The sequence below is a fragment of the Paenibacillus sp. GYB004 genome, assembly GCF_036577605.1.
Taxonomy (GTDB): domain Bacteria; phylum Bacillota; class Bacilli; order Paenibacillales; family NBRC-103111; genus Paenibacillus_AB; species Paenibacillus_AB oceani.
This window is the reverse complement of sequence record NZ_JARBDB010000030.1, coordinates 115,343-324,225: the sequence shown is the minus strand read 5'-3', so window position 1 is coordinate 324,225 and position 208,883 is coordinate 115,343. Positions and strand designations below refer to the sequence as shown.

The window sequence follows — 208,883 nt, the reverse complement described above, 5'->3', positions numbered from 1 at the left end:
CGGAAGCCGGCGTCATCGGCAAGCCGGACCCGCTGCGCGGAGAGATCATCAAAGCGTTCATCTCGCTGCGCGCCGGATTCGAGCCGAGCGACGAGCTGAAGGCGGAGATTTCGCAGTTCGTCAAAGTCGGGCTGTCCGCCCACGCCGCGCCTCGCGAAATCGAGTTTAAGGATAAGCTGCCGAAGACGCGCAGCGGTAAGATCATGCGCCGCGTGCTTAAAGCGTGGGAGCTTGGCCTGCCGACCGGGGACTTGTCGACGATCGAAGATTAATTATCCGCTATTATGAATACGATCAGCCCCGCTAGGCCGTACATCAGGCCGGCGGGGTTTTCTATTGGAATAGACCGTTATAACCAAAAAGTAGCTGGAGGCGGCAAGCCGGTTCGCTTAGGATAGGAAGTCTGAGGTCTGTTCCATCAATACTATGAATCAGAGGAGACGTGTATGGAGCGAATTGCGGTAATATCCGATATTCACGCCAACCTGGCCGCGTTGAAAGCAGTCTGGGCGGATATCGAGCGGCGGGGGATCGGACGAATCTTTTGTCTGGGCGACCTGGTAGGCAAAGGCCCTTATCCGGCCGAAGCGGTCGATGAAATAAGCGAGCGTTGCGAAGTCGTGCTGCAGGGCAACTGGGATCATAAAATAACGTTAACTCCGGAAAACGAAGAATGGGTTTGGCAGCTGTGGACACAGCCTCTGCTCGGACAGGAGAGACTCGATTATTTGCGGAGTCTTCCGTTTTGCTACGATTTTTACTGGAGCGGGCGGAAGGTCCGGCTCTTGCATGCTTCCCCGACTAGCGTGTATGACCGGGTCCGGCTGAAGACGTCGATGACGGAGAAGTTAATGTTGTTTGAAAATACACCGCTGACGGGCGACTGGCTCGGAATAAGCGGTGAGCAGCCTGATTGCGTCGTTTACGGCGATATTCACCTGGCCTATGTGATGCCGCTGGAGGACCGGTTTGTTGTCAACGCGGGCAGCGTCGGTCTGCCGCTGGATGACATTCCGCTGGCCGGTTACGTCATCATGGAAGGTGCGCTGCATCAGCAATCTCCCGCGCCGTTTTCCGTGCAGATCGTTCGAGTGCCGTATGACCGAGAAGAGGTGCTGCTGGATGCAGCCGCTCGAGGAATGCCGAGGCTGGAGAAGTTTACGCGGGATATTACCCGGGCCAGGTAGCCGGAGTGCTGCCGGATAATCGCATAGATCGCATCAAAAACAGCCTTGACCGGTTGCAGGTCAAGGCTGTTGAAGTTTGGTTTTATGGCTTCTTGCTTTTGTAAGGCACGCTTGCCGAAGCTTTCGATTCGCCGTGCTCGTTAATGGCGACGACCCGATACCAGCCTTCATAGACAAGTGCGAAATAGTTCAGCTTCGGAGTTTCGGAAGACTGAATCTTTTTGAAGCTGCCGTTTTCTTTATCGCTGAAGTAGATATCGTACCGTTTGACTGCTTCCGTCTTCGGATTGGCTGACCATTCGATCTGAATCCCGGCTCCGGACTGCTGGACGGTTACGTTTTTCGGAGCTGACGGCGGCTCCTTTTTGGCCGGCTTGTCGTCCGGCTTGTTGCTTCCGTTGCTGCCTTTACCGTCCGAGCCGTTAATGTCGCCCGGCTGACCGTTCGGCACGCCGAACGGATCAAGCGGGGAGGAAATCTCTGTCGATCTTCCGTCGCTGAACACCACTTTGCTCGGCTTCGACTCTTTGCCGGCTACGTCCACGGCCGTTACGTAATAGCCTACGACTTGCTGGCCGGATACTGTGTCGGCAAATATCCGGTCTTGCCCGGAAAGGACCACTTTGCCGGCTGCGCGAGCGAATTTGCCGCCGAGGGCATCCGCTTTGTACAGCCGATAACCGACGATATCGGCGCTTCCGGCTTCCTGGAACGTAATCTCGTTTTTGTCGGCCGAATGCTTCAGGGTGACGCCTCCCGGCGCGTTCGGAATTTGTCCGTCGTCGGCTCTCGGGTCCACCTCGACGGCGGCGTCGTTATCGTAATCAAGCGGATAATAATGCGAGATGGCGGGACGGTTTTTGGCCGGCAATTGAGGCAAAATCGCCTGAATCTCCTTAATGATGTCGCCGATCGGCCGCTCCCGCTTGACGACAGTTTTCTCTTGCACCATATCGGCCGGCGTTCCCGGCTGCGGCAAGTAGACGTTGCCGTCGAACGTAACGTATTTCTGCTTGACCAACACCTGGTCTTCTTCTGTCGGAATAAACTTTTTGTTGAAAATATCCGTGATCAGCTTGCCGCTTTGCTTCGTTTGTTCGTTCGGCAGCTTGCCGGAATAACCGGATACGGTCCTTGAAACGATATTGTCCGGCTTGACGAACTGTTTGTTCGGCAGCAGTTCCGGACGGTTATCCGCAATCGAGTTCATGACTTTGGCCCATATTTTCATGGCCCGCTGCGTACCGCAGCCGAGCTCGCTGTTCAGATTGCAGCCGCTCTTCTTCAGGGAATACTTCTGCTGGTCGTAGCCGGCCCATACCCCGACGGTAATATCGGGAGAATACCCTATAAACCAGGCGTCGCCGTCATTTTGCGTCGAGCCGGTTTTGCCTGCGACCTGGATCTGGCTGTAATGTTTAAAGTCCTTTTTCAGCAAGGTAGCCGTACCCGAACTGATAACCGTCTTCATCATATCGGTGATGAGGTAGGCCGTCTCCTCGGAGAAAACCGTCGTCGGCTTCACCACATGCTCGTATATGATCTTGCCTTCCGAATCCGTAATTTTGCGGATCATATAGGCGTCCGTGAACTGGCCTTTATTCGGAATGGCGCTATAGGCGTTCGTCAATTCCTCGACCGAAACTCCGCGCGACAACCCTCCGATAACTCCGGTTTGTGCTCCGTAATCGCTTTTCTCGATCGTCGAGATTCCGAGCTTTTTGGCAAAATCCCAGGCGTCGTTAATGCCCACGACGTCGATAAACAGCTTGATCGCCGGAATGTTATACGATTGGTTCAAGGCTTGCCTTGCGGTCACCAGTCCATGAAATTTGTTGTCCCAGTTTTCCGGCAGATGGAACCCTTTGCTGCCGTCCTTCAGGATGACCGGCACGTCGTCGATGACGACGGCTGGGGCGATAGCTCCTTTGTCGATGGCCGGGATGTAAGCTGCGATCGGCTTCATCGTAGAGCCGGGCTGACGCGTCATCTGGGTGGCGAGGTTCATCTGCTCCTTGTGGAAATCGCGTCCCTCGATCATCCCGAGAATAGCGCCCGTGGCGTTGTCCAAGGTGATGGCGGCGATCTGCTCCATCCCTTTTTCGGGATCGTCGGGAGTGAAGTTGTCGCTATTGTCGGAGATGACGTGCATCTCGTCGTAAATCTGCTTGTCGATCGTCGTGTAGATCCGGTATCCTTTGCGCTGCAGATCCTCGCGCGCCTGCTTGACGGCTTCCGCGTATTCGGCCTGGCCTTGCTTCGTATCCTTCTTAAGGTCCGGGTTGCTCAGGTTGGCCAATATTTCGCTTGACTGGCGCTCCACTTCCAGCATCAGGTACGGGTATGTATTGTATGCTTTCGGCTGGGACGGCGAGAGCGAACCTTTGATGTCGAATGCCAGCGCTTCGTCGTATTGCGTTTGCGTCAGCTTGCCTTCATCGAGCATTCTCTTCAGAACCAGCTTCATCCGTTCGACCGCTCCGTTAAAAGCTTTCTCGTCCAGTTCGCCGCGGCTCGTGAATGCCGAATATTTGGACGGCAGCTGCGGCAAGCCGGCCAGATAAGCCGCTTGGGCGGTATGCAGATCGTGCAGGTTGTCGATATTGAAGATGCCTTTGGCCGCCGCCTTGATCCCGTACAGATTATAGCCGGAGGAGCCGTTGCCGTAAGGGATCTTGTTCAAATAGGCGAGTAAAATCTGCTCCTTGGACAACAGCCTCTCCAGGCGTAGCGCGAGCAAAATCTCCTTCGCCTTCCGGTTGTCGCTGCGGTCCAGCGTCAAGAAAACCCGCCTCGCCACTTGCTGGGTAATCGTGCTGCCGCCCGTCTGCACGTCGGCATTCGTCAGCTTCTGGGTAACGGCCCGGAAAAAAGCTTTGACGTCGACGCCGTGATGCGTGTAAAAATCGTGATCCTCAATCGCCAGTACGGCGTCTTCGACGAACTTGGGCAGATCTTCGCTGCCGATCGGCCGGCGGTCTTCCTCCGAACGGAGCTGACCGATCGGCGTGTCGTCGTTGAAATAGACGAAGCCGGTTATCGCATTTTCGTTAATCCTCTCCAGGATTTCTTCCTGGGGGCGAACGGGGTCGTCCTTTACAAGTGCGCTAACGTAACCGAATGCCGCTCCTGCTCCGACAAAACCGATTATTATGCCGGCGATAAACATCCATTTGAGAGTTATCAACGTTACGCGCAGCGCTTTTTTTGCTGTAGAAGATGATGATGATGGCTTGGTCATTCCGTTAATCCTCCTTCGGGCACACAGAGTTATTATAGCACATATCGTCATTTCATAATTTGGAATAACCGATAGAAGTTGCGAATTTTCGCCGTTTTTTTCAGTGAAATCCGAGAATTAATCGAAATTTGAAATGTTCTTGTCGTTGACTTTCACTTTGCGTTTATGATATAATTGGTGTTAAATCTTAAAACGACAAAGCGATTGAAGGGCTAGCGCGGCCCGGCGAATACCGGGAGCGCCAGTAGGCGGATGCCAGCGCATATCAGAGAACCGGCGGAAGGTGCGAGCCGGGATGCGTCATGTTGCCGAATTACGGTCCTGAGCAGCAAAAGGGGAAGCGCGTGAGGCGCCAAGCTTTTGCCGGGTGATCCCGTTATCGAAATGAAGTGAAAGCAGCGCCCGTCTCCTTTAGAGTTAACAACGGCTCTTATAAGGATTCGAAAGCAGCTGCTTTAATTAGGGTGGTACCGCGGGTCAAAGCCTTCCCGTCCCTTTTTGTGGACGAGAAGGCTTTTTTTGCGTTTATTTTGGAAAAAACAAGCAGAGAGGACGCGAACAGCGATGGAAGCATGGAAACAGTTGACAGAGCAGATGAGAAAGGAAGCGGAACGGCAGCTGGAAGTCGTCCGCCGGGGTGTTGTGGAGATCGTTCCCGAAGAGGAGCTGAAGGAAAAAATAGCGAATTCCCTGCTGACCGGGAAGCCGCTTAAGATCAAGCTCGGTCTCGACCCGTCCGCACCGGACATCCACGTCGGCCATACGGTCGTCCTTCATAAGCTGCGGCAGTTCCAGGAGCTCGGCCATGAAGTGCAACTGATCATCGGGGACTTTACCGGACGGATCGGCGACCCGACGGGCAAATCGGAGACGCGCAAGCAATTGTCCGAAGAGGACGTGAAGCGTAACGCGGAGACGTACCAGGCGCAAATCTTCAAAATTTTGAACCCGGCCCAGACGACCGTTCATTACAATTCGCAATGGCTGAACAAGCTGAACTTCACGGATGTCGTCCAGTTGGCGGCGAAGGTGACGGTAGCGCGTATTTTGGAGAGAGACGACTTCACGAAGCGTTATGCGAATGGTCAGCCGATCGGCGTGCACGAGTTTTTTTACCCGCTGATGCAAGGTTACGATTCGGTCGAGCTGGACAGCGATGTCGAGCTGGGAGGAACCGACCAGAAATTTAATCTGCTTATGGGCCGCACGTTGCAGAAAGAGTACGGCAAACAACAGCAGGCCGCCATTACGCTGCCGCTGATCGCAGGGCTCGACGGCGTGCAGAAGATGAGCAAAAGTCTCGGTAATTACATCGGTATCGACGAAGCTCCGAATGACATGTACGGTAAGGCGATGTCGGTGCCGGACGAATTGATGGTGAAATACTTCGAACTGGCGACCGACCTGCCCGACGAAGAGCTCGGCAGCTTAAAGGCCGGACTCGAGGAAGGAACCGTACACCCGCGCGACGCGAAGATGAAGCTTGCATACACGTTCGTCAGGATGTACCACGGGGAAACGCAAGCGGAAGAGGCGAAGCGGCATTTCGTGACGGTATTCCAGCAAAAGGCGCTGCCCGATGAGATCGAGGACGCGGAATTGCCGGTGTCGGAGCTGAACGGCGGGGAGATCCGGATCGTCCAGCTGCTGGTAACGACCGGATTGCAGGCTTCGAACGGGGAAGCGAAGCGCAGCGTATCGCAGGGTGCCGTGAAAATAAATGAAGAGAAAGTAACCGACCCGAATGCGGTTGTCCGGCTGGAAGGCGGAGAAGTGCTGCAGGTCGGGAAGCGGAAGTTCGTCAAAATCAAGCTCGTGTAACCAGCCGGCCGAAACCAAAACGGGCTGAAGCAAAAAACGGCTAAAACCAAAACGGTCGAAAGCAAAAACCCCCAAGCCAAAAGGCTCGGGGGTTGATTGTTGAAGTCCAGATTAACGGCTGTAAAACTCGACGATTTGCTTCTCGTCGATTTCTTGAGGAAGCTCCGAACGCTCAGGCAGGCGGATGAACTTGCCTTCCATTGCCGTGTCGTTGAACTCCAGGTAGTTCGGCAGGAAGTTGCGGTTTGCCAAAGCTTCCTTGATGGAAGACAAGCCGCGGCTTCTTTCGCGAAGGCCGATTACAGTGCCAGTGCTAACTGTGTAGGAAGGGATATCTACTTTGCTTCCGTTCACCGTTACGTGGCCGTGAGCGACGAGCTGACGGGCACCTGCACGGGAGTTGGCAAGGCCAAGACGGTACACGAGGTTGTCCAGACGGCTTTCGAGCAGAACCATGAAGTTCTCACCGGAAATACCTTGCATTTTGGATGCTTTGTCGAACAAGTTGCGGAATTGCTTCTCGCCCAAACCGTACATATGGCGAAGCTTTTGCTTTTCTTGGAGCTGAATGCCGTAGCCGCTCAGCTTCTTGCGTTGTCCCGGGCCGTGTTGTCCTGGAGGAAACGCGCGTTTCAATTCTTTGCCTGTCCCGCTAAGGGATACGCCGAGGCGGCGGCTCAATTTAAATTTAGGACCTGTATAGCGTGCCATTATGTTTTGCTCCTTTATACCGATAGTGTTTAATGGTTGAGTAGGCGTAGGGGAGACGTTCCGACGCGGTATACGTTGCGAAACGGAATTCGATCAGTCCCGTTTCCCGGCAGGCAGTTCAGCCGCTGGCCTGCTGGTAACGAACACCGTGAGGGTCGCATCGTGCGTCGCCAATCATAAAAAACACCTTTTTCCACTCGAATATTAATTCTATTAGAAACCTGGGGGTGATGTCAAGCGAAAACCGCATTGGGCGAAATCTGACGATGCAAGAATGAAGCGTATATATAATGAAAGTAAATGATCCGGTGCGCATCTTATCGAATATATACGGTTCGTGGCGGCAATGGCATTGGTAAGGCGCGGCAAGGTATTGTATGGTTCGGCATGGCATGGTAAGACGCAGCGATGACCGATTTTGGAGAATCCTTCCTTTAGCGAATTTTGAACGAAAATTTAGTGCAGCCCGTTTGCATTCATAGTATGATTGGAATATTGACGTTTCATAGAAGGGGTTCGCTATGAAAGAAATGCTACATCAGGACCGACTCGCTGTACTAATCGAGGATGGATTCGGCCCGTTCGTCACCGGCCTGGAGAGACATATGCCAGACCGGGCTGCGGTATACGCAGTGTGGGATGCCGACGGCCGCTGCATTGCTCATCATACGATCAACCCGTCCGGTTCCGGAATAAACGTTTCGTTTCCAGCGGATCCAGAAGCTTTTCTGCGCGAGATCCGGGCTGCACATGCTGTGAACGGTCACGACCGAACGTTTTCAAGAGCCGCATTTCTAGTCCATTCCGAACGCCGGGATGCTACATCGCCTGTCATCGCCTCATATCCCCTTTACGCCGACCGCACTGATCCGATCGCTTATTTGATTCGTATAACCGACGATTCGACTGCCGAGCCGGAGCTGCTGGAGTCCATGGAGCTGACCGGAACGGCATTCGCCGCCGCGATTCGCGCAAAGGAGGCGGAAGCCCGGCATGACGAGCTTGCCGGACAGATGAAGGAGCTGGAGCAGCAGCTGGTACGCAAAAAAGCGTTGTTCGACATGGCGATCCATATTCATTCCTGCAACGATCCGGACCAGGTGCTGGAGACGCTGATCCGCTTTCTGGACGAGCGGGACCCGGCCGTGGCTTACGAAATTTATTTGTCTCAGGATCAATACAGCTCGATCCCGTCTGTCAAGCCGCTCCGTTTTGACCAGTCCGAGGAAGATATCCGCTTCCGTTCGTTTACCGAGGGCCGGCCGATCGTCGGACAATGCGGGACCGATGCGGTTTTCCCGCTGCGCGGCAAGCAGGGGGTGTACGGAGTCATCCGGATTGCGATTCCGGACGGAAAGATGGAGTTCGAGACGCTTCAGGAGATTACGCTGCTGGCCGATACGACAGGCAGTGCCTTCGAGAATGCGCGCTTGTATGAACAATCGAACCGGCTTGTCGGGGAACTGCGCCTGATTAACGAGATTACGCAGCGTCTGAATCAAAGCCTGAAGCTGCAAGATATATATTCGTTTGTTTCCATGGAGCTGCGCACGATTTTTAATGCGGAGTTTTCGTGCATTTTAGAGCTGGACAAGCCGAGCGGCAAGCTGATCGTCCGGGCCGGGGAGCCGGCTTCTTTTTGCGGCGAAGTGCTGGCCTCCGATTACGGGTTTGCCGGGCGGGTCGTCGCTTCGAAAGAACCGCTGATCGTATCGGACTACAGGTTCAATCCGGCCGTCGAATCGGTCTGGATGAAGGCGACGAACGCCCGCTCGCTGCTGGCTTGCCCGATCGTGGTGGAAGGAACGGTGGTCGGCGTCATTCTGATGGCGCACCGGCGGGCCCATTACTTCTCCTACGACAACTACAAGCTGCTCAAGACGTTGTCCAGCCATATCGGACTGGCCGCCTCCAATGCGAACCTGCACGCGGAAGTGCGCCGGATGGTGCAGACAGACCGGCTGACCGGGCTGTTCGCCAGACATTATTTGGACGACCAGATCGGTCTGTTTCAGAAAAAAGATTACTGCGGCTCGCTTATTCTGGTCGATATCGATAACTTCAAAAAGGTTAACGATACTTACGGTCACCAGATCGGCGACCGCGTGTTGATTCAGGTAAGCGCGATAATCCGCACCTCGATCCGCGAAGGCGATATTGCTTCCCGCTGGGGAGGCGAGGAGCTGGCCATTTATTTGCCCCAGGTTTCGAAGGAGCAGGCGATCAAGGTGGCGGAGCGGATCCGGAAGCAAGTGAAAACGGAAACTTCCCCGATCGTCTCGGTATCGTGCGGAGTTTCGGACTGGAACTGGGAAGACGAGAGGATCAGCGTGGAATCGCTTTTTTACCGGGCGGATATGGCGTTGTACAAGGCGAAGCATTCCGGGAAAAACCGGATCTGCATCGATTGAGCCGAATGTCGCAGGAATAACTACACTCTCTTGGGAAACGATAAGGTGAAGTTGAATCGTTATGCCCAGGAGGGGATTTCATGCTAACGAAGCAGAGATATAGTCGGCTGAGGCGGCGTGCGCTCGCGCTTGCCGTTTTTGCGATTATCGCGATCCTGGCGGAGGCGTGCTCATTAACGGGAATGCCGTCCGATCCTGGCGAGCTGCTGAAGCAGACCGTCTCCGGCTTGTCCGGAACGGACGATTTCCGGTTTGAAGGGACGACGAGCGTATCGGTCGGGGGATTGCCGATGCAGGAAGGGGCCTCGTTCGAAGGCGTGGTCAACGGGCATAACCGGCTGTCGATGAGCTTTAACCGGGGCAGCCCGGGAGCAGGGACGATCGGTGCGGCCCAAGCGGGGGGAACGCCCCGTTCCGTCGTGTTCAGCAAATCCCAGAACGAATGGGTCGTCTCGGAGGCCAATTCGCAAAGCGATGCGATCGTGCTGCTGCCCTGGAGCCCGCTGTACAAGTTGGAGCAGTTGAACACGATGGCGAAAAAAACGGAAAGCGCCAGAGACGAACAGGATACTCGTCTGACGATTCTTACGGTAACGCCGGAGACGGCTGATGTAACGAAGGCGGTCCGAGATCAGTTGGCCCGTCAAGCCGATGTGCTCGATATCGACAAGCAGCTCGCCGGACTGCGGACGAGGCACGGGCTGTCCGAAGCGGAGGCGGCGCGTATGAGGGGCGAGCTGGAGCAGAGCGTCCTCCTGACGAAGCGGCAGCTGGACGAGGCGGAAGGATCGCTTGAGGCGGGCGCCGTATACCGGATCTGGGTGGACCGGGTAAGCCGCCTTCCCCGCAAGATGCAGATCGAGACGGAGATGAAGTATACTTCGGACGGTCAGCCGAAGACCGAGACGATTCGCGTCGACTACCTTTTCACGGATTATAATAACAAGAAAAGCACCTGAAGTCGCCGGCTTCGCACACCGAAGATCAGTGTCCGGGAGGGGCTTCTTTCCCGTTGCGCGCAGCTTCCCTGCGGCGGGGTCTGCCTTTTATCAATGTCCGAATCCGTGTTACAATATGGGAGGATGTACAGGGGAGGGCATACAGGTTGAGCACCATACGTAGTCGTTTGAAATACGGCATTCCTCTAGCCATGTTCGCAGCTGCAGCCTATTTCATCCTGTTTACGGAAACGGGAAGGGACCTTCGTCACGGCAACGTGGAGCAGCTTGCGGATATGCTGCATTCGTTCGGGATATACGCAGTAATCGCTGGGATGCTCGCTATTTTTTTTCAAACCTGGTTTCCGGTTGTTCCCTTCGTGCTGCTCGCTGGCGCCAATGCGTATGTGTTCGGCTTGACCGGAGGATTTGTGATGAATTACGGAATGACGTGTTTATCCGCGGTGTGCGCATTTCTGATCGCGAGATACATAGCCCGTGACGCGGTCGAAGCCAGACTGGCGAAGTTTCCGGGCGTACAGTCGTTCAACCGCAAGCTGGAGCAGCAAGGTTTCTTCTACACGCTGGTCGGCCGGCTGATCCCGGTCATTCCGTCCTCGCTGATCAACTTCGGCGCCGGCGTATCCAATATCCGGTTTCGTCCGTTCTTGCTGGCGACCGTGTTGGGCAAACTGCCGATCGTGTTGATGGAAACGTTCATCGGACACGATCTGATCCGGTTCAAGGAACATAAAATCCGGCTGCTGCTGGTGCTGGTTTTGTTCGTTCTGCTGATCTGCCTCGGCCAGTACATGAAGACGAGATGGACCGGCAAGCGGGACGAAGCGACCTAAACTTACATAAGGAGATGAGCGGACTTATGAGAGATCCACGATTGCAAACGTTAGCCGCCAACCTGGTCGGCTATTCGGTGAACGTCCAGCCCGGCGACAAGGTGCTGATTGAGATGATCGGCCCGGAGAGGGAGATCGTCCGCTGTCTCGTCGAGGAGGTTCATGCGAAAGGCGGCTTCCCATATGTGATCTACGAAGACAGGGCGGTGCTGAGCTCGGTGCTGCAGTCGATCACGAAGGAGCAGCTTGATCATTGGGCGGAGATGGACCTAAGGCGTATGGAGCAGATGGATGGTTACATCGCGGTCCGGTCCGGGGAGAACGTCAACGAATTGTCCGACGTCCCGAGCGACAAGAACGATATGTACAAACGGATCTACTACAAGCCGGTTCATCTGGAGCGCCGGGTCAAGAAGACGAGATGGGTCGTGCTGCGTTACCCGAACCCGTCTATGGCTCAGCTTGCCAGCATGAGCACCCGGGCTTTTGAAAATTTTTATTTCGACGTGTGCAACCTCGATTACCGCAAGATGGATATCGCCATGGACCCGCTGGCCGAGCTGATGGCTCGCACCGACCGGGTACGAATCACAGGGCCGGGCACCAACCTGTCGTTCTCGATCAAGGGGATCGGGTCCAAAAAATGTTCCGGACACCGCAACATTCCGGACGGAGAGGTGTTCACTTGCCCGGTCCGGGACTCCGTGAACGGTGTGCTGCAATACAATACGCCAAGCGTAAATTCCGGCATTACGTTCGAAAATATCCGGTTCCGCTTCGAGAACGGGAAAATCGTCGAGGCTACCTCCAACGATACGAAGCGGCTGAACGACATTTTGGATACGGACGAAGGAGCTCGCTATATCGGGGAGTTCAGTCTCGGATTTAATCCGTTTATCCTGCACCCGATGAAGGATACGCTGTTCGACGAGAAAATCGACGGCAGTCTGCACTTTACTCCGGGCCAGGCTTATGAAGAGTGCGACAACGGCAACCGTTCGTCGGTTCATTGGGACCTGGTGCTGATCCAGCGGCCGGAATACGGCGGCGGGGAAGTGTATTTCGACGATGTGCTGATCCGCAAGGATGGCCGCTTCGTCATTCCCGAGCTGCAGGGGCTCAATCCCGAAAACTTGAAATAGATTCCAGCCCGCAGCAAGTTCTGGCAAATTATCATTGCGCGAATAGATGTTCCACGCTAATATAGAAGTATCAAATACGGAAGCCGGATTACTCCGCTTCTACTTGGAGGGATTGTGCCATGTCAAGCGCCAGCAACGCCGCAATTGTTGAAGTATCGCAAACGGCTAACAAGTTCAGATCTTCTATCGTACTTCAATATGAAAATAAATTCATTGACGTCAAGAGCATTCTCGGCCTGTTCACGACACTGCTCGACTCGGGCGTTTACGATCTGCACGTTCACGGTCCCGACGCTGAAGAAGCAAAGGCTGCGATGGTCGAAGTATTTAAGAAGCATAACCTGCAAGTTAATGTCGTAAGCTGAGCGGACTTCCAGGTCCGTTCGATATACAGACGCAACCAAAAGGCTGCCTCGGGATAACCCGGGCAGCCTTTTCTGTGCACAACCGCCTAAACGGACGACGAACCTTATACGGCTTGTTCGACCGCAACGTACGTGTAGCCGAGGTCGCGTGCGACCGCCGGATGTGTGATTGCTCCCCGGAACGTATTAATGCCGCTTAGGAGCGTTTTGTCGGACAGGAGAGCCTCCAGGCCGGACCCGGCGATGCGAAGCGCATAAGGCAGCGTGGCGTTGGTCAGAGCCATGGTTGATGTGCGGGGCACGGCTCCGGGCATGTTGGCAACCGCATAGTGAACGACTCCGAACTTCTCGTATGTCGGGTTATCGTGCGTGGTCAGCCGGTCGACCGTCTCGAAGATGCCGCCTTGGTCGATCGCCACATCCAGGATGACGGAGCCGGGCGACATGGCGCGAACAGCGCCTTCCTTGACCAGCTTCGGCGCTTTCGCACCGGGAATCAGCACGGCGCCGATGACGAGATCGGATTCCGCCACCGATTCGGCGATATGCAGCGGATTGGACATAAGCGTCCGGATGCTCGTGCCGAATATGTCGTCCAACTGTCGCAGACGATCCGGGCTTACGTCGATAATCGTAACGTCGGCGCCGAGGCCGATCGCGATTTTGGCCGCATTCGTTCCGACGACGCCTCCGCCGATGATGGTCACCTTGCCGCGTTTGACGCCGGGCACGCCGCCGAGCAGGATGCCTTTGCCGCCGTGCGGGCGTTCCAGAAACTGCGCTCCGATCTGGGCGGCCATCCGGCCGGCCACTTCGCTCATCGGCGTCAGCAGCGGAAGCGAGCGGTTGACTTCAACGGTTTCGTAGGCGATCGCGGTTACGCCCTTGGTTGTGAGCGCCCGGGCCAGCTCGGGCTCAGCGGCCAGATGCAAGTAAGTGAACAAAATGAGACCGTCCCGAAAGTAACCGTATTCAGACGAAAGCGGTTCCTTTACTTTCATCACCAGATCGGAATTGTCCCATACCTCTGCGGCGCCGGTACAAATCAATGCCCCTGCCGACCGGTACAGCTCGTCCGGAAAGCCGCTTCCCGCTCCCGCGTTCGTCTCGATCCGCACCTCGTGTCCTGCGCCCGCGAGCGCCATGACTCCGGCCGGAGTGACGGCTACCCGGTTTTCATTGTTTTTGATTTCTTTCGGTACCCCGATTCTCATCATCCATCCAGCTCCCCCGATTTGGTTTTCGTTACCAAGTATACGTGTCGGCGAGCGGTCTAGCTTCGTGATGAAACGAGAAAAAAAGGGGACGCCCTTGTGAAAAGTCACAAACGATCCGGATTGCCGCTCCATTTGTCCGTCTTTAAATCCAGAAACAAAGTCGTTTTCTGATCGACATTGGCGAAGTTGATACCGCCGATCTCGGCAATCCGCTTCAGCCGGTAAGCAAGCGTATTCGTATGAACATGCAAGGCGTCGGCGGCGACCTTGACGTTGCTGTCGCAGGCCAGGAACGTTTCCAGCGTCTCGACCAGATTGGCATGATGTTCCCGGTCGTAGGTCCGGAGCTGTTTTAACGACGCGTTTTCGTACCGGTGCAGCCGTTTTTGTTCGAGGAAATAAGGAAGGTAGCGGTAATAGCCGAGCTCGTGGTAGTGGGTGACGGAACCGGTCTCGGCGGGAAACTGCGCTTTGATCTGCAGCACGGTGAGCGCTTCCCGGTAGCTTTGCTCGACTGCGGTCACCTCTTCGCACGAGGAGCCGATTCCCCAGTTGAGCGGTTCACTGCCGAATCGTTCCTTCATCTGGTGATAAAACGACAGGGAGAATTCCCCGGCTTCCGCTGCGAAGCGGGAGGCGTTCGTTCCCGGGACGAGGGCGATCAGCTGTTTATCCGACAGGACATGGAGCAGCGGACGGGTTTTCTGGATCGCCGTTACGGTATATTGGATCTGCTGATTTAGCTGCTCGGAGACATCGTGTCCGAACTGGAAGACGATCACGCCGAACAGGCCGGGCATAGTGACGCCGAGCGAGTCCGCCTTAAGCTTCGCCTGAAGCGCCGTCCGATGATGGCCGGTGAGCAGCTCCCAGAAAAAGTCGCAACGCTCCTCGTCTTCTTTCCTTCTTTGCGTCTGGAGACGCAAAAGCTTGATCTTCGCCGCCTGCGCGGCAAGCTTCAGATGGAGCAAACAAGCTTCGTCCAGCGGCCGTTCCACCTCGAGCGCCCAGATGTAGCCGAGCACCTGATTGTCTTTGCGGATCGAGATGGCGACCCGGTCGCCGAGTCCGACATCGCGAATCGACCGGATCCGGACAGGTTCGTCGCTTTGCATGAGCCGGGGGATCACGCCGTCTTTCCACAAGCTGGCGATCACGTTATCGGGTACGCGCCGGCCGATGATCGTGGCAATCCGCGCCGCGTCGGTCCCGGGGTCGTGCTTGCTGTAGGCGAGCAGCCGGTGGTTGGCGTCCTCGATCGTTACCGGCGCATGGAGCACTTCGCCTATTTTGTCGGCCAAAGCTTCCAGATGGTCAAAGCTTCGGTTGAAAGGATTTAGTTCCGCGTTCATCCGCGCGCTCCTTATTGTTCCGCCCAATTCGCATACAAACGTACCAGCATCCGAATGGTTGACTATTTAGTTGGTTTCCCTACTATTTTATAGATTGGCCCGCGCCGATTCAATGTGAAAAATAGACGCGGCTATAATTCTAATCTGTTGTGCGCTTGTGTAATCATCGGTTTTCGACTATCATAAGCATATAGAGATTGGATGAGCTTTGCGCAAAGGGGGAAAACGGATGTCTACATCGGACGTCATGGTCGGTTTGCATCAGAAAGCGCTGAACCTGCTTCAAGAAGATGCGGACAACATCGAAAAGCTGATTCAGATCCAAATGGAAACATTGACGAATCGCAGATGCCCTCTTTACGAAGAGGTATTGGATACACAAATGTACGGGCTGTCCCGGGAAATCGACTTCGCGATCCGGGCGGGGCTGATTGACGAAGCGTCGGGCAAGCTTATAATAAGCGATCTGGAGCGCAAGCTTGCGCAGCTGTACGAAGCGCTCGCCCTATCCAGAAAAGAGTAACTCCGCCTTGGAGCTACTCTTTTTTTTGTGCAATTTTGGAGTCCGGACGGTCAGACGAGGAAAAAGGCGATTCCCAAGATGACATATACGACCAGCAGCAAAAATCCTTCATACCAATTCGTCGCGCCGTCCTGGGAGATCGAACGGGCTAACACTGCGGCGATGGCGATGGCGGCGAGCTCGTATAACGTAAAGACGATATTCATCGGATCGCCCATAAAGTGGCTGACGATGACGAGTACGGGAGCGACGAATAGAGCGACCTGGAGGCTGCTTCCGATGGCGATTTCGACGGCGGCGCCGATTTTGTTTTTCATCGCGAGGAAAACGGCGGCGCTGTGCTCGGCGGCATTGCCGATGATCGCAATCAGAAACGCGCCTACGAACAGCTCGGACAAGCCGAACGTTTCCGTGAAATGTTCCAGGGTACCGACAAGCCATTCGCTTATGAAGGCAACCATCACGGTGGCGAGCACGAGATAAAAGATCGATTTGCCCTTGCTCCAATTGAGCGTATGCGCATGATCCTCAGGGTCGCGAGCGGAGACGTCGCTCAATTCTTTTTTGTGCGTGACCATAGAAAACAGCAGCCATAAGCCGTAAGCGATAATGAGGATGACGGCGACGATCGTGCTGAGCATATCCATTTCCTTGAACGTGAAGCTTTTGGCGAATATGGCCGGCACGATCAGGGCGACTACGGCGAGCAGCATGAGCGAGGCGTTATGGCTGGCCAGCATCACGTTGAAATTTTGCACCTTGTATTTGAGGCCGCCGAGAAACACGCTGAGTCCCAGCACGAGCAGCATATTGCCGATAATGGAGCCGGTGATGCTCGCCTTCACCATGTCGTGGAGCCCGTCGCGTACGAGGAAAATCGCGATGATCAGCTCCGCCGCATTGCCGAACGTGGCGTTCAGGAAACCGCCCATCCGCTCCCCGGCATAGTGAGCGACGCTCTCCGTCGCCTTGCCCATAAACCCGGCGGCAAAAATAACGGCTATGCAGCAGAAGACGAATTGCAAAGTCGTATTCAAACCGCTGTAGTGGGCGGTGCCGCTCAGCAGGAAACTGGCGATCAGAATGGTGTAAAACAGCTTTTGCTTCATGATGTGATCTCTGCTCCTTCCGTCAACTACCAGTGTTCCAGCATCAAGTGAATCCTATTCTACTATAATGGAAAAATTTCCAGTTGCAAAGAAAAACCGTTTCTGCTTATCCGGTTGCGAACCGCCCTTCCAAAAAGGTACAATGGAAATATCCGTATACGAGGAGTGAGAACAATGTCCGCTGAAAACCAACCGGGAATGATCCGCATTTCCGATGACGTCGTAGCCACTATCGCCGGATTGGCTGCTCTCGAGACGCAAGGCGTCGCTGCTATGTCGGGGGGCATTTCCGAAGGACTTGCCAAACGGCTTAGCGGAAAAAACGTACAAAAAGGCGTCTCCGTCGAAGTCGGACAGTTGGAGGCCGCGATCGATCTGCGAGTCATCGTTCATTATGGCTCGATTATACAGAGCGTCTGCCGCAGTCTGCAGGAAAACGTAAAAGAAGCGGTAGAGAACATGACGGGATTAAACGTGGTCGAAGTGAACGTCAAGGTAGAGGGAGTCGCTTTCAAAGAAGAGGAAGCGGAAGAAGTCCCGGCCCGGATCAAGTAAAGTGTGGAGCGGCGTTCGCGCCGCTTTTTTGTTTGTCTGCAAAGGCGACGCGACATCGTGACATAACCCGCACAAAGAAGGAAGGGACCGTATCGAGACGGTCCCTCCGGATATTCAACCTCTCACCAACTTGAGAAATTCGCGCATAAAGCCGGGAAGATCCGGCCAGGCATGTCCCGATACGATGTTGCCGTCGACGCACAGCGTCTCTTTGGCGTATTCGGCGCCGAGATTTTCGATATCCGGCTTGCAGGCGGTATAAGCGGTCATTTTGCGGCCTTGGAAATAGCTGCTGTTCTTTAATACGGAAAGGACGAGCGCGGCGTGACAGATGGCGCCGACCGGCTTGTCCGCCTCGAAGAAATGGCCGACGATGCGGGGAATATCCGGATCGAGACGGATATATTCCGGCGCTCGGCCGCCCGGAATGATCAGGCCGTCGAATTCCGCCGGATTCACGTCGGCGAACGAAGTATGCGACTCCAGCAAGTAGCCGGGCTTCTCCGTGTAAGTGTCCCAACCCTCGAAGTCGTGAACGACCGTTTTCAGCACTTTTTTGGTCGGAGAAGCGATAATCGCCTCGTACCCTTCCTCCAAAACCCGGTAAAACGGATAGTACACTTCTAATGCTTCCACAGCGTCTCCAGTCAAGATCAAGATCTTCTTGGACATCTTGGACTCACACTCCTCGTTATCGGATAGCCTACCATTCTATCTTGCAGCAACCCGCCCGATCTGTAAAGTAGAAGAATGAAGCGTCCGGCATGGCTGTCCGCTATACGTCCTGCTTCGCAGCCGCCCGGAGCGGTGCGGCCGCCAGCCTGGCCTGGGCGGCTTTTCGCAGCAGCAGCTCCAGCTTCCCGATGAGCCATAACGGCAGAAGCAGGCAGAGCAGCGAGGCGAGAACCGTAAGCGGCAGCACCCAGACGACTTCCGGACGGGCGAAATACGGAATCAAGGAAACGGCGAGAATCGGCGCCGCGTTCCACTTGCACCATTGAATCAATAAGACGGTCACGAGCGCGGTTGCGAGCAGCGAGAGGGCGCCGCTGCTGATCGTGTAGAAGAACGCTCCGATTCCGGTCGAGATACAAGCTCCGATGATGATCCTCCGGATATCCTTCATCTGGTCCATCCGCTGCATGAACAAGTAGCTGAACGCGCCGAGAGTCGGGTAAAACACCATTTTAAAAATGGGGTAGTGCGCGGAGATCCAGTAGGCGGCGGCAAGATATCCGCATATGACGAATGAACGCAGTAACATGGCTGTCGAACCTGTCCTTTTCTGATAAACTCAAATTCTGATTTGAATACTAGGCAATCCATATTGTACACGATGGTTTTGTTTAACAACAAATAAGAAATGCTTATGCAAATGTGTGAATCGCTTATAGATGGAAACGCGATGCCGGCCTGCATAACGAAGCGGCTGTGCGCTTTGTCACAGAACGTTGGTTATTGGAGTGATTGCAATCACACTTCGCGCATGCTCCGGCTCCTTATAATGGGCACATAAAGCACGATAAAGTCCAAAAAAAGTGAGGAGAATGAAATATGCTGAGCACCAATACGATCGATATCATCAAATCTACTGTCCCGATTCTTAAAGAACGCGGAACCGAGATTACCAAACGATTCTACGAGCTTTTGTTCTCAAGTCATCCCGAGCTGCTCCATATATTCAATCACGCCAATCAGAAGCAGGGCAAACAACAGGCCGCGCTGGCCAATGCGGTATACGCCGCCGCCGCTCACATCGACCAGCTGCCGGCGATCCTGCCGGTCGTCAAACAGATTGCCCACAAGCACCGGAGCCTGGGAGTGAAGGCGGAGCACTACCCGATCGTCGGCCAGAACTTGCTCGCCGCGATAAAGGATGTGTTGGGCGATGCGGCCACGGACGAGATTTTGCAGGCATGGGCGGATGCGTACGGCGTGATCGCCTCGGTATTCATAGAAGTCGAACAATCGATGTACGACCAGGCCGAAGGGCAGGACGGAGGCTGGGAAGGGTTCCGTGCATTCGTCATCCAGAAGAAAGTGAAGGAGAGCGACGTGATCACTTCGTTTTACCTCGTCCCGCAGGACGGCAAGCCGATCGCGGGTTTTGAGCCGGGACAATATGTGAGCGTCCAAACGAAGCTGCCGGACGACGGATACACGCACATTCGCCAATACAGCCTCTCCGACGCGCCGGGGAAACCGTACTACCGGATATCGGTGAAACGGGAAGACGCTATCGGCAGCCGCCCGGCCGGAAAAGTATCTACCGCTCTGCATGAAAAAACGAAAGAGGGCGATGTCCTGCTGCTGTCCGCTCCGGCAGGCGACTTCACCTTGAACCGCGACGATAAGAGACCGGTCGTGCTGATCAGCGGCGGGGTTGGCCTGACTCCGATGGTGAGCATGCTGAACACGCTGGTGGAAACACAGCCGCAGCGGCCTGTCACGTTCATCCATTCGGCTCAGAACGGAAGCGTCCATGCGATGAAGGATCATGTGAACCGGTTGGCGCAGGCTCATCCGCAGTTGTCCGTCCGGTATTGCTACGCCGAGCCTAATGAAGCGGACCAAGCCGCGGGATCGTATCACCGGGAAGGCTACGTCGATGCGGACTGGCTGAAATCCGTAATCCCGTCGATGAACTCCAGCGTTTACTTCTGCGGGCCTCAGCCGTTCATGGCGGTCGTCAACAGCGCGCTGAAGGCGTGCGGCGTCGCGGACTCCGATCTTCATTACGAGTTTTTCGGTCCGGCGGCCAGCCTGGAACAGCCGGCGCTTCAGACCCAGCCTTAACCTACCCGTCCGTCGGGGGAAGCTTCGCCGCTTGCGAACGGAGCAGCCGATTGACTGTCTCGCGGCGCATGCCGATTAATTGTCCGATTTCGTCCTGGGTCAGAACGTCGGTCAGCGTAGCCGGCGGGATATAAACCGCAAACCATTCCTGCAAACTTTTCAGCTTGGCCGCCGGAGTCGTCTGGGTGAGCTGGTCGATGCGCTGCTGCATCATTCTCAGCTTGCTTTGGAGCAGCAAAGCGACCTCCAGACATTTGTCCGGATTGCCCGCAAGCGAATCGTACCATTCCTTCGAGGGCAGTACTTCAACCTCGCTGGTTACGAGCGCGACCGCAGTCCCGTGATAAGGCTTCGGCGTAATTAAGGAGTGGTGGGGGATCATCTCGCCGGCGACGATAATATTCACCAGGACCGGATTGCCGTCCTCATGTACGCGAATAATTTTAAGCAGGCCGCTCTTCAGACGATACAGCGGCCCGCTTTCCCCTTGCCGGAATAACGTTTCCCCTTTGTGCAGAAGCATTTGCCGCCCTCCTTTTTTTCCTGTCTCCCGATGTCCGTCACTCGATTCAACCGATACGAACAGCTTCCAAACGACGCTTTTTCCGATGAATAACCCTGTTTACGAGAGGACCTTTTCGGGTTAAACCAGTCTTATTAGACTTGCGGCGATAAAAAAGAGCCCGTAAGGACTCTGGATGATTGCCGGATGCGTGATTGATTGTGTTCTCCCTGCAAGCGTCAGGCACGCTCGAGGATGAGCTGATACAAGTATACGTCCTGCCAGGCGTTAAATTTGCAGCCTACCTCGCGAAGCACGCCGGCCTCGGTAAAGCCGAATTTGCGGTGCAGGCGCACGCTTGCCTCATTGCCCCCGGTAATGCCGGATATGAGGACGTGAAAGCCGAGCTCCCGCGCCATATCGATCATGTGCTGCAGCAGTACGGAGCCGATTCCGCCGCCTCTGCAGTCTGTATCCAAGTAAATGGAAAGCTCTGCCGTTAACTGGTATGCCGGCTTTGGCCGGTACGGTGTCAGACAGCAATACCCGGCCACACCCGATTCGTTCTCCGCTACAATAATCGGAAACCGTTCGTTAAATTGCGCGAACCAGCGTTCCCGCTCCTGCAGCGTCTGGGGTGTCAGATCAAATGTGGCCGCAGAGTGAATGACAGCATCATTGTAGATGTCCAGCAGCTTCGGGAGATCTTCCCGTACCGCCGGGCGGATTCGAAGGGTCATGCGCGTTTGCTCCAATCGTTGCGATCTCTTGCGAAGCCGGTACGTTTCTCCGGTTTCTCGGCCCGGTCCGGCTTCGTGATGTCCCGGGATATGCTGAGCAGGATGCCGATACTGGCCATCGTAACCGAAAGGGAGGAGCCCCCGGCGCTTATAAACGGCAGCGTTACGCCGGTCATGGGAATCGTCCCCGTCACTCCGCCCATATTAACCAACGCCTGAATGGCGATCAGACCTACGATGCCTGTCCCTGCCAAACTGCCGAACAGATCGGTACAGCGCAGGGCAACGATAAATCCGCGCCATAGAAACGCCAAGTACAACAGCAGGAAAAGCACCGTACCGATAAACCCGAATTCTTCCCCGATAATTGCAAAAATAAAGTCGTTATGGGCTTCCGGCAAATAATGCATCTTTTGGATGCTTTGTCCGAACCCCGCTCCGGTCAGTTCGCCGTGGCCAAATGCATATAGAGACTGCACCAGCTGATAGCAGCTGCTCTGCTGATCGAACCACGGGTCCAGATAGCAGGCAATCCGGTCCATCCGGTAGCCGAGCGAGTCCGCGGAGATAAGGTAGCCCGCCAGAAAGATCGCTGCAATGACGGTGATTGACCCTACGGCCAGGAAAATATGTTTGAGATTGGCGCCTCCGACCACGATTACGAGCGAAGCGGCAAGAACAAGAATCATCGTGGAGCCGAAGTCCGGCTGCAGCATAATAAGTCCCGCCACAATCCCGACGATGATGACAGCGGGCAGCAGCCCGTTTTTCAGATCGCGAAACCGCTCGCCTTTTTTGGTGATCAAAAGCGACAAATATAAAATGACGCCGACTTTGGCGAACTCGGAAGGCTGCAAGCTTCCCATGCCGCCCGGAAGGTTAAACCAGCTTCTCGCCCCGTTGACCTCGAAGCCGATAAAAGGCACCAGCACGAGCATAACGAGTACGACCATAAATCCCGGGCGCAAGAGCGGCTTCAGCCGCCTGTAAGGAATGTTCATAAGAAAAAACATGCCAACCGTGCCGGCGACGGCAAAGATGGCTTGTTTTTTCACGAAGTATAACGGATCGTTGCCGAACTTCTCTTTGGCAAGTGCCGTAACGGAACTGGCGCTAAACACCATCACGAGCCCGAAGCCGACGAGCAGGAACGTAAGAAGCAGCAGCAGAAAATCAGGTGTGCCTCTGCGTTGTTCGGTCATATCGGTTCCGCCTTCACGTTTATTCGCTCAGCTGTTTTTTCAGTTCTGCCAGTTTTTGATTGGCTACTTTCACGATCTGATCCGGTACCGGCGAATCATAATCGAGTCCGTGCGGGAACGTGCCGCGTCCCAAGTATGTATCTTCGATGACAAGGATCGCATAAGGCGATTCCAGCCTGCCTTCGACCGCTCTTGTGTTGATGCGGAGGAAGTAATCCGCCTTATTCGCTTTATCTTCCAGCTTCAGGTCGTAGGTAGCTCGGTAATATTCCCACTGCCAGCGAACGAAGCCCAGCTTCTCCGAAGCGCCGTCCAGATGAGCCAAATCGCTTTTTAATCCTTTAATTCCCGCATTTTCAATAATCACGATAGGGAAACCTCCTGCGTATCATTTAAAATAGTTCCGATAGGGGCGCAATCCTCTATTCATGATAGTATGTTTCCCTTGCATGCGCAAGCCTATTAAGAACCGAGATATTAAAATTTGATGACGTCTCGGGGCGATGCGGATGAAAGGGCGGCTTCGTTCTGGTACAATGAAGGGATCAGAATCGCGAGCTTAAGCGGGGGTGCAGGAAAGTGAACAGCATTACGGAACGGCTGCAATCGTTATTTCCGGACATGGTCGAATGGCGGCGCCATTTGCACCGTCATCCCGAGCTTTCTTATGGAGAACAGATGACCTCAGCCTTTGTCGCGGGGAAGCTTGCCGAGTGGGGAATCGAGGTAAGAACCGGGGTCGGCGGATACGGGGTAACCGGCACGGTCCGGGGAGGCCGGAGTAGAGGCCAACGCCTGACTGCTGCGCTGAGAGCCGATATGGATGCGCTGCCGATTCAGGACGGCAAATCGTGCGACTACGCTTCCACCGTGCCGGGCGTGATGCACGCTTGCGGACACGATGCGCATACGGCCGCTTTGCTTGCGGTGGCGAAGATGTTCGCAGAGAACAAAGACGAATTGCCGGGGGATGTCCGGTTTTTGTTCCAGCCTGCGGAAGAAATCAGTCCCGGCGGCGCGGCGCCGATGATCGCAGACGGGGCGCTGGACGGCGTAGATCGTGTATACGGGGTCCATCTGTGGACGCCGTTTCCCGCAGGAACCGTTTATTCGGCCCCAGGACCGGTTATGGCCGCCGCCGACGAATTCATCATCCACATCCGGGGGAAGGGCGGCCACGGAGGCTTGCCTCATCAGACGGTCGACAGCATACTCGTAGGTTCGCATCTGGTCGTCAATTTGCAGACCATCGTCAGCCGCAGTGTCGATCCGACCGAGCCGGGCGTCGTCTCCATCGGCAAGTTTCAGGCCGGCAACGGCTTCAACGTGATCGCGGAAAAATGCAGCATTAACGGAACGGTGCGTTCCTTCGATGATAAGGTCAGGGAAACCATCGTCTCCCGGATGGAACGGATCTGCGCCCATACCGGAGAGATGTTCGGAGCGGACATCCAGCTGGACTACAAGCCCGGATACCCTCCGGTCGTGAACGACAAGGCCGAGACGGAACGGTTTTTCCGCGTTGCGGAAAGCTTGTTCGGTGCGGATCGCGTTCAGGCTTCTCCGCTGATAATGGCCGGGGAAGATTTTTCTTATTATTTGCAGCGTGTACCGGGCTGCTTCATGTTCGTCGGCGCCGGCAACCCGGCCGCCGGTATTAAGGCGCCTCACCATCATCCGATGTTCGATATCGACGAGTCGGCCATGCTGCAGTCGGCGCAGCTTCTGGCATCGATGGCCGTCAGCTATTTGAGCGGAAGCTCCCGCTGAGCATTTTCCGCAATGGTACAAACTCACATGCATTTCTCTTCAGCCGGGCGGAAAGCCTATAGAAGCAATCCGTCATCAACGACTGAAGAGGAGGATCTACGTGAGAACGATACAAGATATTATGAGCACCGACTGCGTTACCGTTTCGCCGCAGGATAACATTTACGAAATTGCTCTCAAGATGAAGCAAAACGATATCGGGTTTATTCCTGTGGTCGAGGGGCGGAAGCTGATCGGCGTCGTAACGGACCGGGACCTTGTCATCCGCGGTTATGCGGAGAAACATTCCGGCTCGACTGCGGTAGAAGAAGTGATCTCCAAGGACGTCACGACGGTCGGACCGGACACGTCGGTAGACGAAGCGGCCAAGCTGATGGCGCGCCAAAAAATCCGCAGGCTTCCTGTCGTGAGCGGCGGAGAGCTGATCGGAGTTGTCGCGATCGCCGACTTGGCCGTTCGGGAGATTTTCGTGAACGAAGCGGGAGAAGCGCTCAGCGAAATTTCCGAAAACGTGGACCATGCGGCAACGGTTCATTAATTACGCAAACCCGGGAGACGCCTAAGGCTCCCGGGTTTTGTACGTCTTGGCGCTATATAAGCCGACAGCTCGGCACTGCCGGGAATACGCGGATCGCTGTACAAGCGTTCAGCCTGCTCGGGTTACTGCTTTTCCAGTTAGCCAGCTTTACGAAATCCGGCTTCTTCCGCTTCCTCTTCCGTACAAAACAACATCTCTTCCTTCGTCTGATTGTACGACTTGCCGCCCGGTACATGATAAATCTTTTCGTTTTTGGAATTAATATTGCCTTTAATGTTCGGTTCTTTGCAGGATGCCGTTCGGTAAGGACTTTCGCCGTTGCCGCCTTTTTTGCCCCATAGCCCTTTGTTTGTATTGCGCGCCTCGCGTTCCGCTTCCACGAACGTTTTGGCGAACGTTACATTTGGCACAATCGTCATCGTGTTGGCGTACCCTTCCCGGAGCAGCGTCTCGTTGTACATGACGGATTCGCCTTGGATGAACAAGTAGCGGAGCTTCCTGCCGTATTTGTCCGTGTCGCCGGCGTCGGCGAACAGGTAGACGGTTTTACCGGTCAACTGCTTTTTGCTGAAGGCGCTTGCTTCTTTGCCGTACGCTTCGACCGGGCTGTTCGGTTTGACCGTCTCGGGCGTATTCATGCCGATCAGCCGCACCTTATCGCCTTCCTTCGTCTCCAGCGTATCCCCGTCTACTACGCGTTTTACTTCCGTCGTCTCGTACTTCTGGCCTTTCAATTCCGGATACCGGCTCCATATACCGCTCATATCGCTTGCCTCGCCGCTCCCGGAAGACGCCGCGCAGCCGGCAAGGATGAGGGTGAACCAGAGCCATACCACCATCGGTTTCATTACACTACGTTCCTCTCTCCATAAGATCAGATTCTATAGTACCTTTTCACAGGCTCCGGTTCAAATCGAGGAGCCGTCCGTTTATTTCCGCCGGTTTCATTTCATACTAATAGTGCGAGTTCAAAAGTCCGGTTTTCAGCACAGAGAAGATGGGATGAAGCTAGGAAATGAGGAGCGGAGCGTAGTGGGACCTACGTGAGCACCGGAAGTTCCGGCTGAATTCCATATTCGATGTCGATTAGGCTTCCTGATCGGCTTCGTGATCAAAAGCGAACTTTTTGAACAACCTCTAATAGAGAGTGCCATTTTCCGAAACGAATAGGAGGGAGAGCTATGCGTTACGATCCGCAGCGGCCGCTGGTCGTACAAAGCGATTCCACGATGCTATTGGAGGCAGACCATGCGTTAAGCGAAGAAACGGCCGCGTCAATAAGCCGCTTCGCCGAGCTGGTCAAAACGCCGGGGCATATCCATACGTACCGGATGACGCCTTTGTCGCTATGGAACGCAGCATCTTCAGGTATGGATGCAGAGCAAATACTCGATGTGCTGAACCAATACGGCAAGTTTGACGTTCCGTTGCAGGCGAGGCAAAACATCATTCATTTCGTATCGCGCTACGGGCTGGTCAAGCTGAGATTGGATGGTCAGAAGCTGCTGCTCGTCTCGGATGAGCCGGGTCTACTGGACAAGCTGGCTGGCTACAAATCGTTGCAGACGTACTTTATCGGCGGCGATGCGTCCGAAGGGCTGGAGGTTGCCGCCGCTTACCGCGGGATGATTAAGCAGGATCTCATCCGGCTCGGGTTTCCGGTACAGGACGTCGCCGGTTATCATCACGGGGAACGATTGCCGATTCGGCTGAAGGACGTATCCGCTTCGGGGGATTCTTTTATTTTGAGGGATTATCAGAAAGCGGCTGTGGACGCCTTCTACGACGGCATAGGGCAGCATGGGGGGAGCGGAGTCGTCGTGCTGCCCTGCGGGGCGGGCAAAACAGTGGTGGGCATCGCCGCTTTAGCCCGCTTGCAATGCGCCGCGCTGATCTTGACGACCAATGTCGCTTCCGTCCGGCAATGGAAACGGGAACTGCTGAGTAAAACCGACTTGGACGAAGAACTGGTCGGGGAATACGGCGGCAGCCGGAAGGAGGTTCGTCCGGTCACGATCGCGACGTATCAAATCTTGACGCACCGTCACAGGAAAGAGGACGGCTTCTCGCATATGTCGCTGTTCAGCGAGCGGGACTGGGGCTTGATTGTCTATGACGAGGTGCATTTGCTGCCGGCTCCGGTATTCCGGGCTACGGCCGACATCCAGGCTACGCGTCGGCTGGGGCTGACCGCCACGCTGGTCCGCGAGGACGGAAGAGAAGAGGACGTGTTTTCCCTCGTAGGCCCGAAGCTGTATGAGGCCGGGTGGAAAGATTTGGAGCATAAAGGCTGGGTATCCAAGGTGCAGTGCACCGAGCTGAGAGTGCCGATGCCGGAGAGAATCCGCGAATCGTACGTGCGGGCCGAGTCGCGCAGCAAGCACCGGATCGCCGGGGAGAATCCGCTCAAGCTGCAGGTGCTCCGCGACGTGCTCGAGCAGCACCGGGACGACCAGACGCTCGTAATCGGTCAATATTTAGACCAGTTGAAGCGGATTTCCGCCGATCTGAACGCGCCGATGATATCGGGCGAGATGCCGCACGAAGAGCGGGACGGGTTGTACGCCCGGTTTAACCGCGGGGAGATTCGGACGCTGGTCGTCTCGAAGGTGGCTAATTTTGCGATCGATCTTCCGGACGCGCGCGTCGCGATTCAGGTTTCCGGGAGCTTCGGATCGCGCCAGGAAGAGGCGCAGCGGCTCGGACGAATCCTGCGGCCGAAACTGGAGGACAACCGAGCATTCTTCTATTCGCTCGTCAGCGACGACACGAGAGAGCAGGAGTTTTCGGTGCACCGGCAGCTGTTTTTGCTGGAGCAGGGATACCGGTACGAGATCCGGAAAGCGGAAGCGCTGCAGGCAGCGGAGATGGAGGAGGGGGGAGCGACATGAAACTGGCCGCTTTGCTGGAGAGTTTGACCGGGCCGATGCGCGAGGAGATTCGCCGTCATAACGGCTGGGAGGAAGAAGCCGGGACGCTGGAGCAGTTGCTCGCCGACGAGCGTAAAATCAGCGAGCTGAACGGTTCGTTATACGATCTGGAAATCAAGACGCTCACCCTCGTGCTGCGTACGTTCGGTTACGAGCCGTTCGACTGGCCCAAGCTGGAGAAGGCGGGCAGAAAGGCGTTTCCGGGAGCGGCGCTTAAGGTCGGTTTGATCCGGCTAAGCCGGAGAGGAATCGTATTTGCGATACAGCGGAAATGGGGGGAAGCCGAACACCGGGTGGCGGAGGATACATTCCCGCTTTGGAGAAGGCAACTCCTCCCATTCGACGAGACTGCGGTGGTATATGCGGGCTCGGACGCAGCGCCGGACTCCGACTACCGTCCCGGCATTCCTTCGCAGCTGCTGTCGGTGCTGGCTTATACGGCCAAAGAAGAAGTGGCACTCACGCAGAAAGGAACGATGCATAAGCGTCATGCCGGCAAACTGTCGGCGCTTACTCCGGTCAAGGACGAGGAATTCCGCGATGCAGGAACGCTTCTCCGGCCCGACCCCGACTACGGTTCTGCGGCGGCCGCTTATTTATGCGCGATGGGGCAAAGTCTGGGTTTGCTGGAAAAGGCGGACGGACGGTTAGCCGTGAGGAACAGCCGGCTGCGCGGCTGGCTGCGCCAAACGGAAGCGGAGATGCATGCGGTCCTTTACGCGTTATGGAAGGAGATGAACGCTCCGCGCTGCTGCTGGCTGCAGCATGCGGTCAGCTGTATCGAGCAGATGCCCGAGTCGGTCTGGATCTCCGTATGCGCAGTGGCGGAGCAGATGCCGGGCGAATCCGAAGGATTGACTGCCAGGAGACTGAACGTCGATGGTTCGTCAAGGTCCGGGCTGCTTATGGACTGGCTGTCACCGCTTATAGCCTGGGGCTGGGCGGAAAGCGGATTGACACCGGACGGGAGAAAGCTGTTCCGCTGGCTGACCAACCCTGCCGGTTCCAAAACCGGGGGAGGGACAACCGCAGCAACCTCTTCCTCCCGTGACGAAGCCGCCGCGGCTCCCTGCCTGTTTATTCAGCCGGACTTCGAGCTTATCGTTCCGCCGGATTGTCCGTATGGCGTGCGCTGGGAGCTTGAACTTATCGCAGATCGGATCAGGCATGAACATATGGCCGTCTACAGGATGACCCGAGAGACGATCATGCGCGCCCTGGATCAAGGCAGAACGGCGGACGGAACGGTCGGGTTTCTGGAGCTGCATGCCAAGTACGGAGTGCCGGACAACGTGCGGGTCGCCATCCAGCAGTGGGGCGAACAGCAGTCGCTGCTCAGGCTTGCACCGTATGTCGTACTGAAGTGCCGGGATGAAGCGGCGGCCAGGATGATTGGAGGCGACGAACGGATCGTGCCCCTTCTGGGTGAAACGCTCGGGCCGGCGGCTTGGACTGTGCCTGCGGATAAAGAGGCGGAGCTGCGCGCCCTGCTGGAAAGAAGCGGATACAGCCCTGGCGGGAAAAAGGGAGCAGAGGGCGGTACAACCGTCTATTTGCAGCTACCCGCGGCGGATGACGGGGACTTGCCGGATAGCCGCAGCGGCGAGCCGGCCGACAACCCGGCTAAAGGGCATATTTACTCGAAGGCGACTGTACAGTATTATGGTAAGGAGGGCAAATTTCCGTTAGTCGAGGATGTGTATCCCGGTCTGCAGGAAGTGCCGTCTATGTGGCTCAAAGACTGCAGGGCGTATCACGCTTCGACCCGCAAGCAGATGATCCTGAAGGCGCTCGAATGGAAGGCGTGTCTCAAGCTGAGAAAATCAGGAGCGGACACGGTTTTCATCCCGATCCGGCTGGACGGCATCCGCGACGATTGGGCGGTAACCGGCTTCGAGCAGCAAAGCGAGGTGCGGATATCGCCGGATCAATGGGAGGAAATGCAGCTTATCCTGCCGGGAATTAACGATTAGTATCAGTTCAGGCCTTACATCTGCGCGAACGGACTCGGGTTTACGGCAACACCCAAGCCGATCCATCGCACACTGCCGGTTCTGACTGTATACCAGTGACCCGCGAGACGAAGGAGGCCCATGCCGGTGAACATGACCGAGACCCAATCGCTTGACATGGCCCAGGTGCTGCTTCAAGCGTATGAAGTCGGAGACATGATCAACAGCTCCGCGGAAGTTGCGGACTATTTATATTGGAAAAACGCGGTGGATGGCGATCCGGAGGTAAAGAGCGCGATGCAAGCTTTCGCCAAGGCGAAAGAGACGTTCGAGGATTGCCAGCGGTTCGGACATTACCATCCGGACTACCACGCCGCGCTTAACGCTGCCAATCTGGCTCAGGAGAGGCTGGACGCCATTGAATCCGTCCGGCATTTCAAAGAAGCGGAGGCGCGGCTGGACGAGCTGTTGCTTCACGTGTCGGAGACGATCGCTTATTCGGTATCCGATACGATCAAGGTTCCAAGTAACAACCCGCTTCCGTCCAAAGGCGGCTGCGGCGGCAATTGCAATGGCGGCTGCGGCTGATGCCGCAGCTTGGTTCTTAACGCAGCGCGAAGTCCGGGACCAGCTCGCCGACGATGGCTCCGCGGAAGTTGCGGACCGGCGGGCGATGGAACGTCCGGAGCGCCTCTGTCTCGTCAAGGGTGACCCATCTGAGCTGGACGAGCGCTTCCGTCACCGCCGGATAGAGGGCGCGCTGGGCTCCGTCTTCGATCTTGACGGCCAGCGCCGCCTTCCGCTCCGGATTGGCGACGGCAAAGACGCCCTCGGCGCCCATCTTGCCTACAAGCCGTCCGCCGGTCGCTTCAATCAGCCTGGTGTCGAACCGGTCCGTTCCGGCTATAAAGTGCGGGTGACTCCGGACGGCGCGAATGATCTTGAGGCATGCTTCGGCCGTCGGAGTCGATAAACGGTCCGGTGCGCCCCAAGAGGCGAACGCATATGCGAGGCGGTCCAGCGGCAGGCTCGTAATACGGATAGTGCGGTCCGCACTGCAGCGCCGCTTCCGTCAAGCCCAGCTTGGCGAGCAGCTCAAGGGCGGCTTGAAGGTGCTCCGGTTCTCCGTTGTGAGAGGCGCACATCAGCGCGATTTGCCCGTCGTCGAAACTGTACCGCTCGGCGGCGCCGGCTTCGATGACCGGGACGGCCTGCAAAGGTTTCGCAGCTGAACGGGCGAAGGTCCGGTATCCGGGATCGCCGGCGGTTGCCAGCAGCTTACCAGCCGTGTTCACGACCGCCATATGGCCCCGGTGAACCGATTCCGTAATCGGAGCACGTACGGAACGAACAAGCATCGCAGATTTCATTTGTTTCACTCTCGATTGAACCTTAATATAGAGATATGTTTTGTCGATCCGATAACGAAAGGACAAAAAACGATGTATCCACAACGCACCGGCCTTATTTTGTGGGTGTCCGATCTGAAACAGACGAAACATCTGGAGAAGTACGGCAGCATCCATTATATTTCCAAACGTATGCATTACGTCGTCCTCTACGTGAACGCCGATAAGGCGGAAGAAACGACGAAAGCGGTCCAGAAATTGTCGTTCGTAAAAAAAGTCGAACGGTCGTATCGAAATGAAATTCGTACTGAATATAATAGTAATGTGCCGGATAAAGCGAAACTTTACACATAACACTTCTTCCACATCATTCTAAAAAATAAGCTTGGATAAAAGGCAACTTGTGAGCACTCGAAAAAAACCGGATCTCTCTACTATATCACACCGGAATGCTTGCAACCTAGTAAGCTTCCGGTGTTTTTATATAGAATTGGCGTGCATGAATTTGGGTGCGTCCGGAATGCAAAATGGTGCATTTTCCATTTGGAAAATGTTTAAAGATCGAGTAAAATAAAGTTATCTCCCGTTGTACATAGGTAATAAGGCCTGATTTGGTTAGGAGAGGGGTTGGGATTATGAAGGATAAAATTATGGATCGCTGGAGCACCTATGAACCTTTTCATGTTGTTTTGGGCGATAAAAAAGTAGCAGACATCATTATCACGAATCATGCCCGATCCCGTTGGATCGATCGCGTAGAGAGTGAAAAAACAGGATTCGAGGACATTTGCGCTTTTCTATGGGATCGATTAAAAAAAGACCAAATCAAGCCTTATTACAAAAACGAAAAGGACGTTTATGTTGTCGAGGACGATCTGGTCATGGTAGCTGAGTTTGCGATTATGGAAAACGAATTCGACATTGCCGGCAATCCGCTGCATAAGATGATCATCGTGACGTTCCTCGGGCGTATGTCCGAAGTGATCGAGCTCCGGGACTTGAAATCGTATTACTCCTGGCTCCGGCATTCCCGGAGGATGACCTTGATCAAGAACAGCCGCAAGCGTAAATAACGAACCTTAATAGGGCATGCCGGCAATCGCCGCATGCCTTTTATCGTCATAAAAGAAGTTTAACTCTGCATATGCAGTAATGTGCTAATACTGAAGCGAAGTTATCTTTTTCTTGAGCAAAAACCGGCTATCGGTCAACCACGCACGAATGCCCTTCAACGAATTGCTTCGATCGGAAGCTGTTGTTACTTTACGAGTATGGGGGAGCGGCGTGACGCGAATTTCAGCACCATTTTTTTGTCAGGGCGGCATCTCAATTGGCGTTCTCTTCCATTTGTTGCAAAAGGAAGGCCGCATGCGATACAGTATCAAGTAGAGAGGGGGCGGGATCGGCTTGGCGTTAAACTTCCATCAGCTTCATATTTTTTATACCGTCGCCGATAAAGGCAGCTTCTCCATGGCCGCCCAGGCGCTTCATATGACACAGCCCGCCGTAACGATGCAGGTGCAGTCGCTCGAGGATTACTTCGGCACGAAGCTGTTTCACCGGTCTACCAAAAAGATCGAGCTGACGGAAGCGGGAAGGACGCTGCTGCCGTTCGCCAAGCGCAGCATCGACCTGATAAAGGATACGGATTCGGCGATGTCGAAGTTTACACAGCTGCTGGAAGGCCGTCTTCAGCTCGGAGCGAGCCTTACGATCGGGGAATATATTTTGCCCCGCCTGCTCGGTCCGTTCGGCAAAGAATATCCGAGCATATCCGTCAGTTTGAAAGTGATGAATACGACGCAAATTCTCGAAGAGATCTTTAATCACCAGTTGACCTTCGGTCTCGTGGAAGCACCGATCCAGCATCCCGACGTCCGGACGGAAATCGTGCTGAATGACGAGCTGAAGCTGATTGTCCCGTCGGATCATCCGCTGGCCGACAAAGACATCGTGACGATGGCCGACGTGCAGAAGTATCCGTTTATTTTGCGGGAACAGGGGTCCGGCACCCGCCAGGTGATGGAGCAGGAGCTGCATCGCGTCGGGGTCGGTTCGGAGCAACTGAAGATTGTTATGGAACTCGGCAGCACCGGAGCGATCAAATCCGCGGTCGAAGCGGGACTCGGGATTACGCTGTTGTCGCAGGCAGCCGTCCGGCACGAGATGGCGCTTGGCATTTTCAAGATGAAGACGATCGAGGGGCTTACGTTTACCCGGCATTTTTATTCGATTTATTTGCAGGCGGCTTTGCTTCCGATATCGGCGGTCACCTTTTTATCGTTTTTGCGCGAACGTGATCTGAATGTATGGCTGTAAAGAATTCAGACTATAAGTGCGAGTTCAAAAAGTCCGGTTATCAGCACCGAGAAGATGGGATGAAGCTAGGAAATGAGGAGCGGAGCGTAGTGAAGCTTTTGTGAACACCGCAAGTTCCGGCTGAATTCCATATTCGATGTCGAGCAGGCTTCCTGATCGGCTTCGTGATCAAAAGTGGACTTTTTGAACAACTTCTATAACGAGGAAAGCGAGGAGGGCGAATTGACGGATAAGTACGATCTGCATTCCCATACGACTGCGTCGGACGGCACGAACGCCCCGGCGGTTCAAGTCCGGCTGGCCCGGGAGGCCGGTCTGCGCGGAGTCGCGATCACCGACCACGATACGGTAGCCGGCGTTGCAGAGGCGCAGGCGGAAGGCGGCGCTATCGGCATCGAAGTAATACCGGGCGTAGAGATAAGCACCGTTGCCGACGGAAGGGATATTCATGTGCTCGGTTATTTTATCGATACCGGGGACACCGCATTTTTGGAACGATTGAAGCAGTTGAGGGAGACGCGCAACACCCGGAATGAAATGATACTCCGCAAGCTTGCATCACTCGGCATCGAGGTGTCGATGGAGGAAGTGATTCAACAGGCCCGCAAAACTCCCGGCAAAGACGAGACGATCGGCAGGCCGCATATTGCCGAGGTGCTTGTTCGAAAAGGGCATGCTTCTGACATGGCCGATGCGTTCAACCGTTACTTGGCTACAGGCGCCGCAGCCTACGTCAATCCGCCGAGAATCCGCCCGGAGGACGCGGTCGACTGGATTCGCGAGGCGGGGGGCGTACCGGTGCTGGCTCACCCGGGATTGTACGGCAATGACGAACTGGTCATACGGCTCATCGAGTACGGGATTGCCGGAATCGAAGCGTACCACTCCGATCATGGACCGGAGGAGGAGGCCAAGTATGCGGAGCTGGCCGAACAACATGGCTTGATCGCGACCGCCGGTTCGGATTTTCACGGTTCCCGGGGCGGTGTTGTGTTCCATGCTCCGCTTGGCTCCTGTACCGCCGACGCTTCGGTGGTTGAACGTCTCAGAGCAGCAAGCGCCACTAATCGACGATAGGAGACGTGACCGTATATATGAAAATACGTAAAGCCATTATACCGGCGGCAGGTCTCGGAACCCGGTTCCTGCCCGCGACGAAGGCGCAGCCGAAAGAAATGCTGCCGATCGTGGATAAGCCGGCGATTCAATATATTGTGGAAGAAGCGATCGCTTCGGGTATTGAAGACATTATCATCGTAACGGGACGCAATAAACGGGCGATCGAGGATCATTTCGACAAATCGGTGGAGCTGGAAGCGACGCTGGAGGAAAAGGGGAATTCCGATCTGCTCCGGATCGTCCAGGACATATCGAATATGGCGGACATTCATTATATCCGTCAGAAGCAGCCGCTCGGATTGGGGCATGCGGTATACTGCGCGAGAAAATTTATCGGCGACGAGCCGTTCGCCGTCCTGCTCGGCGACGATATTATCGATTCGGAGCCGCCTTGCCTGAAACGGATGATCGATCTGTACGAACGTCATCACACGTCGGTCATCGCCGTGCAGCAGGTGCCTTGGGAAGACGTTCACAAGTACGGAATCGTGTCGCCGGCAGGCGGCTGGGAAGGGCCGATCGCCCATACCCGGATCGAGGATCTGGTCGAGAAGCCGGACCGCGAAACGGCGCCTTCCAATATGGCGGTTATCGGCCGCTACATTATCGAGCCGGATATTTTCCGGCTGCTGGAGGAAGGCAAGCCCGGGCGGGGCGGGGAGATTCAACTGACGGATGCGCTCCGTCTGCTGAATACGGACAAGCCTATGCTCGCTTACCCGATCGAAGGAAAACGGTACGATGTCGGGGATAAACTGGGCTATATCGAGGCGACGATTGAATTTGCCCTGGGCCGTGACGATTTGCGGGATGATGTCCGGCAATATTTGTCGGCGCTTGTAAGCAAGTGGGACCTGGAAATGATGCGGACCCGGGGATAGCGGATACAGCGGGAACGAGCCTGTGTAGGCTCGTTCCTTTTTTTAGATCAGAATGTTTAAGTGCTTTACGGTGATAAAGCGAAGTTAAACCACACTCTAACGGACATGGTGGAGGCTATTTCGCTAAAAAACAGTTTTTTAAAATGTAACGGTCACCACAGCGCTTATTTACTCCGAACCACCTCTAAAAGTAACATTTCCCACCAAATAGTTGCATCCATGTCCGTTAGAAAACAAATGGATCGATATTCACCATAATAACGACCGCTGTGTCCGTTAGAGTTTTGTTCTCTGCCAGAAAGTTTAAGTTCTTTACCGCACTGAAGGGGAGGGGTTTCCTTCCTTGGCGTTAGCGAACGTATACCCAGTTCGATGATTAACGAATCGGATCGTGCTTATGGCTGAAAAAACGACGTTATTCCAGAGGTAACGAATCCGGGGATCGTTATCGAACCGAGAGTGAAAAAAACGATCCGTTTTGCGGGAATAACCATACAAGAGTTCGTTACAAATTCAAACGTCCGCATTTTGTTCTGATAACGAATGCGGGTTCGTTAGCGATACCACCTCATGAAGACAACACTATCTGAGGGCGAGCGGCTGGAGCGAAGGTACCCATTCCCTTCCAACGTACAAATGCATGGGTTTGCACGTCAAAGGACCATCCGAACGGTTTTTCTTAAAGTCATAATTTTCAGCAAGCCATTTCTTACGGTTAAAACGGCTTGAAGGAGCGGAGTAGATTGAGGGGTTGGGCTTTGCCTTTTAGGAATTGTTAGTCATGTCGTAATAATATAGCTCGATGTCACAATAAAGTAGTAACAAATTAGGCCGTGTGTGTGGTATTTTGTAATTGATGTCGTATATTAATAGTCCTTGCGAGGAGTGGATCTGTTGTGATACGAGTGGCCATGCTGAGCTTTTGGCACGTACATGCGAAAGATTATGCCAAACAAATCAACGAGCATCCGGATACGGAAATTGTAGCAATCTGGGACGAAATCGCCGAGCGCGGCCGCGGAGAGGCGGAAGCGAGGGGCGTGCGGTTTTACGATTCGCTTGATGAGCTGCTGGCTCAGCCGGATATCGATGCCGTTGTCGTAGATACGCCGTCCAGCATGCATCGGGACGTCATGGTGAAGGCGGCGAATGCCGGCAAACACATTTTTACAGAGAAAGTATTGGCGCTGACGCTGCGCGAAGCGAACGAAATCGTGGAGGCAGTCAACCGCTCCGGCGTGAAGCTGACGGTATCGCTTCCGCGGCTGAACGACGGATATACGCTGGCGATTCAGGAAGTGCTGCGCGAAGGGCTACTCGGCGAGCTGACGCTCGTACGCGCCCGCTTGTCCCATGGCGGTGCTATAGCGAACTGGCTGCCCGCCCACTTTTACAACCCGGAGCAAACCGGAGGCGGCGCATTGGTCGATCTCGGCTGCCACCCGATGTACTTGACCCGGCTGTTCCTCGGTTTGCCGGAAAGCGTCACAGCCAATTACGGCTACGTGACGGGCAAGGAAGTGGACGATAATGCAGTAGCCGTGCTCCGGTATCCGGGTGGCGCGATCGGGATCGTGGAAGCCGGATTCGTCAACAAGTTTTCGCCGTTCTCGCTCGAGCTGCACGGTACCGAAGGGTCCCTTCTGTACAGCACGCACGATAATCAGATTGTGCTGCGGACGTCCAAGCTCGGCGAGGAAGCGGCGAAGTCCTGGAGCGTCAAGCAGCAGCCTTCGAATCGCGCTTCGGCGATTCAGCAATGGGTCGGTCATATTCAGAACGGCACGACCGCGGAGGAGAATATCGGCCTCGCTCTCGACTTGACGAAGCTGATGGAAGCGTCCAACCTGTCCGTCCAGCGCAATCAGCCGGTGCTTCTAAGCGAGCTGGCTCGATAACCGGCCGGGCGGGGGAAAGCTGATGGCTATCCATAAAGCACGGCGCCGGGAAGAGACGGTTGCGTCCTCTGCGAGAAGAAGCGAGAAGCCAAGCCCTTACGCTTTTATGAACGGGCGGCATAACGAGTTGGAGCGGCGGGATATCCGGTTTCGCTGGGGCGATTACGGATTCCGGGTTCTCCGCTTTCACTGGACGACTTTTGCGCCTTCCAAAACGGTCCCTTTTCATAAGCATGCGGAATTCGAATTCCATTTCATTCCCCGGGGTAAAGGGCTCGTCATTATGGACGATATCCGGCATCCGTTTCATGAAGGGATGTTTTACTTGACCGGTCCGGAGGTCGAGCATTACCAGGAAGCCGACGCGGTCGAAGGGATGGATGAGCTGTGTCTCCACTTGGATTTCGTCAAGCTGAACGAGCATCCTCCCCATGAAGCGGGAGCGCAGTATTCCGCCGTCTCGGGGGAATGGGGAATGGAGTCCGAAGTCGAGGAAGCGGAAGAGTGCGTCCGTCTTCTCCGCAGTTTGCCGCGCAAGCCGGCGGTGGACCAGTTCGGGGCGATGGACTGCTTTATGACCGCTTTCCGCGCTTGGTCGGGCAACGAGACCGGCATGTACACGACGATTAAACAAGCCGTGATCCAAATCCTGCTCCGGTCGGTTCGCGCTTACGGGGGCGGGCAGGCAGAGCCGAATTTGCCGACAAGGGATATGAACGCTTACCGGGTTCAGCTGGCCTGCCAATTTATTCAGGCGAATTACAAGCGGCCGATTACGCTGGAGGAAGTGGCGGAGAAAATCCGGATCAGCGGCAGGCAGCTGCAGCGCATCTTCCGCGAGCAAGGGATGGGTTCGTTCAGCGAGTATATCGAGGCGGTCAGGCTGGAGCGCGTATGCGGGCAACTGCTCGAATCCGACGAGCCGATCGAGCGAATCGCTCTGGAGCAAGGATTTGCAAGCGGCAATTATTTGTACTACGTATTCCGCAAACGTTTCGGCACGACGCCGGGGGCTTATCGGGATAAAGCCCGAAGCGGCGCGCTGAAGCCATGAATAAAGCGGGCGTGCGCAGCGGAGGCGGCGGGTTCCTCCTGCTCCCTTACGTATAAGTTTGCGCATCCAAAAGGGGCGTTCCCAAAAGCGTTCGCAGAACACGGAAACGTCCCCATAGCCAAACGAAAGGACCTCAACTTCCACGGTAAGGTGGAGCTTGAGGTCCTTTTTCTTCAGGAAATTCGAGCGGCGCTCGAAAAAGCGCAAAATGACTTTCGGGACAGTCTTTCTTTCGTACTCCGCCAAATGGCCGGCATCGGTCCACAAGGCCTACTTTACGGTAACGGGCATGGACTTGACCGCTTCATCATCCGGCGTTACGAATAACGTCTTCTGCCGTTCATAGATGACGTAGCCGGGCTTGGAGCCGTTCGGCTTGCGTACATGCCGGATCAGCGTGAAGTCGACCGGCACTTGGCTCGAAGATTTGGCTTGACTGTAGTAAGCGGCCAGCATCGCCGCCTCGTGCAGCGTCGTCTCCCCGAAAGTATCGGCCCGGATGACGACGTGAGAGCCGGGAATATCTTTCGTATGCAGCCAGGTGTCGTTCGGCTGGGCAAGCCGGTTGGTCAAATATTCGTTCTGGATGTTGTTTTTGCCGACATAGATCGGTATGCCTTCTCCGGACGTGTAGCAGGTGAGCAGCGGTTTGTCCGTTTTTTTCTTTTTGGCTTTCCCTTTCTTGCCTCCCCGGTCGCGGAGATACCCTTGCTCCACCAATTCGTCCCGGATGCCCTCGATGTCGCCGAGCGTCGCCCGGTCGAGCTGAGCGAGCAGCGTGTCCAGATAGGTGATCTCGATGTCGGCCGCTTCGATTTGCTCCTGCACGGCGCTGACGCTGTTGCGAAGCTTCGTATATTTTTTGAAGTACCGCTGCGCGTTTTCCGACGGTGTCAGCTGGGGGTCCAGCTCGATTTGGAGCGGCTTTTGGTCCTCGTCGTAATAATTGATCACTTCGATCGATTTGTCGCCCTTTTGCGCCAGATGAAGAGAGGCGGTGAGCAGCTCGCCGAGGATGCGGAAGCTGTCCGCTTCTTTGGCGTCCTCGATCGTATCGCGCAGCTTTTCCAGCTTTTTCGCATTTTTGGTGCGCTCGTTTTGCAAGAAACGAAGCAGATCGGCCGCCCGCTGCTTCACCGCATCGCGGTCCGCCTTATCCCCGTAATAGGCTTCCAGACAAGCGCTGACCGTATCGAACCGGACGGATTCTCCATGAATATGCGTCAGCTCGATAACCGAAAAGTAAGCTTTCCCGCCCGTTTCTTCTACGATTACCGGGACGTAGCGGTTCGCTTCGATCGCTCCCATCACATCGCGGAACGCCTTCCAGACGGCGCCCATATCCGTCTCGCCCGCAGCAGCTCCAAGGGCTGCGCCGCTGCGCCCTACAATTTCTTTGGCGGCCAGCGGGCTGATTCCGCTGTAACGGTTTACGAGCCGCTGCCGGACAGGCGCAGCGCCGGTTTCCTCATCGCCGCCGCTTTCCTGCATCAATTGCCTGAATGAAGCCTCGGTGGCCTCGAGCGGGTTCGCTTTGCCCTGCTCCGGGGGAGCGGCGTACTGGCTTCCGGGCATGACGATCCGATGCGAGCTGATCGCCGGCGTAACGTGGTGGATGCCGTCAAGCACCGTATTCGTCTTCGGGTCGACTAAAATAATGTTGCTGTGCCGGCCCATAATCTCGATCACGATCCGCTTGACGCTAATATCGCCGATTTCGTCACGCTGCCGGACGTCGATGTGGAGAATCCGCTCGAGACCGACCTGTGACACCTTCTCGATGACTGCTCCTTCGCAATGTTTGCGCATCAGCATGCAGAACATCGGAGCTTCGGTCGGATTCGTGTACGACGACTCTGTAAAATGAACGCGCGGGTAAGTCGGGTTGGCCGACAGCAGCAGCTTGCGGTTCTGGCCCTGCGCCCGCAGCTGGAGCACGATATCGTGGCCGGCGGGCTGATAAATTTTATTGATTCTGCCTCCTACGCACACCGCGAGTTCGCTGGCGATGGCGCGGGTGACGAGTCCGTCCAAAGACATGAGGCTTTCTCTCCTTTGTATGAAAAACCGGCACGGCACGGATATTCGGCCGCCGGTAACACGTAAGCTTCCCCTATCATGCCATAAACAGGGCCGGCGGAACAAATGTTTTAATCATTTTGTGCGAACGGCTCCGGCAAAAAAACGGATTCGGACGGGCGGTGGGATATTTTCCGGCTTGTCTGAATACATTTACCATGAGTGAGCGTGTACCATTCAACGCTTCGGGAGGGGAAGGGACGTGGATCAGAAGAACTGGTATCACATGGCGGCAGCGGAGTCGGCCAAGACGCAGGGCGTCGTTCCGGCGCAAGGGCTGACGTGGGAAGAAGTCGGGGCGCGCCGCGAGAAGTACGGCCCCAATGAACTGACGGAGAAGCGCAGTGTATCGCTGATCGCGCTTTTTTTCAACCAGTTCAAAGATTTTATGGTGCTTGTGCTTATGGCGGCGACGCTCATCTCCGGGCTGCTTGGCGAGTATTTGGACGCCATTACGATCATAGCGATTATTGTCATGAACGGCGTGCTCGGATTTATTCAGGAGTTCCGTGCCGAGAGGTCGCTCCGCGCACTTAAGGAGCTGTCCGCTCCTACAGCGAAAGTAATCCGGGAAGGCGAGCTCGTTTTGCTGGCGGCGAGGGAGCTGGTGCCGGGGGATATCGTGCTGATCGAAAGCGGCGACCGGATTCCGGCCGATATCCGGTGGATCGAGGCGAACAGCCTGTACGTGGAGGAGTCGGCGCTTACCGGCGAATCAGTACCGGTCGGCAAACATACGGACGCTTTGCAGGAGGGCGAAGTACCGCTCGGGGATCAGAAAAATATCGGATTTATGGGGACGATGGTGACGCGGGGAACGGCCAAAGGCATCGTCATCCGGACCGGTATGGAGACGGAGATGGGGAAAATCGCCGATCTGATCCAAAATACGGATACAATGGAAACGCCGCTGCAGCATCGGCTCGAACAGCTGGGCAAAATATTGATCGCCGTCGCCATCGGTCTTACGATTATGGTCGTCGTCGCGGGCATTATGCACGGACAGCCGCCATACGCCATGTTCCTGGCCGGCGTGAGCCTGGCGGTCGCGGCGATTCCAGAAGGATTGCCGGCGATCGTTACGATCGCCCTGGCACTTGGGGTACAGCGGATGATCAAGCGCAAAGCGATCGTCCGCAAGCTGCCCTCCGTCGAGACGCTAGGGTGCGCTTCGGTTATCTGCTCGGACAAGACGGGAACGCTGACGCAAAATAAGATGACGGTCACACACGTCTGGCTTGGCGGGGACGTGCTCGAAGTAACGGGCGACGGGTACGAGCCTTCGGGGCAAATTTTAAGCAACGGCGCGCTGGTCGACTTGCGGCAAAATCAGTCGCTGAGACGGCTGCTGCAAATCGCCGTCCTGTGCAATAATGCCCACCTGCATGAGGAAATTCCGGAACAGAAGCGGAAAGCGGGCAAAGGGCCGGTGAAGCCGGTGTACTCGATTAAGGGGGACCCTACGGAAGGCGCGCTCGTCGTGCTGGGGGCGAAGGCGGGCATTACCCGGCATTCGCTCGACGGGCTGTATGAGAGGAAGGGCGAGCTACCGTTCGATTCCGACCGGAAGCGGATGTCGGTGCTGCTTCAGCATCAGGGCGGCCGGCTGCTGTTCACGAAGGGCGCGCCGGACGTCGTGCTGGAGAAATGCAGCTACGTGTTGTGGGACGGCAAAGTCATCCCGTTCACCCCGACGCTGAAACAAAAGGTGATCGCCGCCAATGAGGGAATGGCCCGCTCCGCGCTGCGCGTCCTCGGTCTTGCTTACAAGGAGCTCAAGCCGTCGGACCGCGAAGATACAACGCATATTCTCGAAAATCAGCTGGTGTTCGTCGGACTGACCGGCATGATCGATCCGCCCCGCAAGGAGGTTCGCGACGCGATCCAAACGTGCAAACGGGCCGGAATCAAAACCGTCATGATTACCGGCGACCATCAATCGACGGCGGAGGCGATTGCCCGCCAGCTCGGGATGGTTCCGCAAAACGGCATGTCGATGAACGGCCAGCAGCTGAATGCGTTATCGGACGATGAGCTGGACGAGAAGTCGGATCACGTCTACGTTTATGCGCGCGTATCGCCCGAGCACAAGCTGCGGATCGTCAAATCGCTGCAGCGCAAAGGCCATGTCGTGGCGATGACCGGCGACGGGGTCAATGACGCGCCGGCCATTAAGGCGGCCGATATCGGCATCTCGATGGGAATAACCGGTACGGACGTGACGAAGGAAGCGTCCGCGCTCGTATTGAGCGACGATAACTTCGCCACGATCGTCTCGGCGATCGAAGAAGGACGCGGCATCTATGAGAATATCCGCAAATTTATCCGGTATTTGCTCGCTTCCAACGTAGGGGAAATCATGACGATGTTCCTGGCGATGATGATGGGCATGCCGCTTCCCCTCGTACCGATCCAGATTCTCTGGGTCAATCTGGTGACGGACGGCTTGCCGGCCATGGCGCTCGGCGTCGACCAGGCGGAAAAAGATTTGATGCAGCAAAAGCCGCGTGGAGCCAAAGAAAACATTTTCGCCCGCAGGCTGGGATGGAAGGTCGTCAGTCGCGGCATACTGATCGGGGTATGTACGCTGGCAGCTTTCTGGATTACGCTGCAGCAAAATCCGGACAGCGCGGAAGGATTGGTCCGGGCGCAGACAGTAGCGTTCGCTACGTTGGTCATGGCCCAACTGATCCATGTGTTCGATTGCCGCAGCTCGCGCTCGATTTTTCACCGCAATCCGCTGCAAAATAAATATTTGGTGCTCGCCGTTATTTCGTCGGTCGTCCTTCTGCTGGGCGTTCTGTACATCGAAGCGCTGCAGCCGGTCTTCAAAACGATGGCGCTCGGGTTTGACGAATGGCTCATTACGCTTGTATTCGCCGCAATTCCGACGTTCCTGTTCGGGCTTGGCAGCATTTTGACGACACAGCGCCGCAAACGCCGCAAGCTCGTATCCGGCTACCGCTCCAATACGGCGGCCAGATAACAGCGGTGCCGCACGCAAGCAAGAGGAAATTCCGCAGAACTTCCCGAACGAACCGCCGGGGCTGCAAAGGACCCGTTTCAGAGACCGGTTCGCAGTGGCAACTGCTTCCTAGCGCTAGGATAGCAGAGGTTGAGTATACGTGTTAGAAAGCCGGGCTGTGCGCTCCGGCTTTTTTTGTTAATTTGCGCCGCGAATTGAAGGACTTTTCTTTCTATTCTTAGAAGAGTAGTAAGGATTACACGGGAAGGGAGCGGGGGCTGCCACACCTGAATCACTCTGAACCAGGCAGCATGCCGAATTTTGATGTCGCCAAGGAAAATCCGGAGCTGCCCGGCTCTGCGCTTAACGGGGGCCGGACACGTTTGGCAAATCGGTTGCAGACAGAGGCAACGATTGCTTCTTTCCTGAAGAATACGAGGCAGGGCTCTCTGAGCCCGGCAGCGTTTGGACAACCAACACGGACAGAGGGGAAGGGATGGACGGATGGTTAAAATATTGGCGGTTGATGACCGTGAGGCGAATTTAGTGGCACTGAGGGGCGTATTATCCTCCACACGGTATGAAGTGATCACGCTCGGCTCCGGCCAGGAGGCGCTTCGTTACTTGCTGCAGGAGGAGATCGACGACCTGGCTGTCATCCTGATGGATGTACAGATGCCGGGCTTGAACGGCTTCGAGACGGTTAAACTGATCAAGCAGCGTGACAGGTGCAAAGACATACCTGTTATCTTCCTGACTGCCATTAGTTTTTCCCACGAGCATGTCAGACGGGGCTACGACGTCGGGTCGATCGATTATTTGTTCAAGCCGGTTGATCCGGAGCTGCTTAAAATGAAAGTGGAAGCGTTCGTCAAGCTGCACCGTTATCACCGGAAAATTGCCGAACAAGGCGAAATGCTCCGCAAGCGGGCGCTCGAGCTGGAATGGTCCAACCGGAAAATCGTCGAGGCGGATGCGCGGCTGAAACATCAGAACGAGCGGCTTGAGATGATGGTAAAGGAAAGAACGCTGGAGCTGATGGAAGCGAACGAAAAATTACAGAAATCGCAGGAGAGGTTCCGCACGATGTTTATGTCCAGTCCGTGCCTGATGTCGATCCGGCGTATCTCGGACCTGAAATATATCGATGTCAACGAAAGCTGGATGCAGTGGACGGGATACGGCCCGGAGGTCGTCGGCGAAGCTTCCGACCTGCTGCAGATGAAGCTGGAGTCCGAAGAGCGGAATGCGGGGCTGCAGAGCTTGCGCAACGTGAAGATCAAATATACGACGAAGGCGGGGGAAGTGCGGGACGGGATGATCTCGACGGAAATGATCGAGATCGATCACGATAAATGTTTGCTGGAAGTCATCATCGACATCACCGAGCAGCTCCTGTTCGAGAAAGAAATGACCCGTCTGTCCGAACTGAACCTGATCGGCGAGATGGCCGCCGGCATCGCGCACGAAATCCGCAATCCGATGACGACGATTCGGGGATTTCTCCAGTTGTCCAAAGGCGTGGGAGGCCGGATGGGAAGCGAGCATATCGACATTATGCTGGATGAGCTTGACCGGGCCAACAGCATCATTACGGAATATTTGTCGCTGGCGAAAAACAAACAGACCGATATCCGGCCAGCTTCGCTCAACCGTCTGCTCGAGTCGCTATATCCGCTGCTTCATGCAGAAGCGATGATGTCAGGCAAACACATTCATATCGAATACGGGGAATTGGCGGATCTGGAGCTGGATGAAAAAGAAATCCGGCAGCTCGTCCTGAACATCTCGCTGAACGGTTTGGAAGCGATGGAGCCGGGGGGAACATTAACGATTGCGACATATACGGAAAAAGGCTGCGGCGTGCTGCGGATCGCCGACCAGGGGCACGGGATCGGCAAGGAGAATATGGAGAAGCTCGGGCGGCCGTTTTTTACGACGAAGGAGCACGGCACGGGGCTGGGGCTGGCGGTCTGCTACAGCATTGCGGCCCGGCACGGGGCGGTCATCGAAGTGGATAGCAGCCCAGGCGGCACGAAGTTCACAGTCCGGTTTCCCTCTATTACAATTAATGGATGTGTTATCAAAAAAACTGAAGCGATATTATCCGGCGACGGCAGCCTCTAAACAACGTGCGGTCCGGGAGGGGGGCCGGATCGGTCTTCCTCCCGGGCTTGCCCGCCATTCGATTACATCTGTGCTTTCATCGTCTTCAAATATTCCGAAGGGGCCATGCCGGTCGCTTTTTTGAACTGGCGGGAAAAATAATGGATGCTCGTATAACCGAGCCGCTCGGCGATTTCCGTGATGTTGCACGTATCCTCACGAATATGCTGCTTAGCTCGCTCAATCCGCAGCTTGCTCATATATTCGGTAATCCCGCTGCCGGTATGCTGCCGGAAAACGGTGCGCAGATGCGTCTTGCTCAGCGCGAATTCGGCGCACAGCCGGTCGATCGACGGGTGCTCGTGCAGATGCTCTTCCAAATAGCGGACAATGCGCCCGACCAGCTCCCGCTGCCCTTTTTCCTTCGTAATCGACGACAGTTTCGGCTTCTGCGCCTGTACCTGATTGTTGCGGATGAGTCGGATGAACAGCGCTTCCAAATAAATTTTAATTAGCTGCTCGGTACCGAAATCGAACTTTTCCTTGCGTGTGAGCGGGTGAGCCGACTTGCGCTTCACCGTTACGGAATAAGGGCGCGCTACAGGCAGAACGAACAGCTTGTTGCCTTCCTCGATAATTTGCGATAGCAGTTGACGCTCTTCGTTGCCGAGATGAAGCGCTTTATGGGAGAAAAAGCTCATCGCCTCGGACTTGCATTCGAACGAGATGATAAAAATGTTCGGCGGCGTCTTCCGGTTGCAGCGCAAGCTGTGAAATTCGTTCGGCGTATAAAATACGATATCCCCCTGTTTGACATGAAAGGTCGAAAAATCGGTCGTAATCTCAACTTCCCCTTTGTCCACGTACAGAAACTCCCAGAAATCGTGCTTTTCGCCGCTGTATACGTAGCCCTGACGCAGTTCGTTATAATGGAACGAGTATATTTTATCGACCGATATTTGTTCTCTCAGTTTAATGTGCCGGTGTCGTTTCCTCATGGCTCCCACCTTTTAGACGCGTTTCGTATAAAGAAGCTTTTCCAGCAAACGGTTCCTGAGTTAATCGTATGCGGCCGACCTCCCCTTGTCAATTGCCAGCGAGTGTTTTCGGGGGGGCGAACATCCCCTGGCACCGCTGCTCCTAAAGTGCAAAGATTCCGATTTCAAAAGTGCAAATTTTGCGTCGTTTTAGATAAAGCTTTTCTTTCCGATCGCCGTTATGATAACGGTGAGAAAACGGTTTCCAGCCGAATGGAGGAAAAACAGATGAGTAAAATCCGCACAGCTGTAGTTGGTCTTAACATGGGGCTCGATCACGCTTACGCTTACAAGCTTGCTGAACGATCCGAACTACGGTGGGTCGTCGATCTCGACGAAGAGAAAGCAAAGAAAGTAGCCGCGGATCTGGGCTGCAATTACACGACGGACTGGACGACGATTCTGGACGATATCGATGCCGTCAGCCTTTGTACGCCGCATCATCTGCATGCTCCTCAGTCGCTTACGGCGATCGCCGCCGGCAAGCACGTCCTTCTGGAGAAGCCGCTGGCGAATTCGGAGGAAGATTGCTTAAACGTCATTCAGGCTGCTGAGCAAAACAACGTCACCTTGATGCTCGCCTTCGTCGTACGGTTCCTGCCGGCGATCCGCAAGCTGAAGGAAGCGGTGGACAGCGGCAAGTACGGCAAGCCGATCAGCGCGCAAGGGTGGGTCGAGGCCTTTTTGCAACCGGCACCGGGCACCTGGTTTGCCAGCAAAGAAAAACTCGGCGGAGGCGCTTTGTTCAGCCACGGCTGCCATTACATCGATATATTGCTCTACTTGCTTGGCGAACCGGCCCGGGTTTCCCATTTCGGCACGCGCGTTGGCACGGACTGGATGGAAGGGGAAGGGACTTCGCACGGCATCATCGAATTCAAAAGCGGAGCGCTCGCTCATCTGGTGACCAGTTGGGGGATGCGATACAAGAAAACGCCGGCAAGGTTCCAAATCCATATGACCGAAGGCATGCTGGAGCTGGACAACGGCATGTGGAAGGTCGAAGCGATCTCGAAGGACGGCACGGAAACGCTGTACGAGCGTCCTGCTGAATATCCGGCACGCCGCGGACAGAACGTTTTGTTCGAAATCGAGCATTTCCTCGAAAGCATCGCAACCGGACAGCGGCCGGAGACGGACGGTCACGAAATTTTGAAATCTCACCGGACGATCTGGGCGATGTACAACAGCCAGGGTACCCCGGTGAACCTGTAACGGCAGCGATAAAGAAGGAGGCTGGATAACGATGACGATCAAAGTTGGCTTAATCGGTTGCGGTCTGATGGGATCGCTGCATGCCCGCACGCTGCACAAGCTGCCGGGCGTGAAGGTGGCGGCCGTTCACAACCGGACGCGCGAAAAAGCGGAGTCGCTCGCCGCTGAAGTGGGCGCTACCGTGTATGATTCTTATGAGGCGCTGCTGGAGCAGGATTTGGATGCGGTGTGGGTCGCTACGCCGGATCATCTGCATGTCGATGCTTCCAAGGCTGTTCTGGAATCGGGCAAGCACCTGTTTCTGGAGAAAGCGCTTGCCACCTCGGTGGAAGACGGGGCCGAGATCGTGGCGGCCGGAGCGAAACATCCGGAATTGAAGTCGATGGTTGCTTACCCGCTCCGCTTTGCTCCGGCTTACCGGACGATGAAGGAGACGGTTTCCCGGGCGGGCGCGGGCAAGACGATTCAGGCCTGGTCGATGCGGACGCATTTCCTCGATCCGAATCAGCGGGTGTACGACAAGTACCGCGATCATTACTACGATACGCCGAGCTGGTATTTTGACGATGTAACGGCCAAAGGCCCGATTTTCTCCCACGGCTCTCACGATTACGACCTGCTCACCTGGATGTGCGGCGAGGTGGAATCGGTGTTCGCTTACGGCGGGACGTATCTGCTTCCTCCGGGCAGCGTAGCCGATGCCTTTACGGTATCGCTGCGGTTTGCGAACGGCGGGATCGGCCAAGTCAGCACCCCGTGGGTGACACGGGTGGAATACGACATCACCGGAGTCGCTACGGAGAATTTGACCGTCGTGAACAACAACGGCCAGGTACTGGTGAAGGACGACGGCGGACCCGAGCAGAAAATATCGTTTGCGGACAACGATATGTGGGTCCAGCTGAACGGGCATTTCATCGACTGTATCCGTGAGAACAAGCAGCCGCTTATCTCGCTTGAGGACGGACTGCGCGTCATAGCGGTATCGGAAGCCGCGTATCGTTCGCTTAAGGAACGCCGCGAGGTGGCGGTCGATTATTCGGCGCTGCGCAGCGTTTCGCGGACCGGGGTGTAACAATGAAGCCAACCGTCAAGCTTGCATGCATGAGCTGGATCTATAACAAGCATTCGTTCGAACGCGCCCTGGAGAGCATATCCCGAGCCGGTTACCGTTACGTTTCGTTCGGCCTGCCGCACGAAGGAAAGCCTGCATTCGACGACGGGCTCGAAGGGGAAGCGGAGCGTATTACGGCCTTGCTGAACAAGTACGGGCTCGAGCCTGTCTCGCTGGTCAGCACCGATGTCCTGCATCCGAATCAGCCGATCGAGCGGGCCATCCAACGACTCGAGTTTGCCCGCGCCCTAGGCGTGGAGGAGCTGTTATCGCTCGGTACGACGAGTTACAAGCGATTTCCGGATGAGCCGCGTTCCGACGAAGAGATGGCGCCGATCAACGAGGCGTTCGCGGACAAATACCGGCGGGTCGGAGAGGAAGCGGGGAAGCGCGGGCTGGTCGTCACGATCAAGCCGCACACCGGCAATACGGCTACGGCGGAAGTGATTGCAGACACGCTGCGTACGATTGGTTCACCGCACGTGAAAGCGTCTTATGATCCGGGCAACGTGCGGTTTTATGAAGGGATCGAGCCGGCGGACGATTTTCCCGCCATTGCGGCCCAGACGATCTCCGTTGTCGCCAAAGACCACCGAGGAGCACGCGCGGCGCTCGACTTCCCGATTCCGGGCGAGGGAGAAGCCAACTTCCCCGCGATATTCGCCACGATGCGCGAGACCGGCTTTACGGGTCCTGTAATCGTGGAACGTCTGGACGGGTTGAACGGCGAGTTCGGTGCGGACATTCCGGTGGAGCAGTTAGACCGGCGGATTACCGAAGCACGCGTCAACCTGGAGCGGATGCTGCGGGAAGCGGGCTATGTATGTAGTGTAGTATAACTAAATGATCCGGGTGGACGGAAGAGTGCCTGCTATTCAGCGGGTCTTCTTCCGTTCCCGGCTTATTTTTTGCGGGGGGAGAGTGCTCTATGGACAACCGTCTTACGGAGCGGGATTCGATTGAAATCCGGCGTTTGGCAGACTGTACGTTCCGCCAGGCGGTGGAGCTGTGGAATCAAGGATTTTCCGGCTACTATTCGGATATGTCGACGACGCTTGAGAAGTTTACGGCAAGGCTCGGACGGGAGTCGATCCGCACGGACCTTTCGGTCGCGGCCTTTGTGAACGGAGAACCGGCCGGATTCGTCCTGATCGCGCTGAAGGAAGCGGGCGGTGTCAAAATCGCCTGGAACGGCGGAACCGGAGTCAGCCCAAACCAGAGGGGCAAGGGGCTGGCCAAACTTCTGATGCGGGAAGCGGCGGAGGCGATCAAGGAGAGCGGTGCGTCCATCGCTTATTTGGAGGTCGTTCAGAAAAATGCGGGAGCGATTGCGGCATATGAAAGCGCAGGGTTCCGCAAGTGCGACGGCCTGATCGGAGCGAAGCTGGAAGGCCCGCTGCCGGCTTCCGCCGTGCAAGCGGACGAAGCGTACCGGGTCCGGCCCGCCAAGCTTCGCGAGCTGACGGCGCTTCCGTTCTTCCGTCATGATTCGGCGTGGAACTGTCAGTGGTTCAACCGGAGCGACAGCGAAGGGATTGCGGTTATCGACGAGCAGGGTGCAATCGGCTCTTATGCGATTGTCCGGCGTTCCTATGGAGAGAACGGGGAGCTGGCAGGAGCGGTGTTATTCCATTGTGCCGCCGACCCGGAACGCCCGGACCGGAACCGGCTCGCAAGGGCCGCTGTTGCCGGTGCGTTCGGACCGGCGGACGCTGCTTGCACGAGAACGACGGACAATTTGTCCATGTCCGACCCCGCGGTCACCGAATGGCTGGAGGAAGCAGGCTTCAAGACGATATACACCCAGTATTTGATGGTCGCGGACTTTTCGGCTTAACGTTTATAGAGGCGGTTAAGCCGCCCGAACAGCCCCTGGGCTGACAATCCCGCGTCCCTTATTGGAGTTGCGCCAGGGCTTCCACGATATCATAAGATTAGCTCCGGCCCTTGACTTTGGCGGTCCGGGGCTTTTTTTCTTACCGGATGAATGTCCCCGCCTGATGAATGCCTATCGCAGCCGCGCCCCCGCCAGCCGCTCGATCGTGCCGGCATCCGCTTCGTCCCTCCGTTCGCTTCACCGCTTCCGACCGCCGAATTGTTAACGATTTCCGCATTATCCCGGATAACGGCGGGAAAAATGGCGGTTTCCTCCGCCAGATTCGATATTGCTTACAAAATCACTAGGCATACTGTCCGTTATGCACTATAATAAGGTCTAATCCAAACGATTCAGAAACAGAGGAACCGCCATGAATTTTACTAAAATGCACGGCCTGGGCAACGATTTTATCGTGATCGCGGGCGAGTCCCGCCTGCCCGACAACGCGGCTTCGCTAGCCGTATCATGCTGCAACCGGTTTTTCGGAATCGGGGCCGACGGCCTGGTGTTCGTGCTGCCTTCCGACCGTGCCGATTTTATGATGCGGATTATGAATTCCGACGGTTCGGAGGCGGAGCAGTGCGGCAACGCCATCCGCTGTGTAGCCAAATACGTATACGATAATGGTTTAACCGATAAAACGGAGCTGGCGATCGAAACGATCGGCGCAGGCGTTCAGCCCGTGCGGCTTCAAGTGCAGGACGGCAAGGCGTTTTCCGTTACGGTAGATATGGGGATTCCGGTGCTGAACGGGCTGTCCGTCCCAACGACGGTGGACAGAAATCCGGTAGTCGATTATCCGGTGGAAATTGACGGGGTTACTTTCCGGTTTACCGCCGTGTCGATGGGGAATCCGCATTGCGTCGTGTACGTGGACGATGCCGCCGGGTTCGATCTGTACCGCTGGGGGCCGAAGCTGGAGCAGCATCCGCTGTTTCCGAAGCGGGTTAACGTCGAATTTGCCACGGTCCGCTCCCGCGAACATATCGACATGCGCGTCTGGGAGCGCGGGGCCGGGCCTACGCTGGCGTGCGGCACGGGAGCGTGCGCCACGCTGGTCGCTTCGGTGCTCAAGGGCGTATCCGGCCGCCGCGCCGTCGTCTCGCTGAAGGGCGGAGATCTGGAGATCGAGTGGGCGGAGGAGGATGGCCGGGTGTATATGACCGGCCCTGCCGTAACCGTATACCGGGGTACGCTGGTTGAATAGATCCTAGCAGCAGGCAGGTTTCGGATGGGATGCAGTTTTCAATAGAGAGATTTATATAGAAAGCTTGGGTGAGGAACCGGATGAAAGAAGATTTGCGTAAAGCGCTCGGACAGCGGGTGTTGATCGGCGACGGAGCGATGGGGACGTTTTTGTATCAGCAGGGGTTCCCGGTAGGCGTCTCTTATGAAGAATACAACCTGCTGAAGCCCGAAGTCATTGCTGACGTTCACCGTCAATATTATGAAGCCGGAGCGAGACTGATCGAAACGAATACGTTCTCGGCGAACAGGGAGAAGCTGTCCAAATTCGGACTCGAACAGGACGTGCGGGCGATCAACCAGTCCGGCGTCGCGCTCGCCCGGCAGGCGGTCGGCGAAGACGCCTACGTCGTCGGCGCGGTAGGCTCGATCCGGGCGGCCCGCCGCCGCAACGTCACTCCGGAGCAACTGGAGCGCGATTACCGGGAACAGATGGAGGCGCTGCTGGAGGCGGGAGTTGACGGCCTGCTGCTGGAAACCTTTTACGATATGGAAGAGATTGTGCTTGCGCTTCGTGTGGCGCGGCAGTTAACCGGGTTGCCGGTCATTGGCCAGTTTGCGACCGACGGCGGAGCGATGACGAACGACGGCGTCGATTATCAGACCGCTTTCGAACAGCTTCATGCCGAAGGGGCGGACGTGCTCGGCTTTAATTGCCACAGCGGTCCGAACGGAATCATCCGCACGCTGGAGAAGCTTCGCCCGGTTCCCGGAGTTCCGTTCTCGATTTTTCCGAATGCGGGATTGCCGAGTTATGTGGACGGGAAGTACACGTTCGGCTCCAAGCCGGATTATTTTGCGGAGAACGCGCTGAAGTTCGCCGATCTCGGAGCGCGTCTCATCGGCGGCTGCTGCGGAACGACGCCTGAGCATATCGCCGCAATGGCGAAAGCCTTGGAGCATTACGTGCCGAGCTCGGCAGGGCGTGCCGCCGGCAGCGCCGGTCCGGTTAAGCCGGCCTCGCCAGACGCCGGAACGGTTGCGGTTTCGCGGCCGGCAGGCGCGGCGCCGGGCGGTGCGGAGCCTTCGCTGCTCGAGCTCGTTCAAGAGCGGCATACAGTTATCGTCGAATGGGATACGCCGAAAGATCTGGACATCAGCAAGTTTATGGAAGGGGCGAAGGCGCTCAAGGAAGCGGGCGCAGATTCGATCACGATGGCCGATAATGCGCTGGCCGTCACCCGGATGAGCAACCTTCCGCTCGGCATACTCGTCAAGGAGAAGCTGGGCGTTCGCCCGCTGCTGCACATCGCTTGCCGCGACCGCAACCTGATCGGTACGCAATCCCATCTGATGGGCATGCATGCGCTCGGACTTGATCATACGCTCGTCATTACCGGCGATCCGTCGAGATTCGGCGATTTGCCGGGCTCCAGCTCGGTTTATGACATGACTTCGTTCGAGATGATCCGCTTGATCAAGCAGTTGAACGAGGGCGTCGCTTTCTCCGGTAAGCCGCTGAAGCATAAGTCGAAGTTTATCGTTGCCGCGGCGTTTGATCCCAACGTCAAGTACTTGGAGAAAGCGGTGCAGCGGCTGGAGAAAAAAATCGCGGCAGGCGCCGATTTTATTATGACGCAGCCCGTGTATGACGCGAAGCTGATCGAGAACGTGTACGAGTCGACGAAGCACCTGAACGTGCCGATCTTTATCGGATTTATGCCGATCGTCAGCGAGGGCAACGCGACGTTTCTGCATAACGAAGTTCCGGGCATTAAGCTGTCGGAGGAAGTGCGCGGACGAATGGGGGGTCTCAGCGGCGAGTCCGGCCGTGCGATGGGCGTGCAGATTACGAAGGAGCTGCTGGACGTGGCGATGCCGAGGTTCAAAGGCATCTACATCATGACGCCGATGCACTTTTACGGCATGAGCGCTCAGTTGACCCAGTACGTGTGGGAGAAGTCGGGGCGCTGAGAACGCCCGGAGCCCCTGGGACAGCTCTCTTTTCCACTTGTCCCCTCTTGCAAAATGAATTAGAATAGGGTATGGATGTGATACCCATGGTTCAAAGCATGACCGGATTCGGTCAATCTGGCCGTTCCGTCTGCGGCTGCCGGCTGCAGGTCGAGATGAGATCGGTCAACCACCGGTACTCGGAAATCTCCGTCCGTATTCCCCGCGAATGGATGCGGTTGGAAGACAAGGTGAAACGGATCGTTCAGCACTCCATCAAGCGCGGGAAAGTGGACGTGTCCGTCACCGTCGAGAAGGAACTGGGGACGGCAGCCCTTGCGGAGATCGACTGGTCGCTTGCCGAATCTTACCGCCTGGCGGCGGAACAGCTAAAGGAACGGTTCGCTCTCAGCGACTCTCTCTCGCTGAGGGATATCCTCGCTTTGCCCGGGATCGTATCGTTTCGAGATTCGGGGATGGAGTCGGATCATTTCACGGAACCGCTTCTGGAATGCGTGCGGGAAGCGGCAGCCGGCATGCTGGAGATGCGGCGCGCGGAAGGCGGCCATCTGGCCGTCGAAGTTGCCGGACGGCTCGACCGGTTGGAACGTTTGAGACGGGAAACGGCCGAGTGGGCTCCGAAAGCGGTGGAAGAGTACAAATTGAAGCTTCATCAGCGTCTGACCGGGCTGCTGGGCGAATCCGCCGGTTTGCTGCCGGACGACCCCAGGCTGCTTACCGAAGCAGCCGTTATGGCGGACCGTTCGGATATCCGGGAGGAGCTCGTCCGGCTCGAGAGCCACATCGGTCAATGCCGCAAGCTGCTAGCAACAGACGAGCCTGCCGGACGCAAGCTGGACTTTCTGAATCAGGAGATGAATCGGGAAGTCAATACGATCGGTTCCAAATCAGGGCATCTCGAGATCGTCGGCAGGGTCGTCGAGATGAAGGCGGAACTTGAGAAAATACGCGAACAAGCGCAAAATATCGAGTAACCGGCCGCATTTTAAAGTATGAGCGCACATCGATAAGGCAAGAATAGTGCAAGGCTGCTAAGGCTGCGAGACAACGGGCCAACGGTCTTGAATTCGTAGGAGGGCAATGATGGCCATTAAATTGATCAATATCGGCTTCGGAAATATCGTATCCGCAAACCGGATCATCTCGATCGTCAGTCCGGAATCCGCACCAATCAAGCGGATCATTCAGGAGGCGCGCGACCGGCATATGCTGATCGACGCCACGTACGGCAGACGTACCCGCGCGGTGATTATCACCGACAGCGACCATGTCATTTTATCCGCCGTACAACCGGAAACGGTGGCGCATCGACTTACTAACAATAAGGACGATGATCATGACGAGTAATGCGGGCGACAAAGGCCTTTTGATCGTGCTGTCCGGCCCGTCCGGCGTAGGCAAAGGAACCGTATGCTCCATGCTTCGCAAGCTGGCACCGGAACTGGTATATTCCGTTTCCGCTACGACCCGCCCGCCGCGCGCAGGAGAAACGGAAGGCGTTAATTATTTTTTTACATCCAAAGATAAATTCCGTTCGATGATCGAAAAAGACGAGCTGCTGGAGTGGGCCGAATACGTAGGCAACTACTACGGAACTCCCCGGAGCTTCGTCAGAGACACGATCAACGCAGGTAAAGATATTATTTTGGAGATCGAAGTGCAAGGCGCGATGAAAGTAAAGCAGAAGTTTCCGGAAGGCGTCTTTATTTTCCTGATGCCTCCGTCGCTTGATGAACTGAAAAACCGGATCGAAACGCGAGGGACCGAAACCGACGAATCGATCCGCAACCGGTTGTCCGTAGCGGTTGACGAAATCAGGCTGCTCGAGCATTACGATTACGCGGTCGTCAACGATCAGGTGGAAACAGCCTGCTCCCGCATCCGCTCGATCATTACGGCCGAACATTGCAAGCGCGAACGGATTATGCCTTATGTGAATTCTTGGATGGAAGAGGTGCGTTAAAAGATGTTATACCCATCGATCGACCTGCTTATCAACAAAGTGGACAGCAAATATTCGCTCGTCGTAGCGGCATCCAAGCGGGCCCGCATGCTGCGGGACGGATCCAAGACCGATCTGAAAGACCAGCATGCCAGCAAGCATGTCGGAGTTGCGCTCGAAGAAATCTATGGCGATTATATTCACGTGGAGTCAAATAGAGAAAACAAACAGTAAGAGAACATGTACGTTTCGTATGACGACAACCTGTCACAGGTTGTTATTTTTTTCTCTTCCCAGGTTGAAGGACGCAGCTGGATGGATCTCATTGATCAGATGGAGAGGTGCGCAGATGCAAGGAAAAACGATCGTGCTCGGAGTTACCGGAGGAATAGCTTGTTTCAAGGCGGCTGCGCTGTGCAGCAAACTCGTGCAGGCGGGGGCGGACGTACGGGTGATTATGACGGAGTCTGCGACCAAGTTTGTCGCCCCGCTGACGTTCCAGACGCTGTCGAGACATGATGTTGCGGTGGATACGTTCGACGAGAAGGATGCTTCCGTCGTGTCGCATATTCATTTGGCGGACAGCGCCGATCTGATTGTTGTTGCACCGGCTACTGCGAACATAATCGCCAAAATGGCGCATGGCCTGGCCGACGATATGCTCAGCACGACGCTGCTCGCGACGGAGGCGCCGGTGCTGGTTGCGCCTGCCATGAACGTGCATATGTACGCGCATCCGGCTGTAACGGCGAATATGCAAACGTTGCGGGACCGCGGCGTTTCTTTCGTCGAGCCGGGCGAAGGGCAGCTGGCCTGCGGTTACGTCGGCAAAGGAAGGCTGGCGGAACCGGAAGAAATGATGACGGCCATCGAACGGATGCTGAATCCGGCAAAACCGCTCTCCGGGCTGAAGGTGATCGTAACGGCAGGGGGAACGTTGGAGCGAATCGATCCGGTCCGCTACATCACGAATGATTCGTCGGGCAAAATGGGGTTTGCGATCGCGGAAACCGCGAAGCGGATGGGAGCGGACGTCACGGTTGTTACGGGTAAAGCGACGGCGGCTTTGCCGGCTGGAGTTAAGGTCGTCCATGTCGAGTCGACGGCCGATATGATGAACGCGGTATTGTCACGCTTCGAGGACGCGGATATCGTCATTAAAGCGGCTGCCCCGTCCGATTATCGTCCGGCCCTTCGGTTCGACAAAAAAATGAAGAAGAAAGACGAGACGATGACGCTGGAGCTCGTCAAAAATCCGGATATTTTGCAAACGCTTGGCCAGCGAAAGGCGAAGCAGTTCCTCGTTGGCTTCGCCGCGGAAACGGATAACGGGGAACAGTATGCGATGGACAAGCTGGTTCGTAAAAATTGCGATCTGCTTGTGCTTAATGATGTGACGGTGCCGGGTGCGGGGTTCGGAACGGATACGAACATCGTGAGCGTGTACGACAAAGACGGTCTGGTGGAATCGCTGCCGCAAATGAGCAAGCTGGACGTCGCGCAGAAACTGCTGAGCCTTGTAGCGTTACGGTTGAATACACGCGGCGGGAGTGATCGCCATGACTAAGGAAGGCGCGACGGCGCCTTCCGCGTTGTATGACGGGGCGCTGCTGCAAGGCGATCTGTTCGGGGAGCGCCGTCTCTATGCACAGGTGATCGTAGATGTGCCCGCCAAACAGACGAACCGTCCGTTCGACTACATCGTGCCTCCCCAGCTTCAGTCTTGGGTTGCAGTCGGCAGCCGTGTCGGAGTTCCGTTCGGCCCCCGGACGCTGCAAGGCTTCGTCGTCGGCTTGTCGGACCGGACTAGTATGGATGCCGGCAAACTGAAGCCGGTAGAGCAAGTGCTCGATTTGGTTCCTCCGCTGAACCCGGAGCTAGTCGACCTGGCCCGGTGGATGAGCCGGACGTATATATGCCACGAGATTACGGCACTCCAAGCGATGATTCCGGGAGCGTTAAAGGCGAAATACGAGAAAATGATCGCTTTTGCCGGAGAAGAGACCCGCACGGCTGCCGGGGAGACCGGAAGGCAAGCGTATATGTTTGCTCGCAGTCCGGAGGAAGAGAATATCGTCGCCTTTGTGAAGCAGAAAGGCACGGTACCGGCGGAAGCGCTGCTTCGCCGTTTTCCCGATGCCAGCCTGATGCTGAGAAATTTGCTGGAGCAAGGAATACTGGCCGAGATCAACTCGGTGAAGGACCGGATGAACGCCAAGAAGGTGCTTTATGTCGAGGCGGCTGCGGACCGGGCGACGATGCTGGAGCAAGCGGAGAAGCTGGGAGCCGGAGCGAAGCGGCAAAAAGAGCTGATGGTTTTTTTCGCCGGGCAGCCGGAGCCGCTGCCGCTTGCAGAGCTGACCGAGAAATTGAACATAAGCGCAGGCTCGGTCAAGGCGCTTGCCGAGAAAGGCTGGCTGTCGGTTCAGGAGCGGGAGGTATACCGGGACCCGTATGCAGGCAGGCAGTTTGCCAAAACGGAGCCGCTGCCGCTCACCGATCAGCAGCGCGGGGCGTTCGTTCCGATATCGGCTGCGCTCGAAGAGAGAGAGCACCGCGTCTTCCTGCTTCACGGCGTAACCGGCAGCGGAAAGACTGAAGTGTACCTGCAATCGATCCAGCAGTGTCTCGACCAAGGCCGGGAAGCGATCGTGCTCGTCCCGGAAATATCGCTCACTCCGCAAATGGTCGAACGGTTCAAGAGCCGGTTCGGCGATGCGGTCGCGGTCATGCACAGCCGCTTGTCCCAAGGCGAACGGTACGACGAGTGGCGTAAAATCGGCACGAAGCAGGTAAGCGTCGTGATCGGCGCACGCTCGGCTGTGTTCGCTCCGTTTACGAAGCTCGGCCTGATCATTATCGATGAGGAGCACGAAGCTTCCTATAAACAGGAGGAGAGCCCGAAGTATCATGCCCGCGACGTGGCGGTTCAGCGCGCTTCGCATCAGGGGGCGGTCGTCGTGCTCGGCTCGGCGACGCCATCGCTGGAAAGTTATGCCCGGACAAACGAACGTTCGGCAGTCCGCTCCCCGTTCCAACTGCTGACGATGGAGGACCGTGTCGAAGGCCGCCCTTTGCCCGCCGTTCATATTGTCGATTTGCGGGAGGAGCTGAAGGAAGGCAACCGCTCCATGTTCAGCCGCGGCTTGTATAAAGCGATTGAAGAACGGTTACACAAGAAAGAACAGACCGTATTGCTGTTAAACCGGCGCGGCTACTCGACTTTCGTCATGTGCCGGTCGTGCGGCTACGTCGTCCAATGTCCGCACTGCGACATCTCGCTAACCTATCACCAGGTATCCCGGACGATGCGCTGTCATTATTGCGGCTTATCCGAGCCGGAACCGAAAAAATGCCCCAGCTGCGAAAGCGAGCATATCCGTTATTTCGGAACGGGGACCCAGCGGGTCGAAGAGGAGCTGGGCAAGCTGTTTCCCGGTATTCGCGTCATCCGGATGGATGTGGACACGACTTCCGAGAAGGGCGCCCACGAACGGCTGCTGACCCGGTTCCGCAACAAGCAGGCGGATGTGCTGCTTGGCACCCAAATGGTGGCCAAAGGTCTTGATTTCCCGGACGTCACGCTTGTCGGCGTCATCGCGGCCGATACGGTGCTGCATCTGCCCGATTTCCGCGCGGCGGAGAAGACGTTTCAACTGCTCACCCAGGTAGCGGGACGGGCGGGAAGGCACAAGCTTCCCGGCGAAGTGTTTATCCAGACGTATACTCCCGATCATTACAGCATCGTAACCGCCAGCCATCATGATTATGCCTCATTCCTGGAGACGGAGCTGGAAATGCGGAGAGAACGCGGATACCCGCCATACTGCGATTTGGTGCTGATCACCTTCTCCCACGAACAGGTGCCGATGCTTGTCCGGGCGGGAGAATCGTTTGCCGCGAGACTGAAGGACAAGTGGAAGCGTTCAGAAGCCGGATCGGCATCAGAACGTGGAGGGTTGTATGGCCGGGGGGTGGACGCGCCTTACTTCGAGGTGTACGGGCCTGTCGCGTCGCCGATCCCGCGAATCAAAGATAGATATCGGTTTCAATGCATGGTAAAATATCGGGGGGATATCGACGTTTCCGGGATGATCGCCGAAGTGGCGGCCGCGTTTGACGATACGGTGCGCCAGGAGAAGCTGCAGATCGGGATCGACGTTAATCCGCAAGTGCTGATGTAGCGAGCGCCTTGGCGCTTCCGGACCGATTATGGAATGGATGACTTATGTTTTTGAAAGGAAGTGCTGATCCGTGGCCATTCGAATTATAGTAAAAGAACCGGACCCGGTGCTTCGCGAGAAAGCGAAACCGGTTCCGAAAATTACACCGAACATTCACAAGCTGCTGGACGATATGGCGGATACGATGTACGATGCGGAGGGCGTCGGCCTGGCCGCGCCGCAGATCGGTATTTTGAAGCGGGTGATCGTAGTCGACGTAGGAGACGACAACGGGCTGATCGAGATGATCAATCCGGAGATCGTAAACGCGGAGGGCGAGCAGCTCGGGCCGGAAGGATGTCTTAGCATTCCGGGGCTCAGGGGCGACGTTAACCGTTCGCTGACAATTACGATTAAAGGTCTGGACCGCAACGGCGACGAGCTCGTCATTACCGCTTCGGAGTTTCTGGCCCGCGCATTCCAGCACGAGGTCGATCATTTGAACGGAGTACTGTTTACCGATCTGGCCAAAAGCGTATACCGCGAAGAGGAACGGCAAAAAAAGGGCGAGGAGTGAAGACATGAACGTCGTTTTCATGGGAACGCCTGATTTTGCCGTTCCTTCCCTTCAAGCGCTGCTGGAGCAGGGCTACAACGTTGTGGCTGTCGTCACTCAGCCGGATCGGCCGAAAGGGCGCAAACGCGAGCTTGCGCCCACCCCGGTCAAAGCCGAAGCGATGAAGCACGGCATTCCGGTCCTCCAACCGGTCAAGCTCCGCGATCCCGCTGCCGTTGATGAGGTTAGCAGCTTCAAGCCGGACTTGATCGTAACGGCGGCTTACGGGCAAATTTTGCCCAAATCGCTGCTGGCCGTGCCGCAGCATGGCTGCATAAACGTACACGGCTCGCTTCTCCCGAAATACCGGGGCGGGGCGCCGATTCAGCATGCGGTTATGAACGGCGAGCCGGTAACCGGCGTCACGATTATGTATATGGCGGCGGGTCTCGATACCGGGGATATGATCTCGAACGTGGAAGTTCCGATTACCGACGAAGATACGGCGGGCACGCTGTTCGACAAGCTGAGCGTGGCGGGAGCCGAGCTGCTTCGCACGACTTTGCCCGAGCTGCTGGCCGGGCGTATCCAAGCCGTACCGCAAAACGAAGCCGATGCGACCTACTCCCCCAATATCTCCCGCGAGGACGAACGGATCGACTGGACGAAATCTTCGCTTCAGCTGTTCAATCAGATCCGCGGACTGAATCCGATGCCCGGTGCTTTTACGCTGCTTCACGGCGAAGTGTTTAAAGTTTGGGCGAGCCGCAAACCCGCCGATGACGAGAGAACGAACGGTTCCGCAGGGAAAGTGAGGCCGGGGACTGTGCTGCAAATGACGGACGACGGACTGGAAGTCGCTACCGGAAGCGGTTCGATCTGGCTCACTCACGTTCAGCCCGCCGGCAAGAAGGCGATGAGCGTGTCCGACCTGAAGCGCGGCACACCGATTGCCAAAGGAACGGTATTGGGGGAAACGAATTGAATCCGAAGCAGCCACAAACGCAAACGTCCGCCAAGACGAAAACGGATGCGCAGCGGCAACCAAACGGTAACAAACGATCCCCCGGAGCGGGCAAGCCCGGACTGGTCGGCGGACGACCCAAGACGGGCGGCGGCTCCGGCAAAAAGCCGGGACCGGCGGCTCCACCGAGACAGCCTTGGTCCGCGCGGGAAATCGCTCTGGACGTGCTTACGCGCGTCGAGACAGAGCAGGCGTACAGCAATCTGCTGCTGAACCAGGCGCTGCTGAAGCATAAACCGGACAAGGCCGATGCCGGACTTGCGACAGAGCTCGTGTATGGGACGATTCAGCGCCGAAATACGATCGATTATTTTTTGGACCGTTTCGTCGCCAAAGGAGTGAAAAAGCTGGAGCCGTGGGTACGTAATTTGCTGCGGCTCAGCTTGTATCAGCTGCATTACCTGGACCGCGTGCCGGAGCATGCGGCGGTTCATGAAGCGGTAAATATCGCCAAGCGGAGAGGGCATGCCGGCATATCGGGCATGGTGAACGGCGTGCTGCGCAATGTCATTCGCCGCAAGGAGGAGCTAATCGTTCCCGTCTCGCTGGAGCCGGTCGCCCGGATCGCGCTCGAGCACTCCCATCCGGAATGGCTCGTCGCCGACTGGGTGAGACGTTTCGGAGCGGAGACGGCGGAGAAGATATGCCGGGCCAACAACGAGCCGCCAAGCGCCAGCGTACGGGTCAATACGCTAAAGCTGACGCGGGAAGAGCTGCTCGGCCGGTTGAAGGAAGCCGGCTGCGAGGCGCGTCCGTCCGACGTGTCGCCCGCCGGCATAGTGGTCGAGAGCGGCGGCAATATGGCGCTGACCCCCTGGTACGTGAACGGCGAGCTGTCCGTGCAGGACGAGAGCTCGATGCTCGTCGCCGAAGCGGCCCATCCGGAACCGGGCATGCAGGTGCTCGATTGCTGCGCCGCTCCGGGCGGCAAAACGTCGCATATGGCCGAGCTGATGAACGATCGCGGCCGCATACTGGCCTGCGACATTCACGAGCATAAGCGGGAGCTGATTGCGGCCCAGGCCGAGCGTCTCTCGCTCCGCTGCGTCGAGACGAAAACGATCGACGCCCGCAATCTTCCCGAGGCGTTGGCGGGGACGGCGTTCGACCGGATTTTGCTTGACGCGCCCTGCTCGGGACTGGGCGTGATCCGGCGGAAACCGGACATCAAGTGGGCGAAAAGCCCCGGGGATGTGGCCGGGATCGCCGAGCTGCAGTACGAGCTGCTAAGCGGCGTCTCTTCCCTTCTGGCGCCGGGAGGCGTGCTGGTGTACAGCACCTGTACCGTGGCCGAAGAGGAAAACGAGCAGGTCGTGATGCGGTTTTTGCAGGAGCATCCGGAGTTCGCGCTGAGCCGGCCGCCGCAGTCTCTGCAGGATCGTCTGCCGGCGGATTCCGTAGCTCCCGGCGGGACGATCACGGTGTTGCCGCACCAATTCGGCTCGGACGGTTTTTTTATCGCCGTGTTGCGCAAACGTTCGTGAAGCTGCTAAGGAGCTTTGGAAGAGTATCGGTGAAGAAGCTTAGGAGAGTCTTAGAGCTCTGACAGACTTGCGCGGGGACTTGGAAGAAGCTCTGTAAGAGCTTTAAAAAGGCTCTGAAAAGGTTCAGAAGAAGCTCTGAAGAAGCTTAGAAAAGCGCAAAAGGCCCTGCAACTTTAGCTGGGCGCTCTGTTATGCTAGAATAAGATCAGCTTCCGGTTGAAGCTTGTACGCTCTAAAAGCCGATCTTCAGCCAAAATGTTTAAATAAGAGCTGCAAACGACCTTTGTTGAAGCACCAAATGTGGATCGATAGCTGAATAGGAGCGGTTTGCAGCTCTTATTCAGCTCCAAAAACCGATTTTAGCCAAAAAACGTCGATTTAAGAGCCGCAAACCGCCCTTATTTGACTACATGTACGGATAACGAGCGAAATAAGAGCGGTTTGCAGCTCTTAACAACCGCCTATCCAAGAGAGACAGCGGGTTTATCCGCCACGAACGATCTCCAGCCAGCGATTTTTGATTCTAGAGAGAAATTGTTGCGGGCGATCGCGTTTTACCGACAATCTTTATTATTGATACCGGTTGTCGCCACCATCAGATGTGTCATGCATACATGTGAAATCCAAACAACGGGCAGGGATGCTTGTGTCTACACCTATACAACCTTTAAAACCATTAAAACCGCTGCAGCCCCATATTCCGGAAAAGCTGTCGGCCTACGATCTGACTCTCGAAGAGTGGCAGTCCTGGCTCAAAGAAAACGGCCAGCCGTCTTTCCGGGCGGGGCAAATCTTCGATTGGCTGTACGTGAAGCGCGTCGGGTCGTTCGAAGAGATGTCCAATCTGTCGAAGGAGCTGCGCCGGAAGCTGGACGAGTCGTTTATATTCGTATCGCTGACGGAAATTGCAAGCCAGCAGTCGAAAGACGGCACGGTGAAATTTTTGTTCGAGCTGGCCGACAAAAACGCGATCGAAACCGTAGTGATGAAGCATAGCTACGGCAACAGCGTTTGCGTAACGACGCAGGTGGGCTGCCGGATCGGCTGTACGTTTTGCGCCTCTACGCTGGGCGGACTCAAGCGCAATCTGTCTGCGGGCGAGATTGTAGCGCAGATCGTTAAAGCCCAGCAATTGCTCGATGCGACCGGAGAGCGGGTAAGCAGCATCGTTATTATGGGAATCGGCGAACCGTTCGAGAATTACGATGCGATGCTTAAGTTTCTGAAGCTGATGATTCACGAGAAAGGGCTCAACATCGGCGCGCGCCACATTACGGTTTCGACGAGCGGCATCGTTCCGAATATTCACCGGTTTGCGGACGAGAATATGCAGATCAATCTGGCGATATCGATTCACGCTCCGAACGACGAGTTGCGTTCCAAGCTGATGCCGGTTAACCGCCGCTATCCGTTTGCCGAACTGATTGAAGCGTGCAAATACTACCTTCATACGACCGGCCGGCGTATAACGTTCGAATACGCTCTTATGGGGGGAGTGAACGATAAGGCGGAGCATGCTCAGGAGCTGGCGGTCGTGCTGAAGGAGATGCTGCCTTTGGTCCATGTCAACCTGATTCCGGTTAATTTTGTAATGGAACGGGATTTCAAACGTACGGAGCGGGACGATATATTTGCCTTCCAGCGGATTCTAGAGAAACACAACATTCCCGCGACGATTCGCAGGGAGCAAGGCAGCGACATCGCCGCGGCATGCGGCCAGCTGCGGGCGAAGCATATGGAATCACAGGTGAGGTGAGGGAAAGTATGCAAACCGCGCATCGTACGGATGCCGGGCTCATCCGGTTGATTAATGAAGACCGGGCTGCGGTGAGAGACGAATTTAACGGCTTTACCCTCGCCATCGTTGCAGACGGCATGGGCGGACATCAAGCGGGAGAAATCGCCAGCCAGATGGCGATCGAGCTCGTAGAAACGGAAATGCGCAGCGTGCTTACGGCGGATATGAACGTGGAGCAGCGCAAAGACACGGTGCGCGGAGCCATCTCGGTAGCCAACGACCGGGTGTTTGAGATTGCCTCGAAGCAAGCCCGCTACCAAGGGATGGGCACGACCGTCGTCGCTGCGCTTGCGACCTCTACCGATCTCGTCATCGGCCATATCGGGGACAGCCGCGCCTACCTCGTATCGGACGGCTCGATCCGCCAACTGACGGAGGACCATTCTCTCGTCAACGAACTGATCAAATCCGGCCAGATCACCCAGGAGGAAGCCAGCTTCCATCCGCTCCGCAATGTAGTGACACGGGCACTCGGCACGGATAAGCAGGTCGATGTCGACGTCGTTCATACGGAATGGCGGACCGGCGACGTCCTGCTCCTGTGCAGCGACGGATTAAGCGGCCTGGTCGGAGAGGCGGAGCTATACTCGGTTATTACGGACAGCCGAGATCTGCACGGCAAAGTCGACCGACTCGTGGAACGGGCGCTTGAGGAAGGCGGAGGCGACAACATTACGGTTGTTCTGCTGGCCAACGACAAGTTGGGCGGGGCGGACGTTACGACCGATCCGGGAAGGAGGGATGATGCATGATCGGCCACGTGTTGGGAGGGCGTTACGAGATACTCGACCGGATCGGCGGCGGCGGAATGGCGCTGGTGTACAAAGGGCATGATATTTTGCTCAATCGGAAAGTTGCGGTAAAAGTGCTGCGGCAGCAATACGTACACGATGAGGAGTTCATCCGCCGGTTTCGCAGAGAAGCCCAGGCCGCAGCGTCGCTATCACATCCGAATGTTGTAAGCATCTATGATGTCGGTCAGGAGGACGAGACGCATTATATCGTCATGGAATGCATCGATGGGAAGGCGCTTAACGAGACGATTAAGGAAAAAGCGCCTTTGCCCGTCGAAGAAGCCGTCCGGATCGCCAGTCAAATATGCGACGCGCTCGATCATGCCCACTATAACCAGATCATCCATCGCGATATTAAGCCCCATAATATCCTGATCGGCAAAAACGGCCGCGTAAAAGTTACCGATTTCGGAATCGCGCGGGCCGCGGATTCTTCGCAGATTACCCAAACCGGCTCGGTCGTCGGTTCGGTTCATTATTTTTCCCCGGAGCATGCCAAAGGGACGCTGACCGGCGCCCAGTCCGACCTGTATTCACTGGGCATCGTGCTGTACCAGATGTTGACGAACCGGCTTCCTTTTCTTGGAGAAAGTCCGATCAGCGTCGCGCTGAAACATTTGCAGGAAGACGTGGAGGAACCGCGTAAAGTCAACCCGCTCATTCCTCAAAGCGTCGAGAATATTATCCTGAAGTCGATGCGCAAAAATCCCGACGAACGTTACCGCTCCGCCAAAGAAATGCTGCAGGATCTCGATACTTGTCTGGAGCCGGGCCGCCGGAACGAACCGAAAATTACGTTCGTCTCTGACGATTACGACGATGACGAGAGAACCCGCGTAGTGCCGGCTATACGCAGCGACCAATTCGTCCACGATGTGGAGGATGAACCGGACGAGGAGCCGAGGCGGAAGAAGAGAGGCTGGGTGAAGCCTGTCGTCTGGACCGTCGTCATCCTGCTGCTGCTCGCCCTGATGTACATGGGAGTCCGGTATGTGAAGGAGATGCTTTATGTGCCGGACGTGGACGTGCCGAGTCTGGTCGGCATGACCCGGGAAAATGCCGAAGCTTTGCTTGTGCAAAAGCAGCTTCACAGCAGGGTGATCGAAGAGCATCATCCCGATGTGGAGAAAGATATCGTCACGAAGCAAGACCCGAACCCGTCTACCGTAAAAATAAACAATACCGTGACGCTGTACGTCAGTCTCGGGCCGGAGAAGCAGAAGATGCCGGACTGGACCGGCAAAAAAGCAACCGACGTGAAAACGGAGCTGGCGGGGCTTAACATTACGAAGGTTACGCAAGAGGATATAAACAGCGATCAGGAGATCGGGACCGTTATCTCCCAAGAGCCTGCTCCGAACGCGGAGTATGATCTGAAAACGGTCACCGTCAAGCTGAGGGTCAGCAAAGGTCCGAAAGATTTTCCGATGCCGAAGCTGATCGGCGAATCGGAGGATACCGCCAAATCAATCGCTACGAAGCTGGATTTGAAGCTGAAGGTCGAGCATAAGCCGTCGTATTCGCAGCCAAAGGATCGGGTGTTTTTCCAAGCGCCGTACAAGGAAGGGGAGTCCGTCTTGCCTGGAGCCGAAGTTACGGTCAGCGTAAGCACCGGATACCCTGATGAAGCCAAGGAAGTTACGGTCGAAAAGCTCATGGAGCCTGCCAAAAAGGGAGAGAACAGCACGATCGAGATCAAGTACACCGACGCCCGCGGCGAAAATCTGGTATGGGGCTCGGGACCTGTAACGATTAAAGCACCCCAGCAGTTTAATGTGACGGTGGTGTTATCTCCGGGGATGGTCGGCACTGTGGAATTTTACAGGGACAAGGAACGGATCGATTATCGGTCGGTCACCTATCCGGGCGAAGGTATTCCCGGCAATCCGGGCAACACTACCCAGCAGCAGGGAACGTCAGCTACAGGCGGCGCCGGAGGAGCAGGCAACGGAAACGCCGCGAACAAACCGGCGTCGACATCGCCTTCCGGAGGAAACGGCTCTGGCGGCAACGCCCAAACGCCGGCCGGCACGACTACGACTACGAACTCGAGTACAGGAGGACAAAATTAATGCCTGAAGGTATTATTGTGAAGGCATTGAGTGGTTACTATTATGTGAAGTCCGCCGGTTCCGCAGAGGAGCCGGTACAATGCCGGGCGCGGGGGATCTTTAAGAAAAGAGGCGTCTCCCCGCTGGTTGGAGACCGCGTTATCTACGAAGTTACGGAAAACGGGGAAGGCACGGTGGATGAAGTGCTGCCGCGCTCCACCGAGCTGATCCGGCCGCCGGTCGCCAACGTGGAGCAGGCGGTGCTTGCTTTCTCCGTGGCGGAACCGGCGCTGAATTTGCAACTGCTGGATAAATTTCTGGTTCACACGGAAAACGCCGGCCTCGATACGATCATCTGTCTCACCAAGTCGGATCTTCTGGACTCCGAGGACGAATCTGCGGAGGCCGCTTCGCAGGAAACGATAACGATGCAGGACGCCAAGCAGCTCTACGAGCAGATCGGGTATACCGTCATCATCACGAGCACGAAGACGGAGGACGGGATATCCGAGGTGCGCTCCCGGCTGGCGGGCCGGATCAGCGTCTTCTCCGGCCAATCCGGCGTCGGCAAATCTTCGCTTCTGAACGCATTGGTGCCCGGCCTGATGCTGGAGACGAATCAAATTTCGTCCAAGCTCGGTCGGGGCAAGCATACGACCCGGCATGTCGAGCTGATCGAGCTGGAAGGCGAAGGAGGCGGTCTCGTGGCGGACACGCCCGGCTTCAGCCAGCTTGATTTCGTACAGCTGGAGCCGGAGGAGCTGTCCAGTTGCTTCGCCGAGATGAAGCGTATTGCTTCGGGCTGCAAGTTTCGCGGCTGTCTGCACCAGCACGAGCCCGGCTGTCAGGTGATAGCGGCGGTGGAGAGCGGGACGGTCGCTGCGAGCCGGTACAAGCACTACCTTGTCTTTTTGCAGGAGATGAAAGAACGGAAACGGAGGTACTGACATATGCGGGAATTGTTAATTGCCCCTTCGATTCTGTCCGCGGACTTTGCCCGTCTGGGCGAAGAAATCCGCGACGTCGAACGCGGGGGAGCCGACTGGATTCATGTGGACGTGATGGACGGCCACTTCGTACCTAATATTACGCTTGGGCCTCCTATCGTGCAGGCGGTTCGTCCGCACACGAAGCTGACGCTGGACGTTCATCTGATGATATCGAAGCCGGACGATTATATACGCGCTTTTGCTCAGGCCGGTGCGGATTACATATCGGTGCACGTCGAAGCCTGCACGCATCTTCACCGGACGGTGCAGCTCATCAAGGATCAAGGCGTTAAGGCCGGTGTGGTATTAAATCCGGCTACTTCGCTTTCAACTTTGGAGCATATCGCCGAAGATGTGGATCTGGTGCTGCTGATGACGGTTAATCCCGGGTTCGGCGGACAGCGGTTTATTGCCTCCAGCCTTCCGAAAATTACGGCGCTTCGTCACATGCTGGACGAGCGCGGGCTTGGACACGTCCACATTGAGGTGGACGGGGGAGTGAACGAGGAGACGGCGGAGCTGGTCAAAAAGGCCGGGGCGAACGTGCTCGTGGCCGGCAATGCGGTGTTTGCCCAGGCGGACCGCAAGGAAGCGATCTCGCGCATTCGCGGCGGTTCCGACAAAGGAGGCAGCTCTCTTTGAAAAAAACGCTGATGCTGCTATTGTGCAGCTTTTTGGCGGGACATCTGCTGCTTATCTTCTCCTGGCACGAATTCTCGATCTTCCGGTACATTTATTCGCTTGGGGCGCTGTTCATAGGCATTTATTATTTTAAAACCTATGAGAGCAAAGGGCTGCGGATCAGCTTCATCCTCGTATCGCTCGTGTTCTGGGTGCTGCTGACCATAGTATACGTGATGATCGGCAAAATTCCGATTCTTAATCTGGAACCGCCGGGCTTGAAGCTGGAGTAGTAAGAACGCGCAGGCGAATGCATTTTTTTCCCTTTATCCGCATAAGATGACTACAAGAGTTGCCGCTCTTGTAGTTTTTTTGTTTCGGGTCATCACCTTTTCCGCAGGCGGCGAATACAATGGAGACATAAGGTGAATTCGTACGGCGGCGCCATTTTCGGTCAAGCGGCGGGCGGACGTTCGCGGCCGTGCGGAACATGCGAGGGAGGGGTAGAAATGAAATTTTATACGATCAAGCTACCGAAGTTTCTGGGCGGTGTCGTGAAAGCGATTTTGAACTCGTTCAGCAAAAGCTGAGCTTGTACAAAGGACATAGGCTCGCCGCCGGGCGTTCATTACGATGCCTGTGACCTAAGACGGATACATTCATACTTAGGGCGCCGTTACGTCTTTCGGCTGCCCATCTGAAACGTACCGACGAATTCGTGGAGCGGATGCATGCGGCCGGATTCTGATAACGGCCGGTCCTGGGGCGCGAAGGACCGGGCCGTCTGTCTTGGTTAAGCGAAAAAAGCACCTGAACGGGTGCTTTTTGTCATCAATCGCCATGTTGGCGACCCATTGGCTCGGCTTGGGGGTTTGACATAAAAGAAAAACAACCGCCGGGTGGCGGTCGCTTGTCTTGGGAAACCATAAGTTTCATTCACAGTTGGCTTGATGCAATATGGCATCTTGCAAGCGTTGGAATTACACGCGCTCAACAAGGCCGGATTTCAAAGCACGGGCGCTTACATAAACGCGCTTCGGCTTGCCGTTTACCATGATGCGGACTTTTTGCACGTTAACGCCCCAGGTGCGTTTGTTTTTGTTGTTGGCGTGGGACACGTGGTTGCCTTGGCGTGGGCTTTTACCAGTAATCGTACATTTGCGGGACATGAGTTACACCTCCTGACACTTTCATACCGAACACATACCCCAATATATTATCATATGGATAACTGCGGCGTCAATCTACGCGAGTGGCGGTTTTGCATTTCTTTCTGATGTCGATTATAGTAAAATGGAAGGTAGTCGTAAGGTAGGACGGTTGCGAAATCATGCACCTGCTTTTTTGGCGGCGTAAGCTAATGCTTAACGGCTCTGACAAGCTATTCGCCAAGCAGGGCGGTAATTTCGGAACAGTCAGCAAGTAACCCGGAGGAGGAACATGCCATGCCTATGCAAATCGACAGCGAACTCGGCAAAGTATTCGTATCGAACGAAGTGGTGGCGGTATTGGCAGGATCGGCCGCTCTCGATTGTTACGGACTGGTCGGCATGGCTTCGCGCAAACAGCTTAAAGACGGGATAGCGGAACTGCTCGGCCGCGAAAATCTGGGCCGGGGCATCGAAGTCCGGAGCGAACCGGACGGGGTGCATATCGAACTGCATATCATCGTCAGCTACGGAACCAAAATATCCGAAGTTGCGCACAACGTGCAGTCCAAAGTGAAATACGTATTGAACGAGGTCGTCGGATTAAAGATCGATTTCGTACATATAGTCGTCCAAGGCGTGCGAATCGCACGCTGAGACGGCGTTCGAATCGGCAGAATATCCGAGAGGAAGGGGTTTTTTTTTGAGTAAGCGCTTTAATTCACTGGATGGTTCCACTTTTACTAGCATGATTTATAAGGGCGCGGAAGCATTACACGCGAACGTTGCGAATGTGAATGCTCTGAACGTATTTCCCGTGCCGGACGGAGACACGGGAACAAACATGAATATGACTTTGACCTCCGGTGTCGAAGAGCTCAAGAAAAAAACGTCTCCGCATATCGGCAAATCGGCCGAAGCGCTGTCTAAAGGGCTGCTTATGGGCGCCCGGGGCAATTCAGGAGTAATTTTGTCACAATTGTTCCGCGGATTCGCGAAAGCGGTACAGGACGCGGAAGACATTGATGTCCATAAATTTGCGGCTGCGCTCCAACAAGGCGTAGATACGGCTTACAAAGCGGTAGTGAAGCCGGTAGAGGGAACGATTCTGACCGTTGCGCGCGAAGCGGCCAAACATGCCGTCGCCTCGGTTCGGCGCAGCTCCGATATCGGCGAGCTGATGAAGGAGGTTCTGGCCAAAGCGAAGGAAGCGCTGGCCCGGACGCCGGAGCAGCTTCCAGTATTGAAGCAGGTTGGCGTCGTCGATGCCGGCGGCCAAGGGCTGGTTCTTATCTATGAAGGTTTTGCAGCGGCGTTAAGCGGCGATATGCCGGTTACGTCTCTTATGGCGGAACCCGGTGCGGCTGCTGCCTTGCCTGGACATGGAACGGCCGAGCCGAGATCGGCCCAGGCCCATCTGGCGACGGAGGACATCGAGTTCGGATATTGCACCGAATTTATGATCCGTCTGGAGCCGGGCAAGACGCCCGGACTTGCGTTTGACGAGTTGTCGTTCCGCGGCGAGATGGAGAAGTTCGGGGATTCCGTTCTGGTCGTCTCCGACGACGATCTGGTCAAAGTGCACCTGCATGCCGAGCATCCCGGCGAAGTATTGACGCTTGCCCAGCGGTTCGGCGAGCTGGTCAAAATTAAAATTGACAATATGCGCGAGCAGCATACGCATATATTGGAAGAAGGCGCTGCTCCGGCCACATCCCATCATGCGGCACCGGCGGCGCAGCCGGCCCGCGAAGAAGCTCCGGCGGCGAAGCCGGAGGCGTCCGGAAAACCGGCGAAGCCGTACGGCTTCGTAGCGGTGGCGGCCGGAGACGGCGTGGCCGCCATCCTGTCGAGTCTGGGAGCCGATGTCGTATTGTCCGGCGGACAAACGATGAATCCGAGCACCGAGGATATCGTCAGCGCGATCAAGCGTGTTCATGCCGAGACGGTGTTCGTGCTGCCGAACAATTCGAACATCGTGCTGGCCGCTCAGCAAGCCCGCGATTTGCTGGACCGGAACGTGATCGTCATTCCGACGAAGACGATTCCGCAGGGAATGGCGGCGCTGTTTGCCTTCCAGGCGGGGGCGACTGCGGAGCGCAACACCTCCATGATGGAGGTGGCGATCGCACGCGTTCATTCGGGACAAGTTACGTACGCCGTCCGTGATTCGCAAATCGACGGAATGGACATTCGGGCGGGAGATTATCTCGGCATTCATAACAGCAAGATTGTCGCCTCGACGCCGGAGCTTCTCGCAACGTGCCGTCAGCTGCTGGACAGCATGATGGCGGACGGCGGAGAAGTGGTTACGGTGTTGACAGGGGCGGATGCGGCGGAGCCGGTCACGAGCCAGCTTGCGGCACTCATCGAAGAGACGTATCCCGACGCGGAGCTCGAAGTGCATGCCGGCGGCCAGCCGCTGTATTATTATTTATTTTCGGTAGAATGATAATTATTCACTTATGAAGGGGTGCGCCGATGGGGAAAGTCCGAATAGTGACGGACAGTACGTCCGACATTCCGGAGTCGGTCCGGAAAGAATACGGCATTGAGATGGTGCCTCTAAAAGTACATTTCGGTACGGAAACGTATTACGATTCGATTACGATTCAATCGGACGAATTTTATAACAAGCTGACGTCCTCGCCTGCGCTGCCGACGACGTCCCAGCCGTCGCCGGTTGATTTTCTCGAAATCTACAAAACGTTGACGGAAGATCCCGAGACGGAAGTGATCTCGATTCATCTGTCCTCGGCGATGAGCGGCACGTATCAGTCGGCCGTACTGGCCAAGTCGCTGCTGGAGGATAAGCCGAATCTGACGATCGTCGATTCGAAGTCGGCCTCGTACGGAATCGGCCTTCTCGTAGTCGCAGCGGCCCAAGCGGCTCAGGAAGGCAAAAGCAAGGAAGACATTCTGGCGCTGATCGAGAAGATTCGCCGGGAACTGCGCATTTATTTTCTGGTCGGTACGCTCGATTATTTGCAAAAAGGCGGCCGGATCGGCAAAGCGGCGGCCATGTTCGGCTCGCTGTTGAATATTAAGCCGATATTAACGATCGACGACGACGGGGAAGTGAACTCGATCGATAAAGCCCGCGGGCACAAAAAAGCGATGGCGCGCATCGTCGAGCTGATGAAGACGGACTTCGGCGGCAAGGAGTTGCACTTGACCGTGGCCCATTCGCAATGCCGGGAGGCGGCCGAGGAGTTCAGCACGCTGCTGCAGGAGCATTTCCATATTTCCAAACTGACGTATACGGACATCGGTCCGGTCATCGGTACGTACACCGGTCCGGGTACGGTGGCTGCATTCGCCATCCCGGCGTCATGAGCACGGATCTTCATACGCTTCCCGTCCGCAGCGTGAAAGGCGTCTCTTTGGCCAAAGCCAAAGAGCTGGAAGAGCTCGGAATCGACTCGGTCGCCCGCCTGCTGGAATATTTCCCGTTCCGGTACGAGGATTACCGGATTCGGGATCTCGCGGACGTCAAGGACGGGGAGAAAGTAACGATCGAGGGCAAGCTGTACAGCGAGCCAAGCGTGCAAATATACGGGCGCAGCAAATCCCGCATGACCTGCAAGGTGTTCGTCGATCCGCTAATGGTCCAAACCGTCTGGTTCAACCGGCATTTTCTAAAAGACAGGCTGCGGCCGGGTGCCCAGCTCCTGCTGACGGGGAAATGGGACAGCCGCAGGCTGCAGCTTACCGTCGCCGAGTGTGAGTTTCCGGGAGGAAGCTCGTCCCGGTCGGGGACGCTGCAGCCTGTTTATTCGATTACGGGGGCGCTTGCCCAAAGATGGATGCGCAAGACGATCCAGCAGGCGCTCGTCCAGTTCGGGGCTCTCGTCGCCGAGGCGCTGCCGAAGCAGTTGGTCGACAAATACGGCTTCATGCCGCGAAAGCAGGCGGTGTACCGGATTCACCATCCGGACGATGTGGAGGAAGGCAAGCAGGCCCGCAAACGGCTTGTGTACGAGGAACTGTTTTATTTCCAATTAAAGCTCCATGCGTTCCGTGCCATCCAGCGCCAAAAAGAAGACGGCGTCGCTCACGAATTCGACAACGAGGACGTGCGGCAATTCGTCCGTGCGCTGCCGTTTAAGCTGACCGATTCGCAGAAAAAGGTGATCGCGGAAATTTTGCACGACTTGAAGGAGCCGTATTGTATGAACCGGCTGCTGCAGGGCGACGTCGGTGCAGGCAAAACCGTGGTGGCGGCGGCCGCCTTGTTTGCGACCGTAAAAGCCGGTTGCCAGGGGGCGCTTATGGTGCCGACGGAAATATTGGCCGAGCAGCACAAGCGGTCGCTGGAAAAGCTGTTCGAGCCTTACGGAATGACGATAGGGCTGCTTACGGGCAGCCTGACCGACCGGCAGCGCCGGGACGTGATCGCTTCGCTTCATATGGGACTGATCGATGTGGTCGTCGGGACCCATGCGCTCATCCAGGACGATGTGCTGTTCCGGAAGCTCGGGCTTGTCGTAACGGACGAGCAGCACCGATTCGGCGTCAATCAGCGGAGCATCCTGCGCCGTAAAGGAATGAACCCGGACGTGCTCACGATGACGGCTACGCCGATTCCGCGTACGCTCGCGATTACGGCGTTCGGCGATCTGGACGTATCCACGCTGCGCGAGCTTCCGAAAGGGCGCAAGCCGATCAAAACGTATGCGGTCGGACACGACAAGCTGGAGCGGGTCATCGGTTTTATCCGTAACGAAGTGAGCACGGGCCGTCAGGCGTACGTGATATGTCCGCTGATCGAGGAATCGGAGAAACTGGACGTGCAAAATGCGATCGACGTGCACGCCCAGATGTCGCACGCATTTCCGGAGTTCCGGGTAGGGCTGCTGCACGGGCGGATGACGACCCAGGAAAAAGACGAGGTTATGCGCCAGTTCAAGGAGAATCAGGTGCAGGTGCTCGTCTCGACGACTGTCATCGAGGTCGGCGTCGACGTGCCGAATGCGACGGTGATGGTCATTTACGATGCGGTCCGGTTCGGCTTGTCCCAGCTTCACCAGCTGCGCGGCCGTGTCGGCCGGGGGGAGCATCAGTCGCACTGCATTCTGATCGCCGACCCGAAAAACGAAACGGCGAAGGAGCGCATGCGCGTCATGACCGAGACGAACGACGGCTTCGAGATCGCCCGCCGCGATTTGGAGCTGCGCGGTCCCGGCGACTTTTTCGGCACGAAGCAGAGCGGCCTGCCCGAGTTCAAGCTTGCGGATATGATGAGCGATTTTGAAATTATGGAGATGGCCCGCGACGACGCGGCCGAGCTGGTCGCCCAGCCGGATTTCTGGACGTCGGCAGAGATGCTGCCGCTGCGCGAATTTTTGCAGAGAGAGCATATTCTGGACGGAGAGCGGCTGGACTGAGTTGGTTAGTTGGTTGGTTGGGCGAAGATTGTGGTTATCGTTTGGGTTGGAAGCGCCGGCTTGCCGGCTGCCGCGTTAGGAAAGCGAACCTCCATCCGCTGTCGGCTGGAGTGCGCTGCTTGGTATGGACATGGGACAAACGATGAGTTTAGTCCGATGGATCTGCCAAGCCGGTGCGCTCGGCAAGCGGATTGGAGGTTCTTTTCGAGAGAGCTGGAATGTATAAGTTCTTCACCGTGCTTAAGCGGGTAAAGGGCCCCTTGCTTGTCGAGTCAGCGACTGTCGCAAGTTGCTGCAGTTACAATGAAACTCGTAAGCGAATAGGAGAAGAAAGAGGCTGGCCGGATATGAATCGGTGTGGAGAACAACCACGATGACCGTTCGACTTTCTGTCCTGCTGCTAGCTGGGGGAGGGGGAACCGAATAGGAGCGGTTTGCAGCTGCGAAAGAGATGTGCGGCCTCATCTAAGTCGAAGGAGTCCCCCAAAACCTCATCAACACCGGCTGGAGCGAAGGTGCTCATTCCCTCCCGCCCATCCACGTATGGGTTTGCACGTCAAAGAGCCGTCCGGGCGTAGTGTCGATTTTTAACACTGTCTGCTTAAAGGGGATACGATCATCTTGACCGGACGGTTTTTCTTACGTTCGCTGTCCTGTACGGAATGGGCGGAGACGCCCGAACGCGTGAAGGAGGCGTGCTGACGGGACTGCTGGAACTGCAGGAACTGCAAAATTGCGGTTCCCGGTCCGGAATGGAAGGTGAAAGCCGATAGTTGTTCCTCGGGCAGGCAAAACGACGGCCTATCCGGCATACAATTAGAGACGACCACTTCGGGAGGTGTCCGGCGTTGAGCTATCAAAAGTATGGAATTCCGCGCGAGCTGGTGGAGAGGGTCCGGAAAAAGCTGAAGCATCCGGAGACGAAGGACCGGGTCCGGGCGATTATGGACGGGGTGACGAAGGGGGACTTGCAGGACCGCTCCAAAGTTAAGACGCTGCTTAGCAAGACGGCCAAGGCGCTGGGCGAGCCGATCTCGGACGGATTGGCCAAACAGATCGTACAGATGGTTCTGGATCTGAAAATCGATCCGAACAATACGTTTCATTTGATTAAGTTGTGGGGGATGTTCCGGTAGGCCGCCATCCCCTTCGCTTCCCTTGTCGGGCGAACCGTTGCCGCTGTCGCCTCTTAATAATCCAGAAGACGTCCATGATCATGCCATTGACCGTACATTTTATTTGCTTTTGTGTAAGTAATGAATTTGTCTAACCGACTCCTAAATAATTCCGGCTGATTTTTATAGCTTTGGATCGTGTCGATCCGAATTCGTTTATAAAGAGCTGGAAATGCCAAAAAATTCTCGTATACTTGCCTTTCCTCTTGCAGTCTTTGCTCGATAACCGTATCTATTTTAAAAGAATCGGGGTCCATATCAGGAAGCACCTTTCTTCCTTCGTCTCTCATGAACCCCAACTTTTCGAGGCGGCGGACACGTTCTTTATTCAATTCCGTCCATGAGCTTTTTTTGCTTCTGGGAGATAATCTTTGCGCCAGCTCCGTCTCGGATATTTTCTTTTTGACCCCATCGATCCAGCCAAAGCATAAAGCTTCCTCGACCGCGTCCAAATATAGCAGCGCATCCGGGTTTGGCGTCATGCTCACGATTACCCAGCAAAATGTTTCCGTTTTACCATTTTCCTGTAGCCAACTCCTCAAGCCTTCTCTTGATGTTACTTTAATCAGATGTTCAATATCCATAAATAAATACGTTCTCCTTCCCGGGTATGGAGAGTCATTTCAGTTGGTTACGGTGTATATGCCCAAGTCGATGTCGTAACTGGGAGCTAGAGAATGTAGAGGCACCTATCTTCATAATAGCAAGGATGACTGATCAAAGTCACGTTAGCAGCCATCGCCCGTTATCGTTAGAAGACCTCCGGCGCGTGTTAAGATCCGACAGGATGGACATTCCCTCGGAGCCGATCGCTGACGTAATGGCACCGATGTCCTATAGGTTCATCAGCCTGGCGAACGCCATTCCTGCAACGGAACGGCGTTTTTTGTTTTGCAAACCCCGCCTGCGCGGCATGCCTCCCACCTAAAAAAAACACAAGTTCAATCAAAGGGACTCCATTGTTGGCGAACCGCTCCCGCCTTATGATTAAAAAGAACAAGCGCTTACAAATCTAGGCTTGCACTACGACAACAGACGGTTGGGGGGAGCGGAATGGCGGCTGCAATACAACCCGAGGCCAAGAAGGCGATCAAGTCTTCGCCCCGCGGAAGATGGCTGGATTACATGTGGAAATACCGGGCGCTGTACTTCATCTCGATACCGGGGATCGTTTACTTTTTCATATTCAAATACGTTCCTTTGTTCGGCTCGGTGATCGCGTTTCAGGATTACAACATTTTCAAAGGGTTTACGGGCAGCGAGTGGGTCGGGCTGAAACATTTTAAAACGATGTTCGAGCATTACGATTTCCTCCGCATCTTGAACAATACGATTTTGCTGGGGCTGTACGATCTGTTCATCGCATTTCCGGCCCCGATCGTCCTGGCGCTGCTGCTTAACGAGCTGAGACTCGTGTTGTACAAGCGGGTGCTGCAAACGGTCGTATATATGCCGCACTTTTTGTCCTGGGTCATTATAAGCGGGATTGCGATCGGCATCTTGTCTCCGTCGACCGGCATTTTGAACAAAGCGCTGTCGCTGTTCGGCATCGATCCGATTTACTTCCTGGGCGAAAATTCGTATATCCGCACGATCTTGATCGGCTCGGGCATATGGCGCGATACCGGCTACGGTACGATCATTTATTTGGCCGCTCTGGCGGGCATCAATCCCGACCTGTACGAAGCGGCTGAAGTGGACGGCGCGAGCCGGTGGAGGCAGACGCTGTCGATTACGCTGCCGTCGCTGCTGCCGACGATTATGATTTTGTTTTTGCTTCACATCGGCAAGTTTCTCGATCTGGGCTTCGAGCGCGTGTACGTGTTCCTCAATCCGCTTAATACGGAGAACGGCGAAATACTTGATACGTACATTTACAAGGTCGGTCTGCTGTCCCAGCAATACAGCTACACGACGGCGGTCGGTTTGTTCAAATCGCTGGTCGGGCTGATGCTGATCGTCATTGGCAATGTGTTCAGCAAAAAAACGACGGGTGAAAGTCTTTACTAAGGGGTGAGAAACTTGAGAAAATATAGCCGAGGACAAAATATGTTCAACGCGTTCAACGTCGTGCTTCTCACCGTCATCGCCCTGACGATGCTGCTGCCGTTTCTGAACGTGATCGCGCAATCGTTCAGCAGCTCGGAAGCTATTATTAACAACCAGGTCGGCTTGTGGCCGGTGGACTTTACCTGGATCAACTACCAGTACGTGTTCAGCGACGCCTCGATCTGGCGCTCGTTCGGAGTTACTGTATACATTACTGTGTTCGGCACGCTGATCAATCTGATCGCAACCGCGTCGCTCGCTTATCCGGTTTCCCGTCAGGAATACGTCGGACGCCAAGCCGTCGTCATGTTTGTCCTCATTACGATGGTATTTACGGCCCCGCTTATTCCGAACTTTATATTGATGAAAAATTTGCATCTGGTCAATTCGCTATGGGTGCTCCTGATTCCCGGGGCGATCAGCGCGTTTAACTTTTTCGTCATGCGGTCGTTTTTCATGCAAATTCCGGCGGAGCTGATCGATTCGTCCCGAATCGACGGATGCGGCGAGCTGCGGATTATTTCCAGTATCGTGCTGCCGCTGTCCAAGCCGGTAATGGCCTCGCTGGGTATCTTTTATGCGGTCAACCATTGGAATACGTATATGAGCGCGCTGTATTACATCAACAAGCCGGCGCTGTGGCCGCTGCAGGTGAAGCTGAAGAAGCTGTTCGAGACGGACGATATCAGCATCGACCCGTCGTCCCAGGTGTTCAGCTCGCTCGCGCACACTTCGCCGGAAGGCATCAAAATGGCTGTCATTATGATCGCCACGGTTCCGATTATTCTCATCTATCCGTTTCTGCAGCGACATTTCGTCAAAGGCATGATGGTCGGTTCGGTCAAATCGTAGGGCGCATGCGTCTTCGTCCCGGCCGATCTGCGGTGAACGGAACATGTCGCGGTTCAGACGGCGGGTGGGGCTTCGGACCGGAAGCAACGTCAATCCAATCGAAGCGAAGCAAACGAAACGGGCCGGCCCTTCACCTCCGTCCTCTGTTACAGACGGGAGAACAGTGTTGGAGCGCTAGCTGTTGGTTTGTCCGCAAAAGGGGCGCTCACCATGTACAGCATTCTGATCGTCGACGACGAGCCGATGATTCGCAAAGGGCTCGAGAAAATGATCCGGCAGACGGAGTCGCTGGACTGTTCCATCCGCATGGCCGAAAACGGGGAGGAAGCGCTTGCCCGAATCCGCGAGGAACGACCGGATTTTGTATTCACGGACATTCGCATGCCGCGTATGGACGGGCTGGAGCTGTGCCGGAGGCTGGCCGAGGAGGAGCCGGACGTTCAGGTCGTCGTCATATCCGGCTACGGCGACTTCGAATACGCGCAGAAGTGTGTCTCGTACGGAGTCAAGCAATATTTGCTGAAGCCGGTCGGCGTCCAGGATATGCGGGATACGCTGGCTAAGCTGACGAACGCGCTGGGCCGGAAGCAGTCGCCGTATTATTTGTCGGTAGCCCGGCTGGACGAATGGGTGGAGCAGATGGAGGTCGCGGTCTGGAGCCTCCACAGCGAAGAGCTGGAGCGGCTGCTGGAACGGCTGGAGTGCGATTACGATTTTGCCCAGCTGACGGTAAGCCGGCAAAACGAGGCGCTGCAGGAGCTGTACGCGCTGCTTGTGAAGAAGCTGGCACACCGCGATGTCGTGCCGCACGACAAAGAGCTGCGGCTGGAGGGCATCGCCACGAGCGCCGAGTCGTTCGGACGGCTGGCCGAGGCGGTTCGCAAAATCGCCGCCGATTTGAAGGCGAAGCGCAAAGGCAAGGCGAAAAATCCGGTGGAGGCGGCGAAGGCGTTTATCGACGAGCATTTGTCCAAGGAGGTGTCGCTGGAGGAAGTGGCGGACGTGCTGGGGCTGAATCCATCATATTTCAGCCAGCTGTTTAAGCAGACGACGGACGAAACGTTCGTCCAGTACCGGACCCGCCGGAGGATGGACAAAGCCAAGAAGCTGCTGGAGCAGCCGCACTACCGGATTACGGATATTTCCTACGAGGTCGGTTACGCCGATCATCCGCATTTTACGAAAATGTTCAAGAAGCATACCGGTTATTCGCCGTCTGAATACCGCAGCAGACTCGGGATCGAATGATGAAGAAACGTCTGTCGAGACAGCTTTTCGTCTATTTTCTAGTCGTCATCGTCATGTCGCTTACTACGGTCGGAATTTTCTCGTACACGCAGTCGTCGCGGGCGCTCGACCGCCAGTCGGAGCGGTACATCTCCCAGATCATTACAAGCGCCGCTTATCAGACGGATATTTACTTGAGAACGTATGAGCGGGCGAGCCAGTCGCTGCTTACCAGCATGGATTTGAAGCGCTTTCTCGATATCAATCCGAACGACAGCTACGAGTACTACCAATACTACAATGCGCTGCAAAAGGAACTGTTTCCGACGGTGTTCATTCTCCATCCACAAACGCATCTGATTTATTTGATCGGAGAGCATGGACGCGCCGTCGCGGACGACAATTCGACCCAGCTGTATACGCCGAACTTCCGGCCTGCGGAGCAGTACGCGATGCTGCTCGAGCGGACGCCGGAGAACGGGGCGATTGCGATGTTCAAGTCGAGCATCAAGCCGGACCAGGCGGACCGGATCATTACGATGGCCCGGAGGGTGCGGGGAGTCTCGTCGTATACGCCGAACGGCGTGCTGGCGATTGAGTTCAGGGAGCAGGATCTCGCGCAAATGTGGAAGCCTCTCGATATCGGGGAGCGCGGCTTTTTCTTCATCGTCGACGAACAGGGCGGTTTGATCTACCGGCCGGCGGATTCCGAATATGCGGGCATTTCGAGCGGAGGTTTGCTTCACAAAGTGACGGAGACCGGCAACGGCAGCTTTCTGGAGAAGCTGAACGGGGAAAACCGGCTGTTCGTCACCCGCAAATCGGACTATTCCAACTGGACGATCGCGATATCCGTGCCCGTGCAGGAGCTGCGCGGCCCGGTATCCGCCATCCGCTCGACAACGCTTGTCGTCGGGCTGCTGACGCTGGTGGCGGCGATCTTCGCCGCGCTCCGGTTCGGCCGCTCGATCGTGAAGCCGATTCAGGTGCTCAAGAACGGCATGCGCCAGACGGAGAAGGGCAATTGGGCCCATATTCACGTTCCCGAGCGGCAGGACGAGATCGGCAGTCTGATTGTGACGTACAACCGGATGGTGACCCGTCTGTCGGAGCTCGTCGAGGAAGTGTACGCAGCCGAGCTGAAGCAGCAGGGGACGCTGCTGGATTTGCAGGAAACCCGGCTGGAGCGGCACAGGGCGGAGTTTCAGGCGCTGCAGATGCAGATTAACCCGCATTTTTTGTACAACACGCTGGAGACGATCAAATGTTACGCCGTCGTCCAGGATTCCGCGGAAATTACCGAAATGGTGGAGGCGATGGCCTTCATGCTGCGGTATTCGATCCAGACGAATCTGGAGGAAATTACGATGGCCAACGAGCTGAAGCATGTGCTCAGCTATATGACGGTACTGCGGCACCGGCACGGGCGCGACTTCGACATCGACGTCGCGGTTCCTCCCGAGCTGCTGCTGGAGAAGATGGTACGGCTGACGCTGCAGCCGATCGTGGAAAATATTTTTCAGCATGCGTTCCCGGACGGGATCGAGGACCGGCACTACATCCGGATCGACGCGCGGCGCGAGGACGACCGGTTTCTCGTGATCGTCGAAGATAACGGGGCCGGCATGAGCCCGGAGAAGCTGGAGGCGCTGCGGGAGAAGCTGAAGCAAAACCGGCTGGCCGAACCGGACACCGGCTCGATCTATCATCGCGGAGGCATCGGTCTGATGAACGTGCACCGGCGCATCCAGCTCGTATTCGGCGAACAGTACGGCATGTCGGTCGACAGCGAGCGCGGCAAGGGAACGCGCATTACGCTGACGATGGCGGGCATACGCAACAAGCTCAGCATAGCGGCGGACTGAACGGACAGAGGCTGACATTTAAAGCTGACGTTCAGAGTTGACGTTCAGAGCAAAACACTCCGCTCCCAAAAAACAAAAATCATGAGGAGGACGAAACAATGAATACGATCGATCTGACGGGGAAAGTCGCTTTAGTAACGGGTTCCAGCTCGGGTATCGGACGCGCGGTTGCGATCCGGCTCGCGGCCAGCGGAGCGAAGGTGGCGGTTAATTATTTGAAAAATGCCGGCGACGGCGAGGAGACGGTCCGGACGATCCGTGCGGCTGGAGGGACGGCGGAGCTGTTCCAGGCCGACGTCTCGAAGCTGGATCAGATCGATGCGCTCGTGCGCGCCGTCGAGGCCGCCTTCGGCACCGGAATCGATATCCTTGTGAACAATGCCGGTCATCTGGTGCAGCGTTGCTCCAACGCGGATATGACGGAGGAGTTGTACGATACGATCATGGATGTAAACCTGAAAAGCACCGTGTTCGTGACGAAAGCGGCGCTGCCGGGCATGAAGGCCAAGGGCGGGGGGGTTATCGTCAACCTGTCCTCGCTGGCGGGGCATGACGGGGGCGGGCCGGGCGCGAGCGTGTATGCGGCGAGCAAAGGCGCGATCGTCTCTTATTCCAAAGGGCTTGCCAAAGAGCTGGCAGCCAGCGGCATCCGGGTTAATGCCGTTTCCCCGGGTTTTATCGGCCAGACGGCGTTCCATGCGACGTTCACCTCCGAGGAAGGGCGCAAAGCGACGGTCGGGCGCGTTCCGCTTGGACGGGAAGGCACTCCGGACGACGTGGCCGGGGCGGTTCTGTTCCTCGTCTCCGATCTGGCTTCCTACCTGACCGGGGAAACCGTCGAAGTAAACGGAGGCATGTTCATGCGATGAAGACGACACGAATCCGGGAAAAGGTGCGAAGGAGCATATGGGGTCAGCCGGCCTGCGAACTGCTGCGCTGCGAGCTGGATTCGCTGCCGGAGCAGGCGCTGGCGATCCCTCATGAGCCGGGCGGGTGGTGGCACCAATACGTATGCCCGGACCATCATACCGAGCTGCTGTTCGATCCGGCCGAAGCCGATGCGTTGTCGTTCGCTTGTCCTTACGGCTGCCGCCTGTCCGGCGAGCCTTACCGCGGCGCTTGGCTCGTATTCAAGCACCAGGCGCTGGCGCGTTATGCGCTTCAGGCTGCGGCCGTTTATGCGGCAACCGGCGAGGAGTCGTATGCCGCGCTGAGCAGTAATTTGATTGCCGGTTATGCCGCGCAGTTTCCGCATTATCCGGTCCATCCGGACGCTCAGCCCTGGATGCTGAAAGGGCGAGCCTTTCATCAGGCGCTGACGGAGGCGATCTGGGCGACGACGCTGATCCGGGGTTATTTGCTGCTGCGCGACGAAGGTGCTGCCGTCTGGGAAGAAGCGGACGCTGCGGCGATGGAGACGTTTCTCGGCTTGCTGGAAAGCAGTATGGAGCAGTACCGGCACGTCTTGATTCATGAAAAGCGCAATCCGGAAAATAACTACACGGCTTGGCTGAACGCGGCGCTAGCCTGCGTATATGCCGCCCGCGGCGAGAAGGAAAAGCTGCTGGCGCTCGTTGACGGCGAAGGCGGACTGCTCCATCATCTGACGATCGGCGTAAAGCCGGATCAGTTCGAATTCGAGGGCAGCACGTATTACCACATTTTTGTACTGCGGGCGTATTTCATTACAGCGGAGATGGCGGAACGGCTTGGCGTCGATTTGTACGCGGTCCGGGGAGCGGACGGTCAGTGCTTCGAAGGGATGCTGGACGTGTTAGCCGGGCTGGCGAACGATCTCGGCGAGCTGCCTGCGCTGCACGACGGCCCTTACGCGCGGGTGCCCTACGCCCGGGAGATCGCCGAAGTATTCGAGACCGGGCTGACCCGGTACGGGCATGCCCGGTATACGCCGATTCTTGCCGAAGTTTACAGACAGCTGTACGGCGGGCCGGTGCGGACCGGACTGGAGGCTATGGTGTACGGAACGGGCGATTGGACGCCGACGCCTTATCGTATGGATCAGGGAGCGGTGGATGGCTTGGAAGGAGGAGCCCGCGCCCGCTCCGGGATTCCGCCGGCTGACGACTATAATCAGCGCCGTTCGCTGCTGCTTGCCGACTCGGGTTTCGTCGTGCTGCGCCGCCCGGGAAGCAAGCTGTCCCTCCTGGCCGATTTCGGTCCGCATGGCGGCTCGCACGGCCATTACGACAAGCTGCACGTATCGCTTATGCACAAGAGCGGCGCTGTCGCCCCGGACATGGGAGTGGTGCCGTACGGCTCGCCATTGCGGAAAGGCTGGTATGCGGGAACGGCGAGCCATAACACGGTGTCGATCGGCGGACAGTCGCAAGCGCCGCATGAAGGCGAATGCGTCCGATTTGAAGAGGGGGCGGACAGGGCTTACGTCTGGCTCCGCTCGGATCAGGCTTACGTGGGTACGGTGTTCGACCGTCATCTGCTGCTGACTGGGGAATGGCTGCTCGACTGGTTCGAGGTACAGACCGGGGAAGAGGCGGAGATCGACTGGTGGATGCACGGAATCGGAGTTATGGCGCCCGCCGGTTCTCCGGAAGCGTGGGCGGACGGCATCGATACAGGCGCTGAGGGTGTGGTATTGGGCGCCGGCGGCGGTTACTCTTACATTCGGGAGGTACGCAGCCATAAGCCGGTCCTGCCCGGACTAGATACCTGCTTATGGCGGATGACGGTGGAAGGAACGGAGGAGCAGGTGACGGCGGCGATGGTGCTGTTTCCCGTCTCCGAGGCCAAGTTGATTCGCACGCCGGGCGTATCCGTCGATCCGAGCAGGCCGGGGGCAGGTCTGCTTCATCGGCAGCGCGGGCGCTCGGCCAGGTTCATCGCGGTGTACCGGGACGGTGCAGAGCCGTTGTCGCTTCATTTCCGCGAAGGAACGGCTGGAGGTGCCGCGCTGGATATCGCCGACGGGAATGATGTGCGGCGGACCGTTCATTTTACGAAGCAGGCAGGTTTACGTTTGGCAGAGCCAACCCGAGGAGCGTGATCCGGAAATGACGAAGCTGTACGAGCCGAACAGCGGCATATTAACCGTCCCGTATGAACCGAACGAGCGGACGATACTGCTGGAAAATCCGCCGCGCTTCACCTGGATGCCGGCGGCGGAGTCCGACGACCGGTACGTGCTGCAGCTGTCGTCTTCGCCGGGCTTCGAGGCGGAGCGAACGGACGTATACGAGCCTGTTCCATATAACTACTTCACCCCGGATCGGCCGCTTGCCCCGGGTACCTACTACTGGCGTTACGCCCTGCTGATCGGGGAGGAGACGGCGGACGGCTGTGCCGCCGGGATCGGCGCTGAGCCGAATGCGGGTGCCGGGCGGCGGACGGAATGGAGCCGGATCCGTTCGTTTGAAGTGCCAGCAGGACTGCCGGAGACGCCGCCGCCGGGACGCGGCACCCGTTACCCTGCGGCGGGCGGGGGGCACCCCCGCTTGTGGCTGCAGGCCGGTTCGCTTCCGCCGTTCCGCGATGCGGTGCGAAAAGATGCGTCCGCGTACGGCTGGGGCGAGTTTATGGAGAAATCGGTGCTCCCTTGGACGAAGCGGCCGCTCATCCCGGAGCCTGCGCCGTATCCGGACAACAAGCGGGTGGCCCATCTATGGCGCCGCATGTACATCGATTGCCAGGAATGTTTGTATGCGGTCCGCCATTTAAGTGTCGCCGGCATTGTGCTCGAAGACCGCGAACGGATCGGACAGGCGAAGCGGTGGCTGCTGCATGTGGCGTCCTGGAATACGGAGGGAGCGACGAGCCGGGACTATAACGACGAAGCGGCTTTCCGCACCGCCGGCGCGCTTGCCTGGGGTTACGACTGGCTGTACGGGGAGCTGGACGAGGAGGAGCGGGCGGCGGTGCGCCGCAGCTTGTTCCGCCGTACCGAGCAGGTCGCCTATCACGTGATCGAGCGGTCGAAAATCCATCAGGTGCCGTACGACAGCCATGCCGTCCGCTCGCTGTCGTCGGTGCTGGTCCCTTGCTGCATGGCGCTGCTTGGGGAGGAGCCGAAGGCCGAGGAATGGCTCGATTACGCGATCGAATATTTTGCCTGCCTGTATTCGCCTTGGGGCGGCGCGGACGGAGGCTGGGCCGAGGGACCGATGTACTGGACGACCGGCATGGCGTTCGTCACCGAAGCGATGAATCTGCTGCGGTCTTACACCGGAATCGATTTGTACCGCCGGCCCTTTTTCCGGCGAACCGGAGATTTTCCGCTATATGTGTTCCCGCCGGACGTGAGGCGCGCCAGCTTCGCGGATCAGTCTACGCTCGGCGACCCGCCCAGCCTGAAGACGGGGTTTAATGTCCGCCAGTTTGCCGGGGTCACGGGGGACGGACGCTACCAATGGTATTATGAGCAAGTGAAGCGTCTAAACCTTGATGCGGACAGTAAATTTTACAATTACGGTTGGTGGGATTTCCGTTTCGACGAGATGACGTATCTTCACGATTATCCGCCTGTCGAGCCTGTGGCGCCTGCCGGCATTGAAGCGGTCAAATGGTTCAAGGACGTCGGCTGGGTAGCGATGCACCGCGGCATGGACGATCCGCAGGAGCATATCATGCTGCTGACGAAAAGCAGCCGTTACGGCTCGATCAGCCACAGCCACGGCGATCAGAACGCTTTTCTGCTGCATGCGTTCGGCGAACCGCTGGCGATCGAGAGCGGGTATTACGTCGCCTTCGGCAGCACGATGCACCTTCAATGGCGCAGACAGACCCGCTCCAAAAACGTCATCCTGATCGACGGGCAAGGCCAATATGCGGGACTCGATAAGGTGCTGAACATGGCGGCCTCCGGAACGGTGCTCGAAGTGCGCGATACCGGGGACTGCAGCTTCGTCCGATCCGATGCGACCGCCGCTTACAAGCAGCTGGTGCCGGATTTGAAATCGTATGTCCGCGAAATTTATTTCGTAGGACAGTCGTATTTTGTGATTGTCGATCACGTCGATCTGGAGCAGCCGGCTTCCATCGATTGGCTGTTCCACACGCTGCATCCGATGACGATCAAAGGCCAGTCGTTCCGGGTTAACGGGGAAAAGGCCGAGCTTGCCGGCCGATTCGTCTACTGCTCGTCGGGAGAGCTGGAGCTGTCGCAGCATAACGCGTTCACGGACGTTGACCCGGCGGAGATCGAAGGGCTGCCGCTTCACTGGCATTTGACGGCCTCGACCCGGAAGGCGTCCAGCCACCGCATTGCCGCGCTGCTCGTCCCGATGAAGAAGGGGGACGCCAAATACGTCTCGTTTTTTATGGACGATCAGGATCACGGGGTCCACTTGTATTTTACGGAGGACGGCAGAACGCAGCGTATTGAAATCGCCAAATCGTATTAAGGCGCGTCGGGGAAGGCGAGTCGCCATCGTCATGCGCCTCCGGGCCCCGGGCCCCTGGAGCTTCAAAGGGTGCGGAAATCTGAAAAAATGACAAACCGACATAAAGCCACTCCATTGTTGAAATCCGCATCCGGCGATAAGATAGGGCTAGAACTACGATAAAGCGTTTTCAATATAGCGAAAGGGAAGAGGGGTATCATGAACAAATGGTTTAAAGTGAGCTTGGTGAGCACGCTTGCCCTTGGCACCTTAGTCGGCTGCGGTACGAAAGAGGACGGGAATTCCGGCAAAGACGGCCAGGCAGCCGGCCCGGGAGAAAAGACGAAGTTTTCGATCGCGCTGCGGACGCTGGCTTTTAACTATGTGGAGAAGTCCCCGAATCTGAACGAAGACAAGTGGGTCAAGCGGCTGGAAGAAAAAACGAATACCGATCTGAACATCGTGCTCGTGCCGCATAAGGAATATGAGCAGAAGATGGTGCAAATGTTCGCCACCGGCGACGTTGCGGACGTGATGCAGGGCAGCGGAGGCGTCAACGGCAAAGAAATGGCCGGCTCGGTGCAGGCGGGTGTCTTTATGCCGCTGGACGATCTGCTGAAGAAGCACGGGCAAAATCTGCTGAAGAAAATTCCGAAGGACGCCTGGGATCAAGTATCGTATCAGGGCAAAATTTACGCGATTCCGGAATATTTGTCCAATCCTTCGCGGAGAGCGACCTGGGTTCGCCAAGATTTGCTCGATAAAGCCGGGCTGAAGGCGCCGAAGACGGTGGAGGAAACGCTCGACATGCTGCGCGCGTTCAAGAAGCTGGGCGTGGAAAATCCGTATATGGGCCGGCAAGATTTCAAATACGCCGATACGTTTTTTGGAGCGTATGATGTGTACCCGTATTTGTCGATGTTCGAGAAGCAGGGCGACCAGGTCGTTCCGAAGTTTTTCGACTCGGACAATATGCAGAAGGCGCTCGGCGTGTACAAGACGATGTACGATGAGGGCTTGATTAACAAGGAGTTCGCGACGATCAACCCGACGACGTTCAAAAACACGATCCTGGCCGGCAAAGCGGGCATGTGGACGATGAATGCCAACGAGCTGCTGCAATGGGAAGCCCAGCTGAAAGCGAGCGTTCCCGAGGCGAAGCTGGAAATTATTCCTTCCCCGACCGGAACTGACGGCAAGGGCGGCCATTATTTGTACGGATCGGTCACCCGCTCGTATTTTATCAAAAAAGATGTGAAAAACGCCGAAGGCATCGTGAAGTTTTTCGACTGGATGATCTCGGACGAGGCGGAGAAGTTTTTCACGTTTGGCGTTGAAGGCGAAACGTACAAGACGGAGAACGGCAAAATCGTTTATACGTCGCCGACCGATCCGACGGCTGTCGACGAAGAGCGGTACAGACAGGCGTTCCTGTGGATGGTTCAGGATACGACCTACAACAAAGGCTCGCTCGAGCTGACGCCTGAAGGCAAAAAGCTGATTCAGATTTACGATACTGTTCTCGCCAAGGAAGGGCGCGACGGCATCACGTTCGAACCGCGTCTGGAGTCGCTTACGAAAAATCCGGACGTTTCGCCGAACTCCGACACCGCGCCGCCGCTTCTGCTGACCCACATGGTCAAGATGGTGTACGGTAAGGAGCCGATCTCCGACTGGCCGAAAGTGATCGAGGAGTGGAAATCGAAGGGCGGCAACGAGGTCATCAAGGAAGCGACCGACAAGTTCAACAAAAACGAAGGAATCACGATGCCGCGGCGGTAAGGCCGGACGCGGGCCCGGCTTCTTCAGAGGGGATGTCCCCAAAGTCATTAATCTTTTTTCTGAGCCTCATCCAGAACCGATTCCCTCAAGAAAAGGACCTCAGTCTCCACTTTACGTGGAATTTGGGGTCCTTTTGCTCGGATATTGGGACGCCTCTGTCACGCGGACACTTTTGGCCCCCCGATTCAAGTGGGGAGGAAACGCGAATAAGAGCGGTTTGTACGTGCAAACCGCTTCTATTCGTTTCCGTTTGTCGAAAAGGACGAAAATAGAAGGGGCCAAAGACTCCTATTTTGTTCCGGGCTCACACGCGTAGACGGTTTTTCCTGCCGCTATTTTTAGGAAGATCCTGTTTCCGGGGTTACTACGCAGGGTCCTGAGTAGCAGCCTTCTGGGCAGGAACGGGTTTTTGCTGCCGGCTACGGGAGGCGATTCGCTCCACCCGGGGCCTCGGCCTGGGCCGGCCCTAATCGTCGATGGTGAGCCTGCGTATACATTCGGGACTGTCGTTTCTGACATTGCCGACGCCGGCGGCGACCGGGTAGGCCGTCATCTGCTCGGCCGGATAAGGCTGCAGCAGACCGAGCAGCAGGGACGTTTGGCGCATGCTGCGATCCAGCCAGATCGCCTCCTGCTCCGGCGGGACGATGACCGGCATCCGGTCGTGAATGTCCGCCATCAGCCGGTTGGGGGTCGTCGTAATGACCGTGCATGTGCTGACTTTGCGTCCGTCCGGGGTTGTCCACGATTCGTACAGGCCGGCCATCGAGAAGAGCGATTCGTCCTTCATCGTAATACGCATCGGCTGTTTGCCGCCGTCCTGCTTTTTTTTCCACTCGTAAAAGCCGTCCGCCGGGATAAGGCACCGTCTGCGCTCGAAGGCGGTCCGGTAAGCCGGCTTCTCCGCTACGGTTTCGGCGCGGGCGTTGATCATTTTGAACCCTGCCGCTTCGTCCTTCGACCATTCCGGCACGAGCCCCCATTTCAATTCCCCGATCCGGTTGCTCGCCCCGTCGTTAATAACGGCAACCACCATTTGGCCCGGGGCTACGTTATATTTCGGACGGTGGTACAGCGGGAAAAACGGATCGATCTGATACCGTATCAGCAGTTCCTCAAGCGTGACCGTAATTGTGTATCTGCCGCACATGGATAGTCCTCCTTACGGAAAGTTTGTTCGCATCTATACCGAATCCGGGAAAGTTAACTTGGGAGACCATTAACGAACGAGTGGAACAAGTGAACCGATGGGCGTTCGGATTTTTAGTGAAATGGCTTACTGGATCTAGCTTAACGAATGAAAACGGCATGAAAGCGCGAATTTCGGTATATAAAGCTTCCCTGTACGTAGGCCTTTATCGTAGAAAAGGCTTGTGGAGCTGCTGCTCTTACCTCCATTGTACGCTTTTCAAACCGCATCTTCCAGTTCGCTTCCCGTATGCCGTGATCGGCCGGAGCCGGACAAAGTTGGCGCGCATCAATATTTTCCCTCTTGAAACAGGAATATATGTTCGCTTATTGTATATACTAGTAAGGGAACGTTTGTTCTTATTTGTGAGGCTGGAAGTATACGATTTTAGCCGAGTTGAACAGTTACCGCTTGCAAGAAAGCTCCCGCTTGCGCAGAGTTCGTCGTAGAGAAGGCTTCGCTTAGTCACATAGTCGCTTAGTCGGCTTAGAAGCTTTTCTAAAAAAAGGGGATGTTCGAATGGGTGAAGGTGGGACGATGCACATGCCGGACGGAATCAAGCGGACCCCGCTGGAGACGCAGGAAGAGCTGCAATGGGTGCTCGATTACATGCTGCTGCCGGTCGTGCTCGATGTGCTGGAGCGCGATATCCGGACGCTCGATACGCTCGAGCTGAAGATGCCGTTGCTGTATATCAAAAGCTTAAGAAAAGTGCAGGATCGGGTAAGCGGCGAAATGGCCGCCCTTCGCGGCAAGCTGAAAAGCCGGGGAATCCGGATTTACGATCAGCGGCGGGCGAAGGAGCAGCTCGAGGCTGATTTTATGTGCAGGGGCTACCACCGCAAATGCTCGATGCTGTGGGGGCTCGTCAAATCGGAGGTAGAGCGCAAGCTAAGCGTTTATTTGGAGCTCGATCTGGCTCAGTGATGATGGCGGGAAGTTGGCTCCTTGTAACGGTGCGCCGGCGTCCCAGGTACGAACGACCCTCCCGCGGCTGCGGAGGAATAGGCGAATGGCTGGCAGGACAAGATCGGGGGAATAACAACATGGGGAAGAAATTGGAAGGTAATGGTCTGTTCGAATCATCGCGTATGATGCTGCCGGAACATAAGGCGCAGTTTGCGGTCCAGCAGAAGGAGACCCGGCATCGGCAACGCCCTCTGCTGGACGATCAGGCGCTGGAACAATACGCGCTGCTGCTGCTGGAGTCGACGGAACGGCAGACGGATGTCGTCATCTGCGTCTTCGATCCCGTCCGGGACGAAACCGTCCGAGGGAGAGTGGTCAAAATCGACTTTACGCTGCGTCGGGTGAAAGTAGCCTGCGCTGGAGAGACTGTCTCGATCCGGTTTGCGGATATCGTCAACGTTACACGGGGGTAAGAGGACTGGGCGGGTTCAGGCCGCAGACTTAGGAATCGAGGCTTTGCAAGTCCGCTCGGGGCAGCTTGCAGCTCGGCAGGGCTGGGCGGAACAGCGGCCCGCCCGAGTCTGTCGAACAGCAGCGCCGCTGGCTGGCTGAAGCGCGGGCGCATTGTCCCGGCAAGGGCCGGTTGGGTGGGCAGGTGGCTGCTGGATGCTAGAAAAAGCCGCTCCCGCTCTGTCGGTGTGCCGAAGTTCAGGTGCATGGTATCCGGAACAGGGAGCGGCCGGGTGTTGGTAAGAATGACGCTATCGGCTGTTCCGTAAGGGCAGCGTCACCTCTTGCCGGTTGATGACGGCCGGCAAATCCCGGTAAGCGTCCGCCAGCCAAGGGTGGACGACTTTAAGCTTATCCTTTTGCGACCACAGGTAGCCGATATATGCCATTGCTCCATGCTCCAGCGACTTTTCGAGCTGGGCTTTCAGCTCGGCCAGATACGGCGGAGTTCCCGCCTGATCCCACGAGATTTTGTCGGCGACGAAGACGATCCGGTCCAGCAGCGTGGAAGGGGCTCGCAAGGTCGTATGGCAGCCGATCGCATCGAGCACGTCCTGCCGGTTTATCCCGAACAGATCCCGGGCTACGGCAACGGACAGCTTCTGGTGGATGATCATCGGGAACGCCTCTTCTTCCGGGAGCACTTCGATGCCGAGCTTGCGGGCCACGACGGCCCGTTCGGCGCTCGGATAGATGGCGCTAATATCGTGCAGCCAGCCGGCGGTTTCCGCTGCGTCCGGGTCCGCGCCGAACCGTACTGCGAGGGAGCGGGCTTGTGCGCCAACCGCGATGCTGTGCTCCGCCGTCTTGGGGCAGCCGTGCGATTCGAGAAACCGGCGTACGTCCGCTGCCGTATCGCCGCTGTGCTGAAAGGTACGGGCTTCCGTTTCAAAAAAAGGATGCAAGGTCGTTCAAACTCCTTTCAGGAATATCATTTTCTCCCAGTTTACCATAGAACCGCTCTGCCGCTCCGGCCGCCGTTAAAAACCTTTTGCTCCCGTTACCCTTTCGGCCTTATAGTAGAGAAAGTGGAAACATGGCGTTCGGGCAAGAAAGCGGCGTTATGCGGGGCGAAAGTGGCGGACCTGGACCTTGGAAGCGGGCTGTTATTGGCGGCAACACATGATGAGTGCTTTGGCTGTACGGGGAGAAAGGACAATGCGAGGGAAAGGGCGGACGCTATGAACGGTTCGCCATGCAGCGATTGCAACGCGCGGTCTGAGACGTATGGCGCCGGATGCCGTTAATCGGCTTCGGGGGGAATCGGCACAAGTGGCAACAACGGTAATGGCTATCCTTATTTTTATTCTGACGATGACTTTCGTCATCTGGCAGCCGCGGAATCTCGGTATCGGCTGGTCCGCCTCGGGCGGGGCGCTGCTGGCGCTGCTCGCCGGAGTGGTCGGCTGGCACGACGTGGCGACCGTGGCCGGCATCGTTTGGAACGCGACGCTGACGTTCATCGCGCTGATCGTGATCTCGGTCATTCTGGACGAGATCGGATTTTTCGAATGGGCGGCGCTTCATATGGCCCGGCTTGCCGGAGGGAACGGCAGACGCATGTTCGTGTACATCATTTTACTGGGGGCGGGGGTATCGGCGTTTTTCGCCAACGATGGAGCGGCGCTTATCTTAACGCCGATCGTGCTTGCCCAAGTTCGGGCGCTGCGGCTGGAGGAAGCGCGTATTTTGCCTTTTGTCATGGCCAGCGGTTTTATCGCCGACACGACGTCGCTGCCGTTTATTATCAGCAACTTGACGAATATCGTGTCCGCCGATTATTTCGGGATCGGTTTCGTCGAATACGCGTCGCGGATGGTGGTTCCGAACTTCTTTTCTTTGGCGGCCAGCGTAGCGGTGCTGTATATCGTGTTTCGCAGAAACGTCCCCGCGCATTACGACACCGCAGACTTAAAGCAGCCGGCAGCGGCCATTAAGGATAAGCGGTTATTCCGCATTTCCTGGGTTATTCTCGGTGTACTGCTCGTTGCTTATTTGCTCAGCGAGTGGGTCGTTGTGCCGGTATCGTTTATCGCGGGGGCGGTCGCTTTGCTGTTTTTGCTTGCTTCCCGGGGCAGTTCGGCCGTTCAGTCCAAAAAAGTGCTGCTGGAAGCGCCATGGTCAATCGTTATATTTTCCATCGGGATGTACGTCGTCGTCTATGGCTTGCGCAACGCGGGACTTACCGATCTGCTGGCCGGCGTGCTGGAGCAGCTCGCCGCATCTGGCTTGCTGGCGGCTACCGTGGGCATGGGAATGATTGCGGCGGTGTTATCGTCCATCATGAACAATTTGCCGACCGTTATGATCGGTGCTTTGGCGATTGATGGCACGTCCACCGAAGGTATCCTTCGCGAAGCGCTCATCTACGCCAACGTCATCGGCACCGACCTTGGTCCGAAAATGACCCCGATCGGCTCCCTTGCGACCTTGCTGTGGCTGCACATTTTGGCTCGGAAAGGCGTTCGCATCACGTGGGGGTACTATTTTAAAATCGGCGTCGTGCTGACACTGCCTACTCTGCTTATTACTCTCGGGGGATTGTATGTTTGGCTTCGGGTGTTGGGTGGGGGGTGAGGAACGGGCCGGATCAAGCTAACGTCATATGAATAAATACAAAACGCGGCGTCGCCCCTTTCCATTAGAAAGTAAGGCGGCGCTTTTTTAATGGGAAGGAAAGCGCTGAAGTCGCGTGTTGAAGCTATGTCCCAATTTTGGCATGAGCTAGAACTTTTGCTCGTACTAATGTCTTGCAGCAAACCTGCCTTTGGGTTAAAGTGGATGAAAACGCTGGATTATGCAGGGAATGAAGCGGTGATCCAAAGCTTACTCCAGTACTCGTTTGCAGGGTAAAACAGATCGCATGGCCAGAGAAGAGCAAGCCAAACGATTCGCAAGGAGAGTCGTTATGAATCTCATCAACACCGCAAGACTGCGGATCAGACCGTACGAGAAAGAGGAGTTTGTCTCCATTCACCGCATACTCAGCGATCCGGTTACGATGCATTTTTGGCCCTTGCCGTTTACGGAGGAGCAGACTTCGGGCTGGATTCGCAGAAGCTTGGACAGCTATGCGGCCTGGGGATTTGGAAGGGCGGTCATCGAGCTGAAGGAAACGGGCGAAGTGATCGGCGATGGGGGGCTCATGAAGGCTGAGCTGGACGGTACGACCGAGAACGATCTAGGATACATCATTTACTCCCCGTATTGGCATCAAGGGTACGGCTACGAAGCGGCACAGGCGATATTGGACTACGGTTTCGTCCATCTCGGACTGCACAGAATTTGCGCCAATATGCCAATCGATCACCACGCCTCGCGGAGAGTGGCCGAGAAGCTAGGGATGACTTTGGAAAAAGAATATATCAACCGCCGAAACCGGAACCTCCGGACTTATTTGTTCGCGAAAGAGACGGCGGCAAGAGCTTAACACCAAACACTTCACCATCGTTTTTTCATACATATGATCTGCTACAGTTTCGTGTATTCTTTACTATTCGCAGGCAGCAGTAGAAAGGCTTAGTATCGGACTTCTCTCCCCGTATCTCTAGAATTACTATGGAAAGGTAAAGGTGAACCCGAATGATGGACGCGTTTACTAAAAAAAGAATTGAGAACATTTTGGACAGTTACATGGAACAAAAAGTGCCCGAACATGCCAGGGACCAAGTGAAACTCAACTACAAGATCCGCGGTGATTCTGTAACGTTGTTCGAGGAAAGAGTCGGGTTTCGCAGCGATCAATGGATTCAACTGCCCATCGCCCAGTTTCGTAGAAATGAAAACAACAAGTGGACCGTTTACTGGCAGGATAGTAAAGATCGGTGGCATCCTGTCGATGAGATCACTCCAGAAGACGACTTCGAACTCCAATTGCAGGCTGTGGACCGAAATAATCAAGGGATATTTTGGAAATAGGGGCGCGCTTTATGGAGAGCGCTAGAATAGAGCGGATTCGCCGGGAAGAACGCAACTACCACAAGCCTGCTACGAGGAGTACAAGTTGTTCAAACCGGGCTCTTGGTTGCATAAGCCGGTTAGAGCGGTCATGGAAACGATGGCTTTGGTGACTTCGTCCGACGGCCCCAAAACCGTTCTCAATCTCGGCTGCGGAGTCGGCCGTAACAGCATCCCGATCGCAAGCAGGCTGCAAGGCCGGGGCGGAAAAGTGGTGTGCGTCGATATTTTGCAATCCGCGTTGGACAAGCTGCACGAATACGGCGAACAGTACGGCGTTCGGTCGAGCCTGGACACCCGCTTGTTGGATATCGGGGATTTGGCGCAAAAACGAGCTCCGTAAACGAAAAGCGAAAGCATGGATCGCCGAAATCGGGCATACAAATCAGGCTAAGGGGGATTCCACTTGGGAGAAGCCAGATTTTATTATCGAAACGAACACGCTCCGCGGCCCAATAAGCCGACCGGTATCGGAGTAGTCGCGATTATCAGACGTGATGACGGCATTTTGCTGGAAAAACGGTCGGACAGCGACTGCTGGGCGATCATTGGCGGGGGCGTGCAGGAGCACGAGTCGCTAACGGATGCGCTACGCCGGGAAGTTAGGGAAGAAACGGGCTTAACCGTGCACGATGTAAAGCTGTTCGGGACGTTTTCGGACCCTTCCAGAATCGCCGCTTTTCCGGACGGCAATGTGAAACGGATCATAACGATTGCATATGAGGTAGAAGTCGAGCCTTTCTCGGAAATCGGGTGCAGCGAAGAGTCGAAAGAGGTACGATTTATACCGGCCGGTCAACTGCATCAACTCTACATAGCCGAAACACATCTGCCGATCATTCAGTCGATTGTAACGGGTCAAAGCGTTATATTGGAATAAAGGATCACGAGGGAGGGGCGTCCTATGAACGGCATCGACCCGGTCCGGATCGTCAGGCTGGCGGCATGGCTCCAAGTTATCATTTGTTTGTGGATCCTCATTCTGTTTGGGTTTAACGGGGTTTTGCACCATTTCATAACCTGGGATTTGTCTGCCGGCCAGCGGCTCCTTTTGCTCAGCTTCGTGTCGGGCGTCGTGCTGGCTGCCGGTTCGGTTGGCGTGTTAAGGGGGAAAAGGTGGGGCTGGTGGATTACGGTTACGATGTGCATCTATCTTTCCTTCGTCTCGGTTCAAAACCTGTTCCTGCCTGGTCCAGCTATCCGGCCGGGAGTTTCCCTTCTCGTCAGTTTCAGCTTGCTTATCCTTTTTTTTACTGCAGCGGTTCGAAAAACGTATCGGGTGCACCGGCAGAAGCCCGGTGTTTTGTTGATCGTTTCCATAGGTATTGGCGGGATGTACAGGATCGCTATGTGGGTCATTTCGAATAGTATGGTTTCATCCTAATCAAGGCCGGCAGGGAACTTCTCTGACGGCCGGGCGGGAGGACAAGCCTTATGAGACGGTTCCGGCCGCGGCCGAACAAGATCATGCACTATTTTAAAATAATAACGAAGATGTAAGGGGCGCAGCGCACAAGATGGACATCCGGGAAATGAAGCACCGCTACTGGTCCGGAACCGGCTGGCGGCGGCGAGACGGGATTTTGCTGTATTCGAGGGATTTACTATGAACGAATTTATCCGGTATACGATTTTATTTATAAGACAAGGCAGCCGGATTTTACTGCTGAACCGCAATTCGGCACCGGCTAAAGGGCTGTGGAACGGAGTAGGCGGCAAGCTCGAAGCCGGAGAAGCCCCAATGGCCGGAGTTTTGCGCGAGGCATGGGAGGAAACGGGAATTCGTTTGACCGAGGTGGCGTACAAAGGAATTGTCAGTTGGGAGTCGGACGCTTCACCGCGCGGAGGAATGCATGTATTTACGGCGGAACTGCCGTCGTCGTTCGATTACCTGACCCCTGTCCGGATGGAAGAAGGGCTGCTGGACTGGAAGGAGATCGAGTGGGTGCTGTCGGATCACAACTTCGGTATGGGGGAGATTATTCCGCGTTATTTAAGGACCGTACTCGAAGATGATTCTTGTTATGTTCACCATTGTGTCTTTCAACAGCACAAAGTCATTGTTTACGAGCGCAGACAAATGGAGCCGGTGTTAGCCGGTACGGTTATTAGGAAAGGCTGCTAAGATGAAGCAAAAGGTAATCCGAGAGGAGGCTTAACCCCCAACGGGATGGAAGACTGGACAACTATAACACACATGAGCCGAGGCACCGCGGTCCAGCGGAACGCTTACCGGATTATCGGATCGTACGGTTTGCTTGAGAAGCTGAAGCCTTTCCGGCCTGTCGTGGTCGGCACGATCCCTATCGCAATCGATATCCCGGGCAGCGATCTGGACATAGCGTGCGAAGTGGAAGATTTTTTATATTTTGAGCAAACGGTTAGAGAGGCGTTCGGTCATCACGAGTTGTTCGGCTACTCCTACAGAGGTGCGAGGCCTCCACGCGCCGAGCGAGCGGTGGTACGTTTTTGCTGCGATGGTCTTCCGATTGAGATTTATGGAGAGCAGGCTCCGGTGGAGCGACAGAACGGATATATCCATATGGTTGTGGAAGCGCGTCTGTTACAATTGTTCGGAGACCATGCCAGAAACGCAGTTATGGCTAAAAAACGGGCTGGGCTCAAGACAGAGCCGGCTTTTGCCGACTATTTCGGGCTCGAGGGTGACCCCTATCAGGCGCTGCTGGAGCTTGCGAAGGAGCCGGATGAACGTTTGCTTCAAATGCTTGCAGTTAAATAAGGCGGGGTGCGTATCTATAGAAGCTGAAGCTGAACGGAATCCATGCTTAGGCATTCATTTTGTAATGAGGAAAAGATGTCAGCGTAAAACGAACGGAATGGACGTCTATTCATGAATTCAACGTAAATTTTTGACGGGAGCGAGCATGCAGATGAACTATAAAACGATTCTTTTTGACTTTGACGGAACGTTGGCGGATACGCTGCCGGTGTGTATTTATTCGATCGGGGAGGCGTTCTCGAAGTATGACGGGAAATCGCTGAGCGCCTCTGAGGTAGTGGCGATGTTTGGTCCTACGGAGGCTGATATTATCCGGCTTAATCTGGGAAACCGCGACTCCGCAGAAGACGCTGTCCGCTTGTTCTACGATTGCTACGTCCGGGAGCACGACCGGATGGTGAAGCCCAATGCCGAAATCAACAGCCTTCTCGAGCGTTTGAAAGCACGCGGACACCGGATGGGCATCGTTACGGGGAAAGGAAGGGCGGCGCTGGATATCTCTTTGGAAAAGCTGGGGATGAGCGGGTATTTTGACGTAACCGTATCCGGCGACGAGATGACGCGCCCCAAACCGGACCCCGAAGGGGTGCTGACGGCGATGAACGCGCTTGGCGGCATCAAGGAGGAGACGGTGTTTATCGGCGACAGCGAGGCGGATATGCGGGCAGGCCAAGGGGCGGGCGTGTTCACGATCGGAGCTCACTGGCTGGAGCATGTGCAGACACACCGTTTTGATACGACGCCCGATATGTACATTACCCGGGTCGCGGAACTGATTGACTTTCTGGAAGGCTAGCGAAGCCGACATATCAAGGAAGGGGCGCGGTGAGAAGTGAACCCGGGTTTGCCTTATGAAGCTATTATTTTCGATATGGATAATACGTTGCTGAAATCGTCTATAAACTTCCCGCAAATTAAAAGTGAAGTGTTCGCTCTGCTGTGTAAGGAACAACTGCTTCCTCCCGGTTTCCCGGTCGGCGACCATACGATCGCTACCTTAATTGAGACGGCTCGCAATACGCCTGGGATGACACCGGCGCTCGATCAAACGGTATGGGAAATCGTCGTAGAAGGGGAACGGGCGGGCATGGCGGGAGCGGGACTGGAGCCGAATGTAACCGAGGTGCTCGAGCGGCTTCATGGCCGGTATCCGTTGACCGTCCTCACGAACAACGCGTATCAAGCGGCTCTAGAGGCATTGGAACGAACGGGAATTATTCGTTTTTTTGATCATATCGCGGGACGGGAGCAGATGGATGCGTTGAAGCCCTCCTCTTCCGGAGTGGCCGCGCTGCTTGCGCATTACCCGCATATTCGCCCCGAAAAGTGGCTGTCTGTCGGCGATTCCTGGATCGATGGGAAAGCGGCGCAGGGAGGCGGAGTCGCTTTTCTGGCGTATAACGCAAAAGTGGCGGAGCTTGCACGAAGAGAAGTTCCGTCCATCGGACATATTCAATCGATGCGGGAGCTGCTTGGTTATTTGGAGTAGTACAGGCATCGCTGTGTAAAAGGAGAACGTACAGCCTACATCGAGGGCTGCCTCAAAAGTCATTTTGCATTTTTTTGTGCCTCGCTTTAAACCGGTTCCTTGAGAAAAAGGATCTCGATCTCCACCTTACCGTGGAATTGGAGGTCCTTTCGTTTCGAAATGGGGGCGTTCCCGTGGGGCTGACACTGTATTATCTGGGGAAATGTGGACTATACAAGGTCGATGCATGTCAAGGCACCAGCTTGTCATGCCCTTTCGGGTCGAGCATACCGGGATTCAGGCCGGTGGAGCTGATCGCTTCTTCTTTCATAGCGGTGCTGCAGGACTTACATATGTAGAGCTTGGTCAAGTTCATTTTCAGTTTCGGGTAATACGGATCGTTTGCTTCCAGGCGGTACGTTTTGCGGCAGGTCATACACTTCGCTTCGAGTGACAATAGGAATTCCTCCCCATAATCGGATGACTGCATCACCATTATATCCCATTCGGGAGCAGGCGATTGCGGCCAATTGTGAACGGGAGCGTACATTCATGCGCCAGGCGGAAGCGGAATCTGTACGTTTTGACGACCGTTAGGAAAGCTGGCATCGAAACAGACGAAGCCTCCGCCGAAGCTCATCGCTCCGACGAAGGCGCTCCCCTTTATCTTCTTCCCCCGTAACGCGTATGGCGCGCCATGTTTACATTCGCCATTTCACCGCAAAATTCATCCCGCTCACTGCAAGTATAGACATGTTGATACACCGGCACACAATGATGGCGATTCACCACCTCGACTGCATGAACGACCTGGACGATTTGTGGATGATAGTGATTGCGGTACACGACTCTGGGCGGATCGTATATCGCTTTGGTCGGACAATGGAAACCTTGAGAAGACATATCATGTTCCTCCTTCCAGTGTGGAGATTCACGATAGTATACGAAGCGGTGAGGCGCTTCGACTGTACCTTCGCCCGGTTTTCGGGACGAGAGAACATTTTTTTATTCGTTTCGGCCCGGCATCCGCCTTTTTGTAGCGATGAATCGTGTCACTTGCCAAGTGCGGGCGTACCGCTTGCTGCATATGTTACAGAAAAGGACAAGGCAGGTGAACCGAGATGGCACAAGGATTCGATTGTGCAACACCGTTAACCGCAGCGACGGCTGCAGCCTTTAAGCGGGATGGCTACGCCTTCGTTTGCCGGTACCTCGTTCCTTCAACAAGCTGGAAAGCGTTAAATAAATCGGAGACGGACCTGATCAGCGCCGCCGGCTTGCAAATCGTGTCCGTATTCGAAACGACCGCAAACCGGGCGCTCGGCGGACGGAACGCCGGACGGGCAGACGGGCAGACGGCCGTCCAGATTGCGAAGCAGGTAGGCCAGCCTGAGGGAAGCACGATTTATTTTGCCGTCGATTTCGACGCTTTGCCTTCACAGATGACTACGATTATTGACTATATTCGCGGTGCAAATGAAGCGACCCCCGCCTATGATACAGGCGTGTATGGATCGTATGCGGTCGTTCAGGCCGTTCGATCCGCAGGAGCGTGCCCGAAGTTTTGGCAGACGTATGCCTGGAGCAGGGGGCAGGTGGCAAGCGGAATCCATCTCTATCAATACGATAACGGTCCAAGCGGACAGGGGATGCTAATCAACGGGATCATGGTCGATCTGGACGAATCGTATGGGGAAGAAGGGTGGTGGAATACTTTGGCGTACATGATCAAACCGGAGGATGCCAACGAGATCATCGAGCGTTTTTTGGCCCATGAATTCGATAAAGCGTCGGATGCCGACAAAATCCGCCGCAACCAGCTCGCCAACGAGCTTCGTAAAGCTTCGGGACAGCCGGAGCAGATTTATAATGGGTGAGGGTGTGGTCTCCGTCGGTCTGGGCTGGCGGGGACATTTGTTACTACCAAAGGTAAGGAAGGGTGGGTGCCGTGATGACAGATAAGATTGATCAAGCAAAAGCCTCTTCGGTTAAAGAGGGCCGTGTCAATGTGATGGATTTTGGGGCAGTTGGGAATGGAAAAACTGATGATACAAGTAGTATCAAAAATGCGGTTCAGTACGCTTTGTCAAGCAGGCTGCCGTTATATTTTCCGCCCGGAGAATACTACGTTACCGATACAATTATAGATATTGATGGTGCGGGAACAAATATATACGCCATAAAAATATACGGTGCAGGCATCTCGCTATCTACTATTAAATTGGCCAGTACAACGGCAACTATGCCTATCATTAGCGCTAAAGACTGCAGAAACTTATATATTGAAGATATCGGTTTTTTGGGTACAAATAAAACGGGTGTAGGTGTCGCTCTCGGGGATGCGGTCAGAAAAGCTCCTTGTACCCATTCTGCGTTTAAAAATGTGTATTTCAGTTCATTTAATATCGGATTGGATTATAAGTATGGCTGGATCCTGGATGTTTACTCCATAAAGGCTTACTTTAATAACACTGGTGTCAGAGTATCTGCAAACGCTGTTAATTTTTATGGGGGTGCTATTGCGAATTGTGTTCAAATTGGAGTTGATATAACCGGTATTAGTGATGATGTTAGTGATGGAGTTGCATTTCACGGAGGGACTGTTGAAGCTAACGGTATCGGTTTCAAAATTAGATTAGCGGGCGATGTTTTATTAACGGGAGTTTATATGGAGGGGAATCCGAACGGACACATCTTAGCAGGTACTGATCATGGAGATGTAGTTCAGTCGGTTACCGTTATCAATGGCAACATGGCATATCCAAATCCGGCAGTGTTTGACAGAGTCAAATATGTAAAAATAGAAGGTATAAATAAGTACCCTAGCAACAGACTAATGATTACTGAAAATGTAGAGTATCTGAGCTTACCGCCGACAAAGTATAACTACAACGAACACTTGTATGCGAGTGCTGAATTTACGGAAGTAAGAGGCCAAAATCGTCAAACCATGTTTCCATGGTATTCAACAGACTTTTCTTCCATAATGATAGCAACTCCATCTAATTCCGCATATTATTTGGACGCTGGAAAGTCTATTCGAATAAAACCTGAAAAAAATGGCCTGCTCTCAGAGCACAGTTCAAATCTAACAGGAAATAAGGCTATCAAGCATCAATCTACTTATGGAGATACTTTTAATGGTTTGCAAATTCAAATTGACTATGCTCAATTACCAAAAGAAATAAATCAATGGAGTGCAGTGGCCAATTTTTTTGTAGAGCCGAATACAACCTATTTCCGGAGATTTGTAACGGTTAATTATACGGATAAGGCAAATGTTCGGAAACAGTATAACATCTACAACAGTGAACCTACCCAGGCTTCGATCGATGAATTCAAAGGCAGGTGGGTGACCAGTACAATTCCGATAAATATGCATGTGTTTTATGAACAGGTATCAGACTACGCTTCGATTCAATCTATAAGTATAACAGTTGCAAATAACGCCAGAACAGGCGCTACCGGTAACGAATGGTTCGTGATTGATAAACTTGCAATATATCCTTCGAGGTACACACAGCAAATGTTTACAGAAAATCATTTTTCTACATTTAAACCACTTGAAATCCAACCGCAAAGCATCGTTACCGGAGGCTTGTATTTAAAAAGCACTCCAGTTCTCCCAATGGCCGACGAGACGCAACGCGGGAGGGTGTTACTGGTTGAGGGCAAAGACGGCAGTGCTGAAAAAGCTAATTTGAATCTGACATCTGGCTGTAAGGTGAATGGCAGTGTAATTATTACACTTGATGGAACACCTACAATGATTTCACTAACAACTGCGGATAACACTCCCATTGCTGTAGCATCCAAAATAAGAAATGCATCATACAGCGGTTGGACAGTTGGTGGTACTGGTACCATAGTAACATTTGCTTGTAACACTCTCGGACCGAAGATTGATCCGATGTATTCACCCGTTAGTACAGGGGCATCCGGTGTCATGACGGTAGTAACTCAAGGTGCCACAGGTACTGCAGATATTCTCTACACTTGTATGAGACTAGCTAATGGGACTTATGCGTGGAGATCCTTGGAAAATTAAGAGATCATAATGGATAGCCCCGGCGATGTTCGGGGTTATTTTTTATTTGGCTTGCCTTGAAGCACGCATCATCTAGCACAGTTCAGCTGAAGTTGAGCTCGAAACTTTTTTTGTTTGGGCGGAAAGGTTTTCGCTTTTATCTAAGACAACAAAAAACCGCCCCACACAAGGCCGGGCGGATCATAGTCTTTGGGGGCCGCTTGCGCGAACCCCCTCATGGGAGAGGAGAAACCGGACGAAGAGCTTATGGGGAAACGTAAGTCTTCTCCGCGGTTGTCTACGACATCTTGTGAATGTCGATAGCTTCAATATGGCCCGCGGAACCCAAAGATATACATGGCGGGCTCAAAATTTTTGTGGTTTTTTTGCAGAATATGATACGATAGCTACAGCAAAACCGCCATGGAGGCCGGAATCCAACGACGGGCCGGCCGGCCATTTACATAAAGGTGCCCGCAAGCGGGAGAAACGAGGGAACGAATCGTGAGAGTCATTTCGGGATCGGCGAAGGGCAGACCGCTTAAAGCGGTTCCCGGCATGGGAACGCGGCCGACGACGGATAAAGTGAAGGAAGCCATTTTCAGTATGATTGGGCCGTATTTTACGGGAGGAAATGTGCTCGACTTGTTTGCGGGCACCGGAGGTCTGGGCATCGAGGCGCTCAGCAGGGGGATGGAACGGGCGGTTTTTGTGGACGCCGACAAAAAAAGCGTGGAAGTTGTCGCGGCGAACTTGCAGGCGGCCCGGCTATCGGAACAGGCGGAAGTATACCGGAACGACGCATCCCGGGCGATCAAAGCGCTGAGCAAGCGGGATTTGCAGTTTGAGCTCGTGTTCCTCGATCCTCCGTACAAAATGACGGCGATCGAAGAACTGCTCCATTCCATGCAGGAGCTTGGTCTTTTGGCGGACAAGGCAATCGCAGTCGTGGAGCACGATGCAGCCAACCGTTATGCCGATGAGATTGGGGGGCTGGCGCTCCGGAAACGAGTGGAGTACGGTGAAATAGCCGTATCCGTATACGACAAGGTCGCCCCTGCGACCTAGTATAAGGCGAGTGTTCGCCTGCCGAAAAGCAGTCTAATTTCAGCGCCATCAGGAGATGAGGATATGACTACAATTAAACACGATTATACGGTAGCCGTATATCCGGGCAGCTTCGATCCGGTTACCTTCGGACATCTGGACATCATTCACCGGGCCGCCAACGTGTTTGACAAAGTAATCGTGGCCGTTCTGAATAACAGCAAGAAGAGTCCGTTATTCACTGTGGAGGAGCGCAAGCAGCTGCTTGAGGAAGCTACCCGAGGATTGACTAACGTTGAAGTGGACAGTTTCGGCGAACTGCTGATTACGTATATGGCGGCCAAGCAGGCAAATGTAATCGTTAAGGGGCTGCGAGCCGTGTCCGATTTCGAATCGGAAATGCAGATGGCCTCACTTAATCACAAGCTGAACGACAAAGTCGAGACGTTTTTTATGATGACAAGCCCGCAATATTCGTATCTCAGCTCCAGTATCGTGAAAGAGATCGCCCGTTTTCACGGTCCGGTTTCCGATCTGGTCCCGGCCGAGGTGGAAGCGGCGTTGAGGGTGAAGTTTACATAAGCTGAACTTGTCGATTGTTTAGAAGAAAGTTTCTCAACGAACTCTTTCCCACGTCGCCTTTCCAGGTGGAATGACCCTGCCTGTATAAGCGGCAGCTTTTCTACATTCAGGATGTCCTAGATCGCTATGAATATGTTGAAAATGGCGGCCGTCCAGAGCCAAACTACGACGGCTTGCGGAAACGAAGCAGCACCGAGAGCGCGATGGACATGGCGGCGAGTCCGGCAAGGACAAGCGCCAGGTCGAGCATCCGGTAGGGGGCAGCCGCCCACAGGCTCCAGGCGTCCAGTGTTACGGGCTGAACCGGATCGGCTCCGCTTTCCGGCAAAAAGCTGGGCTGTATCCGGGACAACCAGCCCGTTAACGGCCGCCATAATACGAAGGTCAGAACAACGGCCAAGCCAGCGTGGAGGAGACGGGACAGCAGAAACGATATGTACCGGAAGTCGGTATGACGAACGGCGGTTTGTACCTGCAAATGAACCGCGGCTCCGCTCCAGGCGAGCGCGGCGCCGATCAGTGCGGCTGTAGTGGCATCCGGCATACCTTGGGAAGCGCTCAGCCGGTTCGTTCCGATATGAAGCTCGAGCAGCCCGGACAACATGCTTCGGACGGGATCCGCCGGGGACGACAGCCCAGGGACCGCCACAGAGACGACGTCCGCCAGCAGACCGACAATGCCGGCCGTGTCCAGCACGCCGAGCAGCACGGAGAACACGATCATCGTACCGCCGATCATCATGAGCGTTTGGATCGCGTTGGAGACTGAATCGCCGAGCAGCTTGCCGAGAGAGCGGCCATCCTCGAGACGGGCGGTATGCATGTCCGACATGGCGCGAATGAGAAGGGAATTTCCGGTGCGAACCGGTTTCCGTTTGGTTTGTAAAACAGCAGTTGTACCGGGCAGCGGGGCATCCGCGAGGCTGCCGGGCGGTGTCCGCCACAGGAAGCGCATCAGCACGCCCATACCGATCGCGGCGGCATAATGAATGATCGCGATTGCGGCTCCCGCCTCGGGACTATGAAGAAATCCCGCTCCGAGAACGGTCAGTATAAAAAAAGGGCTCGCCACGTGCGAGAGCGCGAGTAAGCGTTCGCCGTCTTCACGGCTGACCCGCTTTTCCAGCCGCAGCTTACTGGCCGCGTCCGCTCCAAGCGGAAGACCACCGACAGTCCCGACGGAGAGAACCCAGCCGCCGATGCCGGGAAGTCGGAACAGAAGCCGGGTGGCGGGCTCCAGCAGCGTACCGAGGCCGCGAATCGCGCCGAAGCCGGACAGCAGCTCGCTTAGCATCAGAAACGGAAGCAGCGAAGGGAATACGATCGTCCACCAGATCGTTAATCCTCCAAGCGAGGACTGAAAAGCCCGTTCGGGAAATAATAGTATGGAAAGCACGAGCACGGCCGTCAGCACGGCGAGCACGACGGTGAATTCGCGGCTTCTCGCGTGAAACGTCCCGAGTTGCATGTGAATCGCCTCCAAACGATGGTGCTACCATGTTTACGCGAAGCGGCGGCGCTTTAGACCAAGCCCCTTCCGAGAACGGCGGGGAGATTGACCGGAGGGAGCACACGGATGATGTACGATCACCACAGAGAACGAGCCAAGCTGAGATGGACGCGCAGCTTTCTGTCCACGTTTCTTATTACGCTGGCGGTTATCTATGCGTTTTATTTCATTCCGGTTCCGTATTACATCTACAAGCCGGGAACGGCGGAAGAACTGAAGCCGATGGTTAGCGTGACGAACGGCGACCCTGAGGAAAAAGGGACGTTTATGCTGACTACCGTGACGATGGGACGGTCCAGCATCTTAAGTTTACTCACCGCCAGACTGAATCCGAATGTGGAAATCCGCAAAAAGCAGGAAGTGCTGCGAGGCAGCTCGGAGCAGGAATATTCGACCCGTCAGGAATATGTCATGCTGGATTCCCAAGGAAACGCCATTCAGGCGGCGTATAAAAAGGCCAATATCCCGTACCAAATCGAATCCCAAGGCGTGCTCGTCATGCAGGCGGTGGAAGGATATCCGGCGCATGGCATCTTGCAGCCGGGGGACCGGATCGTCCAGGTCGGAACGAAACCGGTCATCAAGCATGAAGATATCGTCAACGAAATCAAGCGGCATCAAGCGGACGAGTCGGTCGAGGTCACGATTAAACGGGGGAAGACGGAAAAGAAAGTAGCGATAACGCTGAAGGATTTGAACGCGATCGACGCGGCGAACGGCAAACCCGGAGCGGCGGGCGGAGAAAGCCGGGTCGGTCTGGGCATCTCTACGGCCGAGCTGCTTGAGATTGTACCAGCGCAAGGGGATAAGAAGGTTACGATCAATGCCGGAGAAATCGGGGGGCCATCGGCCGGATTGCTGTTTTCACTGGAAATCCTCAACCAGCTGACTCCCGGGGATTTGACGAAAGGTTACCGGATCGCGGGGACCGGAACGCTGGACACGTCGGGCAATGTGTGCTCGATCGGCGGCATCCGGCAAAAAATCGTGGCGGCCGATCGGGAGAAAGCGGATATCTTCTTCGCCCCGGCCGACCGGAAAAAGGGCGAATGCAATCTGAGCGCCGACGTACCGAATGCATCCGATGCGGCGGATCAGGCGCAAAAAATCGGGACGAAGATGAAGGTCGTCCCTGTCGCCACGATGGAGGAAGCTGTGCATTATCTCGAAACGCTGAATCCGAAATCGTAAACCGTTCCTGCGAAGGCGCACCTGCCGGGATGCAAGTCCTGCCAGGTGCGCCGCGTTATTTAAGGAAGACGAAGGGGCGGCTCGTAGTAATCGCGCCATAACTCCGCTTTCGCCGGAGAACGGAAGGCCGAAGCGTGAACAGTCGCGGACCGGATGTCGAGCTCCAGAAACGGATGCCGGAACGCGGCCGCCTTCGTCACTACCGGGACCGCGGAGCGGGTCCGCATTTGCTTTAACAGCTCTTGCCCTTGCGCGGAAAAGCCGAGCACGCGCAAGTAAGGAACGCCTTGGCCGAGCAGCTCGGGGGACAGTTCTTCCTTGCGGTGATGGAGCAAAATGCGGGTCATCGTCCGCTGCAGCTTGGTACGGGTATACCGTTTCGTCTTGAGGTTGTTCATTAACTGCCCGAACGGGTCTCCCAGGTCGGGCTGCACGTCTGCTACAGCACGCCCGATCCGGTGCTCGAGCCCTTCCGTCACTTCCCCGATGCCGGTCAGCTCCGCGGGAGCGGTTACGGCAAGCCTGGCGAACAAGACGCGGTAAAAGCAATCCCAGCTTACCGGAGCGCGTCCCGCCTCCAGCTCGCGCTTCAGGATCGTCCACGTGTAATCCGGCACAAACGGGCGAAGCGCTTCGGCGCGGCCTTCATCCGCGAGCAACTTGCGGAGAGCCGTGGCGCTGGCGATCTGCTCGTCCGTAATGTCCGTCTGATGATAGTCGGCTTTTTGTCTGCTGATCGTATACGGCGTCATCGTTCCTCCGAGCCGCTCGAGCGCGAGCAAATAATGCAGTCCGAGCGTATTGTTCGGCTGGGCGAGCCAGTCGGCCCCGGATTGATCGCCCAAGCAGCCGGCCGCTGCGGCCGCATAAGCGTGAGGGTAGCTGATCCCGTTTTTCAAATGAGACCTCAGCGCTTCCTGGAAGCGTCCTTCCCCGCCATCCGGCGCATGCCGGTCGGCGCTGTGCAGCCGTTTGGCGGCTGTACGCAGCAAGCCGATGTCCCCGCTTTCGCTGCCAAAGCAGAAGGAATCGACCACTCCCGCAGCTTCGAGAGCCGAGACGGCGCCGAATGCGAACCATTCGGCAGGCTGCGTAGAATAGGCAACGGGCAGTTCGATGACGACGTCCGCTCCCATCCGGAGCGCCATTTCCGTACGCGCCCATTTGCTGACGAGCGCCGGTTCGCCTCTTTGCAGGAAGCTGCCGCTCATCACGGCAACGACGGCGTCCGCGCCTGATACGATTTTGCTTTGTTGGAAATGATAAACGTGACCGTTATGCAGCGGGTTGTATTCGACGATAATACCGACCGTTTTCAAAGGAATGCTCCTTTTCCGTTCTACGGATGCGTTCTTGGATATTTCTACTATAGCACGGCCGCAAAACGTTGACAAAATAGGAATGGAATCGATATAATAGTCTATGTTTGTTTGGAGTGATTAACATGAAAATGAACATCCGGGATCTGGTTTCCAAATCGGGACAGGTCCGGTTCACCGAAGACTTGGACATCGGTGGTCTGTTTCAAGGTCAAGGCGATGTGCTTCGGGTCGACCCGCTTCACGTAGACGTGGTAGCGAAGGCCGATTCCGGCATCGTGGATGTGAGCGGGACGTTGACGCTTCCAGTCGAATTCGCTTGCTCGCGCTGCTTGAGCCATTACGGCCAGCGGCTGACGATCCCGTTCCGGGAACGATTTACGCGCGACAAGGAACATCTGGAAGAGGGGGATGACGAGGAAAACGAACTGTTCGTGATGGAGGAAGACGTCGTTGATCTGACTCCGTTCGTCGAAGAGGGCGTTCATCTCGGATTGCCTTACATTCCGCTGTGCATGCCCGAGTGCAAAGGCTTGAATCCGGAAACAGGGGCAAATCTGAATATCGATCCCGCGGCCGTACCGGAACCGCGCATCGATCCGCGGTTGGCCGTGTTACAGCAATTGTTCGACAATGGGAACGAGAAATAAGACTCTGAGAAGGAGGTGGGAATATGGCAGTTCCATTTCGTAAAACATCGAAAAGCACCCGTGACAAGCGCCGTACTCACTTTAAATTGTCCGTACCAGGTATGGTAAAATGCGACAATTGCGGCGAACTTAAGCTCGCTCACCGCGTATGCAAAGTTTGCGGTACTTACAAAGGCAGAGAGATCGTCAAGCAATAACAATTACAGGCAGGACGCAAAAGGTACTTCATTTCGATGAGGTGCTTTTTTCTTTTCCGAGGGAGAAGCAAGGGGAGCCGGCCGACCCGGATGACGTTCGCGGGGCCCGCTTTGCAGGATTGGGCCTTTCTTTTTGGACGGGAATTTTATATACTAACGTTTAGTACCTGGTAACAATCGATTCGTCGATTCATATAATGAACTGCAAGTGTACGAAGAATTGAAAGTAGGTGCGCGATATCGAACGAATGCCGAAGCGCCAAAGACAGCAGCTGCTGGCAAAAGAACTCGAGCAAAACCCGTTCGTCACCGACGAGGAGCTGACGCGGACGTTTAAGGTCAGCATTCAGACGATCCGTCTGGACAGGCTGGAGCTCGGCATTCCGGAGCTTCGGGAACGTCTGAAGCTGATGGCCGAGAGAACGTACGATCAGGTGCGGTCGCTTCCTCTGCATGAGGTAATCGGGGACGTAATCGATCTGCAGCTCGACAAAAGCGGGATCTCGATGTTCGAGATCCGGGAGGAGCACGTATTTTCCCGGACGAAAATCGCCAGAGGCCATCATATTTTCGCTCAGGCCAACTCGCTTGCGATCGCGGTCATTAATAACGAGATGGCGCTGACCGCTGCAGCAGACATCCGGTTTATCCGGTCCGTTAAGCTGGGGGAGAAATGCATAGCGAAGGCGTATGTGAAGTCGATCTCCGGCCAGAAGGGGAAGGCCAAGGTCGAAGTTTTTACATACGTCGGTGAGGAAACGGTATTCCAGGGCAATTTTTTAATCTATCGATTCGCTAATGAAATGAGCGAAAGAGAGGAACAGCTGCATGCGAATCGCGATTGATGCCATGGGCGGCGACAATGCGCCGCGAACGACGGTGGAAGGAGCGCTGCTTGCGGCGCGGGAGTGGAGCGACGTTCAAATCATTCTCGTCGGGGACGAAGCGCAGATCGCCGCTTTTATGCCGACAGGTTCCGTGCCGACCAACGTGACCGTGCACCACGCCTCCGATGTCATTGCGGCCGATGACGAGCCGGTGCGTGCCGTCAGGCGCAAAAAAGACGCCTCGATGGTCGTAGCCGGGCGATTGATCCGCGAAGGCGCTGCCGACGCCATGATTTCGGCGGGCAATACGGGAGCGCTGATGACGACGGGGCTGCTGATCGTCGGCCGCATTGACGGCATCGAACGGCCGGCGCTTGCGCCCATGCTGCCGACGATGGACGATTCCGGCGTCCTGGCACTGGATCTCGGTGCCTATATGGACGCATCTCCGCATAATTTGCTGCAATACGCCGTAATGGGCAGCATATACAGAAACAAGGTGCACGGCCTTCAGAAGCCGCGCGTCGGTCTGTTGAACGTTGGAACGGAAGCGATGAAAGGCAATGAGCTGACCAAGCAGGCCTATCCGTTACTCGAACAGGCTCCGATTCATTTTATCGGCAACGTGGAAGCGCGCGACGTGCTGCAGGGCGCCTGCGACGTGCTCGTTTGCGACGGGTTTGTCGGCAATATTTTGCTGAAATCGATGGAAGGCACCGCAGGGACGATTTTCTCCGTACTGAAAACGGAGTTTACCCGTTCGTTTTTCAGCAAACTGGCGGCGGCGGTTCTGAAGCCCGGCCTGGTCGCATTTAAGAAAAAAATGGATTACAACGAGCATGGAGCGGCTCCGCTCCTCGGAATTGAAGGGCTCGTGCTGAAAAGTCACGGCTCCTCGGATGCAAATGCGATAAAAAATGCGGTTCGGCAAGCGCGTATCGCCCTTGCGAGTCGCCTGGTTGAGGCGATTTCAACGGAAACCGGCAGGAAGCGAGATGGAAAAGAATGAATGGGATACCGGTAGGCATTTTGGGGACGGGCATGTACGTGCCGGAGCGTGTGCTTACGAACAAAGAATTAGAACAAATGGTGGAGACGAACGACGAATGGATCGTCAGCCGTACCGGCATCAGCGAGCGGCGGATCGCGGCGAAGGAGCAGGCTTCCTCCGATTTGGCATATGAAGCGGCTCTCGAGGCGCTCGGCAATGCAGGCTTGTCCGCTGAAGAGCTCGACCTGATCATCGTCGCTACGGTAACGCCGGATATGTCGTTTCCTTCGACGGCGTGCGTGCTGCAAAGCCGGCTGGGCGCGAAAAACGCGGCGGCGTTCGATTTGTCCGCAGCTTGCTCCGGGTTTATTTACGGATTGGCCAACGCTTCCGGACTGATCTCCAGCGGCATGTACAAAAACGCGCTGGTGATCGGAGCCGAATGTTTGTCGCGGATTACCGACTATACGGACCGCAACACCTGCATTTTGTTCGGAGACGGCGCCGGAGCGGTCGTGATCGGCCAAGTTCCGGAAGGGCGCGGTTTCCAATCGTTCGTCCTCGGGGCGGACGGCTCGGGCGGCGAGCTGCTGAAGGCGCGCGCGGGGGGCTCCCGGGACCCGATCACTCGGGAAGTGCTGGATGAGAAACGCCAGTTTATCTATATGGCCGGCAAGGAAGTTTTCAAATTTGCGGTAAAAATTATGGGAAGTGCGGCCGAGGAGGCGCTGGTCAAGGCGGGAATCGACAAATCCGAGATCGATCTGCTGATCCCGCACCAGGCCAACATCCGGATCATCCAGTCGGCTCTGGAAAGACTCGAGCTGCCGGAAGAGAAGTGTGTCGTTAATATTAACCGGTACGGCAACGTGTCCGCGGCATCGATCCCGATCGCACTCGCGGAGGCGGCCCGGGAAAACCGGATTAACCCGGGCGACAAGCTGCTGTTTGTCGGCTTCGGAGGCGGCTTGACCTGGGGCGCTTCCGTGCTGGTCTGGTAAGAGGAAGAACTTAAGAGCGTCGAAAGGAACGGATACGGCCCATGAAACGAATCGCATTCGTATTTCCCGGCCAGGGGGCGCAAGCCGTCGGTATGGGAAAAGATTTTTACGACAGCCACGAAGGCGCAAAGCGCGTCTTTGACCAGGCGGATGAGTCGCTTGGCTTTAAGCTGTCCGAACTTATTTTTAACGGTCCGGAAGACGAACTGAAAAAGACGTACAACACGCAGCCGGCGCTGCTTACGACCAGCATCGCGATTCTGGAGGCGGTGCGCGAACTCGGCGTGGAGCCTGATTTCGTAGCCGGCCACAGCTTGGGCGAATACAGCGCGCTGGTCGCCGCCGGAGTGATGAGTTTCGAGGATGCGGTACGGACCGTGCGCGCTCGGGGACAATATATGGAGCGGGCGGTTCCGAGCGGCCAAGGCGGTATGGCGGCGGTGCTCGGAGCGGAGCGGGAGAAGCTTGCGGAATTGTGCCGCGCGGTGAGCGGCGAGACCGGAGTGGTCGAGATGGCGAACGTCAACTGCCCGGGGCAGATCGTCGTATCCGGCAGCGCCGAAGGCGTCGCAGCCGTCGTAGAGCGAGGCAAAGAGGCCGGAGCGAAACGGGTTATCCCGCTTGAAGTCAGCGGTCCGTTCCATTCTTCGCTGATGCAGCCTGCAGCCGACGAGTTGGCGAAAACGCTGGAAGCCGTGCCGATGCAGGATGCGCGCATCCCGGTTGTCGCCAACGTGACGGCAGACTCGGTGCTTCAAGCCGGCGATATCCGCCGGCTGCTTGTCGATCAGGTCGTCTCCCCCGTTCTGTGGGAAGACAGCATAACGTGGATGATCGCGCAAGGCGTCGATACGTTCGTCGAGATCGGTTCCGGTACTGTACTGGCCGGTCTGATTAAAAAGGTGGATAAGCAAGTCCGGGTCGTCTCCGTAGGCAGCCGGGAAGGGCTGGAGAAGCTCGCCGCCGAACTGCAGGCGGCACGTTCTTCGTCTTGAAAGGAGGAATCGCGATGTTGGAAGGAAAAGCGGCGCTTGTAACGGGAGCTTCCCGCGGCATTGGCCGGGCGATCGCCATCAGTCTTGCGGAAGCGGGGGCCGACGTAGCAGTAAACTACTCGGGGAGCGAACAAGCCGCCGAAGAAGTGGTGCGCCATATCGAAAGCTTGGGACGCCGCGCGTTCAAAGTGAAGGCGGACGTTGCGTCCTCGGCTCAAGTCGAAGAGATGGTCAAGCAGGTGCTCGATCAATTCGGCAAGCTGGATATTTTGGTCAACAATGCGGGAATTACGCGTGACAATCTGATCATGCGAATGAAAGAGGAAGAGTTTGACCAAGTTATGAATACGAATTTGAAAGGCGTTTTCAACTGCATCAAAGCGGTAACGCGTCCGATGATGAAGCAGCGTTCGGGTAAAATCATCAATATTTCCTCCGTCGTAGGCGTGCTCGGCAACGCGGGACAGGCGAATTACGTTGCGGCGAAAGCCGGCGTAATCGGACTCACCAAGTCGGCCGCCCGGGAGCTGGCTTCCCGGAACATCGCCGTGAATGCGGTCGCTCCCGGATTTATCGAGACGGATATGACCGACAAGCTGACGACGGAGCAGCGGGAGCAGATGCTGCAGCAGATTCCGGCCGCAAGGCTCGGAAAGCCAGAGGATATCGCCCGTGTCGTTCGTTTCCTCGCTTCGGACGATGCCGCATACATGACCGGTCAGACGATTCATGTCGACGGCGGCATGTATATGTAAGGAGCGGCGTCGAAAACGCCCGTTCCGTGTCCGAAGCTGCAAGGTTATCGGACAGGTATGGCATTTTGTTTTCTTTTCTCGTATAATACCATGGAGGAGGTGAACCGGATGTCCGACATTTTTGACCGCGTGAAGCGCATAGTGGTCGATCGCCTAGGGGTTGAAGAATCTGAAGTCACCCTCGAAGCATCTTTCAAAGACGATTTAGGTGCAGATTCCCTCGACGTAGTCGAATTGGTTATGGAGTTGGAAGACGAGTTCGATTTGGAAATTTCCGACGAAGATGCCGAGAAGATTACAAGCGTAGGAGAAGTAGTAGAATACATAAAGTCTCATACCTAAACAAGCGTTGTAAGTCCCGTTTTCGTCTGAGGAACGGGACTTACTCGTCATTACAGCGCCAACAATTTCTCCGGCGGCGCCGGAGACTCCGAATACAGCAGCAACCCTATTAACCGTCCATTTGTCGAAGAGGTGAGAACTCATGAAACGGAGAGTCGTCATTACCGGGATGGGCGTCATGTCATCACTGGGACACGATCTGGATACATTTTGGAATAACCTGATGGCCGGCAAGTCCGGTGTTTCGGTAATTCAAGCGTTTGATACGAGTGAATATACGACTCACATCGCTGCGGAAATCGCTGATTTTAATCCGGAAGAGTATATGGATAAAAAAGAAGCCCGCCGCATGGACCGGTTCGTGCAATTTGCCGTAGCCGCCAGTCAGTTTGCTATGAAAGATGCGAATTTGGATATTCAGAAGGACACCGATCCGGAACGCTGCGGCGTATACGTAGGGTCCGGCATAGGCGGTCTCGGAACTTGGGAAGAACAGCATAAAATATTGCTGGACAAAGGCCCGAAGCGGGTAAGCCCGTTTTTCATCCCTATGATGATCGCCAATATGGCTTCCGGACAAATTTCGATGCTGTTCGGTGCCAAGGGGCCTAACAGTACGGCGGTAACGGCTTGCGCAACCGGGACGCATTCGATCGGCGATTCGTACAAGCTGATTCAGCGCGACGAAGCGGACGTCATGATATGCGGCGGAGCCGAAGCGACGATCCGTCCTACCGGCATGGCCGGATTTTGCGCGCTGCGCGCCATGTCGACCCGCAACGACGAGCCGGAGAAGGCGAGTCGTCCGTTCGATACCGACCGCGACGGTTTCGTTATGGGCGAGGGCGCCGGCATCCTCATTCTGGAGGAGCTGGAGCATGCGCAGAAACGCGGGGCCCGCATCTACGCCGAAGTGATCGGCTACGGGATGAGCGGAGACGCTCACCATATGACCGATCCGGACCCGGAAGGCGCCGCAAGATGCATGTCGCGCGCGATTCGCGACGCGGGACTGGAGCCTAGCGCGATCGACTACATTAACGCGCACGGTACTTCAACGCCGGTCGGAGACAAGTCGGAGACGACTGCAATCAAGAAAGCGCTCGGCGACCATGCTTATCAGGTAGCCGTCAGCTCGACCAAGTCGATGACCGGACACCTGCTCGGCGCAGCCGGGGGCGTAGAAGCGGTTATCACCGGCCTTACGCTGCATAACGGCAAAATCGCCCCAACCATCAATTTGGACAACCAGGACCCTGAGTGTGATCTCGACTACGTCCCGAACGTTGCGAGAGAAGCGGACGTCCGCATCGCGATGTCCAACTCGTTCGGTTTCGGAGGACATAACGCGACGATTATTTTGAAGAAGTTCGAGGAGTAACATCTCCAAGTGACGACACTCACTCCCGGATAACGGCGCCTGACGGACGCAACATTCTAATTACCGGTTCCGGACACGAGGGGCGGTGAATTCCGTTGAGATCATTAAAAAGGCTGCAAGCCGATTTAGGAATCGAATTTCGCGAACCGAAGCTGTTGAAACAGGCGTTTACCCATTCGTCTTATGTAAACGAGCAGCGTTCGGCCGATATACGGGATAACGAACGTCTGGAGTTTTTGGGGGACGCCGTGCTGCAGTTGACGGTATCCGAATATTTGTACAACACCTATCCGGACCGGCCTGAGGGCGAACTGACCCGGCACCGCGCGGCGATCGTATGCGAACCGTCGCTGGTCCAGTTTGCCGAAAGGCTCGATTTCGGCTCCTGCGTCTTCCTTGGCAAAGGGGAAGAGCTGACCGGCGGAAGGTCGCGTCCGGCGCTGCTTGCGGACGTGTTCGAGTCTTTCGTCGGAGCGTTGTACCTGGATCAGGGACTCGGCGCGGTGCGTGCATTTTTGCAAACGCATCTGTTCCCGTACTTGTCCCAGGATACGATGGTGCTGTCGGGAGACTACAAGACGAAGCTGCAGGAATATACGCAGCAGCGCGGAATGGGGACGGTGGAATACCGGATCGTGGAAGAGCGGGGTCCCGCTCACGACCGGGAATTCGTCTCCGAGGTGTGGATGGACGATCAGAAGCTGGGCTCCGGCCTTGGGCGTTCCAAGAAGGATGCCGAGCAGCGGGCCGCCTCTCAGGCGCTCGCCAAACTTACCTCCTCGCCCAAAGCGTAGCCCGCAACGGATGCGGCGGCACTATGCGGGAACAAGCGGCGAAAGCCGCTTTTTTTCACGAATGGAACTTATACATTGACGGGCTCTCCGCCAAGTATCCGATAAACGCAACGAAGCTAAAGCCCCACGTTGTGGGGTTGTTTTTCTTCGGTACGGCAGGATTCCGCTTCGAAAGAAGCAAAGTGGTTGTGCTTATTCAGCATTAGGAGCGATAAGAGTTGTTCGAAACCGCTATTCGGGAAGCCGATATAGGCCGGAGCCGGAGTAAGCTTGCCTTGTGCGGCTGCCGGAACGCCGCCGCTCGGCTGGAAATACGAAAGCGTCGTCGAAATAACGGTACCGAATGACCCTTATCCGGATCGCAAGGGGGAGAGGTGTCCTCAGCGGGACAGTCCGCTCGAACCGCCGCGCCCTGACCAACCTTGACAGAGCCGAAAGCGGGCGATTTTCGCGTTAAGGCATATATGCTACAATGAAAGGCAGGCTGCAGGTCCGCAGCGGCGTTAAAGTCCGTTGAAGCGGCTGAAAGGCAAGGAAGAGATCGGGTTTGATGAATGGAATAGGCTTTAGCTCGCGGTTTCGTTGAATACACCGTGTCGACCTCATCAGATTTAAGGCATAAACCGTACATAAGAGCCGTGACCATTTTTTTTAATAGTTTGAGGTGAAGCTATGTTTTTGAAACGTTTGGAACTGGCCGGGTTCAAGTCGTTCGCCGACAAGACGGAGCTGGAGTTCGTCCAGGGCATTACTGCCGTAGTAGGGCCAAACGGCAGCGGCAAGAGCAATATATCCGACTCGATTCGCTGGGTGCTCGGGGAACAAAGCGCGCGCTCGCTTCGGGGCGGCAAGATGGAAGATATCATTTTCGCCGGAAGCGACGCCCGCAAGGCGGTAAACTACGGCGAAGTTTCGCTGACGCTCGATAACTCCGACGAATCGCTTTCGCTCGGATTTAACGAAGTTACCGTGACGCGGCGCATCCACCGCAGCGGGGACAGCGAATATTTTATCAACAAGCAGGCGTGCCGGCTGAAAGATATAACTGAGCTGTTCATGGATACGGGGATCGGCAAGGAAGCGTATTCGATTATCGGACAAGGGCGGATTGAAGAAATTTTAAGCACGAAGTCGGAAGACCGGCGGGGGATTTTCGAGGAAGCTTCCGGCATCGTCAAATACAAATCCCGTAAAAAGGAAGCGGAGAAAAAACTGGCCGACACGGAGCAAAATTTGCTGCGCATCCACGATCTTGTATCCGAGCTGGAAGATCAGATCGAGCCTCTGCGCGATCAGTCGGAGAAGGCGATCCGCTATAAGCAGTTGAAAGAGCGGCTGAAAACGAGCGAAATCTCGATGTATGTCCATCAGATCGAACAGATTCACCAGTTCTGGTCGGAAGCCAGCGAGAAGCAAAATGTGCTGCGCAAAGAAGAACTGGAGCTGTCCACGATCGTCAGCAAGCATGACGCGCTGCTGGAGAAGGAACGGATGGAAGCGCGACGGCTGGAGGAGGAGATCGACCGGCTGCACGAGACGGTGCTGCGCCTGAGCGAGGAATTCGAGAAATGCGAAGGACAGGGGGAAGTATATAAGGAACGCGACAAAAACTTGCGCAGCAACCGCAGTCAGCTGGAGCAGACGATCGAGGCGCAGGAGAAGCGGATCGGCGACAAGAGGACGGAGGCTGCCGCGTACCGGGACAAATATACGGCGCTTCAACTGGAAGTAGACGAGCTGAGATCCAAGCTGACGGAGGAAGAAGAGCGGTTGCTTGGCGTCGCCGGCGGGGTTAGCAGCGCTGAGGAAGAAGACCTCAAGGCGGAGCTGCTGGAGGCGCTCGGACGGACTGCCCAAGCGCGTAACGAAATCCGCTATGCGGAGCAAAATCTGGAATCGCTCGCTCGGCGGATCGACCGGCTGGAGGAGGAACATGCCAAATGGTCCGGTCAGCATGAGCAGATCGTCCGCAAGCGCGTGGAACTGCAGGAGGCGGCCGGGAAGCTGGCCCGGGAGCTGCAGGCGGGCCGCGACCGGTTCGTCGAGCTCGGGCAGGAGCTCAAGGCGAAGCAGGAACTGCTCGGCGAGGCGCAAGAGACGGTCCGCAGATGGGAGCAGAAGCTGGAGGCGCAAGTTTCCCGGCGGGACACGATGCGCGAGATGCAGAACGATTACGACGGCTTCGCCCATGGGGTCAAAGAGGTGCTCAAGGCGAAAAGCCGCTCGGACGGGCTCAGAGGGATACATGGCGCGGTAGCGGAGCTCGTGCACGTGCCGGCCGAAGTGGAGACCGCAATCGAGACAGCGCTGGGCGGCGCCCTGCAAAATATCGTCGTCGAAAACGAGGCGTCCGGACGGGAAGCGATCGCCTTTCTAAAGCGCAGACAGTCGGGCCGGGCTACGTTTCTGCCGCTGGACGTCATACGCGGAAGATCGATTCCGGAGCATGAGAAGTCGAATGTGACCGGGATGGACGGTTTTGTCGGGATTGCCGTGCAATTGGTGCGTTTTGACGCCAAATACGACAATATTATGTCCAGCCTGCTCGGCAACGTTATCGTGGCAGAGAAGCTGGAGGAAGCGAACCGGATTGCAGCCCGCTGCCAATATCGGTACAGGGTCGTCACGCTGGAAGGCGACGTCGTTAATCCGGGCGGCTCAATGACGGGCGGAAGCCTGCAGAAGAAGTCGTCCAGCCTGCTTGGTCGTCAGCGCCAGATCGAGGAGATGGACAAAGAAATCCGCACCGCCGAAGGGCAGCTGGCTGAGCTTCGCAAAAAGCTCGAGCAACTGCGGCGCGAGCTGTCGGAAGGAAACCGGACGCTGGACGAGCTTCGCCAGCTCGGGGAACGGCAGCGGCTCGAGGAGCAGCAGCTTCGCGCTCAGCTGAGCCAGTTGGACAGCGAAGGGAAAAATGCGGCCGAGCATACGGTGCTGTATTCGCAAGACCATGCGGCGCTAACGGCTGAGCGCAGTGAGTACGAGCAGAAGAAGCAGGCGGCGGCGCTGTCGCTGGAGACGCTGCGTCAGGAAGAGGCGGATTTGCAGCAGGCGATTCGCGATGCCGAGCTGAAGCGGAAGGCGAAGGAGTCGGCGAAGGAAGAGCTGCAGGTGCAGTTGACCTCGCTGAAGGTGAAAACCGCTTCCGTCAGCCAGGAGAAGCAGTCGCTCGAAGATCAGCTGCGCCGGTTCGAGGACGACTTGACGGCGACGCAGCGTGAATGGAGCGGGAGCAAAAAGCTGCTGCAGCAAATCATTCAGGATTTGGACGCCAACGATGCCGAGACGGTCAAGCAGATCGAGCAGCTCAATCATTTGCGGCTTAAAAAGCAGGAAGCGGCCGAGCAGATGGATTACAAGCGGGCGGAGCGGGCGAAATGGGTGCAAAAGCTGGAGGAAGGCGAAAGCTTGACGAAGGAGCAGCGTACCCAGCTGAAGCAGGTGGAGGAACAGCTTCGCCAGACGGAAGTGCGTGTGGCCCGCCTCGACGTCGAGCTTGATAACCTGCTCAAAAAACTGGCCGAAGAATACGAGCTGAGCTATGAGCTGGCCAAGGAACGGTATCCGGTACCGGAAGACGTCGCTGCGGCACAAAGCGAAGTGAAGGATCTGAAACGGCAAATTTCCGCGCTGGGCGACGTCAATTTAGGCGCAATCGACGAGTACCAGCGGGTCAATGAGCGGTTTCAGTTTCTCTCCGCCCAGAAAGACGATCTGGTGGAAGCGAAAACGGCGCTGTATCTTGTCATTCGCGAGATGGACGAAGAGATGTCCAAACGGTTTAAGACGACGTTCGACGCGATCCGCTCGCAGTTCGTCGGCGTATTCGTCAAGCTGTTCGGCGGCGGCCGCGCCGATCTGATCTTGTCCGAGCCGGAGCGGATGCTCGACACCGGCATTGAGATCGTCGCCCAGCCGCCCGGGAAAAAGCTGCAAAACTTGCAACTGCTGAGCGGCGGAGAGCGCGCTTTGACAGCGATGGCGCTGCTGTTTGCGATCCTGCACGTGAAGCCGGTGCCGTTTTGCGTGCTGGACGAGGTGGAGGCGGCGCTCGACGAAGCGAATGTCAGCCGGTTCGCCGAATATTTGCGTGAATTTGCCGGACAAACCCAATTCATCGTCGTTACTCACCGCAAAGGAACAATGGAGACGGCGGACGTGCTGTACGGCGTTACGATGGAAGAGGGGGGCGTATCGAAGCTCGTCTCGGTGCGGCTTGACGACGAAGACGTAATGACCGCCTAGGGCGGGAGCAGTTGGACGATATTGATAAGGGACGGTTGGGAAACGATGAGTTTTTTTAAGAAGCTGCGCGACAGCATCGCCTCGAAGGCGGAGACGGTTACGAACAAGTTCAAGGAAGGGCTGAGCAAAACCCGCTCCGCTTTCGTCGAAAAGGTGGAGGAGCTCGTTCTCCGGCGGAAAAAAATCGACGAGGAATTTTACGAGGAGCTTGAGGAAATCCTGATCTCGGCCGACGTCGGCGTCAACACGGTAATGGAGCTGATCGAGGAGCTTCGTGGCGAAGTGCGCAAGCGTAAGCTGGAAAATCCGGCGGATTTGCAGCCGGTATTGTCGGAGAAGCTCGTCGGCATGATGCAGGGGGCCGAAGACAGCAGCTTGAACATGGCGGCAAGGGGAATGACCGTTATCTTGTTCGTAGGCGTCAATGGCGTCGGCAAAACGACGACGATCGGCAAGCTGGCCCACCGCTTCAAGTCGGAAGGGAAAAAAGTGCTGCTTGCGGCAGGAGACACGTTCCGGGCGGCGGCGATCGACCAGCTGGAAGTATGGGGCCAGCGTGCCGGCGTCGATGTCATCAAGCATTCCGAAGGCTCCGATCCGGCAGCGGTGATGTTCGATGCGATCCAGGCGGCGAAAACGCGGGGCGTCGACGTCTTGCTGTGCGATACGGCGGGCCGTCTGCAGAACAAGTCGAACCTGATGGATGAGCTGAACAAAATATACCGGGTGATCCGCCGGGAAATCCCGGACGCGCCGCACGAGACTTTACTCGTCATCGACGCGACGACAGGACAAAATGCGTTGTCGCAAGCGAAAATGTTCGGCGAGAAAACGGGCGTCACCGGTCTCGTGCTCTCCAAGCTGGACGGCACGGCCAAGGGCGGGATCGTCATCGCGATCCGTCACGAGCTGAACATTCCGGTCAAGCTGGTCGGACTCGGCGAGAAGATCGATGATCTGGAGCAATTCGATTCCGAGCAGTTCGTTCATGCGTTATTTGCCGGTTTAATCCAGAAAGAAACGGCTAACGAGGCGTAGTCGATTTAACAACGAAACAGGTATTGCTCCTTAAGGTCCCTTGCCTGGACGGGAAAAGACGGTCGTCTTATCCTTCCGGCAGGGCCTTTTTGTCGTTTTCGGCAGAACCTCGGCGGATAGTCACGACAAAGGACAAAACCGTTGTAACGGATCTATCCATTGACTGCAGCGGCAGTTAAGGGGAAGATAAACGGTATACGCACACTTTTCACAGCTAAGGGGATGTAAGCATGGAAACGAAATCAACAACGTCTGCAAACTACGAACAATTTGCGCAGCTCGACATCCGGGTCGGGACGGTCGTTTCGGCCGAGCCTTTTCCCGAAGCCCGCAAGCCGGCGATCAAGCTGACGATTGACTTCGGACCGCTCGGCATAAAGCGGACTAGCGCGCAAATTACTACCAGATACGAGCCGCAAACGCTTGTAGGAAGGCAAGTGACGGCAATTGTGAACTTCCCGCCCAAGCGGATCGCCGGCTTCATATCGGAAGTGCTTGTTCTTGGCGGCGTACCCGGCGAGGGGGATGTTGTCCTGCTCCGTCCGGACGAGCCCATTGCTAACGGGACTCCAGTCGCTTAAGCAGCGCCAGCGGGAAACGCCGGTATGTGACGTTCAGACACGAATTCGGAAAAGACGTCTGACCGGCGTATTGTCGCGCCGCAAACTCGTTTTTATAATGAAACCCAAAGGAGCCTAATCCTTTGGGTTTTGTTGGTTGCGGTAAGCGGTTGGAGTAAGGCCGACATATTGTCTAAACGCGGCATGGAAGTTTCCCGGCGACTGATAGCCGACCGCAGCCGCGATATCATGGACAGGCCGGTCCGTGTTTGTGAGCAGCTCCATGGCAATTTTCATCCGGGTCTCCAGCAGCTTTCGGCGAAAGGACGTGCGGTACAGCTCATTTAAGATGCGGTGCAACTGACGGGTGCTCACATTCAGCCGGCGCGCTAGCTCTTCCTCCTTGACCGCCTCGTTATAGTGCGTGGCGAAGTAAGCATCGATCAGCCCGGTCCGGTTATCATCCGGGTTCAAAGGTACAGCCTGTCTGTACTCCTCGGCAGGAGCATGCGGAGCGGTGCGGATCAGATCGATCAGCAGCTGGGCGAGCAAACTTATCGTTTTCGCTCTGTAGCCGACCGGCTTCTCCAGCAGCTCCCGTTTTATAGCGGTCATAAGCGATTGCAGGGTTCCGGACGAATCCGTCTGTTTGTAGAAGGTCATCCCGTCCAGCACCTGCAGGAACGTTTCCGTTTCCGGATTGCGGGCTTGGCTATTGCGATCAGCAGCTGCTCTATAGTGGAAGCGCAAACATATTTTGCGCACCTGATCGTGCTTGTTGGACAACTGGGAGTGATACGTTCCGGGCGGAATGACGCAGTACGTACCTTCCGGCAGCTCGTGCTGCTGGTCTTCGATGAGCATGACGCACCTGCCCAACTGGACGAGATGGATCTCGAAGTCGGCATGATTATGGCTTAACTGCTGGTCCCAGTCGTAGTCGTCCGGGCGAAAAAAGCCGATGTCCAGACCGACCTCGAAGAGCACGGTTCCGGCTTCCACAGTAATTTTGACGGGCTCGCACGGCTCATGACGGCTTGGCTCCTGCACCTGATTCAACTCCAGCTCGGTTTATGGGGGGGGGGCTTGAAGTTCGTTGACTTTATCATAACGGACGGAGCATGGGGCGTAAATATCCGTTTTCCGCGGCAACAGCCTTATGAAATGATCAGAAGGGGAGAGGTATACATGATTCGTTCGATCGTGCAACGAAACGATAACTTGGTGGAACTTAAGCTGGGCGGCGTAGAAGGACTGATCTCGTGCGAGATGCGGATCAGTGTGGACGGTTTAAACTGGAAAGCGGCCAGCCTATACCCCGGCTTGGATACGGAAACGGTACTGAACGGAAACGGGTACTTATGGAGCCAGGCTGTATCCAAGGGGATCGTCCGGTTAAGCGGCCAAGCCGAGCCGAGGTTTTACTGGAACAGTTATTTGAACCTGGGCACATACTGCGGCGCGGTGTCCGTCCGACTGATCGTCGTCGCGATAGACGGTATTCACGAATATTCCGAATCCGTCGAATTGTCGGACCGGGGAGTCGTATACTGCAGAGATTGGGTGTATCCGGCTGAAGGAACGGACGTTTCGGCTGCAGACGGGGGCGAGGGGCGGTCGTTCGGCGTGCTGCGCAACGAGTTTTCACCGTATGCGACGATGACTTTACCCGCTTCCGGAGAGTACGATATTTATTTCGGCCTGCCGGCAGGAGGCTTGAGACAGCTGGTACGGGTTGATGCCGAGCCGTTTTCCCGAATCGTCACCTCGGGCAACAGTATGGACTTATTGGAAAGCAGCTTTAACGGCAAAGCGAATAAAGAATTATACTGGAAGCGGCATAAGCTGGACGGAAGTGTTCTCGAATTAGCCAAACTGAAAGAGACGCTCGTGGAGCATCACCAGGCGGGGAAGATCGGGTATGTGAAGCTTGTCCCCGTAACCGAATCGCTGAGAACGGACGTTATTTCAGACAGGAGAGCTGTTCCGGAGCTTGTTCTGTATTATGAACCGTACAGCTATTCTCTCCATGGGTTCCATGACGGCGCGACGATGAACGGAGTGATGCTGGAGGAGTTTCTGCGGTTACAGCCGCGGGAAATCACCTGCCAAACCGTCCGGATCGGGATGAAGTCGCTGCACCACAGCCGCTTTTTGCAAAGGCTGGACACTCCCGCCCGAACGGATGAAAATACGATTATCGACGACCCGGTCAAGCTGGCGAACAACTGCGATATTTTGTCGGAAACCGTTGTTTATGCAAAGGGCAGAGGAGTACGGCTGACCGCCAATGTCGGAATGAACCGGCCTTACCTGTGGCTTCCCGCCGTATCGGAACGATTTTCCCAAAGCAATCCGGGACTGCTGTCCGGCGGGGAGTTCGATTACGGCAAAGAAGAAGTGCGCGAGTACGCGCTGCGCATCCTGTTCGAGCTGGTCGACAATTACGATATAGACGGTTTATTCCTGGACTATATGAGGAGCTTCGGCAATCAGACCGCGGAATCGATCGTGTACATATTGCGGCAAACGAAAGAGCGATTGAACCGCAAGTCGGCGGATACGGGCCGGCCGCTTGAGCTGAAGGTACGGATTCCGGCCGATCAGGCTCATTATTTCAGAGCGATGCAAATCAGCGTGGAACACGGATACGTAGACGGGATCGTACCTTCCAATTCGGCAACCAGCGAGCCGTTCCCGCCGGTGGAGCATTTCGTAGCGATGTGCAAAGGGACGGCCGCCAAGGTGTACGGCTGCATCGACGGGTGGAAACGATCCGTAGCTTCCGACCCGAGGGCGGGCAGTTTGTGTATGGCTCACTCCCCTCAAGATCTATTGCGGTATATCGATCATTACACGAATCTTGGCGTGGACGGCATCTTCATTTACCAAGCCGATCAATTTACGGCGAATCCGTTTCTGAATAAAGTGTTTGCCCCGGTCGAATGACCGGGTTGTTTTTTTTCTGACAAGGTAAAATGCTTGACAACGCATCGCCTACCCGCTATGATTAGTTTTGTCGCTGTAAAGGTGTTTTCCTTAACAGAGGGAGTGACGCAGGTGACAAGCGAAGAGGCGCTCAGCAAGACGAACCGGATCAACATGCTGTTTGACATATACGGCCCTTTGTTGACGGGCAAGCAGAGCACGTTTCTCGGTCTGTACTTTCACGACGATTATTCGCTCGGCGAAATAGCCGAGGAATATGAGATAAGCCGCCAAGCGGTATACGAACATATCAAGCGCGCAGAACAGGCGCTGGAGGATTACGAGGCGAAGCTGGGCCTGCTCCGCAAGCACGAGGAGCGCCGCCAGGTCGCAGAGCGGATCGAAACGCTGTTCGCCGGCGAAACGTCCGCCCTTCCGGGCGAATTGAAAGAGCTGGTGCGAAAGCTGTACAATATAGATTGAACGATGCAACACTGATTTTACAACTCCACGGATGAAGCGGGGGGATGACCATGGCATTCGAAGGATTGACCGGCCGTTTGCAAAACGTGCTGACCAAGCTGCGGGGCAAAGGAAAACTGACCGAAGATGACGTGAACGAAGCGCTGCGCGAGGTGCGGCTTGCTCTGCTTGAGGCCGACGTCAACTTCAAAGTCGTCAAAGAGTTTATCGCCAAAGTGAAGGAGAAGGCGATCGGCCAGGAAGTGCTGAAGAGCTTTACTCCGGGCATGGTCGTCATCGATATCGTAAACAAAGAGCTGACCGAGCTTATGGGGGGCACCCAAAGCAAGCTGGCGAAGGCGAACAAGCCGCCGACGGTCATCTTGATGGTAGGCTTGCAGGGCGCGGGTAAGACGACGGCTTCAAGTAAGCTGGCCAAGCTGCTGCAGAAGCAGAACCATCGCCCGCTGCTTGCCGCTGCCGATATTTATCGTCCTGCGGCGATCAAGCAGCTTCAGGTGCTCGGCGAGCAGATCAAAGTGCCGGTGTTTACGCTCGGGGATCAGACAAGCCCGGTCGACATCGCCAAGGGCGCTTTGCAGCACGCGAAGGATAACGGAAACGACTACCTGATCATCGATACGGCCGGACGGCTGCATATCGACGACCAACTGATGAACGAGCTGAAGATGATCGTCGAGTCGGTGCAGCCGGACGAGACGCTGCTGGTCGTCGACGCGATGACAGGTCAAGAAGCGGTTAATGTCGCCGAGAGCTTCCATGCCCAGCTGGAGCTGACCGGCGTCGTTCTGTCGAAGCTGGACGGGGATACGAGAGGCGGAGCCGCCTTGTCGGTCAAGGCCGTTACCGGACGGCCGATCAAGTTCGCTTCGCTCGGGGAGAAGTTGGATTCGCTTGAGCCGTTCCATCCGGAGCGGATGGCGTCGCGGATTCTCGGCATGGGCGACATGCTGTCGCTGATCGAGAAGGCGCAGGCCAACATCGACGCGGACAAAGCGGCCGAGATGGAACGCAAGATGCGCAATGCCGAGTTCACGTTCGAAGATTTTCTGGAACAGATGGAGCAGGTGAAGAAGCTCGGACCGCTTGACCAACTGCTCGATATGCTGCCCGGAGCGAACAAGATGAAGGGCATGAAAGATATGAAGGTCGACGACAAGCAGATGGGGCGCGTCGTCGCCATCGTCAAGTCGATGACTACCGAAGAGAAACGCAAGCCGGAGCTGCTGAACGCGAGCCGACGCAAGCGGATTGCGGCAGGCAGCGGCACCTCGATTCAGGACGTCAACCGTCTCATCAAGCAGTTCGACGATATGCGCAAAATGATGAAGCAGTTCTCGTCGATGATGGGACCCGGCGGTCCGAAAGGCATGAAAAACTTAAAAAACAAACTCGGCAAGGGCGGCGGAGGCTTCAAGTTTCCGTTCGGCTAACCGGAGTCTATTCTGCAAGGGAGGTGAAATCAAATGGCAGTTCGCATTCGTTTGAAACGTATGGGCGCTCATAAAGCTCCTTTTTACCGCGTGGTTGTATCGGATTCCCGTTCCCCGCGTGACGGCCGATTCATCGAAGAAATCGGTACGTACAATCCGTTGACGAAACCGGCTGCAGTTACTATCGACGAGGAAAAAGCGTTGAAATGGCTGCAAGACGGCGCGCAAGCGTCCGACACGGTTCGCAACTTGTTCAGCAAAGCCGGAATCATGACGAAGTTTCACCAAATCAGACAACAGAAGTAATCTGTTGATTTGGAGGTTGCTATGAGAGATTTGATCACCGTTATCGCCAAGGCGTTGGTTGATCATCCGGAAGATGTCGTCGTGAACGAAGCCGAGGAGAAAGACGAGATCGTGTACCGGCTGTCCGTTCATCCGTCCGATATGGGCAAGGTGATCGGCAAGCAGGGGCGTATCGCCAAAGCTTTGCACACTGTCGTCACATCGGCGGCCGTGAAACAAAACAAACGCGTGTCCGTGGAAATCGTCTCCTGACGTTTGAAGCGGACTCGCTTCCGTTTGCCTTCCGTTCCAGCCGCTATGCGGCAAGTATAACGGTTGGAACGGGAGCGCAAGCTGCAGGCAGGAAGGGTTAGGCCGCTCGCGCCTAGCCCTTTTTCCAAATCCGGAGGGCGGCAGTCCGCTGTCCTGCCCTGCTTCGAAAGCTCGGAATATACAAATGAATACCGGTTACATGGAGGGACATGCATGAGCGGAAAACTGTACAGTGTCGGTAAAGTGGTCAATACGCACGGCGTTCGCGGAGAGCTTAAAGTTGTGCCGCAAACGGACTTTCCCGAAGAACGGTTTGCCAAGGGCAGCCGGCTGATCGTGGTAAACCCGCAGAACGAAGCGGATCGTATGGCCGTTCAGGTGGAGTCGGCCCGTCTCAACAAAAACGTGTATATCGTCAAGCTGAAAGGGCACGTTAACATTAACGAAGTGCTGCCTTACAAAGGCTGGGAGCTGAAAGTGGCCGAGGAAGAGCGGAAGCCCTTGGACGAAGGCGAATATTATTATCATGAGATTATCGGCTGCACTGTCATTACGGATGACGGGGAAGAGCTTGGAACGGTAAGCGAAATACTGGCGCCCGGAGCGAACCACGTGTGGGTCGTAGAACGTCCCAAAGGCAAGCAGGTATTGCTGCCGGTCATTGACGACGTCATTCTCGACGTGGATGTGGAAGCGAAGCGGATTCGGGTTCATCTGATGGAAGGTTTGATCGACTGATGCGGATTGAGGTGCTGACTCTTTTTCCGAGTATGTTTGAAGGCGTCTTCGGTTCGAGTATATTGGGCAAAGCGCGGGATAAAGGGATCGTTTCGCTGCAAACGGTTAATTTTCGCGATTATGCGAACAACAAGCACAATACGGTGGACGACTACCCGTTCGGCGGCGGGGGCGGCATGGTGCTGAAGCCGGAACCGATCTTCAGCGCCGTTGAAGAGCTGGCGCCGCCCGGAGGCGAGCGTCCGCGGGTTATTCTCATGTGCCCGCAGGGCGAAACGTTTACACAGCGCAAAGCGGAGGAATTGTCGCGGGAAAGCCATCTCGTGTTCGTTTGCGGACACTACGAGGGGTACGACGAGCGGATTCGCGAGCACTTGATCACAGACGAACTCTCGATCGGCGACTACGTGCTGACCGGCGGCGAGCTGCCGGCGATGGTTGTGATCGACAGCGTCGTCAGACTGCTTCCCGGCGTGCTCGGCAACGAGCTGTCCGCTGTCACTGATTCGTTCAGTACGGGGCTGCTGGAGTATCCGCATTATACGCGGCCTGCTCAGTTTCGGGAGTGGCCGGTGCCGGACGTGCTGTTATCCGGTCATCACGACAATATAGCCCGCTGGAGACGCGAGCAGTCGCTGCTCCGGACGCTGAGGAGACGGCCGGATTTGCTGGAGAATGCCGACTTGACGCCGAAGGAACGGGCGTGGCTGGAGAAGCAGCGGAGCGAGCCGGAGTCGTAGCGGGGGAAAGCTAGAGCTTTCAATTGATATTTTAGAAGAGTTGCTTGCATTCATTAGGGCGGGTATGGTAAAATATCACCTGTTGTAGTTTTTAGTTCGGTGGTCCTCTGCGCGCCATGATGTCAGCCATATAGGGCTTTCGGAGCGAGTACGAACATCTGAGTGGAAGGAGGAAGTCAACCTATGAATCTTTTACGTGAAATTACGCAAGAACAGCTTCGTCAAGTACCAAGCTTTCGTCCAGGCGACACGTTGAAAGTGCATGTTAAGGTTATCGAGGGCTCGCGCGAACGGATCCAGCTGTTTGAAGGTGTTGTGATCAAGCGTCGTGGCGGCGGAATCAGCGAAACGTTTACCGTTCGCAAAGTTTCGTATGGCGTAGGCGTGGAAAGAACATTCCCGCTGCATTCGCCTAAGCTCGAGAAAATCGAGGTGGCTCGCCGGGGTAAAGTTCGCCGCGCGAAGCTCTACTACTTGCGCGGACTGCGCGGTAAAGCAGCTAGAATTCAAGAAATTCGTTAATCGGAATGGGGGCTTGTCGCAAACAAGTCCCTTTTCGTTTACCCGGATAGAGATAGGACGACTTCAGTAACATGCGGAAGGAAGCGTAATTCCGGAGCAGAAGGGGGAGGCTATGAGCGATAACGATCAAGCGAAACGTCCGGTTCCAGCGAATGCAAACGATATGCCGGATGAGAGCAAGCAGTCGGATTCAGACATGGAGCGCTCCACAGCTCCGGAAGCGGCAAGCGCGGAAGATGGCCTGAACGGGAGCGATGCGCCGCCGGCGAATGGACAAGCTGAGCCGGCACGTGAAACGGATGGGAATGGCTTCCAAGCAGCGGCGCAGACCGGCGGCACCGCCGCCGCGAAAGCGAAAAACGAAGTGTGGGAATGGACCAAGGCGCTGCTGATTGCGTTCGCGCTCGCCTTTTTGATCCGCTACTTTCTGTTCGGCTCTTACATCGTGGACGGTCCGTCGATGAAACCGAATTTTCATACCGGCGAGCGAATTATCGTTAACAAGCTGCTGTACAAGTTCCGTGAGCCGAAACGCGGCGAAGTGATCGTGTTCCATGCTCCGGGCAATAAAGATTTCATCAAACGTGTCGTGGCGCTCCCGGGCGAAACCGTTAAAGTGCAGGGCGATACCGTTTTTGTTAACGGACAAGCGGTGGACGAGCCGTTTTTGCGGGATGTTATAGAGAAAGCGAAGCAATCGGGCAGAACGTATAACGATCTGAACTGGCCGGAATCCAAAGTTCCGGAAGGGACCGTTTTCGTCATGGGCGACAACCGCTCGGACAGCACGGATAGCCGGATGATCGGGCCTGTGCCGTTTGACAATATCGTCGGGCGGGCAGATATCGTTTTTTGGCCGGTGAAAGATTGGCAATGGATTCATTAGAGAAATGAAACGGACAGTCGGGAGGTGACGGCATGGCGACGATCCAATGGTTTCCCGGTCATATGACGCGGGCGAAGCGGCAAATCCAGGAGAAGCTGAAGTTGATTGATCTTGCGATCGAACTGCTGGACGCCCGGGTTCCGCTCTCCAGCCGCAATCCGATGATCGATGAAATATTGATGAACAAGCCTCGGCTCGTTTTGTTGAACAAAGCGGATTTGGCTGATCCGAGCGTTACCCGGGAATGGGTTCAATATTTTGCCGGCATCGGCATCGAGGCGCTGCCGATAGACTGTGTATCGGGCGAGGGCGTACGGGCTATCCCGGAGCGGGCGAAGCATGCGTTGAAGGATAAGATCGAAAAGCAGCTCAGCAAGGGAATGAACCCGCGTGCGGTACGGGCGCTGATCGTCGGTATCCCGAACGTAGGGAAGTCGACCTTGATCAACCGTCTGGCAGGTAAGCATATTGCGGCGACCGGAGACAAGCCGGGAGTGACGAAGGGGCAGCAGTGGATCAAGGCCGGCGGGGAACTGGAACTGCTCGATACGCCGGGTATCTTATGGCCGAAGTTCGAGGATCAGCAGGTCGGCTACAAGCTGGCGGCGATCGGGTCGATCAGCGATCAGATTTTGCAGGTGGAAGATGTGGCGTATCATGCGATCCGGTTTCTGATTGCCAGGTATCCAGGCGAGTTGCAGCAGCGGTACGAGCTGGACGAGCTTCCGTCCGGACAGTCGGAGCCGAATGCGTTCGTCGACGTGATGGAACGGATCGGCCGCAAGCGGGGCTGCCTGCAAAGCGGGGGTACGATCAACCTGGAGAAGGCGTCGATGGTCATCCTGCGGGATCTGCGAGGCGGTAAGCTGGGCCGGATCAGTCTGGAAAGCCCGAATCAGATGCAGTATATGACAAGCACTCTTGACGGCTGAACGTTACGCCGCCCGAGGGTGCTTTTTTGTCGTTACCGGGGGATTTAGGCTGAGCGATTTCCAGCGAATGTTTAGGGGAATTTTTGCGGGAGGGATCAGATGCGGTCTTCCCACTTGTCCGTATTCCCGGTACAATGGAACATACAAACGACCGATCATGGGGGAACGCAAGGTGCTGGAATATGAACGCGATTTATGGCAAAGCGGCATCCGGTTCGTCGCGGGGATCGACGAGGTCGGACGCGGCTGTCTGTTCGGCGACGTAGTTGCCGCAGCGGTGATTTTGCCGGAGGGCTGCGAAATTGAAGGAATTAACGATTCGAAAAAGTTAAGCGAGAAAAAACGCGAGGAGCTGTACCCGATCATTACGGAGCGGGCGCTCGGGATCGGAATCGGCTGCGTGAGCGCTTCGGTAGTCGATTCGATCAACATTAAGCAGGCGGCAAGGCTGGCTATGAAAAAGGCGCTGGAGCAGCTAAGCCAATCGGTCGTGCCGGACTACCTGCTGGTCGATGCGGAGAAGGTGGACAGTCCGATCCGACAGCTCGCGGTTATACACGGGGATGCGCTCAGCCAGTCGATTGCGGCGGCTTCGATCATCGCCAAAGTAACCCGGGACCGTCTCTGTCTTCAGTGGGATATGGAATACCCCGAATACGGAATCGCGGCGCATAAAGGATACGCTACGAAAGCGCACAGGGAAGCGATACTCGAATACGGGGCTTGCCCGCTGCACCGAAAAACGTTTTTGAAAGGTTTGTTAAACGAGCAACTGGAGCTGTTCTGACTCATAAGGCCTATTAACAATAAATCCGTATCAAGCCGATATACATAACAAACAGATATGACGGTAAAGGAGTCGGCGATATGAGCATGCAAATCGGTCAAATGATGCGGAATTTGCTCGGCGAGATGCAGCCGACGGCGGATGCCAAATCGGTGGAGCTGAAAGTCGGCCAAATCGTCAAAGGAATGGTGCTGCAGCTGCTCGGCGAGCAGGATGCGATTGTTAATATAGGCGGGGTCCATATGAGGGCCAAGCTGGAAATTCCGCTGCGCCAGGGATTGGTGACGTTCTTGCAGGTGATGTCCGATTCGAACGGCAGCCAATTGGTGCTGAAGCCGGTAAACGGGTCGGCGCTGCCGCTTGATGAAGGAGCGTTGTCCGAGCTTGTCAAAGGATTTCCTTCCAAAGACCAGCCTGCGCTGAAAGAATTGGCGAAGCAGCTGCAGCAGGCGGATGTGCCTCCCACGAAAGCGAATCTGCAATCGTTTCATAAAATCATGACTCAGGCGCCTGCCCAGGTCCCGGCCAATCAATGGCTGGAAGCGGCTGTCGTGGCAAACGACCGGAATTTGCCCCTAACCCGGGAAACGGTAGCCGGCCTTCGGGAGGCGATGTTCGGTCCGGCGCTGCAGGAGAGGCTGGACGGACTCGAGGAGAGAGCTTCGGAAGCGTCTCGCACGCTCGCCGCAAGTGGTCCGGCCGCAGAGCTGAAGCCGCTTCTGGACAAGCTGCAGCAGGCGATCGGCCAAGTCCGCGAGGCGGCAGGACGTATGCCGGCAGCTGCGTCGGCTATGCCGGCGGCGCTTCCGGCGGAACAAGCCGCGCCGGACGTGCCGGCAAGACCTCAGACATCTGCGGCGAATCCGGCGCCGGGAATGGCAAATGCTCCCGCACGCGAGCCGATTCCAGGGTCGCAAAGTGCGGGCGCTGTCCATACGGCGGTGCCGGCTTCGAGTCCGGGAAGCGGGGGTGCTGCACTTGGGGCAAATGGTGCAGGACAAGCCGGGGAAGGTAGGACGCCGGGGACGGCAGCAGGGACGGAAGCCGCTGTAAGCCGGGATTCGGCTATCCCCAAAGCGGCGAATCCGGCCGCGTCCGCTATTCCCGCTGCGCCCCAACCATCCGTAGAGCACGATCCGTCCTCCTCCGGCCGGCCGACAGTTAGAGCGGACGACAATTGGATCTCACGCGTTCTGAAGGCGGTAGGCATGGATCACGAGCAGCAGCTCGCCAAAGCGATCGAGAAGTCGGAGCCGAAGCCGGGAGGAACACCTATGACGCACGAACCGGCCTCTGTGCGGCTTGCAGCGCAGGAACCGGAGGCCAGAGCCGTTCCATCCGATCCGGGCCGTCACACGGCGGCTGACAGCCTCAAAAGCGTTCTGCTGCAGGTGATCAGTTCGAGCTCCGCTCCGGAGCCTCTGCGCGAGCAAGCGCAGCAGACTTTGCAGCAAATTACCGGGCAGCAGCTTCTGCTTTCGCCGGACCGGGGGTCGGTATTCAGCCATGTCACTTTATTGCTGCCGGTGCGTCATGAAGGGAGCGAGCAGACGGCTGCGATTCACGTCCAATCGAGAAAAGGAAAACGGGGGGAAATCGACGCGCAAAATTGCCGGCTGCTGTTCGACTTGAACATGCAGACGCTTGGTTTGACTCTTGTCGACGTTCAGGTGTTCGATAAAAAAGTGCATCTGCAGGTGCATAACGATATGCCGTTTCTCGGACCGCTGCTCCAGCAGTACCGCGATGAGATTGAAGATGGGCTAAGACAGAACGGATACCAGTTCATGGCGCTTAAGTGCAGCCCTTTTCCACAGCCCGCACAGGCGGATTCCGGCTCCTCCGGTATGGCCGTCCTGAATCCCGACAGAGCTGCGGCAGCATCCGGATTCCGCGTAAAGCCGTATAAAGGTGTGGACGTGAAAGTATGAACGGAAACAATAAGAAGGATAGAAACAGCAGCATCAAAAAAGCGGTAGCACTCCGCTACATGCCCGGCGAGAACACCTCCCCGGTCGTCGTAGCCAAAGGGAAGGGCCACATCGCCGAGACGATAATGGAGAAGGCGAAGGAGCACGGCGTCCCGCTGCAGGAAGATCCGTCGCTCGTCGAAGTGTTGTCCAAGCTGGATCTGAAGCAGGAAATCCCTCCCGAGCTGTACCAGCTGGTCGCCGAAATATTAAGCTTCGTGTACCGGACCGATTCGCGCGCCAAGGCGGGAAGGGAAGAAGCGAAATGACCGGCGGAAGAACGGCAGACAGCAGACGTGCGCTGGGGCGCAAAGGGGAAGACGCCGCAGCCGCTTACCTGGAAGCGGGAGGGTACCGGATACTGGAACGGAATTGGCGTTGTCCGAGCGGGGAGCTTGACCTGATCGCGGAGACGGATGGAGTTATCGTATTCGTTGAGGTGCGTTCTCGAAGAGATACCGGCACGTTCGGAACGGCGGAGGAGTCAGTCGACGCCCGCAAACGGAACAAGGTACGGGAGACGGCGAATTTTTACTTGTACCGCAATCGGGCTTTTGATAGAAAGACGCGGTTTGACGTCATTGCGGTCGTTTTTACGACCGGCGGTGACCTGCTCCGAATCAATCACATTCCGTACGCTTTTTAATGGAATAGGTAAGGGGAAAGCCGTCAAGACCGGTTCCGGTCTACGACGGCTTTTTCGTGATGATGAGGGCGCGATCCGGTCAGCTTTCGCCGGGAATGGAGCATTTGTTGCGGATAAACCGGATCTGATTTTCGATTCGGTTCAGTTGCTCCCGATCTTCCTGAGACGCTCCGCTGCGGCTGCGCAATTGCTCCGCTTCCTGCAGCAGGTTGTGCAAATCTTCGCCGGCGTTCGAGCAGTTATAGTCGCTTTCCAATTGATCCAGCATAGTAGCCTCCCTAGTGTCGTATTGCCCGTGGACCGACACGTTTGCAGAAAAATGCCGGCCCACACGGTAATGGGCGGTGCAACACTATTATGCATTGATGTCGGCCCGGATAATCGTAAAAGCGCGACGAACGGAAATCACGTTACACCCGAATCATCCGAATTTGTCCTCCATACTTCGGTCGAGACAGCGGTATTGAAGCGCCTCGGCGAGGTGCGCCGTCCGGATCGCTCCGCTGCCGTCCAGATCGGCGATCGTTCTGGCTATTTTGAGAATACGGTCGTGAGCCCGTACGCTTAAGCTTAAAGCTTCGAACGACTCGGCCAGCAGCTTGTCTCCATCCGGGGGGAGCCGGCAGTATTCGCGCAGTAAGCGGCCGGACAACTCGCCGTTAAACCGGATACCCTTGCCCGCATAACGCTCCGCCTGGAGCAGCATCGCACCTTCCACCGACTGGCGGATCTGTTCCGAGGAGACGTTGCCCTCCGTCCGCTTCATCGAATCGAAATCGATGCGCGGGACCTCCACATGAATATCGATCCGGTCAAGCAGAGGGCCGGATATTCGGGAACGGTAACGCTGAACTTGAGGCAGACTGCACGAACAGGCCGCGGCCGGTCCGGAGAAGCCATAAAATCCGCAAGGGCATGGATTCATCGAACCCGCCAGCATAAAATGGGTTGGGAACGTAAATACCGCTTTCGCCCGGCTGATCGTCACGCGCCGGTCTTCGATCGGCTGGCGAAGCACCTCCAGCACATTCCGCGGAAATTCAGGCAGCTCGTCCAGAAACAGGACGCCGCGATGGGCCAAGCTGACTTCGCCCGGCTTCGGAACGCTGCCTGCGCCGACAAGTCCGCCCATCGACACGGTGTGATGCGGATTGCGAAAAGGTCTTGCCCGAATAAGCGTCGTACGGTCCTTTAACTGGCCGGCAGCACTATATATTTTCGTAACTTCAAGCGATTCCTCGTCCGACAAGACGGGGAGGATGGAGGGCAGTCTGCGGATCAGCATAGTTTTTCCGGAGCCTGGCGGTCCGACGAAAATCAGATTATGCATCCCGGCCGCAGCGATCGTCAGAGCGCGTTTCGCCTGATGTTGACCGCACACGTCGACAAAATCTTCGGCCCATGTTTCAGAAAACTGCGGCTGCAATCGATCTTTTGGCGGGTGCTGTGAATCGGGTAGGCTCTTAAATAGGTCGTTTCCACTATATTGAAGCAGTTCCTTCAAATTGTGAATGCCGGCGATCCGCATGCCTTCGATCAGGGCGGCTTCCTCCGCATTCTCCGCCGGAAGCAGCACGTTCGTGAGTCCCCGGCGTCTGGCTGCATCGACCATCGGCAGCACGCCGTGCACAGGCCGCAGCCGGCCGTCGAGCGACAGCTCGCCGATCGTCAGGCAGCGCTCCAGTCCCGGCAGCGACAGCTGGCCGCTTGCCGCAAGTATGCCTGTGGCAATGGCCAAATCGAACGAGGCTCCTTCCTTGCGGACGTCGGCCGGAGCCAGATTGACCGTAATCCGTTCCATCGGAAAGGCGGCTCCCGTGTTTTTGATCGCCGATCGCACTCTTTCCGCAGACTCCCTCACAGAACTGTCCGGAAGTCCGACGATTTGAAAAAACGGCAAGCCGTTGCTAATATCAATCTCCACATCCACGATCGTACCGTCTATCCCTTGCAGGCAAGCGCCATATCGGTTGTCGTACATAACAAAAAACACCTCTTCTCGGAATGAAAACCCGCACCGGGCATAATAGGCCAAGCGGGTCGGTTGCCGGAAAAGGTGCTTCCTTATCGTCCGTATTACCGAAATGTAATCAGATTGTTCATAATTAGTTATTCGCCGCTGCGTTGCCGTTTTCCTTCCAGGCCCAACATTTTTATTAAAATCCGATCCGTTGGAGATACTGGAATGTAACGGAAATGAGGTGAGACTACATGGAAGAAAAAGCGTACTTTTGTCCCAATTGCCGTTCAAACCGGACGAAGTTCCGGGTTTATGCGACAACGTCCCAATCGTTTATGAAAGAGCCGGTGACCGGGGAAATCTACAGCATGGCCGATCCCGTTCCGGTTGAGGATGCCGAGCCGACAATCGGTTGTCTCGTGTGCGGCTTTGCCGGCAATGAGATGCGATTCGTCAAGCAGGCGGAGCGCGAGCCCCGAATGGCTTCGAATCCGGCGTATTGAAGGACGGGTCCGCGTACAGACCGGCCCCTTAGCGATAGCGCGAGCTTTCCGAGTTCGGGAGCTGCGCTATTTGCATGTCTAAGCGTATGGAACGCCTCCTAACGTTCCGGCTGTCTTTTTGTCGTCTTAATCAAAAAAAAATACATTGTTCACAAAAAATTCAGGAAAGTGTCGATGAAACGTGATACAATGAGTAGGGCATTTTTTGGGGTACACCGAATCGACGGAGTTGCTTTACGTTCGGTCGGGAGAGGGCAATTTGCCTTTTTTTGCATACAAACTCACCCAAGACAGTTGATAGGAGGATTCGAGAATGAATATCCATGAGTATCAAGGCAAAGAAGTCCTGAGACAATATGGCGTTGCGGTTCCTCAGGGCAAAGTGGCGTTTACCGTCGACGAAGCCGTCGAAGCGGCAAAGGCTCTCGGCACCCAGGTGGTCGTCGTCAAAGCTCAAATCCATGCAGGCGGCCGCGGTAAAGCGGGCGGCGTCAAAGTGGCTAAAAACCTCGACGAAGTGCGTACATATGCCGAGCAAATTCTCGGAAAAGTACTGGTAACGCACCAAACCGGGCCGGAAGGCAAAGAAGTGAAGCGTTTACTCATCGAAGAGGGCTGCGACATCAAGAAAGAGTACTATGTGGGCGTGGTCGTAGACCGCGCTACCGGCCGTGTCGTCATGATGGCTTCCGAAGAAGGCGGTACCGAGATTGAGGAAGTCGCCGCACATACTCCGGAGAAAATTTTCAAAGAAGTGATCGATCCTGCCATCGGCTTGATGCCGTTCCAAGCCCGCAAGCTGGCTTATGCGATCAACATCCCGGCTCCGCTCGTCAATAAAGCGGTTCAGTTCATGACAGCTTTGTATACCGCATTTGTGGACAAGGACTGCTCGATCGCGGAGATTAACCCGCTCGTCGTAACCGGCGACGGCAACGTGATGGCGCTTGACGCCAAGCTGAATTTCGACTCCAACGCTTTGTTCCGTCATAAAGACATTTTGGAGCTTCGCGACCTGGACGAAGAAGACGAGAAAGAAATCCAAGCATCCAAATTCGACCTGAGCTACATTGCGCTTGACGGCAACATCGGTTGCATGGTTAACGGCGCGGGTCTTGCCATGTCGACGATGGATATTATCAAATATTACGGCGGCGAGCCGGCGAACTTCCTCGACGTAGGCGGCGGCGCAACGACAGAGAAAGTTACCGAAGCGTTCAAAATCATTTTGTCCGACCCGAAAGTAAAAGGCATATTCGTCAATATTTTCGGCGGCATCATGAAATGCGACGTGATCGCAGACGGCGTAATTGAGGCAGCTAAGCAAATCGGCTTGGATCGTCCTCTTGTCGTGCGTCTGGAAGGCACGAACGTCGAGCTTGGCAAGAAGAAGCTGAATGAATCCGGTCTGAACATTGTAGCGGCCGACTCGATGGCGGACGGCGCGCAAAAAATCGTTTCGCTGGTGAAGTAATTCGAGAGGAGATGGACAACGATGAGCATTTTGATCGATAAAAATACGAAAATCATTACGCATGGCATCACCGGTTCGCAAGGGAAGTTCCACACTCAAGGCGGACTCGAGTACGGCTCGCAATTCGTCGGCGGAGTAACGCCGGGCAAAGGCGGTACGGAAGTCGAGTTCTCGCTGGAGAACGGCACGACCGTCAAATTGCCTGTATTCAACACGGCTATCGAAGCCAAAAAAGCGACGGGTGCAACTGTATCGCTCATTTTCGTTCCTCCGGCTTTCGCTGCGGATTCGATTATGGAAGCGGTCGACGCGGAGATGGATTTGGCCATCTGTATTACCGAAGGTATTCCTGTACTCGACATGGTTCGCGTCAGCCGTTATATGGAAGGCAAGAAAACCCGTCTGATCGGCCCAAACTGCCCGGGTGTCATCACTCCGGATGAGTGCAAAATCGGCATCATGCCGGGTTACATCCATTTGAAAGGTCATGTGGGCGTCGTATCCCGCAGCGGTACGCTTACATACGAAGCGGTTCATCAGCTGACGACCCGCGGCATCGGCCAATCGACGGCTGTAGGGATCGGCGGAGACCCGGTTAAAGGCTCCGAGTTTATCGACATCCTCAAACTGTTCAACGAAGATCCGAATACGTATGCGGTTATTATGATCGGCGAGATCGGCGGTACGGCGGAAGAAGAAGCGGCCGAATGGATTAAAGCGAACATGACGAAACCTGTCGTTGGCTTTATCGGCGGCCAAACGGCGCCTCCGGGAAAACGGATGGGACATGCCGGCGCGATCATCTCCGGCGGCAAAGGAACAGCTGCAGAGAAAGTATCGACGCTTGAGGCTTGCGGCATCAAGGTTGCTCCTACGCCTTCCGAGATGGGCTCCACGCTCGTCAGCGTTCTGGAGGAAAAAGGACTGCTCGAGAAATGCACCGTTAAAAAATAAATATATACAATAATATGTATTTAATGAAGGTAAGCAACCTTCCGCATCCCGGTTCCGGGTACGGAAGGTTTTTTTGTTTTTTCGACAAAAATCCGCAAAGGATGCCCGGTTCCCATCGGGTCTACAAAATAGGAGGTGCTTTACTTCATGAACGATCGTAAGGTATTATTTGGATTGCACGAGTTAGAGGGAATTGGCTGGAAATCGATAAAGCTTCTGGAATCGGCCGTATCCGGAGCCTGGTCGGAATTGCGCCACATGAACCCGGAAGAGTTGAAGGCGGCCGGGCTCAGGGCAACTGCAGCCGAGAACGTTTATGCGCGCCTTCGCGACGAAGCTTCGATCGACAAAAGAGCCGGGGAATACGCGAGCCGCCGCATTTCGATCGTCACGGTCCTTGATCCGCATTATCCCGCACTGCTGAGAGAAATCGCCCAGCCTCCGTGGGTGCTTTATTGCAAGGGAGAACTGAGCGTGCTCGAGCGGGCGGCGATTGCTATTGTCGGTACACGTTCTCCTACCGCGTATGGGAGAAAGGCCGCCTTTGATCTGGCCCGAGATTTGTCCGCCGCAGGCGTATGTGTAGTGAGCGGACTGGCGCGCGGGATAGACAGCTGTGCACATCGCGGAGCTTTGACGGGAGAAGGAGGGACGGCCGCTGTGCTCGGGTGCGGCCTGGATACGGTGTATCCCCCTGAAAACGCTTCCCTGTATGACGATGTAACGAAGAAAGGGGTTTTGTTGACGGAATATCCGCTGGGCACCCAGCTGCGTCCGGGTCTGTTTCCGCAGCGAAACCGGATCATCTCCGGATTAAGCCTCGGGACGATCGTGGTGGAGGCGGCGTCGCGAAGCGGATCTTTGATTACGGCAGATATGGCGCTGGAGCAGTCGAGAGACGTATTTGCGGTTCCGGGACCGATCTCGTCGCCTAAAAGCGAGGGAGCTTTGGAGCTCATCCGCCAGGGGGCGAAGATGATCGCAAGCGCGGACCATGTTCTGGAGGAGTACCGGCACCTGATGAGGCGGGTGACCGAAGGCAGCAAAGAGGCTCCCGAGCCCGGTCCGTCCTTAAGCGAAGACGAGCGAAAACTGCTCGGCTGGATGACCGCCGTTCCTGTAACGTTCGACGAATTGTTGGAGCTTTCCGGATTCGAATTTGGACATTTGCATTCAGTTCTGTTAAATTTAATTTTGATAAAAAGGATTACGCCCTTACCCGGCTCGTCTTACATCGCTTTATAGTGCGAGTTCAAAAAGTCCGGTTTTCAGCACCGAGAAGATGGGATGAAGCAAGGAAATGAGGAGCGGAGCGTAGTGGAAACTACGTGAGCACCGGAAGTTCCGGCTGAATTCCATATTCGATGACGAGTAGGCTTCCTGATCGGCCTCGTGATCAAAAGTGGACTTTTTGAACAACCTCTTATAGCGGCGGTGACGAACGGTCCGGGCATACGCATACAATGGAACAGCCACTTACGAGGGGAGGACGGCGAGCCTATGGCGGATTCGTTAGTCATTGTGGAGTCACCCGCAAAAGCAAAAACGATCGGCAAATATTTGGGAAGCAAGTTTATCGTGAAAGCGTCCATGGGCCATATCCGGGACCTTCCAAAAAGTCAGATCGGCGTCGAAGTTGAAAACAAGTTCGAACCGAAATATATAACGATCCGGGGCAAAGGCTCCGTTCTGAAAGAATTGAAAGATGCAAGCCGCAAAGTGAAAAACATCTATCTAGCGGCTGACCCCGATCGCGAAGGGGAGGCGATCGCCTGGCACTTGGCGCATTACCTCGAACTGAGCGAGAAGGAGCCTTGTCGTGTTGTTTTTAATGAGATAACGAAACAAGCAGTGAAGGATGCATTCAAGCAGCCGCGGCCTATCGATATGGATTTGGTGAACGCTCAACAGGCGCGCCGCATCTTAGACCGCCTTGTGGGCTACAAAATCAGCCCTCTGCTGTGGAAAAAGGTAAAGAAGGGACTTTCGGCCGGCCGCGTGCAGTCCGTCGCCGTAAAGCTTATTATCGACCGCGAGAACGAGATCAAGCTTTTCGTTCCGGAAGAGTATTGGTCGATCACGGCGATGCTGGATGTGAACGGTTCGGCGTTCGAGGCGAAATTTTACGGAATCGGCGGAGAGAAGAAAGAGCTGAACCGCGAAGCCGAAGTTCAGGACATCCTGAAACGGATCGAACAGGAGACGTTCACGGTCAGCGAAGTGAAGGAGAAGGAACGTCAGCGCAATCCCGCGCCGCCGTTCATTACGAGCTCCTTGCAGCAGGAGGCGGCCCGCAAGCTGAATTTCCGGGCGGCCAAAACGATGCAGGTGGCGCAGCAGTTGTACGAGGGCGTCGATATCGGCAAAGAGGGCACGGTCGGTTTGATCACGTACATGCGTACCGACTCGACCCGGATTTCGCCAGTTGCGCAGGAAGAAGCCAAAGAATATATACAGCAAGCCTACGGAGCGGATTATTACCCGGAAACGCCGCGTGTTTATTTAAAAAAGGGAGCCAACGCCCAAGACGCTCACGAAGCGATTCGGCCTACGTCCGTAGCCAAAACGCCAGAGGAAATGAAAGGGTATTTGAGCCGGGATCAGTTTCGTCTTTACAAGCTGGTATGGGAACGCTTCGTCGCCAGCCAGATGGCTTCGGCCGTGTTGGATACGATGACGGTCGACATAAAGGCAGGCGATGTGACGTTCCGCGCCGCCGGCTCCAAAGTGAAGTTTCCCGGCTTCATGAAAGTGTACGTGGAGGGCAACGACGACGGCAGTACGAACGAGGACGACAAGTTTTTGCCGCCGCTTCAACCGGACGATAAGCTGGGCAACCAAGGAATCGAGCCGAAGCAGCATTTTACGCAGCCGCCTCCGCGTTACTCGGAAGCACGACTGGTCCGGGCGCTGGAGGAAATGGGAATCGGAAGACCGAGCACGTATGCGCCGACGCTGGAGACGATTCAGAAGCGCGGTTACGTCGCGATGGAGGAGAAACGGTTCGTCCCGACGGAGCTCGGCGACCTGGTCATCCAGTTGATGGCGGAATTTTTCCCGGAAATTTTAAACGTCGAATTCACCGCCCATATGGAGGAAGAACTCGATTTTGTCGAAGAAGGCAAGGTCGACTGGGTCAAGGTGCTGGACGAATTTTACGTTACGTTCGAGAAGCGGCTTGAAGTAGCCGAGGAAGAAATGAAGGAAGTCGAGATCCAGGACGAAGTAACCGACATCTTGTGCGAGAAGTGCGGTCGCAACATGGTCATCAAGATGGGCAGATTCGGCAAGTTTCTGGCTTGTTCCGGGTTTCCGGACTGCCGGAACGCGAAGCCGATCGTCAAAGAGGTTGGCGTTACTTGCCCGAAATGCAAAGAAGGCAATGTCGTCGAACGGCGAAGCAAAAAAGGGCGCATCTTCTACGGGTGCGACCAGTATCCGGGCTGCGATTACGTCTCCTGGGATAAACCGTCCGGCAAGCCGTGCCCGAACTGCAGCACCATGCTGGTGGAGAAGTACGCCAAATCCGGCTCCCACCTTCAATGTCCGGATTGCGGATACAAGGAAGAGATGCAGCAAACGGACGGCGACGGCGATACCGACGCGGATTGATGGAATCCCCGAGCTCTGCTGCCATGATGCGGCAGAGCTTGGACAGGTAAAGCGCGGATCGTGATAACAGGAGGAGCTACCATTGACTAACGCTAGCAAAGTAACGGTGATCGGCGCCGGCCTGGCCGGCAGCGAGGCAGCCTGGCAGATTGCCAGCCAGGGCGTTCCGGTCGTGTTGTACGAGATGCGGCCGGTCCGCAAAACGCCAGCCCACATCACCGATCAATTCGCCGAACTGGTATGCAGCAATTCGTTGCGGGCCAACGGACTGACGAATGCGGTAGGGGTATTAAAAGAAGAAATGCGCCGGATGAACTCCCTCATCATGAGCTGCGCCGACAAACATGCGGTTCCGGCCGGAGGCGCGCTTGCGGTTGACCGTGACGGCTTCTCCGGTGAGGTGACGTCGACGCTGCGGAATCATCCGCTGATCGAAGTCCGCAATGAAGAGCTGCCGGCGCTGCCGGAAGGGATTACGGTGGTGGCGACCGGTCCGCTGACGTCCCCGTCCTTGTCAGACGAGCTGAAGCGGCTCACGGGTGAAGAATATTTGTATTTCTATGATGCGGCCGCCCCGATTGTGGACAAAGATTCGATCGATATGAGCAAAGTGTATTTGGCTTCCCGTTACGACAAAGGGGAGGCCGCTTATTTGAATTGCCCGATGACGGAGGAGCAGTTCGACGCTTTTCATGATGCTCTGATCAGTGCCGAGACGGCGCCTATGAAAGAGTTCGAGAAAGAGATTTATTTCGAAGGCTGCATGCCGATCGAGGTGATGGCCAGACGTGGCAAGCAAACGGCGCTGTTCGGCCCGATGAAGCCCGTCGGACTGGTTAATCCGCATACCGGCAAGCTGCCGTATGCCGTCGTTCAGTTGCGCCAGGACAATGCGGCGGGAACGTTATACAATCTCGTCGGCTTCCAGACCCATCTGAAGTGGGGGGAGCAGAAGCGGGTGTTCTCGCTGATCCCCGGTCTGGAGAACGCGGAATTCGTCCGCTACGGCGTCATGCATCGCAATACGTTTATCAGCTCGCCCAAGCTGCTTCATCCGACGTACCAGTTTAAAGGCCGTCACGATCTGTTCTTCGCCGGACAGATGACCGGGGTCGAAGGATACGTGGAGTCTGCGGCTTCGGGGATGATTGCCGGGATCAATGCAGGGAGGATGGCGCTCGGACAAGAATGCGTCGTAGTGCCGCCGGAAACGACCCTTGGCAGTATGGCGCATTACATTACGACTACCGACCCGAAACATTTCCAGCCGATGAACGCCAATTTTGGTCTGCTTCCTCCGCTTGGAGAGAAAATTCGCGACAAAAAACGTAAAAACGAGCTGCTTGCCGAACGCGCGCTGCAAACAATTCAGAATTTTTCATATAATGTACACAATTTGACTTGTATGTAAAAGCTCCGCTATGGTACGATGAACATGTTTTCATAAGTGAAACCCATTTTCGGAGCTGCAAGCTCGTTTCAATTCAGACGACAACCTTTAGCAAAATACGGGAAACAGCAGCAGATCGAACATTTGGTGCTGTTTCCTGCCGTTTATACGGGTTCCGACGTTTCCGGCAAATGGAAATACCGGCCGAAGCCGTTATGGACCTGAACGTACATAGCAGCGGTATACAGGTTAGCACAGATAAGGGGGGATCACGGTGGGTGACTTTCACGCGACTACGATATTTGCCATCAGGCATGAAGGTAAAGGCGCCATAGCGGGAGACGGACAAGTGACGTTCGGGAACAGCATGGTGATGAAGTCGAAAGCCAAAAAAGTAAGGCGCTTGTACCGGGGCAAAGTAATAGCCGGATTCGCAGGCTCCGTGGCGGACGCGGTGACGTTGTTCGAGAAATTCGAGGCGAAGCTTGAGGAACACCAGGGCAATTTGCTTCGCGCGGCCGTAGAGCTGGCCAAAGACTGGCGCTCCGACCGGGTGCTTCGCAGGCTGGAGGCGATGATGATCGTCATGGATTCGCAAAGCCTGCTGCTTATTTCCGGGAATGGCGAGATTATCGAGCCGGACGACGGTATTCTTGCGATCGGTTCCGGGGGGAGCTTCGCGCTGGCCGCCGGACGCGCCTTGAAACAGTACGCCCCGCATCTGGCCGCCAACGAGATCGCCAAGGCATCGCTGGAAACGGCTGCCGACATCTGCGTATTTACAAACCGGAACATTATTGTGGAAGAAATATAATCGCGCCATAACCGGGAGGGACTTCCATGAACAATCGCGCTCTGACGCCCAGACAAATCGTATCGGAGCTTGATAAGTATATCGTCGGACAAAAGCAAGCCAAAAAATCGGTGGCGATCGCACTGCGTAACCGGTACCGCCGAAGTCTGCTCAGCGAATCGATGCGGGACGAGATCGTCCCGAAAAATATTTTGATGATCGGTCCGACCGGTGTCGGCAAAACGGAAATCGCCAGACGTCTGGCCAAGCTGGTCGGCGCGCCGTTCGTCAAAGTAGAGGCGACCAAGTTCACCGAAGTCGGATACGTCGGCCGCGACGTGGAATCGATGGTCCGCGATCTCGTGGAAACGTCGATCCGCATGGTCAAGGCAGAGAGAACGGAAACCGTGAAAGATAAAGCGGAACAGCTTGCTAACGAACGAATCGTGGCGATTCTCGTACCGTCCTCAACTCCTCCGAAGTCGCAGCGCAATCCGCTGGAGATGCTGTTCGGCGGTTCCCAGCAGCAGCCGGCTGCCGAGAAGGAAGAGACCGATCACAATATCATCCAGCGCCGTCAGGAAGCGAAGGAGAAGCTGCGCCGCGGAGAGCTGGAGGAGCAGATGATCGAGATCGAGGTGGAGGATGCCGCGCCGTCGATGCTGGATATGTTCGCGGGGCAAGGCAACGAGCAGATGGGGATGAACATGCAGGAAATGTTCGGAAACCTGATGCCGAAACGGACGAAAAAGCGCAAGCTGCCGATCAAGGAAGCCCGTCAGGCGCTGATTCAGGAAGAAGCGCAAAAGTTGATCGACATGGACGAAGTGGTGCAGGAGTCGGTCAAGCGGGCGGAACAGACCGGCATTATTTTTATCGACGAGATCGATAAAATCGCCAGCTCCGGCCGGGGGGGCGGCCCCGACGTTTCCCGCGAGGGCGTGCAGCGCGATATTTTACCTATCGTAGAAGGTTCGACGATCATGACCAAGTACGGTCCTGTGAAAACCGATTACGTGCTGTTTATCGCCGCAGGCGCGTTCCATATCGCCAAGCCGTCCGATCTGATCCCCGAGCTTCAGGGACGGTTCCCGATCCGCGTCGAGCTGACGAATTTGACCCAGGACGATTTCGTTCTAATCTTGAAAGAACCGCAAAATGCGCTGACCAAACAATATACGGCGCTGCTTGAAACCGAAGGCATTCGTGTCGAATTTTCGGACGAAGCGATCGCGGAGCTTGCCAAAATCGCGGCGGAGGTCAACCAGAATACGGACAACATCGGAGCGCGAAGACTTCATACGATTTTGGAGAAGCTGCTTGAGGATCTGTCGTTCGAAGCGCCGGACATCACGCTTGACCATATCGAAATTACGCCCGAGTACGTGCGAGAGAAAGTGGCTGGAATCGCGCAGAACCGCGACCTGAGCCAATACATTTTGTAGGGCGCATGTTCTGCAATACACCGGGAGGCTTACGCTATGAGTTTACTGAGCAAGACAAGAAGTTTGAACCGATTGCTGCAGAAGGCTGCCGGCAATGCCGTCAGCTTTATGGAGATGTCGGAAGTGCTGCGGGATCTGATTGCGGCGAGCGTGTTCGTCATCAGCCGAAAAGGCAAAATACTCGGATACGCGACGACCGGCGAGCCGTTGTCGGAGCCGATGCACGAGATGATCGTACTGAACCGCAGGCTGCCCGAAGAATATAACAATGTGTTGAAACGAATCGAGGAGACATCTTCGAACGGGGAGACCGACAGTCCTTATCAGATGTTTACCGAAAAAATAAATGCATTTTTCGACAATTCTCACGTAACGATCATCCCGATCATCGGAGGGGGAGACCGGCTCGGTACGGTTGTGCTGACGCGCAGCGGCAATTCCTTTATCGACGACGATTTGATTATGGCCGAATACGGCTCGACCATTGTAGGCATGGAGATATTGCGCGAGCACGCCGAAGAAATCGAGCAGGACGCGCGTACGAAGGCGGCTGTGCAAGTGGCGGTCAACTCTTTATCGTACAGCGAGATGGAGGCCGTCGATCATATTATTGAAGAGCTGAAGGAAAAAGAGGGACTGCTCGTCGCAAGCAAAATCGCCGACAGAGTCGGAATTACCCGTTCGGTGATCGTGAACGCGCTGCGCAAGCTGGAAAGCGCGGGAGTGATCGAGACGCGTTCGCTTGGGATGAAGGGGACCTATATCAAAATATTAAATGAACAGCTCGTCCAAAGCGTAGCCAACGCCAGAGCGTAAAGCGGCCGGCAGACGCCATAAAAACAGCCCTGTCTTCCTAAAGATAGGGCTTTTTGCTTATTGTAAACTTTTCGGTATAGATAGAATATATATATGGTTCGTATGCAACAAATTTAGACAAATTCTTTATTTTTTTTAGTAAAGAAGTCGAATAAAGAAGGAATCGACAAAGGCGTGAAGAATAACATTACATAAAACTTTTCACGGGAAAGTGGGTAAAATGGAATGGCTTTTTGGGACACTCCGAGCCTAGGGCTAATGGAACGTACGTTGGACGCCGCCTCCTTTCGACAAAAAGTGATGTCCAACAATGTGGCAAATGTCGACACGCCTTATTTTAAAAGGTCCGATGTGCAGTTCGAGGAGCTTCTGGAGAAGGAATTGATAAAAAACAGTCTCCAGGGCCGAAGGACCGATCCGCGGCACATTCCGATCGGGGTTCCGGCGGCGCCGGTCGCTCCGAAAGTAGTCACAGACGAAACAACATTGATGAACAACAACCTTAACAACGTCGATATCGACTACGAGATGGCGCTGCTCGCCAAAAACCAGCTTCGTTACAACGTTATCGTAGGCCAGGTCAATTCCGATCTGAAGCATTACAGAACCGCATTGAATGGAGGAAGATGATAAGTGAAATTGACTAACGGCTTCGACATTAGCGCTTCCGCTCTAACCGCCCAGCGGTTTCGGATGGACGTCATCTCTTCGAATATGGCGAACGCGGATACGACCCGCGGCAAGCTGGTGGACGGCCGATGGGTGCCTTATCAACGCAAAATGGTAACGATGGAAGCGAAGGAGCAGGCACCCTTTTCGCAATACTTGAATCAGTCGATGCGGGATTTGACGGGCGAAGGGGTGAGAGTATCCCGGGTGTTCGATGATGAGGCCCCGTTCAAGCAGGTATATAATCCTACTCATCCGGATGCCGACGAGCGCGGTTATGTGCAGATGCCGAATGTCGATATTTTAAAAGAGATGGTCGATCTGATGTCGGCGACCCGTTCGTATGAGGCGAACGTCACGGCTCTAAATGCTACGAAAGCAATGGTCTCCAAAGCGCTGGAGATCGGGAAATAGATGATTTCATTAATCGGGGGGACGCTGCATGATCGAACAAATTGGCTTTTTACCCAAAAAACCGCTCGTTTCCTTAAGCGACAAAACAAACGGCGAAGCTGGAGCGGCTCAAATCGGCAAACAGTTTGGCTCTTTTCTGAACGATGCTATGAATAACCTGAACAAGCAGCAGACAACTGTGGAGACGCTCAACGATAAATTTATCGTCGGAGAGATCGCCGATGCGCACCAACTGACGATTGCGGCCGAGAAGTTAGCCCTTAGTCTGGAAATGACGGTCGTAATGCGCAACAAAGTTATTGAAGCTTACCAGGAGATTATGAGAACACAGATCTGATCGTACATAGATTTATGAAAGATTGCCAACTTCATAGAAGCATTCAGAAACACACCAGCAATCGCAGCAGATTCCCGGACGGGGTGACATAGTGAACGAAACACTTGTCCAATATCGAGACAAAACGACTCAGTATTGGAAGCAGCTGAGCAAAAATCAAAAGTTTATGGTGCTGGGTACCGTCGTGATTCTGATCGCGGTAATTATATTGACCTCCGTCAATTTATCAAAAACCGAATATGTCACGGCGTTCTCCAACCTGCAGCCGAACGATGCGGCGAGCATTAAAAAATATTTGGATGATTCGAAAGTACCCTATCAATTAGGCGCCGACGGTAAAACGATCGCGGTTCCGGCCAGCCAAGCGGCATCGATCAAGCTGGAGGTAGAATCGCAAGGGCTGAATAACAGCGGATCGCTCGGTTATGCGGCATTTGCCGGAAGCAATACGTTCGGGATGTCGGATAACGAATTTAACGTCAAACTGATCAATGCCGTACAAGGCGAAATTCAGCAAATGTTTAACCAGATCAACGGGGTAGCCAGTTCCAAGGTGTTGATCACGGTACCAAAGGAAACGGCGTTTATTACGACGGACCCTCAGGAATCGACCGCATCGGTCGTACTGAACATCCAGAACGGGTACCGGTTCGATCAAACCCAGATCGATACGATGTATAATCTGGTCGCCAAGACGATTCCGAAACTGAAATATGAGAATATTACTATCTCGAACCAGAACGGGGAACCGCTGCCTTATTCCAAGACGAACGGGGCGGTTGCGGGAGCGGCCGGACAAATTCAACAGCAGTTCCAGGTGAAAAATCAGTTCCAGAACGAGCTGCAAAAAAACATAATGAGTCTTCTGGGCAAAATCTACGCTCCGAATAAAGTCGTTGTCAGCGTAATCTCCACTCTTAACTTCGATCAAAAAACAAGCAAGCAAAATCTGGTTTCGCCGGTCAATACGGTAGACAACCGGGGAATCGAAATCAGCCTGCAAGAGAACAACAAGTCGGCCACCAATTCCGGAGCGGCCAACGGCGGAGTGCCGGGGACAGGTACGACGGATGTTCCGACCTATCAAGGCGGGCAAAATGCGGCCGGACAATCGCAGTCGGAAGAAACGAACCGAATCGTCAATTTCGAAGTGAACCGGATTACGAACGATATCGTATCCAGTCCGTTTGTCGTTAAAGATTTGTCGATTAGTGTCGGCATCGAACCGCCGATCAAAGATGATCCGAACTCCTTGACACAGGAAATGAGAGACAACATCCAACGGACGCTGGCAAGCATCGTATCGGCATCGCTTGCTGATAGCGGTCAGACGTATACGGCCGAGGAGATTGCCAGAAAAGTAACGCTGTTCGCCCAGCCGTTCGCAGCGACGGCAGCGACCGAGCAAGCCGGTATTAATTATTGGATGTGGGGCGGAATCGGGTTGGCCGCGATGGCGCTTGCCGGAGCCGCCGGGTATATGCTCCGCCGCAGAAAGCAAAAAGAGCTGGATTATGTCGAGGAAGAATTGCCGGCACCGACGAAGGTCGAGATGCCGACGATCGATATCGAAACGGTCGGCAACGAGAACCAGGTTCGCAAGCAGCTTGAAGGTCTGGCGAAGAAAAAGCCGGAAGAGTTCGTAAATTTGCTGCGCACTTGGCTAGTAGATGATTAAGGGGGGACTTCCGTGGCGAAAGCGGTCCAGCAAGGCTTAACAGGACGACAAAAGGCTGCCATTTTATTGATTAGCCTCGGGCCGGAAGTATCCGCCCAAATCTTTAAACATTTGCGCGAAGAAGAAATTGAGCAGCTGACGCTTGAAATCGCCAATGTAAGAAAGGTGGATAGTGCGGAAAAGGAAGCGATCCTAGCCGAATTTCATCAAATCTGTCTTGTCCAGGAATACATCTCGCAGGGCGGCATTCAATATGCCAAGGAAATTCTGGAGAAAGCACTCGGCAGCTCGAAGGCGATGGACATTATTAACCGGCTGACGGCGACGCTTCAAGTACGTCCTTTCGACTTCGCCCGCAAAGCGGACCCGGCTCAAATATTGAATTTCATTCAAAACGAAAATTCGCAGACGATTGCACTTATATTATCTTATCTTCAATCGGACCAGGCGGCCATTATTCTATCTTCCCTGCCGCAGGACAAACAGGCCGACGTCGCCAAACGGATCGCCCAGATGGACAGCACGTCGCCCGAAGTTATTAATCAGGTCGAGCGTGTGCTGGAGCAGAAGCTGTCTTCTACTGTAACTCAGGACTATACGACGGCCGGCGGCATCGAGGCGATCGTTCAGATATTAAACGGTGTAGACCGCGGTACCGAACGGACGATTCTCGATTCGCTCGAAATTCAGGACCCGGAACTTGCCGAAGAAATCAAAAAGCGGATGTTCGTATTCGAAGATATCGTCAATATCGACAACCGTTCGATCCAGCGGATCATTCGGGATATCGAGAATGCCGACCTGCAGCTTGCGCTTAAAGTCGCCAGCGAAGAAGTTCGCGAAGTCATTTTCCGGAATATGTCCAAACGAATGGCGGAAACGTTCCGCGAAGAGATGGAATATATGGGTCCTGTCCGGCTTCGCGACGTCGAAGAGGCGCAAACCCGCATCGTAGCTACGATCCGACGCCTGGAAGAAGCGGGAGAAATCATTATCGCTCGCGGCGGAGGAGACGATATCATTGTCTAACGTCATTAAGGCGACCCAGTATATCCCTATAGACGATAAAAAGTTGATACAGGTTTCACTTTCCGCGCCAATTTCCGAACCGGATCCAAGTTTAGATGCGGAATCCGCAGATGAGGGGCGCATATCGGCTGAAGAAGCGGCCGCACTCGAAGCGAAAGAGCGGATCATCCGCGATGCCGAAGCGTATGCCGACTCCGTCGTAACTGCAGCATCGGAAGAAGCGCAAAAGCTCCGCAGCGAAGCGACAGCCGAGATCGAAAGCTGGTGGCAGCAGCGGCGTTCCGAAGATGAGCGGCTGATCGCCGAGTGCTGCGAGTCGGGCCGGGACGAAGGGTACCGGGAAGGCATGGAAACGGCCGAAGCGGCGATGCGCCAGCAATACGAATTGATGCTAAGTGAAGCTCAGTCGATTATTGAGAGCGCCGTTCGGATGAAGCACCAGCTGATCCAGGAATCCGAACCTTTTCTGATTGAGCTAAGCTGCTCGATCGCCGAGAAGATTATCGGAAGGCAGTTATCGCTCGAGTCGCAATGGTCGATTGAACTGATCCGAAAAGTTCTGATGCGCCGCAGGGAGCAAGGAATCATTACGCTTTGCGTCTCGCCGGACCATTTCCAGTTCGTCCTGGATGCCAGAGAAGAACTTATGCTGGCCATCGATTCACAGGCGGAGCTGCAAATTATTCCGGACCCGACCGTACGGGATCATGGTTGCGTCGTCCGTTCTTCGTTCGGCAGCATCGACGCCCGGATCGATACCCAACTGGACGAGATCAAAAAAGGATTACAGCATGTGGCTCACGTTGCTCTTAGTAGCGAAGGAGCTGATAAATATGAATAGCGTTCCAGATGTTGCCAAATATGTAGAGCAGCTTCGTCATATCGATCCGGTTCGCGTGAACGGGAAAGTAACCCAAGTCATCGGACTGACGGTGGAATCCGAGGGACCGGATGCCAGTGTCGGCGATGTGTGCTACATTTACCCGTACAAGTCGGCCAAGCCCCTTAAAGCCGAAGTCGTCGGCTTCCGCGACAACAAGGTGCTTCTTATGCCGCTCGGGGAATTAACTTCGATCGGTCCCGGCTGCGATGTCGTCAGCACGGGCAAACCGCTTACCGTTCAAGCGGGTCACGAGCTGCTGGGAAAAGTACTAGACGGGTTGGGCCAGCCGCTGGACGGATCTTTTTTACCGACCCGTATGGCGCATTATTCGACCAACAGCTCGGTGAACAATCCGCTTAAGCGGCCGCGGGTCCAGGAGCCGATCAGTGTCGGCGTCCGTTGTATCGACGGGCTGCTTACTCTCGGAAAAGGCCAGCGTGTCGGCATCTTCGCAGGTTCGGGCGTCGGCAAAAGCACCTTGATGGGGATGATTGCCCGCAATACGTCCGCCGATGTAAACGTCATCGGTCTGATCGGAGAGCGCGGCCGCGAAGTTCTCGATTTTATCGAACGCGACCTCGGTCCGGAAGGGTTAGCCCGCTCGGTCGTGGTGGTGGCTACTTCCGACCAGCCGGCCCTGATCCGGATGAAAGGCGCGTTGATCGCGACCAGCATCGCCGAATACTTCAGGGACCGTGGTCTGAACGTCATGCTGATGATGGACTCCGTCACCCGTTACGCGATGGCGCTGCGCGAAGTCGGACTGGCGATCGGCGAACCGCCTGCGACCCGCGGCTATACGCCGTCGGTATTTGCCAACTTGCCCAAGCTGTTGGAGAGAGCAGGCACAGGGCCAAAAGGCTCCATCACCGCTTTCTACACCGTGCTCGTTGACGGCGACGATATGAACGAACCGATCGCGGATACGGTCCGGGGAATATTGGACGGTCATATCGTGCTGGACCGCAGTCTTGCCCATAAAGGTCATTATCCGGCGATTAACGTACTGGCCAGCGTCAGCCGCTGTATGAAGGAGATCGTGCCGGAAGAGCAGACGAATGCGGCCGACCGGTTGAAACGCTTGCTTTCCATTTACAAAGATTCGGAAGACTTAATCAATATCGGGGCGTACCAGAGAGGGTCAAATCCGGAAATTGATTTATCCTTAGACAACATCCAGTCGATATGGGATTTTCTTCAGCAAAAAACAAGTGAAAAAGTTGGATACAAAGACGCATTAAACCAATTAATCGAACATTTCGGAGGTTGAGGTCATGCGATTCCGGTATCCTTTGCAAAAGCTGGTCGATTTAAAAACGAACCAAAAAGAACAGGCCGAATGGATGCTGTCCGAAGCGATCGCCGATTTGCAGCGGGAGGAGCTTGCGCTGTCGGAGCTGAGAGCGGAGCAAGGACGGCTTGCCGCCGAATTGGAGCAGGCCTCCATTCGCAAGACGACGATCTCGCAAATGCAAATGCTGCAGTTGTACTTGCAGCACCTGGATCGGCAAATCCATTCCAAATGCGAGGACGTCGGCCGTGCGCAAGCCAACGTGTCGGAGAAACAGCAATATTTAACGGAGAAGCTAAAAGAAGAAAAAGTATGGACGAAAGCGAAAGAAAAAGCGCAATCCCAATTCACCGCCTTCGTTCTGAAAAAAGAACAGGATGAATTGGACGAGCTTGCGCTGAACCGCCGATTCCAGACGATTTGAACGTGTTACCCGATAAGCGGAAAGGAGGCTCCTCTACATGGCGAATACGGACACGGAAAAATCTTCGTACGGAGCTTTCGAACGGTTTTTGTTTTTCGCTACGCCGATTATTTTTACGATCGTCCTGCTTCTGGTTTTGTTCGCGATGTTCGATTCCAGCTTTATGAACGGCATTCTGAAGGCGGCGAACAAAGTGCCCGTTCTGGAGACGTTCATTCCGGACCCGAAAACGAAAGAGCGGATCACGCTTCCTTCGGATGCGACGGCGGGCGGATCGGCAGGGACGGCTAATGCCGCCGGAGAAGCAGCCTCGATCGAACAGCTGAAATCCCAGCTCGCGCAGATGCAGGCCGATCTTCAGGCAGCTAACAGCCAGTCGCAGCAAAAAGACCAGACGATCCAGGATTTAAAGGCGCAGCTTGAAGCGGCGGAGGAGAGGACAAAGTCGAAAACGCAGACGGACGAGGAATACCGGGCGCAGATTCAACAGCTCGCCTCCATCTATGCCGGTATGATGCCCAGCAAATCGGCTCCGATTCTCGAAGCGATGACCTTGAAGGAGCGGGCGCTCGTATTAGGCGAGATGAGGACGGCGGACCGCGGTAAAGTGCTGGAGAGGATGAATCCGGCCGTAGCCGCCGAAACGTCGATCCAGATGAAGGATGTTATTCCGGCCAAAGACGTGCAGATTGCAGCCCTTCAAGAACGGCTCGACATCAATAAGCAGGAACAGCAAAAAGCTTTGCCTTCGATTACGAAGGAGGATATCGGCCAAACCTTCTCGCAAATGGTTCCCAAAAGCGCGGCTGCGATTCTGATCGAGATGAACACAGCGAACCCGGCCAGGGTTGTCGATATATTGAAATCGATGGACAGCGTCGGAAGAGCCAAGGTGCTGGCGGCCATATCCGATTCGTCGAAGCCGACGGCGGCCGCGTTAAGCGCGAAGCTTAGCGAATAGCCGAGCGACGCGGTAGGAGCCGATGACCTTCTAAGGAAAGGAGGTGAAACTTATATGAGCATTCCTTTTAATTTGGTCACCTCAATGCCGTCAGGCGGAGCGGCCCAGAATGGCGCAATAGCCGCCAAAGCTGCAGCGGGAGCCGGTACGGGCGACGCGGGAGGCAGTACACCATTTGCAGGTACGCTCGTACAAGCTCTGCTTGGCCAGAACGGTACAGGAGCTCCGGTGCAGTCCAACATGATGGCCAGCGATCTGCTTGCAGGTTTGGCAGCTTCGCAAGCCGCCGAAGGCGAGGCGAGTCTTCCCGGCGACCTGTTGCTCCAATGGCTTGGAACGATGGACATGGATACCGCTTTGGAAGGACAGGAGGAACTGTTGGCCGGATTGTTGGCGCTTATGGAACTGGCGCAAGCGGTCATTCAACAGTGGAAGCCTAGCGAGGACGTACAGCAAACAAATGTGTTGCCGGACGATTTGGTGCAACCAGGTGACTCCTTAACTGGACAGAACGGCAAAGCGAAATCATGGATACATACTTTCGAGACACTCGTAGAACTGATGAAGCAAAATCCGGATCAGCCGGAAATCGCGCATGTCGTGCAAGCGTTCGAGCGGCTGCTCGCCCCTGTCGTCCAAGCTGCTAATGGTCAGGACCCGATGAAGGCCGGGGACATGCCGAGTTCAGCCCAGCAGTCAACCGTCGGAGCATCTTCCGCTGGTACCGTTCAGACCGTCGTACAACCTTCAATCGCGCAGCATAGCCGCTCCAGACAGACGGAAACGGCAAATGACGGCGCTGGCGTAAAATTGGCGGCTGCGGCAAACCTTCTGGTGCGCGGCGCGGAAGTAAGAAGCCGTCTGGAGGAAATCGCTGCGCGAGCAGGCGTTCAGAACCAGCTTAGCGCTATCGTATCCGGAAAAGAATCTGCTTCTGATCCGATGACGGCAGAGACGAGAATACCGGAGGAAGGCATCGACAACGGTTCGCCTGTGCAGCAGATGAATCATCTGGTGCGTCAGCCGGCCGGACACCAGCAGCCTGCCCAGCAATCGCAACCTGTAGTGCATGCGGATCGGTTTGCGGATGAGATGGCGCAAGTACTTCGAAGCATGAAAGTGTCCGGTGCCAACGGATTGTCGGAAGTTCGTCTTACGCTGATGCCGGAACACCTTGGACAAGTCGATGTTAAAGTTACGATGCAAAACGGTCATATCGTCGCCCAGTTTATGGCAGATACCGCGCACGGCAAAGAAATGCTGGAAAGCCAGCTGTCGCAGCTAAGAACATTGCTGATTACGCAGGGGCTGCAGGTTGAGAGACTGGAAGTGGCGCAAACGAACCCGCAATATCCGGGCTTGTTCCAGGATTCGCGCGGACAGCAGCAGTCCCAGCAATCCGATCGCCGGGGCAAAGGAAAACCGGATGACTTCGAACAGGAGCCGGTCGATTTCTTGACTGAGCTGGAAGGCGTAACGGAACGCAAATCGCAGTCTGCAGACGGATCGTTCGACGTCACAGCATAAAAGCAGCACCAAAATGGAGGAAATCCGGGTGGCCAACGTTGGCGTATCGATGGGAACCTATTATTACAAAAATGCGGTTGAGAAACAAAAAACGGGAAGCAGCAATTTAGGACGAGACGATTTTCTTAAAATATTGGTCGCCCAAATGTCCAATCAGGACCCAACCCAGCCGCTGCAGGATAAAGAGTTTATCGCTCAGATGGCGCAATTCACTTCGGTGGAGCAGCTCACCAATATGGCCGGCGAGATGAAACTGCTGCGCCAGTCGATCGGGTTCAGCTCTTCGCTGATCGGAAAGTCGATCAGTTGGACGCACACGAATGCAAGTAAAGAGCAGGAAATGAAATCCGGTACGGTGGAGTCGATCAAGATCAAGGACGGCAAACAGTTTGCCGTAGTCGACAATATGGATGTCCAGCTTGAGAACATTGTCGAGATTAAAAATTAGAAGGGATTTGCCATGGCAGATCGAATAACGGTCGGACATTTATATCCGAATGCGATTCCGCCGGCAGCACCCGCTAAACGCGTTGAACCGAATACCGGACAGCTCCCAGCTGGAACGAAATCGTTTCAGGACGTGTTCCGGGACAGCCTTGTCCGCATCAGCCACCATGCCGGTCTGCGCATGCAGCAGCGGGGGATTGAGCTGAAGCCGGAGCAGTTGGCTAAACTATCGTCGGCTATCGACAAGGCCGCTGCCAAAGGCGCCAAAGAATCGCTAGTGTTGATGGACAGTATGGCGATGATCGTGAACGTCAAAAGCAAAACGATCGTGACCGCCATCGATGGCGATGCGATGAGAGATAACTTGTTTACTCAGATCGATAGTGCCGTCATTTTATAATCGTATTCCGGGCTGGCCCTATCCGGAAGCCCGCGGGCCGCGGACCGCTTGAAGCGGCTCGGACAAACAACGCAATACCCACTATGGCTCTTACAGTTCTCAAGGAGGAACGAGCATGTTAAGATCCCTGTACTCTGGCGTTTCCGGGATGAGAGGCTTCCAAACGAAGCTGGACGTCATCGGAAATAACATCGCCAACGTAAACACGATCGGTTTTAAAGGCAGCCGCGCGATGTTCAAAGATATTTTAAGTCAGACGGTCGCCGGCGTTACGGCTCCGCTTGACGGCAACGGCGGAATCAACGCCAAGCAAATCGGACTCGGAGTAACGCTGGCCGCGATCGACACGCTGCATACTCCAGGTAGTGCAATGACAACGAACGTCGTAACCGACGTACGGATCGACGGAGACGGATTTTTTGCGGTACAGGCAGGCGAAGACGGCGGAATATTCCTGACGCGTGACGGTAACTTCAAGGTGGATGCCGCAGGACAAGTAGTGACGGCGGACGGGTACCGGGTTGTAGGGGCTGACGGAGCGCCGCTGGCTGCAATCGATCCGGCTGAAACTACAGCTTTCTCTATCGATCAAAACGGCCAATTTGTCGGTGTAAACGTAGACGGTACTTCGGCGCCGATCGACGGCATGCAGCTCGCCGTTGTGAAGGTGCTTAACCCGGCGGGACTTGAGAAAATGGGCGGAAACCTGTATCGTATGACGCCAAACGCTTCGCTTGAAGATATGGTATTCTCCATTCCTAACGATCCGGAGACGGGCACCGGCGCCATCATCTCCGGCCAGCTGGAGATGTCGAACGTCGACCTGACCGGCGAGTTTACGGAAATGATCGTAGCGCAGCGCGGTTTCCAGGCCAACTCCAAGATCATAACCACGTCGGATGAAGTGCTTCAAGAAATATTAAGCCTAAAACGTTAATTTGAAACACGGAAGAGCGTCGAAGGGGATTTTTTCTTCCCCTTTGCGCTTGACCGTGGATGAAGCAAGCAATATCTCGGGAGGGAACCTTGTGATACCTGTTACGCGGTTGAACGGCAGTAAGCTGACGATCAACGCTTTGTTGATCGAAACGATTGAAGAAACCCCGGATACGCTCATTACGCTGACTACGGGCAAAAAATTCATCGTAACCGAAACGGTATCGGACGTGGTGAGCATGGTGAAAGCCTACATGCAACAGGCCGGATCGATCAGGGTAGCTACTAAGAATATTGTCCCGGAGGGCTCGTAGTCATGTTCAAGAACAAAATGGTGCAATGGTTAATCATGATCCTCATCGCGATCACGCTGATCGCACTCGCAAGTTTTATTTTGTGGGAATATTTGGACAAAAAGTCTCAATCCGGCGACCCGACCCAGCAAGCGGCTAACTCCGTCGAGAACGTGAAACCGAGAAAAATGTCGGCGAAGGAAGAAAAAGCGAATACGGTTGAATTCAAAGACATTACGACCAATTTGGTTGGCAAAAATTACGTGAAGATCAATTTTGCTTTTTTGCTGGAAGATTCCAAGGCGAAAGAAGAGTTCGAACTGTTGTCGACCCGGGTGAGATCGATCATCCTGCAAACGCTCGCCGATATGACGCCCGAGCAAGCCGGGGGCTCCAAAGGACAAGATCTGATCAGCACGACGCTAATCAATAAAATCAATCCCATTTTATCTAAAGGTAAACTGGTGCGTGTCGATATTACAGACATTAACATCATGATGAACAATTAATCGAATGCCGCGGATAAGGGGGTGATGGAATTGGTAGACGTGCTCTCGCAGAATGAGATTGACGCCCTGCTCGCCGCGCTGTCATCAGGCGAAATGGACGCCGAGGAGCTAAAAAAAGAAGAAACCCAAAAACGGGTAAAGGCATACGACTTTAAACGTGCCGTCCGTTTTTCCAAAGATCATATTCGCAGCTTGACTCGGATACACGAAAATTTCGCGCGATATTTGACTACGTATTTCTCGGCTCAACTTCGCACTTTCGTGCAAATTAACGTCGTCCAAGTAGAGCAGCTGCCTTACGACGAGTTTATCCGTTCAATTCCGAAAATGACGATTTTAAATATATTCGAGGCCGAACCTCTGGAAGGCCGGATGGTGCTGGAGGTGCATCCGAACGTCGCGTTTGCGATGCTGGACCGTCTGCTCGGAGGTCCTGGAAGCTCTCCTCCTAAAGTCAATGCGCTCACCGAAATCGAGACGATTATTATCGAACGGATATTCAGCAGGGCGTTCGAGAGCTTGCAGGAAGCCTGGAAAACGGTTATCGATCTGGCGCCCAGACTCGAAGCGCTCGAAACGAATCCGCAATTTATGCAAATCGTTTCGCCTAACGAAACGATCGCACTTATTTCGCTTACGACCAAAATCGGCGATACGACGGGGATGATCAATTTATGTATCCCTCATGTAGTCCTGGAACCGATCATGCCGCGATTATCCGTGCATCACCAATTTTTGGCTCAGCGCAAGAGCAGGGCTCCGGAAGAAGTGGAAGCACTTCAGGAGCGCGTGCACAAGGCGAAGCTTCCGGTTATCGCGGAGCTCGGGGAATCGGTTATTACCGTCAAAGAATTTCTGAACCTGGCTGTGGGCGACGTCATTACGCTCAACAAGCCGGTTGACGATGGACTGCACATCAAAGTAGGGGAAAAGTTAAAATTTATAGCAAGTCCTGGAACCGTGAAAGACAAACTTGCCGTTCAAGTGACGGAGATTGTCAGCGAAGGGGAAGAAGAACATGACGAGTAAAGATTATTTATCGCAGGAAGAGATCGACGCGCTGCTTCGGCAAACGAGCGAAGATTTCAGCGGCGCTTCGTCGTCAGACGGCCCACCTTCCGTTGACGATTACTTAAGCCCGATCGAGCAGGACGCTCTTGGGGAGATCGGCAACATCACGTTCGGCAGCGCGGCAACTGCACTTTCCACCCTGCTGGGGAAAAAGGTGGATATCACGACGCCGAAAGTATCGATCATCGCCCGGGAGGAATTGGAGCGGGAATTCCCGAGACCGCATGTGGCGATTCACGTTAATTACGTGGACGGTTTCGACGGGATCAACTTGCTGGTCATTAAGACGAAAGACGCGCAAGTGATCGCCGATCTGATGATGGGGGGCACCGGCAACGTTGCGGACGACTCGGAACTGTCGGATATTCATATCAGCGCCGTTCAGGAAGCGATGAACCAAATGATGGGCTCATCCGCCACCTCGATGTCGACGATCTTCAACCGGTTTGTCAATATATCTCCGCCGGGCATCAACATTTTGGATTTGCCGAACGGGGAAGGAAAAGACCAGCTCCCCCGTGAGGAAGTGTTCGTCAAAATCTCGTTCCGCCTGATTATCGGGGACTTGATCGACTCTACCTTGATGCAGCTGCTCGCCGTTTCCTTTTCCAAAGAAATGGTCAACATTCTGCTCGGCGGAACTGATGTTCAGCCTGAGCCGGCACCGGTCTCGCCGCCAGCCCCGGCCCAGGAGCCGCAGCAGCATTATGAACAGCCGCCGATGAGGCAGGAGCCGGACCCGATGGCAGGGTACAATCACGCGCCGATGGCTCCGCAGATGCCGATGCCGCAGTACGATCCTTACGGTCAGCCTCCGATGATGCATCAGCAGCCGCCGATGGGCCAGCCTTATCAACAGCCTTACCAGCAGCCGATGTATCAGCAGCCGATGTACCCGCCGCAGCAACCGCCGATACCGCAAAACTATGGCGGAATTCCGGGACGCAGCGTTAACGTGGCACCGGCGCAGTTCGGCAATTTGACGGGCGCCTCGATGCAGCCGGACGAATCGAATTTAAACTTGCTGCTCGATATTCCGCTAAAGGTTACAGTCGAGCTCGGCCGGACCAAGAAACTGATCAAAGATATTTTGGAATTTTCTCAAGGTTCGATTATCGAGTTGGATAAACTGGCCGGCGAACCGGTTGATATTTTGGTTAACAACAAGCTGATCGCCAAAGGCGAGGTCGTGGTTATCGATGAGAATTTCGGTGTGCGGGTGACCGACATCATAAGCCAGATGGACCGCATTCAAAAATTACAATAATCCCGGGAGGATTGACTACTCAATGGCTAACAAAATTTTGATCGTAGACGATGCAGCATTCATGCGGATGATGATAAAGGATATTCTCAGCAAGAACGGATATGAGGTGGTCGGGGAAGCGCAAGACGGCTCCGTCGCAGTTGAGAAATACAAGGAACTGAAGCCGGATCTCGTCACGATGGATATTACGATGCCGGAGATGGACGGAATCGCCGCACTGAAAGAAATCAAAAAGTTCGACGCCAACGCCAAAGTGATTATGTGCTCGGCTATGGGCCAACAGGCGATGGTTATCGACGCGATTCAAGCGGGCGCCAAAGATTTTATCGTGAAGCCGTTCCAGGCTGACCGTGTTATTGAAGCGATCAAGAAAACGTTAGGATAATGGCTGGGGCAGCGGGGGGACGATTGAAGTTGCAAAGCATTTATAGGCATCTTGCCGCTTTGGCCGTCCTGACCATTCCGGTAATGGGGTACGCCGTGCCGTCTGCAAACGCGGAAGAGCGATCGGGCCCGGACAGTTTTCCGAGCGTGACGAACGCCGGCGGAGTTCAGGCGGATTCGGGTGCGGTTTTTCTAATGATGGTGAAAGTGCTGTTTTTCCTTATTCTTATTATCGGATTTTTCTTGCTGATTATTAAGTTTTTATCCAAAAAAAAATTAAGCTGGATGCAGGGACGGGCGGTGAAGTCGCTCGGCGGAGTTCCTTTGGGACCGAACAAGTCAGTGCAGATTGTTGAAATCGGCAGGTCCATTTATGTTGTCGGGGTAGGGGACGACGTCAATCTGATTCACAGAATTGACGACCCGGAGGAAGTCGCAATCATTACGGCTTCCCTCACTTCCGATTCGACAGGAAGCGGGCAAGGCATGCAAAAGCTGGGCGAGCTGATTGGCCGATGGACCAAGCGGAAGAAGGAACCTGCCCAGGAAGACGAAATGACCGCTTCGTTCCAGGATGTGTTCCAGTCGAAAATGAAAAATATGTCGGGGCGGAAAAAGATGATTGAAGATTTGCTTAGCCAAAACGACAAGCCGGACGGGAAGGCGGACTCATGAAACGATCCTTCGTTCTTCTGGGGGCAATGATCGTCCTGCTGCTGGTCTGGTCGCCCGCTCCAGCCTACGCCGCCCTCCCGATTCCAGGCATCAACCTGGAGATTGGCAACGGGGAAGGCCCGGCGGGCACGGCTAATACGGTAACACTCATTTTGCTCGTCACGATATTGAGCCTAGCTCCTTCGATTCTAGTGCTCATGACAAGCTTCACCCGTATCATCATCGTTCTTAGCTTCGTCAGGACGGCGCTAGGCACGCAGCAGATGCCTCCGAACCAGGTGCTGATCGGCATCGCCTTGTTTCTCACCTTGTTCGTCATGTCGCCTACGATCGGCACGATGAACGAGACGGCGATCCAGCCGTTCCTGAGGGGAGAGATTCAGCAGGCCGAAGCGCTGGAGAAAGCGGTGCTGCCGCTCAAAAAGTTCATGATGGCGCAGACGCGTGAAAAAGATTTAATGCTGTTTCTGAACTACTCGAAGGCGGAAAAGCCTACAGGGGTGGAGGATACTCCGCTGACTGCGCTATTGCCGGCTTTCGCCATCAGTGAGCTGAAAACGGCTTTTCAGATGGGTTTTATGATCTTTATTCCGTTTCTCGTCATCGATATGATCGTGGCCAGTACTCTCATGTCGATGGGGATGATGATGCTTCCCCCGATTATGATATCGCTGCCGTTCAAAATTTTGTTGTTCGTTCTTGTGGACGGCTGGTATTTGGTCGTCAAGTCGCTGCTGCTTAGTTTTCATCCGCCTGTCTGAAACGGCTAAGCGAACATGGCGGCGACACCAATCGGATAGGAAAGGAAGCGAAGTACGGTGAGTTCCGAGTTCGTCATACGTTTAGCCGGAGAAGCCGTGTACACCGTGCTGAAGGCCAGTGCTCCGATGTTGGTTTTGGCGCTGGTCGTCGGTCTCATCGTCAGTGTCTTCCAGGCGGCAACTCAAATTCAGGAACAGACCCTTGCATTCGTTCCGAAAATTGTGATCGTCCTGCTGTCCGTTCTCGTGTTCGGACCGTGGATTTTACAAACACTGATCGACTACACGTACAATTTGCTGGACAACTTGTACAAGTTTATAGGGTAAGGCGATTTTATGGAAGCATGGATTCCGTTTCTGCCCAACTGGCTGCTTATTTTTTGCAGGATTACCGCTTTTCTGCTCGCATCGCCCGTATTCTCCACCCGCGGCGTTCCCGCCCAGTGGAAGATCGGCTTGGCGGCGCTAATCGCATTTCTGACGTTTGCCTCTGTCGGACTGAAGGAACCGGCAGACATTGACGGATTGTTCGTCGTATCGATCATTCGGGAAGTGCTGGTCGGACTGCTTCTCGGTTTCACCGCTTATTTGTTTTTTACGGTCGTGCAGATCGCCGGAGCGTTCATCGATATTCAGATGGGGCTTGGCATCGCCAACGTAATCGATCCCATGACCGGCGCGCAAAGCCCGATCATCGGCAATTTTAAGTTTATTATCTCGATCCTTCTCTTTTTGTCTTTTAATGGTCATCATTACTTGTTCGACGGCATTATCAAAAGCTATCAATGGATTCCGCTTACGAACGAACTGTTCGCCCGCATTCAGCAGGGAGCGGTTCACGAATTTCTGCTTCGCTCGTTCTCCGACGTTTTCGGACTTGCTTTGCAAATGTCAGCGCCGCTCGTAGTCGCATTGTTTCTGACGGACGTGGGACTCGGGATTTTGTCCAAGACGGCGCCGCAGTTCAACATCTTCGTCGTAGGCGTGCCGATCAAAATCATTGCCGGTTTTTTGCTGCTGATTCTTGTATTGCCCGGATTTATATTTTTGTTTCAGGATTTATTCGGCATGCTGTTCCGGGCGCTCGACCAGCTCGTGAACGTAATCGGCACTGCGCCGGAACCATCTTAGCTTAGCACTGGGGGAAAATGACGACCGTGCCGCGATTTGCGTTACCTCTCGACTTGCAGCTGTTCGCCGGTGAAAAAACGGAAAAAGCAACCCCGAAAAAGCGGCAGGATGCCCGAAAAAAAGGGCAGGTCGCCAAAAGCATGGAGCTTCCTTCCGCGATGATCCTGTTTTCGGTCATGCTGCTCTTGTTCGGATATGGCACGATTATGAGGGACAAAATCGAAAATATGTTCGTTGTCTCGTTTTACGACTATATCAACATGGAGATGACGACGGACAATATTTCGATTATATTCGGCCGGCTTATATTCGAGGGACTGCTGCTGCTCGCACCGATATTCGGAATAGCCGTCGTAATGGCAGTCGTGGCGACCTTCTCGCAAATTGGCTTTTTAGTAACGACAGAAACGCTTAAAATGCAGTTCAACAAGCTCGATCCGATTAAAGGGCTCGCCAACATGTTCAAGATTCGCGCTTTGGTGGAGCTGCTGAAATCGATTTTGAAGCTCACCGTCATCGGGCTTGTCGTCTTTTTTACGATATGGAACGAAAAAGATCAGTTTATTCAGATGGCGTCTTGGCCGGTCATCCATACGTTTTCTTATACGGCCAGGCTTATTCTGATGCTAGGCGTCCAAATCGCCGTACTTCTGCTCATTCTCGCGCTGTTTGACTTCATCTACCAGCGTTATGAAATGGAAAAAAATTTGAAGATGTCCAAGGACGAAGTGAAGCAGGAATACAAAAATACCGAGGGAGATCCTCTGATCAAAGGGAAAATCCGCGAGAAGCAGAGGCGTATGGCGCTACAGCGGATGATGCAGGACGTTCCCAAGGCCGACGTAGTCATCACGAACCCGACGCACTTTGCGGTTGCGATCCGGTATGATCCGAAAAAAGCGGAAGCTCCCGTAGTGATTGCCAAGGGGATGGATTATATCGCACTCAAAATCAGGGAGGTTGCCGAAGAACACGGCATTGTCCGGATGGAGAACAAACCTCTCGCGCGCGCTTTGTACAATCAGGTGGAGATCGGACAATCGATACCGGCGGAGCTGTTTCAAGCGGTCGCGGAAGTGCTGGCATACGTGTATAAGCTGAAAGGCAAAGATCAACCGGGGAGGAGGACCAAGCCATGAAGACGAGAGATCTAATCATCCTGACAGGCATCATCGGGATCATCCTCATGATGGTTGTCCCGATCCCGATCATGCTGCTAGACTTTTTGCTCATCATTAATATCTCGATTGCTCTCATTATTATATTGATTGCGATGAATACGCAGGATGCTCTCGACTTCTCGATCTTTCCGACCTTGCTGCTGATTACGACCTTGTTCCGGCTGGCGCTTAACGTATCGACGACCCGTATTATTTTAAGTGAAGCGGAAGCGGGAAGCGTAGTCGGCACATTCGGTTCGTTTGTGGCCGGAGGCAATCTGGTCATCGGGTTCGTCGTCTTCCTTATTCTCGTTGTCGTTCAGTTCATCGTTATTACGAAAGGTTCCGAGCGGGTTGCGGAAGTCGGAGCGAGATTTACGCTCGATGCCATGCCCGGTAAACAGATGGCGATTGATGCAGACCTCAACTCCGGTCTGATTAACGAACAGGAAGCGAAGGACCGTCGTAAAAAAATCGAACGGGAAGCGGATTTTTACGGAGCGATGGACGGAGCAAGCAAGTTCGTTAAAGGGGACGCCATCGCGGGAATTATTATTTTGCTCATCAACCTGATCGGCGGTTTCATTATCGGAGCTACGTATCACGACATGAGCATGATGGAATCGCTGCAGACGTTCTCCGTACTTACGATCGGGGACGGTCTCGTCAGCCAGATTCCGGCGCTGCTGATCTCGTCCGCGGCAGGCATTATCGTCACTCGCGCCGCTTCGGAAGGCAACCTGGCGACAGACTTGACGGCTCAGTTGTTCAGTTATCCGAAGCTGTTGTACATTGTGGCGGGCACTGTGCTTTTTCTCGGCCTGTTCACCCCGATCCATCTGATCACTACAGCTCCGATCGCCGGACTGCTAGCTTTAGCGGCTTACCGGATGCAGCGGAATTTGTCGCAAAAGGCTGCGGAGACGGAGCAGCTCGTAGAAGAGCAGCAGATCGAGGAAGTGCGGAGTCCGGAAAGCGTCGTGACGCTGCTGCAGGTCGATCCGATCGAGTTCGAATTCGGTTATGGACTGATCCCGCTGGCCGATACGAACCAGGGAGGCGATTTGCTCGACCGGATCATTATGATCCGCAGGCAGTGCGCGCTCGAGCTCGGACTGGTCGTGCCGGTCATCCGGATTCGCGACAACATCCAGCTTAGACCGAACGAATACGTCATTAAGATTAAAGGGAATACGGTAGCTCGCGGCGAGCTGCTGCTGAATCATTATTTGGCTATGAGCCCGGGCATCGACGACGATTCGATTATGGGAATCGATACGACGGAGCCGGCATTCGGCCTCCCGGCATTGTGGATTGATGAGAATATGAAGGAGCGGGCGGAACTGTCCGGTTATACGGTCGTTGATCCTCCTTCGGTAGTCGCCACCCATTTAACCGAAATTGTGAAACGCCACGCCCATGAGCTGCTGGGCCGCCAGGAGACGAAGCTGCTGATCGAAAACGTCAAGGAAACGTACCCGGCGCTGGTGGACGATCTCGTGCCGAACGTGCTGAACGTGGGCGACATTCAAAAAGTGCTCGCCAAGCTGCTCAAGGAAAAAATATCGATCCGCGATCTCGTCACCATTTTCGAAACATTGGCCGATTACGGAACGTATACCAAGGACCCCGATATTTTGACCGAATATGTCCGTCAGGCGTTGTCGAGACAAATTACGAACCAATACGCGAACGGTCTGGATTCTCTCAAAGTAGTCACGATCGGACCATCGCTGGAGAAGAAAATTGCCGACAGCGTTCAGCAGACGGAGCACGGTTCTTATTTGGCGCTCGACCCGGTCGCTTCCCAGACGATTCATCAGAAAGTAACGGAGCAGCTGACGAAACTCGTTCAGCAAGGACAGCAGCCGGTCATTCTGGCCTCGCCTACGATCCGGATGTACTTGCGGCAGCTGCTGGAGCGCACGATGCAGGATATTACGGTGTTGTCTTATAGCGAGCTGGAGCCGCAAGCTGAAATTCAGAGCGTAGGGGTGGTGAATTTATGAGGGTGAAACGATATGTGGTCGACTCGATGCCGGATGCCCTGCAAAAAATTCGCACAGACCTCGGCAAGGACGCCGTCATTCTGAATACGAAAGAAATTCGTTCCGGTGGGTTTCTCGGTCTGTTCGGTAAAAAGAAGATCGAGGTCATCGCCGCTACCGATGCGGGTCAAGCTCAGCCGGCACCGCCTGCGATGTCCCCGGCCGCCATCAAGACGCCTCCTGCAGCGGAAGCTCAGCTTGCTAAGCTGATTGAGGAAGCTAGCGCGGCGGCCGCTAAAAAGTCGGCAGCCGTTCCTTCCGCCCCAACAGCGTTGATGGAAGAGCCGGTGATTCCCCCCATAGCGAGGCCTTCTCCGGTCCGTGAGGTTCGAGAAGGTCGAGAGGTCCGCGAAGTCCGGGAGCGCGGCAAAGAGGATCTGCTGCTCGACGAGATCAAATCGATGAAAGAGATGATGAGCAGGCTGACGGCTTCAGCCGTAGAAAGACCTCGATATCCGGAACCGCTTCTCAAGTTCGAGCGGCTGCTGCTTGAGCACGAGGTATCGCCCGATCTGGTTGAGAAGCTGCTCGGCAAAGCGGCAGAGGAGTTTGAAGGCGAATTTTCTCCGAAAACCGACGAGTACGCCTACGAGCTGATCAAGCAGCAACTGAAACAGATTTTATACTCGCCTTATAACAAAGGGATTGCAAGTGATACGCGGATCGCTCATTTCGTCGGCCCGACCGGCGTCGGCAAGACGACTACGATTGCCAAGCTGGCCGCGGAGCAAGTGCTGAAGGAAAAACGCAAAGTAGGCTTTATTACGTCCGATACGTACCGGATTGCGGCGGTCGAGCAGCTCAAAACGTACGCCAACATCTTGAATGTGCCGCTGGAAGTCGTGTTTTCGCCTCAGGAGCTGGCAAGAGCGTTTCAGTCGCTGCAAGATTGCGACATCATCTTTATGGATACAGCCGGACGCAATTTCCGCAACCAGATGTACGTATCGGAGTTGAACGCGCTGCTCCAGTCCAAGGGCAAAGGCGAGACGTTTCTTGTACTGAGCTTATCTTCGAAGTATAAGGACATGAAGGCGATCACGGACAATTTCGCCAAGTTCCGGCTGGACAAAGTATTGTTTACCAAGATGGACGAGACGAACTCTTACGGTTCGATCGTCAACCTGCTTTACGATTTCCCGCTGCAGCTGTCTTACATCACAAACGGCCAAAATGTGCCGGACGACATCGTAGAGACGAACGAAGACCGGTTGATTGATCTGCTGCTGGAGGACCGCGAGTGATGAGCGATCAGGCGCAAAGACTGCGCAATCTGATTCGTTCCCAGACGGAGCCACAGTCGTCATCAACCCGGATTCTTACCGTCACGAGCGGCAAAGGCGGAGTCGGCAAATCGAACTTCACCCTGAACTTCGCGCTTACCTTGCAAAAAAGCGGGTACCGGGTATTGGTGTTCGATGCCGATATCGGCCTGGCCAATATCGATGTATTGATGGGGATCAACTCCACTTACAGCTTGTACCACCTGCTCAAACGCGAGAAAACGATATGGGAAATTATTAATAAAGGCAGCAACGGCTTGGAATATATTGCGGGAGGCTCCGGCTTCAACGATTTGATGCGGCTCACGGAGGCGGAAATCGATTATTTTGCCGAGCAGGTCAATCTGTTGAACGGTTATGTCGATTACATCATCTTCGATACAGGCGCCGGCTTGTCCAAGGAGACGCTCAGATTTATTGTCGCCGCCGACGAAACGATAGTAGTGACGACACCGGAGCCTACCGCGATCACCGATGCTTATGCAATTATAAAAATGGTTCACTCACTCGGACACGAAGTAGACTTCAAGCTGGTCATTAACCGGGTTACCGAGCTGCACGAGGGGAAGCAGACGGCCGACAAGATCAGTCTGGTCGCCAAACGGTTTCTGGGCATTCACATCCCGACTCTAGGTTTTGTGGATGACGATCCGAATGTCATGAAAGCGGTGAAGCAGCAAACGCCGTTTACCGTCGCTTATCCTGGCAGCGCCGCGTCGAGAAGCATCGAGCGGCTGGTCGGCCGGTACGTGACCGGGCAGATGGCACCGGAGCCGCAGCAGCAAAGCGGTGTTAAAGCTTTTTTCAACAAAATGAGGAAACTTCTGAAATGAAATCAAGTCAACCGCGATACCGATGACATCAGGATGAGGTGAGGCTCGTGAGCAAGATTAGGGTGTTGGTTGTCGACGATTCCGTCTTCATGCGCAAAATTATCACCGACATGATTCAAGAGGACGCCAGGTTCGAAGTGGTGGACACCGCCAAAAACGGCTTGGAAGCCGTCGACAAAACGAAACGGTTAAATCCCGACGTTATTACGCTCGATATCGAAATGCCCGAGATGAACGGACTGGAAGCTTTAAAGCGGATCATGGCGGAGCATCCCGTTCCGGTCATTATGCTCAGCAGCTTGACCGAGGAAGGGGCGAAGGAAACGATCGCCGCTCTGGAGCTGGGAGCGATCGATTTCGTACGAAAGCCGTCGGGCTCGATCTCGCTTGATTTGTTTAAAGTGAAGTCTTTGTTGATGGAAAAATTGTCGATCGCCATTCAGACGCGGGTGTCCAGGGCGATGCCCGCTCCGCGACCGGCACCGGCTCCGGCTCCGAATCGGGCTTCCATATCCGCACCGGTCATGAAGCCGCCCGTCTCCGCCGGCTCGAAGGAACTGATCGATTCGATGCCGGCTTCGCGGATTGACAAGCTGGTTGCGATCGGAACGTCGACAGGCGGCCCCCGGGCGCTGCAGCAAGTCGTGACCGGTCTGTCGGAAAAGTTTCCCGCTCCGATTCTTATCGTTCAGCATATGCCGCCGAATTTCACGAAATCGCTGGCGAATCGTCTCGACGCGACATCCCGGATCCGGGTAATCGAAGCGTCGGACGGCGACCGGCTGCGAAACGGCGTTGCTTATATAGCTCCAGGGGGATGGCATATGATCGTCAAGAGGGACGATGCCGGTTACAAAGTCCGATTGACGAAAGACGATCCCCGAAGCGGCCATCGGCCGTCGGTCGATATGTTATTCGAATCGCTGCTGCCGTTCCGGGAGCTGAAGCGCCATATCGTGCTTATGACCGGTATGGGCAGTGACGGCGCTAAAGGGATGCAGGCGCTCAGACAGGCTGGAGCTGTATCCACGATTGCGGAATCCAGCGAAACGTGTGTCGTATACGGGATGCCGCGAGCCGCAGCGGAATTGAACTGTCTCACTCACCAGCTTCCGTTGTATCAGATTGCCGCAAAGCTAAACGAGCTTGTACAAAGTCAGAGCTGAGTGCCTCGGAAGCGGCCGGCTGGCCGCGGGAACTCATTTTCAACGCACAGCACCAAACCGGGTGCTGCAACACTATACCGTTAACAGGGGGTGTACGACGAATGGAAATGAATCAATACTTGAGCATGTTTATCGATGAATCCCGGGAGCACTTGCAGGCGATGAACGAAAATATGCTGAAGCTGGAAGCTAACCCGGAGGATATCGGCATCGTGCAAAGTATTTTCCGTTCGGCGCATACGCTGAAGGGGATGTCCGCGACGATGGGATTCGAGGATCTCGCTTCGCTCACGCACGAGATGGAGAACGTGCTCGACCTCGTCCGCAACCACAAGCTGGCGATGAACCCGTTTATTTTCGACGCAATATTCAAAAGTTTGGACTCGCTGGAAGCGATGGTGGAAGACATCATCAATGGCGGAACGGGGCAGGCCGACGTCAGCGCGATCGTCGCTACGCTGAAATCGATTGTGTCCGGCGATTACGAAAAAAGCGGCTCAAGCGGCGGGAGCCCGGCGGCAAGCGCGCCGGCGGAAGCGGAGCTGGACGAGTTCCAATATTCGATCCTTCTGCAATCGCTGGAATCCGGACATCAGGTCTATTACATACAAGTATCGATTGAAGAAACTTGCGTCTTAAAAGCGGCACGCTCTTATATGGTATTTAATTTGCTGGAGCAAAACGGGGAAATCGTCAAATCGACTCCGTCTGTGGAAGACATCGAGAAGGAGAAGTTCGACAACTCGTTCACTGTCTATTACTTATCCCAGCTCAGCAAGGAAGAGCTGGAGAAGCAGGTCGGCAACATCAGCGAGATCCAGTCCGTTGTCGCGGAGAAGCTGGATGAAAACAGCCTGAAGCTGAAAATGCAGCAGTCGCAAGCTCAGGCGTCTGCAGCGGCGGCATCGCAAATCGCCGAAGCCTCGCAGCAAACTGCAGCGACGGCGGTATCGGCGGCGCCGAAGGCCGCCCCTAGCGGCGGCGGAGCAGTTGCCTCGCGGACAATCCGCGTCGATATCGAGCGGCTCGATGTCCTGATGAACCTGTTCAGCGAGCTGCTGATCGACCGGGTCCGGCTGGAGCAGCTGGCCAGCGAGATTCACAGAAGCGATCTGACCGAGACAGTGGAGCATATGGCCCGGGTCAGCAGCGATCTGCAAAATATCGTGCTGAAGCTGCGGATGGTGCCGGTCGACAACGTATTTAACCGGTTCCCCCGGATGGTGCGGGATCTGGCCAAATCGCTCGACAAGAAGGTCGATCTGATCATTACCGGTGCGGAGACCGAGCTTGATCGCACGGTCATCGACGAGATCGGCGATCCGCTCGTCCATCTGCTGCGTAATGCCGTCGATCATGGCGTAGAGACGGTGCCTGAGAGAATCGCCGCCGGCAAGCCCGAGACGGGTACGGTCAACTTGCGTGCGTTCCACAGCGGCAACCACGTCTTTATCGAGATTGAAGAAGACGGCAAAGGCATTAACCGCGACAAGGTGCTCGCTACCGCGCTAAAACGGGGAATCGTCACGCCGGAGCAGGCCAAGACGTTAACGGACGAAGAAGTGTACCGGCTCTTATTCGCCGCCGGATTCAGTACGGCGGACAAAATATCGGACGTATCCGGCCGGGGCGTCGGGCTGGACGTCGTCAAGACGAAAATCGAGTCGCTCGGCGGTCACGTACAGATCGATTCCAAACCTGGCGCAGGCACGAAATTTTCGGTACAGCTTCCTTTGACGCTGTCGATCATTTCGGCGATGCTGATCCGTCTCGGGGACGAGAAATATGCGATTCCGCTTTCTTCCATCGTAGAGACGGCCGTTATTCAAAAAGAGGACATCCGCAGCGTACACGGAAACAAAATGATGGATTTTCGCGGAGGGTTTATTCCGCTGCTGTCCATCAGCAAGTTGTTTGAAGTTACGAGCTACTCGGAAGACGATGAGACGGAGACGGAGATCGTCGTAATCCGCAAAGGGGACAAGCTGGCCGCGCTCATGGTGGACGAATTTATCGGTCAGCAGGAAATCGTGCTCAAATCGTTAGGCAAATATTTGACGAATCTGTTCGCCGTATCCGGAGCGACGATACTGGGCGACGGGCAAGTCGCGCTTATTATCGATCCGAACGCGTTAATCAAATAAAAGGAGGCACCTATCATGGGAGAAGAGTTAAAAGTTATCGTATTCTCGCTTGCTCATGAGCAGTACGGCGTCGAAGTGGATAAGGTCAAAACGATCGAACGGATGCAGCCGTTGACGCGCGTGCCGAAAACGCCGGCATTTGTCAAAGGAGTTATCAATCTGCGCGGGGTCGTCGTTCCTGTTATCGATCTGCGCGGCCGTTTCAATTTGCCGGAGGCCGATTACACCGACAACTCGCGGATTATTATCGTAGCCGTCAAAGACCTGGAAGTCGGGATGATTGTCGATACGGCGAACGACGTTGTCGATGTGGACAGCGATGCAATCGAACAGCCTCCGGAGATCGTCGGCGGAATCCGGGCCAAATATTTGCGCGGGCTTGCCAAGTTGAAGGACGACCGGCTGCTAGTGCTGCTTAATCTGGAGGAAGTGCTGAATAAAGCGGAGATTGTACAGCTGGAACAGCTTGGAGACTAAACGACCTATGACCGAATTGGGCAGCATCGCAGACTATCAACTTGACGTTCTTAAAGAAATCGGAAATATTGGCGCGGGCAACGCTGCGACGGCGTTGTCCAAGCTGCTCGATAAACCTGTCGACATGCAGGTGCCGCAAGTCAACATGCTTCCTTTCGAAGATATTATCGAAGTGCTCGGCGGGTCGGAGCAGATCGTGCTCGCCATCTTCCTGCGGGTTACCGGCGAAGCTCCGGGCAATATGTTCTTCATTCTGACCCAATCGTCAGCCAAGCTGCTGCTTCAAAACTTGGCGGGAATCGAAGTGGAGGACGAAGAGCAGTATTCGGAGATGGAACTGTCCGCCTTGAACGAAATCGGCAATATTTTGGCGGGATCGTACTTGTCTTCGCTCGCGGACTTCACGAAGCTGAGCATGTCGCCCTCCGTCCCCTCGCTTGCGATCGACATGCTGGGTGCCGTAATCAGCTACGGTCTTATGCAGTACGGGGAGATGGGGGACAAGGCTTTGTTTATCGATACGAAGTTTTTTGACGGCAGCGACGCCGTAGAAGGACGATTTTTCCTCGTGCCCGATCCCGAGTCGTTCCACAAAATTTTCACAGCGTTGGGAGTACCCGTGGAATGACCGAACTGCTCATAAAGGTGGGAATGGCTGATTTAAATGTAACGACCGGAACGGGCGTTCTCAAAACGACCGGGCTCGGGTCCTGCGTAGGCGTAACGATTTACGATCCGAAGGCGAAGGTGGCCGGTATGGCCCACGTCATGCTGCCTTCCTCGGATATTGCCAAGGAAGGCAGTCTCAATATCGCCAAATACGCCGACACGGCGATTCCCGAGATGGTGAAAAGAATGCTCAATCTCGGTGCGGTCAACTCGCGGCTCGTCGCGAAGATGGCCGGCGGCGCTCAGATGTTCGCGTTCAGCACGTCCAACGACACGATGCGGATCGGGCCGCGCAATGTCGAATCCTGCAAGGAACAGCTCAAACTGTTTTCCATACCGGTACTGGCGGAGGATACGGGAGGCAACTTCGGCCGGACGATCGAGTTTCATACGGACACCGGAGTTCTCGTCCTGCGCACCGTACAACAAGGAGTAAAGGAACTGTAGCTATGATCGGATCGTATCGATGGAACCTGGTTTTAGGAACGCTCGGTTTTGCGCTGACGTTTATCCTTTCAATCGAATACAACTTTTTTTGGCGGACGCTGATGAGCAGCGTTTACAGTTTCCTCATTATATTCGTTGCAGCCTTCGCGCTGCGCTGGATACTGGGAACGCTCATCGGGTTGAAGCCGCAGCCCGTTTCGGATTCCGGGCAGCCTATGGAATCGCAGCTTCCGGACGAACCGGTCGGCCAGACGGTGGATACGGCGACTCCGGACGATCAGGACCAATTAAACGAAATGTTGAAGGAACAGTTAAACCGCTCCGATTCGGAACCTTTCGTGCCGCTTCAGCCCAAGAAACTGGCCACGGTGCAGGAGACGGAAGCTCAGGAGCTGGCGCAAGCCGTAAGGCATTTGACAGAAAAGTAAGAGGAGTGCGTGCGGAATGATTGCACTGAAGCAATCCCCCTTGTCCAATATCGGCGTATGGAAACAATGGAAAAGTGACGGTTTGCTTTCGGCGAAGCAGGCGCTGATCGAGCATTATTTGCCGCTCGTGGATTATGTGGTCGGCCGCCTCCTCATCGGATTGCCCAAAACCGTCTCTAGGGACGATTTATCGAGCTATGGTATAATGGGATTGATCGACGCGATCGAGAAGTTTGACTACGAGCGCGGACTGCAGTTCGAGACGTACGCGTCTTGGCGCATTCGCGGCGCGATCATCGACGGGCTGAGGCAGGGAGATTGGGTCCCGCGGTCCGTCCGGGAAAAGGCCAAAAAAATCGAGGATGCTTATCAGAAGCTCGAACAGCACTACTTGCGCTCTGTGACCGATGCCGAGATCAGCGCTTATTTGGAAGTCAGCGAGAAGGAGTTTCAGCAGATGCTCCAGGAAATCTCGATTACGACGGTATGCTCGTTCGACGACCCGATTAAGGAGGAAGATTCGGAAACCCGGTTATCGCTGATGGTCGATGAAAAGGCGAAAAACCCCGAATACAAAGTCAACGAATTTTTTCTGAAGGAGTCACTTGCGAAAGCAATCGATAAGCTGACGGAGAAGGAGCGGACCGTCGTTTCGCTGTTTTATTACGAGGAGCTTTCGTTGAGCGAGATTGCGGAAGTGATGTCGTTATCCCCGTCGCGCATCTCCCAGCTTCATTCCAAAGCGGTGCTGAGGCTGAGAGGATCGCTGGGAAGATGGAAAAATCAATTGCTCCAGCAATAGCGGGAAGTAAAACCAAGGAGGAATCACATTGTCCACCGAAAAGTCTTTGGACCACTTATTAACTGTGAGCCTAGCCGAGGACAAAATGTCAGCCTCCATCCAAGTCGTTTCGCTTCCGGACTCTTTTCCTTATACGGTTAACGACATTATTGCTTTTCTTCATAAGAATGACGTGCGAAGCGGAATTCAGCCAGATATCGTCAATCGACTCATCCAAGATCCGAAGCCGTTCTTTCAGACCAAAACCGTAATAGCCACCGGCGAACTTCCGGGAGCGGGAATCGACGGATACGTGCGAAGCCTGCATGAAATGGATGCAGCAGCGACAAAACCGGCGGAGCTTGAGGATGGAACCGTCGACTATAAGGAAGTGACCCGGCTGTCGAACGTCCGCAGAGGGCAGCTGATCGCCGAGCGGGTTCCTCCCAAGGAAGGAACCCCCGGCAAGACGGTGACGGGCGAGCCGATTCCCGGCCGGCCGGGCAAAGAAAGCCGGTTCAAAATAGGCAAAAACGTCGTAGCTGACGGCGAGCAGAAAGCGCTTTATGCCGCAATAGACGGAATGGTCGTCAAGACCGATCATGACAAAATCAACGTGTTTCCCGTATTTGAAGTGAACGGGGACGTCGATTACCGGATCGGGAATATCGACTTTCTGGGAACCGTCGTCATTCGCGGTAACGTCCTATCGGGCTTCAAAGTGAAGGCGGCCGGCGACATCCGCATTACCGGCGGCGTTGAAGGGGCTGAAGTGGAAGCGCTCGGCTCGATTGAGATCAGCGCCGGTGTTCTGGGTCATAATAAAGCGGTTATTCGCGCAGGCGTCAATCTAAAAAGCTCGTTTATTCAGGACGCGGTTATCGAGGCTGGAGGCAACGTTCACGTCTCGCAAAGCATCCTGCACTCCCAAGTCCGGGCAGGGCAGCACGTATATTGTACCGGCCCGAAAGGACTGATCGTAGGCGGGACGATCCAGGCGGGAGAGAAGGTAGTTGCCCGAACGATCGGCAACTCCATGTCCACTCCGACCGCGATCGAAGTCGGCGTGTTGCCGGAGCTGCGCAACGAGCTCTCTACGCTGCGTCAGCAGCTTCGCAATGTGCAGGATGGTCTGGATAAGACGGACAAGGCATTAACGCTGCTTGACCAGCTTGCCGCCGCCGGATCGCTGACACCGGAGAAGCTGGCTATGCGGATCAAGCTGTCCCATACGAAAAAACAAGCGACGGACGAACAAATCGCTTTCCGCGAGCGCATTCTCGAGATTGAAAAAACGCTCGAAGACACGGAACGCGCCAAAGTGGAAGTGATCTCGATGGTATACGGCGGGACGAAAATCGTAATCGGCCGATACACCCGCTTTGTTAAGGACGCTACGCCTAGAGTCCATTTCATGTACTCCGAAGGCGATATATCGATGCTGCCTAACGGGTAACTTCTCCCGTACAGCCTGAACTGAAGGCGTCCTCGGCCCGCAGAAAGCCAATACTCCGCACTGGAGGGGAAAGCATGAGCCTTAGATCAGTTGAGATGCAAATCGCGATACCGCGCACAAGCGAAGCGGCCAGCGTGCAAAACCAGTTGTCGCAAAAGCCGATGTATGATCAGGCGGCGCTGGCTGCCAAATCGACGGAACAAAAGGAACGTCAGCTTCAGCAAAGCGCCAAAGTGGACGAGGCAGCGGAGCCGCAAATCCGAGACGACCAGCAGAGAGGCTCGAAGGGAAGAAGGGACCGTTCGGGCGCCAAGTCCAATACGGGCAAGAATAATCAGGCCGGAAGCTCCCCGGGGAGCGGTCATCCGTACAAGGGGCATCATATTGATTTTTCTTTATAATGCGAGTTCAAAAAGTCCGGTTTTCAGCACCGAGAAGATGGGATGAAGCTAGGAAATGAGGAGCGGAGCGTAGTGGGAACTACGTGAGCACCGGAAGTTCTGGCTGAATTCCATATTCGATGTCGAGCAGGATTCCTGATCCGCTTCGTGATCAAAAGTGGACTTTTTGAACAACCTCTTATAATTGGTCAGAAGAAGGTGAACAAGCAGCATGGATCCCTGGCTGTATATCGTGTTGCTCGGATTGGTCCTCATCGTCTATGCGAAGCTTGTTCCGAAGAAAGAGCCCGCGGCAAAGCAGACGAATGTAATGAAAGAAATCGAAGACACGATGGAGCTTTTCTCCGCAGAGCTGGAAGAGGAGAACAAGCAGCTTCTCGGGCTCGTCTCCGGGATGAAACAAGAGCACGAAGCCCATACCGCGACTTTGCTCGGCCGGATCGAAGCGCTCGAACAGCAAAATAAAGCGGTTAACGAGCAATTAAGCATTCTGCTGGACCAGCGAATACGGAAAGAACCAGTCCCGGCTGCCGCCGGCGCAGAAGCTCCTGTCCTGGACGCCTTTCCGGTTGCCGCACCTTTGGCGCAGCAGGCCGAGGAACTGGCCGTTCAGCCGGAACCGGTGCCCGCAAGTATCCGCGACCGGTATCCCGACGTTTTCCGGTTATACGAGCAGGGTAAATCGACCGAATATATCGCCAAGAAGCTGGAAATGAACAAAGGCGAGGTTATGCTGATCATCCAGCTCGCGAAGCAGGAGGACCAGAGCCGTGTTTAAAAATAAAGGTTTCGTGTACGGCCTAGGGATCGGCCTCATCGCCGGAGCGGTTATGCTGCAGCTGATGTTCAAGGTGGACGAGATGGAAAACCGCACGATCCGGCAAGGGGGACCTGCCGCCGTCGATCAGCTTCAGGCCGAGGCGGACAAGCTGAACTACAAGGTTGTTCCTAAAGACCAGAAGACGTACTCCGACAAAGACATCGAAGCGATCCGTCAGAAGGCGTCCGAGGAAGAACGCTCGAAGCTCGCCGCACAGCCGGTTCCGCAGCAGGTTCCGCCGAAAACGGTAAGCTCGGTGTACATTACAGAGCAGATGAACGCGTATCATGTAGCCGATATGCTGCTCAAAGCGAATCTGATCGCGGATTCGAACGGCTTTGTCACCGCTTTGCGGGACAAAAAGTTGACGACGCGCATACGTGCAGGGTCGTACTCGTTTGAGGGCGGCGCCTCGGTGGACGATATTATTTCGAGGATAACGATAGCGAATCCATAGACCGTTTTTCGCCTTGCAAGCGAATCCGGTCTATTCGCCGTGCGATCCGGGAGCGGTCTGAAGCAGGAAATCCGCGGCTCGCGTCGAACCGCTACGGTAGGAAGATGCGATGAAGTCGGGAGGAGGATGTACGATGGCTGTGTATACCGTTCATTTTTATTTTATCGGCGGAGGAAGCCACCAGATGGAAGTTCAGGCTGATACGTTTTCGCAAGTATCGATGAGCATTACGCATAACCGCGACGGTTGGTTCGGCAAGCAAGGGGACTTGATTCAGTTGCGTAATGTGGAGCGTGTCCAGATTGCCGAGTCGGACGACGGCCGCTACAGAACGGGCAGGTTTTAGCCGCTTTGTCGAAAGCTAGCGGATTCGGTTGCAAACCCTATTTCGGATATGGTATAGTAATTGACGGTGTTAAACCACGCACGCCATTCAATTTCTTTGAAGGTGCTCACGCTCCTGTCCGGGGGATGAGTCTCAAAGAAAGATGCGACTGGCGGAGGAAACCCAAAACCAATTTAGAGGAGGTGTGTGAAGATGGCAGTAATCTCCATGAAACAGCTTCTAGAAGCTGGGGTACACTTCGGTCATCAAACCCGTCGCTGGAACCCGAAAATGGATCGTTACATCTTCACCGAAAGAAACGGCATTTACATTATCGACCTGCAAAAAACGGTCAAAAAAGTGGAAGAAGCGTACAACTTCGTAAAATCGGTCGCTGAAGAAGGCGGCACGATCCTGTTCGTAGGAACGAAGAAGCAAGCTCAAGATTCCGTTAAAGAAGAAGCAGAGCGCAGCGGCATGTACTACATCAACCAGCGTTGGCTCGGCGGCACTCTGACGAACTTCTCCACGATCCAAAAACGGGTTAACCGTCTGCATGAGCTGGATCGTATGGAAAGCGACGGAACGTTCGATCTGCTTCCTAAAAAAGAAGTTATCATTCTCCGCAAAGAAATGGAACGCCTGGAGAAATTCCTCGGCGGCATCAAACATATGAAGCAATTGCCAAGCGCGCTGTTCGTTATCGACCCGCGTAAAGAGCGCATTGCAGTTGCTGAAGCACGCAAATTGGGTATTCCGATCGTCGGTATCGTTGACACGAACTGCGATCCGGACGAAATCGACTACGTCATTCCGGGCAACGACGACGCGATCCGCGCCGTGAAGCTGCTGACAGGCAAAATGGCCGACGCCGTTATCGAAGCTCATCAAGGCGAGCAAACGACAGCTTAATTGATCGGTACAACGAAAGGGTGGTTAGAAGGTTATATAACCTCTCGCCGCCCTTTTTTTAAAGAGAATATTCGATCGTTCACAACTCCGGGCAGAACGGGGTAATTTAAGGGAGGTACGACGGAAATGGCAGTATCGGCACAAGCAGTTAAAGAATTGCGCGAAAAAACCGGAGCAGGCATGCTCGATTGCAAAAAAGCTTTGGAAGAAGCAAATGGAGATCTGACAAAAGCAGCCGAGCTCCTTCGTGAGAAAGGGTTGTCCGCAGCAGCTAAAAAAGGCGACCGCATCGCAACCGAAGGTCTCGTGGAATCTTATATTCATGCAGGCGGCCGGATCGGCGTGCTTGTCGAAGTCAACTGCGAAACCGACTTCGTTGCCAATACGGATTCGTTCCGCGAATTCGTCCGCAGCATCGCGATGCAAATCGCAGCTACAAGCCCGCTGTACGTCGGTCGTGAAGAAGTACCGCAAGAGGCGCTGGACAAAGAGCGCGAAATTTTGAGAAACCAGGCTCTGAACGAAGGCAAACCGGCTCATATCGTCGACAAAATGGTAGAAGGCCGTCTTTCGAAATATTACGAAGAATATTGCTTGCTCGAGCAGCCATACATTAAGGATCAGGACAAAACGGTCAGCATGCTGCTGAATGAAAAAGTGGCTACGATCGGCGAGAAAATCGCGATCCGCCGTTTCGTTCGTTATGAGCTGGGCGAAGGTATGGAGAAAAAGCAAGACAACTTCGTGGAAGAAGTTATGGCTCAAGTCAAACAATAAGGTAGCGTCCGGACAACCAATACCAGAGATTATTCGGTATTGGTTGTCCCATAACTGCCCGACAAAAGGAACACAGGCACAGCGTGTTCCTTCTTTTGTAACGGAACCGGCATAGGAGGAGACCATATTGGAACGACCGAAATACAAACGAGTGGTGTTGAAGCTTAGCGGGGAAGCGCTCGCTGGTCAACAAGGATACGGAATCGACTCCGCCATGATTTCAGAAATCGCCGCTCAGGTGAAAGATATACACGAATTGAACGTGGAAGTGGCTATCGTCGTCGGTGGGGGCAATATCTGGCGAGGTATCGCCGGCAGTGCCAAAGGAATCGACCGGGCTACTGCGGACTACATGGGGATGCTGGCAACGGTGATGAACTCGCTGGCGCTGCAAGACGCCCTGGAGCAAATCGAAGTTCCGACCCGTGTTCAAACGTCGATCACGATGCAGCAAGTAGCGGAGCCATACATTCGCCGCAGAGCGATTCGCCATCTCGAGAAAGGCCGCGTCGTTATTTTTGCAGCGGGAACCGGCAATCCTTACTTCTCGACGGATACGACTGCAGCGCTCCGTGCGGCTGAGATCGAAGCGGAAGTTATCCTTATGGCCAAAAATAAAGTGGACGGCGTCTACAGCGCAGATCCGTTCAAAGATTCGAATGCCGAGAAATTCGAAACCCTCACTTATATGGAGATGCTCAACAAAAACTTGGGCGTAATGGATTCAACAGCATCGTCGCTCTGTATGGATAATAATATTCCTTTGCTCGTATTTTCCATCACCGAACGCGGAAATATTAAACGGGCCGTATTGGGCGAGAAAATCGGAACGATTGTGAAAGGGAGTGCACATTGATGCCGCAGTCCATTAAGAAAAATGCGGAAGAACGTATGGAGAAAGCGATTGGAGCGCTCAAAAGAGAACTGGCTGCTTTGCGCGCAGGACGCGCCACCCCGGCTCTGCTGGATCGCATCCAAGTCGAATATTACGGTTCGATGACGCCGGTCAATCAGCTGGCGAATATTAATACGCCCGATTCCCGCACGCTTATGATTCAGCCGTGGGACAAGTCTTCCATGGGCGCGATCGAGAAGGCGATCTTAAAGTCGGAGCTGGGTCTTACTCCTTCCAACGACGGCAGTGCGATTCGTCTCAGCATTCCGCCGCTTACGGAAGAACGCCGCGGGGAACTCGTCAAAATGACGAAGAAATATGGCGAAGAAGCGAAAGTGGCGATCCGCAATATTCGTCGCGATGCTAACGATGAGATTAAAAAACTCGAGAAAACGACGATTTCCGAGGACGAATCCCGCCGTCATCAGGACGATATTCAAAAATCCACAGACAAGTTCATTGCTGAAACGGATAAAGTGCTGGCGGCCAAAGAGAAAGAGATTATGGAAGTGTAACAGCAGGGATCAAGGCCCCCCGGTATCGAAGGGGGATTTTTGTGTTCGCTTCGAACAGGGGTGTGTGGGTACTATGTTCCATCTTTTCAAAAAGGCGCAATCCGACCGGAGCGTAAACAATATCGGGCAATTGCAGCCGGACAATATTCCGGGTCATATCGCGATTATTATGGACGGAAACGGCAGATGGGCCAAAAAACGGGGCTTGCCCCGCATCGCCGGGCATCATGCGGGCATGAAAGCCGTAAAACGGACTACGATCGCGGCGGACGAACTGGGAGTTAAAGTGTTGACACTGTACGCCTTTTCCACGGAAAACTGGAAACGTCCCCGCGAAGAAGTCGACTTTTTGATGAAGCTGCCTCAGGAATTTTTGGCGCTTGAACTCGATGAACTGGTCGAGAAAAACGTTCAGGTCCGACTGACCGGATGGAAGGAAGGGCTTCCCGGCCACACGCTGGAAGCGGTGGAAACGGCGATCGAACGAACGCAAGGCAACAACGGCCTTATCCTTAATTTTGCGCTCAATTATGGAAGCCGCCACGAAATCGTAAATGCCGTCCGTGAAATCGCCGAGCAAGTGAAGCGGGGAGAGCTGAACGAAGAGGACATATCCGAATCGATTCTCTCCAGCAAGCTGCTTACAGGCAATTTGCCCGATCCCGACCTGATCATCCGGACGAGCGGAGAAATTCGGATCAGCAACTTCATGTTATGGCAGATGGCCTATTCCGAGCTTTGGTTTACCGACATTTATTGGCCGGAGTTCACCGAGCGGCATCTGATGCAGGCGATCGGCGAATACCAGCGCCGGGCTAGACGATACGGAGGCCTGTAGCACGTTTTTCGGACGGAGGAAATCGGTTGAAACAACGAATTATTACCGGCGTCGTCGCAGGTGCCGGGTTTTTACTATTTCTCGTTCTAGGCGGTTTTTATTATACCGCCTTGATTTTGCTGCTCGCAGCTGTCGCTTATTTCGAATATACGCGTATGAACGGTCAGCCGCAAATACGCTTAATTACGTTGCTCGGATACCTATCTACGCTGTACATCGCGTTTCCTTGGGAGGAATATCCTGAGTGGAAGGCGCTTTCCTACGAATCGACGGCGTGGCTGGCTCTATTTCTCATGTTCGCGGTGACGGTTATATCCAAAAACAAAGTGACGATCGACCAGATTGCGCTTGTGCTTCTTGGCGCTTTGTATATCGGTACAGGCTTTCATTACATGATAGCGACGCTTCTGGGCACGAACGGCCTTTACTGGACCTTGCTTCTGTTCGTATGCGTCGTGGCGTCCGACACGGGAGCCTATTTCACAGGGCGCGCGTTTGGGAAGCGTCCTTTGTGGCCTACCATCAGCCCCAAAAAAACAGTGGAGGGAGCTTTGGGCGGAATCGCCGTTTCGATTGTTGCTGCACTCTGCTTTTCTTTATATGCTCCTTCTCTGTTGTTTTGGGGAAGCGCCATCGGGCTCGGGCTCGCGATCGCGGTCGTCGGTCAGATGGGCGATCTGATCCAATCCGCCTACAAACGAATTCGCAATATTAAAGATACCGGCGCTATCCTGCCGGGGCACGGGGGCGTGCTGGACCGCTGCGACAGCTGGCTGATCGTCTTTCCGTTCGTCCACCTGCTGTCTCTTATCCCGCAGTAACCGGCCATTTAACGGAGGTGCCATAGAGGCATGAAACGAATTTCTTTACTGGGCAGCACCGGATCGATCGGCACGCAAACGCTGGACGTGATATCCCGCTATCCCGAGCAGTTTCAAGTCGAAGCGCTCGCAGCGGGGCAGAACGGGGATCTGGTGGTCGAGCAGGCGAACCGGTTCCGGCCCAGGCTCGTATCCGTATCTTCGAAGGAACTGGCGGATACGGTAATCCCGCGGCTCCCGGCCGGAACGGCTGTTGTGTACGGAGAGCAGGGGCTGATCGAAGCGGCGGCCAACAACGATGCGGATATGGTCGTCACGGCGATTGTCGGAAGCCAGGGATTAAAGCCGACGCTAGCTGCAATCGAAGCCGGGAAACAGATCGGTCTCGCCAACAAAGAAACGCTTGTAAGCGGAGGGCATCTCGTCTCGGCTGCGGCGCTGCGCAAAGGCGTGCAAATATTGCCGGTAGACAGCGAGCATTCCGCGATTTTTCAATGTTTAAACGGCGAATCGATAAAATCGGTCCGGAAAATCGTCCTGACCGCTTCGGGCGGTTCCTTCCGTGACCGTACGCGGGAGCAGCTCGCAAACGTTACGGTGCAGGAAGCGCTGGCCCATCCGAACTGGTCGATGGGAGCAAAAGTGACGATCGATTCGGCTACAATGGTCAATAAAGGGCTGGAGGTCATCGAGGCACACTGGCTGTTCGGCCTAGCGTACGAGCAGATCGAGGTGCTCATCCATCCGGAAAGCATCATCCACTCGTTCGTCGAATACGAAGACCGCAGCATCATCGCTCAGATGGGACTGCCCGATATGCGAGTTCCGATCCAGTATGCGCTTACATATCCGGACCGGTACGTCTCTCCCGTTCAATCTCTGGATTTGACGGAGCTTGGCAAGCTGCATTTCCGTACGATGGATTTCGATCGTTTTCCTTGCCTGCGTATGGCTTTTGAATGCGGAAAGACGGGCGGAACGATGACGACGGTATTTAATGCGGCGAACGAGGTCGCCGTAGCCCGGTTTTTGGCCGGTGAAATCACGTTCCTCGGCATTGAGGAAGTGATCGAATCGGTGATCGGGCGCCATCAGCCGATCCGGCTTCCGGCTCTGGAAGAAATCGACGAAGCGGACAGCTGGGCCCGCCTGGCTGCCGGTGAAATACGGGTGTAGGGAAAGACCTCCGACTTCAGGTTCTGATCCTTGCGGCTTGCTTGTATTATAGTAAAGAATAATGTTAATCTTAGTACAGGCTGAAACAAGAAACTGCGATACGATCGCAGCCCGAGCTTTACGGGATAAGCGCCGCGGGAGGAAGATGCTGTTGTCACCTCAGGTCATATTTCAGATTGTGCTTATGTTTTTCGTACTTGTGACGATCCATGAATGGGGACATTATTATTTCGCGAAACGGGCCGGTATTCTCGTGCGCGAATTCGCTATCGGTTTCGGTCCTAAGCTGTTTTCGTTCACGCGCGGGGAGACTCGCTACACGCTTCGTTTGCTTCCGATCGGCGGTTTCGTACGGATGGCGGGCGAAGACCCGGAGATCGTCCAGATTCAGCCGGGCCAGACGATCGCCGTCGGTCTCGAGCAAGGACGCGTAAGCCGGATTTACCTCGATCAGCTGGATCAGAGAACAGGTGTGGTCCAAGGAACGGTAGAGCAGATCGACCTGGAGCATCAGCTCAGCGTGAAGCTGGATGTGGACGGGGAGAAGCTGACCTATGCCGTAGATCCTGCCGCGTTTATGATTACAAAAGGCAAAGAAGCGCAAATCGCGCCTTGGGACCGGCAGTTCGGAAGCAAGACGGTCGGACAGCGGGCGTTGTCGATATTCGCCGGGCCCCTCATGAACTTTATCCTGGCATTCGTTTTGTTCGTGACCGTCATGTTTTTGGCGGGAATGCCGACCAATGTGAAGATCGACCGGGTAGAGCCCGACTCTCCCGCCCAGAAGGCGGGGCTGCTCGCCGGGGATATTATCACGCAAGTGAACGGACAGCAGATCGGTTCCGCACCGAGCGAATTAACGGGCCTTATTCGCGGCTCGGAGAACAAGAAGATGGACTGGACCATTTTGCGTGGCGGGCAGGTACAGCTTCTGCAAGTAACTCCAGAATTAAAAGAGAACACCGTATTAGTCGGTGTACGGCTGACCGCCGATACGCGGACAACGACAATCGGCGAGGCGTTATCTGGCGGTTGGAACAATATGGTCGAGGCTACGAAACAAATTATGATCGGCTTCAAGACGCTGGTGACGGGACAGTTTAAGCTGGACGATCTCGGCGGTCCGGTCCGGATTGTGGAAGTGACCGGGGAGCACGCAAGCGCAGGGCTTCCGCAGTACACGTTCTGGTGTGCCGTCTTTAGCTTATATTTGGGGATATTCAATTTATTGCCATTCCCTGCGTTGGACGGCAGCCGACTAGTTTTTCTCGGTCTCGAGGCAGTCCGTGGAAAGCCGGTCGATCCGAATCGGGAAAGCATGGTCCATTTCGTTGGCTTTGCGATGATGATGCTGCTTATGATTGCCGTTACGTACAACGACATTTTGCGCTTGATCAAAGGCTGAGGCCATCCGGCAGGACACAAGCGATTGTGTCCTGTTGCCGGTTTACGGCGATGCAGGCACTACGCTTACGCTTAGCGGCAAATAGGAAGACCATTTAATTGCTATCTTCGGTCTTACGAAGCTTTTTATGACGATCTAGCCGAGATATGCTAAAATGGCGTAATAGAGTCACTTTCCATCGTCTTCACGACGCAGCTTTTTTACGAAAAGCTCCGATTATCTTTAGGACGTCAGCTTTTCTTCAAAAAGCTAAGTTTATCCTTAAGACGCAGGCTTTTTTTACAAAAAAGCCCAAGTTTATCCTTACGACGCAAGCTTTTCTACGAAAAGCTCTCAGGAGGCCCAGTCGCTCATGTCCAAAGAAAAACAATTTGTTAAAGAAATTACGCCTCAAGCCGAAGATTTCTCCCGCTGGTATCTCGACACGATCAGCAAGGCGGAACTGATGAGTTATTCGCCGGTTCGCGGTTGCGTCGTTCTTCGTCCCGACGGTTACGAGATTTGGGAACATATACAGCGCGAGCTGGACCGCAAGTTCAAAGAAACCGGCCATCGCAACGCTTACTTCCCGCTGTTCATTCCGGAGAGCTTCTTCCAGAAAGAGAAAGAACACGTGGAAGGCTTCAATCCCGAACTGCCCTGGGTGACGGAAGCGGGGGGAGAGAAGCTTGAAGAGCGGCTTGCCATCCGTCCGACCTCGGAGACGATGATCGGCCATATGTACTCGAACTGGATCAACTCGTATCGCGACCTGCCGGTACTGATCAACCAGTGGGCCAATGTAGTGCGCTGGGAAAAGCGGACCCTGCCGTTTTTGAGGACGACGGAATTTTTGTGGCAGGAAGGCCACACGGCCCATGAGGACGAGAAGGACGCCCGCGAAGAAACGATGCGGATGCTGGAAGTATACCGCGAATTCGCGGAAAACTTCCTGGCGATTCCGGTCATCGTCGGACAGAAGACGCCTTCGGAGAAGTTCGCCGGCGCTGTGGACACGTATTCCATCGAAGCGATGATGAAGGACGGCAAAGCGGTTCAGGCAGGAACTTCCCACTACTTGGGAACCAATTTCGCACAGGCGTTCGATATCAAATATTTGGACCGGAGCAACGAGCAGCAGTATGTACATACGACGTCCTGGGGCGTCAGTACACGTCTGATCGGCGCGCTGATTATGGTGCACGGGGACGATCGCGGACTGGTGCTTCCGCCGAAGGTCGCTCCTACGCAAGCTGTCGTCATCCCAATCGGCCCTCCGAAGACGCGCGATCAGGTCGTGCCGCGCGCCGAAGAGATGTTTTACGAGCTTAAACGGGCCGGTATCCGCGTGAAGCTGGACGATAACCCGGATCAAAGCCCGGGCTGGAAATTCAACGAATACGAAATGCGCGGAGTACCGATCCGCATCGAATTCGGACCGAGAGATATGGAGAACGGACAAGCGGTGCTCGTCTCCCGCGTTACCGGGGAGAAACGTCCGGTGAAGCTCGATGCGATCGTAGACGAAGTGCAGAAGCTGCTGGAAGAAGTCCATCAGGCGATGTATGACAACGCCAAGGCGTTAATGGAAAGCAACTTCAAATCGCTCGACACGCTGGATGAGATGAGAAGCTTCCTGGAGGCGCAGCGCGGGTTCGTCCTCGCCGGCTGGTGCGGTTCGGACGTATGCGAACGTCAAGTCAAGGAAGAAACCGGGGCGACGAGCCGCAATATGCCGTTTGAACCGAAGGAACACAAGTCCGCATGTATCGTGTGCGGCTCCAAAGCGGAACATACGGTCGTTTACGGCAAATCGTATTGATCGGTTCGGCAATGACCCCAAGAAGGGACATGGATGAGCTTCCGGCTTTCATCCGCTTTTTGGGGTCATTTTTTGTCCCGGCATGAGGGACGACGAGTGCCCATGAACCGGCAGGAAGGAATTCCCCTGCCTATGAATCTATCAATCTGCCAATGCGACATCACTAGCTAGTTTGGGAGGGAACCGGATGAGCAACGCGGCGGACAAAAGGAAGCGGTTTGAGCTGCTGCTGGAGCAGTCGGCCGTGCCGGCCAACGTCGTCGAAGCGTATTTTACGGACGGTCATATCGAGAGGGTGGAATGCAGCCGGAGCAACCGGGAATGGACGTTTATCATCGCCAAGAACAAAGTTGTCCCGGTAGATATTTACCGTTCATTTTATAAAATGGTGCGGGACAAATATGCGCATATCGCCAAAATCCGCATGATCTTCCACTATTCCGCCGAGGTGGCCGACGAGCAGCTGCTCGAGCATTATTGGGGGCTGTTCATCGATTGGGTGCAGCGGGAAGCGGCCTCGGTCAACGGCTGGATGAGCAAAGCGTCTTATGAGGTGAACGGAGGCGTCATTACGCTGCGGATGCTTGACCCGATCGGACTCGAGATGGCCCGCAAAAGAAGCGTCGACGGCTGGGTGCAGCGGTTTTTCGAGGAAAATTTCGGCCGCCGCTATAACGTCAGACTGGCGCTAAGCGAGACCAGCAACGAAGTGTTTGAAAAGTTTGCGCAGCGGGTCGTCGAGGAAGAGCGGACGGTTATTCAAGAAATTATGACGTCCGTGGACACGGAGCCGGAGCTGCCGGAAGTTCCGGAAGGCGATCTGAAGCTGATGATCGGTTATGAGATCAAAGATCCGCCGGTGCCTCTGAAGGACGTGCTTGAGGAAGAGAAAAAAGTAACGGTGCAGGGGCTCATTTTCGGACTGGACAAAAAGGAACTGAGAAACGGCAACACGTTGTTCGAGTTCAAGCTGACCGACTTTTCCGATTCTCTCATGCTGAAGGCGTTTGCCCGCAACAAGGAAGATTTGAAAATATTAAACCTGCTTCAAAACGGCAAATGGATTCGTGTGCGCGGCAAAGTGGAGTACGACCGGTTCATGATGACTCCGGAGCTGGTTATGATTCCAAGCGATCTGACCGAAGTCGTGGCGCCCCCGGAGCGAAAGGACGACGCGCCCGAGAAACGGGTGGAGCTGCATCTGCATTCGACGCTCAGTACGATGGATGCCGTAACCCCGATCGACGAATATATCAAAACCGCCGCAAAGTGGGGGCACAAAGCGATCGCGCTAACCGACCACGGCAACGTGCAGGCATATCCGGAAGCGAACAAAGCCGCGAAAAAGCATGGAATCAAAATGATTTACGGACTCGAAGCGAACGTCGTTAACGATGCGGTGCCGGTTGTCATGAATGCGGCCGATCTATCGCTTGCCGAAGCGACGTACGTCGTATTCGATATCGAGACGACCGGTCTTTCGGTTATCAACAACAAGATCATCGAGCTGGCCGGCGTTAAGATGCAGGACGGCAAAGTGATCGACAAGTTCGAAACCTTCGTTAATCCGCACGAAAAAATCCCTTATCACATCACCCAATTGACCCAGATAACGGACGAAATGGTTGTTGGCGCACCCGAACTGGAGGATGTGCTTCCGAAATTTATCGAGTTCGTCGGCGATGCGGTGCTTGTGGCTCATAACGCCAAATTCGATATGGGCTTTATTCAGGAATCGTGCAAAAGACAGCAGCTGCCGATTTTGCCGAACCCCGTTCTGGATACGCTGGAATTGGCCCGGCTGCTGTACCCGACGCTTAAAAACCATAGGCTTAATACGTTGTCCGACAAGTTCAAGGTCAGCCTGGACAATCACCACAGGGCGGTGGACGACTCTGCGGCGCTCGGGCAAGTGTTGTTCCATTTGCTGAAAGAGGCGGCCGATCGCGGCAAGCTGCAGCTCACACAGTTGAATGATGAGGTCGGGAAGAATTTGTCCAACACCCGTCCGTTCCACTGCTGCATTTATGCCAAAAATGCGGATGGGAAAAAGAACTTGTATAAGCTGATTTCGATGTCGCACACCGAATATTTCAACCGGGTGCCCTGTATTCCCCGCAGCAAGCTGATCGAGCTCCGGGAAGGGCTTCTTATTTCATCCGGCTGCGAGAAAGGCGAATTTTTCGAAGCGGTGCTTAACAAGTCGATGGAGGAAGCGGAGCAGGTTGCAGAGTTCTACGACGTGCTGGAAGTGCAGCCGATCGGCGTGAATATGCATCTGGTGGACAAAGGGCTCGTCGGCAGCAGACTGGAGCTGGAGGAGGCGAACCGGCGCGTCGCGCAAATTGCGGAGAAGCAGGGCAAGTGGCTGATCGCTACGGGTAACGTGCACTATTTGCGCCCCAGAGAGAAAATACACCGCGACATTACGATTCACGGCATCACCGGGTTTAGTCCGCTCAAGGATATGAAGAAGCCGGACGTTCATTTCCGCACGACCAAGGAAATGCTCGACGAATTCGCTCATTTGGGCCAAGAGAAAGCGTACGAAGCCGTCGTCACGAATACGAACTTATTCGCCGATCTGATCGAGGAGTACGATCTGTTCCCGAAAAAGCTGTTTACGCCGATTATCGAAGGAGCGGAGGACGAAATCCGCACAACCTGCTACAATACAGCCAAAGATCTGTACGGCGATCCCGTTCCCGAAGTAGTCGTCAAGCGTCTGGAGAAAGAGCTCGTGCCGATTATCAATTACGGCTTCTCCGCCAACTATCTGATCTCCGCCCGCCTCGTCAAAAAGTCGAACGCCGACGGATACCTGGTCGGTTCCCGGGGTTCCGTAGGCTCGTCGGTAGTCGCCACGTTTCTCGGGATCTCGGAGGTTAATCCGCTGCCGCCGCACTATATGTGTCCTTCGTGTAAGCACAGCGAATGGATTCTCGACGGCAGCATACCGAGCGGTTTCGACCTGCCAGACAAAGATTGTCCGGAGTGCGGAGCGAAGCTGAAGGGCGAAGGCCAGGATATTCCGTTCGAGACGTTCCTCGGCTTTAAGGGCGATAAGGTTCCCGATATCGATCTGAACTTCTCCGGGGAATACCAGCCTGAGGCGCATAATTTCACGAAGGTGATGTTCGGCGAAAAAAGTGTGTTTCGTGCAGGAACGATCGGTACGGTTGCGGAGAAGACCGCATTCGGTTATGTCAAGAAATACGAGGAAGACCAGGGCAAGAAATGGCGGACGGCCGAGGTGCTGCGTCTGGCTCAAGGCTGTACCGGAGTAAAGCGCAGTACGGGACAGCATCCGGGCGGAATCGTCGTCGTACCCGATTACATCGAAGTCGAGGACGTTACGCCGGTTCAATACCCGGCCGACGACACGAAGGCCGATTGGAAAACGACCCATTTCGATTATCACGCGTTTGAGGAAAACTTGCTCAAGCTCGATATACTCGGACACGACGATCCGACGATGATGCGGATGCTGCAGGATTTGACCGGTGTAGACCCGACGACGATTCCGATGAACGATCCGAAAGTAATGAGCTTGTTTAACTCTACCGAGGCGCTGGGCGTAACGCCCGAACAAATCCGTTCGTCTGTCGCGACTTACGGGGTGCCGGAGATGGGGACGAAGTTCGTCCGTCAGATGCTTCAGGAAACGCAACCTTCCACGTTTGCCGACCTGCTGCAAATTTCCGGACTGTCTCACGGTACGGGAGTGTGGCTCGGCAACGCCCAGGAGCTGATCCGGAACAATACGTGCAACATTAAAACCGTTATCGGCTGCCGGGACGATATCATGCTGTATCTGATCTATAAAGCGGGACTGGATGCGGGTCTGGCGTTTAAGATTACGGAAAGCGTGCGTAAGGGCCGGGGGCTGACGGATGAGTGGATCGATGAAATGAAAAAACATAACGTGCCGAAATGGTATATCGATTCGTGTCTGAAGATCGAATACATGTTTCCGAAGGCGCATGCCGCCGCTTACGTTATATCGGCCGTACGTACCGCCTATTTCAAGCTGTATCACCCGATCGCCTATTATGCTACGTACTTCTCGGTACGCGCTTCCGAGGATTTCGATATCGAGCTGTGCTGCCAAGGCTACGACGCGATCAAAGCGAAGCTGATCGAGATCGAGGAGAAAGGGTTCCAGGCGCTGCCCAAAGAAAAGGCGATGATCTCGGTGCTGGAGATGGCGCTGGAAATGACGGCCCGCGGATTTTCGTTCAAAAGCATCGATCTGTACCGGTCCGACGCGACGCGGTTTATAATCGACGACAAAGCTCTCATCCCTCCCTTCTCTTCCATTCAGGGAGTAGGGGAAAACGCGGCCCGCAATATTGCGGCTTCCCGGGAAGACGGGCCGTTCCTGTCGATCGAAGACTTCCAGACGAAGTCCAAAGCAACCAAAACGATCATCGAAATACTAGGCGGAATGGGCTGCTTCCGCGGCTTGCCGGAGTCCAACCAGCTGTCCTTGTTTTAACGGCGCGGGACCGTGGAGAGGTTTCGTCAGAAGCTTCTATTAAATCGATTTTTTCCGCTGGGACGGCCGCGTTTGAGCTAGGAAACCGCTTGTTTTCAGGTTGAAAGGAAACAACTGTTATGGTATAATCATTTTTGGCAATAATGAGTACGGATAGATTGACGCGACAGGAGAGTGGGGAAACCCACTCTTTACGTTTTATCGCACATATCGGAGCTATCCGGCGAAAGTAGCGAAGGAGGTCGACCATGGCGCAGCACATCAAAACGGCCGTGGAGCAAATGCTGGCGCCCTTTTTGGAGCGTGAAGGGTTCGAGTTGGTGGATATCGAGTATGTGAAGGAGGGAAGCAACTGGTTCCTTCGCGTATTTGTAGATAAAGAGGGCGGCATCGACATTGACGATTGCGGCCGCATCAGCGAGTTTTTAAGTGAGCGGCTGGATGAGAAAGATCCGATTCCAACCGCCTATTTTCTCGAAGTATCGTCTCCCGGAGCGGAAAGACCGCTAAAAAAACCGCAGGATTTTGTCCGGGCGGTAGGCAAGCACGTCTTTATAACGACGTACGAGCCGGTCGACGGCGCCAAGGAATTCGAAGGGACGCTGCTGAGCTGCGACGAGAACCAGCTTGTCGTACTTGCGGCGAACAAAAAAACGGAAATTCCGGTCGGCAAAGTCGCAAGCGCCCGTCTTGCGATTTTGTTCTAGCGGCTTACCCTTGAAAGGAGGAATCCACCAAACATGAACATGGAATTTATCGAAGCGTTGTCGGATATTGAGCGGGAGAAAGGGATTTCGAAGGACGTTTTGATCGATGCGATCGAAGCGGCTCTCATTTCCAGCTATAAACGCAACTTCAATACAGCACAAAACGTGAGGGTTGACATCAACCGTCATACTGGACTAATTAAAGTGTATGCCCGTAAAACCGTCGTTGAGGAAGTGCTCGACCTCCGGCTTGAAATATCGCAGTCTGCGGCTAGAGAGATTAATCCGAACTTCCAACTGGGCGATATCGTGGAGATTGAAGTCACTCCGCGCGATTTCGGACGGATTGCCGCCCAGACGGCGAAGCAGGTCGTGACCCAGCGTATCCGCGAAGCGGAGCGGGGACTTATTTACGACGCGTTTATCGATCGGGAGGAAGATATTGTAACCGGCACGGTACAGCGTCAAGATTTGCGGAACATTTATTTGGACCTCGGCAAGGTGGAAGCCGTGCTGCCGCTCAGCGAGTTGATGCAGGGCGAGAAGTTCAAGCACCAGGACCGGATCAAAGCGTTTATAACGAAGGTGGAGAACACGACAAAAGGACCGCAAATTATGCTGTCCCGCACACACCCCGGTCTGCTGAAGCGGCTGTTCGAGCTCGAGGTTCCGGAAATTTACGAAGGTGTCGTGGAGATCCGTTCCGTCGCCAGGGAAGCGGGCTTTCGTTCCAAGATTGCGGTCCATTCCCGCAACGATGAGGTCGATCCGGTCGGTTCCTGCGTAGGTCCGAAAGGTACGCGCGTGCAAACGATCGTAAACGAGCTCCGCGGCGAGAAAATCGACATCGTCCGTTGGTCGGAAAATGTTGAGGAGTATGTCGCCAACGCGCTCAGTCCTTCCAAGGTGCTCGAAGTGAACGTATTCGAAGCGGAGAAAATGGCGCGGGTTATCGTGCCGGACTACCAGCTGTCGCTTGCGATCGGCATCAAAGGGCAAAACGCTCGTCTGGCCGCCAAACTTACGGGCTGGAAGATCGATATCAAAAGCGAATCGCAGGCCGAGCAGGAGCTGGGACGCCCGCGTTCGTCGGGTGTGGAAATGCCTCAAGACTCGGTCAGCATCGACTAACCGGTTAGGAAGCGGTTCGCGGTCCCGATAGCGGATGTCGAACGGTTTTTAACGGGATAAAGGTGGGGATGGCCGTGAAAGCAAGAAAAGTACCGCAGCGTAAATGTATCGTCTGCCAAAAAACGTTATCCAAACGGGAAATGCTGCGGATCGTCCGCACGCCGGAGGGGGAGGTCGAGCTCGATCTTTCCGGCAAGAAAAACGGACGCGGCGCTTATATATGCGGGGATGCGGAAGCGTTCAAAAAAGCGAGGAAAACGAAGGCTTTCGACCGGGCGCTCAAGGTGAACCTGACACCGGAACAGTACGAGCGGCTCGAGCAAGACTTCTCCTCCGTGCAGGACAAATTCAAATCGGTTAGTTGTGGGAAACCAGATGAACAGTCCGAATAAGGTGTTATCTTACTTGGGGCTCGCGATGCGGGCGGGGAAACTCGCCATCGGTGAAGAAGGCGTCCTGAAAGCGGTACGCTCGGGACAGGCTCGCCTGGTCGTGATGGCGGAAGACGCATCGGACAATACTCGCAAAAAGTTTCAGGACAAATGCCAGCATTATGGCGTTACGCTGGCAGAATGTTTCGACCGGTATGAGCTCGGCGCCGCGATCGGGAAAGAGGCGCGCGTGCTTGTAGCGGTAGTAGATGCAGGATTTGCCCGGCTGATCGAGCCGTGTCTCGTAAATAACCCGGAGGTGAAACCTATTGACTAATCAAGACAAAGATAAATTGCGCGTCTATGAATACGCGAAGTCATTAAATATGAGCAGCAAAGAAATTATTACGATATTAAGAAGGTTGAATGTGCCTGTGAATAACCATATGAGTGTGATGGAGAACGATTCAGTGGACAAAGTGGAGAAATTTTTTCGCGACGTAAAAGCGAATGCCGCAGCCAAACGCGCTGCCGGCGAGGGAAGCGTATCGAACACGGCAGCTCCGGCACAAGATGCCAAACCTGCCCAAAGATCTCAGGAAAATAGAGGGGGCGACCGTCCGCAAGGCGGGGACCGCCCAGAGCGCAGCGACCGTCCGCAGGGCGGAGATCGTCCGGAGCAAAGCGACCGTCCACAAGGCGAGCGTCGTTACGACAATAACCGTCCGAATCAGGGCGGAGGCAGACCGCAAGGCGGAGGCCGTCCATACGGGGACCGTCCGCAAGGTCAAGGCGGCCAAGGTGGAGGCCGTCCGTATGGCGACCGTCCGCAAGGTCAAGGCAGCCAAGGCGGAGGCCGTCCATACGGCGACCGTCCGCAAGGTCAAGGCGGCCAAGGCGGAGGCCGTCCATACGGCGACCGTCCGCAAGGTCAAGGCGGCCAAGGCGGAGGCCGTCCATACGGCGACCGTCCGCAAGGCCAAGGCGGCCAAGGCGGAGGCCGTCCATACGGCGACCGTCCGCAAGGCCAAGGCGGCCAAGGCGGAGGCCGTCCATACGGCGACCGTCCGCAAGGTCAAGGCGGCCAAGGCGGAGGCCGTCCGTATGGCGACCGTCCACAAGGTCAAGGCGGCCAAGGCGGAGGCCGTCCATACGGCGACCGTCCGCAAGGCCAAGGCGGCCAAGGCGGAGGCCGTCCATACGGCGACCGTCCGCAAGGTCAAGGCGGCCAAGGCGGAGGCCGTCCATACGGTGACCGTCCGCAAGGCGGCGGCAGACCGCAAGGCCAGGGCGGCCAAGGTGGCGGCAGACCGCAAGGCCAGGGTGGCCAAGGTGGCGGCAGACCGCAAAGCACTACCACTACTCCACCGATGGCTACTGGCCGTCCGCAGCAGACGCGCACGGACCGTGACCGCGGCTACCAGGACCGGGATCGCGCCGGAACGCTCAAAAATGCGGACCCGCGCTTTAACAAAGCGGAAGTCATCCGGACGACCGTTGAGGATTTGGATGATATTACCGTAGCGCAAGGGGTTAAAACTTCGAAAAAACCGAAGTCTCCCCAAGGCAACAACCGCGGCGGCAACAACTCCCGCGGTGGCAAAGGCGGTAAAGGAAGATATCAGCCGGAGCCGATCCGTAAGGAAAAGATCGACAACACGCCGAAGAAGATTATCGTACGCGGTACGATGACGGTTGGAGAATTGTGCAAATCGCTCCATAAGGACGCATCCGAAGTTATCAAAAAGCTGCTCTTCCTCGGGGTTATGGCTACCATCAACCAGGAGCTCGATCTGGAGACGATCCAGTTGGTCGCGAACGAGTTTAAGGTTGAAGTGGAGATCAAGCTGCCAGTCGAAGAAGACAACTTCGAAACGATCGAAGAGAAGGACGATCCGGCTGATCTGATCGAACGTCCGGCGGTCGTTACGATTATGGGTCACGTCGACCACGGTAAGACGACGCTGCTGGACGCCATTCGCCAAACGAACGTGTCCGAAGGCGAAGCCGGCGGCATTACCCAGCATATCGGGGCGTACCAGGTCGAAATCAATAACAAAAAAATTACGTTCCTTGACACGCCGGGTCACGAAGCGTTCACATCGATGCGCGCCCGCGGTGCTCAAGTTACAGATATTACGATTATCGTCGTAGCGGCCGATGACGGCGTTATGCCGCAGACGGTAGAAGCGATTAGCCACGCGAAAGCGGCAAACGTGCCGATTATCGTAGCGGTGAATAAAATCGACAAGCCGGATTCGAATCCGGATAAAATCAAGCAGGAGCTCACCGAGTACAATCTGGTGCCGGAGGAGTGGGGCGGAGATACCATTTTCGCGAACATTTCGGCCAAGCAAAGAATCGGTCTGGAAGAGCTGCTTGAGATGATCCTGCTCGTTGCCGAAGTTCAGGAGTTTAAAGCGAACCCGAACAAACGGGCTAGAGGTACTGTAATCGAAGCCGAGCTGGATAAAGGGAAAGGGCCGGTTGCGCGGATTCTCGTTCAGCACGGTACGCTTAAAATCGGCGATGCATTCGTAGCAGGCAACTGCTTCGGACGCGTCCGGGCGATGGTGAACGACAGAGGCCGCCGCTTGAAAGAAGCCGGACCGTCGACCCCTGTCGAGATTACCGGCTTGACCGAAGTGCCGCAAGCGGGCGATCCGTTTATGGCATTCGAGGACGAGCGCAAAGCAAGGGCGATTGCCGAAAGACGTATGACGTCCCACCGTCAGACGACAATGGGCGCGAACAGCCGAGTAACGCTGGACGATCTGTACAAACATATTAAGGATGGCGAGATCAAAGATCTCAATGTCATCATTAAAGGCGACGTACAAGGGTCCGTCGAGGCGCTTAAAGGCTCGCTCGAGAAAATCGAAGTGGAAGGCGTCCGCGTCAAAATTATCCACAACGGCGTCGGTGCGGTTACCGAATCCGACATTATTCTCGCTTCGGCTTCGAACGCGATCATTATCGGATTTAACGTTCGTCCGGAGCCTGCCGCGATGGCGACGGCGGAGCAGGAGAAAGTGGATATCCGTCAGCACAGCATCATCTACAAAGTAATCGAAGAAATCGAGCATGCGATGAAAGGTATGCTGGACCCGGTATACAAAGAAGTCGTAATCGGTCAAGCCGAAGTTCGCAATATTTTCAAAGTGAGCAAAATCGGTACGATCGCCGGCTGTATGATCATCTCGGGCAAAATTACAAGAGCGGCGGAGCTTCGCCTCGTTCGCGGCGGCATCGTCGTATTCACAGGCAAAGTCGACTCCCTGAAGCGGTTTAAGGATGACGTCCGTGAAGTGGCGCAAGGTTACGAATGCGGTATTTCCATCGAGAAGTATAACGACATCCGAGAAGGGGACATTATTGAAGCGTTCGTGATGGAAACCGTAGAAAGGTGATGACGGATGGCAAAAGTACGTGTCGGCCGTGTCGGCGAACAAATTAAAAAAGAGTTGAGCCAGATTTTGCAAGCGGAGCTGAAAGATCCCCGTGTCGGTTTTATAACCGTAACGGGGGTCGATGTGACGAACGATCTGTCTCAGGCCAAAGTATATTTGAGCGTAATGGGCACGGATCAGCAAAAGGAAGATTCGCTTAAAGCGATCGAAAAGGCTACCGGCTTTATCCGGTCCGAGCTCGGCAAGCGGATCCGGCTGCGCATTACGCCCGAGCTTTTGTTCCAGTTCGATACGTCGATTGAATACGGCAGCCGGATCGACGCGCTGCTGAACCAAATCAACAAAGGGAATCCGGACGCATGACGGACTCCCGCCGCAATCGACCATATGAACAGCAATTGGCGGCCGCCCGGAAGTTCATCGAGGACAACGACCGTTTTCTGGTCGTTGCCCATGTGAACCCCGATGGCGATGCCGCCAGCTCTACGTCTGCAATCGGATGGATGCTGGAGCGGCTTGGCAAACGGTTTGTTTTGGTGAATGAAGGAACAATGCCGAAAAAATTCGGTTTTTTGTGGGGATTCGAGCGTATGCTTGCGCTGGACGAGCTTCCGTCCGAAGAGCTTTATACGTGCATCATCAGCGTAGATTGCGCGGATGAAGCAAGGATCGGCAAAGTTAAGGAGCGGTTTGCGGAGGGCGCGAAGCTGCTGAATATCGATCATCATCCGACGAACGATTATTTCGGGGACGTTCAGTTGATCCGCGAAGATGCTGCGGCCACCGTTGAGATCCTATACGACTTGGCCGAGGAAATGACGCTGCCTGTCGAGGGAGAGCTCGCCACCGCGATCTACTGCGGATTGCTGACGGATACCGGAGGATTCCGCTACTCGAATACGACGCCGAAGGTCATGCGGATCGCGGCGGAGCTTCTTGCCGGCGGAGTGGAAGGGCATCGCCTTGCCGAGCTAGTACTCGAGAAAATCACGTATTCCCATATAACCGTATTAAAGCAGGCTTTAAGCACATTATCGTTTAACGAAGACCGTCAGATCAGCTGGATTACCGTCTCTCAGGACGATATCCGGATGTCGGGAGCGACCTCGGAAGACATGGACGGACTCATCTTGTATCCGCGCAATATAGAAGGTGTCGAGGTCGGACTTCTGTTTAAGCAAACCGACGAGCAGACGGTCAAAGTCAGCTTCCGCTCCAACGGAAAAGCAGACGTGGCTGCCATCGCCCAGCGTTTCGGCGGCGGCGGTCACGTCCGCGCATCCGGCTGTACGCTGAAAGGCGGGCTGCAGGAAGTCGTGGAGCGAGTCGTAAAGGAAGTAGGACAATCGCTGCGATGAACTATGAAGGCGTATTGCCGGTTCATAAACCGGCGGGATTTACCTCGCACGACGTGGTGGCCAAGCTTAGAAGGATTGTCGGAATGAAGCGGATCGGGCATACTGGTACGCTGGACCCGCAAGTAACCGGCGTATTGCCGTTATGCCTGGGCCGGGCCACCCGATTCGTTGAATATATACAGGATCTGCCGAAGCAATACGAAGCGGAGCTCACGTTCGGGTACAGCACCGATACCGAAGACTGGACCGGGGAGACGATCGAGCGGCTGGAGCCCGGCAGCATCAAGCTGTCGGAGACGGCTGTCCGTTCGGCGCTTCAGTCGTTTATTGGTACGATCGACCAAGTTCCCCCCATGTATTCCGCCGTCAAAGTCGGTGGAAAAAAGTTGTACGAATTGGCGCGCGAAGGGAAAGAGGTCGAGCGGAAATCGAGAAAAGTCGACATTTATGAAATGGAGACGCTTGCTCTTGACTTGGACGCGGAATATCCGAAGGTTCGTTTTCGCGTGTTATGCTCGAAAGGCACCTACATCCGCACGTTATGCGTCGATATAGGGAGAACGCTTGGTTATCCGGCCGTCATGACGCAGCTCGTCCGAAGCTCCACCGGTTCGATCACGCTCGACCGATGCTTCACCTTCGAACAGATCGAAGAAAAGCACCGAGCGGGGGAACTGTCGTCTCTGCTTATTCAGGCGGATCGGCTCGTGACTCAGCTGCCTTCCGTCACGGTGACGGCAAGCGGGGCGAAACATGCGGTGCAAGGGAAATCACTTCCGATTCCGGACGGAGCGCTTCGATCGCAGCAGGATGAGCTTGTCAAGGTATACGATCCGTCCGGCTTGTTTATCGGAATATTCAGGGCAGACAGGGAACGCGGGATTCTGCGTCCGGAGAAAGTGTTCGCGGGCCAGGTCCAGGCGGGTGCCCAAGTAGCAGGTGAGAGCTGACATGCAATCCATAAAGTTATCCTATCCGATACCGAATCCGGTTCCCGGATGTCCAAGCAACGGACAAGTACTGGCGATCGGCGATTTCGACGGTCTGCATCTGGGTCACCGCGAGGTGATCAGCCGGGCTGCAGAAACGGCTCGAAAGCTTGGAGCGCCTGCGGCGGTTATGACGTTTCATCCGCATCCGCGAGAGGTGCTAGGCCAGGACAAGTACGTCCGGCACCTCACGCCGGTGCGCGAGAAGCTGGATCTGTTCGCACAGGCGGGTGTTGATACGGCTTATCTGGTGCGCTTCGACGTTCCGTTCTCGCAAATCAGCCCTTCGCAGTTTGTGGAAGAAGTGCTGATCCCGCTTCGGGTAAATACGGTTGTAGTCGGCTTCGATTTCAAGTTCGGTCATAAAGGAAGCGGCAATCCGGACATGATGTGCGAACTCGCCGCGGGCCGTTTTGCCGTTGAAGTGGTGCGCCCTTATTGTATGGATGGAATCAAAGTCAGCAGTACGCTTATCCGGGAACATCTGGAGCGGGGAGAGGTCAGCCGGGTGCAGCAGTTGCTTGGCCGTTCCTACGCCATGACCGGGACCGTCATTCACGGGGCGGCGAGAGGCAGACAGATCGGATTTCCGACGGCGAATATCGAACTGGACGATTTTTATGTCATCCCTTCAAACGGCGTATATGCGATCCGGCTTGAACTTGGAGGCGAAAGTTTCGCCGGCGTTATGAACATCGGAACGAAACCGACGTTTGAAGATACGGACACGCGGACGCTCGAAGCGCATCTGTTCGATTTCTCCCGGACGATCTACGGAGAAGCCGTCAAGGTAGAACTGATCGAGTTCATCCGATACGAGCAAAAATTCGGTTCCATCGATGACTTGATCGCCCAAATCGGCCGGGATGTCGAGCAAGCGAAGCGAATTACGGGACATTGCGCGGAAAAAGCCGAGAATGGCGTTAAATAATCGCCTCCGGCATTTACTTTGCATTTGCAATTGTGCTATACTAAGTTTCGTTGCTTAGGCGAAAGCTTGGCAGCGATTCAGGAACCTTGGCTCGGTTGGCCGATCTCACCGTCGTCTTCTGGGCTAACGGCGATTGTTTATATGAAGATAGGGAGGTGAACGGAAATGGCATTGACTCAAGAACGCAAAACGCAACTGATTCAAGATTACAAAACTCACGAATCCGACACGGGGTCTCCGGAAGTGCAAATCGCGATTCTGACCGAGAACATCGTAAACTTGACGAATCACCTGCGCACGCACAAGAAAGACCACCATTCCCGTCGTGGACTGCTTAAGATGGTCGGTCAACGTCGTAAACTGCTGGCTTACTTGAAAAACAAAGAAGTTAGCCGTTACGCAGCATTGATCGAACGTCTCGGACTTCGCAGATAATGGTTACGGACAAAGCAACCTGCCGGCTAGGCCGCGCGGTTGTTTTTTTCTACAATCCATAGAGGCGGGGGTTCCCCCGAAAGCCCGGAATCAGTTTGTCGGTTTTCCGCGCCTTCGGGGGAATTTTCGTGCGCAAGAAGGAAATACTAGACTCTATGCAGAATAAAGGAAATGTCGCTACCAAAACTTACATACGAGCAGGAGGGAGTACATGGAAAAACAGGTGCGCATGGACCTAGGAGGCCGACCGCTGTCGCTTGAAACTGGTCGGCTGGCCAAACAGGCGAACGGCGCTGTGCTTGTCCGTTACGGTGAAACCGTCGTACTATGCACAGTCACGGCTTCGAGCGAGCCGAAAGATCTCGACTTTTTTCCATTGACGGTGAATTACGAAGAAAGATTGTATGCCGTCGGTAAAATTCCGGGTGGATTTATTAAGCGGGAAGGACGTCCGAGCGAGAAGGCAATTTTGGCCGGCCGGCTGACCGACCGTACGATTCGCCCCTTGTTTGCGGAAGGATTCCGCAATGACGTTCAGATCGTCGCGATGGTTATGAGCGTAGACCAGGACTGTCCGCCGGAAATTGCGGCGATGATCGGTACTTCGGCGGCGCTGACGGTATCCGACGTTCCGTTTAACGGCCCGATCGGCGGCGTTATCGTAGGCCGCATCGACGGTCAATTCATCATCAATCCGGACAGCAGTCAGGAAGACAAAAGCGACATGCACGTCGTCGTCGCCGGTACGAAGGATGCAATCATGATGGTGGAAGCGGAAGCGAACGAGATTCCGGAGGAGCACATCCTCGAAGCGATCATGTTCGGTCACGAGGAAATCAAAAAAATCGTAGCCGTCCAGGAACAATTTGCAGCCGAAGCGGGCAAGCCGAAGATGGAAGTGAAGCTGCACGCCGTGAACGAGTCGGTGAATAGCGATGTTCGGGCGTTTGCGAGCGCGCGACTTGTGGAAGCGATCCGTATTCCGGAGAAGCATGCGCGTCAGGATGCGATCGATGCGATTAATGCAGAAGCGGTCGACCATTTCGCGTCGCAATATGCGGAAGAGCCGGAGAAGCTGAAGGATGTTAAGGAAGTGCTGTACGATATCGTCAAAGAAGAAGTGCGCCGTCTGATCACGCATGATAAAGTGCGGCCTGACGGACGCGCGCCGGAAGAAATCCGTCCGATCGAATGCGATACGGCTTTGCTTCCTCGTACACACGGTTCCGGCCTGTTTACGCGCGGTCAAACCCAGGCTTTAAGCATTTGTACGCTGGGTGCGCTCGGCGATGTGCAAATTTTGGACGGGCTTGATCTGGAAGATTCGAAACGTTTTATGCATCATTACAACTTCCCGCCGTTCAGCGTAGGCGAGGCCAGACCGCTCCGCGCTCCGGGACGCCGCGAGATCGGTCATGGTGCACTCGGTGAACGCGCGCTGGCCAAAGTATTGCCGGCGGAATCCGAATTCCCGTATACGATTCGTCTTGTATCCGAAGTTCTCGAGTCGAACGGCTCTACTTCGCAGGCGAGTATATGTGCGAGCACACTCGCGATGATGGATGCGGGCGTACCGATCAAAGCCCCGGTTGCAGGCGTAGCGATGGGTCTAATCAAGGACGGCGAACATTTCTCGATTTTGACCGACATTCAAGGGATGGAAGACCATCTCGGAGACATGGACTTTAAAGTTGCCGGTACGGCGGCTGGAGTTACCGCGATCCAGATGGATATCAAAATCGACGGAATCGACCGTGAGATCTTGAATCAAGCGTTGGGGCAGGCGAAGGAAGGCCGGATGTTCATCCTTGGCAAAATGCTTGAAGCGATTCAAGAACCGCGCAAAAATCTTTCACCTTATGCGCCGAAAATCGTCATCATGCACATCAATCCGGACAAAATCCGTGATGTCATCGGTGCGGGCGGCAAAATCATCAACAAAATCATTGAAGAAACCGGCGTAAAAATCGATATCGAGCAAGACGGTACTGTATTTATCGCCTCTTCGAATGCCGAGATGAACGAGAAAGCCAAATCGATCATCGAAGGAATCGTCAAGGAAGTTGTCATAGGCGAGACGTACCTCGGTACGGTCAAGCGGATCGAGAAATTCGGCGCGTTTGTTGAAATTTTGCCGGGTAAGGACGGGCTTGTCCATATCTCGCAAATCTCGACGGAACGAGTAGCCAAAGTGGAAGACGTCTTGAAGATCGGCGATCAAATCACGGTTAAAGTAACCGAGATCGATAACCAGGGCCGCGTTAATTTGTCCCGCAAAGCAACGCTGACCACTCCGCAGGTACCGGCGCAAAGCTGATCGGCTGCGCCTCCTGCGCCTCAAGCAGCAGGGCTGAAGATGCGGTTTTCTTCCAAGCGAAGCAAGATAATCGAATAACCCGAAGGAGCTTCGAACCGAAGCTTCTCTGAACAAAGAGCCAGAGCAGTCTGTCTCTTTTTTTATTGCTGCAGAACATATAAATGAGCTAAGCGAGACAGCTGTACAGCGTTTATTTACTGGACAGGGAAGAGGTATAGCCATTAGGGGCCTCACTTTTGGCGGGAATATCTTGTCCCTGTTACTTGGACATATCCAGGGCACGTTCGTCATAAGCTGGTACAAATCGGACGGATCGGGGTAGATATATGCAAAAGTATAAATGGCTATTTGTCGGAGGGGCGCTTGGTCTGGTCACTTGGGGTCTCGTGCAATCAAGCAGCATGGACGCTTTCGTCGCATCGTTGGACGAGCGCTCCGGAACCGCATACCGTCAGGTCGACCCGCTGGAAGGGTTTCATATGACGACGAGCACTTCGACGTCTCCGATATCGGGCGAACAGCTTATGGAACGCATCAGAGCGGAAGCGGATACCTACAAGGAAGCTCCGATCGATGCCAAAGTGGACCGGGTGTGGAAGGCGATCCCGGGGCTGAACGGGGTCGAGGTCGATATCGAACAGACGTTCAATCAGGCCAGGGGTAAAGATGTAAGCGGCGGTATTCCGCTCGTATTCAAACCGATCCCGCCTGCCGTAACCTTGAAGGATTTGGGCCCGCATCCCGTCTATAAAGGCAATCCTAACAAGCCGATGGCATCCCTGATGATCAACGTGGCCTGGGGAAACGAATTTATTGAACCGATGCTGGACGTTCTGGAGAAAGAGGACGTCAAGGCGACCTTTTTCTTTGACGGTTCCTGGCTGAGTAAAAATATCGATGTGGCGAAGCTGATTCAGAAGAAAGGGCACGAGTTGTCCAACCATGCGTATTCGCACAAAGATATGAGCAAGCTCGGCAGGGAAGAGACGGTCAAAGAGATCAGTCGGACACAAGATTTGTTAAAGGAACAATTAGGGGTGGACAATGTATTGTTCGCTCCGCCGTCCGGGGATTTCAGCGATTTGACGGTGAAAGTGGCGTTCGAGATGAATTTGCAGACGATATTGTGGACGCTGGACACGGTCGACTGGCAGAAGCCTTCCTCGGATTCCATCGTTCGCAAGATCGGCTCGCGCGTCGAGCCAGGTTCGCTGATCCTGATGCATCCGACCGCTTCGTCCTCCGGAGCGCTTTCCGGCATGATCCAAGAAATCAAGCGAAAAGGTCTCGTGTTGGGAACAGTCTCGGAACTAATCTCTCCGGAGCGAATACCAAAGGTTGAGCGCAACATTAATTTTTGATAAGATCATGGGAGTAAGAATGTAGAGATTAGATCGGAACGCCTGCCCGTTTCCGAATTGCAACATAACCTGCCGGCCGCTTAAGACGCGGTCGTGCTACCAACGAGGCGCCAGCCGTACTTACGTTCTATCGGACCCCGGCACATGATGCAGCAATCGATCTACTA

The 208,883-nt window shown here is 55.1% G+C and carries 199 protein-coding genes and 1 pseudogene; 173 read left to right on the top strand and 27 right to left on the bottom strand.

The annotated features are described in order from the left end of the window. Both PV433_RS13595 and PV433_RS13590 read left to right on the top strand, forming a co-directional pair. On the top strand, positions 1–272 hold a 272-nt coding region (locus tag PV433_RS13595), incomplete at its 5' end, for an AMP-binding enzyme (protein ID WP_442951515.1). A gap of 174 nt (positions 273–446) precedes the next feature. Then, positions 447–1,187, top strand: a complete 741-nt coding sequence (locus PV433_RS13590; RefSeq protein ID WP_332072622.1) for a metallophosphoesterase family protein — start codon at positions 447–449, stop codon at positions 1,185–1,187. An 82-nt stretch (positions 1,188–1,269) separates the two neighbouring features. Here PV433_RS13590 and PV433_RS13585 read toward each other — a convergent pair whose 3' ends face one another. Beyond that, positions 1,270–4,428 carry a transglycosylase domain-containing protein gene (locus tag PV433_RS13585; RefSeq protein ID WP_332072621.1) on the bottom strand — a complete coding sequence of 1,053 codons (3,159 nt, stop codon included), beginning with the start codon at positions 4,426–4,428 and terminating at the stop codon, positions 1,270–1,272. Positions 4,429–4,992: 564 nt separating this feature from the next. Between PV433_RS13585 and tyrS the strand changes: the two genes are divergently transcribed. Then, entirely contained in the window at positions 4,993–6,249 is a 1,257-nt protein-coding gene (gene tyrS, locus PV433_RS13580; RefSeq protein WP_332072620.1) for a tyrosine--tRNA ligase, read from the top strand. A 111-nt stretch (positions 6,250–6,360) separates the two neighbouring features. On the opposite strand, the gene rpsD is transcribed toward tyrS, so the two are convergent. Further along, positions 6,361–6,960, bottom strand: coding sequence for a 30S ribosomal protein S4 (rpsD, locus tag PV433_RS13575; RefSeq protein ID WP_190927639.1), 600 nt, complete (start codon positions 6,958–6,960; stop codon positions 6,361–6,363). Between the two features lie 521 nt (positions 6,961–7,481). On the opposite strand from rpsD, the gene PV433_RS13570 reads away from it, so the two are divergent. From PV433_RS13570 to PV433_RS13550, 5 genes are all read left to right on the top strand, one after another. Further along, positions 7,482–9,371: a diguanylate cyclase gene (locus PV433_RS13570; protein WP_332072619.1), complete on the top strand. Its 1,890-nt coding sequence runs from the start codon at positions 7,482–7,484 to the stop codon at positions 9,369–9,371. An 80-nt stretch (positions 9,372–9,451) separates the two neighbouring features. Further along, positions 9,452–10,330, top strand: coding sequence for a hypothetical protein (locus PV433_RS13565; protein ID WP_332072618.1), 879 nt, complete (start codon positions 9,452–9,454; stop codon positions 10,328–10,330). 146 nt (positions 10,331–10,476) lie between these two features. Next, positions 10,477–11,163: a TVP38/TMEM64 family protein gene (locus PV433_RS13560; RefSeq protein WP_332072617.1), complete on the top strand. Its 687-nt coding sequence runs from the start codon at positions 10,477–10,479 to the stop codon at positions 11,161–11,163. A gap of 26 nt (positions 11,164–11,189) precedes the next feature. After that, a complete protein-coding gene (locus PV433_RS13555; protein ID WP_332072616.1) occupies positions 11,190–12,305 on the top strand; it encodes an aminopeptidase in 1,116 nt (371 codons plus the stop codon). 119 nt (positions 12,306–12,424) lie between these two features. Then, positions 12,425–12,670 (top strand): HPr family phosphocarrier protein, encoded by a 246-nt coding sequence (locus PV433_RS13550; RefSeq protein ID WP_190927649.1) that lies wholly within the window; start codon positions 12,425–12,427, stop codon positions 12,668–12,670. Between the two features lie 104 nt (positions 12,671–12,774). On the opposite strand, the gene ald is transcribed toward PV433_RS13550, so the two are convergent. Next, positions 12,775–13,884, bottom strand: coding sequence for an alanine dehydrogenase (ald, locus tag PV433_RS13545; protein ID WP_332072636.1), 1,110 nt, complete (start codon positions 13,882–13,884; stop codon positions 12,775–12,777). 107 nt (positions 13,885–13,991) lie between these two features. Beyond that, the gene (locus PV433_RS13540) at positions 13,992–15,239 is read right to left on the bottom strand and encodes a PucR family transcriptional regulator (RefSeq protein ID WP_332072615.1); all 1,248 of its coding nucleotides are present in this window, start codon (positions 15,237–15,239) and stop codon (positions 13,992–13,994) included. A gap of 229 nt (positions 15,240–15,468) precedes the next feature. Here PV433_RS13540 and PV433_RS13535 point away from each other — a divergent pair, with 229 nt between their 5' ends. Further along, the gene (locus PV433_RS13535; RefSeq protein ID WP_190927652.1) at positions 15,469–15,762 is read left to right on the top strand and encodes a YlaN family protein; all 294 of its coding nucleotides are present in this window, start codon (positions 15,469–15,471) and stop codon (positions 15,760–15,762) included. 50 nt (positions 15,763–15,812) lie between these two features. Here the strand turns inward: PV433_RS13535 and cax are convergent, their stop codons facing one another. Then, entirely contained in the window at positions 15,813–16,871 is a 1,059-nt protein-coding gene (cax, locus tag PV433_RS13530; protein ID WP_332072614.1) for a calcium/proton exchanger, read from the bottom strand. A gap of 174 nt (positions 16,872–17,045) precedes the next feature. On the opposite strand from cax, the gene PV433_RS13525 reads away from it, so the two are divergent. After that, the gene (locus PV433_RS13525; protein WP_190927656.1) at positions 17,046–17,426 is read left to right on the top strand and encodes an Asp23/Gls24 family envelope stress response protein; all 381 of its coding nucleotides are present in this window, start codon (positions 17,046–17,048) and stop codon (positions 17,424–17,426) included. Positions 17,427–17,540: 114 nt separating this feature from the next. Here the strand turns inward: PV433_RS13525 and PV433_RS13520 are convergent, their stop codons facing one another. Both PV433_RS13520 and PV433_RS13515 read right to left on the bottom strand, forming a co-directional pair. Then, on the bottom strand, positions 17,541–18,098 hold the full coding sequence (locus PV433_RS13520; RefSeq protein WP_332072613.1) for a DJ-1/PfpI family protein: 558 nt from the start codon (positions 18,096–18,098) through the stop codon (positions 17,541–17,543). Between the two features lie 103 nt (positions 18,099–18,201). Next, positions 18,202–18,690, bottom strand: coding sequence for a hypothetical protein (locus PV433_RS13515; protein WP_332072612.1), 489 nt, complete (start codon positions 18,688–18,690; stop codon positions 18,202–18,204). 290 nt (positions 18,691–18,980) lie between these two features. On the opposite strand from PV433_RS13515, the gene hmpA reads away from it, so the two are divergent. Further along, positions 18,981–20,222, top strand: coding sequence for an NO-inducible flavohemoprotein (gene hmpA, locus PV433_RS13510; RefSeq protein WP_332072611.1), 1,242 nt, complete (start codon positions 18,981–18,983; stop codon positions 20,220–20,222). 1 nt (position 20,223) lies between these two features. On the opposite strand, the gene PV433_RS13505 is transcribed toward hmpA, so the two are convergent. The 4 genes from PV433_RS13505 to PV433_RS13490 form a co-directional block, all read right to left on the bottom strand. Next, the gene (locus PV433_RS13505) at positions 20,224–20,745 is read right to left on the bottom strand and encodes a Crp/Fnr family transcriptional regulator (RefSeq protein WP_332072610.1); all 522 of its coding nucleotides are present in this window, start codon (positions 20,743–20,745) and stop codon (positions 20,224–20,226) included. A 218-nt stretch (positions 20,746–20,963) separates the two neighbouring features. Further along, a complete protein-coding gene (locus tag PV433_RS13500) occupies positions 20,964–21,464 on the bottom strand; it encodes a GNAT family N-acetyltransferase (RefSeq protein WP_332072609.1) in 501 nt (166 codons plus the stop codon). Then, positions 21,461–22,666, bottom strand: coding sequence for a putative lipid II flippase FtsW (ftsW, locus tag PV433_RS13495; RefSeq protein ID WP_332072608.1), 1,206 nt, complete (start codon positions 22,664–22,666; stop codon positions 21,461–21,463). The genes PV433_RS13500 and ftsW overlap by 4 nt, the downstream gene beginning before the upstream one ends. Positions 22,667–22,685: 19 nt before the next feature. Then, positions 22,686–23,033, bottom strand: a complete 348-nt coding sequence (locus tag PV433_RS13490; RefSeq protein WP_332072607.1) for a YugN family protein — start codon at positions 23,031–23,033, stop codon at positions 22,686–22,688. Positions 23,034–23,245: 212 nt separating this feature from the next. On the opposite strand from PV433_RS13490, the gene PV433_RS13485 reads away from it, so the two are divergent. Continuing rightward, a complete protein-coding gene (locus PV433_RS13485; protein WP_332072606.1) occupies positions 23,246–24,436 on the top strand; it encodes an amidohydrolase in 1,191 nt (396 codons plus the stop codon). 121 nt (positions 24,437–24,557) lie between these two features. Continuing rightward, positions 24,558–24,974: a CBS domain-containing protein gene (locus tag PV433_RS13480; protein WP_442951521.1), complete on the top strand. Its 417-nt coding sequence runs from the start codon at positions 24,558–24,560 to the stop codon at positions 24,972–24,974. A 137-nt stretch (positions 24,975–25,111) separates the two neighbouring features. Here PV433_RS13480 and PV433_RS13475 read toward each other — a convergent pair whose 3' ends face one another. Next, positions 25,112–25,822 (bottom strand): thermonuclease family protein, encoded by a 711-nt coding sequence (locus PV433_RS13475; RefSeq protein WP_332072604.1) that lies wholly within the window; start codon positions 25,820–25,822, stop codon positions 25,112–25,114. A gap of 333 nt (positions 25,823–26,155) precedes the next feature. Here PV433_RS13475 and PV433_RS13470 point away from each other — a divergent pair, with 333 nt between their 5' ends. The 3 genes from PV433_RS13470 (at position 26,156) to PV433_RS13460 (ending at position 30,444) form a co-directional block, all read left to right on the top strand. Further along, positions 26,156–27,865, top strand: coding sequence for a DNA repair helicase XPB (locus PV433_RS13470; protein WP_332072603.1), 1,710 nt, complete (start codon positions 26,156–26,158; stop codon positions 27,863–27,865). Then, the gene (locus PV433_RS13465; protein WP_332072602.1) at positions 27,862–29,877 is read left to right on the top strand and encodes a helicase-associated domain-containing protein; all 2,016 of its coding nucleotides are present in this window, start codon (positions 27,862–27,864) and stop codon (positions 29,875–29,877) included. Before PV433_RS13470 ends, PV433_RS13465 begins: the two co-directional genes overlap by 4 nt. A 120-nt stretch (positions 29,878–29,997) precedes the next feature. Then, the gene (locus tag PV433_RS13460; protein WP_442951514.1) at positions 29,998–30,444 is read left to right on the top strand and encodes a YlbF family regulator; all 447 of its coding nucleotides are present in this window, start codon (positions 29,998–30,000) and stop codon (positions 30,442–30,444) included. A gap of 16 nt (positions 30,445–30,460) precedes the next feature. Here the strand turns inward: PV433_RS13460 and PV433_RS13455 are convergent, their stop codons facing one another. Continuing rightward, a complete protein-coding gene (locus PV433_RS13455; protein ID WP_332072635.1) occupies positions 30,461–30,877 on the bottom strand; it encodes an asparaginase in 417 nt (138 codons plus the stop codon). Between the two features lie 72 nt (positions 30,878–30,949). Then, positions 30,950–31,160, bottom strand: a pseudogene (locus PV433_RS13450) (asparaginase); the annotation flags it as partial. Between the two features lie 138 nt (positions 31,161–31,298). Between PV433_RS13450 and PV433_RS13445 the strand changes: the two are divergent. The 7 genes from PV433_RS13445 to PV433_RS13415 all read left to right on the top strand — a co-directional run bounded on the left by PV433_RS13445 (position 31,299) and on the right by PV433_RS13415 (position 38,476). Beyond that, on the top strand, positions 31,299–31,559 hold the full coding sequence (locus PV433_RS13445) for a YlbG family protein (RefSeq protein ID WP_190927683.1): 261 nt from the start codon (positions 31,299–31,301) through the stop codon (positions 31,557–31,559). A gap of 281 nt (positions 31,560–31,840) precedes the next feature. Beyond that, the gene (locus PV433_RS13440) at positions 31,841–32,278 is read left to right on the top strand and encodes a hypothetical protein (protein ID WP_190927685.1); all 438 of its coding nucleotides are present in this window, start codon (positions 31,841–31,843) and stop codon (positions 32,276–32,278) included. 334 nt (positions 32,279–32,612) lie between these two features. Next, positions 32,613–33,524: a selenium metabolism-associated LysR family transcriptional regulator gene (locus tag PV433_RS13435; RefSeq protein WP_332072600.1), complete on the top strand. Its 912-nt coding sequence runs from the start codon at positions 32,613–32,615 to the stop codon at positions 33,522–33,524. A 183-nt stretch (positions 33,525–33,707) separates the two neighbouring features. Then, positions 33,708–34,601, top strand: a complete 894-nt coding sequence (locus PV433_RS13430) for a PHP domain-containing protein (protein ID WP_332072599.1) — start codon at positions 33,708–33,710, stop codon at positions 34,599–34,601. 17 nt (positions 34,602–34,618) lie between these two features. Next, positions 34,619–35,524, top strand: coding sequence for a UTP--glucose-1-phosphate uridylyltransferase GalU (galU, locus tag PV433_RS13425; protein WP_332072598.1), 906 nt, complete (start codon positions 34,619–34,621; stop codon positions 35,522–35,524). An 896-nt stretch (positions 35,525–36,420) separates the two neighbouring features. After that, positions 36,421–37,422, top strand: coding sequence for a Gfo/Idh/MocA family protein (locus PV433_RS13420; protein ID WP_332072597.1), 1,002 nt, complete (start codon positions 36,421–36,423; stop codon positions 37,420–37,422). Between the two features lie 22 nt (positions 37,423–37,444). Then, positions 37,445–38,476 (top strand): helix-turn-helix domain-containing protein, encoded by a 1,032-nt coding sequence (locus PV433_RS13415; protein WP_332072596.1) that lies wholly within the window; start codon positions 37,445–37,447, stop codon positions 38,474–38,476. Positions 38,477–38,746: 270 nt separating this feature from the next. Here the strand turns inward: PV433_RS13415 and PV433_RS13410 are convergent, their stop codons facing one another. After that, on the bottom strand, positions 38,747–40,516 hold the full coding sequence (locus PV433_RS13410; RefSeq protein WP_332072595.1) for an Rqc2 family fibronectin-binding protein: 1,770 nt from the start codon (positions 40,514–40,516) through the stop codon (positions 38,747–38,749). Between the two features lie 241 nt (positions 40,517–40,757). Between PV433_RS13410 and PV433_RS13405 the strand changes: the two genes are divergently transcribed. Further along, on the top strand, positions 40,758–43,541 hold the full coding sequence (locus PV433_RS13405) for a calcium-translocating P-type ATPase, SERCA-type (RefSeq protein ID WP_332072594.1): 2,784 nt from the start codon (positions 40,758–40,760) through the stop codon (positions 43,539–43,541). A 483-nt stretch (positions 43,542–44,024) separates the two neighbouring features. Next, positions 44,025–45,647 carry a response regulator gene (locus PV433_RS13400; protein WP_332072593.1) on the top strand — a complete coding sequence of 541 codons (1,623 nt, stop codon included), beginning with the start codon at positions 44,025–44,027 and terminating at the stop codon, positions 45,645–45,647. Positions 45,648–45,709: 62 nt separating this feature from the next. On the opposite strand, the gene PV433_RS13395 is transcribed toward PV433_RS13400, so the two are convergent. Next, complete coding sequence (locus PV433_RS13395; RefSeq protein ID WP_332072592.1) at positions 45,710–46,624, bottom strand: AraC family transcriptional regulator; 915 nt, start codon at positions 46,622–46,624, stop codon at positions 45,710–45,712. 267 nt (positions 46,625–46,891) lie between these two features. Between PV433_RS13395 and PV433_RS13390 the strand changes: the two genes are divergently transcribed. The 22 genes from PV433_RS13390 (at position 46,892) to spoVM (ending at position 70,042) form a co-directional block, all read left to right on the top strand. Then, on the top strand, positions 46,892–47,878 hold the full coding sequence (locus PV433_RS13390) for a Gfo/Idh/MocA family protein (protein WP_332072591.1): 987 nt from the start codon (positions 46,892–46,894) through the stop codon (positions 47,876–47,878). Positions 47,879–47,909: 31 nt separating this feature from the next. Further along, positions 47,910–48,953, top strand: a complete 1,044-nt coding sequence (locus PV433_RS13385) for a Gfo/Idh/MocA family protein (protein ID WP_332072590.1) — start codon at positions 47,910–47,912, stop codon at positions 48,951–48,953. Positions 48,954–48,955: 2 nt separating this feature from the next. Further along, positions 48,956–49,831 (top strand): sugar phosphate isomerase/epimerase family protein, encoded by an 876-nt coding sequence (locus tag PV433_RS13380; RefSeq protein WP_332072589.1) that lies wholly within the window; start codon positions 48,956–48,958, stop codon positions 49,829–49,831. An 89-nt stretch (positions 49,832–49,920) separates the two neighbouring features. Further along, positions 49,921–50,829 (top strand): GNAT family N-acetyltransferase, encoded by a 909-nt coding sequence (locus PV433_RS13375; RefSeq protein WP_332072588.1) that lies wholly within the window; start codon positions 49,921–49,923, stop codon positions 50,827–50,829. A 412-nt stretch (positions 50,830–51,241) separates the two neighbouring features. Then, on the top strand, positions 51,242–52,078 hold the full coding sequence (gene dapF / locus PV433_RS13370) for a diaminopimelate epimerase (RefSeq protein ID WP_332072587.1): 837 nt from the start codon (positions 51,242–51,244) through the stop codon (positions 52,076–52,078). Positions 52,079–52,158: 80 nt separating this feature from the next. Next, positions 52,159–54,030, top strand: a complete 1,872-nt coding sequence (locus PV433_RS13365) for a bifunctional homocysteine S-methyltransferase/methylenetetrahydrofolate reductase (RefSeq protein WP_332072586.1) — start codon at positions 52,159–52,161, stop codon at positions 54,028–54,030. Positions 54,031–54,116: 86 nt separating this feature from the next. Further along, entirely contained in the window at positions 54,117–55,004 is an 888-nt protein-coding gene (locus PV433_RS13360; RefSeq protein WP_332072585.1) for a YicC/YloC family endoribonuclease, read from the top strand. Positions 55,005–55,113: 109 nt separating this feature from the next. Then, the gene (remA, locus tag PV433_RS13355; protein ID WP_110840413.1) at positions 55,114–55,377 is read left to right on the top strand and encodes an extracellular matrix/biofilm regulator RemA; all 264 of its coding nucleotides are present in this window, start codon (positions 55,114–55,116) and stop codon (positions 55,375–55,377) included. Next, on the top strand, positions 55,367–55,993 hold the full coding sequence (gene gmk, locus PV433_RS13350) for a guanylate kinase (protein ID WP_332072584.1): 627 nt from the start codon (positions 55,367–55,369) through the stop codon (positions 55,991–55,993). The genes remA and gmk overlap by 11 nt, the downstream gene beginning before the upstream one ends. A gap of 3 nt (positions 55,994–55,996) precedes the next feature. Further along, positions 55,997–56,206: a DNA-directed RNA polymerase subunit omega gene (gene rpoZ / locus PV433_RS13345; RefSeq protein ID WP_332072583.1), complete on the top strand. Its 210-nt coding sequence runs from the start codon at positions 55,997–55,999 to the stop codon at positions 56,204–56,206. 115 nt (positions 56,207–56,321) lie between these two features. Beyond that, the gene (coaBC, locus tag PV433_RS13340) at positions 56,322–57,539 is read left to right on the top strand and encodes a bifunctional phosphopantothenoylcysteine decarboxylase/phosphopantothenate--cysteine ligase CoaBC (protein ID WP_332072582.1); all 1,218 of its coding nucleotides are present in this window, start codon (positions 56,322–56,324) and stop codon (positions 57,537–57,539) included. Then, a complete protein-coding gene (priA, locus tag PV433_RS13335; RefSeq protein ID WP_332072581.1) occupies positions 57,532–60,156 on the top strand; it encodes a primosomal protein N' in 2,625 nt (874 codons plus the stop codon). Before coaBC ends, priA begins: the two co-directional genes overlap by 8 nt. A gap of 70 nt (positions 60,157–60,226) precedes the next feature. Further along, a complete protein-coding gene (gene def, locus PV433_RS13330; RefSeq protein ID WP_332072580.1) occupies positions 60,227–60,712 on the top strand; it encodes a peptide deformylase in 486 nt (161 codons plus the stop codon). A gap of 4 nt (positions 60,713–60,716) precedes the next feature. After that, positions 60,717–61,676, top strand: coding sequence for a methionyl-tRNA formyltransferase (gene fmt / locus PV433_RS13325; RefSeq protein WP_332072579.1), 960 nt, complete (start codon positions 60,717–60,719; stop codon positions 61,674–61,676). A 101-nt stretch (positions 61,677–61,777) separates the two neighbouring features. Then, complete coding sequence (gene rsmB, locus PV433_RS13320) at positions 61,778–63,199, top strand: 16S rRNA (cytosine(967)-C(5))-methyltransferase RsmB (RefSeq protein ID WP_442951520.1); 1,422 nt, start codon at positions 61,778–61,780, stop codon at positions 63,197–63,199. 640 nt (positions 63,200–63,839) lie between these two features. After that, on the top strand, positions 63,840–64,955 hold the full coding sequence (rlmN, locus tag PV433_RS13315; RefSeq protein ID WP_442951519.1) for a 23S rRNA (adenine(2503)-C(2))-methyltransferase RlmN: 1,116 nt from the start codon (positions 63,840–63,842) through the stop codon (positions 64,953–64,955). Positions 64,956–64,963: 8 nt separating this feature from the next. Then, on the top strand, positions 64,964–65,749 hold the full coding sequence (locus tag PV433_RS13310; protein WP_332072577.1) for a Stp1/IreP family PP2C-type Ser/Thr phosphatase: 786 nt from the start codon (positions 64,964–64,966) through the stop codon (positions 65,747–65,749). Beyond that, positions 65,746–67,863 (top strand): Stk1 family PASTA domain-containing Ser/Thr kinase, encoded by a 2,118-nt coding sequence (gene pknB, locus PV433_RS13305; protein WP_332072576.1) that lies wholly within the window; start codon positions 65,746–65,748, stop codon positions 67,861–67,863. The genes PV433_RS13310 and pknB overlap by 4 nt, the downstream gene beginning before the upstream one ends. Next, on the top strand, positions 67,863–68,789 hold the full coding sequence (rsgA, locus tag PV433_RS13300) for a ribosome small subunit-dependent GTPase A (protein ID WP_332072575.1): 927 nt from the start codon (positions 67,863–67,865) through the stop codon (positions 68,787–68,789). Before pknB ends, rsgA begins: the two co-directional genes overlap by 1 nt. A gap of 3 nt (positions 68,790–68,792) precedes the next feature. Beyond that, a complete protein-coding gene (gene rpe / locus PV433_RS13295; protein WP_332072574.1) occupies positions 68,793–69,473 on the top strand; it encodes a ribulose-phosphate 3-epimerase in 681 nt (226 codons plus the stop codon). Continuing rightward, on the top strand, positions 69,470–69,745 hold the full coding sequence (locus PV433_RS13290) for a hypothetical protein (RefSeq protein WP_332072573.1): 276 nt from the start codon (positions 69,470–69,472) through the stop codon (positions 69,743–69,745). Before rpe ends, PV433_RS13290 begins: the two co-directional genes overlap by 4 nt. A 216-nt stretch (positions 69,746–69,961) precedes the next feature. Beyond that, positions 69,962–70,042 (top strand): stage V sporulation protein SpoVM, encoded by an 81-nt coding sequence (gene spoVM, locus PV433_RS13285; protein WP_110840399.1) that lies wholly within the window; start codon positions 69,962–69,964, stop codon positions 70,040–70,042. Between the two features lie 390 nt (positions 70,043–70,432). Here spoVM and rpmB read toward each other — a convergent pair whose 3' ends face one another. Beyond that, positions 70,433–70,621, bottom strand: a complete 189-nt coding sequence (gene rpmB, locus PV433_RS13280) for a 50S ribosomal protein L28 (protein ID WP_120745324.1) — start codon at positions 70,619–70,621, stop codon at positions 70,433–70,435. A gap of 276 nt (positions 70,622–70,897) precedes the next feature. Here rpmB and PV433_RS13275 point away from each other — a divergent pair, with 276 nt between their 5' ends. The 5 genes from PV433_RS13275 to PV433_RS13255 all read left to right on the top strand — a co-directional run bounded on the left by PV433_RS13275 (position 70,898) and on the right by PV433_RS13255 (position 77,123). Next, positions 70,898–71,257, top strand: a complete 360-nt coding sequence (locus PV433_RS13275) for an Asp23/Gls24 family envelope stress response protein (RefSeq protein WP_190927729.1) — start codon at positions 70,898–70,900, stop codon at positions 71,255–71,257. Positions 71,258–71,348: 91 nt separating this feature from the next. Then, positions 71,349–73,052: a DAK2 domain-containing protein gene (locus PV433_RS13270; protein ID WP_332072633.1), complete on the top strand. Its 1,704-nt coding sequence runs from the start codon at positions 71,349–71,351 to the stop codon at positions 73,050–73,052. A 29-nt stretch (positions 73,053–73,081) separates the two neighbouring features. Then, positions 73,082–73,936 carry a DegV family protein gene (locus PV433_RS13265; RefSeq protein WP_332072572.1) on the top strand — a complete coding sequence of 285 codons (855 nt, stop codon included), beginning with the start codon at positions 73,082–73,084 and terminating at the stop codon, positions 73,934–73,936. After that, positions 73,933–75,987 (top strand): ATP-dependent DNA helicase RecG, encoded by a 2,055-nt coding sequence (gene recG, locus PV433_RS13260; RefSeq protein ID WP_332072571.1) that lies wholly within the window; start codon positions 73,933–73,935, stop codon positions 75,985–75,987. The genes PV433_RS13265 and recG overlap by 4 nt, the downstream gene beginning before the upstream one ends. Before the next feature lie 848 nt (positions 75,988–76,835). Next, entirely contained in the window at positions 76,836–77,123 is a 288-nt protein-coding gene (locus PV433_RS13255; RefSeq protein ID WP_190927735.1) for a stage VI sporulation protein F, read from the top strand. 53 nt (positions 77,124–77,176) lie between these two features. Here the strand turns inward: PV433_RS13255 and PV433_RS13250 are convergent, their stop codons facing one another. Further along, positions 77,177–77,746 (bottom strand): YdeI/OmpD-associated family protein, encoded by a 570-nt coding sequence (locus PV433_RS13250; protein WP_332072570.1) that lies wholly within the window; start codon positions 77,744–77,746, stop codon positions 77,177–77,179. A 469-nt stretch (positions 77,747–78,215) separates the two neighbouring features. Here PV433_RS13250 and PV433_RS13245 point away from each other — a divergent pair, with 469 nt between their 5' ends. The 8 genes from PV433_RS13245 to PV433_RS13210 all read left to right on the top strand — a co-directional run bounded on the left by PV433_RS13245 (position 78,216) and on the right by PV433_RS13210 (position 90,291). Then, on the top strand, positions 78,216–79,172 hold the full coding sequence (locus tag PV433_RS13245; protein ID WP_190927737.1) for an ABC transporter permease: 957 nt from the start codon (positions 78,216–78,218) through the stop codon (positions 79,170–79,172). Between the two features lie 39 nt (positions 79,173–79,211). Then, positions 79,212–80,063: a carbohydrate ABC transporter permease gene (locus tag PV433_RS13240; RefSeq protein ID WP_332072632.1), complete on the top strand. Its 852-nt coding sequence runs from the start codon at positions 79,212–79,214 to the stop codon at positions 80,061–80,063. Positions 80,064–80,273: 210 nt separating this feature from the next. Beyond that, a complete protein-coding gene (locus PV433_RS13235) occupies positions 80,274–81,311 on the top strand; it encodes a response regulator transcription factor (protein WP_332072569.1) in 1,038 nt (345 codons plus the stop codon). Next, complete coding sequence (locus tag PV433_RS13230) at positions 81,308–83,155, top strand: sensor histidine kinase (protein WP_332072568.1); 1,848 nt, start codon at positions 81,308–81,310, stop codon at positions 83,153–83,155. Before PV433_RS13235 ends, PV433_RS13230 begins: the two co-directional genes overlap by 4 nt. 98 nt (positions 83,156–83,253) lie before the next feature. Further along, the gene (locus PV433_RS13225; protein ID WP_332072567.1) at positions 83,254–84,024 is read left to right on the top strand and encodes an SDR family NAD(P)-dependent oxidoreductase; all 771 of its coding nucleotides are present in this window, start codon (positions 83,254–83,256) and stop codon (positions 84,022–84,024) included. After that, positions 84,021–86,177: a heparinase II/III domain-containing protein gene (locus PV433_RS13220; RefSeq protein ID WP_332072566.1), complete on the top strand. Its 2,157-nt coding sequence runs from the start codon at positions 84,021–84,023 to the stop codon at positions 86,175–86,177. Before PV433_RS13225 ends, PV433_RS13220 begins: the two co-directional genes overlap by 4 nt. Positions 86,178–86,184: 7 nt before the next feature. Then, positions 86,185–88,530: a DUF4962 domain-containing protein gene (locus tag PV433_RS13215; protein WP_332072565.1), complete on the top strand. Its 2,346-nt coding sequence runs from the start codon at positions 86,185–86,187 to the stop codon at positions 88,528–88,530. 198 nt (positions 88,531–88,728) lie between these two features. Further along, positions 88,729–90,291: an extracellular solute-binding protein gene (locus PV433_RS13210; protein WP_332072564.1), complete on the top strand. Its 1,563-nt coding sequence runs from the start codon at positions 88,729–88,731 to the stop codon at positions 90,289–90,291. Positions 90,292–90,757: 466 nt separating this feature from the next. Here PV433_RS13210 and PV433_RS13205 read toward each other — a convergent pair whose 3' ends face one another. After that, positions 90,758–91,441 carry an SOS response-associated peptidase gene (locus PV433_RS13205; protein WP_332072563.1) on the bottom strand — a complete coding sequence of 228 codons (684 nt, stop codon included), beginning with the start codon at positions 91,439–91,441 and terminating at the stop codon, positions 90,758–90,760. A gap of 558 nt (positions 91,442–91,999) precedes the next feature. Between PV433_RS13205 and PV433_RS13200 the strand changes: the two genes are divergently transcribed. Together PV433_RS13200 and PV433_RS13195 are read left to right on the top strand one after the other, a co-directional pair. Continuing rightward, positions 92,000–92,407, top strand: a complete 408-nt coding sequence (locus PV433_RS13200; RefSeq protein ID WP_332072562.1) for a hypothetical protein — start codon at positions 92,000–92,002, stop codon at positions 92,405–92,407. A 119-nt stretch (positions 92,408–92,526) separates the two neighbouring features. Continuing rightward, entirely contained in the window at positions 92,527–92,862 is a 336-nt protein-coding gene (locus PV433_RS13195) for a YolD-like family protein (RefSeq protein ID WP_332072561.1), read from the top strand. Between the two features lie 288 nt (positions 92,863–93,150). Here PV433_RS13195 and yqeK read toward each other — a convergent pair whose 3' ends face one another. Continuing rightward, the gene (yqeK, locus tag PV433_RS13190; RefSeq protein WP_332072560.1) at positions 93,151–93,804 is read right to left on the bottom strand and encodes a bis(5'-nucleosyl)-tetraphosphatase (symmetrical) YqeK; all 654 of its coding nucleotides are present in this window, start codon (positions 93,802–93,804) and stop codon (positions 93,151–93,153) included. A gap of 382 nt (positions 93,805–94,186) precedes the next feature. Here yqeK and PV433_RS13185 point away from each other — a divergent pair, with 382 nt between their 5' ends. From PV433_RS13185 to PV433_RS13140, 10 genes are all read left to right on the top strand, one after another. Continuing rightward, positions 94,187–95,476, top strand: coding sequence for an arsenic transporter (locus PV433_RS13185; protein WP_332072631.1), 1,290 nt, complete (start codon positions 94,187–94,189; stop codon positions 95,474–95,476). Positions 95,477–95,807: 331 nt separating this feature from the next. After that, positions 95,808–96,329 carry a GNAT family N-acetyltransferase gene (locus tag PV433_RS13180; protein ID WP_332072559.1) on the top strand — a complete coding sequence of 174 codons (522 nt, stop codon included), beginning with the start codon at positions 95,808–95,810 and terminating at the stop codon, positions 96,327–96,329. A 152-nt stretch (positions 96,330–96,481) separates the two neighbouring features. Beyond that, on the top strand, positions 96,482–96,817 hold the full coding sequence (locus PV433_RS13175; RefSeq protein WP_332072558.1) for a DUF3024 domain-containing protein: 336 nt from the start codon (positions 96,482–96,484) through the stop codon (positions 96,815–96,817). An 85-nt stretch (positions 96,818–96,902) separates the two neighbouring features. Beyond that, complete coding sequence (locus tag PV433_RS13170; RefSeq protein ID WP_332072557.1) at positions 96,903–97,199, top strand: class I SAM-dependent methyltransferase; 297 nt, start codon at positions 96,903–96,905, stop codon at positions 97,197–97,199. A gap of 63 nt (positions 97,200–97,262) precedes the next feature. Further along, entirely contained in the window at positions 97,263–97,736 is a 474-nt protein-coding gene (locus tag PV433_RS13165) for an NUDIX domain-containing protein (RefSeq protein ID WP_332072556.1), read from the top strand. Positions 97,737–97,760: 24 nt separating this feature from the next. Beyond that, on the top strand, positions 97,761–98,240 hold the full coding sequence (locus PV433_RS13160) for a hypothetical protein (RefSeq protein WP_332072555.1): 480 nt from the start codon (positions 97,761–97,763) through the stop codon (positions 98,238–98,240). A gap of 222 nt (positions 98,241–98,462) precedes the next feature. Then, positions 98,463–98,981 carry an NUDIX hydrolase gene (locus PV433_RS13155; RefSeq protein WP_332072554.1) on the top strand — a complete coding sequence of 173 codons (519 nt, stop codon included), beginning with the start codon at positions 98,463–98,465 and terminating at the stop codon, positions 98,979–98,981. A 72-nt stretch (positions 98,982–99,053) separates the two neighbouring features. Beyond that, complete coding sequence (locus PV433_RS13150) at positions 99,054–99,596, top strand: DUF4269 domain-containing protein (protein WP_332072553.1); 543 nt, start codon at positions 99,054–99,056, stop codon at positions 99,594–99,596. Positions 99,597–99,747: 151 nt separating this feature from the next. After that, entirely contained in the window at positions 99,748–100,392 is a 645-nt protein-coding gene (locus tag PV433_RS13145; RefSeq protein WP_332072552.1) for an HAD family hydrolase, read from the top strand. Between the two features lie 36 nt (positions 100,393–100,428). Beyond that, positions 100,429–101,085 carry an HAD family hydrolase gene (locus PV433_RS13140; protein ID WP_332072551.1) on the top strand — a complete coding sequence of 219 codons (657 nt, stop codon included), beginning with the start codon at positions 100,429–100,431 and terminating at the stop codon, positions 101,083–101,085. Between the two features lie 229 nt (positions 101,086–101,314). On the opposite strand, the gene PV433_RS13135 is transcribed toward PV433_RS13140, so the two are convergent. Further along, positions 101,315–101,521 (bottom strand): DUF2197 domain-containing protein, encoded by a 207-nt coding sequence (locus PV433_RS13135; protein WP_332072550.1) that lies wholly within the window; start codon positions 101,519–101,521, stop codon positions 101,315–101,317. A 206-nt stretch (positions 101,522–101,727) separates the two neighbouring features. Then, on the bottom strand, positions 101,728–101,967 hold the full coding sequence (locus tag PV433_RS13130; protein WP_332072549.1) for a hypothetical protein: 240 nt from the start codon (positions 101,965–101,967) through the stop codon (positions 101,728–101,730). 218 nt (positions 101,968–102,185) lie between these two features. Between PV433_RS13130 and PV433_RS13125 the strand changes: the two genes are divergently transcribed. The 4 genes from PV433_RS13125 (at position 102,186) to coaD (ending at position 106,720) form a co-directional block, all read left to right on the top strand. After that, on the top strand, positions 102,186–102,941 hold the full coding sequence (locus PV433_RS13125) for a DUF1906 domain-containing protein (protein ID WP_332072548.1): 756 nt from the start codon (positions 102,186–102,188) through the stop codon (positions 102,939–102,941). 74 nt (positions 102,942–103,015) lie between these two features. Then, positions 103,016–105,112 (top strand): glycosyl hydrolase family 28-related protein, encoded by a 2,097-nt coding sequence (locus tag PV433_RS13120; RefSeq protein ID WP_332072547.1) that lies wholly within the window; start codon positions 103,016–103,018, stop codon positions 105,110–105,112. Between the two features lie 483 nt (positions 105,113–105,595). Beyond that, positions 105,596–106,159 carry a 16S rRNA (guanine(966)-N(2))-methyltransferase RsmD gene (gene rsmD / locus PV433_RS13115; protein WP_332072546.1) on the top strand — a complete coding sequence of 188 codons (564 nt, stop codon included), beginning with the start codon at positions 105,596–105,598 and terminating at the stop codon, positions 106,157–106,159. A gap of 63 nt (positions 106,160–106,222) precedes the next feature. Next, on the top strand, positions 106,223–106,720 hold the full coding sequence (gene coaD, locus PV433_RS13110; RefSeq protein WP_332072545.1) for a pantetheine-phosphate adenylyltransferase: 498 nt from the start codon (positions 106,223–106,225) through the stop codon (positions 106,718–106,720). A 163-nt stretch (positions 106,721–106,883) separates the two neighbouring features. Here coaD and PV433_RS13105 read toward each other — a convergent pair whose 3' ends face one another. Then, the gene (locus PV433_RS13105) at positions 106,884–108,188 is read right to left on the bottom strand and encodes a sporulation protein (RefSeq protein WP_332072544.1); all 1,305 of its coding nucleotides are present in this window, start codon (positions 108,186–108,188) and stop codon (positions 106,884–106,886) included. A 108-nt stretch (positions 108,189–108,296) separates the two neighbouring features. Between PV433_RS13105 and PV433_RS13100 the strand changes: the two genes are divergently transcribed. After that, positions 108,297–109,421 carry a SepM family pheromone-processing serine protease gene (locus tag PV433_RS13100; RefSeq protein ID WP_332072543.1) on the top strand — a complete coding sequence of 375 codons (1,125 nt, stop codon included), beginning with the start codon at positions 108,297–108,299 and terminating at the stop codon, positions 109,419–109,421. 59 nt (positions 109,422–109,480) lie between these two features. On the opposite strand, the gene PV433_RS13095 is transcribed toward PV433_RS13100, so the two are convergent. Then, positions 109,481–110,740, bottom strand: a complete 1,260-nt coding sequence (locus tag PV433_RS13095) for a nucleotidyltransferase (protein ID WP_332072542.1) — start codon at positions 110,738–110,740, stop codon at positions 109,481–109,483. A 125-nt stretch (positions 110,741–110,865) separates the two neighbouring features. Here PV433_RS13095 and PV433_RS13090 point away from each other — a divergent pair, with 125 nt between their 5' ends. The 13 genes from PV433_RS13090 to csaA all read left to right on the top strand — a co-directional run bounded on the left by PV433_RS13090 (position 110,866) and on the right by csaA (position 124,537). Then, entirely contained in the window at positions 110,866–111,390 is a 525-nt protein-coding gene (locus PV433_RS13090; protein WP_190927838.1) for a YceD family protein, read from the top strand. A gap of 23 nt (positions 111,391–111,413) precedes the next feature. Beyond that, entirely contained in the window at positions 111,414–111,587 is a 174-nt protein-coding gene (gene rpmF / locus PV433_RS13085) for a 50S ribosomal protein L32 (protein ID WP_190927840.1), read from the top strand. A 248-nt stretch (positions 111,588–111,835) separates the two neighbouring features. Then, a complete protein-coding gene (gene fapR / locus PV433_RS13080; RefSeq protein ID WP_190928017.1) occupies positions 111,836–112,432 on the top strand; it encodes a transcription factor FapR in 597 nt (198 codons plus the stop codon). Beyond that, the gene (gene plsX / locus PV433_RS13075) at positions 112,416–113,423 is read left to right on the top strand and encodes a phosphate acyltransferase PlsX (protein ID WP_332072541.1); all 1,008 of its coding nucleotides are present in this window, start codon (positions 112,416–112,418) and stop codon (positions 113,421–113,423) included. Before fapR ends, plsX begins: the two co-directional genes overlap by 17 nt. Beyond that, the gene (locus PV433_RS13070; RefSeq protein WP_223836580.1) at positions 113,420–114,406 is read left to right on the top strand and encodes a beta-ketoacyl-ACP synthase III; all 987 of its coding nucleotides are present in this window, start codon (positions 113,420–113,422) and stop codon (positions 114,404–114,406) included. The genes plsX and PV433_RS13070 overlap by 4 nt, the downstream gene beginning before the upstream one ends. 41 nt (positions 114,407–114,447) lie before the next feature. Then, a complete protein-coding gene (gene fabD, locus PV433_RS13065; protein ID WP_332072540.1) occupies positions 114,448–115,401 on the top strand; it encodes an ACP S-malonyltransferase in 954 nt (317 codons plus the stop codon). 14 nt (positions 115,402–115,415) lie between these two features. Further along, positions 115,416–116,156, top strand: a complete 741-nt coding sequence (fabG, locus tag PV433_RS13060; protein WP_332072539.1) for a 3-oxoacyl-[acyl-carrier-protein] reductase — start codon at positions 115,416–115,418, stop codon at positions 116,154–116,156. 108 nt (positions 116,157–116,264) lie between these two features. Then, the gene (gene acpP / locus PV433_RS13055) at positions 116,265–116,498 is read left to right on the top strand and encodes an acyl carrier protein (RefSeq protein ID WP_138877913.1); all 234 of its coding nucleotides are present in this window, start codon (positions 116,265–116,267) and stop codon (positions 116,496–116,498) included. A gap of 142 nt (positions 116,499–116,640) precedes the next feature. Continuing rightward, positions 116,641–117,879, top strand: a complete 1,239-nt coding sequence (gene fabF / locus PV433_RS13050; protein WP_332072538.1) for a beta-ketoacyl-ACP synthase II — start codon at positions 116,641–116,643, stop codon at positions 117,877–117,879. Between the two features lie 95 nt (positions 117,880–117,974). Then, positions 117,975–118,673 carry a ribonuclease III gene (gene rnc / locus PV433_RS13045; protein ID WP_332072537.1) on the top strand — a complete coding sequence of 233 codons (699 nt, stop codon included), beginning with the start codon at positions 117,975–117,977 and terminating at the stop codon, positions 118,671–118,673. A 672-nt stretch (positions 118,674–119,345) separates the two neighbouring features. Continuing rightward, entirely contained in the window at positions 119,346–122,918 is a 3,573-nt protein-coding gene (gene smc, locus PV433_RS13040; protein WP_332072536.1) for a chromosome segregation protein SMC, read from the top strand. 45 nt (positions 122,919–122,963) lie between these two features. Then, positions 122,964–123,956, top strand: coding sequence for a signal recognition particle-docking protein FtsY (gene ftsY / locus PV433_RS13035; protein ID WP_332072535.1), 993 nt, complete (start codon positions 122,964–122,966; stop codon positions 123,954–123,956). A gap of 230 nt (positions 123,957–124,186) precedes the next feature. After that, a complete protein-coding gene (gene csaA / locus PV433_RS13030) occupies positions 124,187–124,537 on the top strand; it encodes a chaperone CsaA (protein ID WP_332072534.1) in 351 nt (116 codons plus the stop codon). Positions 124,538–124,651: 114 nt separating this feature from the next. Here csaA and PV433_RS13025 read toward each other — a convergent pair whose 3' ends face one another. After that, a complete protein-coding gene (locus tag PV433_RS13025; RefSeq protein ID WP_332072533.1) occupies positions 124,652–125,566 on the bottom strand; it encodes an AraC family transcriptional regulator in 915 nt (304 codons plus the stop codon). A 138-nt stretch (positions 125,567–125,704) separates the two neighbouring features. Here PV433_RS13025 and PV433_RS13020 point away from each other — a divergent pair, with 138 nt between their 5' ends. The 14 genes from PV433_RS13020 (at position 125,705) to PV433_RS12955 (ending at position 137,139) form a co-directional block, all read left to right on the top strand. Further along, positions 125,705–127,465 (top strand): hypothetical protein, encoded by a 1,761-nt coding sequence (locus PV433_RS13020; RefSeq protein WP_332072532.1) that lies wholly within the window; start codon positions 125,705–125,707, stop codon positions 127,463–127,465. Between the two features lie 111 nt (positions 127,466–127,576). Then, a complete protein-coding gene (locus PV433_RS13015) occupies positions 127,577–127,927 on the top strand; it encodes a putative DNA-binding protein (RefSeq protein WP_332072531.1) in 351 nt (116 codons plus the stop codon). A gap of 50 nt (positions 127,928–127,977) precedes the next feature. After that, positions 127,978–129,360, top strand: coding sequence for a signal recognition particle protein (gene ffh, locus PV433_RS13010; RefSeq protein ID WP_332072530.1), 1,383 nt, complete (start codon positions 127,978–127,980; stop codon positions 129,358–129,360). A gap of 33 nt (positions 129,361–129,393) precedes the next feature. After that, positions 129,394–129,666: a 30S ribosomal protein S16 gene (gene rpsP, locus PV433_RS13005; RefSeq protein WP_190927862.1), complete on the top strand. Its 273-nt coding sequence runs from the start codon at positions 129,394–129,396 to the stop codon at positions 129,664–129,666. Between the two features lie 21 nt (positions 129,667–129,687). Further along, positions 129,688–129,918 carry a KH domain-containing protein gene (locus PV433_RS13000; protein WP_332072529.1) on the top strand — a complete coding sequence of 77 codons (231 nt, stop codon included), beginning with the start codon at positions 129,688–129,690 and terminating at the stop codon, positions 129,916–129,918. Positions 129,919–130,131: 213 nt separating this feature from the next. Then, positions 130,132–130,656, top strand: a complete 525-nt coding sequence (gene rimM, locus PV433_RS12995; RefSeq protein WP_332072528.1) for a ribosome maturation factor RimM — start codon at positions 130,132–130,134, stop codon at positions 130,654–130,656. Then, positions 130,656–131,396, top strand: coding sequence for a tRNA (guanosine(37)-N1)-methyltransferase TrmD (gene trmD, locus PV433_RS12990; protein WP_332072527.1), 741 nt, complete (start codon positions 130,656–130,658; stop codon positions 131,394–131,396). Before rimM ends, trmD begins: the two co-directional genes overlap by 1 nt. A 183-nt stretch (positions 131,397–131,579) precedes the next feature. After that, positions 131,580–131,918 carry a 50S ribosomal protein L19 gene (rplS, locus tag PV433_RS12985; protein WP_190927870.1) on the top strand — a complete coding sequence of 113 codons (339 nt, stop codon included), beginning with the start codon at positions 131,580–131,582 and terminating at the stop codon, positions 131,916–131,918. Between the two features lie 196 nt (positions 131,919–132,114). Continuing rightward, positions 132,115–132,804 (top strand): signal peptidase I, encoded by a 690-nt coding sequence (gene lepB / locus PV433_RS12980; protein WP_442951518.1) that lies wholly within the window; start codon positions 132,115–132,117, stop codon positions 132,802–132,804. A gap of 32 nt (positions 132,805–132,836) precedes the next feature. After that, positions 132,837–133,736 carry a ribosome biogenesis GTPase YlqF gene (ylqF, locus tag PV433_RS12975; protein ID WP_332072526.1) on the top strand — a complete coding sequence of 300 codons (900 nt, stop codon included), beginning with the start codon at positions 132,837–132,839 and terminating at the stop codon, positions 133,734–133,736. Positions 133,737–133,908: 172 nt separating this feature from the next. Then, entirely contained in the window at positions 133,909–134,523 is a 615-nt protein-coding gene (locus PV433_RS12970; RefSeq protein ID WP_332072525.1) for a ribonuclease HII, read from the top strand. A gap of 80 nt (positions 134,524–134,603) precedes the next feature. Continuing rightward, positions 134,604–136,454, top strand: a complete 1,851-nt coding sequence (locus tag PV433_RS12965; RefSeq protein WP_332072524.1) for a hypothetical protein — start codon at positions 134,604–134,606, stop codon at positions 136,452–136,454. Further along, positions 136,451–136,762: an EscU/YscU/HrcU family type III secretion system export apparatus switch protein gene (locus PV433_RS12960; protein ID WP_190927878.1), complete on the top strand. Its 312-nt coding sequence runs from the start codon at positions 136,451–136,453 to the stop codon at positions 136,760–136,762. Before PV433_RS12965 ends, PV433_RS12960 begins: the two co-directional genes overlap by 4 nt. Beyond that, a complete protein-coding gene (locus PV433_RS12955) occupies positions 136,759–137,139 on the top strand; it encodes a YraN family protein (RefSeq protein ID WP_332072523.1) in 381 nt (126 codons plus the stop codon). The genes PV433_RS12960 and PV433_RS12955 overlap by 4 nt, the downstream gene beginning before the upstream one ends. 79 nt (positions 137,140–137,218) lie before the next feature. Here PV433_RS12955 and PV433_RS12950 read toward each other — a convergent pair whose 3' ends face one another. Next, the gene (locus tag PV433_RS12950) at positions 137,219–137,407 is read right to left on the bottom strand and encodes a DUF2524 domain-containing protein (protein WP_332072522.1); all 189 of its coding nucleotides are present in this window, start codon (positions 137,405–137,407) and stop codon (positions 137,219–137,221) included. A gap of 153 nt (positions 137,408–137,560) precedes the next feature. After that, the gene (locus PV433_RS12945; RefSeq protein ID WP_332072521.1) at positions 137,561–139,120 is read right to left on the bottom strand and encodes a YifB family Mg chelatase-like AAA ATPase; all 1,560 of its coding nucleotides are present in this window, start codon (positions 139,118–139,120) and stop codon (positions 137,561–137,563) included. A gap of 230 nt (positions 139,121–139,350) precedes the next feature. Here PV433_RS12945 and PV433_RS12940 point away from each other — a divergent pair, with 230 nt between their 5' ends. From PV433_RS12940 to PV433_RS12600, 69 genes are all read left to right on the top strand, one after another. Beyond that, positions 139,351–139,602, top strand: a complete 252-nt coding sequence (locus PV433_RS12940) for a hypothetical protein (RefSeq protein ID WP_332072519.1) — start codon at positions 139,351–139,353, stop codon at positions 139,600–139,602. 313 nt (positions 139,603–139,915) lie between these two features. Beyond that, entirely contained in the window at positions 139,916–141,076 is a 1,161-nt protein-coding gene (gene sucC / locus PV433_RS12935) for an ADP-forming succinate--CoA ligase subunit beta (protein WP_190927887.1), read from the top strand. Positions 141,077–141,097: 21 nt separating this feature from the next. Next, positions 141,098–142,030 (top strand): succinate--CoA ligase subunit alpha, encoded by a 933-nt coding sequence (gene sucD, locus PV433_RS12930; RefSeq protein WP_332072517.1) that lies wholly within the window; start codon positions 141,098–141,100, stop codon positions 142,028–142,030. Positions 142,031–142,177: 147 nt separating this feature from the next. Beyond that, positions 142,178–143,275, top strand: a complete 1,098-nt coding sequence (gene dprA / locus PV433_RS12925; RefSeq protein WP_332072516.1) for a DNA-processing protein DprA — start codon at positions 142,178–142,180, stop codon at positions 143,273–143,275. A 255-nt stretch (positions 143,276–143,530) separates the two neighbouring features. Further along, positions 143,531–145,642 carry a type I DNA topoisomerase gene (gene topA, locus PV433_RS12920; protein ID WP_332072515.1) on the top strand — a complete coding sequence of 704 codons (2,112 nt, stop codon included), beginning with the start codon at positions 143,531–143,533 and terminating at the stop codon, positions 145,640–145,642. 82 nt (positions 145,643–145,724) lie between these two features. Beyond that, positions 145,725–147,053: an FADH(2)-oxidizing methylenetetrahydrofolate--tRNA-(uracil(54)-C(5))-methyltransferase TrmFO gene (gene trmFO / locus PV433_RS12915; RefSeq protein WP_332072514.1), complete on the top strand. Its 1,329-nt coding sequence runs from the start codon at positions 145,725–145,727 to the stop codon at positions 147,051–147,053. Between the two features lie 253 nt (positions 147,054–147,306). After that, positions 147,307–147,846, top strand: coding sequence for an ATP-dependent protease subunit HslV (hslV, locus tag PV433_RS12910; RefSeq protein WP_190927896.1), 540 nt, complete (start codon positions 147,307–147,309; stop codon positions 147,844–147,846). Between the two features lie 26 nt (positions 147,847–147,872). Continuing rightward, entirely contained in the window at positions 147,873–149,270 is a 1,398-nt protein-coding gene (gene hslU, locus PV433_RS12905) for an ATP-dependent protease ATPase subunit HslU (protein WP_332072513.1), read from the top strand. Between the two features lie 36 nt (positions 149,271–149,306). Further along, the gene (codY, locus tag PV433_RS12900) at positions 149,307–150,086 is read left to right on the top strand and encodes a GTP-sensing pleiotropic transcriptional regulator CodY (protein ID WP_332072512.1); all 780 of its coding nucleotides are present in this window, start codon (positions 149,307–149,309) and stop codon (positions 150,084–150,086) included. A 225-nt stretch (positions 150,087–150,311) separates the two neighbouring features. After that, on the top strand, positions 150,312–150,716 hold the full coding sequence (gene flgB / locus PV433_RS12895) for a flagellar basal body rod protein FlgB (RefSeq protein WP_190927902.1): 405 nt from the start codon (positions 150,312–150,314) through the stop codon (positions 150,714–150,716). A gap of 3 nt (positions 150,717–150,719) precedes the next feature. Continuing rightward, positions 150,720–151,169, top strand: a complete 450-nt coding sequence (gene flgC, locus PV433_RS12890) for a flagellar basal body rod protein FlgC (RefSeq protein ID WP_190927904.1) — start codon at positions 150,720–150,722, stop codon at positions 151,167–151,169. Between the two features lie 28 nt (positions 151,170–151,197). Continuing rightward, on the top strand, positions 151,198–151,506 hold the full coding sequence (gene fliE / locus PV433_RS12885; RefSeq protein WP_190927906.1) for a flagellar hook-basal body complex protein FliE: 309 nt from the start codon (positions 151,198–151,200) through the stop codon (positions 151,504–151,506). A 91-nt stretch (positions 151,507–151,597) separates the two neighbouring features. Next, positions 151,598–153,184, top strand: coding sequence for a flagellar basal-body MS-ring/collar protein FliF (gene fliF / locus PV433_RS12880; RefSeq protein WP_190927908.1), 1,587 nt, complete (start codon positions 151,598–151,600; stop codon positions 153,182–153,184). Positions 153,185–153,196: 12 nt separating this feature from the next. Then, positions 153,197–154,213 (top strand): flagellar motor switch protein FliG, encoded by a 1,017-nt coding sequence (fliG, locus tag PV433_RS12875; RefSeq protein ID WP_190927910.1) that lies wholly within the window; start codon positions 153,197–153,199, stop codon positions 154,211–154,213. Then, entirely contained in the window at positions 154,206–155,054 is an 849-nt protein-coding gene (locus PV433_RS12870; protein WP_332072511.1) for a FliH/SctL family protein, read from the top strand. The genes fliG and PV433_RS12870 overlap by 8 nt, the downstream gene beginning before the upstream one ends. Then, positions 155,047–156,366, top strand: coding sequence for a flagellar protein export ATPase FliI (gene fliI / locus PV433_RS12865; RefSeq protein WP_332072510.1), 1,320 nt, complete (start codon positions 155,047–155,049; stop codon positions 156,364–156,366). Before PV433_RS12870 ends, fliI begins: the two co-directional genes overlap by 8 nt. A 4-nt stretch (positions 156,367–156,370) precedes the next feature. Further along, a complete protein-coding gene (gene fliJ / locus PV433_RS12860; RefSeq protein WP_332072509.1) occupies positions 156,371–156,811 on the top strand; it encodes a flagellar export protein FliJ in 441 nt (146 codons plus the stop codon). Between the two features lie 37 nt (positions 156,812–156,848). Beyond that, a complete protein-coding gene (locus PV433_RS12855) occupies positions 156,849–157,772 on the top strand; it encodes a MotE family protein (protein WP_332072508.1) in 924 nt (307 codons plus the stop codon). A gap of 54 nt (positions 157,773–157,826) precedes the next feature. Then, the gene (locus tag PV433_RS12850) at positions 157,827–159,299 is read left to right on the top strand and encodes a flagellar hook-length control protein FliK (protein ID WP_332072507.1); all 1,473 of its coding nucleotides are present in this window, start codon (positions 157,827–157,829) and stop codon (positions 159,297–159,299) included. 28 nt (positions 159,300–159,327) lie between these two features. Beyond that, positions 159,328–159,747: a flagellar hook capping FlgD N-terminal domain-containing protein gene (locus PV433_RS12845; protein ID WP_332072506.1), complete on the top strand. Its 420-nt coding sequence runs from the start codon at positions 159,328–159,330 to the stop codon at positions 159,745–159,747. A gap of 12 nt (positions 159,748–159,759) precedes the next feature. Then, a complete protein-coding gene (locus PV433_RS12840) occupies positions 159,760–160,146 on the top strand; it encodes a TIGR02530 family flagellar biosynthesis protein (RefSeq protein ID WP_190927923.1) in 387 nt (128 codons plus the stop codon). Positions 160,147–160,261: 115 nt separating this feature from the next. After that, positions 160,262–161,083 carry a flagellar hook-basal body complex protein gene (locus PV433_RS12835; RefSeq protein ID WP_190927925.1) on the top strand — a complete coding sequence of 274 codons (822 nt, stop codon included), beginning with the start codon at positions 160,262–160,264 and terminating at the stop codon, positions 161,081–161,083. 91 nt (positions 161,084–161,174) lie between these two features. Then, complete coding sequence (locus PV433_RS12830) at positions 161,175–161,396, top strand: flagellar FlbD family protein (protein ID WP_332072505.1); 222 nt, start codon at positions 161,175–161,177, stop codon at positions 161,394–161,396. 2 nt (positions 161,397–161,398) lie between these two features. Further along, complete coding sequence (locus PV433_RS12825; protein WP_332072504.1) at positions 161,399–161,884, top strand: flagellar basal body-associated FliL family protein; 486 nt, start codon at positions 161,399–161,401, stop codon at positions 161,882–161,884. Between the two features lie 30 nt (positions 161,885–161,914). After that, on the top strand, positions 161,915–162,913 hold the full coding sequence (gene fliM, locus PV433_RS12820; RefSeq protein WP_190928027.1) for a flagellar motor switch protein FliM: 999 nt from the start codon (positions 161,915–161,917) through the stop codon (positions 162,911–162,913). Further along, a complete protein-coding gene (gene fliY, locus PV433_RS12815) occupies positions 162,903–164,222 on the top strand; it encodes a flagellar motor switch phosphatase FliY (RefSeq protein WP_332072503.1) in 1,320 nt (439 codons plus the stop codon). Before fliM ends, fliY begins: the two co-directional genes overlap by 11 nt. Positions 164,223–164,244: 22 nt before the next feature. Then, positions 164,245–164,607, top strand: coding sequence for a response regulator (locus PV433_RS12810; protein WP_190927931.1), 363 nt, complete (start codon positions 164,245–164,247; stop codon positions 164,605–164,607). 29 nt (positions 164,608–164,636) lie between these two features. Next, entirely contained in the window at positions 164,637–165,281 is a 645-nt protein-coding gene (locus PV433_RS12805; protein ID WP_332072502.1) for a flagellar biosynthetic protein FliO, read from the top strand. A gap of 26 nt (positions 165,282–165,307) precedes the next feature. Continuing rightward, positions 165,308–166,042, top strand: coding sequence for a flagellar type III secretion system pore protein FliP (gene fliP, locus PV433_RS12800; RefSeq protein WP_442951517.1), 735 nt, complete (start codon positions 165,308–165,310; stop codon positions 166,040–166,042). 57 nt (positions 166,043–166,099) lie between these two features. Continuing rightward, positions 166,100–166,369 (top strand): flagellar biosynthesis protein FliQ, encoded by a 270-nt coding sequence (gene fliQ, locus PV433_RS12795; RefSeq protein WP_190927936.1) that lies wholly within the window; start codon positions 166,100–166,102, stop codon positions 166,367–166,369. 9 nt (positions 166,370–166,378) lie between these two features. Next, positions 166,379–167,173: a flagellar biosynthetic protein FliR gene (fliR, locus tag PV433_RS12790; RefSeq protein WP_332072500.1), complete on the top strand. Its 795-nt coding sequence runs from the start codon at positions 166,379–166,381 to the stop codon at positions 167,171–167,173. Between the two features lie 26 nt (positions 167,174–167,199). After that, positions 167,200–168,312 carry a flagellar biosynthesis protein FlhB gene (flhB, locus tag PV433_RS12785; RefSeq protein WP_317891196.1) on the top strand — a complete coding sequence of 371 codons (1,113 nt, stop codon included), beginning with the start codon at positions 167,200–167,202 and terminating at the stop codon, positions 168,310–168,312. Next, positions 168,309–170,342, top strand: coding sequence for a flagellar biosynthesis protein FlhA (flhA, locus tag PV433_RS12780; protein ID WP_332072499.1), 2,034 nt, complete (start codon positions 168,309–168,311; stop codon positions 170,340–170,342). Before flhB ends, flhA begins: the two co-directional genes overlap by 4 nt. After that, entirely contained in the window at positions 170,339–171,625 is a 1,287-nt protein-coding gene (gene flhF / locus PV433_RS12775; RefSeq protein WP_332072498.1) for a flagellar biosynthesis protein FlhF, read from the top strand. The genes flhA and flhF overlap by 4 nt, the downstream gene beginning before the upstream one ends. After that, on the top strand, positions 171,625–172,497 hold the full coding sequence (locus tag PV433_RS12770; RefSeq protein ID WP_332072630.1) for a MinD/ParA family protein: 873 nt from the start codon (positions 171,625–171,627) through the stop codon (positions 172,495–172,497). The genes flhF and PV433_RS12770 overlap by 1 nt, the downstream gene beginning before the upstream one ends. Positions 172,498–172,544: 47 nt before the next feature. Next, positions 172,545–173,663, top strand: a complete 1,119-nt coding sequence (locus tag PV433_RS12765) for a protein-glutamate methylesterase/protein-glutamine glutaminase (RefSeq protein ID WP_332072497.1) — start codon at positions 172,545–172,547, stop codon at positions 173,661–173,663. Between the two features lie 101 nt (positions 173,664–173,764). Then, complete coding sequence (locus tag PV433_RS12760; RefSeq protein ID WP_332072496.1) at positions 173,765–175,807, top strand: chemotaxis protein CheA; 2,043 nt, start codon at positions 173,765–173,767, stop codon at positions 175,805–175,807. A 15-nt stretch (positions 175,808–175,822) separates the two neighbouring features. Continuing rightward, positions 175,823–176,284: a chemotaxis protein CheW gene (locus PV433_RS12755; protein ID WP_332072495.1), complete on the top strand. Its 462-nt coding sequence runs from the start codon at positions 175,823–175,825 to the stop codon at positions 176,282–176,284. A gap of 7 nt (positions 176,285–176,291) precedes the next feature. Beyond that, the gene (locus tag PV433_RS12750; protein ID WP_332072494.1) at positions 176,292–176,912 is read left to right on the top strand and encodes a chemotaxis protein CheC; all 621 of its coding nucleotides are present in this window, start codon (positions 176,292–176,294) and stop codon (positions 176,910–176,912) included. Beyond that, positions 176,909–177,400 (top strand): chemotaxis protein CheD, encoded by a 492-nt coding sequence (locus PV433_RS12745; RefSeq protein ID WP_190927956.1) that lies wholly within the window; start codon positions 176,909–176,911, stop codon positions 177,398–177,400. Before PV433_RS12750 ends, PV433_RS12745 begins: the two co-directional genes overlap by 4 nt. A 2-nt stretch (positions 177,401–177,402) precedes the next feature. Continuing rightward, a complete protein-coding gene (locus tag PV433_RS12740) occupies positions 177,403–177,828 on the top strand; it encodes a hypothetical protein (protein WP_332072493.1) in 426 nt (141 codons plus the stop codon). Positions 177,829–177,844: 16 nt separating this feature from the next. Then, entirely contained in the window at positions 177,845–178,630 is a 786-nt protein-coding gene (locus tag PV433_RS12735) for a FliA/WhiG family RNA polymerase sigma factor (RefSeq protein WP_190927960.1), read from the top strand. Between the two features lie 28 nt (positions 178,631–178,658). Continuing rightward, on the top strand, positions 178,659–180,065 hold the full coding sequence (locus PV433_RS12730; protein ID WP_332072492.1) for a DUF342 domain-containing protein: 1,407 nt from the start codon (positions 178,659–178,661) through the stop codon (positions 180,063–180,065). Positions 180,066–180,139: 74 nt separating this feature from the next. Continuing rightward, a complete protein-coding gene (locus tag PV433_RS12725) occupies positions 180,140–180,466 on the top strand; it encodes a hypothetical protein (RefSeq protein WP_190927964.1) in 327 nt (108 codons plus the stop codon). Between the two features lie 211 nt (positions 180,467–180,677). After that, positions 180,678–181,244 (top strand): DUF6115 domain-containing protein, encoded by a 567-nt coding sequence (locus PV433_RS12720; RefSeq protein WP_332072491.1) that lies wholly within the window; start codon positions 180,678–180,680, stop codon positions 181,242–181,244. Then, entirely contained in the window at positions 181,237–181,743 is a 507-nt protein-coding gene (locus tag PV433_RS12715) for a hypothetical protein (protein WP_332072490.1), read from the top strand. The genes PV433_RS12720 and PV433_RS12715 overlap by 8 nt, the downstream gene beginning before the upstream one ends. Before the next feature lie 133 nt (positions 181,744–181,876). Further along, positions 181,877–182,089: a hypothetical protein gene (locus PV433_RS12710; protein WP_332072489.1), complete on the top strand. Its 213-nt coding sequence runs from the start codon at positions 181,877–181,879 to the stop codon at positions 182,087–182,089. 192 nt (positions 182,090–182,281) lie between these two features. Beyond that, entirely contained in the window at positions 182,282–182,980 is a 699-nt protein-coding gene (gene rpsB, locus PV433_RS12705) for a 30S ribosomal protein S2 (RefSeq protein WP_190927970.1), read from the top strand. 126 nt (positions 182,981–183,106) lie between these two features. Then, positions 183,107–183,757, top strand: a complete 651-nt coding sequence (gene tsf, locus PV433_RS12700; RefSeq protein WP_190927972.1) for a translation elongation factor Ts — start codon at positions 183,107–183,109, stop codon at positions 183,755–183,757. Between the two features lie 127 nt (positions 183,758–183,884). Then, positions 183,885–184,613, top strand: coding sequence for a UMP kinase (gene pyrH / locus PV433_RS12695; protein ID WP_190927974.1), 729 nt, complete (start codon positions 183,885–183,887; stop codon positions 184,611–184,613). Beyond that, positions 184,613–185,167: a ribosome recycling factor gene (gene frr / locus PV433_RS12690; protein WP_190927976.1), complete on the top strand. Its 555-nt coding sequence runs from the start codon at positions 184,613–184,615 to the stop codon at positions 185,165–185,167. Before pyrH ends, frr begins: the two co-directional genes overlap by 1 nt. Positions 185,168–185,240: 73 nt before the next feature. After that, positions 185,241–186,005 (top strand): isoprenyl transferase, encoded by a 765-nt coding sequence (locus tag PV433_RS12685; RefSeq protein ID WP_332072488.1) that lies wholly within the window; start codon positions 185,241–185,243, stop codon positions 186,003–186,005. A 26-nt stretch (positions 186,006–186,031) separates the two neighbouring features. After that, positions 186,032–186,826 carry a phosphatidate cytidylyltransferase gene (locus PV433_RS12680; RefSeq protein ID WP_332072487.1) on the top strand — a complete coding sequence of 265 codons (795 nt, stop codon included), beginning with the start codon at positions 186,032–186,034 and terminating at the stop codon, positions 186,824–186,826. A 30-nt stretch (positions 186,827–186,856) separates the two neighbouring features. Continuing rightward, positions 186,857–188,002: a 1-deoxy-D-xylulose-5-phosphate reductoisomerase gene (locus tag PV433_RS12675; protein ID WP_332072486.1), complete on the top strand. Its 1,146-nt coding sequence runs from the start codon at positions 186,857–186,859 to the stop codon at positions 188,000–188,002. A gap of 145 nt (positions 188,003–188,147) precedes the next feature. Further along, on the top strand, positions 188,148–189,407 hold the full coding sequence (rseP, locus tag PV433_RS12670; protein ID WP_442951513.1) for an RIP metalloprotease RseP: 1,260 nt from the start codon (positions 188,148–188,150) through the stop codon (positions 189,405–189,407). A 352-nt stretch (positions 189,408–189,759) separates the two neighbouring features. Next, the gene (gene proS / locus PV433_RS12665) at positions 189,760–191,208 is read left to right on the top strand and encodes a proline--tRNA ligase (RefSeq protein ID WP_190927984.1); all 1,449 of its coding nucleotides are present in this window, start codon (positions 189,760–189,762) and stop codon (positions 191,206–191,208) included. Positions 191,209–191,395: 187 nt separating this feature from the next. Next, positions 191,396–195,706, top strand: coding sequence for a PolC-type DNA polymerase III (locus PV433_RS12660; RefSeq protein WP_332072485.1), 4,311 nt, complete (start codon positions 191,396–191,398; stop codon positions 195,704–195,706). A gap of 248 nt (positions 195,707–195,954) precedes the next feature. Then, positions 195,955–196,413, top strand: coding sequence for a ribosome maturation factor RimP (gene rimP, locus PV433_RS12655; protein WP_332072484.1), 459 nt, complete (start codon positions 195,955–195,957; stop codon positions 196,411–196,413). Positions 196,414–196,446: 33 nt separating this feature from the next. Further along, positions 196,447–197,544, top strand: a complete 1,098-nt coding sequence (nusA, locus tag PV433_RS12650) for a transcription termination factor NusA (protein ID WP_190927990.1) — start codon at positions 196,447–196,449, stop codon at positions 197,542–197,544. A gap of 74 nt (positions 197,545–197,618) precedes the next feature. Further along, positions 197,619–197,936, top strand: coding sequence for an RNase P modulator RnpM (gene rnpM, locus PV433_RS12645; RefSeq protein WP_190927992.1), 318 nt, complete (start codon positions 197,619–197,621; stop codon positions 197,934–197,936). Next, entirely contained in the window at positions 197,920–198,252 is a 333-nt protein-coding gene (locus PV433_RS12640; RefSeq protein ID WP_332072483.1) for a YlxQ family RNA-binding protein, read from the top strand. Before rnpM ends, PV433_RS12640 begins: the two co-directional genes overlap by 17 nt. A gap of 49 nt (positions 198,253–198,301) precedes the next feature. After that, positions 198,302–201,325: a translation initiation factor IF-2 gene (gene infB, locus PV433_RS12635; protein WP_442951516.1), complete on the top strand. Its 3,024-nt coding sequence runs from the start codon at positions 198,302–198,304 to the stop codon at positions 201,323–201,325. Between the two features lie 6 nt (positions 201,326–201,331). Then, positions 201,332–201,688, top strand: a complete 357-nt coding sequence (gene rbfA, locus PV433_RS12630; protein WP_190932417.1) for a 30S ribosome-binding factor RbfA — start codon at positions 201,332–201,334, stop codon at positions 201,686–201,688. Continuing rightward, entirely contained in the window at positions 201,685–202,683 is a 999-nt protein-coding gene (locus tag PV433_RS12625) for a DHH family phosphoesterase (protein ID WP_332072481.1), read from the top strand. The genes rbfA and PV433_RS12625 overlap by 4 nt, the downstream gene beginning before the upstream one ends. Beyond that, positions 202,680–203,633, top strand: a complete 954-nt coding sequence (truB, locus tag PV433_RS12620; RefSeq protein ID WP_332072480.1) for a tRNA pseudouridine(55) synthase TruB — start codon at positions 202,680–202,682, stop codon at positions 203,631–203,633. The genes PV433_RS12625 and truB overlap by 4 nt, the downstream gene beginning before the upstream one ends. Before the next feature lies 1 nt (position 203,634). Beyond that, positions 203,635–204,603, top strand: coding sequence for a bifunctional riboflavin kinase/FAD synthetase (locus PV433_RS12615; protein WP_332072479.1), 969 nt, complete (start codon positions 203,635–203,637; stop codon positions 204,601–204,603). A 165-nt stretch (positions 204,604–204,768) separates the two neighbouring features. After that, positions 204,769–205,038 (top strand): 30S ribosomal protein S15, encoded by a 270-nt coding sequence (rpsO, locus tag PV433_RS12610; RefSeq protein WP_190932421.1) that lies wholly within the window; start codon positions 204,769–204,771, stop codon positions 205,036–205,038. 211 nt (positions 205,039–205,249) lie between these two features. Beyond that, on the top strand, positions 205,250–207,355 hold the full coding sequence (pnp, locus tag PV433_RS12605; protein WP_332072478.1) for a polyribonucleotide nucleotidyltransferase: 2,106 nt from the start codon (positions 205,250–205,252) through the stop codon (positions 207,353–207,355). Positions 207,356–207,681: 326 nt separating this feature from the next. Beyond that, the gene (locus PV433_RS12600) at positions 207,682–208,716 is read left to right on the top strand and encodes a polysaccharide deacetylase family protein (protein WP_332072477.1); all 1,035 of its coding nucleotides are present in this window, start codon (positions 207,682–207,684) and stop codon (positions 208,714–208,716) included. Positions 208,717–208,883: the final 167 nt, after the last annotated feature.

Coding starts and splice junctions, on each gene's coding strand:
- PV433_RS13590 (WP_332072622.1), top strand. CDS start 447: ATGGAGCGAATTGCGGTAATATCCGATATTCACGCCAACCTGGCCGCG.
- PV433_RS13585 (WP_332072621.1), bottom strand. CDS start 4,428: ATGACCAAGCCATCATCATCATCTTCTACAGCAAAAAAAGCGCTGCGC.
- tyrS (WP_332072620.1), top strand. CDS start 4,993: ATGGAAGCATGGAAACAGTTGACAGAGCAGATGAGAAAGGAAGCGGAA.
- rpsD (WP_190927639.1), bottom strand. CDS start 6,960: ATGGCACGCTATACAGGTCCTAAATTTAAATTGAGCCGCCGCCTCGGC.
- PV433_RS13570 (WP_332072619.1), top strand. CDS start 7,482: ATGAAAGAAATGCTACATCAGGACCGACTCGCTGTACTAATCGAGGAT.
- PV433_RS13565 (WP_332072618.1), top strand. CDS start 9,452: ATGCTAACGAAGCAGAGATATAGTCGGCTGAGGCGGCGTGCGCTCGCG.
- PV433_RS13555 (WP_332072616.1), top strand. CDS start 11,190: ATGAGAGATCCACGATTGCAAACGTTAGCCGCCAACCTGGTCGGCTAT.
- PV433_RS13550 (WP_190927649.1), top strand. CDS start 12,425: ATGTCAAGCGCCAGCAACGCCGCAATTGTTGAAGTATCGCAAACGGCT.
- ald (WP_332072636.1), bottom strand. CDS start 13,884: ATGAGAATCGGGGTACCGAAAGAAATCAAAAACAATGAAAACCGGGTA.
- PV433_RS13540 (WP_332072615.1), bottom strand. CDS start 15,239: ATGAACGCGGAACTAAATCCTTTCAACCGAAGCTTTGACCATCTGGAA.
- PV433_RS13535 (WP_190927652.1), top strand. CDS start 15,469: ATGTCTACATCGGACGTCATGGTCGGTTTGCATCAGAAAGCGCTGAAC.
- cax (WP_332072614.1), bottom strand. CDS start 16,871: ATGAAGCAAAAGCTGTTTTACACCATTCTGATCGCCAGTTTCCTGCTG.
- PV433_RS13525 (WP_190927656.1), top strand. CDS start 17,046: ATGTCCGCTGAAAACCAACCGGGAATGATCCGCATTTCCGATGACGTC.
- PV433_RS13520 (WP_332072613.1), bottom strand. CDS start 18,098: ATGTCCAAGAAGATCTTGATCTTGACTGGAGACGCTGTGGAAGCATTA.
- PV433_RS13515 (WP_332072612.1), bottom strand. CDS start 18,690: ATGTTACTGCGTTCATTCGTCATATGCGGATATCTTGCCGCCGCCTAC.
- hmpA (WP_332072611.1), top strand. CDS start 18,981: ATGCTGAGCACCAATACGATCGATATCATCAAATCTACTGTCCCGATT.
- PV433_RS13505 (WP_332072610.1), bottom strand. CDS start 20,745: ATGCTTCTGCACAAAGGGGAAACGTTATTCCGGCAAGGGGAAAGCGGG.
- PV433_RS13500 (WP_332072609.1), bottom strand. CDS start 21,464: ATGACCCTTCGAATCCGCCCGGCGGTACGGGAAGATCTCCCGAAGCTG.
- ftsW (WP_332072608.1), bottom strand. CDS start 22,666: ATGACCGAACAACGCAGAGGCACACCTGATTTTCTGCTGCTGCTTCTT.
- PV433_RS13480 (WP_442951521.1), top strand. CDS start 24,558: ATGAGCACCGACTGCGTTACCGTTTCGCCGCAGGATAACATTTACGAA.
- PV433_RS13475 (WP_332072604.1), bottom strand. CDS start 25,822: ATGAAACCGATGGTGGTATGGCTCTGGTTCACCCTCATCCTTGCCGGC.
- PV433_RS13470 (WP_332072603.1), top strand. CDS start 26,156: ATGCGTTACGATCCGCAGCGGCCGCTGGTCGTACAAAGCGATTCCACG.
- PV433_RS13465 (WP_332072602.1), top strand. CDS start 27,862: ATGAAACTGGCCGCTTTGCTGGAGAGTTTGACCGGGCCGATGCGCGAG.
- PV433_RS13460 (WP_442951514.1), top strand. CDS start 29,998: ATGCCGGTGAACATGACCGAGACCCAATCGCTTGACATGGCCCAGGTG.
- PV433_RS13445 (WP_190927683.1), top strand. CDS start 31,299: ATGTATCCACAACGCACCGGCCTTATTTTGTGGGTGTCCGATCTGAAA.
- PV433_RS13440 (WP_190927685.1), top strand. CDS start 31,841: ATGAAGGATAAAATTATGGATCGCTGGAGCACCTATGAACCTTTTCAT.
- galU (WP_332072598.1), top strand. CDS start 34,619: ATGAAAATACGTAAAGCCATTATACCGGCGGCAGGTCTCGGAACCCGG.
- PV433_RS13415 (WP_332072596.1), top strand. CDS start 37,445: ATGGCTATCCATAAAGCACGGCGCCGGGAAGAGACGGTTGCGTCCTCT.
- PV433_RS13410 (WP_332072595.1), bottom strand. CDS start 40,516: ATGTCTTTGGACGGACTCGTCACCCGCGCCATCGCCAGCGAACTCGCG.
- PV433_RS13400 (WP_332072593.1), top strand. CDS start 44,025: ATGGTTAAAATATTGGCGGTTGATGACCGTGAGGCGAATTTAGTGGCA.
- PV433_RS13395 (WP_332072592.1), bottom strand. CDS start 46,624: ATGAGGAAACGACACCGGCACATTAAACTGAGAGAACAAATATCGGTC.
- PV433_RS13390 (WP_332072591.1), top strand. CDS start 46,892: ATGAGTAAAATCCGCACAGCTGTAGTTGGTCTTAACATGGGGCTCGAT.
- PV433_RS13385 (WP_332072590.1), top strand. CDS start 47,910: ATGACGATCAAAGTTGGCTTAATCGGTTGCGGTCTGATGGGATCGCTG.
- PV433_RS13380 (WP_332072589.1), top strand. CDS start 48,956: ATGAAGCCAACCGTCAAGCTTGCATGCATGAGCTGGATCTATAACAAG.
- PV433_RS13375 (WP_332072588.1), top strand. CDS start 49,921: ATGGACAACCGTCTTACGGAGCGGGATTCGATTGAAATCCGGCGTTTG.
- dapF (WP_332072587.1), top strand. CDS start 51,242: ATGAATTTTACTAAAATGCACGGCCTGGGCAACGATTTTATCGTGATC.
- PV433_RS13365 (WP_332072586.1), top strand. CDS start 52,159: ATGAAAGAAGATTTGCGTAAAGCGCTCGGACAGCGGGTGTTGATCGGC.
- PV433_RS13360 (WP_332072585.1), top strand. CDS start 54,117: ATGGTTCAAAGCATGACCGGATTCGGTCAATCTGGCCGTTCCGTCTGC.
- remA (WP_110840413.1), top strand. CDS start 55,114: ATGGCCATTAAATTGATCAATATCGGCTTCGGAAATATCGTATCCGCA.
- gmk (WP_332072584.1), top strand. CDS start 55,367: ATGACGAGTAATGCGGGCGACAAAGGCCTTTTGATCGTGCTGTCCGGC.
- rpoZ (WP_332072583.1), top strand. CDS start 55,997: ATGTTATACCCATCGATCGACCTGCTTATCAACAAAGTGGACAGCAAA.
- coaBC (WP_332072582.1), top strand. CDS start 56,322: ATGCAAGGAAAAACGATCGTGCTCGGAGTTACCGGAGGAATAGCTTGT.
- priA (WP_332072581.1), top strand. CDS start 57,532: ATGACTAAGGAAGGCGCGACGGCGCCTTCCGCGTTGTATGACGGGGCG.
- fmt (WP_332072579.1), top strand. CDS start 60,717: ATGAACGTCGTTTTCATGGGAACGCCTGATTTTGCCGTTCCTTCCCTT.
- rlmN (WP_442951519.1), top strand. CDS start 63,840: ATGCTTGTGTCTACACCTATACAACCTTTAAAACCATTAAAACCGCTG.
- PV433_RS13310 (WP_332072577.1), top strand. CDS start 64,964: ATGCAAACCGCGCATCGTACGGATGCCGGGCTCATCCGGTTGATTAAT.
- pknB (WP_332072576.1), top strand. CDS start 65,746: ATGATCGGCCACGTGTTGGGAGGGCGTTACGAGATACTCGACCGGATC.
- rsgA (WP_332072575.1), top strand. CDS start 67,863: ATGCCTGAAGGTATTATTGTGAAGGCATTGAGTGGTTACTATTATGTG.
- rpe (WP_332072574.1), top strand. CDS start 68,793: ATGCGGGAATTGTTAATTGCCCCTTCGATTCTGTCCGCGGACTTTGCC.
- spoVM (WP_110840399.1), top strand. CDS start 69,962: ATGAAATTTTATACGATCAAGCTACCGAAGTTTCTGGGCGGTGTCGTG.
- rpmB (WP_120745324.1), bottom strand. CDS start 70,621: ATGTCCCGCAAATGTACGATTACTGGTAAAAGCCCACGCCAAGGCAAC.
- PV433_RS13275 (WP_190927729.1), top strand. CDS start 70,898: ATGCCTATGCAAATCGACAGCGAACTCGGCAAAGTATTCGTATCGAAC.
- PV433_RS13270 (WP_332072633.1), top strand. CDS start 71,349: ATGATTTATAAGGGCGCGGAAGCATTACACGCGAACGTTGCGAATGTG.
- PV433_RS13265 (WP_332072572.1), top strand. CDS start 73,082: ATGGGGAAAGTCCGAATAGTGACGGACAGTACGTCCGACATTCCGGAG.
- recG (WP_332072571.1), top strand. CDS start 73,933: ATGAGCACGGATCTTCATACGCTTCCCGTCCGCAGCGTGAAAGGCGTC.
- PV433_RS13250 (WP_332072570.1), bottom strand. CDS start 77,746: ATGGATATTGAACATCTGATTAAAGTAACATCAAGAGAAGGCTTGAGG.
- PV433_RS13245 (WP_190927737.1), top strand. CDS start 78,216: ATGGCGGCTGCAATACAACCCGAGGCCAAGAAGGCGATCAAGTCTTCG.
- PV433_RS13240 (WP_332072632.1), top strand. CDS start 79,212: ATGTTCAACGCGTTCAACGTCGTGCTTCTCACCGTCATCGCCCTGACG.
- PV433_RS13235 (WP_332072569.1), top strand. CDS start 80,274: ATGTACAGCATTCTGATCGTCGACGACGAGCCGATGATTCGCAAAGGG.
- PV433_RS13230 (WP_332072568.1), top strand. CDS start 81,308: ATGATGAAGAAACGTCTGTCGAGACAGCTTTTCGTCTATTTTCTAGTC.
- PV433_RS13225 (WP_332072567.1), top strand. CDS start 83,254: ATGAATACGATCGATCTGACGGGGAAAGTCGCTTTAGTAACGGGTTCC.
- PV433_RS13220 (WP_332072566.1), top strand. CDS start 84,021: ATGAAGACGACACGAATCCGGGAAAAGGTGCGAAGGAGCATATGGGGT.
- PV433_RS13215 (WP_332072565.1), top strand. CDS start 86,185: ATGACGAAGCTGTACGAGCCGAACAGCGGCATATTAACCGTCCCGTAT.
- PV433_RS13210 (WP_332072564.1), top strand. CDS start 88,729: ATGAACAAATGGTTTAAAGTGAGCTTGGTGAGCACGCTTGCCCTTGGC.
- PV433_RS13205 (WP_332072563.1), bottom strand. CDS start 91,441: ATGTGCGGCAGATACACAATTACGGTCACGCTTGAGGAACTGCTGATA.
- PV433_RS13200 (WP_332072562.1), top strand. CDS start 92,000: ATGGGTGAAGGTGGGACGATGCACATGCCGGACGGAATCAAGCGGACC.
- PV433_RS13195 (WP_332072561.1), top strand. CDS start 92,527: ATGGGGAAGAAATTGGAAGGTAATGGTCTGTTCGAATCATCGCGTATG.
- PV433_RS13185 (WP_332072631.1), top strand. CDS start 94,187: ATGGCTATCCTTATTTTTATTCTGACGATGACTTTCGTCATCTGGCAG.
- PV433_RS13180 (WP_332072559.1), top strand. CDS start 95,808: ATGAATCTCATCAACACCGCAAGACTGCGGATCAGACCGTACGAGAAA.
- PV433_RS13175 (WP_332072558.1), top strand. CDS start 96,482: ATGATGGACGCGTTTACTAAAAAAAGAATTGAGAACATTTTGGACAGT.
- PV433_RS13160 (WP_332072555.1), top strand. CDS start 97,761: ATGAACGGCATCGACCCGGTCCGGATCGTCAGGCTGGCGGCATGGCTC.
- PV433_RS13155 (WP_332072554.1), top strand. CDS start 98,463: ATGAACGAATTTATCCGGTATACGATTTTATTTATAAGACAAGGCAGC.
- PV433_RS13150 (WP_332072553.1), top strand. CDS start 99,054: ATGAGCCGAGGCACCGCGGTCCAGCGGAACGCTTACCGGATTATCGGA.
- PV433_RS13145 (WP_332072552.1), top strand. CDS start 99,748: ATGAACTATAAAACGATTCTTTTTGACTTTGACGGAACGTTGGCGGAT.
- PV433_RS13130 (WP_332072549.1), bottom strand. CDS start 101,967: ATGTCTTCTCAAGGTTTCCATTGTCCGACCAAAGCGATATACGATCCG.
- PV433_RS13125 (WP_332072548.1), top strand. CDS start 102,186: ATGGCACAAGGATTCGATTGTGCAACACCGTTAACCGCAGCGACGGCT.
- PV433_RS13120 (WP_332072547.1), top strand. CDS start 103,016: ATGACAGATAAGATTGATCAAGCAAAAGCCTCTTCGGTTAAAGAGGGC.
- coaD (WP_332072545.1), top strand. CDS start 106,223: ATGACTACAATTAAACACGATTATACGGTAGCCGTATATCCGGGCAGC.
- PV433_RS13105 (WP_332072544.1), bottom strand. CDS start 108,188: ATGCAACTCGGGACGTTTCACGCGAGAAGCCGCGAATTCACCGTCGTG.
- PV433_RS13100 (WP_332072543.1), top strand. CDS start 108,297: ATGATGTACGATCACCACAGAGAACGAGCCAAGCTGAGATGGACGCGC.
- PV433_RS13090 (WP_190927838.1), top strand. CDS start 110,866: ATGAAAATGAACATCCGGGATCTGGTTTCCAAATCGGGACAGGTCCGG.
- rpmF (WP_190927840.1), top strand. CDS start 111,414: ATGGCAGTTCCATTTCGTAAAACATCGAAAAGCACCCGTGACAAGCGC.
- fapR (WP_190928017.1), top strand. CDS start 111,836: ATGCCGAAGCGCCAAAGACAGCAGCTGCTGGCAAAAGAACTCGAGCAA.
- plsX (WP_332072541.1), top strand. CDS start 112,416: ATGCGAATCGCGATTGATGCCATGGGCGGCGACAATGCGCCGCGAACG.
- PV433_RS13070 (WP_223836580.1), top strand. CDS start 113,420: ATGAATGGGATACCGGTAGGCATTTTGGGGACGGGCATGTACGTGCCG.
- fabD (WP_332072540.1), top strand. CDS start 114,448: ATGAAACGAATCGCATTCGTATTTCCCGGCCAGGGGGCGCAAGCCGTC.
- fabG (WP_332072539.1), top strand. CDS start 115,416: ATGTTGGAAGGAAAAGCGGCGCTTGTAACGGGAGCTTCCCGCGGCATT.
- acpP (WP_138877913.1), top strand. CDS start 116,265: ATGTCCGACATTTTTGACCGCGTGAAGCGCATAGTGGTCGATCGCCTA.
- fabF (WP_332072538.1), top strand. CDS start 116,641: ATGAAACGGAGAGTCGTCATTACCGGGATGGGCGTCATGTCATCACTG.
- smc (WP_332072536.1), top strand. CDS start 119,346: ATGTTTTTGAAACGTTTGGAACTGGCCGGGTTCAAGTCGTTCGCCGAC.
- ftsY (WP_332072535.1), top strand. CDS start 122,964: ATGAGTTTTTTTAAGAAGCTGCGCGACAGCATCGCCTCGAAGGCGGAG.
- csaA (WP_332072534.1), top strand. CDS start 124,187: ATGGAAACGAAATCAACAACGTCTGCAAACTACGAACAATTTGCGCAG.
- PV433_RS13020 (WP_332072532.1), top strand. CDS start 125,705: ATGATTCGTTCGATCGTGCAACGAAACGATAACTTGGTGGAACTTAAG.
- ffh (WP_332072530.1), top strand. CDS start 127,978: ATGGCATTCGAAGGATTGACCGGCCGTTTGCAAAACGTGCTGACCAAG.
- rpsP (WP_190927862.1), top strand. CDS start 129,394: ATGGCAGTTCGCATTCGTTTGAAACGTATGGGCGCTCATAAAGCTCCT.
- PV433_RS13000 (WP_332072529.1), top strand. CDS start 129,688: ATGAGAGATTTGATCACCGTTATCGCCAAGGCGTTGGTTGATCATCCG.
- rimM (WP_332072528.1), top strand. CDS start 130,132: ATGAGCGGAAAACTGTACAGTGTCGGTAAAGTGGTCAATACGCACGGC.
- trmD (WP_332072527.1), top strand. CDS start 130,656: ATGCGGATTGAGGTGCTGACTCTTTTTCCGAGTATGTTTGAAGGCGTC.
- rplS (WP_190927870.1), top strand. CDS start 131,580: ATGAATCTTTTACGTGAAATTACGCAAGAACAGCTTCGTCAAGTACCA.
- lepB (WP_442951518.1), top strand. CDS start 132,115: ATGGAGCGCTCCACAGCTCCGGAAGCGGCAAGCGCGGAAGATGGCCTG.
- ylqF (WP_332072526.1), top strand. CDS start 132,837: ATGGCGACGATCCAATGGTTTCCCGGTCATATGACGCGGGCGAAGCGG.
- PV433_RS12965 (WP_332072524.1), top strand. CDS start 134,604: ATGAGCATGCAAATCGGTCAAATGATGCGGAATTTGCTCGGCGAGATG.
- PV433_RS12960 (WP_190927878.1), top strand. CDS start 136,451: ATGAACGGAAACAATAAGAAGGATAGAAACAGCAGCATCAAAAAAGCG.
- PV433_RS12955 (WP_332072523.1), top strand. CDS start 136,759: ATGACCGGCGGAAGAACGGCAGACAGCAGACGTGCGCTGGGGCGCAAA.
- PV433_RS12950 (WP_332072522.1), bottom strand. CDS start 137,407: ATGCTGGATCAATTGGAAAGCGACTATAACTGCTCGAACGCCGGCGAA.
- PV433_RS12945 (WP_332072521.1), bottom strand. CDS start 139,120: ATGTACGACAACCGATATGGCGCTTGCCTGCAAGGGATAGACGGTACG.
- PV433_RS12940 (WP_332072519.1), top strand. CDS start 139,351: ATGGAAGAAAAAGCGTACTTTTGTCCCAATTGCCGTTCAAACCGGACG.
- sucC (WP_190927887.1), top strand. CDS start 139,916: ATGAATATCCATGAGTATCAAGGCAAAGAAGTCCTGAGACAATATGGC.
- sucD (WP_332072517.1), top strand. CDS start 141,098: ATGAGCATTTTGATCGATAAAAATACGAAAATCATTACGCATGGCATC.
- dprA (WP_332072516.1), top strand. CDS start 142,178: ATGAACGATCGTAAGGTATTATTTGGATTGCACGAGTTAGAGGGAATT.
- topA (WP_332072515.1), top strand. CDS start 143,531: ATGGCGGATTCGTTAGTCATTGTGGAGTCACCCGCAAAAGCAAAAACG.
- hslU (WP_332072513.1), top strand. CDS start 147,873: ATGAACAATCGCGCTCTGACGCCCAGACAAATCGTATCGGAGCTTGAT.
- codY (WP_332072512.1), top strand. CDS start 149,307: ATGAGTTTACTGAGCAAGACAAGAAGTTTGAACCGATTGCTGCAGAAG.
- flgB (WP_190927902.1), top strand. CDS start 150,312: ATGGCTTTTTGGGACACTCCGAGCCTAGGGCTAATGGAACGTACGTTG.
- fliE (WP_190927906.1), top strand. CDS start 151,198: ATGATCGAACAAATTGGCTTTTTACCCAAAAAACCGCTCGTTTCCTTA.
- fliI (WP_332072510.1), top strand. CDS start 155,047: ATGAATAGCGTTCCAGATGTTGCCAAATATGTAGAGCAGCTTCGTCAT.
- fliJ (WP_332072509.1), top strand. CDS start 156,371: ATGCGATTCCGGTATCCTTTGCAAAAGCTGGTCGATTTAAAAACGAAC.
- PV433_RS12855 (WP_332072508.1), top strand. CDS start 156,849: ATGGCGAATACGGACACGGAAAAATCTTCGTACGGAGCTTTCGAACGG.
- PV433_RS12850 (WP_332072507.1), top strand. CDS start 157,827: ATGAGCATTCCTTTTAATTTGGTCACCTCAATGCCGTCAGGCGGAGCG.
- PV433_RS12840 (WP_190927923.1), top strand. CDS start 159,760: ATGGCAGATCGAATAACGGTCGGACATTTATATCCGAATGCGATTCCG.
- PV433_RS12835 (WP_190927925.1), top strand. CDS start 160,262: ATGTTAAGATCCCTGTACTCTGGCGTTTCCGGGATGAGAGGCTTCCAA.
- PV433_RS12825 (WP_332072504.1), top strand. CDS start 161,399: ATGTTCAAGAACAAAATGGTGCAATGGTTAATCATGATCCTCATCGCG.
- fliY (WP_332072503.1), top strand. CDS start 162,903: ATGACGAGTAAAGATTATTTATCGCAGGAAGAGATCGACGCGCTGCTT.
- PV433_RS12810 (WP_190927931.1), top strand. CDS start 164,245: ATGGCTAACAAAATTTTGATCGTAGACGATGCAGCATTCATGCGGATG.
- fliP (WP_442951517.1), top strand. CDS start 165,308: ATGATCGTCCTGCTGCTGGTCTGGTCGCCCGCTCCAGCCTACGCCGCC.
- fliR (WP_332072500.1), top strand. CDS start 166,379: ATGGAAGCATGGATTCCGTTTCTGCCCAACTGGCTGCTTATTTTTTGC.
- flhA (WP_332072499.1), top strand. CDS start 168,309: ATGAAGACGAGAGATCTAATCATCCTGACAGGCATCATCGGGATCATC.
- flhF (WP_332072498.1), top strand. CDS start 170,339: ATGAGGGTGAAACGATATGTGGTCGACTCGATGCCGGATGCCCTGCAA.
- PV433_RS12770 (WP_332072630.1), top strand. CDS start 171,625: ATGAGCGATCAGGCGCAAAGACTGCGCAATCTGATTCGTTCCCAGACG.
- PV433_RS12760 (WP_332072496.1), top strand. CDS start 173,765: ATGGAAATGAATCAATACTTGAGCATGTTTATCGATGAATCCCGGGAG.
- PV433_RS12755 (WP_332072495.1), top strand. CDS start 175,823: ATGGGAGAAGAGTTAAAAGTTATCGTATTCTCGCTTGCTCATGAGCAG.
- PV433_RS12750 (WP_332072494.1), top strand. CDS start 176,292: ATGACCGAATTGGGCAGCATCGCAGACTATCAACTTGACGTTCTTAAA.
- PV433_RS12745 (WP_190927956.1), top strand. CDS start 176,909: ATGACCGAACTGCTCATAAAGGTGGGAATGGCTGATTTAAATGTAACG.
- PV433_RS12740 (WP_332072493.1), top strand. CDS start 177,403: ATGATCGGATCGTATCGATGGAACCTGGTTTTAGGAACGCTCGGTTTT.
- PV433_RS12735 (WP_190927960.1), top strand. CDS start 177,845: ATGATTGCACTGAAGCAATCCCCCTTGTCCAATATCGGCGTATGGAAA.
- PV433_RS12725 (WP_190927964.1), top strand. CDS start 180,140: ATGAGCCTTAGATCAGTTGAGATGCAAATCGCGATACCGCGCACAAGC.
- PV433_RS12720 (WP_332072491.1), top strand. CDS start 180,678: ATGGATCCCTGGCTGTATATCGTGTTGCTCGGATTGGTCCTCATCGTC.
- PV433_RS12710 (WP_332072489.1), top strand. CDS start 181,877: ATGGCTGTGTATACCGTTCATTTTTATTTTATCGGCGGAGGAAGCCAC.
- rpsB (WP_190927970.1), top strand. CDS start 182,282: ATGGCAGTAATCTCCATGAAACAGCTTCTAGAAGCTGGGGTACACTTC.
- tsf (WP_190927972.1), top strand. CDS start 183,107: ATGGCAGTATCGGCACAAGCAGTTAAAGAATTGCGCGAAAAAACCGGA.
- frr (WP_190927976.1), top strand. CDS start 184,613: ATGCCGCAGTCCATTAAGAAAAATGCGGAAGAACGTATGGAGAAAGCG.
- PV433_RS12685 (WP_332072488.1), top strand. CDS start 185,241: ATGTTCCATCTTTTCAAAAAGGCGCAATCCGACCGGAGCGTAAACAAT.
- PV433_RS12675 (WP_332072486.1), top strand. CDS start 186,857: ATGAAACGAATTTCTTTACTGGGCAGCACCGGATCGATCGGCACGCAA.
- rseP (WP_442951513.1), top strand. CDS start 188,148: ATGCTGTTGTCACCTCAGGTCATATTTCAGATTGTGCTTATGTTTTTC.
- proS (WP_190927984.1), top strand. CDS start 189,760: ATGTCCAAAGAAAAACAATTTGTTAAAGAAATTACGCCTCAAGCCGAA.
- PV433_RS12660 (WP_332072485.1), top strand. CDS start 191,396: ATGAGCAACGCGGCGGACAAAAGGAAGCGGTTTGAGCTGCTGCTGGAG.
- rimP (WP_332072484.1), top strand. CDS start 195,955: ATGGCGCAGCACATCAAAACGGCCGTGGAGCAAATGCTGGCGCCCTTT.
- nusA (WP_190927990.1), top strand. CDS start 196,447: ATGAACATGGAATTTATCGAAGCGTTGTCGGATATTGAGCGGGAGAAA.
- PV433_RS12640 (WP_332072483.1), top strand. CDS start 197,920: ATGAACAGTCCGAATAAGGTGTTATCTTACTTGGGGCTCGCGATGCGG.
- infB (WP_442951516.1), top strand. CDS start 198,302: ATGAGCAGCAAAGAAATTATTACGATATTAAGAAGGTTGAATGTGCCT.
- rbfA (WP_190932417.1), top strand. CDS start 201,332: ATGGCAAAAGTACGTGTCGGCCGTGTCGGCGAACAAATTAAAAAAGAG.
- PV433_RS12625 (WP_332072481.1), top strand. CDS start 201,685: ATGACGGACTCCCGCCGCAATCGACCATATGAACAGCAATTGGCGGCC.
- truB (WP_332072480.1), top strand. CDS start 202,680: ATGAACTATGAAGGCGTATTGCCGGTTCATAAACCGGCGGGATTTACC.
- PV433_RS12615 (WP_332072479.1), top strand. CDS start 203,635: ATGCAATCCATAAAGTTATCCTATCCGATACCGAATCCGGTTCCCGGA.
- rpsO (WP_190932421.1), top strand. CDS start 204,769: ATGGCATTGACTCAAGAACGCAAAACGCAACTGATTCAAGATTACAAA.
- pnp (WP_332072478.1), top strand. CDS start 205,250: ATGGAAAAACAGGTGCGCATGGACCTAGGAGGCCGACCGCTGTCGCTT.
- PV433_RS12600 (WP_332072477.1), top strand. CDS start 207,682: ATGCAAAAGTATAAATGGCTATTTGTCGGAGGGGCGCTTGGTCTGGTC.